General features: G+C 59.7%; 204 protein-coding genes, 3 tRNA genes, 1 pseudogene and 1 riboswitch (2 of these 209 cut by a window edge). Of the genes and pseudogenes, 134 read left to right on the forward strand and 74 right to left on the reverse strand.

Annotated features, from left to right (window positions below; all coding sequences use genetic code 11):
* On the reverse strand, positions 1–977 hold the 5' portion of the coding sequence (gap, locus tag AC559A_RS01305) for a type I glyceraldehyde-3-phosphate dehydrogenase (RefSeq protein ID WP_498815741.1). The gene continues 43 nt to the left of window position 1, outside the view; the window shows 977 of its 1,020 coding nt (coding positions 1–977); its start codon is at positions 975–977; the stop codon falls past the left edge of the window.
* Positions 978–1,055: 78 nt separating this feature from the next.
* On the reverse strand, positions 1,056–1,616 hold the full coding sequence (locus AC559A_RS01310; protein ID WP_028573053.1) for a GAF domain-containing protein: 561 nt from the start codon (positions 1,614–1,616) through the stop codon (positions 1,056–1,058).
* Between the two features lie 335 nt (positions 1,617–1,951).
* On the opposite strand from AC559A_RS01310, the gene AC559A_RS01315 reads away from it, so the two are divergent.
* The 3 genes from AC559A_RS01315 to AC559A_RS01325 all read left to right on the forward strand — a co-directional run bounded on the left by AC559A_RS01315 (position 1,952) and on the right by AC559A_RS01325 (position 5,757).
* Positions 1,952–2,863 carry a tetratricopeptide repeat protein gene (locus AC559A_RS01315; protein ID WP_498815743.1) on the forward strand — a complete coding sequence of 304 codons (912 nt, stop codon included), beginning with the start codon at positions 1,952–1,954 and terminating at the stop codon, positions 2,861–2,863.
* Positions 2,864–3,025: 162 nt separating this feature from the next.
* Positions 3,026–5,188, forward strand: coding sequence for a response regulator (locus AC559A_RS01320; RefSeq protein ID WP_498815745.1), 2,163 nt, complete (start codon positions 3,026–3,028; stop codon positions 5,186–5,188).
* Between the two features lie 104 nt (positions 5,189–5,292).
* Positions 5,293–5,757 (forward strand): tRNA (cytidine(34)-2'-O)-methyltransferase, encoded by a 465-nt coding sequence (locus tag AC559A_RS01325; protein WP_498815747.1) that lies wholly within the window; start codon positions 5,293–5,295, stop codon positions 5,755–5,757.
* A gap of 90 nt (positions 5,758–5,847) precedes the next feature.
* Here AC559A_RS01325 and AC559A_RS01330 read toward each other — a convergent pair whose 3' ends face one another.
* The 7 genes from AC559A_RS01330 to AC559A_RS01360 all read right to left on the reverse strand — a co-directional run bounded on the left by AC559A_RS01330 (position 5,848) and on the right by AC559A_RS01360 (position 14,567).
* The gene (locus AC559A_RS01330; RefSeq protein ID WP_498815749.1) at positions 5,848–7,896 is read right to left on the reverse strand and encodes a TRAP transporter permease; all 2,049 of its coding nucleotides are present in this window, start codon (positions 7,894–7,896) and stop codon (positions 5,848–5,850) included.
* Positions 7,897–7,998: 102 nt separating this feature from the next.
* Complete coding sequence (locus tag AC559A_RS01335; RefSeq protein ID WP_498815751.1) at positions 7,999–8,991, reverse strand: TAXI family TRAP transporter solute-binding subunit; 993 nt, start codon at positions 8,989–8,991, stop codon at positions 7,999–8,001.
* 395 nt (positions 8,992–9,386) lie between these two features.
* Entirely contained in the window at positions 9,387–10,292 is a 906-nt protein-coding gene (locus AC559A_RS01340; RefSeq protein ID WP_498815752.1) for a M23 family metallopeptidase, read from the reverse strand.
* 94 nt (positions 10,293–10,386) lie between these two features.
* Positions 10,387–11,154, reverse strand: a complete 768-nt coding sequence (locus AC559A_RS01345) for a tRNA lysidine(34) synthetase (protein WP_028573057.1) — start codon at positions 11,152–11,154, stop codon at positions 10,387–10,389.
* 194 nt (positions 11,155–11,348) lie between these two features.
* Positions 11,349–12,434: an ADP-ribosylglycohydrolase family protein gene (locus AC559A_RS01350; protein WP_498815754.1), complete on the reverse strand. Its 1,086-nt coding sequence runs from the start codon at positions 12,432–12,434 to the stop codon at positions 11,349–11,351.
* A 97-nt stretch (positions 12,435–12,531) separates the two neighbouring features.
* A complete protein-coding gene (locus tag AC559A_RS01355; protein WP_211239063.1) occupies positions 12,532–13,188 on the reverse strand; it encodes a TetR/AcrR family transcriptional regulator in 657 nt (218 codons plus the stop codon).
* Between the two features lie 26 nt (positions 13,189–13,214).
* Entirely contained in the window at positions 13,215–14,567 is a 1,353-nt protein-coding gene (locus AC559A_RS01360; RefSeq protein ID WP_498815757.1) for an MATE family efflux transporter, read from the reverse strand.
* Between the two features lie 442 nt (positions 14,568–15,009).
* On the opposite strand from AC559A_RS01360, the gene AC559A_RS01365 reads away from it, so the two are divergent.
* From AC559A_RS01365 to AC559A_RS01375, 3 genes are all read left to right on the forward strand, one after another.
* Positions 15,010–15,756: an SAM-dependent methyltransferase gene (locus AC559A_RS01365; protein ID WP_498815759.1), complete on the forward strand. Its 747-nt coding sequence runs from the start codon at positions 15,010–15,012 to the stop codon at positions 15,754–15,756.
* Between the two features lie 122 nt (positions 15,757–15,878).
* Positions 15,879–16,340, forward strand: coding sequence for a C-GCAxxG-C-C family protein (locus AC559A_RS01370; RefSeq protein WP_028573062.1), 462 nt, complete (start codon positions 15,879–15,881; stop codon positions 16,338–16,340).
* Positions 16,341–16,537: 197 nt separating this feature from the next.
* Entirely contained in the window at positions 16,538–17,191 is a 654-nt protein-coding gene (locus AC559A_RS01375; RefSeq protein WP_498815761.1) for a dienelactone hydrolase family protein, read from the forward strand.
* 517 nt (positions 17,192–17,708) lie between these two features.
* On the opposite strand, the gene AC559A_RS01380 is transcribed toward AC559A_RS01375, so the two are convergent.
* The 3 genes from AC559A_RS01380 to AC559A_RS01390 all read right to left on the reverse strand — a co-directional run bounded on the left by AC559A_RS01380 (position 17,709) and on the right by AC559A_RS01390 (position 24,846).
* A complete protein-coding gene (locus AC559A_RS01380) occupies positions 17,709–19,796 on the reverse strand; it encodes a putative bifunctional diguanylate cyclase/phosphodiesterase (protein ID WP_498815762.1) in 2,088 nt (695 codons plus the stop codon).
* A 176-nt stretch (positions 19,797–19,972) separates the two neighbouring features.
* On the reverse strand, positions 19,973–21,175 hold the full coding sequence (locus AC559A_RS01385; protein ID WP_028573066.1) for a response regulator: 1,203 nt from the start codon (positions 21,173–21,175) through the stop codon (positions 19,973–19,975).
* A complete protein-coding gene (locus AC559A_RS01390) occupies positions 21,172–24,846 on the reverse strand; it encodes a PAS domain S-box protein (protein WP_498815764.1) in 3,675 nt (1,224 codons plus the stop codon). The genes AC559A_RS01385 and AC559A_RS01390 overlap by 4 nt, the downstream gene beginning before the upstream one ends.
* A 296-nt stretch (positions 24,847–25,142) precedes the next feature.
* On the opposite strand from AC559A_RS01390, the gene AC559A_RS01395 reads away from it, so the two are divergent.
* From AC559A_RS01395 to AC559A_RS01410, 4 genes are all read left to right on the forward strand, one after another.
* The gene (locus tag AC559A_RS01395; protein ID WP_156932985.1) at positions 25,143–25,439 is read left to right on the forward strand and encodes a hypothetical protein; all 297 of its coding nucleotides are present in this window, start codon (positions 25,143–25,145) and stop codon (positions 25,437–25,439) included.
* Between the two features lie 94 nt (positions 25,440–25,533).
* Positions 25,534–25,935 carry a hypothetical protein gene (locus AC559A_RS01400; protein WP_051434731.1) on the forward strand — a complete coding sequence of 134 codons (402 nt, stop codon included), beginning with the start codon at positions 25,534–25,536 and terminating at the stop codon, positions 25,933–25,935.
* 118 nt (positions 25,936–26,053) lie between these two features.
* Positions 26,054–26,302, forward strand: a complete 249-nt coding sequence (locus tag AC559A_RS01405; protein WP_028573069.1) for a DUF6868 family protein — start codon at positions 26,054–26,056, stop codon at positions 26,300–26,302.
* Positions 26,303–26,612: 310 nt separating this feature from the next.
* Complete coding sequence (locus AC559A_RS01410; RefSeq protein WP_498815767.1) at positions 26,613–27,500, forward strand: DMT family transporter; 888 nt, start codon at positions 26,613–26,615, stop codon at positions 27,498–27,500.
* 71 nt (positions 27,501–27,571) lie between these two features.
* Here AC559A_RS01410 and AC559A_RS01415 read toward each other — a convergent pair whose 3' ends face one another.
* Genes AC559A_RS01415 through AC559A_RS01430 form a run of 4 tightly spaced genes read right to left on the reverse strand, consistent with a single transcriptional unit; the run spans position 27,572 to position 31,998 of the window.
* Positions 27,572–28,498, reverse strand: coding sequence for an ABC transporter substrate-binding protein (locus AC559A_RS01415; RefSeq protein ID WP_498815768.1), 927 nt, complete (start codon positions 28,496–28,498; stop codon positions 27,572–27,574).
* 20 nt (positions 28,499–28,518) lie between these two features.
* On the reverse strand, positions 28,519–29,643 hold the full coding sequence (locus tag AC559A_RS01420) for an anaerobic sulfatase maturase (protein ID WP_498815769.1): 1,125 nt from the start codon (positions 29,641–29,643) through the stop codon (positions 28,519–28,521).
* Between the two features lie 34 nt (positions 29,644–29,677).
* Positions 29,678–31,240, reverse strand: coding sequence for a choline-sulfatase (gene betC / locus AC559A_RS01425; protein WP_498815771.1), 1,563 nt, complete (start codon positions 31,238–31,240; stop codon positions 29,678–29,680).
* Positions 31,240–31,998, reverse strand: coding sequence for an IclR family transcriptional regulator (locus AC559A_RS01430; protein WP_498815772.1), 759 nt, complete (start codon positions 31,996–31,998; stop codon positions 31,240–31,242). The genes betC and AC559A_RS01430 overlap by 1 nt, the downstream gene beginning before the upstream one ends.
* 449 nt (positions 31,999–32,447) lie before the next feature.
* Between AC559A_RS01430 and AC559A_RS01435 the strand changes: the two genes are divergently transcribed.
* The 7 genes from AC559A_RS01435 to AC559A_RS01465 all read left to right on the forward strand — a co-directional run bounded on the left by AC559A_RS01435 (position 32,448) and on the right by AC559A_RS01465 (position 39,110).
* Positions 32,448–33,239, forward strand: coding sequence for an alpha/beta fold hydrolase (locus tag AC559A_RS01435; protein WP_498815774.1), 792 nt, complete (start codon positions 32,448–32,450; stop codon positions 33,237–33,239).
* Between the two features lie 106 nt (positions 33,240–33,345).
* Positions 33,346–33,939, forward strand: coding sequence for an NAD(P)H-dependent oxidoreductase (locus AC559A_RS01440; protein WP_498815776.1), 594 nt, complete (start codon positions 33,346–33,348; stop codon positions 33,937–33,939).
* Between the two features lie 556 nt (positions 33,940–34,495).
* Positions 34,496–36,016, forward strand: a complete 1,521-nt coding sequence (locus AC559A_RS01445) for an anti-phage protein (RefSeq protein ID WP_498815778.1) — start codon at positions 34,496–34,498, stop codon at positions 36,014–36,016.
* A 270-nt stretch (positions 36,017–36,286) separates the two neighbouring features.
* On the forward strand, positions 36,287–36,613 hold the full coding sequence (locus AC559A_RS01450) for a hypothetical protein (protein WP_498815780.1): 327 nt from the start codon (positions 36,287–36,289) through the stop codon (positions 36,611–36,613).
* Between the two features lie 413 nt (positions 36,614–37,026).
* Positions 37,027–37,452 (forward strand): N-acetyltransferase, encoded by a 426-nt coding sequence (locus tag AC559A_RS01455; protein ID WP_498815782.1) that lies wholly within the window; start codon positions 37,027–37,029, stop codon positions 37,450–37,452.
* Between the two features lie 51 nt (positions 37,453–37,503).
* Positions 37,504–37,839: a cupin domain-containing protein gene (locus AC559A_RS01460; RefSeq protein WP_498815784.1), complete on the forward strand. Its 336-nt coding sequence runs from the start codon at positions 37,504–37,506 to the stop codon at positions 37,837–37,839.
* A gap of 71 nt (positions 37,840–37,910) precedes the next feature.
* Positions 37,911–39,110, forward strand: coding sequence for a sensor histidine kinase (locus AC559A_RS01465; RefSeq protein WP_498815786.1), 1,200 nt, complete (start codon positions 37,911–37,913; stop codon positions 39,108–39,110).
* A gap of 97 nt (positions 39,111–39,207) precedes the next feature.
* Here AC559A_RS01465 and AC559A_RS01470 read toward each other — a convergent pair whose 3' ends face one another.
* On the reverse strand, positions 39,208–41,220 hold the full coding sequence (locus tag AC559A_RS01470; RefSeq protein ID WP_498815788.1) for a FapA family protein: 2,013 nt from the start codon (positions 41,218–41,220) through the stop codon (positions 39,208–39,210).
* A gap of 372 nt (positions 41,221–41,592) precedes the next feature.
* On the opposite strand from AC559A_RS01470, the gene AC559A_RS01475 reads away from it, so the two are divergent.
* The 4 genes from AC559A_RS01475 to moaC all read left to right on the forward strand — a co-directional run bounded on the left by AC559A_RS01475 (position 41,593) and on the right by moaC (position 45,169).
* Entirely contained in the window at positions 41,593–43,215 is a 1,623-nt protein-coding gene (locus AC559A_RS01475; RefSeq protein WP_498815790.1) for a fatty acid--CoA ligase, read from the forward strand.
* 120 nt (positions 43,216–43,335) lie between these two features.
* Positions 43,336–43,557: a DNA-directed RNA polymerase subunit omega gene (gene rpoZ, locus AC559A_RS01480; RefSeq protein ID WP_028573079.1), complete on the forward strand. Its 222-nt coding sequence runs from the start codon at positions 43,336–43,338 to the stop codon at positions 43,555–43,557.
* 2 nt (positions 43,558–43,559) lie between these two features.
* Positions 43,560–44,666 (forward strand): molecular chaperone DnaJ, encoded by a 1,107-nt coding sequence (gene dnaJ, locus AC559A_RS01485; RefSeq protein WP_498815791.1) that lies wholly within the window; start codon positions 43,560–43,562, stop codon positions 44,664–44,666.
* A 5-nt stretch (positions 44,667–44,671) separates the two neighbouring features.
* Complete coding sequence (moaC, locus tag AC559A_RS01490; RefSeq protein WP_028573081.1) at positions 44,672–45,169, forward strand: cyclic pyranopterin monophosphate synthase MoaC; 498 nt, start codon at positions 44,672–44,674, stop codon at positions 45,167–45,169.
* Positions 45,170–45,629: 460 nt separating this feature from the next.
* Here the strand turns inward: moaC and hisF are convergent, their stop codons facing one another.
* The 7 genes from hisF to AC559A_RS01525 form a co-directional block, all read right to left on the reverse strand.
* Positions 45,630–46,409, reverse strand: coding sequence for an imidazole glycerol phosphate synthase subunit HisF (gene hisF, locus AC559A_RS01495; RefSeq protein WP_498815793.1), 780 nt, complete (start codon positions 46,407–46,409; stop codon positions 45,630–45,632).
* A complete protein-coding gene (hisH, locus tag AC559A_RS01500) occupies positions 46,399–47,040 on the reverse strand; it encodes an imidazole glycerol phosphate synthase subunit HisH (RefSeq protein ID WP_498815795.1) in 642 nt (213 codons plus the stop codon). Before hisH ends, hisF begins: the two co-directional genes overlap by 11 nt.
* Positions 47,041–47,192: 152 nt before the next feature.
* On the reverse strand, positions 47,193–48,185 hold the full coding sequence (locus AC559A_RS01505) for a patatin-like phospholipase family protein (protein WP_498815797.1): 993 nt from the start codon (positions 48,183–48,185) through the stop codon (positions 47,193–47,195).
* Positions 48,167–49,027, reverse strand: coding sequence for an HDOD domain-containing protein (locus AC559A_RS01510; RefSeq protein WP_498815799.1), 861 nt, complete (start codon positions 49,025–49,027; stop codon positions 48,167–48,169). Before AC559A_RS01510 ends, AC559A_RS01505 begins: the two co-directional genes overlap by 19 nt.
* Positions 49,024–49,497 carry a chemotaxis protein CheD gene (locus AC559A_RS01515; protein WP_498815800.1) on the reverse strand — a complete coding sequence of 158 codons (474 nt, stop codon included), beginning with the start codon at positions 49,495–49,497 and terminating at the stop codon, positions 49,024–49,026. Before AC559A_RS01515 ends, AC559A_RS01510 begins: the two co-directional genes overlap by 4 nt.
* Positions 49,498–49,559: 62 nt before the next feature.
* Positions 49,560–50,747, reverse strand: coding sequence for a glycoside hydrolase family 3 protein (locus tag AC559A_RS01520; RefSeq protein WP_498815802.1), 1,188 nt, complete (start codon positions 50,745–50,747; stop codon positions 49,560–49,562).
* A gap of 205 nt (positions 50,748–50,952) precedes the next feature.
* The gene (locus tag AC559A_RS01525) at positions 50,953–52,119 is read right to left on the reverse strand and encodes a M24 family metallopeptidase (protein ID WP_498815803.1); all 1,167 of its coding nucleotides are present in this window, start codon (positions 52,117–52,119) and stop codon (positions 50,953–50,955) included.
* Positions 52,120–52,201: 82 nt separating this feature from the next.
* Between AC559A_RS01525 and gmd the strand changes: the two genes are divergently transcribed.
* A complete protein-coding gene (gmd, locus tag AC559A_RS01530) occupies positions 52,202–53,359 on the forward strand; it encodes a GDP-mannose 4,6-dehydratase (protein WP_028573088.1) in 1,158 nt (385 codons plus the stop codon).
* A gap of 148 nt (positions 53,360–53,507) precedes the next feature.
* Here gmd and AC559A_RS01535 read toward each other — a convergent pair whose 3' ends face one another.
* From AC559A_RS01535 to AC559A_RS01545, 3 genes are read right to left on the reverse strand one after another with little or no spacing between them, the layout of a single operon-like run.
* Positions 53,508–54,818 carry a nickel pincer cofactor-dependent isomerase, group 22 gene (locus AC559A_RS01535; protein ID WP_498815806.1) on the reverse strand — a complete coding sequence of 437 codons (1,311 nt, stop codon included), beginning with the start codon at positions 54,816–54,818 and terminating at the stop codon, positions 53,508–53,510.
* A gap of 10 nt (positions 54,819–54,828) precedes the next feature.
* Positions 54,829–55,749 (reverse strand): PP-loop family protein, encoded by a 921-nt coding sequence (locus AC559A_RS01540; protein WP_498815808.1) that lies wholly within the window; start codon positions 55,747–55,749, stop codon positions 54,829–54,831.
* 4 nt (positions 55,750–55,753) lie between these two features.
* Complete coding sequence (locus AC559A_RS01545) at positions 55,754–55,951, reverse strand: hypothetical protein (RefSeq protein ID WP_028573092.1); 198 nt, start codon at positions 55,949–55,951, stop codon at positions 55,754–55,756.
* Positions 55,952–56,335: 384 nt separating this feature from the next.
* Here AC559A_RS01545 and AC559A_RS01550 point away from each other — a divergent pair, with 384 nt between their 5' ends.
* Entirely contained in the window at positions 56,336–56,746 is a 411-nt protein-coding gene (locus tag AC559A_RS01550; RefSeq protein ID WP_028573093.1) for a response regulator, read from the forward strand.
* Between the two features lie 73 nt (positions 56,747–56,819).
* Here the strand turns inward: AC559A_RS01550 and mltG are convergent, their stop codons facing one another.
* Together mltG and AC559A_RS01560 are read right to left on the reverse strand one after the other, a co-directional pair.
* A complete protein-coding gene (gene mltG / locus AC559A_RS01555) occupies positions 56,820–57,926 on the reverse strand; it encodes an endolytic transglycosylase MltG (protein ID WP_498815810.1) in 1,107 nt (368 codons plus the stop codon).
* Positions 57,916–58,719, reverse strand: coding sequence for a 2-amino-3,7-dideoxy-D-threo-hept-6-ulosonate synthase (locus tag AC559A_RS01560; RefSeq protein ID WP_498815811.1), 804 nt, complete (start codon positions 58,717–58,719; stop codon positions 57,916–57,918). The genes mltG and AC559A_RS01560 overlap by 11 nt, the downstream gene beginning before the upstream one ends.
* 356 nt (positions 58,720–59,075) lie before the next feature.
* On the opposite strand from AC559A_RS01560, the gene AC559A_RS01565 reads away from it, so the two are divergent.
* From AC559A_RS01565 to AC559A_RS01645, 17 genes are all read left to right on the forward strand, one after another.
* The gene (locus tag AC559A_RS01565; RefSeq protein WP_498815813.1) at positions 59,076–60,248 is read left to right on the forward strand and encodes an ATP-binding protein; all 1,173 of its coding nucleotides are present in this window, start codon (positions 59,076–59,078) and stop codon (positions 60,246–60,248) included.
* A gap of 198 nt (positions 60,249–60,446) precedes the next feature.
* Positions 60,447–61,670 (forward strand): ATP-binding protein, encoded by a 1,224-nt coding sequence (locus AC559A_RS01570; RefSeq protein WP_498815814.1) that lies wholly within the window; start codon positions 60,447–60,449, stop codon positions 61,668–61,670.
* Between the two features lie 58 nt (positions 61,671–61,728).
* Positions 61,729–62,238 carry a GNAT family N-acetyltransferase gene (locus AC559A_RS01575; RefSeq protein WP_498815815.1) on the forward strand — a complete coding sequence of 170 codons (510 nt, stop codon included), beginning with the start codon at positions 61,729–61,731 and terminating at the stop codon, positions 62,236–62,238.
* A 125-nt stretch (positions 62,239–62,363) separates the two neighbouring features.
* A complete protein-coding gene (locus tag AC559A_RS01580) occupies positions 62,364–62,618 on the forward strand; it encodes a type II toxin-antitoxin system HicA family toxin (RefSeq protein ID WP_498815817.1) in 255 nt (84 codons plus the stop codon).
* The gene (locus AC559A_RS01585) at positions 62,618–62,965 is read left to right on the forward strand and encodes a type II toxin-antitoxin system HicB family antitoxin (protein ID WP_498816051.1); all 348 of its coding nucleotides are present in this window, start codon (positions 62,618–62,620) and stop codon (positions 62,963–62,965) included. Before AC559A_RS01580 ends, AC559A_RS01585 begins: the two co-directional genes overlap by 1 nt.
* Entirely contained in the window at positions 62,959–63,162 is a 204-nt protein-coding gene (locus AC559A_RS01590) for a hypothetical protein (RefSeq protein ID WP_498815818.1), read from the forward strand. Before AC559A_RS01585 ends, AC559A_RS01590 begins: the two co-directional genes overlap by 7 nt.
* A gap of 87 nt (positions 63,163–63,249) precedes the next feature.
* Positions 63,250–63,828 (forward strand): hypothetical protein, encoded by a 579-nt coding sequence (locus tag AC559A_RS01595; protein WP_498815820.1) that lies wholly within the window; start codon positions 63,250–63,252, stop codon positions 63,826–63,828.
* A gap of 100 nt (positions 63,829–63,928) precedes the next feature.
* Positions 63,929–66,364 (forward strand): site-specific DNA-methyltransferase, encoded by a 2,436-nt coding sequence (locus AC559A_RS01600; RefSeq protein ID WP_498815822.1) that lies wholly within the window; start codon positions 63,929–63,931, stop codon positions 66,362–66,364.
* A gap of 187 nt (positions 66,365–66,551) precedes the next feature.
* On the forward strand, positions 66,552–66,737 hold the full coding sequence (locus AC559A_RS01605) for a hypothetical protein (protein ID WP_498815823.1): 186 nt from the start codon (positions 66,552–66,554) through the stop codon (positions 66,735–66,737).
* The gene (locus AC559A_RS01610) at positions 66,725–67,024 is read left to right on the forward strand and encodes a type II toxin-antitoxin system RelE/ParE family toxin (RefSeq protein ID WP_498815825.1); all 300 of its coding nucleotides are present in this window, start codon (positions 66,725–66,727) and stop codon (positions 67,022–67,024) included. The genes AC559A_RS01605 and AC559A_RS01610 overlap by 13 nt, the downstream gene beginning before the upstream one ends.
* Positions 67,025–67,100: 76 nt before the next feature.
* Positions 67,101–69,611: a DEAD/DEAH box helicase gene (locus AC559A_RS01615; protein ID WP_498815827.1), complete on the forward strand. Its 2,511-nt coding sequence runs from the start codon at positions 67,101–67,103 to the stop codon at positions 69,609–69,611.
* 53 nt (positions 69,612–69,664) lie between these two features.
* Complete coding sequence (locus tag AC559A_RS01620; RefSeq protein ID WP_498815829.1) at positions 69,665–70,888, forward strand: AAA family ATPase; 1,224 nt, start codon at positions 69,665–69,667, stop codon at positions 70,886–70,888.
* A complete protein-coding gene (locus tag AC559A_RS01625; protein WP_498815831.1) occupies positions 70,885–71,499 on the forward strand; it encodes a DUF4276 family protein in 615 nt (204 codons plus the stop codon). Before AC559A_RS01620 ends, AC559A_RS01625 begins: the two co-directional genes overlap by 4 nt.
* Before the next feature lie 13 nt (positions 71,500–71,512).
* Positions 71,513–72,856: a hypothetical protein gene (locus AC559A_RS01630; RefSeq protein WP_498815833.1), complete on the forward strand. Its 1,344-nt coding sequence runs from the start codon at positions 71,513–71,515 to the stop codon at positions 72,854–72,856.
* Complete coding sequence (locus tag AC559A_RS01635) at positions 72,849–73,607, forward strand: condensin complex protein MksE (RefSeq protein ID WP_498815835.1); 759 nt, start codon at positions 72,849–72,851, stop codon at positions 73,605–73,607. The genes AC559A_RS01630 and AC559A_RS01635 overlap by 8 nt, the downstream gene beginning before the upstream one ends.
* Positions 73,600–77,196, forward strand: coding sequence for an ATP-binding protein (locus tag AC559A_RS01640; protein WP_498815837.1), 3,597 nt, complete (start codon positions 73,600–73,602; stop codon positions 77,194–77,196). Before AC559A_RS01635 ends, AC559A_RS01640 begins: the two co-directional genes overlap by 8 nt.
* Before the next feature lie 2 nt (positions 77,197–77,198).
* Positions 77,199–78,233 carry a Wadjet anti-phage system protein JetD domain-containing protein gene (locus AC559A_RS01645; RefSeq protein ID WP_498815839.1) on the forward strand — a complete coding sequence of 345 codons (1,035 nt, stop codon included), beginning with the start codon at positions 77,199–77,201 and terminating at the stop codon, positions 78,231–78,233.
* On the opposite strand, the gene AC559A_RS01650 is transcribed toward AC559A_RS01645, so the two are convergent.
* From AC559A_RS01650 to AC559A_RS01665, 4 genes are all read right to left on the reverse strand, one after another.
* Positions 78,216–78,944: a M48 family metallopeptidase gene (locus AC559A_RS01650; protein WP_498815840.1), complete on the reverse strand. Its 729-nt coding sequence runs from the start codon at positions 78,942–78,944 to the stop codon at positions 78,216–78,218. The two genes, AC559A_RS01645 and AC559A_RS01650, sit on opposite strands and share 18 nt — an antisense overlap.
* On the reverse strand, positions 78,937–81,837 hold the full coding sequence (locus AC559A_RS01655) for a type I restriction endonuclease subunit R (RefSeq protein ID WP_498816053.1): 2,901 nt from the start codon (positions 81,835–81,837) through the stop codon (positions 78,937–78,939). The genes AC559A_RS01650 and AC559A_RS01655 overlap by 8 nt, the downstream gene beginning before the upstream one ends.
* Positions 81,838–81,984: 147 nt before the next feature.
* The gene (locus AC559A_RS01660; protein WP_498815842.1) at positions 81,985–82,323 is read right to left on the reverse strand and encodes a hypothetical protein; all 339 of its coding nucleotides are present in this window, start codon (positions 82,321–82,323) and stop codon (positions 81,985–81,987) included.
* 22 nt (positions 82,324–82,345) lie between these two features.
* Positions 82,346–82,714 (reverse strand): hypothetical protein, encoded by a 369-nt coding sequence (locus AC559A_RS01665; protein WP_498815844.1) that lies wholly within the window; start codon positions 82,712–82,714, stop codon positions 82,346–82,348.
* A 38-nt stretch (positions 82,715–82,752) separates the two neighbouring features.
* Here AC559A_RS01665 and AC559A_RS01670 point away from each other — a divergent pair, with 38 nt between their 5' ends.
* The 4 genes from AC559A_RS01670 to AC559A_RS01685 all read left to right on the forward strand — a co-directional run bounded on the left by AC559A_RS01670 (position 82,753) and on the right by AC559A_RS01685 (position 87,376).
* Positions 82,753–83,271 carry a hypothetical protein gene (locus tag AC559A_RS01670; protein WP_498815846.1) on the forward strand — a complete coding sequence of 173 codons (519 nt, stop codon included), beginning with the start codon at positions 82,753–82,755 and terminating at the stop codon, positions 83,269–83,271.
* A gap of 188 nt (positions 83,272–83,459) precedes the next feature.
* Positions 83,460–85,664, forward strand: coding sequence for an McrB family protein (locus AC559A_RS01675; protein ID WP_498815847.1), 2,205 nt, complete (start codon positions 83,460–83,462; stop codon positions 85,662–85,664).
* A gap of 2 nt (positions 85,665–85,666) precedes the next feature.
* Positions 85,667–86,788: a 5-methylcytosine-specific restriction endonuclease system specificity protein McrC gene (gene mcrC / locus AC559A_RS01680; RefSeq protein WP_498816054.1), complete on the forward strand. Its 1,122-nt coding sequence runs from the start codon at positions 85,667–85,669 to the stop codon at positions 86,786–86,788.
* Between the two features lie 78 nt (positions 86,789–86,866).
* Positions 86,867–87,376: a GNAT family N-acetyltransferase gene (locus tag AC559A_RS01685; RefSeq protein WP_498815849.1), complete on the forward strand. Its 510-nt coding sequence runs from the start codon at positions 86,867–86,869 to the stop codon at positions 87,374–87,376.
* 20 nt (positions 87,377–87,396) lie between these two features.
* Here the strand turns inward: AC559A_RS01685 and thiC are convergent, their stop codons facing one another.
* The 6 genes from thiC to thiS form a co-directional block, all read right to left on the reverse strand.
* Entirely contained in the window at positions 87,397–88,701 is a 1,305-nt protein-coding gene (thiC, locus tag AC559A_RS01690) for a phosphomethylpyrimidine synthase ThiC (RefSeq protein WP_498815851.1), read from the reverse strand.
* Positions 88,698–89,351: a thiamine phosphate synthase gene (gene thiE, locus AC559A_RS01695; RefSeq protein WP_498815853.1), complete on the reverse strand. Its 654-nt coding sequence runs from the start codon at positions 89,349–89,351 to the stop codon at positions 88,698–88,700. The genes thiC and thiE overlap by 4 nt, the downstream gene beginning before the upstream one ends.
* Positions 89,352–89,414: 63 nt before the next feature.
* A complete protein-coding gene (thiF, locus tag AC559A_RS01700) occupies positions 89,415–90,164 on the reverse strand; it encodes a sulfur carrier protein ThiS adenylyltransferase ThiF (protein WP_498815854.1) in 750 nt (249 codons plus the stop codon).
* Entirely contained in the window at positions 90,161–91,279 is a 1,119-nt protein-coding gene (gene thiH / locus AC559A_RS01705; protein WP_498815856.1) for a 2-iminoacetate synthase ThiH, read from the reverse strand. Before thiH ends, thiF begins: the two co-directional genes overlap by 4 nt.
* A gap of 5 nt (positions 91,280–91,284) precedes the next feature.
* Entirely contained in the window at positions 91,285–92,067 is a 783-nt protein-coding gene (locus AC559A_RS01710) for a thiazole synthase (protein ID WP_498815858.1), read from the reverse strand.
* Positions 92,067–92,261: a sulfur carrier protein ThiS gene (gene thiS, locus AC559A_RS01715; protein WP_498816056.1), complete on the reverse strand. Its 195-nt coding sequence runs from the start codon at positions 92,259–92,261 to the stop codon at positions 92,067–92,069. The genes AC559A_RS01710 and thiS overlap by 1 nt, the downstream gene beginning before the upstream one ends.
* A 272-nt stretch (positions 92,262–92,533) precedes the next feature.
* A riboswitch (TPP riboswitch) is annotated at positions 92,534–92,635 on the reverse strand.
* A gap of 221 nt (positions 92,636–92,856) precedes the next feature.
* Here thiS and rpsB point away from each other — a divergent pair.
* From rpsB to AC559A_RS01790, 15 genes are all read left to right on the forward strand, one after another.
* Positions 92,857–93,654 (forward strand): 30S ribosomal protein S2, encoded by a 798-nt coding sequence (gene rpsB, locus AC559A_RS01720; protein ID WP_498815860.1) that lies wholly within the window; start codon positions 92,857–92,859, stop codon positions 93,652–93,654.
* On the forward strand, positions 93,655–94,254 hold the full coding sequence (gene tsf / locus AC559A_RS01725) for a translation elongation factor Ts (protein WP_028573104.1): 600 nt from the start codon (positions 93,655–93,657) through the stop codon (positions 94,252–94,254).
* Between the two features lie 87 nt (positions 94,255–94,341).
* A complete protein-coding gene (gene pyrH / locus AC559A_RS01730) occupies positions 94,342–95,064 on the forward strand; it encodes a UMP kinase (protein ID WP_498815863.1) in 723 nt (240 codons plus the stop codon).
* A 2-nt stretch (positions 95,065–95,066) separates the two neighbouring features.
* Positions 95,067–95,621 carry a ribosome recycling factor gene (gene frr, locus AC559A_RS01735; protein ID WP_498815865.1) on the forward strand — a complete coding sequence of 185 codons (555 nt, stop codon included), beginning with the start codon at positions 95,067–95,069 and terminating at the stop codon, positions 95,619–95,621.
* A 6-nt stretch (positions 95,622–95,627) separates the two neighbouring features.
* Positions 95,628–96,332 (forward strand): polyprenyl diphosphate synthase, encoded by a 705-nt coding sequence (gene uppS, locus AC559A_RS01740; RefSeq protein WP_498815867.1) that lies wholly within the window; start codon positions 95,628–95,630, stop codon positions 96,330–96,332.
* A gap of 69 nt (positions 96,333–96,401) precedes the next feature.
* On the forward strand, positions 96,402–97,199 hold the full coding sequence (locus tag AC559A_RS01745) for a phosphatidate cytidylyltransferase (RefSeq protein WP_498815869.1): 798 nt from the start codon (positions 96,402–96,404) through the stop codon (positions 97,197–97,199).
* Between the two features lie 39 nt (positions 97,200–97,238).
* A complete protein-coding gene (gene dxr / locus AC559A_RS01750; protein WP_498815871.1) occupies positions 97,239–98,465 on the forward strand; it encodes a 1-deoxy-D-xylulose-5-phosphate reductoisomerase in 1,227 nt (408 codons plus the stop codon).
* Between the two features lie 176 nt (positions 98,466–98,641).
* Positions 98,642–99,706, forward strand: coding sequence for an RIP metalloprotease RseP (gene rseP, locus AC559A_RS01755; RefSeq protein WP_498815873.1), 1,065 nt, complete (start codon positions 98,642–98,644; stop codon positions 99,704–99,706).
* Positions 99,681–100,559 carry a tRNA (adenosine(37)-N6)-threonylcarbamoyltransferase complex dimerization subunit type 1 TsaB gene (gene tsaB / locus AC559A_RS01760; RefSeq protein ID WP_498815875.1) on the forward strand — a complete coding sequence of 293 codons (879 nt, stop codon included), beginning with the start codon at positions 99,681–99,683 and terminating at the stop codon, positions 100,557–100,559. The genes rseP and tsaB overlap by 26 nt, the downstream gene beginning before the upstream one ends.
* A complete protein-coding gene (locus AC559A_RS01765) occupies positions 100,556–102,880 on the forward strand; it encodes a DUF3536 domain-containing protein (RefSeq protein ID WP_498815877.1) in 2,325 nt (774 codons plus the stop codon). Before tsaB ends, AC559A_RS01765 begins: the two co-directional genes overlap by 4 nt.
* Positions 102,877–103,356: a hypothetical protein gene (locus tag AC559A_RS01770; protein ID WP_051434738.1), complete on the forward strand. Its 480-nt coding sequence runs from the start codon at positions 102,877–102,879 to the stop codon at positions 103,354–103,356. Before AC559A_RS01765 ends, AC559A_RS01770 begins: the two co-directional genes overlap by 4 nt.
* 57 nt (positions 103,357–103,413) lie before the next feature.
* Entirely contained in the window at positions 103,414–103,626 is a 213-nt protein-coding gene (locus tag AC559A_RS01775) for an addiction module protein (protein WP_498815879.1), read from the forward strand.
* Positions 103,623–103,919: a type II toxin-antitoxin system RelE/ParE family toxin gene (locus AC559A_RS01780; protein WP_498815881.1), complete on the forward strand. Its 297-nt coding sequence runs from the start codon at positions 103,623–103,625 to the stop codon at positions 103,917–103,919. The genes AC559A_RS01775 and AC559A_RS01780 overlap by 4 nt, the downstream gene beginning before the upstream one ends.
* Positions 103,920–104,056: 137 nt before the next feature.
* The gene (locus AC559A_RS01785) at positions 104,057–105,001 is read left to right on the forward strand and encodes an FAD:protein FMN transferase (RefSeq protein WP_498815883.1); all 945 of its coding nucleotides are present in this window, start codon (positions 104,057–104,059) and stop codon (positions 104,999–105,001) included.
* 205 nt (positions 105,002–105,206) lie between these two features.
* Positions 105,207–105,809, forward strand: coding sequence for a nitroreductase family protein (locus AC559A_RS01790; RefSeq protein ID WP_498815885.1), 603 nt, complete (start codon positions 105,207–105,209; stop codon positions 105,807–105,809).
* A 14-nt stretch (positions 105,810–105,823) separates the two neighbouring features.
* Here AC559A_RS01790 and AC559A_RS01795 read toward each other — a convergent pair whose 3' ends face one another.
* The 6 genes from AC559A_RS01795 to AC559A_RS01820 form a co-directional block, all read right to left on the reverse strand.
* Entirely contained in the window at positions 105,824–107,968 is a 2,145-nt protein-coding gene (locus AC559A_RS01795; protein WP_498815887.1) for a Tex family protein, read from the reverse strand.
* Between the two features lie 25 nt (positions 107,969–107,993).
* Positions 107,994–108,785: a lysophospholipid acyltransferase family protein gene (locus AC559A_RS01800; protein WP_498815889.1), complete on the reverse strand. Its 792-nt coding sequence runs from the start codon at positions 108,783–108,785 to the stop codon at positions 107,994–107,996.
* Positions 108,786–109,064: 279 nt separating this feature from the next.
* Entirely contained in the window at positions 109,065–109,649 is a 585-nt protein-coding gene (locus tag AC559A_RS01805; protein WP_498815891.1) for a hypothetical protein, read from the reverse strand.
* A 4-nt stretch (positions 109,650–109,653) separates the two neighbouring features.
* Positions 109,654–110,799, reverse strand: a complete 1,146-nt coding sequence (locus AC559A_RS01810) for an AAA family ATPase (RefSeq protein WP_498815893.1) — start codon at positions 110,797–110,799, stop codon at positions 109,654–109,656.
* A gap of 98 nt (positions 110,800–110,897) precedes the next feature.
* Complete coding sequence (locus tag AC559A_RS01815) at positions 110,898–111,992, reverse strand: helix-turn-helix domain-containing protein (protein ID WP_498815895.1); 1,095 nt, start codon at positions 111,990–111,992, stop codon at positions 110,898–110,900.
* The gene (locus tag AC559A_RS01820; RefSeq protein WP_498815897.1) at positions 111,989–112,477 is read right to left on the reverse strand and encodes an REP-associated tyrosine transposase; all 489 of its coding nucleotides are present in this window, start codon (positions 112,475–112,477) and stop codon (positions 111,989–111,991) included. Before AC559A_RS01820 ends, AC559A_RS01815 begins: the two co-directional genes overlap by 4 nt.
* 12 nt (positions 112,478–112,489) lie before the next feature.
* Between AC559A_RS01820 and AC559A_RS01825 the strand changes: the two genes are divergently transcribed.
* Positions 112,490–112,612: a hypothetical protein gene (locus AC559A_RS01825; protein ID WP_498815899.1), complete on the forward strand. Its 123-nt coding sequence runs from the start codon at positions 112,490–112,492 to the stop codon at positions 112,610–112,612.
* 311 nt (positions 112,613–112,923) lie between these two features.
* On the opposite strand, the gene AC559A_RS01830 is transcribed toward AC559A_RS01825, so the two are convergent.
* The 3 genes and pseudogenes from AC559A_RS01830 to AC559A_RS01840 all read right to left on the reverse strand — a co-directional run.
* Positions 112,924–114,117, reverse strand: a complete 1,194-nt coding sequence (locus AC559A_RS01830; RefSeq protein WP_498815901.1) for a type I restriction-modification system subunit M — start codon at positions 114,115–114,117, stop codon at positions 112,924–112,926.
* The gene (locus tag AC559A_RS01835) at positions 114,117–114,470 is read right to left on the reverse strand and encodes a HigA family addiction module antitoxin (protein ID WP_498815903.1); all 354 of its coding nucleotides are present in this window, start codon (positions 114,468–114,470) and stop codon (positions 114,117–114,119) included. Before AC559A_RS01835 ends, AC559A_RS01830 begins: the two co-directional genes overlap by 1 nt.
* 3 nt (positions 114,471–114,473) lie before the next feature.
* Positions 114,474–114,674 (reverse strand): annotated as a pseudogene (locus tag AC559A_RS01840) (type II toxin-antitoxin system RelE/ParE family toxin); the annotation flags it as partial.
* Between the two features lie 221 nt (positions 114,675–114,895).
* Here AC559A_RS01840 and AC559A_RS01845 point away from each other — a divergent pair.
* From AC559A_RS01845 to AC559A_RS01945, 21 genes are all read left to right on the forward strand, one after another.
* Positions 114,896–116,440 (forward strand): hypothetical protein, encoded by a 1,545-nt coding sequence (locus AC559A_RS01845; RefSeq protein ID WP_498815905.1) that lies wholly within the window; start codon positions 114,896–114,898, stop codon positions 116,438–116,440.
* Positions 116,441–116,467: 27 nt separating this feature from the next.
* Positions 116,468–117,619, forward strand: a complete 1,152-nt coding sequence (locus tag AC559A_RS01850) for an iron-containing alcohol dehydrogenase (RefSeq protein WP_498815906.1) — start codon at positions 116,468–116,470, stop codon at positions 117,617–117,619.
* Positions 117,619–118,851, forward strand: a complete 1,233-nt coding sequence (locus AC559A_RS01855) for a two-component system sensor histidine kinase NtrB (protein ID WP_028573124.1) — start codon at positions 117,619–117,621, stop codon at positions 118,849–118,851. Before AC559A_RS01850 ends, AC559A_RS01855 begins: the two co-directional genes overlap by 1 nt.
* Positions 118,820–120,169, forward strand: a complete 1,350-nt coding sequence (locus AC559A_RS01860; RefSeq protein ID WP_498815907.1) for a sigma-54-dependent transcriptional regulator — start codon at positions 118,820–118,822, stop codon at positions 120,167–120,169. The genes AC559A_RS01855 and AC559A_RS01860 overlap by 32 nt, the downstream gene beginning before the upstream one ends.
* 330 nt (positions 120,170–120,499) lie before the next feature.
* Entirely contained in the window at positions 120,500–121,681 is a 1,182-nt protein-coding gene (locus AC559A_RS01865; RefSeq protein WP_498815909.1) for an iron-containing alcohol dehydrogenase, read from the forward strand.
* 525 nt (positions 121,682–122,206) lie between these two features.
* Positions 122,207–122,764, forward strand: coding sequence for a 4Fe-4S dicluster domain-containing protein (locus AC559A_RS01870; RefSeq protein ID WP_498815911.1), 558 nt, complete (start codon positions 122,207–122,209; stop codon positions 122,762–122,764).
* A complete protein-coding gene (locus tag AC559A_RS01875; protein WP_498815913.1) occupies positions 122,761–123,705 on the forward strand; it encodes a CoB--CoM heterodisulfide reductase iron-sulfur subunit B family protein in 945 nt (314 codons plus the stop codon). The genes AC559A_RS01870 and AC559A_RS01875 overlap by 4 nt, the downstream gene beginning before the upstream one ends.
* Positions 123,706–123,968: 263 nt before the next feature.
* On the forward strand, positions 123,969–125,927 hold the full coding sequence (locus AC559A_RS01880) for a CoB--CoM heterodisulfide reductase iron-sulfur subunit A family protein (RefSeq protein ID WP_028573129.1): 1,959 nt from the start codon (positions 123,969–123,971) through the stop codon (positions 125,925–125,927).
* Entirely contained in the window at positions 125,915–126,373 is a 459-nt protein-coding gene (locus tag AC559A_RS01885) for a hydrogenase iron-sulfur subunit (RefSeq protein ID WP_498815915.1), read from the forward strand. Before AC559A_RS01880 ends, AC559A_RS01885 begins: the two co-directional genes overlap by 13 nt.
* 12 nt (positions 126,374–126,385) lie before the next feature.
* Positions 126,386–127,342 (forward strand): 4Fe-4S dicluster domain-containing protein, encoded by a 957-nt coding sequence (locus AC559A_RS01890; protein ID WP_498815917.1) that lies wholly within the window; start codon positions 126,386–126,388, stop codon positions 127,340–127,342.
* On the forward strand, positions 127,342–128,412 hold the full coding sequence (locus tag AC559A_RS01895) for a 4Fe-4S dicluster domain-containing protein (protein ID WP_498815919.1): 1,071 nt from the start codon (positions 127,342–127,344) through the stop codon (positions 128,410–128,412). Before AC559A_RS01890 ends, AC559A_RS01895 begins: the two co-directional genes overlap by 1 nt.
* Positions 128,409–129,266 (forward strand): FAD/NAD(P)-binding protein, encoded by an 858-nt coding sequence (locus AC559A_RS01900; RefSeq protein WP_498815921.1) that lies wholly within the window; start codon positions 128,409–128,411, stop codon positions 129,264–129,266. Before AC559A_RS01895 ends, AC559A_RS01900 begins: the two co-directional genes overlap by 4 nt.
* 53 nt (positions 129,267–129,319) lie before the next feature.
* Positions 129,320–129,790, forward strand: a complete 471-nt coding sequence (locus tag AC559A_RS01905; RefSeq protein ID WP_028573134.1) for a ferritin-like domain-containing protein — start codon at positions 129,320–129,322, stop codon at positions 129,788–129,790.
* Positions 129,791–130,043: 253 nt separating this feature from the next.
* The gene (locus tag AC559A_RS01910; RefSeq protein WP_028573135.1) at positions 130,044–131,783 is read left to right on the forward strand and encodes an aldehyde ferredoxin oxidoreductase family protein; all 1,740 of its coding nucleotides are present in this window, start codon (positions 130,044–130,046) and stop codon (positions 131,781–131,783) included.
* A 164-nt stretch (positions 131,784–131,947) separates the two neighbouring features.
* Positions 131,948–132,595: a hypothetical protein gene (locus tag AC559A_RS01915; protein WP_051434742.1), complete on the forward strand. Its 648-nt coding sequence runs from the start codon at positions 131,948–131,950 to the stop codon at positions 132,593–132,595.
* A 137-nt stretch (positions 132,596–132,732) separates the two neighbouring features.
* Complete coding sequence (locus AC559A_RS01920; RefSeq protein WP_028573136.1) at positions 132,733–133,215, forward strand: Fur family transcriptional regulator; 483 nt, start codon at positions 132,733–132,735, stop codon at positions 133,213–133,215.
* Between the two features lie 62 nt (positions 133,216–133,277).
* Complete coding sequence (gene katG / locus AC559A_RS01925) at positions 133,278–135,473, forward strand: catalase/peroxidase HPI (RefSeq protein WP_498815924.1); 2,196 nt, start codon at positions 133,278–133,280, stop codon at positions 135,471–135,473.
* 251 nt (positions 135,474–135,724) lie between these two features.
* Positions 135,725–135,961 (forward strand): hypothetical protein, encoded by a 237-nt coding sequence (locus AC559A_RS01930; protein WP_028573138.1) that lies wholly within the window; start codon positions 135,725–135,727, stop codon positions 135,959–135,961.
* Positions 135,962–136,032: 71 nt separating this feature from the next.
* A complete protein-coding gene (locus tag AC559A_RS01935) occupies positions 136,033–136,662 on the forward strand; it encodes an NUDIX hydrolase (RefSeq protein ID WP_498815926.1) in 630 nt (209 codons plus the stop codon).
* Positions 136,663–136,744: 82 nt separating this feature from the next.
* A complete protein-coding gene (locus AC559A_RS01940; protein ID WP_498815928.1) occupies positions 136,745–137,824 on the forward strand; it encodes an MBL fold metallo-hydrolase in 1,080 nt (359 codons plus the stop codon).
* Positions 137,825–137,840: 16 nt separating this feature from the next.
* On the forward strand, positions 137,841–139,085 hold the full coding sequence (locus AC559A_RS01945; protein WP_028573141.1) for an HD domain-containing protein: 1,245 nt from the start codon (positions 137,841–137,843) through the stop codon (positions 139,083–139,085).
* Between the two features lie 22 nt (positions 139,086–139,107).
* Here AC559A_RS01945 and AC559A_RS01950 read toward each other — a convergent pair whose 3' ends face one another.
* Positions 139,108–140,094: an HD-GYP domain-containing protein gene (locus AC559A_RS01950; RefSeq protein ID WP_498815930.1), complete on the reverse strand. Its 987-nt coding sequence runs from the start codon at positions 140,092–140,094 to the stop codon at positions 139,108–139,110.
* A gap of 329 nt (positions 140,095–140,423) precedes the next feature.
* Between AC559A_RS01950 and mraZ the strand changes: the two genes are divergently transcribed.
* The 16 genes from mraZ (at position 140,424) to AC559A_RS02030 (ending at position 159,859) form a co-directional block, all read left to right on the forward strand.
* Entirely contained in the window at positions 140,424–140,897 is a 474-nt protein-coding gene (mraZ, locus tag AC559A_RS01955) for a division/cell wall cluster transcriptional repressor MraZ (protein ID WP_498815932.1), read from the forward strand.
* Positions 140,898–140,975: 78 nt separating this feature from the next.
* Entirely contained in the window at positions 140,976–141,953 is a 978-nt protein-coding gene (rsmH, locus tag AC559A_RS01960; protein WP_498815934.1) for a 16S rRNA (cytosine(1402)-N(4))-methyltransferase RsmH, read from the forward strand.
* 37 nt (positions 141,954–141,990) lie between these two features.
* Positions 141,991–142,293, forward strand: coding sequence for an FtsB/FtsL family cell division protein (locus AC559A_RS01965; RefSeq protein ID WP_245590077.1), 303 nt, complete (start codon positions 141,991–141,993; stop codon positions 142,291–142,293).
* 30 nt (positions 142,294–142,323) lie between these two features.
* A complete protein-coding gene (locus AC559A_RS01970) occupies positions 142,324–144,339 on the forward strand; it encodes a penicillin-binding transpeptidase domain-containing protein (RefSeq protein ID WP_035261927.1) in 2,016 nt (671 codons plus the stop codon).
* 5 nt (positions 144,340–144,344) lie between these two features.
* Complete coding sequence (locus tag AC559A_RS01975; protein WP_498816057.1) at positions 144,345–145,892, forward strand: UDP-N-acetylmuramoyl-L-alanyl-D-glutamate--2,6-diaminopimelate ligase; 1,548 nt, start codon at positions 144,345–144,347, stop codon at positions 145,890–145,892.
* Entirely contained in the window at positions 145,883–147,310 is a 1,428-nt protein-coding gene (locus tag AC559A_RS01980; protein ID WP_498815936.1) for a UDP-N-acetylmuramoyl-tripeptide--D-alanyl-D-alanine ligase, read from the forward strand. Before AC559A_RS01975 ends, AC559A_RS01980 begins: the two co-directional genes overlap by 10 nt.
* Positions 147,307–148,383, forward strand: coding sequence for a phospho-N-acetylmuramoyl-pentapeptide-transferase (gene mraY / locus AC559A_RS01985; protein WP_028573146.1), 1,077 nt, complete (start codon positions 147,307–147,309; stop codon positions 148,381–148,383). Before AC559A_RS01980 ends, mraY begins: the two co-directional genes overlap by 4 nt.
* Before the next feature lie 15 nt (positions 148,384–148,398).
* Positions 148,399–149,763 carry a UDP-N-acetylmuramoyl-L-alanine--D-glutamate ligase gene (gene murD / locus AC559A_RS01990; protein WP_498815938.1) on the forward strand — a complete coding sequence of 455 codons (1,365 nt, stop codon included), beginning with the start codon at positions 148,399–148,401 and terminating at the stop codon, positions 149,761–149,763.
* Positions 149,756–150,919: a putative lipid II flippase FtsW gene (ftsW, locus tag AC559A_RS01995; protein ID WP_498815940.1), complete on the forward strand. Its 1,164-nt coding sequence runs from the start codon at positions 149,756–149,758 to the stop codon at positions 150,917–150,919. The genes murD and ftsW overlap by 8 nt, the downstream gene beginning before the upstream one ends.
* Positions 150,916–151,998, forward strand: a complete 1,083-nt coding sequence (gene murG / locus AC559A_RS02000; RefSeq protein WP_028573149.1) for an undecaprenyldiphospho-muramoylpentapeptide beta-N-acetylglucosaminyltransferase — start codon at positions 150,916–150,918, stop codon at positions 151,996–151,998. Before ftsW ends, murG begins: the two co-directional genes overlap by 4 nt.
* The gene (gene murC / locus AC559A_RS02005; protein ID WP_498815942.1) at positions 151,995–153,359 is read left to right on the forward strand and encodes a UDP-N-acetylmuramate--L-alanine ligase; all 1,365 of its coding nucleotides are present in this window, start codon (positions 151,995–151,997) and stop codon (positions 153,357–153,359) included. The genes murG and murC overlap by 4 nt, the downstream gene beginning before the upstream one ends.
* Before the next feature lie 38 nt (positions 153,360–153,397).
* Positions 153,398–154,321 carry a UDP-N-acetylmuramate dehydrogenase gene (gene murB / locus AC559A_RS02010; protein ID WP_498815943.1) on the forward strand — a complete coding sequence of 308 codons (924 nt, stop codon included), beginning with the start codon at positions 153,398–153,400 and terminating at the stop codon, positions 154,319–154,321.
* The gene (locus AC559A_RS02015; protein WP_028573152.1) at positions 154,318–155,247 is read left to right on the forward strand and encodes a cell division protein FtsQ/DivIB; all 930 of its coding nucleotides are present in this window, start codon (positions 154,318–154,320) and stop codon (positions 155,245–155,247) included. Before murB ends, AC559A_RS02015 begins: the two co-directional genes overlap by 4 nt.
* A gap of 22 nt (positions 155,248–155,269) precedes the next feature.
* The gene (gene ftsA, locus AC559A_RS02020; protein ID WP_028573153.1) at positions 155,270–156,511 is read left to right on the forward strand and encodes a cell division protein FtsA; all 1,242 of its coding nucleotides are present in this window, start codon (positions 155,270–155,272) and stop codon (positions 156,509–156,511) included.
* 248 nt (positions 156,512–156,759) lie between these two features.
* Complete coding sequence (ftsZ, locus tag AC559A_RS02025) at positions 156,760–158,055, forward strand: cell division protein FtsZ (RefSeq protein ID WP_498815945.1); 1,296 nt, start codon at positions 156,760–156,762, stop codon at positions 158,053–158,055.
* 100 nt (positions 158,056–158,155) lie between these two features.
* Positions 158,156–159,859 carry a radical SAM protein gene (locus AC559A_RS02030; RefSeq protein ID WP_498815947.1) on the forward strand — a complete coding sequence of 568 codons (1,704 nt, stop codon included), beginning with the start codon at positions 158,156–158,158 and terminating at the stop codon, positions 159,857–159,859.
* A gap of 15 nt (positions 159,860–159,874) precedes the next feature.
* On the opposite strand, the gene AC559A_RS02035 is transcribed toward AC559A_RS02030, so the two are convergent.
* On the reverse strand, positions 159,875–160,096 hold the full coding sequence (locus tag AC559A_RS02035; protein ID WP_028573155.1) for an FmdB family zinc ribbon protein: 222 nt from the start codon (positions 160,094–160,096) through the stop codon (positions 159,875–159,877).
* Positions 160,097–160,221: 125 nt separating this feature from the next.
* Here AC559A_RS02035 and AC559A_RS02040 point away from each other — a divergent pair, with 125 nt between their 5' ends.
* Positions 160,222–161,850, forward strand: coding sequence for a glycosyltransferase family protein (locus AC559A_RS02040; protein ID WP_498815949.1), 1,629 nt, complete (start codon positions 160,222–160,224; stop codon positions 161,848–161,850).
* A gap of 34 nt (positions 161,851–161,884) precedes the next feature.
* Positions 161,885–163,522: a DNA repair protein RecN gene (locus AC559A_RS02045; protein ID WP_498815951.1), complete on the forward strand. Its 1,638-nt coding sequence runs from the start codon at positions 161,885–161,887 to the stop codon at positions 163,520–163,522.
* A 29-nt stretch (positions 163,523–163,551) separates the two neighbouring features.
* Here AC559A_RS02045 and AC559A_RS02050 read toward each other — a convergent pair whose 3' ends face one another.
* A complete protein-coding gene (locus tag AC559A_RS02050; RefSeq protein WP_498815953.1) occupies positions 163,552–163,914 on the reverse strand; it encodes a hypothetical protein in 363 nt (120 codons plus the stop codon).
* Positions 163,915–163,992: 78 nt separating this feature from the next.
* Positions 163,993–164,778 (reverse strand): twin-arginine translocase subunit TatC, encoded by a 786-nt coding sequence (gene tatC, locus AC559A_RS02055; RefSeq protein ID WP_498816058.1) that lies wholly within the window; start codon positions 164,776–164,778, stop codon positions 163,993–163,995.
* A gap of 640 nt (positions 164,779–165,418) precedes the next feature.
* Here tatC and tal point away from each other — a divergent pair.
* Positions 165,419–166,378 carry a transaldolase gene (gene tal / locus AC559A_RS02060; protein WP_498815955.1) on the forward strand — a complete coding sequence of 320 codons (960 nt, stop codon included), beginning with the start codon at positions 165,419–165,421 and terminating at the stop codon, positions 166,376–166,378.
* 54 nt (positions 166,379–166,432) lie between these two features.
* Here the strand turns inward: tal and era are convergent, their stop codons facing one another.
* Both era and AC559A_RS02070 read right to left on the reverse strand, forming a co-directional pair.
* Positions 166,433–167,446 carry a GTPase Era gene (gene era / locus AC559A_RS02065; RefSeq protein ID WP_498815957.1) on the reverse strand — a complete coding sequence of 338 codons (1,014 nt, stop codon included), beginning with the start codon at positions 167,444–167,446 and terminating at the stop codon, positions 166,433–166,435.
* 115 nt (positions 167,447–167,561) lie between these two features.
* A complete protein-coding gene (locus tag AC559A_RS02070) occupies positions 167,562–168,938 on the reverse strand; it encodes a type 1 glutamine amidotransferase family protein (RefSeq protein WP_498815959.1) in 1,377 nt (458 codons plus the stop codon).
* Positions 168,939–169,015: 77 nt separating this feature from the next.
* Here AC559A_RS02070 and AC559A_RS02075 point away from each other — a divergent pair, with 77 nt between their 5' ends.
* The 10 genes from AC559A_RS02075 (at position 169,016) to AC559A_RS02120 (ending at position 182,780) form a co-directional block, all read left to right on the forward strand.
* On the forward strand, positions 169,016–171,757 hold the full coding sequence (locus AC559A_RS02075) for a valine--tRNA ligase (RefSeq protein ID WP_498815961.1): 2,742 nt from the start codon (positions 169,016–169,018) through the stop codon (positions 171,755–171,757).
* A 9-nt stretch (positions 171,758–171,766) separates the two neighbouring features.
* Entirely contained in the window at positions 171,767–173,305 is a 1,539-nt protein-coding gene (cobA, locus tag AC559A_RS02080; protein ID WP_028573161.1) for a uroporphyrinogen-III C-methyltransferase, read from the forward strand.
* The gene (purN, locus tag AC559A_RS02085; RefSeq protein ID WP_498815963.1) at positions 173,302–173,982 is read left to right on the forward strand and encodes a phosphoribosylglycinamide formyltransferase; all 681 of its coding nucleotides are present in this window, start codon (positions 173,302–173,304) and stop codon (positions 173,980–173,982) included. The genes cobA and purN overlap by 4 nt, the downstream gene beginning before the upstream one ends.
* 11 nt (positions 173,983–173,993) lie before the next feature.
* Positions 173,994–174,539, forward strand: coding sequence for an AmmeMemoRadiSam system protein A (amrA, locus tag AC559A_RS02090; RefSeq protein WP_498815964.1), 546 nt, complete (start codon positions 173,994–173,996; stop codon positions 174,537–174,539).
* A 42-nt stretch (positions 174,540–174,581) separates the two neighbouring features.
* Positions 174,582–176,966, forward strand: a complete 2,385-nt coding sequence (locus tag AC559A_RS02095; protein WP_498815966.1) for an EAL domain-containing protein — start codon at positions 174,582–174,584, stop codon at positions 176,964–176,966.
* Between the two features lie 70 nt (positions 176,967–177,036).
* Positions 177,037–178,836 (forward strand): translation elongation factor 4, encoded by a 1,800-nt coding sequence (gene lepA, locus AC559A_RS02100; protein WP_028573164.1) that lies wholly within the window; start codon positions 177,037–177,039, stop codon positions 178,834–178,836.
* Between the two features lie 18 nt (positions 178,837–178,854).
* A complete protein-coding gene (lepB, locus tag AC559A_RS02105) occupies positions 178,855–179,454 on the forward strand; it encodes a signal peptidase I (protein ID WP_028573165.1) in 600 nt (199 codons plus the stop codon).
* A gap of 13 nt (positions 179,455–179,467) precedes the next feature.
* Complete coding sequence (gene lepB, locus AC559A_RS02110) at positions 179,468–180,136, forward strand: signal peptidase I (protein WP_028573166.1); 669 nt, start codon at positions 179,468–179,470, stop codon at positions 180,134–180,136.
* Positions 180,137–180,160: 24 nt separating this feature from the next.
* Entirely contained in the window at positions 180,161–181,702 is a 1,542-nt protein-coding gene (locus AC559A_RS02115; RefSeq protein ID WP_028573167.1) for a YifB family Mg chelatase-like AAA ATPase, read from the forward strand.
* A 43-nt stretch (positions 181,703–181,745) separates the two neighbouring features.
* A complete protein-coding gene (locus tag AC559A_RS02120; protein ID WP_498815969.1) occupies positions 181,746–182,780 on the forward strand; it encodes a PilZ domain-containing protein in 1,035 nt (344 codons plus the stop codon).
* Positions 182,781–182,919: 139 nt separating this feature from the next.
* On the opposite strand, the gene AC559A_RS02125 is transcribed toward AC559A_RS02120, so the two are convergent.
* The 13 genes from AC559A_RS02125 to upp form a co-directional block, all read right to left on the reverse strand.
* Positions 182,920–183,318 carry a response regulator gene (locus tag AC559A_RS02125; protein ID WP_498816059.1) on the reverse strand — a complete coding sequence of 133 codons (399 nt, stop codon included), beginning with the start codon at positions 183,316–183,318 and terminating at the stop codon, positions 182,920–182,922.
* Positions 183,319–183,434: 116 nt separating this feature from the next.
* Entirely contained in the window at positions 183,435–186,830 is a 3,396-nt protein-coding gene (locus tag AC559A_RS02130; protein WP_498815971.1) for a DEAD/DEAH box helicase family protein, read from the reverse strand.
* A gap of 195 nt (positions 186,831–187,025) precedes the next feature.
* A complete protein-coding gene (locus tag AC559A_RS02135; protein WP_498815973.1) occupies positions 187,026–188,987 on the reverse strand; it encodes an RNA/DNA-binding domain-containing protein in 1,962 nt (653 codons plus the stop codon).
* Positions 188,988–188,990: 3 nt separating this feature from the next.
* On the reverse strand, positions 188,991–190,178 hold the full coding sequence (locus AC559A_RS02140) for a restriction endonuclease subunit S (protein ID WP_498815975.1): 1,188 nt from the start codon (positions 190,176–190,178) through the stop codon (positions 188,991–188,993).
* Positions 190,179–190,245: 67 nt separating this feature from the next.
* Positions 190,246–190,563 carry a helix-turn-helix domain-containing protein gene (locus AC559A_RS02145; RefSeq protein WP_498815977.1) on the reverse strand — a complete coding sequence of 106 codons (318 nt, stop codon included), beginning with the start codon at positions 190,561–190,563 and terminating at the stop codon, positions 190,246–190,248.
* A complete protein-coding gene (locus AC559A_RS02150; protein WP_498815979.1) occupies positions 190,547–190,933 on the reverse strand; it encodes a type II toxin-antitoxin system RelE/ParE family toxin in 387 nt (128 codons plus the stop codon). Before AC559A_RS02150 ends, AC559A_RS02145 begins: the two co-directional genes overlap by 17 nt.
* A gap of 154 nt (positions 190,934–191,087) precedes the next feature.
* The gene (locus tag AC559A_RS02155; RefSeq protein WP_498815981.1) at positions 191,088–192,569 is read right to left on the reverse strand and encodes a type I restriction-modification system subunit M; all 1,482 of its coding nucleotides are present in this window, start codon (positions 192,567–192,569) and stop codon (positions 191,088–191,090) included.
* Positions 192,570–193,157: 588 nt separating this feature from the next.
* Positions 193,158–193,233 (reverse strand) — tRNA-Asn (locus AC559A_RS02160).
* A gap of 247 nt (positions 193,234–193,480) precedes the next feature.
* Positions 193,481–194,320, reverse strand: a complete 840-nt coding sequence (locus AC559A_RS02165) for a hypothetical protein (protein WP_498815983.1) — start codon at positions 194,318–194,320, stop codon at positions 193,481–193,483.
* A gap of 34 nt (positions 194,321–194,354) precedes the next feature.
* Positions 194,355–197,489, reverse strand: a complete 3,135-nt coding sequence (locus tag AC559A_RS02170; protein WP_498815985.1) for an ATP-binding cassette domain-containing protein — start codon at positions 197,487–197,489, stop codon at positions 194,355–194,357.
* The gene (locus AC559A_RS02175) at positions 197,486–198,187 is read right to left on the reverse strand and encodes a molecular chaperone TorD family protein (protein WP_498815987.1); all 702 of its coding nucleotides are present in this window, start codon (positions 198,185–198,187) and stop codon (positions 197,486–197,488) included. The genes AC559A_RS02170 and AC559A_RS02175 overlap by 4 nt, the downstream gene beginning before the upstream one ends.
* A 118-nt stretch (positions 198,188–198,305) precedes the next feature.
* Positions 198,306–199,562: a uracil-xanthine permease family protein gene (locus AC559A_RS02180; RefSeq protein ID WP_498815989.1), complete on the reverse strand. Its 1,257-nt coding sequence runs from the start codon at positions 199,560–199,562 to the stop codon at positions 198,306–198,308.
* 16 nt (positions 199,563–199,578) lie between these two features.
* The gene (gene upp, locus AC559A_RS02185; protein ID WP_028573172.1) at positions 199,579–200,205 is read right to left on the reverse strand and encodes a uracil phosphoribosyltransferase; all 627 of its coding nucleotides are present in this window, start codon (positions 200,203–200,205) and stop codon (positions 199,579–199,581) included.
* A gap of 495 nt (positions 200,206–200,700) precedes the next feature.
* Between upp and lysS the strand changes: the two genes are divergently transcribed.
* The 9 genes from lysS (at position 200,701) to AC559A_RS02230 (ending at position 211,065) form a co-directional block, all read left to right on the forward strand.
* On the forward strand, positions 200,701–202,212 hold the full coding sequence (lysS, locus tag AC559A_RS02190) for a lysine--tRNA ligase (protein WP_498816061.1): 1,512 nt from the start codon (positions 200,701–200,703) through the stop codon (positions 202,210–202,212).
* On the forward strand, positions 202,209–203,438 hold the full coding sequence (locus tag AC559A_RS02195; RefSeq protein ID WP_498815991.1) for a lipoprotein-releasing ABC transporter permease subunit: 1,230 nt from the start codon (positions 202,209–202,211) through the stop codon (positions 203,436–203,438). The genes lysS and AC559A_RS02195 overlap by 4 nt, the downstream gene beginning before the upstream one ends.
* On the forward strand, positions 203,431–204,114 hold the full coding sequence (locus tag AC559A_RS02200) for an ABC transporter ATP-binding protein (protein ID WP_498815993.1): 684 nt from the start codon (positions 203,431–203,433) through the stop codon (positions 204,112–204,114). The genes AC559A_RS02195 and AC559A_RS02200 overlap by 8 nt, the downstream gene beginning before the upstream one ends.
* Before the next feature lie 168 nt (positions 204,115–204,282).
* On the forward strand, positions 204,283–207,000 hold the full coding sequence (gene bamA, locus AC559A_RS02205) for an outer membrane protein assembly factor BamA (RefSeq protein ID WP_498815995.1): 2,718 nt from the start codon (positions 204,283–204,285) through the stop codon (positions 206,998–207,000).
* A 240-nt stretch (positions 207,001–207,240) separates the two neighbouring features.
* Positions 207,241–207,771: an OmpH/Skp family outer membrane protein gene (locus AC559A_RS02210; RefSeq protein ID WP_028573176.1), complete on the forward strand. Its 531-nt coding sequence runs from the start codon at positions 207,241–207,243 to the stop codon at positions 207,769–207,771.
* A 5-nt stretch (positions 207,772–207,776) separates the two neighbouring features.
* On the forward strand, positions 207,777–208,814 hold the full coding sequence (gene lpxD / locus AC559A_RS02215; protein WP_498815997.1) for a UDP-3-O-(3-hydroxymyristoyl)glucosamine N-acyltransferase: 1,038 nt from the start codon (positions 207,777–207,779) through the stop codon (positions 208,812–208,814).
* Positions 208,811–209,278, forward strand: a complete 468-nt coding sequence (gene fabZ, locus AC559A_RS02220; RefSeq protein ID WP_028573178.1) for a 3-hydroxyacyl-ACP dehydratase FabZ — start codon at positions 208,811–208,813, stop codon at positions 209,276–209,278. Before lpxD ends, fabZ begins: the two co-directional genes overlap by 4 nt.
* Positions 209,278–210,099, forward strand: coding sequence for an acyl-ACP--UDP-N-acetylglucosamine O-acyltransferase (gene lpxA, locus AC559A_RS02225; protein ID WP_498815999.1), 822 nt, complete (start codon positions 209,278–209,280; stop codon positions 210,097–210,099). Before fabZ ends, lpxA begins: the two co-directional genes overlap by 1 nt.
* Positions 210,100–210,222: 123 nt before the next feature.
* Positions 210,223–211,065, forward strand: coding sequence for an LpxI family protein (locus AC559A_RS02230; protein ID WP_498816001.1), 843 nt, complete (start codon positions 210,223–210,225; stop codon positions 211,063–211,065).
* 21 nt (positions 211,066–211,086) lie between these two features.
* Here the strand turns inward: AC559A_RS02230 and fdhD are convergent, their stop codons facing one another.
* On the reverse strand, positions 211,087–211,890 hold the full coding sequence (fdhD, locus tag AC559A_RS02235; RefSeq protein ID WP_498816003.1) for a formate dehydrogenase accessory sulfurtransferase FdhD: 804 nt from the start codon (positions 211,888–211,890) through the stop codon (positions 211,087–211,089).
* Positions 211,891–212,019: 129 nt separating this feature from the next.
* Here fdhD and AC559A_RS02240 point away from each other — a divergent pair.
* A tRNA-Leu gene (locus AC559A_RS02240) sits at positions 212,020–212,108 on the forward strand.
* Positions 212,109–212,246: 138 nt separating this feature from the next.
* Here the strand turns inward: AC559A_RS02240 and AC559A_RS02245 are convergent.
* From AC559A_RS02245 to pyrG, 5 genes are all read right to left on the reverse strand, one after another.
* Entirely contained in the window at positions 212,247–213,356 is a 1,110-nt protein-coding gene (locus tag AC559A_RS02245) for a glycosyltransferase family 4 protein (RefSeq protein ID WP_498816005.1), read from the reverse strand.
* Between the two features lie 147 nt (positions 213,357–213,503).
* Positions 213,504–214,562, reverse strand: a complete 1,059-nt coding sequence (waaF, locus tag AC559A_RS02250) for a lipopolysaccharide heptosyltransferase II (RefSeq protein ID WP_498816006.1) — start codon at positions 214,560–214,562, stop codon at positions 213,504–213,506.
* Positions 214,563–214,819: 257 nt separating this feature from the next.
* Entirely contained in the window at positions 214,820–215,347 is a 528-nt protein-coding gene (locus tag AC559A_RS02255) for a KdsC family phosphatase (RefSeq protein WP_498816008.1), read from the reverse strand.
* On the reverse strand, positions 215,337–216,152 hold the full coding sequence (gene kdsA / locus AC559A_RS02260) for a 3-deoxy-8-phosphooctulonate synthase (protein ID WP_498816010.1): 816 nt from the start codon (positions 216,150–216,152) through the stop codon (positions 215,337–215,339). Before kdsA ends, AC559A_RS02255 begins: the two co-directional genes overlap by 11 nt.
* Before the next feature lie 10 nt (positions 216,153–216,162).
* On the reverse strand, positions 216,163–217,809 hold the full coding sequence (pyrG, locus tag AC559A_RS02265; RefSeq protein ID WP_498816012.1) for a CTP synthase: 1,647 nt from the start codon (positions 217,807–217,809) through the stop codon (positions 216,163–216,165).
* 214 nt (positions 217,810–218,023) lie between these two features.
* Between pyrG and AC559A_RS02270 the strand changes: the two genes are divergently transcribed.
* The 3 genes from AC559A_RS02270 (at position 218,024) to AC559A_RS02280 (ending at position 219,605) form a co-directional block, all read left to right on the forward strand.
* Complete coding sequence (locus AC559A_RS02270; RefSeq protein ID WP_498816014.1) at positions 218,024–218,839, forward strand: phosphoribosylformylglycinamidine synthase subunit PurQ; 816 nt, start codon at positions 218,024–218,026, stop codon at positions 218,837–218,839.
* 133 nt (positions 218,840–218,972) lie between these two features.
* Positions 218,973–219,443 (forward strand): tRNA adenosine(34) deaminase TadA, encoded by a 471-nt coding sequence (gene tadA / locus AC559A_RS02275; RefSeq protein ID WP_498816016.1) that lies wholly within the window; start codon positions 218,973–218,975, stop codon positions 219,441–219,443.
* A gap of 69 nt (positions 219,444–219,512) precedes the next feature.
* Positions 219,513–219,605 (forward strand) — tRNA-Ser (locus AC559A_RS02280).
* Between the two features lie 72 nt (positions 219,606–219,677).
* Here AC559A_RS02280 and AC559A_RS02285 read toward each other — a convergent pair.
* Positions 219,678–221,366, reverse strand: a complete 1,689-nt coding sequence (locus tag AC559A_RS02285) for an aspartate:alanine exchanger family transporter (protein WP_498816018.1) — start codon at positions 221,364–221,366, stop codon at positions 219,678–219,680.
* 112 nt (positions 221,367–221,478) lie between these two features.
* Between AC559A_RS02285 and AC559A_RS02290 the strand changes: the two genes are divergently transcribed.
* From AC559A_RS02290 to AC559A_RS02340, 11 genes are all read left to right on the forward strand, one after another.
* Positions 221,479–224,196, forward strand: a complete 2,718-nt coding sequence (locus AC559A_RS02290) for a cobyric acid synthase (protein WP_498816019.1) — start codon at positions 221,479–221,481, stop codon at positions 224,194–224,196.
* Position 224,197: 1 nt separating this feature from the next.
* Positions 224,198–225,004: a zinc transporter ZupT gene (gene zupT / locus AC559A_RS02295; protein WP_498816021.1), complete on the forward strand. Its 807-nt coding sequence runs from the start codon at positions 224,198–224,200 to the stop codon at positions 225,002–225,004.
* A 153-nt stretch (positions 225,005–225,157) separates the two neighbouring features.
* A complete protein-coding gene (locus tag AC559A_RS02300; protein ID WP_498816022.1) occupies positions 225,158–225,487 on the forward strand; it encodes a hypothetical protein in 330 nt (109 codons plus the stop codon).
* Positions 225,488–225,580: 93 nt separating this feature from the next.
* Positions 225,581–226,504, forward strand: a complete 924-nt coding sequence (lipA, locus tag AC559A_RS02305; protein WP_498816023.1) for a lipoyl synthase — start codon at positions 225,581–225,583, stop codon at positions 226,502–226,504.
* A gap of 52 nt (positions 226,505–226,556) precedes the next feature.
* Positions 226,557–227,462 carry a carbon-nitrogen hydrolase gene (locus AC559A_RS02310; protein WP_498816024.1) on the forward strand — a complete coding sequence of 302 codons (906 nt, stop codon included), beginning with the start codon at positions 226,557–226,559 and terminating at the stop codon, positions 227,460–227,462.
* Positions 227,459–228,511: an agmatine deiminase family protein gene (locus AC559A_RS02315; protein ID WP_498816026.1), complete on the forward strand. Its 1,053-nt coding sequence runs from the start codon at positions 227,459–227,461 to the stop codon at positions 228,509–228,511. Before AC559A_RS02310 ends, AC559A_RS02315 begins: the two co-directional genes overlap by 4 nt.
* The gene (gene lipB, locus AC559A_RS02320) at positions 228,508–229,218 is read left to right on the forward strand and encodes a lipoyl(octanoyl) transferase LipB (protein ID WP_498816027.1); all 711 of its coding nucleotides are present in this window, start codon (positions 228,508–228,510) and stop codon (positions 229,216–229,218) included. Before AC559A_RS02315 ends, lipB begins: the two co-directional genes overlap by 4 nt.
* 87 nt (positions 229,219–229,305) lie before the next feature.
* Complete coding sequence (locus AC559A_RS02325) at positions 229,306–229,530, forward strand: hypothetical protein (RefSeq protein WP_498816028.1); 225 nt, start codon at positions 229,306–229,308, stop codon at positions 229,528–229,530.
* Positions 229,527–229,910: a type II toxin-antitoxin system VapC family toxin gene (locus tag AC559A_RS02330; protein ID WP_498816030.1), complete on the forward strand. Its 384-nt coding sequence runs from the start codon at positions 229,527–229,529 to the stop codon at positions 229,908–229,910. Before AC559A_RS02325 ends, AC559A_RS02330 begins: the two co-directional genes overlap by 4 nt.
* A 26-nt stretch (positions 229,911–229,936) precedes the next feature.
* Positions 229,937–230,350, forward strand: coding sequence for an SH3 domain-containing protein (locus tag AC559A_RS02335; protein WP_498816031.1), 414 nt, complete (start codon positions 229,937–229,939; stop codon positions 230,348–230,350).
* 14 nt (positions 230,351–230,364) lie between these two features.
* On the forward strand, positions 230,365–230,686 hold the 5' portion of the coding sequence (locus tag AC559A_RS02340; RefSeq protein ID WP_498816033.1) for a M48 family metalloprotease. It continues 617 nt past the right edge of the window; only the first 322 of its 939 coding nucleotides appear in the window; it begins with the start codon at positions 230,365–230,367; its stop codon lies beyond the right edge, outside the window.

Raw genomic sequence — 230,686 nt, forward strand, 5'->3', positions numbered from 1 at the left:
CGGCAGGAATAGCCCCACTCGTTGTCGTACCAGGAGTAGATCTTGGCCATGTTGCCGGACTGGACCATGGTGAAGTCCGCTTCCACGATGGACGAGCGCGGATCGCCGATAAAGTCCGAGGAGACCAGAGGGGATTCGGAGTAGCCGAGGATGCCTTTCAGGGGGCCTTCGGCCGCGGCCTTGAGCAGGGCCCGCAGGTCCTCGGTGGTGGTGTCCTTATTCAGTTCACAGACAAAGTCCACCAGAGAGACCGTGGGGGTGGGCACGCGGACCGAATAGCCGGAGAACTTGCCGGCCATTTCCGGGATGACCAGGGCCACGGCCTTGGCTGCGCCGGTGGAGGTGGGGATCATGTTGCAGGCCGCGGCCCGGGCCCGGCGCAGGTCCGAGTGGGGCAGGTCAAGGATGCGCTGGTCGTTGGTGTAGGCATGGATGGTGGTCATGGTGCCCTTGTTGATGCCGTACTTCTCGTGCACGACCTTGACCACGGGGGCCAGGCAGTTGGTGGTGCAGGAGGCGTTGGAGATGATGTGGTGTTTGGCCGGGTCGTAGGCGGCCTCGTTCACGCCCATGACAATGGTGATGTCCTCTTCCTTGGCCGGCGCGGAGATGATCACCTTCTTGGCTCCGGCCTCGATGTGCATGGCCGCCTTGGGGCCGGTGCGAAAAATGCCCGTGCACTCCACCACCACGTCCACCTTGCGCGAGGCCCAGGGAATCAGCCGGGGATCGCGTTCGGCGAAGTTGGTCACCTGGAAGTCGTCGCCCACCAGCATGGTGTCCCCGTCAACGCGGATTTCCGGCTCGAAGCGTCCGTAGCTGGTATCGTAGGCCACGAGGTGGGCGTTGGTCTTGATGTCGAACAGGTCGTTCACCGCTACGACCTCGATGACGTCGCGATGATACGTCCACATGGATTTGAGAACCTGCCGCCCGATGCGGCCGAAGCCGTTGATGCCGACACGTATTTTGCTCATGCGTTCCTCCGAACGGATGTCGAGTTGCTGGGTTGGGGAATAACGAGGAAGGGCAATTGGGAGTTTTTCAATGGACTATCAGTCCTCGAAGACCTGGTAGATGTAATCGTTGGCCAGTTCGCTGGCCCGCTTCAGAGCGTGAAACATCCGGGCATTTTCCAGAGCGATGCCGCAGAGGTTGGCAATGCAACTCAAGAACTCCAACTCTTCGTCGGAGAATTGACGGGTTTCCCCGGCGTAGACCCGAAGGACGCCGATGACCTTGTTGCCCTGGGCGGTGAGCGGCACCACCACAATGGAGACCAACCCTTCCTCGGAGGCCTGTTGGGGGTACTGGAAGCGAGGATCGGTCCGTACGTCGGCGATGTACACGGCATTTCCGGCCAGGGCTTCCTGGTCCAGCTTGCTCTTGGCCACCTCCACGGGGCCTTTTTGGGCGTAGCGCTCGCTCAGTCCGTAATAGGCGTCCGGCTTGAGGATATCCCCGGTCCTGTTCAACAGACGGATGAAGCACCCCTTGGCGTTCATGGTCGTGGCGACCTGTTCGACGATCTGGTTGAGGACCACCTTGGGTTCCAACGACGAGTTGACGACCTTGGCGATCTTGTAAATGGTCTTGTAAAATGCTTGTGGTTCCATAGCTGTTCCTGCCTTTGCTGAATTGTCCACGTGCATGCGACCGGGCCACATCGGCGCTGGCGTCCCGCTCGCGGCCTCTTTTCGCTCATCACGCTTGGCCACGTTTGGCCACAACAGGCGTCCGGTCCGGAAGTTACGTTTTTTTGTCTTCAAAGGGGACGATTTTCTTAAACTAGTCCAGGCGTTTTTGCATTGCAAGGGGATGGAAAATGAGAGGCTTCGAGACAAAAAGACCGGCGTGAACGTGGCTGTACGGCGAGGCCTGATTGCCGGATGATCCGGGATTATGTAGATGCTTCACATTACCGACAACAACCTGTTTCATGGAGTGAGTCATGTTTCCGCGCGCGATCCCGTCCACGGCTTTGATTTCTTGCCTGACCCTGGCGTGTTGCCTTCTTCTCGTCCTCCTTGCCCCTCTTCGCGCGGACGAAAGCGCCACGTTCCGGGATCTGGAACGAATTCAAGAGCGAGCCTTGGCCGGTGACGTGGAGTACCAGCATCGATTGGGATTGATTTACGGGGAAGGCCGGGGGGTGCCCCGGGATCCGGAATCGGCGTTTTACTGGTTCAGCAAGGCCGCGGACCAGGGTCATCTGGAGTCCCAGGTGAACCTGGGGGCCATGTACGCCATGGGGGTCGGGGTGGAGCGCAATTCCATGCACGCGGCCCATTGGTACAGGACAGCCGCGGAACGCGGCCATCCGGAGGCCCAGAACAATCTGGCCATTCTTTTCGAGGAAGGACTGGGCTTTGCCGTGGACAAGGATCAGGCCGCGCTGTGGTATGGCCGGGCCGCGAAACAGGGCTATCCTGAAGCCCAGTACAATCTGGCCCAGTTGTACCTGGAGGGCGACGGGGTGGACCGCGACCCCCGGGCCGCTTTGGATCTGCTCATGGCCGCCGCGGAAAGCGGCTACGTCCCGGCTCAGTACCATGCCGGGTATCTCCTGGAACACGGCGACGGCGTGGAACAGAATCCGCGTCGGGCCGCGGCCTTCTACATGATGGCCGCGGAACAGGGGTCGCCTCTGGCCCAGCTCAATCTGGGGCTGATGTATCTTACCGGTCAGGGGGTCTCCCAGGAAAACGTCCTGGCCTACAAATGGTTCGTGCTGGCCTTGTTCCAGGGCCTTGAACAGGCCGCTGAAGCCATGCATTTGGCTGAACTGCAAATGACCCCCGGCCAGATCGCCGAAGCTCGCCGCCAGGCCGAGCAGTGGGTGCTCCAGAAACGGGCCGAGTGATGCTCTCCGGCCTTTTCGTCGAAAATATACCCTTTGTATGGAGACTGATCCTTTTGACCAAGGATGCATTAAGAATTTGCTGCCAATCGCCCCGCATCAACCTTGAGCCGTGGCGTGAACCCTGAACCATGAACCCGCGAAGTCTTTGAAGGAGGGGTGCGCATGGACAACAGTTTTGAAGACCGGATGAAACTCCTGCGGGAGCAGGCCGAAGCCCGGTTGGCCGAGACCGACAGGATTGATGGCGACCTCACCCCGGACGAGATCAAGACGTTGCTCCACGGCTACCAGGTGCATCAGATCGAGCTGGAACTGAAAAATGAAGCGTTGCGAGCGACCCAGACCCAGTTGGAGATGACCCGGAATCGGTTCGCGGGATTATTCAACGATGCGCCGATGGGGTACCTGGTCCTGGACGAACAGGGAGTGATCGATCAGGCCAACGAGACCTTCGCGGCCATGGTCGGGCGGTCTCCGCACCAAATTCGTGGCAGGGCTCTGGCGGATTTTTTGGTCAGTGCGGATCGTCCGGTCCTGGATGGACGATTTGACGGGTTCTTCAAACACCCCGAAGGCAAGCGGCTGGACCTGACCCTGCGCGGGGGCGATGGGGAGATGAGCGTACGCTGCTTCGGACGGCTAGAGCGAGAGTACCATGTCCGGCCGGATCTGGACGGCCGCCGACAATTGTTGCTGGTGGTCAGCGACGTCACCGATCAGGTCCGGGCCGAGGAGGCTTCCCGTGAGAGCAGGGCCTTTTTGAACATGCTCCTGCAAACCGTCCCCATTCCGGTGTTCTACAAGGATAAAAACGGTCGCTACCAGGGAGCGAACAAGGCGTTCGAGGAACTGTTCGGCCAGGATATGACCCGCCTGGAGGTTGTTTTGGGCGATAATCCGTCTAGGATGGACAACTCCGCCCAGGTCAATCCCGCTGAATTGCTTGCCCGGCCCGTGTCCCAGGTTTTCGAGTCCCAGATCGTGGACGTGTCGGGCGAGGTCCGGGACGTGGTTTTTCATCAGGCTTCCCTGACGGACAAGCATGGTCGGGTCAACGGGCTGGTCGGCGCTGTGCTGGACATCACGGACCTGAAGCGGGCCGAACAGACTCAGGCTCAAGCCAGGAAATCCGCCGAAACGGCCTACCTTGCCAGAACCGAACTTCTGACCGCCATGCGCCACGGCCTGCATACGCCGCTTCATGGCATCATGGGCATGCTCCAGTATTTGCTGACCACAACGCTGGACCGTGAACAGCGCGAATTCGTGGCCAAGTCCATCGCTTCCTGCGATGAGTTGGCCCGCTTGCTCAAGGACCTCTTGGACGTGGCCGCCATGGAGGCCGACCAGGTGGAACCGCGGGGCGTGGAGTTTCGCGTGGACGAACTCTGCGTCTCCCTGGCTGAAATGTATGCTGGTCTGGCACGGGAAAAAGGGCTGAATCTGGAGTGCTTCGTGGACCAGTCCATGCCTGCCCGGCTGGTGGGCGATGAGGCCCGTGTGCGCCAGATTTTGTCCAATCTGGTGAGCAATGCCCTGAAGTTCACCGAACAGGGCGGGGTCCGGGTGGACATGGCCAATCTCTCCCCAGGGGACCACGGAGCGGTGCTGGTGCATTTCTCCGTGAGCGACACCGGCATCGGTATTTCCGATGAACAGCAGTTGACCCTGTTCGCGCCCGTGGTCCGGGGCGACGCCCTGTATGCTCATGGGCGTCCGGGGCTGGGATTGACCATTGTGCGGCGACTGGTGAAGTTGATGGGGGGCGACGTCTCCATGGAAAGCACGTTTGGCCAGGGTACGACCATGAACGTCTCCATCCCCTTCAAATTGCCGCAAGACCTCGCCTCGACCGCCTTTCTGACCGACGCCGACCGCTGGAAAACCGGGAAAGGGTTGCGCATCCTTGTTTGCGAGGACAACGCCTACAACGCTTTGCCCTTGCGGATGTTTCTGGAGAAGGCCGGCCATGAGGTGACCCTTGTGGACAATGGCCAGGAAGCGCTTGAGAAACTTGACGCTCAGGGGTTCGACTGCATCCTGATGGATATTCAATTGCCGGTGATGGACGGACTGGAGGCGACCAAAAAGATCCGCGCGTCCACCAGCAACAGTGCAAAGAAAAGCATCCCGATCATCGCCATGACCGCCATCGACAAGCGCGGTGAGCGGGAGAAATGTCTGCAGGCCGGCATGAACGCATATCTGGAGAAACCGGTGCGCATGGCCGACCTGCAGCGGGAACTGGAGAACATCAAACCCCGGGCGACCAGCCTTGGGGCCAAAAGAAGTGCAGGCTCGACTCACGAGGAAAGCGGCCCATGACTGATGCTGGAACGGGCTCCCCGCCCTCACTGTACGTGACCATCGGCACGTCGGCCGATGGTGACCTGGCAAACACGATCCGAACCGTCCTGGACGGGGATTAGATGCGCATCGTCCTTTTTGAGCCGGAAATCCCGCCGAACACCGGCAACATCGCCCGGCTTTGCGCGGCCACGCAAACCCCGCTGCACCTCGTCGAACCGTTGGGGTTCTCCATTGAGGACAAATATTTACGTCGGGCCGGGCTGGACTATTGGGAACACGTTCAGGTCCGGACGTGGCCGGACTGGGCCGCGTTTCTCCAGGGCAAAGGCCCGGGGCGGCTGGTGTTTACCAGCGCCCGGAAAGGCGCGGCGCACCACTGCTTTGCGTTTCAGCCGGACGACTATCTGGTCTTCGGCCCGGAAACCAGAGGCCTGCCCGATGAACTGCTGGCGGACGACGCCCTTTGTGTGCGGATTCCCATCTGGGGCCGGGTGCGTAGCCTGAATCTCTCCACCTGCGCCGGTATCTTGCTCTATGAGGCTTTGCGTCAAACCGGGATGTTGCCGGAGGCGTCTGATCAGTGAAGCCAAGTCCAGTTATTGAAATCAACGCAGAACGGCCCCGGAAGCAATTGCCTCCGGGGCCGTTTGACATTTATGGATCTGCGGTGGCTGTCATCCGGCGCTTTCGGCCTTTTCACTGCCCCCGACCTGTCCGGCAGTTGGAAAGGGGCAGGTCGTGCTCATGGTTTGTTTGTGGGCTTCTTCTTTTTTGTTTTTCCGATGCTGCCAGATTCCCAGGAGGATCACGATGCCGATGCCCAGGGCGTCGCTGAGCAGGTTGGGCTGGAAGCAGAGGAAGGTGGCTCCGCCGAAGACGATCCATTCCAGGATAGTCGTACGGCGGATCAGGTAGAACATGGACCAGGCCGAGAAGGCCACCGTGCCCACGGCCGCTGCGAAGTAGACCGAGGCGATTTCGGTCCATCCGGAGTCGCCCACCACTGCTTCATCCCAGCCGATGAACAGGGTCATGGCCGGTTCGTAGGCAAAAAGAAAGGGCATGACGTAGAGCAGCTTGGAGAACTTAAATGCCGTCCAGCCCGTCTTCCAGGGGTCGGACCCGGCTATGGCCGCGCCGGCATAGGCGGCCACGCAGACCGGTGGGGTGATGTTGGAGTTCTGGCTGAACCAGTAGACGATCATGTGCCCAGCGATCAGGCCCACGCCCATTTCGTGCAGGGCGGGCACGGCCAGCACGGCCACGATCAGGTACGAGGCCGTGACCGGGACGCCCATGCCCAGGACCAGCGAGGCCAGGGCGATGAGCACCAGGGCCGGGAACAGATGGCCGCCGGACAGGGAGATGATGATGTCCGAGAACTTCAAACCGATCCCGCTCAAGGCGATGGTGCCCACGATGATCCCGATCACGCCCACGGTGGCCCCAATGACCAGGGTGCTCTGCGCACCGGCGACCAAGGCCTCCCAAATCTGTTTCGGCCCCATCCGGAATTCCGGGTCGAACCAGCTGATGACAATACAGGACAGCGTGGCCCAGAACGCGGCGTTGCCCGGGGAGTAACCGTAAAGCATCATGGCCACGATGACCACCAGAGGCAGACATTTATACCAGTGCTTCTTGAAGATGGCCGAAGCCGAGGGCATGTCGTCCAGGTTCAGCCCCTTGATGTTCAGCTTCTTGGCCTCGAAGTGGATCATGGTGAACACGGATAAAAAGTACAGGATGGCCGGAAAGATGGAGATGAGCATGATCTGCACGTAGGGCGTGTTGGTCAGCTCGGCCATGATGAAGCCGCCTGCGCCCATGATCGGCGGCATGAACATCCCGCCGATGGATGCCGCCGGTTCGATGGCCCCGGCCACATGGGGCCGGAATCCGGCCCGTTTCATCAGAGGGATGGTAAAGGCCCCGGTGGTCACGGTGTTGGCGATGGCCGATCCGGAGACCGAGCCGAAAAAGGCCGAGGCAATGACGCAGACCTTGGCCGGCCCGCCCACGGCCCGACCGGCCAGGGCTAGGGGCCAGTCGATAAAAAAGCGTCCCACCCCGGATTTTTGCAGAAACGCTCCGAAAAAGATGAACAGGATCACGTAGGTGACCAGGACGCTGGCCATGACCCCGAACACCCCGTCCTGGGTCAGGTAGAGGTAGGGGGCCAGACGGTCGATGTCGAAGCCCCGGTGGGCGATGGCTGACGGGAAATAGGGGCCGAAGTAGCCGTAAACCAGGAACAGCAAGCCGCCCATGGTGATGGACCAGCCCAGGACGCGGCGGCAGACTTCCAGGGAGATGATGATCCCCACCACGGAAACCCATATGTCCAACTGGGTTTCCATCCCGGTGCGATAGTTCAGATTCTCGAACTCGAAGATCCAGTAGCCCACCACCCCGGCGGAGACCAGAGCCAGCAGTATGTCCACCACCGTGGGCCGGGTCTGGTTGGATCGCCTCCAGAACGGAAAGGACAGAAAGATCATGATGTACGTCAGAAAAACGTACAGGCCGCGGTGATACTGGTCACCCACCGGACGCACCCCGGCGGCGTAAAAATAGAACACGACCATGCACAGCCCCATGATGGAGACCAGCCATTTCCAGAAACCGGTCAGCTTGCGGCCGGTCTTGGCGTCCTTGGATTGTATCCGTTTCAGTTCTTCCTTGCGGGCGGCGGACATTTCCTGGAGCTGAGGGTCGGTCATTCGTGGGTCTCCGGGCTTGGGGTGGGGGGGGCAAAGAGGACGCAATAATCCCCGGAACGCCTCAAGGCGTCCGGGGATTGTCGCTGTAAGATTACGCGAGGGCTAGGGCTTGTGTTCGTCGGGGATGGTCAGGCCCTGCTCGGTCCAGAACTTGTAGGCTCCTGGATGCAAGGCAACGGAGGCACCGGTCAGGCCGCCTTGAATGGACATTTCCCGGGCCGCGGCATGGGCCGTGACCATGTGCTGCAAGCCTTCCGGAGAGTAAATAATCTTTAGGGACTCGTAGACGATGTCGTCGCTGACGCCGGCGTTGGTCATCCAGAAGGTGGAATCCTGAAAGGTCACAACGGGCTCGCCTTGGCCCCGGTAGGTGTCCGCTGGAATCTCGACTCTGGCGTAGAAGGGGAAGGCGTCGTAAAATCCGCTTGCCTCGGCGTCATGATGCAGATTCACGAGGGCGATGCTGTCCTGGGTCGCGGCCTCGATGATGGAGGCGTTGGGGTAGCCCACGAGGACCCAGAAGGCGTCGATCTTGCCGTCCCGGAACGCGGAGGCTGCCGGGGAATAGCCCAGGAACTGCGGGCTGATGTCGTCCCAGAGTCCCATGTGGCGGAAAAAGCGCTCCGCGGCCAGGGCCGCGCCGGAACCGGCGTTGCCCACGGCGACGCGTTTGCCGGCCAGATTCTTGGCCGAGGTGATCCCGGCGTCCGCGCGTACGACCAACTGGGCCGGAGCGCCGTATAGGTAGCCCATGGTTCGCACGTTGGTGTATTGCCGGTCGTCGTTGGTCAGCTTGCCGAGGCGGCCCAGATAGGCGTCTCCGGAGTAGACGATGCCGAAGTCCACCTGACCGGCATGCAGGCGGCGCAGATTTTCACCGGAGCCGCCGGACCCCTCGGAGGAAATTTCCACGTTGGGCAAGGCCCTGGAGAGATAAATGGCGATGCCGTTGGCGAAATAGTTGAACGTGCCTCCGGTGGGGCCGCCGCCAAAGGCCAGAAAGGTGCTGCGCTGGGCCGAGGCGGGGGAGGTTCCGATGCACAGGGCCAACAGCGCCAGTCCCGTCAGGACGATCTTCAGTTTCGACTTCATCATGCTCTCCTTGGCTGGAAGGTTTGCTCTGGAGGGGGTCCCTCCGGATTGCCATTGAAGAGTCTTGCATGGAGAACCGATCTTTCGTCAAGGTTCCCCCATGAATGGAGGATATCGATCGGTAAACGATCGTCGCGTCCGGTTGAAAAACCAGCAGCTCACGTGAAATTATGAACAAGGAGGGAAAAAGAGGTAATGAAGGAGATAAGCGTGCCCGTGGTCCGGGAAGTGCCGCCTGGAATCGTATCGTGAGGAAGCCCGGAATTCTGAAGAAGCTTTGACTGCGAACGCTGCCGCAAGTGGCTGAGCACGGCGGGATGATATTTTGGCTTACTTGAGGACTTCAGGAAAGAATGTGGTGAACGGGACGGACTGGATCAAGCCCAGAAGAAAGAAGGTCAGTTCAGAATATAGCGCATAGGATCCACGGGAATGCCGTTGAGGCGGACCTCGTAGTGCAGATGGGGGCCGGTGGTGCGGCCGGTGTTGCCCATATGGCCGATGAGTTCGCCTCGGCTGACTTTCTGGCCGGCCTTTACCGCGAATTGCTGCAAATGAGCATACAGGGTGACGATCCCGGAACCGTGGTCAATGGCCACCGTCAGACCGTAGGCCCCGTCGCGTTCCGCGGAGAGCACCCGTCCTTCGGCCGAGGAGTAGATCGGGGTTCCTATGGGGCCGGCGATATCCAGCCCTCTGTGCAGCTCCCGGCGATCCGTGAACGGGGAGCGGCGATAACCGAACTCGGAGGTGACCCAGCCCTCGGTGGGCCAGATGGAGGGAGTGGACGCGAAAAAGCTTTGGTTGTCCCGCAATGTGGCCAGCAGTTCCTCTTGGCGGAGTTCTTCGAGTTTGGCCTCGGCCTGGAGTTGCTCCAGGAAGCCGTGCATCTTTCTGACCAACAGTTCTTGTCGGTGGGCCGTCAGATACTGGTCCGAAAAGTCCATCCGTTCGACCCCGCCCAAGGGGGTCGTGGTCGGGACATAGCCGGGATCAAGGTTGGCCATCACCCGAACCTTGGCGTTGAAGTCCGCCACATGGAGTATCTGGTCCTCCAGATTTTTGATCTTTTCGGTCAGGGCCATGAATTGGCGGTGCTGGTTTTCCAGGTCGCGTTGGGCCTGTTCCAGCCTGGCTTGGGCCGAGTCGGCATGCAGGGTCGTGTTGTAGAAGTAGATGTTCAGGGCCAATGAAGACAAAAAAATACCGGCCACCAGAAGACAGACCCAGATGCGAAGCGTAAAGGTCTTGCAGGTGCCGGCTTTATCCTTGAAAACGAGGACTTGGTATTTTTTGCGAATCATTGTGCTCTCGAAATGCTTTGAGGTGCATTGGATGCTGAAGGGGTGGGGATACTGATGAACATCGCTGAGACGAGCAGGTCAGCCTCACGATTCGTCATTGCAGATGAGCACCTAATTGACTTCGATGCAGTACGTCAAGCTGCCAGCGCTTCAGAGCTCCATAAACGCTGCCGTGCATGGCCGAATCCTGGGACAAGATGGTCCGCAGCCAGGCCTCGGTCCTGGCCCGCTCGCTGTTGGTGGCCGAGGGGCAGGGGTTGCTCCACACGTGCAGCTTCCATTGGGCCGCGGCGCGGCGGATCATGGGCTTTTCCAGCAGGAGCAGGGGCCGAATCAAGACCAATTCGCCACCGAAATACTCCTCCTTGGGTGACAGCCCTTCCACTCGTCCGTTGCGAAACAGATTCATGAAGAATGTCTGCACCAGATCGTCGGCGTTGTGGCCCAGGGCCAGGTGGGTCAGGCCATAGTGCTTGCACAGCTCGAAAAGGCGCTTGCGTCGGTGCCAGGCGCACAAAAAGCAGGGCGAGTTTTTCCGGTTTTCAGGGCCGTGGGCCATGGGACCGTAGTCGGTGATCTCGGCGTGCAGGGCCACGCCATGCGCTGCTGTCCACGGCGCCAGCGGAGCATGGCTGGTCGCGTCGAACCCGGGATTGAGATGAATGGCCATCACTTCGAAGGGAAACGGAACGATGCGTTGGCGCAGCAAGAGCACTTGCAGCAAAATCCAACTGTCCACCCCCCCGGATACAGCCACCCCGACCCGGGCTCCGGGCCAGATCATGCCCGTGCGCTGCATCAACAGGCCGGTGGGACCGAGGCATTTTTTCTGGGCAAAAGTCAGCTTTCCGAGGCGGCTCATTCAAAGAATCCTTCGGGAAAAGGATGAAAGGATGGGGTCAAGTCTGCTCTTGGCTTTAAAAACATTACGGGTTGAATATTCCGGAGCATGAAGTGCCGCCGGTCGGTGCCGTATGTCACATCCCGCCAGGATAAGGCAATCCCGGTGCGTCGAGGAAATCCGGCGTGCATGGCTGCCGGCGCGGATCGCCCGGCTCAGTGCTGCCCGACCATGGAGGCGAGACTTTCCGACAAGCGGCGTAGTTCGTCGCCTTCCTCGAGACCGTCCAGGAAGCGTCGGGGGATGCCGGTGAGGCCTGTTTGGGCGCCGACGAGCGCGCCGGTCAGGATGGAGCGGGCCTGGTTCTGGCCTCCGCCGTTGAGCGCGTGCAGCACCGCGGACTCGAAGTCGTCGTGGAACCTGGCGGCAAGGTAGTATGCCGCCGGGAGCATGTGGTAGATGGCGCAGGGCATGCCGTAGACCAGGGAGACCTTCCAGGCCGGTTCGATGCGGATATCCGGGTCCACCGCCGCGGCGGCCATGTAGGAAGGGGAGAGCAAGGCGTCCGGCGAGGCGAAGAGACCGGCGCGGGGCGGTTCGGGTTGGCCCGGTGCCGGGGGCTGGAGATTGTCGGTGGTCACGGCGTGAAAGGGCAGTTCTCCGGACTTGACCAGGTCCATGAGCCTGGAGGACAGGTTCGCGTCCAGGGTGTGGCCCCGGACCAGCAGGCCGAGCACGGCGCCGAAGGCCACGGTCATGGACACCACCAGTGCGTTGGCCTGGGTCAGGACGGTGTTGTCGGCCACGGCCACGGCCAACTCCCGGGGTTGGAACGCGTAGCGGACGGCGATGGCCAGGGTGCGCTCGATGGCCTCCGTGGTGTCGGCCTCGCCCCCGGTCCGGTCCCAGGACAGGCCCAGCTTCACCCGGCGTCGCCAGGCCTCGCGGATCGACTGGCTGGTGTATCCCCCCGGGCCGCTGACCGGAGCGCCGTCCAGCAGCGGAAAGAGATCCTCTTCCAGGCGGCGGCAAAAATTCTTTTTGTCGTACCCCCCGCATTCAACAAGGGAACGAAGCGTCAGCTTCAGGATGAAGCCCGCCTGGGAAAGCTGCCCCGCCTTGAGTCCCTCGTGGTATCGGCCCGGTTTGGGGTCGGTATAGTCGCTGATCCATTCTCCGTAGTCGCGCCGCAGCTCGGCAAGATCGTAGTACCAGTGCGGCCCGAGTCCCAGGGCGTCCCCGATGAAGGCCCCCATGAGGGCCCCGGCCGCGCGATCCCGAATATTCGTGTTCGTCGACATGTTCCGATCCTCCATGCTCTTGTCAGGCGATTAGCGGTTGTCGCGTTTTCCTCTTGCGACTCAAGAACAGACGTACCCCTCGTACGACCGCGGCGATCTATCCATCTTGTTTGTATGTCATCTTGACAAGACTGGACAGCAAAGCAGAATGCTCCTCCTGATAACCAGCCCCCATTAAAATCTCAAGCCATATCCCATCGGCCGCGTATCTCAGAACTTGCAGCATTTGGTCTGAATCCGTGTCGTGATGCACTCTTTGTTTTTCTTTCATCCACTCGTTATACATGGACTTTAAATGTGGCTCGGATAAGGCGTAGATGGCAAAAGATACCCACTGTTCTTTCCGCCCTGAAGCAACGTCTTGCCGGATTGAATTGATATAAGCCCTGGTAAATTGTCCATATTCTACAGGATCTTCAGCCATCAATCTGTCAAGTTCAGTATCCAGCTGATCTACAAAATACCTTGATACGGCCTCGCCAAGTTGATTCTTGTTCTTGAAATGATGGAGGAATCCTCCCTTAGTGACACCGGCGGCGTCGGCAACGGCCTGGATTGTGACGGCATGAGAGCCTTGTTCGGTGATGATGCGCGCGGCACATTCAATAAGCCTGTTTCGGACTTTTTCAGGTTGTTTTTTCCGTTTATGAGCTGTCGGCATAAGAGATCCCCACATTTTATTAAGCATGATCAGTTGGAATCCAAAGCAGTAATTTGCCATGTGTGGTGAAAACTGTCTCAAACTGCTTTCCATGGTTAATCAAGTTGCTAAGCATACGTCTATATGTGTGAAAACAATTTTTTATGTGTCCTCTGAATCAGTATGAGCGCAACTCCCAGTGTCAGCAACTCCGCCAGCGGGATTGCCGTCCATACGCCGGTAACGCCCATGAATATCGGCAATACGGTGACGCCGACCAGCACGAATACCAAACCTCGCGCCGCGGAAACGATGATTGAACTCTTCGCTTCGCCCAGTGCGGTAAAGTAGGCGATGATCAGCACGTTGATTCCGTTGATCAGAAATACGAAAGCGAAGAGGCGCAGGCCGTCAACCGCGATCTGGAACGCCTGGCTTTCGCTGCCGTCGAAGAACAACAAGATCGCATGCTCCCCGAACACCTGCAGCACGATGAACACCATGACCCCGATGCTCATGTTGATCGCCGCGGCAAAGCGAAATAGCCGCTTGACCCGCTGGTGGTTGCCGGCGCCGAAATTGTAGCTCAGCACCGGAATCAGCCCGTCCGAAATACCAAGGAACAGCAATATACTCGTGAAGTTGATGTAGTTGATGGCAGTGAACGCGGCCACGCCGTCGGCCCCCAGGAGGCGAACCACGGTGAGGTTGATGATCAGGATGCTGACCGCGGCCGCCATTTCCGAAACGCCCTCGGATGAGCCGTTGTAAGCGGCACGTCGCAGAAGCGCCATCTGAAAACGACCCTTCAACATCGACAACCGCTGTTTGGGATTGAACGTGATACATCCGGAAATCAGCAACCCGATGGTGAAAGCGACACCGGTGGCCATGCTCGCCCCGGTATTGCCCCAGCCCAGCCCGATCACGAAGCAAAAGGTAAGCAACACATTGATCACCACGCTGAGCGACATGATGAGCATCGAAAACCTGGGATGCCCTAATGCCTTCAGCATGGCGTCGGAATAAAAGCATAGGGTCAGAGGCAGGATGAACGGCACCAGTCCTTTAAGGTAGTCCAGGGAGAACGGGAGCAGCCGCTCGTCGGCGCCTATCAGTTTGGTCAGGGGCTCAGCGAACAGCAGCAGCAACACCGTGACAATCAGGCTGATCCCCGCCAAAGCCCGGAAGCCGGTGGACATCGCGTCCTGGGCTTTGTCCGGATTCCCGCGTCCCAGCTCCATGCTGACCAGAGTCTGGCTTCCGATGCCGACGATCAGCGCCAGCACCATGATGAAGCTGTACAGCGGCATCATGATATTGATCCCCCCCAAAGCGTCCGGCCCCAGATGGTTCCCCACCACGATGCCGTCTACCAGAGTCTGCACGCCAAAAAACACCATCGTGACGACGCTTGGCAGCGAGTACTTCAGAAAGACCCTGCCGACAGGGGCTCGTTCTAATAAATGCTTGTCATCCAAATTGCTTTTCATGAATATTCTGTGGATTGTTGGAAGATTACCGCTGGTTGCGTTGCTGTCCGGCGCTCAGTAGAAGTGGCAAGCGTAGAAACATACCGACCGGACGGTTTCTTTGTCAACAGGAGGGTCGAGTTGTCTGCTTCAGCGGGGATGGTGCCGCCGGGCGCGGTCAGCCGAACCATGACGCGGAGCGGAAGGGCAACTCCGGAGCCGTTCGAACAGAGCGCGGCGGGCCGCGAAGATCCCGCGATTGCGATCCGCACCAAGCTGGAGTAGTCGCCTTTGCGGGTGTTTTTAGCAGAGCCGGGATGCCGGGCGGAGATTTTGATCGCATTCCGAAAGGTCAGGGGATTAGCCTGGGGTATCAGGATGATACACAGGTTTTCTTGAATTATTTGTTCAAGACCCTGACCGAACTGATCGAATCTACTTTCCCCTCAAGGAAGATTTCACAATGGACATCCCACGAATATTCACCATCACTGAAAGCGCTCACCGCATCCATAACCCGTTCACACCCGATAAGTTCGCCACTCTCGGCACGGCGTTGCGTCTGGCACCCGGGGCGCGAGTGCTCGATCTCGGCAGCGGTTCCGGGGAGATGCTGTGCACCTGGGCACGCGATCACGGCATCTTCGGCACTGGAATCGACATGAGCCGGTTGTTCACCGAGCAGGCGAAACTTCGCGCCGAAGAACTCGGCGTGGCCCGTCAAGTCACGTTCATTCATGGCGATGCAGCGGGTTACGTCTCCGACGAGAAGGTCGACGTGGCCGCCTGTGTCGGTGCCACTTGGATCGCCGGGGGAGTCGTCGGCACTATCGAGCTTCTGGCTCGGAGCTTACGCACCGGAGGGATCATCCTCATCGGCGAGCCCTACTGGCGGCAGTTACCGCCGACGGAAGATGTTGCGAAGGGGTGTCTTGCCAACTCAATCTCCGACTTTCTCATGCTTCCAGAACTTCTCGCGTCTTTCGGTCACCTTGGCTACGATGTCGTTGAAATGGTTCTGGCTGACCAGGACGGCTGGGACAGATACGAAGCGGCCAAATGGCTCACCATGCGCCGATGGCTTGAAGCCCATCCCGACGACGAGTCAGCCGAAGAGGTTCGAGCCAAACTGACCACGGAACCCGAGCGCTACACCGCTTACACGCGGGAATACCTGGGCTGGGGTGTTTTCGCGCTGATGCCGCGGTGATTATTGGTGTCTTGGTCGCGGTATCCAACTCTCACTCGACACAAAAGGCAAAGCAAATGCCTGATCGCCATCTCGGGGGTCAGCGCCGCGACTCGCCATCTCACAACCGCCCAGGAGGTGTCGTGGAATCTCAGTTCGTCTTGAACGTTCGCAGTGCCGCCGAGGATTCGTTCGCCTCCGGGCTGTATTGCGCGGAAAGCGTCGTGCTCGCACTTGCAGAGGCAATGGGCGTCGAGTCCGAGCTTCTTCCCAAGGCAGCTACCGCCTTTTGCAGTGGCATGGGCAGAATGTGCGGCACGTGCGGTGCGCTTTCCGGCGCGATCATGGGCATCGGCATCGCACTTGGGCGTACTGAATCCAGCGAGTCCGTCCAACCGGCATACGCTGGAACTCAGCGCCTCATTCGAGAATTCGAGCAAGAGTTTGGCGCCCGCGACTGCCATGTCCTGCTGGGCTGCGACCTCAACACACCGGAAGGTCAGACTGCGTTCAAGGAAAGGAAGCTGGGTATGCAGTGCGCCGAATTCACGGGAAAGGCCGCCGAAATTGCCGCCCGTATCGTCGAAGAAATGGCTAATCCGTAAGAATTGTGGCGACCTGCAAGATCGCTTCAATCCATTCCTGTCGTGACGACGACTTGCCTGTATTGCGGAGACATTAGGAATCCGGACCTCCGGCACGATCAGCGCCATCCTTGACCCTTTCCTTGCTTCGACTCCAGTCCAGGCTGAAGGGGAAAGGGCGCTTTGGATCAGGTTGGATTCGCTGAGGAAAGAAATACTTGCGAGCTAAGAGCAGACTTGACCCCTTCCTGATGGTTCCCAACTGGATGGGCCCCACCGCGCAATCCGTGGAAAAGGCGGCTCGTGTTGCCGGTGATGGGTACGTCGTGTTCATGATCGACATGTACGGCAAGGAGATCAGGCCGACGAACCGCGCCGAAGCCGCGGCGGCCGCTGGCTCGCTTCGGGCGGACAGGCGGCTGATGCGCGAACGGGTCAATGCCGCGCTGGAGGTGTTCAAGGAACAAGCCGGCGACGTTCCGCTGGATCCTTCCCGGATCGCGGCCATCGGTTTCTGCTTCGGAGGAGGGGTCGTGCTGGAACTGGCCCGCGGCGGCACGGAACTGCCCGGCGTGGTTTCTTTTCACGGCAACCTGGACACGCCGGACCCGGCCGACGCGAGACGGATCAAGGCCAAAATTCTGGTGCTCCACGGCGCGAACGATCCGGCTGTGCCGGACGAGCAAGTTCAGACCTTTATCCTGGAAATGCGTGACGCCGGGGTGGATTGGCAACTCATCCACTATGGCGGAGCCGTGCACTCCTTCACGGACCCGCACGCGGACACTCCCGGCAGGAACGAATACCACCCGCTGGTTGCCCAACGGGCTTTCATCGCCATGGAGGCGTTTTTCAGGGAAATATTCGAATAGCCCCGGGGGTCTGGTGGGGGTTGGGGGCAAGTCTGCTCTTGGCTTTGACCCGGTGCATGCGTCACCTTGGGGGCGTCTACACGCAACGCTTCAACCGGCGGCACGGGCATGACGGGCCGCTTTTCCGCGGCCGGTACAAAGAGGTTCTGATCGAGGAAGAGGAATATCTACTCGGTCTGGTTCGCTATGTTCATTACAATCCCCTGAAAGCCGGTGTTGTTGAGGATAACCGAAGACGACCTTCTCGCCTCCAGGCGAGGAACAACCAATGAACCCCGAAGCGTCGCAATCCAGCTCTTCAGATCGCTTCGGGGCGATACGCTTGCCTGCATCGCGCAGACTTTTGGAATACGGACCTACAGCACGGTCAGCAGTATCTGTTTCGGCTCCAGTCCAGGGTGAAGGGGGAAAGGGCGCTTCGGATCAGGTTGGATTCGCTGAGGAAAATAATACTTTCGAGCCAAGAGCAGACTTGACCCCTCCCCAGAACAACCCGTGCGATGGACAGCCGACGGTTTCAATTCCCGATTTCCAGCGTATGGGCGTAATCTCTGCGTTGGGCCGCTTCCTCCGGGGGCAGGGGCTTGTCGAAGAGATAGCCCTGGCCGTATTCGCAGCCCAGTTCACGCAGCAGGAGCAGTTGAGCGCGGGTTTCCACGCCTTCGGCCACGACGGTCATGCCCAGGCTGCGGGCCAGGTCGATGATGGTCCTGACGATGGCCCTTTTTTCCGCGTCATTTTCCATGCCCATGACAAAGGACTTGTCCACCTTCAGGCTGTCCGCCGGGATGCGCTGCAGATAGCGCAGGGACGAGTAGCCCGTGCCGAAGTCGTCGATCTGCAGCTTCACGCCCAAAGCCTTGAGTCGGGCCAAAACGTCCATGGAAAGCTGCACGTCGTGCATCAGTCCGCTCTCCGTGATTTCCAGCTTGATCAGGCCCGGGTCGAGGCCGAGATCCGTGATGATCGCGTCCAGGCGACTGGCCAGGTCGGCCTCGTGCAGTTGCTGCACCGAAACGTTGAAGCTCATGAACGGCGGGGCTTCGGGGTGGGCGTCGATCCATTCGCGAGCCTGCCGGCACGCCTTTTCCGTGACCTGACGGCCCAGGCGGGTGATCAGCCCGCTCTCCTCGGCCAGGGGGATGAAGGTGTTCGGCATGACCAGCCCGCGTTCGGGATGTTGCCAGCGGGCCAGGGCCTCGTAGCCGGCCAGGACCAACGTGTCCAGGCGCACGATGGGCTGGAAGGCCAGAAAAAAATAGTCACGGGCCAGGGAGCGATGCATGTCCCCGACCAGCACGAACCGTTCCGAGGCCTTGTCGTGCATGGATTTGTCGAAGAGACGAAAGCTGCCCTTGCCTTTGTATTTTGCCGCATACATGGCCGTGTCCGCTTCGCGCAGCAGGTCCAGCCCGGCGGTTTCCGCGCCCCGGCCCAGGGCGATGCCGATGGAAGCCGAGATATGCACTTCGTAGTCGCCGTGGCGGAAGGGTTCGGCCAGGGCCTCCTGAACGGCGCGGGCCCCGTCGCCGGCTTGCTCGGCGTCGTCGACACGGAGCAGCAGAGCGAATTCATCCCCGCCCAGGCGGGCCGCCATGGCGGCAGGGAGCTCGAGCGCGTTCAGTCGCTGGGCAAAGGCTTGCAAAAGCCAATCGCCGAAGGCGTGGCCCATGGAGTCGTTGACGATCTTGAAGTCGTCAAGATCGATGAAGAGCAGGGCCACGTGCGTTTGCCGTGTTCCGGATTGATGCAACGCCTCGTCCAGGCCGTCCAGCAGCAGTGCGCGATTGCCGAGACCGGTGAGCACGTCGTGATAGGCTTGGTATTCGAGCCTTTCGCGCTGCTTTTTACTCTCGGTGATGTCCCTGAGCACGGACAGCAGGCGGATCGCTTCCGTTCCCGGATCCACGGCCACGTCGCTGGTCTGGGCGATCCAGCGAATCCGGTCGTTGGAAAGACGGATGCGGTACTCCGTGCTGGCGCAGGCAAGCATTTTGAGGCAGGACGCGTTGAGTTCGCGGACTCTTGTTTCGTCGTCCGGATGCAGGCGGCTGTAAAGGAGGTCCAGGTCCTCCAAATCGGCGTCCGGGGGCAGTTCCAGCAAGGTGCGCGCATTCCGGGACCAGCGGACCCTGGTCCGGCCTTCGGAGGATTTGAGCACTTCGAAACTGCAGACGTCCCCGGCCTGCTGGGAAAGCGAAAGCAGCCGCTCGGACTGGGCGCGTTCCCGCAGGGCCTTTTGAATCACGGAAGCTAGTTCGTCCGTGGCGACCGGCTTGAGCAGAAAGCGGTAGATGCGGCCGTCGTTGATGGCCTGCATGGCCGCCTCCAGGTCCGCGTGTCCGGTGAGCATGATGCGGATGATTTCCGGGTGGCGGTTTTTCACTTCGGTCAGAAGCGTGCTGCCGCTCATGCCGGGCATTCGCTCGTCGCTGACGACGACGTCGATGTGTTCCCGGGCAAGAGTCCGCAGGGCCTGTTCTCCGGATTCTGCGGTGAGGGTGGTCAGGGGCTCGTCCATCAGGGCGCGTTGCAGAGACCGCAGCACGTGCACTTCGTCGTCCACGAAAAGGACCACCGGGTTGCCGTTGCTTTCCTGATTCATATGATGTTTCCTTGTTCCGTTGTCAGAATCGCAATCGCAATCGCAATCGAAATCGGTATCGCAATAGTTTCATGATCTATTTGTTTTTTCGATTTCGATTTCGATTTCGATTTCGAGCCCGAGCGTGCACGGGCTATTCGTCTTAAATTGAACGTAAATTAATACTATTCCCGCCGTCACTTCCCAGTAATCAGATTGCGGCAGGCCTCGCGCCAGACTTCGTAGCGTCCGGTCAGGCCGTGGTGTTCAAGGTAGGCCGTGTCCACCGGATGCGTTGCATAGCCTGGATTGATGATCCGCAGCTCATGCTCCAGAGCGTTGGCGGCGTGCACCGCCGTGGTCAGCGGGCGGGCTTCACGGGCCGACAGGTTGAGTTGGCAGAGCATGCCATGGACGATGTGCTCGTCAAAACCCCAAAGACCGAGGAGATAGGCGCCGATTTGCACATGGCTGACGGAAATGACTTCCCGTTCGGCATCGATGATAGTGATGTTGCGGGTATTGGCCAGGTCGATGATGGCGTGGAACTCGTCTTCGAAGGCGCAGGCCAGGACCAGTTTGCCGACGTCGTGGAACAAACCGCCGAGATAGGCTTGATCCGCGGTTTTCTGGTCCGCGCCTTCCAGTCGGGCGATGGTCTCGGCGAACCGGGCCGTATTCCGGCTGTGCGTCCAAAGGTCCTCCAGGGCGAAGCCGGGATGACGTCGAGGATTGAACGGGGAGATGAAATGCCCGGAAACGATCAATGCCTTGATGATTTCGATGCCCAGCAGGGACACGGCGCGCGCCGGGTTGTCGATGTGCTGCGGCAGTCCGAAAAAAGCAGTGTTCACCAGTTTTAGAATCGATGCGGAAAGACCCAGGTCTCGGGATACCAGGCCCGCGACCTCGTCGATGGCGTCTTTTTGTCCCGAAGTGGTGGCGCGCATCAGTTCATCGTAGGTCGAGGGCAGGACCGGCAGGGAAAACAGCCTGGCGACGACCTCGCGGATTGCGGGATTGGGCAGAATCTCCTGGAGCGCGAGGACGCGTTCCAAAGCGCTCTGGATGACCTCTCGCGAGCTGGGCTTGCTCAGAAACTGATGCGCGGTCATTGCGGATTTCAAGATCTGGGTATTGTCCGAATAGCCTGAGAGGATCAGGCGTACGGTCCCGGGAGAGCGCGAACGTACGCGTTCGAGCAACTCGGTGCCGTTCATCAAAGGCATCTGCAGGTCGGAGACGATAACGTCGAAAGGTTCCCGGTCCATCATGGCCAGGGCCTCTTCGCCGGACTCCGCGAAGTGCATTTGCCACGTGTCCTCCAACTCGAGAAGCATGCGTCGCAATCCCCGCAGCACGGATGGATTATCATCGACAAAGAGGATGCGGTCGTTCATGCGCTTCCATTTCCTTTGGTTCGTGGCGGGTCGACGGGGAAACGAAGGATGAAGGTCGTGCCTTTGTCCATTTCCGTCTCAAAATCAATCGTGCCGCCGTGCTTGTCCATGATGGCGTGGGTGATGACCAATCCCTGGCCGGTACCCTTGCCCACCTCCTTGGTCGTGAAAAAGGGGTCGAAAATCCTGTTTCGGTGCTCCGGCGGAATGCCCGTGCCCGTGTCGCTGATGCGGATTTCCACGAAGTCGCCGGACCGGGCCGTGGAAATGGAGATGATCCCCTTGCCTCCGCGCGCTTTCACCGCGGCCGAATTGGCGTGGGCCGCGTTGACCAGGACGTTCAGAACGGCCTGGTTGAATTCTCCGGGTACGCAATGAATCAGCGGCAAATCACCGGCCAGATCGGTGCGCACCTCGGAGTCGTACTTCCACTCGTTACGGGCCACGGCGACGGTGTTCTTGATGGCCTCGTTGATCTCCAGGGGGGTCATTTCCCCGATGTCGGGGTGGGAGAACTTCTTGATGGCTTGAACAATGGTGGTCACCCGCCGCACGCCGTCCAGCGAATCGTCGATGGCCTGGGGGATTTCCCGCAGCAGGAAGTCCAGCTTGGCCGTCTTCAACGCGGCGGCCACGTCCAGCACGAGACTGCCGGTGTCTCTGTCTTCGCCGGCGGCCCTGTACAGTGCATTGTACTTTTCCAGCAAGACGCGCAGCTTTTCGAAGGAGGTCTGGAAGAAGTCGATGTTCGTGGACACGTACTGGATGGGCGTATTGATCTCGTGCGCGATGCCCGCGGCAAGCTGGCCGATGGATTCGAGCTTCTGGGCCAGTGCGAGCTGGCGTTCCAAAGCCTTGCGTTCGGAGATGTCGAAAATGATGATCGCCATGTACTCCTGACCGCCCTTGAGAACACGCAGGCGGTTCAAAGAGATGGGCAACAAGGTCTTGTCCGGCAAGGCCAAGGTCGCCTCCTTGCCGAGGAAGGTGTGGTCGATATGTAAACAATCCCCGCATGCATCATGGTTGCAGATGGAAAAGCTCAAGATGTCCTGGCAGAGGCGGTCGATCAGGTTTTCCCTGTCCTGGCCCAGCAGCGCGGCGGCCTGCTCGTTGGTCTCCACCACCCTCATGGTGCGTGGGTTGATGATGAAAAACGCCGCCTTGATGCCGCTGAGGATGGCGTCGAGCATGGCCTCGTGCTCGATGCGCTCCCTTTCGGCCTGCTTGCGTTCGGTGATGTTCCTGGCCGTGGTCAGGACCGCCTTGCGGCCTTCGTATTCGATCAGCTTGGCGTTGATTTCCGTGGGCACCAGGCCGCCGCTTTTGCGCTGCTGCACGGTCTCGAAAAAGGTGAAGCCTCTGTTCTCCAGAATTTCGGAGATGCGCTCGTGAATGGATTTTTCACCGGACGGGTTTCCCGGCGCCAGATCGTCGGGAGTCATGGTCAGGAGTTGCTCACGGGTGTATTCCAAGCGTTGGCAGGCCACACTGTTGACGTCGAGAAAACGACCCTCCAGGTCGTGGACGAAGATGGCGTCCGAGGAGTTGTCGAACAGCGTACGGAAGCGACGCTCCGAGGTCTTGATCCGTTCGGCGTCCTCGTGCTCGCGGGTCACGTCGAGAAGGATCAGCACGTGTCCGCCGGCCTGGGGGCCTGCGTTCAGCTGGCGTCCGGTGACGCGGAAGACGCGGGGGGGAGGGCCGCCATGGATCAGTTGCAGATGGTGATCCTCGTGTTCGTGCAAGTCGGTCAGCAACGTCTCGATACCGATGCCGTTCAGGTGGTGCAGCGTCTCGCCTTCATGGACCCCGACAAGGTGCGCGAGCATCGCGCGACCTACGGGATTGGCCAGGACCACGGTATTGTTTTGATCCAGGAGCACCACGCCGGCAGGCATGGTATGCACGAGTTGCTCCAGTTCCTTCCGGCTCTCCTTCACCAGGGCGCGCAGTCTCCCCACGGAGGAGGAAGCTTGTTTGGTCACCTTGTGCAGCAGTTCCAACTGGTTGACGCTGAAGGCGTCGGGGGAAGCGGCGCCCACGTAGAGCATGCCGGCAATTTCGCCGTTGGTTTCAAAAAGCGGCACCATGACGGCGGTCTCGATACGTTGGATGTCCCCCCCTTGTCCGGATGTCCGGCAGGCCAGGGTGGTGTGCTCGGAAAAGGATTCCACTGAGTTGTTTCCGGTAAGTCGGCTGTTTTCCATGCGCATCGTGTCGAGAATGTTCTGCTGCAGCTCCGGACTCAGCGGGCGGTTGCAGTAGTTATAGAGCACTCCCTCGTTTTTTTTCATGAACAGCCCGGCGGCCACATCGAACTCCAGAACGCCGCCCAGATTTTCGATCATCAGCTTGACCAAGTCTTCGTAGTCCAGGGTGTAGCCCAGCTTGCGCGAGAGTTCGTGCAGCACCTCCAGTTCAAAGGCGCGCTGCTTCAACTGCTCCTCGGCCTGGATCTTCTCCGTGATGTCGCGGATGACACTGACCAGGAACAGAGGCTCGCCCGGTTCGCGGTCAATGGGCGTGACAAAGTGCTCGGAGCTGAAAGTCTCGCCGCTCTTGCGCTTCAGGTGGTATCTGGGCAACTGAAAGTACCCTTTTTCCATGATCGCGAGACGGGCCTGTTCACGGAACCAGGCATGGTTTTGCGCGTCCACGTGAACCAGCTCCACGCTCCTGCCGAGCAGTTCCTCGCGACTGTAGCCGACCATCCTTGCCGCGGCATGATTGCAGTCAATGATTTCGAAAGTGTGGTCGGCCAGGATGAACACTCCCTCGTTCAGGCTTTCGAAGGTCTTTTGCAGCAGCCTCCTGGAGTAGCGCAGTTCTTCCTCGGCTTTCTTGCGCTCGGTGATGTCCATGAACGTGATGATGATCTCCGTGAGTTCGCCCGTGTCGGAGAAGATCGGCGAGGCAGTCACCTGCAGCCAGGTGACGTGATCCTTTTCAGGCGCACTGACGCCCAGCGTGAAATCGGACAGAGTCTCCCTGGACCGCAGCACCCTGTTCACGGGAAACTCATCCAGGAGCATCCTGGTCCCGTCCGCCCTGAGGAAGACCCAGGCCGAGTCCGCGGCCATCTTGCCTTCCATCTGTTCCCCGGTCAGGCCCAGCAGCTTGCCGGCCGTGGCATTGGAGGCGATGATGTTCGTATCCGGGGCGCACACGATCACTCCGGCCTGAATGGACTGGAGCAGGCCTCGCCAGCGTTGCTCCCGTTCCTCGAGCTCGCGGGTTTTGCGGCGCAGCTTCTGGTCGCTGCGCTCCAGGGCCCTGCGCTTGCGGTCCAGCTCGACAAAGACCCGCACCTTGCTCAACAGGATGTCCCTGTCGAACGGTTTGAACATGTAATCCACCGCGCCGACCTTGTAGCCGTCGAGGATGTCGCGCTCGGTCTTGTGAATGGCGGTGAGAAACAGGATCGGGGTCTCGCGGTTCTGCTCCATGGAGGCCATGCGCTTGGCCACGTCGAAACCGCTCATCCCATGCATCGAGATGTCCAGGATGGCCAGGGCGAACTCGGTTTCCTCCAGACGATCAATTGCCGCTTCACCGCTGTCGGCCTTGACCAGCAGGACATTTTTCAGTGGCGCAAGAATTGTTTCCAACAAAAAGAGACTGGTGGGGTCATCGTCTACAATGAGAATATTCGCCTTGTGGCTGCCCATGTCCGTACCCTTTGCTCTTTTCGATGCATTTCTCCGGGGGTGGAGACCGAGACCGTGCAATCACGCATAACCATTATTGTGCATCATGCAACTTATCCTCTATGTTTGCAATATACGTTCGCCACCGCCACATCTCGGACGAGTCGGAGTTAAGGTCGGGTCAAGTCTGCTCTTGACTTTTATAGATTTCCTCCCGTAGCTTGGTCGAATGGCAAGACCATTGCGCATTGAATATCCCGGAGCCTGGTATCACGTCATGAACCGGGGCAGGCGGCGGGAGCGGACTTTTCTCGACGGTGCGGACTTTGAAGTTCTCCGACGATCCGGTCCTGGCCGGGAGAACGTATCGTCAGTACATGGCTCAGGAAGATTCCAAAGAAATCCAGCGGATTTTTTCGCTGAAGAAACTGCCGGCCGTACTTGGGAGCAAGGAGTTTATGCAGAGCGTCAAGGCCGGATTCTTTGGAGAAAAACTGCACGAGGAAATCCCGGAGTCCCGATTCCTTGCGCCATCTCCCCAGGACATCGTGAATGCCGTTTGCAGTGAGTATGGGATAACCGAAGACGACCTTCTCGCCTCCAGTCCAGGGTGAAGGGGGAAAGGGCGCTTCGGATCAGGTTGGATTCGCTGAGGAAAATAATACTTTCGAGCCAAGAGCAGACTTGACCCCTCCGATGACCCCTCCGATGATAATGATAAAGGCAGTAATACTTTGGGTCGGCATCCTCGTTCTCGCCATAGCTAATGGGGCCTTGCGCGAGTCCGTGCTCATTCCGGGGCTCGGAACCCCGACCGCGCTCGTTCTGAGTGGGTTGCTGCTTTCCGCCCTCATCATTGGCGTGGCGTACGTATCGCTTCCTTGGCTGCAAATTCGCCGCCCTGCGCAGTTCTGGTTCGTTGGGTTTGGCTGGCTCGCATTGACGCTCGTCTTTGAATTTTCGTTCGGGATCTGGCAGGGCAAGTCGTGGACTGTGTTGCTTGAGGCCTACACATTCAAGGGTGGCAATATCTGGCCCGTCGTCCTCGCGGCAACGGCCCTTGCACCGTATATTGCCGCTAAGCTGAGAGGTTGGGCGTCGTTACGGTAGTGTCTATCAAGGTACGCACATCGACACCTTTTTCGTTGCGATTTTGCCTCCATTATAAAGCTGCTTCTGGACAGTGTCGTGTGGATTGAGAAATGGGACTTGAAGCAAGGAGATCAAAATGGATATTGAAATTTTGACACAATTCTTTATGTGGTGCACCATCATCAACGTGGCCTTGCTGGTTCTGTCGTTTTTTGTGGTAGCATATGGATTTGGAAGTGAATTCGTATATCGAACGCACAGCAAGTGGTTCCCTATGCCGCGAGATACGTTTAACGCGGCTATTTATTTGCTTATTGGGATTTATAAAATATTTGTGTTTGTTTTTAACGTTGTTCCATGGATCGCACTTACAATCATCGGGTGACCATGTTGATCCGGGATTCGCCGTTCACGACCCCCAGCCCGGAGTTCAGGCAATACTCCAACAGGCTGTTGAAAAATCCCCGCTAGCTGCGTTGCTGCAAAAAGTTCAAACCCTTACGTATGACTCAATACGCTTCGGCCTTGATCTTTTTTTTGCGCCTTGCCATCGGGGATTTTGAACAGCCTGCAGAATCTGGCTTTCAACACATTGCCACGCCCTGAGGCCAGGGACGCCGGCTGCATCTCATAACTCCTCGACTGCGACACTCGTCGCGGCGAAATCTTTATTTCATTATCAAAATCAAGGTTATATGGCGGGCGCGAGTACGGTTTTCGTGGCGCTGGCGGCTCTTTTCTGGGGGTTGTCCGGCGGGATCGGCGGGATTCTCATGGCCGACGGCTGGGATGCGTTCGTCGTTTCATTTTACCGAGGCCTGATCGGGCTGCTGTGCGTCCTCGTCTGGCTCATGCTGCGCCCACAGGGCAGCGGGTTGACGGATCGGCGGTTATGGTTCTGGTCCGTGATCGCCGGTCTCGGCGTAGCAGGCAACTTCTCGTTTTATTTCGTGAGCATCGGCCAGGGCAGCGTCGCGGTTGCGGCGACGTTGATGTACTGCGCGCCGGTGTTCGTGTACCTTGTGTCGTTCGCCTTGAAGCTGGAAAAGCCCACCCCGCTGAAATGGGCCGCCATCGCGATGGTGATGCTCGGCATCGTGTTGCTCACGGGGATTTACGACATCGGCGCAAGCGGCGTCACGGCCATTGGCGTGGGCGCCGGGCTGCTTTCCGGGCTGTCCTACGCAATCTTTATTTTCGGATTCAAGTACGCCGCGCCCCATGGCAGCCCGCAGGCGATTCTCTCCATTGCCTTCGCGGTCCTTGCCGTCATCCTGATCCGGCCGGGAGATGCCGACCAGACCGTTGCCGTTCTGAGCACTCCGGATTGGCCGCTGTTCGTGGGCCTGGGCGTGCTCGGCGCGGGATTGTCGTTTGTTCTCTATATCATCGGTCTGAGGCATACGGCGCCGGCCGTGGCCTCAATCGTGGCCACGGTTGAGCCGGTCACCGCGTCGCTGTTCGGCGTCCTGATTTTGAACCAGACTCTGGCTGGTCCGCAAATCTTGGGTATGGGGCTGATATTGGCCACCGTGACCGCGCTGAGCATAACATCCCGAGCCGCAAGGCCGCCTTCCGATTGATGTCGGGACTGACCGCGGCCATCCGGTTGCCCTCGCCGCGAAAGCCGCGTCGAGAGCAACCGATTTGGCGGCTAGTTGAACGTATTTTGAATCAACTCCATGGCTGGAGTGCCGTCCGGGGTTGAGACGCCCGCGAACCAGCCCGAAACAATGTCCATGTTGTTTTTAATCCAGGTTCCGGCCACTTCAGCGACGGGCCGGCCTTCCTGTCCGTATGCGTTGATCCAGAGGCTTTGCGTCTCGGATGTGACCGTCATTTTCCGGAGAAACTGATACGCGTCAGGGTATTGCGCTTCAAACCCGTCGCGGACGACCGTATGGATCAGCGACGCGCTCGCGAAGCTTTCCGTGCCGTCAACAGGCTCCAGGTATTCCATGTCAATTCTGATATTCATCCAGTGCGGCTTCCAGCAGGCGAACGCGACCCATTGGCCGTTGTCGATCAGTCGCATGACCTCCGCCAGCATGATGGGAGTCGTGGTTCCCGTCTGATCCCAGTCGCCGAGCCCCGCCACGTTATTGGCGATGATTTCATCCATGGCCGTGTGCATGGGCGATCCGACTTCAATATTGTAGATGTGGCGATTGAACTTGTCGCCATGGGCGGCAAGGTCGGCGAAGCTCCGGACTCCTTGTTCCGCCACGTAAGCGGGCACGCATAAACTGATCAAGGCGTCGTTCAGATTGGTCTGGACGATTTCCACGGTTCCTTTTTCAAGCAAGGGGCTCAGCAGTGGATTTTGCTGCGGGGTCCAGGCTCCCAGAAACACGTCCACGTCGCCGTTTTCCATGCCCCTGTACACCACGGGAGGACCGATCTGGATCTGTTCCGTCGCATACCCCAATGCTTCCAGAAGTTGAGCCGAGATTTCGGTTTTGACCTCCACGCCGGGCCAGGGCGGTACGCCGAACCGAATGGGGTCTTGGGCCAGGGAGACGGATCCCCAGCTCAAAAAGAGAATGGTGGCCAGGCACGCGATGGTGGTTGATTTCTTCATGCTTCCTCCTTGGTTGCGATTCAGGAAAGAGAGCCGGTCGGGACCGGTCGCCCGGAAATGTCGCGGGCGATGCTCATAAAGCGAGGGAGTGTTTTTTCGTAAAAATACTTCCATCCCTCGCACAGGACGCTTGCGTGGTTGTTTTTTGTCAGGCGGAATGCGGGGCAATCGCCTTTGCAGAGTTGAAGAGAGGAGCAGCGGTGGCATTCCGGAGCCCAGGCCGATTTCTGGTCGGAAAACTTCAGATACCCCGCGGAGCCAAGAACCTCCTCAAAGGAGTCGTCATGGACGTTGCCCAGTTTGTGCCCAGGTTGGACAAAAAAATCACAGGGATAGACGTCGCCATTATATTCGACGACCAGGTACTGATCACAACGGTCCGCCATGCGGCATTCCGCCGCCCGGCCCATGACCAGTTGAGCCAGAATTGATTCGAAGTTGCGGATGCTGACCGTGCCCATGTCGCTCGTGAGCCATTTTTCAAAAATTCGGAGCAGGAATTCTCCCCATTCGGCCCCGGTCAGGCCGGGGTCGGGCCCGTCGCTCCAGGAATCTTGCCGCAAACAAGGAATAAACTGGATATGCCTGAACCCCTGGCTCGTCAGATGGTCGTACACCGCCTCCGGATGGTGCGCATTGGCCGAGGAAACCAGGCAGACCGCGTTTACCGGCACGCCGTGCTTCCTGAACATCCTGACTCCTTCGACGACCTTTTCATGAGTGGGCCCGCCCCGCGGAGTTGTGCGGAAGGCGTCATGCACGGTAGCGGGGCCGTCCATGCTGCATCCGGCGAGAAATCTGTACTTGCCCATGTGAGCGGCCATTTCCGGGGTGATCAGGGTGGCGTTGGTCTGGATGCAGTTGACGATTCGCGAACCCTTGCGGGCTGTTTTTTTCTGCAGATCCGTGACCCGCTTGTAAAACTCCTCGCCCATCAGGGCCGGCTCCCCTCCCTGCCAGGTCAGTGAGTAGACCTGCTGCCTGGTTGCAAAATACCGTTCCAGCATGCGTTGAAGCGTTGCGTCAGACATGCGGGGTCTTTGGTCTTTCGGGTAGAGCTTTTTTTTGTCCAGATAAAAGCAATACGTGCACTTGAGGTTGCAATCGGCGGAAGCCGGTTTCACCAGCAAGGAAAAAGCGCGCATCAGATTTCGGGAACCGGGTTTGCGTGCGGGCTGTTCATGTTCGTGAAGCAATCCTGGCGCACCGTTCCACAACGTTGAGATCAAGGTGATTGCGCATGTATTGCTGAGATGCGTCCTGGGTGGGCTGAAAATCCCACGACGTATGTTTCCCGGTCATGTGCGCCTTGAAGACGAGTCTTCTTCGTTTCTGACTTTTCAGGATTCGGTCGTGCAGCGCATTCAGGTCCTGGTGTTGGGAGACGATGGTTTCGAACTCCAGACACGCGTCGTGGTATCCGCTTTTGGGGGCAAGATTCTCAAGTTCGTCGGGGTCCGTCTCAAGATCAAAGAGCAGCGCGGGATCAGCGGGACAGTGGATATATTTGTATCTGCCCTTCCTGACCATTATCATGGGCGCGATGGCGCCTTCGCCCAGATACTCCGATATGACCGGTCTTTCGAAATCGCTCGTTTCACCCCGGAGCAAGGGCATCAGGCTTTTGCCGTCCAGTCCGTCCGCCGGATTTTGCACATGAGGGTCGGCGGACAATTCCAGCAGGGTCGGCAGAAGATCCACCAGGGAAACCGGGGCGGCGATCCTCCGTGGTTGAAAAAAATCAGGGCCGGAGACGATGAGCGGGACCCTGGCCGACCATTCATGAAAGGACATCTTGTACCAGAGCCCCCGCTCGCCCAGCATGTCGCCGTGGTCAGCCGTAAATATGATCACGGTGTTATCCCGGAGCCCCGCATGGTCCAAGGCCTTCAGGATGCGTCCGATCTTGTCGTCGACGTAGCTGATCTGGCCATAGTAGGCGTGTCTGGCATTGCGGACATCTTGCCCGTCTATCTCCCCCGTGCCCATTTTGCAGGCCTGGCGCAGCCTCCGGCTGTGCGGGTCGCACCGGTCATACGCGATATGCCCGACCCGGGGCGGATCGATCTTTTCGTGTTCATAGCGGTCCCAGTGCTCCTTGGGGCAGGCATACGGATCGTGGGGGTCGGTAAAGGACACCGTCAGGCAGAATGGGCGATCATCCCCGCTTCCGCTCCCGTCCCTGGCTCTTTCCTTGGCCCTGGCCAGGTCGTAAATGTGTCGTTCAGCCAGAAAACCGACCTCGTCGTCGAAATCGATCTGGTTGGTCCGCTCACAGGGCCCGGCCTGATAGACGCTGTCCATGTTGTGATACCACCAGTCAAAGCGATGGTCCGGCCTTTCCCAGTCCGGAGCCCAGCCGTGGTCGGCCGGGTAGACGTCCGTGGTCAGGCGTTCCTCGAACCCGTGCAACTGGTCCGCGCCCACGAAATGCATCTTTCCGCACAAGGTGGTCCTGTATCCGTTTGCCCTGAGATAGTGGGCAAATGTCGGAATGTCCGCCGGAAATTCTGCTCCATTGTCATAGGCTCCGATTTTGGACGCATGTTGTCCGGAGAGCATGGAGAACCGCGAAGGAGCGCAGAGCGGGTTGTTGCAGTAGGCGTTGTCGAATATCACGCCGTCCTCGGCCAATGAATCGATGTGCGGCGCCTTGGTGACCGGATGTCCATAGCAGGGCAAGGCCGGAGCGGCCAGCTGGTCCGCCTGGATAATCAGGATGTTCGGTCTTTTTTCAGCCATTACAGGTCCTTTTCCGAATACTGATTGTTGAATGTCTGTTCCAGGCTTTGTCTTGCTTCTTCCATCCTGGAAACGATCCTGTCGCGGATGTCGCTCCTGTTGAGACGCGCCTCGAGCACCCCAAGTCCCAGAACCAGCACGGTTCGCTCCCGGTCCCGTATGGGAACGGCAAAACGCCGCATTCCCGGATAAAACAGACCGCCGTCATCCTGCATCCGCGTTTGCAGAGCTTCCCGGATCATGATCTTCACGTCGTCCAGGGAAATCTCTTCACCATGCGCCGCAAGCTCTTGCTGCAACAATCCTTCGTCCCGGAGTTGCGCGGGGTCATAGAAAAATACCGAGCCCACCACCGGCAGGCTCAGGGCCAGACTCTGCCCCGCGGGCCACATGGAAGGCGACTGGGGGGCCACGAAGCTTTCCAGACAGAATAAATTGCCTTGCGAGCAGGTGAACAGATTCACGGATGCCTGGAATTCTTCATGAAGCTCGCGCATACGTGCCCTGACGATCCGCATGGGATCGTTGTTTCTGGCCGCGGCCTTGCCCCAAAAATAGGTCCTGGTACCCAGGACGTATGTTTTTCCGGAGGTCTTTTGCAGGACCTCCATGCCCAGAAGCTCCTTCAGAATCGTGTTCACCGTGGTCGGACTGGGGTTGCCCAGGAATTTCCGCAGAGCCGAGAAGCCAAGCCCATCAGGATGTTTGGATATTTCGTCAATCACCCTGAGCGCCCGGAGAAGGGTTGTTTCACTCATATTTTGTACCTATATGCGTAGCTCATTATTGATATATGTATTAGCTAGCATCGCTGACCAGGGCTGTCAAACCCAGAACCGCGATCCTTCTCACCGTAATATCCCCTCGTCATTGTCCGAGGCTTGCTGCAAGTCGAGCGGCACGGCTCCTTTGTGGCCTGTAACACGCTTTTGCGGGACATGCTTGCAAACGCCTCCCGCTTGAATTACGGCCAAGCAAGTAAATGCCATACGCCGAAAGCATCAAGGCGTTCCTTCCCCGGCCCGCCATCCGGAAAACGTATTGATCAACCCAGATGCAAAGAAGTGGTCTTTTTGCGAAGTCAGGATAAGAGCACTGTTGGAGTAAAAGGAATGACCACCCAAAACGTTACGCAGAAGCATTGATGGGAGTATGCGTACGTATACTATCCGGATGCGCAAGCATCGCGCACCAGGAGAATGCCGAAATGAACAGTCACACCAAGTTTAGCCATACAACAGGACGCCTCGTCGTGAGTGGTGACGCCGAGATATACGTCGAGGAAATCGGGATATCTGATGGTCCCGTCTTGCTCATGCTGCATGGGGGGTTCGGAACCATTGAGGATTTCAACACTATTGCGCCAACCCTTTCTCGTCACTTCAGATTGATCGGGATCGACAGCCGGGGACACGGACGGTCAAGCTTGGGAAGCACCAAGCTTTCCTACAAGACCATGACGGATGATCTCAATGCGGTAATCAATGCGCTTGATCTTCGGGCATTCAGCATATTTGGATTCAGCGACGGCGGCGTCGTTGCGTATCGTTATGCGGCAGCGAGCGACCCGAAGCTCCAGAGATTAGTAACGGTGGGTGCAAGCTGGGAAATGAACGAGAAAGAACCCTGCTGGGAGATGATATCCGGGATGACTGGCGAGGCATGGAAAGAGATGTTTCCAGCAAGCTATGACACCTATATGCGCTTGAATCCCAAACCGGATTTCGATGTGTTCTCCAAGAGCGTTGTCGCCATGTGGACAGACCTGTCTGCGGATGGACATCCAGAAGGCACTATGCGAGATATTGCCGCAGACATGTTGGTGATTCGAGGGGATAATGACTTTCTTACCAATTTGGAAAGCATGGCACGATTAAAGGCCATGAATAACAAGGTGAACTTCATGAACGTACCTTTTGCCGAACATGTGGCGTTTGACGAGTCGCCAGAGATCGTTCTTCGTGCGATGGGCAAGTTCTTGGGTGTTGAATTGAAATAAACTGCCAACAAGACGCTGCACCGGACGGCAATTCCGCTGCGCTCCATTGCCGCCAGTGAGCTTTGCGTTAGCCAACGAGAAACCGTATCGCGTAGCCATTTTTACCATGAAGTGTCTTGTCGTAGTCGCGCACCCAATTGCCGACAGCTTGTGCCATTCCTTGGCTCGATCTGCTATCCAAGCGCTGACCGAGGCCGGACACGAAGTACAGGTCGAAAATCTCTACGAAACCGATTTCTCGCCTTCGCTTACAGTCAGCGAACGCCAGAGCTATTATGATCCTCCGTTTGATTCCTCAGCCACTCAATCGCAGATCGAGCGACTGCTTTCGGCTGAGGCCCTCGTTCTGGTGTTTCCTACTTGGTGGTTTGGCTTTCCCGCCATCCTGAAGGGGTGGTTCGACCGTGTCTGGGCTCCTGGCATCGCCTACGACCACTCCACCGATCTTGGCCCAATCAAGCCAAGACTGCACCACTTGAGAAGAGCGCTTGCCATTACATCGCTTGGCGCACCGTGGTGGGTGGACCGCCTAGTGTTGTGGCAGCCCGTAAAACGAGTGTTGAAAACGGCACTCCTTGGCACCTGTGCGCCCACATGCCGGTTCGAGATGTTGTCTCTTTACAAGGCAGAGCGCCTTTCTGCCAAAGACGTCGAGGTTTTCTGTTCGCGTATTCAACGAGGGCTTGCCAAGTGGTCGTAGTTCTATCCAATTGCTGGCCGGACCGCGTCCGATGGATCTGGTCAAGCTGAAAGGCAAGGCGCGGAAGCGGGCCAGTGATAAGCGGAAGTCGACGGATAAAGGGCCGTGGCAGTGAGGTGACGAGATGCCTTCGGCATCACCATTGACGAGAACACCGCGATGATGCTCTACGACATGCATTTGGACGAAGCGGCAAGGAAGATCATGGACATGAGGATTGAGCAACTCCAATAATGACCGTATCCCCCCATAATCTCCTTGCTCGTAGCCCCAACGGGGCGGCATACGATAGCCCAGGGCAACGCCCTGGGACAGAGTACAACAAGGTACCGCCCCTGAGGATGAACCCACGATTGCCGCATAATGCTAACTTCAGTCCAATGCATAAAGCTGACCTCAGAGCCCGATGAAATACCTGACGGGCAGTTTTCATTTTGAAATATTTGCCAATTTTTTGCTGAAATTTTCTTAGAACGGTATCTAGCAACCTAGATGGAAAGAGGTGGTCTTTTGCAAAGTCAGGATAATAACACATTAGCCTCAAAATGGAGATGCAATGGCGGTTTACGAAAGCTTAGGATTCAATCAGCACCCGTTCTCTAAAACGAATGCTGACGAAGAAGAGTCGCTACACGAGTACTTCGTTCCTCCACCGTATTTTGATGCGATCATCGGGGATGCTGTATCACCATCTTCCGGGATAGTGCTCGCCCCAAGAGGCGCAGGAAAAACAGCGCAAAGAAGAATGGTGGAAGCGGATGCCATCAGTTCTGGTTATCTTGCAGTCACGTACGATAGATTTGAATTTAGCTCTGGGGAGTCCCTATCGGATATTTCCCTTCAGTATCACTTACGAAACATCATTATTAGAATTCTTGTATCCTTTATTTCCTACTTGTCTGAAAACCCTGATGTTATTCGAAAGCTATCAAAGGAAGAAAAAAGGCAATTTGCTGTTTTTGTGCAAACATATTTAGGCCACCTTACCGGGGATGGCATTCAAGAATTACTCAACGAACTTAAAAGCCTTCCCGATAAATTCAAGGAGTTTTGGCATAAGAACGTCGGATTCATGGAGTCAGTTGTCAATTTCCTATTAAAAACATATGCCCTTGAGGCGATTGACCTCCCAGATGTTAGACAAGATGAAAAAAGGCTAACGGAAACCTATAAGTTTCAACTTGAAACACTATTCAAGTTTGTTCGGAAGATAGGGTTTAAATCAATCTATGTGCTCGTCGACAGACCTGATGAAACAGAAAAAACCGGCAACGACCCGGAAAAGACGTACACCCTTATTCAACCCTTGATTCGTGACCTTGAATTATTAGGGTTGCCTGGATACGGATTTAAGTTTTTCTTATGGGATCAGATCGAGCCGTTTTTTAGAAAAGATGCTCGTCCAGACAGAGTCCCTCAATACCAGTTGCAGTGGAATCGCAATCGACTGAAGGAAGCATTGTCGAAACGTCTATCTGCATTTAGTAACGGAACGATAGTAAATTTTTCTGAGCTAATGAAATCCGGGGAACAGGTCGACGATACAATCTGTCTTTTAGCTAACGGCTCACCTCGAAATATGATTCGCCTTTGCGAAAAAATTTTTGCTATTCAGGGTGATAAAGACTCAAACTCTACAAAGATCGACTATTCATCGCTTGATCTCGCTTCCGTTCAGTTTGGAGAAATACTTCTTACAGAGCGATATGGAGATGTATTTATTAAGGAAATACAGCGAGTAGGTCGAGAGTTGTTCACCACAAACTATGTCGCAAATGATGTTTTAAAAATTACAGGAAATGGCGCAAGAAACATAATCAATGGTTGGGCGAGTTGTGGTTTGGTAACACAAATTGGAACGGTGGTTGTTCCGCCAGCCAAGCGTCCTACACATCTATATTGTGTTATAGACCCTTCAGCGGTCAGAGTGATGCATAGATCAGTCCCTCTTGATAAATTTTTAGCAGATAGGTGGTTGCCTTGTGAGCATTGTGGAACAGATAACTTGGCAAACATTGAGTTGTACCCAGAAGGCAATACGGCAGTGTGCCGGAAATGTGGTCGTGAACTACTTTGATGGCTAACAAGGCCGCAAACTCGGACGCATTTTTTGTTCGGGCTCATTACAAATGTGCCGTTTACGGCTTGCGTTAAACCATTTTCCGAGGGAGAATTAAGTTGATCGAATGGCTCAATGAGAACTATCAAGCGGTATCCGCTATTTTATCGGGTGTGTCCGGCATACTCGTCGCTTTATTCACTGCCGGAGTTTGGATTCTGCAGAGACGGACATTCTCCGTTGCAAACGATGCAAATGTAAAAGTGCTATGCAAATATCGATACAACAATGAATACAGCTAGAGTTGAGGTCCTTTTTATTAATGCATATCAACCTCCTGTAGTAATTCATGAATGGCCCATCATCCTTCAGGATGGACATAATCAAGAAGACATGAGCCGTTCGAAAATTGTAAAATCAGTGCATATCAAGGCTCCTGGAAATATTCGGAGAATCGGGTGGACACTAAAGCGTGAATCTCCATTGGCGCTTGCAGTAGAACACCAAGTGACTAACTCAGGTATCTCGTCTAACGCGAAGGCTAAGATAAAAGTAGGTTATACAGGTGGCGCTAAAGAAACCGAATATGTCGAACATGAGATTAGAATGGTTTAACAAGTCGCTCAAGTTTGCTCCGTCCCTTTCGGGCTACGCAGGACGGCTTTTATGGACGGCCAAAACAGCTGTCTTTCACATCAAGGGTGGCGAAAAAACTGAGCTCAAATTACGACACGTCCGCCACGATAAGACGCGGGACAGTATTTTCGATCCCATTCGTTGCCTATGAGCGGGAAAAGCGCTCCAAGCTGAAAGCGGCTAAACCCAGGCTGGCCCTAGCCAAATTACTATCCGCTCTCAGCGGATGCACCCGGGGCTGACTACGTCCATCCGGTTGCCCTCGCCACAGAAGCCCCGTCGAGAACAACCGGATGGACCGGACTTCGGCCTATCCTTCCGCTAGCAAGCTTGCTGCACAGACGGAAGCCGGTCAGCTCCGGCCCGTGAGTGTTTATTAGACCAAAAATATCATGATACGCCCTTTTAAATCATCAGACATGGATGATGTCTTGAATATTTGGCTGGAAGCCTCAATCCGGGCACATCGTTTTGTTGGAATGGAATTTTGGGAATTACATGTTGATGATATGCGTGAAACATATATTCCAAATTCCGATACATATGTCTTTTCAGAGAGCGGAACCATTAAGGGCTTTTTTTCGCTCCAGGCAGATTCGTTAGCGGCGATGTTCGTTGCTCCTGATGCTCAGGGTAAAGGCATTGGGCAGGAGTTGATGAAGAAAGCAAAATCGCTGAGAATGAAATTGAGTCTGACCGTATATCGTGAGAATGAGCAAGGCGTCCGATTTTATAGGAAATGTGGATTCAAGGCCGTAACGGAAAGAGTTGACGAACACACTGGACATATTGAAATTTTGATGGAGTACAACGCATAACCGCATGGAGCTGGTCCATGAGTTTACTCATTTATAGAAGGAGATTGCGAATTGGAAAACATTTTCCCTCCTCCAATCCAAGCTTTGCCCGAAGCTGATTTACCGATCGACGGCATCAAGGCATATTTATCCCAAGCCGCTGATCACCAATTGATATTCATGCAGTTTGAAAAGGATGCAGATCTGCCGGAACATGCACATGCGGCGCAAGTTGGTTTTGTTTTGAGCGGTGTCATCGAATTGACCATCGACGGTGTAAAGCAGCAATTCGGTAAAGGCGATATCTACTCTATTCCTGCCGGCGTTTTGCATTCAGGAAAGATTCATGCTGGCTATTCAGATATAACCTTTTTCGCGGAAGCTGGTCGGTATAAAGCGAAAGAGTGAACTCTTTTCATACCCAGCCTGTTCAGCGGCCGGAAAATGTCGGACCACTTGCAGTGATATCCAAGGCAATCATGATGATCGAGAAGAAAATCATAAATGATGAGGAAACGTATTTCGCCGCCCCTGGGCGGGCGGGGGGCGATGAACTGCGGCTGGATATTGAGATCGTCAGCAACAACCCGGTGATGACCGGGTTGTTGACGAATATCGGCGGCCTGATTGCGATACTCAACAGCCACCGCCAGATCGTCTCCATCAACTCCGCTTTTCTCAAGCTGCTGGGCATCGATGATCCGGAGACGGCCCTTGGCCTGCGCCCCGGTGAGGCGCTGGACTGCCTGCATGCCGACGACGGTCCCGGCGGCTGCGGAACCGGCAGGTACTGCTCCTCCTGCGGCGCGGCGATCGCCATTGTCGCCTGTCTGGAGCAGGAAATCCCCATTGAGAGGAAGTGCGCCTTGGCGGCTCAAAAAGGGGGGGAGCCGGTCCAATTGCTGCTCCAGGTCCGGGCCAACCCGATCCGCATCAATTCCAAGGTGTACATTCTGCTCTTTCTTCAGGACGTCACGGTCCAGGAACAGCAGGCCGCGCTTACCAGGACGTTTTTTCACGACGTCAGCAACATGCTGACCATGCTCGTCCAGTCCGGGGAACTGCTGCGGATGAAAAGCCCGTCCCCGCTCAGCGAAATCATCCATCAATCATCGGTCCGACTGGCCGGGGAGATCGCCCTGCAAAAGGCGCTGTTCGAATCCGGGGCCTGCTCCTATGTCCCGAGGTGGGCGGAGTGCGATCTTGGGCGACTCTTTGCCGAGTTGCGCGGCTTCTTCCAGAGCCATGAGGCGGCTCGGGACAGGGTGCTGCGATTTCCCGAAACCCTGCCGCGGATTCTGCTCAGAACCGACGGCGCGGCGCTGTACCGGATATTGCTGAACATGATCGTCAATGCTCTGGAGGCGACCGAGGAAGGGGGCGAGGTGAGCGTGTCGCTGGGGCAGCAAGCCGAGGCCGTCGTGTTTTCCGTCTGGAACGCGGCGGTGATTCCTCCGGAAGTCGCCTTGCGCATCTTTCAGCGCAGTTTCAGCACGAAAAATCAATCCGGCAGGGGCATTGGAACGTATTCGATGAAACTGTTCGGGGAGACGGTTCTGGGGGGCAGGGTTTTCTTTACTTCCAGGGAAGGGGCGGGAACCAGCTTTTCATTCGCCCATCCCTTGAAGACGCAGGAACAGTCTGAAAAGGAATGCCGGTCATGCTTGCCACAAGTTTGAGAAGTCACCTCTTCCCCAGGCAACGGACCGGACTTTGTGAGCAGTCAGTGGGTATGATCGTCGTGACGAGGGCGCAAGTACGCATTCCACTCTGCTGCTATGCAAGAACAAGTCGATTCTGCTGAGAATCATAGGAGATGGTGGGGCCGGCCAGAGGGGTGGTGACCTTGTAGCTCGCCGTGAAGCAGAGGATGACGACATCCGGGTGGATAATATTCTGCGCCTTGACCCGCAGGTTCATATCTGTCCGGAAATTCTCCCGCTCCTCGCGGATTTGTTGTTCGATCTCAGAAAGCTCCTGTTCACAACGCACCCTGGCCTTGAGCACCTCGGCCACGATTTGGCGTTTGTGTGACGGAGCTCTTTCCAGGATGCTTTTGATGTCTCCGGAGCCCAGGGAAGTGTAGATTTTTTGCAGAGTCTCCTCCAGTTCCTTTTTGCGCTCCATGTTGACTTCCGTCACGCGGTTCGCCCCCAGATAAATCTGGGTCTCCACTCCCGCGGGCGAGCCGATTTCCTTGGCCAGGACTCCTTCTCCGCACCGGAGAATGCCGCCGATGATCTTGCCTCTTCCTCTGGTGGCGATGATGTTTCGTTTGGCGGTAACTTTGCAATTGTTGATCTCGTGGGCGATGTTCACGTCACCTTGGGCCAGGAGCACCGCGTTTTGGGCATACAGCGCGGATATGCCGCCCCCGGCCTCCACCTTCCCTCCCTGGTCCATGATAATGCCGCACCCCACCTGAACCTCGCCGCCGGCAATAATCACGGCGTTCTCGACCACATCCTTGACCACCACGTTGCCCGGCGCTTCCACGCAAAAGCCGGACAACACGGAACCGCGGATGTTGACCGAACCCCGTTCCAACTTGATGTTGCCCACTTCCAGGTTGACGTCGCTCTTGGTTTCGAAGACTTCCGTGACCTTGAGCGTGTTGCCCTGAAAAAAGACCATCCCCGAGGCCGTGGCGGAGTATTCGCTGCCTTCTTCGGAGCAGCGAACGTTTTCTCCGGCCAACAGGGTGAACGGGCGCCCCTGTTTGGCGGAGACGGGTTTTCCGAACACGTCGATACCCGGCTCTCCGGGTTGCGAGGAGATCAGTCGGCCCAGAATGTCGCCCTCGTTCACGGCACGAACGACGCCCCGTGCACGGAAGTCGATCCTGCCGTCGGCGGTTTCCAGACCCAGGGCGTCGGGGGTGGAAAGCATGGTCGGTTCGAAGCTTCCGTCAACGCCGTCTTTGGGGAGCTTGCCCCAACAGAGGATGACGTTTTCCACCGGCGCTCCACGCTCCTTGGCCTTGGCCGCGGCCCTGCTCACGGATTCTTCCTGAAGCGGGGCCTTGACCTGCATCCGTTGCAAAGCGTGCTGGAAAAGATGGGGCCCTGTCGGCTCGTCCTTGAAGGTGCGGTGGTAAATCGTGGCCTTGATGGCCATGTTCTTGTCAACAAAGGAAAGCAGCGATTGGACGCTGACCCTGTGGTCTTCGATGTTTGGCAACCCATACTGCTCGGCAATGACCATGGAAGCGTCCCGATCCAGGCTGCAACCGGCGTCCTGGGCAATTTCAATGTCCGGCCCTCTGGCGCTTGCGGGAGGAGAGACCTGTTCTCCGGTTACCAGGAGACCAGCTTCGCTGGGCTGCGCGGGGACGTATGCGGCAATGGCGTCCCCGGGGAAAGCCGGGAAATCCCAGTCCCCCAGGGGAGTGATGGATGCGTCCTTGGCCGGCCGGGCAAGAATCCCCTTGGCAATGACCGTCCCGGCAACTTCAGTTCCAATAAAGAGTTGTTCAACCACCCGCGCGGCAACATCCGGGTCCGGGGAAACGCGTACCCCGGCCTCGGTCAGTTTTTTCAGCAGACTTTCCAGGTTCAGGGGGCTCCCCTTGCCCTTTGCCGGGATGGAGCCGACGATGGTGGCCTTCATTTTATCCGGTGAGATTTCAACCTGAATATCAGCATCATGATCCAACAGCTCAGCCCTGAATCGACCGTCCTCGAGTACGGTAATTGCGACACTTTCCGGAGGGCAGTGGAAGTCGGCCACGGCCATGGCCGTCGCTTCCCCGCTGCTTGCCGCGGTCAGAGTCAGGACTGTTTGACGCATAAGAACTCTTTCGGAGTGAGTTTACCAGTCCGTTGAAAACTCCCAATTGCTTCGTCGCTGGAAAAAGTTCAAATCTCTCCGCATGAATAACTACTCTTCAATATTGAGCTTTTTTTTTGCTTCCAGCACTTGGGGTTTTTGGGCGGACTGTGGATAAGGGCTTTGTCAATACGCAGTTACATCCTGATATTATTGTGAATATCTTGTCATTCAGCATGAATGGCAACTGTGCGGGCAATTGATTGCAATGCTTAATCATTCTGATTAGTTCCATATTTCATCAATGTCATGAAAACGCAAGCATACCGAGCGCGTCATGGGTCAGTGTCAGCGCCCTGATAACAATCAACCCCAAAACCCCAAGGAAGAAGCATGCATCCATTACAGCAACTGCTGATCAAGAATCTCTTTCAGGCCCCCCTTCAGGATCACCCGGATCAGGAGATCGTCTACGGCGAAACCCTGCGTTTCAGCTACGCCCAGTTTCGCGAGCGGGTGGCCCGGTTGGCGGGGATGCTTTTGGCCCGGGGGGTGAAGGCCGGGGACACCGTGGCCGTCATGGACTACGACAGCCATCGCTACCTGGAGTGCTACTACGCCGTGCCGATGATCGGCGCGGTGCTGCACACCATCAACATCCGCCTTTCCCCGGAGCAGATGGTCTTCACCATCGGGCACGCCGAGGACGACGTCATTCTGGTCAACGCCGACTTCCTGCCCCTGCTGGAGCAGATCAAAGGGCGGCTGGACACCGTGCGCGAGTATATTCTGCTCACGGACACCGACGCATCCCCCCGGACATCCTTGCCCTTGTCCGGCGAGTACGAGGCCCTGTTGGCCGCCGCCGAACCGCTGGCCGACTTCCCGGATTTGGACGAAGACACCCGGGCCACCACCTTCTACACCACCGGCACCACGGGGCTGCCCAAGGGCGTCTTCTTCAGCCATCGACAACTGGTTCTGCACACTTTGGCCGGACTGACCGCCCTGAGTTCCAACGCCACCCAGGGCCGTTTCCACCGCGAAGACGTGTACATGCCCATCACGCCCATGTTCCACGTCCACGCCTGGGGCATCCCCTACATGGCGACCCTGCTCGGGGTGAAGCAGGTCTATCCGGGCAGGTATATTCCCGAGGTCCTGGCCCGGCTGATCAGCACGGAAAAGGTCACCTTCAGCCACTGCGTGCCGACCATCCTGCACATGCTGCTTTCCGATCCCAAGTGCGCGAGCTACGACCTGTCGGGCTGGAAGGTGGTCGTCGGCGGGGCGGCCTTGCCCAAGGCCGTGTGCAAGGCCGCCCTGGACCGGGGCGTGGACGTTTTCACGGGGTACGGCATGTCCGAATCCTGCCCCATCCTGACGCTGACCCACCTGTCCGACGCCGAGCTGCTCCAAGACCAGGAAAGCCAGATCGCCTTGCGCACCCGCACCGGACGCCCCCTGCCCCTGGTCCGGCTACGCCGCGTCGACGACGCCGACCGGGAAGCGCCCGACGACGATAAAACGCCCGGAGCCCTGCAAGTGCGGGCACCGTGGCTGACCCGTTCCTACCTCAAGGATGACCGCAATTCGGAAAAGCTGTGGACCGACGGTTGGATGAACACCGGGGATGTGGCCTGCCGCGACGCCTCGGGCAGCCTGCGCATCACGGATCGGACCAAAGACGTGATCAAGGTCGGCGGAGAATGGCTCAGCTCCCTGGAACTGGAGGACATCATCCTGCGTCACTCGGACGTGGCCGAAGCCGCGGTGATCGGCAAGCCGGACCTGCGCTGGGGAGAAACGCCCCTGGCCCTGGTGGTGCCCAAGCAGGGAGCCACGCCGCCGGAAAAAGGGATCGGCCATCACGTCAAGAGCTTCGTGGACAAGGGCGTGCTGCCCAAGGAGGCCGTGCTGGTCAAGGTCCGTTTGGTGGAGGCCATTGCCAAGACCAGCGTGGGCAAGACCAACAAGGTCGCCCTGCGGGAGATGTATCTGAAGGATGGGGAGTGAGACGCGGGCGCTGGTTGGTCGTGTTGCCGGACGTTGACGCCGGATTTATTTATTGGTAAAAAGTAAAGTTTTGCGAATTCAAAGACCGGCGTACACAGCTTACTACCGGGGGGAGGACGTATGGCCAGAATTACCGTGGAAGACTGCTTGCAGCAGGTGGACAATCGATTTCTCGTGGTGCAGATGGCCATCAAGCGGGTCCAGCAATACCGCAAGGGGTATCATCCGCTTGTGGAGAGCGACAACAAGGACATCGTCACCGCGTTGCGTGAAATTGCCGCGGGCAAGGTGCTGCCCGCCGAGGACATTAAGGAAGCCGGCATCGTCGGCCTGACGAAGTAATCATGGCCGGTCGCAAGGATTTTTACGACGTTCTCGGCGTGGCCCGTGACGCTTCGGAAGACGAAGTCAAGAAGGCCTATCGTCGTCTGGCCATGAAATACCATCCGGACCGCAACCCGGATGATCCGCAAGCCGAAGTCCGATTCAAGGAGGCCGCGGAAGCCTACGAAGTGCTGCGCGATCCGCAGAAGCGCGCCCACTATGACCGCTTCGGCCACGAAGGTCTGAACAACTCCGGTTTCCAGGGCTTTCGGAGCAACGAGGATATTTTTTCCACGTTCAGCGATATTTTCGGCGAATTTTTCGGATTCGGCTCCCGAGGTCCACGCCCTCAGGCCGGCGCGGACTTGCGGTATAATTTAAGCTTGGCGTTTCGCGACGCGGCCAAGGGAACGGAGGTCGAACTCCAGATCCCGCGCAATGAAGTCTGCGGTGACTGCGAAGGCACCGGCGCGGCACCGGGCACCCGGGCCGAGACGTGCAAGCATTGCGGCGGTCAGGGGCAGATGATCCAGAATCAGGGTTTTTTCCGTCTGGCCGTGACTTGCCCGGTTTGTCAGGGCCAGGGCGAAATCATCACCTCTCCTTGCCGGGCCTGCCATGGACGGGGGATTGCCCGTAAAACCAGGGAACTGAAGGTCCGGATCCCCGCCGGGGTGGACAACGGCAGCCGCCTGCGGCTGCGCGGCGAGGGCGAACCGGGTCTGCACGGCGGACCGCCGGGCGATCTGTACGTGGTCGTCCATGTGGAGGAAGACAAGGTCTTCCGGCGTCAGGGGCAGAATCTGGTGGTCAAGAAGGAAATCAGCTTCGTGGACGCGGCCCTGGGAGCGCGCATCGAGGTGCCCACCCTGGATGAGCCGGTGCCCATGGATGTTTCCAAGGGCACCCAGAGCGGGCATATTTTTCAGATTTCAGGCATGGGCCTGCCCCACCTGGGCAGCACCCAGCGCGGGGATCTGCTGGTGGAGGTTCAGGTCAAGACCCCCACCAAGCTGACCGGCAAGCAGGAGGAACTGCTTCGGGAGTTCGCCCGCCTGGAGGAGGATCGCCCCATGAAGAAGGTCAAACGGTTTTTTAATAAGGCCAAAGACGCGGTCAAAGGATAACGGCGATGGACGACAAATTTTCGCATCTGACCGAAGACGGCGAACTGACCATGGTCGACGTGGGAACCAAGGAGCAGACCCAGCGCCTGGCCATGGCCAGGGGCGAGGTGGTGCTTTCCGCCAAGACCCTGGATCTGCTTATGGCCAAGGCCCTGCCCAAGGGCGACGTCCTGGCCACGGCCAAAATCGCCGGGATCATGGCGGCCAAGAAGACCGCGGAATTGATTCCCTTGTGCCACAGCCTGAATCTGTCCTACGTGGATTTGCGATTCGCCGTGGACGTCCAGCGGCAACGGATCGTGATCGACTCGGAAATCCGTTGCACGGACCGCACCGGGGCCGAGATGGAGGCCTTGATGGCCGTGCAGATGGCCGCCATGACCATTTACGACATGTGCAAGGCCGTACAGAAGGACATCGTCATCGGCCCCTGCCGCCTGATCCACAAGGCCGGAGGCCGGGGCGGGACCTATGACGCCATACCGGACGACGATCTCGACTAGCAGTCCGTTGAAAAACACCCAATTGTGGCGTCGCCGCAAAGAGCTCAAACCCTCGCGTATGACAAATACGCTTCGGTCTTGAGCTTTTTTTTTGCTCCGTGCACTTGGTTTTTTTGAACGGACTGCCGGATAAAGCTCTTTCAGCATGGCGAGCGGGTCGGTAAAAAATCTTCGCTGACCGCATGCCACAAAATAAAAGCTCAAACCCTGGCGCTTGATGAACAGCGCTTCGGGTTTGAGCTTTTTTGTTTTTGGCGGCTTTTTTGTAACGACTCAGCACAGAGTAATGCTGTTGCCGGGGTCGGCGTCGGTATCGGGATCGGAATCGAAAACGCTGGGAAGCGTTCAAATTCTTCCTGTTCCGATTCCGACTCCGATACCGACCCCGATTGTCGGAGCAAGAGCGGATACAAAATGTGCTGAGTAGATACGCTTTTTTTTAAACAGCCGGGGCGTGCTTTCACCAAACCTGGCGGACTTTGATCCCCTGGTATGCCAGGATGTCTTTGATGCCCCGGATCGTATATTCGCCGTAGTGCACGATGGATGCGATCAGGGCGGCGGAGGCCAGGCCCTGGGTCAAGGCGTCGGCCATGTGCTCGGGTTTGCCCGCTCCGCCGGAGGCGATCACCGGGATGGACACGGACTCGGCAATCAGCCGGGTCAGGGTCAGTTCATATCCTTCCTTGGTCCCATCGGCGTCGATGGAGTTGAGGCAGATTTCTCCCGCGCCCAGTTCCTGGACCCGCTTGGCCCAGGCCAGGGCGTCCATCCCCGTGGGCGTCCGCCCGCCGTGGATCACCACCTCGTAACCGGAAGGGATCTCCGGGGTGACGGCCACCTTGAGCACGTCCATGCCCACCACCACGCACTGCGAGCCAAAGGCCGTCGCGCCCTGGGAGATGATCTCCGGAGTGCGCACCGCCGCGGAATTGACGGAGATCTTCTCCGCGCCAGCCAGGAGCACGGCCCGCATGTCCGCGACGTTGCGGATGCCGCCGCCCACTGAAAAGGGAATGAACGTCTTGGAGGCCACTTCCTCCACCACCCGGAGCATGATGCCGCGGCCCTCGCTGGACGCCGTGATGTCGTAGAAAACCAGTTCGTCCGCCCCTTCGTCGGAGTAGAACTTGGCCATATCCACCGGGTCGCCGATATCCACGTTGCCCTTGAACTTTACGCCCTTGGTCAGCCGCCCGTCCCGAACGTCCAGGCAGGGAATGATTCGCTTACTGAGCATGGGCCGCCTCCTTGCAGTAGGCATGAAAGTTGGCGAGCAGGGTCAGGCCGGGCCGACCGCTCTTTTCCGGATGGAACTGGGTGGCCCAGAGTCCGGGCCGACCGAAAAGCGAGGCAAACTCTTGCCCGTAGAAGGTCGTGGCCAGGACCAACTCCGGCGACGGCACGGGGAAGTAGCTGTGCACGAAATAGAATTCCGCCTCGTCGGGGACATTGTGCAGCAGGACGCAGTCCTGTTTGCGACGCAGACCGTTCCAGCCCATGTGCGGGATGATCAGGTTCCGTCCGTCCTCGTCCTTCCAGGTCGGGTCGAACCGACGGCACTCCCCGGGCAGGATGGACAGGGTTTTGGTATCGTTTTCCTGGCTGTAGTCCAGCAGAATCTGACAGCCCACGCAGATGCCCAGAAGCGGCTTGCCCGTGCGGACCACTTCCTTGAGCACGGCGTCCAGCCCCTTGTCGCCGAGTTCGGTCATGGCCTGTCCAGCCGCGCCCACCCCGGGGAAAATCACCCCGTCCGCTTGCAGCAACGCGCCTGGTTCCGCGGTGATCGCGCAGGGGATGCCCAGGAAGTCCAGGGCCCTGCGGACGCTGGTCTGGTTCCCCGCCTCGTAATCCAAAATAGCCAACATGGCTTGCTCCTCTTCTTTCGTGACGACGTAAACAAAAGAGCCGCCGCGCGCCTCGCGGTCAGCGGCCTTGTTTCCAATCACATATCGCCGTGTTTGTCATCCAATCGGGACATCCGGCTTCTGCGGCCCCTGACTGAAAAAAACAGGCACCCTCACGAACCCGGTTCGCCTGAAAGGTGCTCGCGCAGGGCGGCTCTCAGTGCTTCGGCGGCAGGTTCGGATTGCGTGAAAATCTGCTCAGCCTTGTGGAAGTGCAGCAGACGAACCCCGGATGTTTCCGGGCGAATGAAGATGTGAGGCTCACGGTTTTTCAGCTTTTCCGCGGTGATGGCCCGCTGCATGATTTCAAAGGTGTTGAACAGGGAGTCCAGCACGTCGGGCTTGTCCTCGGCCGGTTCCGCCGGTTCCGCCGGTTCCGCCGGTTCCGTCGGTCCCGCCGCCCCGCCGGAAACGTCCACGGCCACGACCAGGTCGCACCGGTCGTGGAGCAGGTCAAAGGGCAACGGGTTCACCGTGCCGCCGTCCACCAGCAGGCGTCCATCCAGCTCCACTGGGGCGAACAGGCCGGGAACGGCCATGCTGGCCTTGATCGCCGGGATCAGCGGCCCCTGGCCCAGGACAACCTGTTCCCGCTTCCAGTAGTCCGCCGCCACGACCATCAGGGGGATGGCCAGCTCCTCGAAGGTGGAAACGCGGACCTTTTCGCGCAGAAAATCGAGAAACCCCTGACTGTCCAACAGCCCTCCGTTGTCCAGATCGGGGCGGATCAGGTCCAACAGGCTCAACCCCGCGCTGCCCCGGATCAGGGTACTCATGATGTGTCTGTCCTCGGAGGCGAAGTCCAAGGCCAGCCGACGCAGGTCCGCTCCGGAAAGGCCGGAGGCGTAAAGGGCCCCGATCACGGCTCCGATGCTGGTCCCGGCGATCATCTTGGGGACGACGCCCAAGTCGTCGAAGACTTCGAGCATGGGAATATGGGCCAGGCCGTTGGCCCCGCCGGAGCCGAGGGCCAGGCCGACGGTCAAGCCGCTCCAAGGCGTTTCTCCGGACCGGCCCCCGGCCATGGCGGAGAAAGGCAGGGAAGCGGCAACGGTCACGGCTCCGCCCAGAAAGCGGCGACGGGAAATCAAATCTCCTTCTCGCACTTCGGCAAAACTTCCTTGAGTTTGGCAACGTGCTCCAGGAGTTTGACCGTCACCTCCTGGACCTGCTCCTCCGTCAACCCCAGGCGTTCAACCACGGCTTCGGAAACGGGATACTGCATGCCGTCCAGCCCCTGGCCGATGCCGGTCATGGCGGCGGCCGCGGAACCAATGTGGACGAGATCCAGCGCAACGTCCCGCTCAGCGCAGGATTCGGGGTTTCGAAAATGGCGGACCACGCGCACGATCTCCTCGGGCAGGTTCCAGGAGGCCAGCAGTTCGGCCCCGATTTCCGCGTGGTCCGCTCCCAGAACGCGGCGTTCGGCTTCCTCGAAGGAGACGTTTTCGCGCTCCACCAGTGCGTTGACCTGCTCGTATTCGTTGTCCAAAAACTGACTCAGCACGATCTTGCCGATGTTGGCCAAAAGTCCGGCGGTGAAGGTGTGCGACGGAGCGTCGATGCCCAATTCGGCGGCGGTGAGTTCCGAGGCCACGGCAATGGCCAGGGATTGTTCCAGAAGGGTGCAGGGAGCTTGATCGTAACCTTCCAATTCCCCGCTGATCCTGGGAGTGACGGCCACGGTGAGCAGGAGCTGGGAAACCCGTTTCGCGCCGAGGCGGACCACGGCGTCGCGAAGATTGTTCACCCGGCTCATGGAGCCGAAATACGGGGTGTTGGCCAGCCGCAGGATGTTGGCGGTAATCCCTGGATCATGCTGCAAGACCTTGGCCAGGTTGCCCATGTCCACCTGGGGGTCGCGCAGCAGGCGCATGCCTTCCTGTACGGCACTGGAAAGCACCGGTACCCGGGTGATTTGAGAGAGAATGATCTTGCGCTTGATCATAGTTCGCGTTCCTCGCGTTTGGACCGGATCAGGACCCGGCCGGTATCCGCAAGCAGATACATGGTCCTGGGGACGCTCCCGCCCATTTCACCGGCCGCGAGCTTCAGACCGTTGTGCTCCAGCAGGGCCAGCAAGGTCTCCTGGTTGCGCAGCCCGGTGTTGAATTGGTTGAGCACGTTCATCATCCGGCTGCATCCGGCGGCCTTCAGGACCAGATTCTGGCGCTGGGCACCCATGGTATACATCTCCCGGATCATGGCCGGAACCCCGGTGCTGACGCACATGGCCGGATTTTCCAGGGCCTTTTTACTGCCCGAGGGTTTCGGCAGCAGGCAGTGAATCAGCCCGGCGACCTTGAAGACCGGGTCGTAAGCCGCCAGCCCCATGCAGGAGCCCAGGGAGTGCGTGACGAGAATCACTCCAGGTTGTTTGGTCACGCGCATCTCGGAGATGCCGACATTGATTCTCATGGTTTTTTTGCGTGCTGATGGTCAATCCACGGACGTGGGGTCAAAAGGTTGCGCGACCGGGCTCAATAGGCGTCGCAGAGCCTGCACTCCATCTTTCCCCTGGCCGCGAGGCGCGATTTGAGATGCATGATCCGGGTGTAGGACTGGTGGATGCGCCACTCCGGCACCCGGCCTTCCCGGACCAGGTTCAGGATGATCTCGCCGGCCTTTTGGGCGATGTTTTCGTCGTAGACCAGGTTGTTGCCGAAAATGATCATGTCCGCCCCGGCCCGAATGGTCTGTTCCAGGGCGGTTTCCAGGTCGTAGTGGTCGGTGATGGCCTGCATCTGCATGTCGTCGGAAATGATCACGCCCTGATAGCCCATCTGGTCGCGGAGCAGACCCTGCATGGTGGGCGGGCAGAGGGTCGCGGGCCAGTCCGGGTCGAGGTGGGCGTTGAACACATGGGCGGTCATGATCATGTCCGCTCCGGTGGTGCGCAGGATTTCCCGGTACGGCTCCAGTTCCTTCTCGGACCAGGTCCGGGTCACGTCGGTGAAGCCCAGGTGCGAGTCCGTGGTGGAGCTGCCGTGGCCCGGAAAGTGCTTCAGGGCCGTGAGCACGCCTTCGGTCTGATGGGCGGCGATCACCGCGGCGGCGTGAACCGCCACCGTATGCGGGTCCGCGGAAAAGCTGCGTTCCAGCTTGCCGATCACCGGATTGTCCGGATTCACGTTTATATCCACCACCGGAGCCAGGTTGACGTTGATGCCCAGCCCGGACAGCGTCTTCGCGGTCCGTCCGGCGTATTCGGCCGTCAGACGCGGGTCGTTTTGCTCGCCCAACCAACCCTGGGAGACCGTGGGCGGAAAGCCGTACCGCTCCTTGAGCCGGTTGACCCGCCCGCCTTCCTGGTCAATGGCCACGAACAGGGGCGTTCCGGGGCTTGCGGCGTGCAAATCCGCCACCAGTTTTTCGAGCTGCTCCGGCGAGGCCACGTTGCGCACCGGGCTGCGCAGGGCCACATCGTAATCGAAGATGATCACTCCGCCGACGCGCCCGGCCCGGATGTCCCGGACAATGGGGCTGTTTTCATCCACCTCCAGGCCGCGAAAGCCGATCAGCAGCATCTGCCCGACCTTGACGTCAAGGTTTTCGTCCGAATCCGCCCCTCCGGCCAGGCAGGCGGACAGGAACACGGGGATCAGAATGAGCGGAAGCAATCGTCGGCCGAAAAGGAGAAATGGGAAACGCGGATGGTGTCGGGTCATGGGGTATTCGTGGGAATATGGTTTATGGTTTACCGATAAACACGAGCCGCAGGCACTCTGGATCGGTGTCGAAATCGCTATCGAAATCGTGATCGAAATCGAAAAGTTACCGGAAATCGATTACGATTTCGATTCCGATTTCGATTCCGATTGGCGCCGGCGCTCCATGGGATGCGCTTTGAACTCCATGGCGCCTCATGGAGTGCTACAAAACCCGGCATCCGTCCTCGGTGACCAGGATCATGTACTCCCAGCGGATGCCGCCCCAGTCCGGGTAGTACAGGCCGGGTTCCACGGTGACCACCATGCCCGGGGCCAGGATGGTCTTGGTGTCGTGGGGGCTCAAGCTTGGGCCTTCGTGGGTTTCCAGGCCGATGCCGTGGCCCAGGCCGTGGTTGAAGCGCTCATCCACGAAGTGGTCCCGAAAGAAATCCTTGACCAGTTGATAGACGTTGCACACCGGTACGCCTGGACGGATGGCGGCGATGGCCCGGTCCTGGGCCTCGCGGACCAGGTTCATGGTTCGTTTGAAGGCGTCCGAGGGCCGCTCCCCCACCCAGAAGGTCCGGGTCTGGTCCGAGCAGTAATTCCCCAGCCGAGCCCCGGCGTCCACCAGCACCAGGCAGCCGTCCCGGACCGGGGTGTCGTTGGGCACGGCGTGGGGTTGAGCCGCGTTGGCGTCCACGCCCACGATGGTCGGAAAGGCCAGTTCACTGGCCCCGCGCTCCCGGAACAGTTTTTCCATGTCCCAGGCGATTTCCCGTTCCGTGCGTCCTGGACGCAGCAGGTCGGGAACCAGGGCGAAGACCTCGTGGTTGAGTCGGCAAGACGCCTCCAGCAGGGCGATTTCCCCGGCGTCCTTGATCTGCCGCAAGGGCTCCACCATGTTCGTGGTCGGGATGAAGGTCACTTCTTCGGCCAACTCCCCGTGAAGATCAACGCTCAGGGCCCTGGCCTCGAACCCCAGGGGCCGGTGGCCCAGACCGGCCAGGAATTCACGGATCTGCTTGATTTTGGGGCTGGTGTAGATGAACAACCGTTCCTTGGGCCAGACCTTGTTGGCGACGATTTCATAGCGCGGGTCCGTGAGCAGCCAATCCTCGCCGCTGGCGGCGATCACCAGCATGCCCGCGCTTTCGTTGCATTGCGGGTCGTGGAGTTCGAAGCCGCTGAGGTAGAACCGGTTGGCCGGGCTGGAAATCAGCAGGGCCGGCAGTCCGGCAGTCTTGAGCTTTTCACGCAGCTTGTCGCGGCGTTGGGCGTGGATTTCAGGCATGGAGGGAGCGGGGTTGAAGGTCGGCAGGTGAAAATACGGTGCGGGCGGCGGATACACGTCTCCGGATTCCCTAAACCATTCAAAGTTGCCCTGCAATCCTCAATCCGCTATGGACCGGAAAGCCGTCCCGATTCATCCAAGTCCTCGGGCGACATCACGATAAGGAGAACACAGCACGATGAAAAAAGCACTGATCACCGGCATAACCGGTCAAGACGGGGCCTATCTGGCGGAGTTCCTGCTGGAAAAGGGCTACGAGGTCCATGGCATCAAACGCCGCTCCTCGCTGTTCAACACCCAGCGGGTGGACCACCTCTACCGCGACCCTCACGAGGAGAACGTCCGGTTTCTTATGCATTACGGAGACCTGACCGACGCCACCAACCTGACCCGGATCATTCAGGAGGTCCAGCCGGACGAGGTTTACAATCTGGCGGCCCAGAGTCACGTCAAGGTCTCCTTCGAAAGCCCGGAATACACGGCCAACGCCGACGCCCTGGGCACCCTGCGGATGCTGGAGGCGATCCGGCTCCTTGGCCTGACGGACAAGACCCGGTTCTACCAGGCCTCCACCTCGGAACTTTACGGTAAGGTCCAGGAAGTGCCCCAGCGCGAGACCACCCCGTTCTATCCCCGATCACCCTACGCCGTGGCCAAGCTCTACGCTTTCTGGATCACGGTGAACTACCGCGAGGCCTACAACATTTTCGGCTGCAACGGGATCCTCTTCAACCACGAATCCCCGGTGCGCGGCGAAACCTTCGTCACCCGCAAGATCACCCGGGCCGCGGCCCGGATCGCCCTGGGCCTGGAAAAGGACCTGTTTCTCGGCAACCTCGGCGCGTTGCGGGACTGGGGCCATGCCAAGGACTTCGTCCGCGCCCAGTGGCTGATCCTTCAGCAGGACCAGCCCGAAGACTTCGTCATCGCCACTGGCGAGCAGCATTCGGTGCGGGAGTTCTGCCAACTGGCCTTCCGGGAAGTGGGCATTGAGCTGCGCTGGGAAGGCGAGGGTCTGAACGAAAAGGGCATCGTCGCCAAATACGAGCCCTCCCCGGTGATTCAAGCCTGCCTGGAACGCATCGGCAAACAGGTCGCCTTTGCCGAGGGCGATGTCCTGGTGTCCGTGGACCCCCGCTACTTCCGGCCCACGGAAGTGGAAAGCCTGCTGGGCGATCCGACCAAATCCCGGGAAAAACTGGGCTGGACCCCGGAGATCAGCTTTGCGCAGATGGTCACGGAAATGGTCGCCTACGACATCCGGGAAGCCTCCCGCGAGTCCATCTGCCTCCACAGCGGCTTCCCCCTGCCCGGCAGCTGCGAGGCGTTCATGTAGCTGTTGCAGATTGCTTTGCTTTGGAAACCGTAAGGCCCGACCTCCGCGTTTTTCGCGGAGGCCGGGCCTTTTTATTCAGTTGCAGGCACATTGCTCTCACTCTTCCATCCTTGAGGCCTCCTTTTCGGAGTACGCTCCAAATGGTCATTCACTCGCTCGGCTTGGGAAACGGGGCGAGGTCGTCCCCGATGAAGTCCATGGGCAGGGGGGAGCGCAGAATTTCCAGGTCGGCTGGTGGGTCGTCGAGCAGGGCCGGGGAGACGAGCAGGCGTTCCAGGTGCTTGGTGTTCCGGATGCGGACCATGCGCAGTTTTTCCGAGGATATCTCCCCCAGGGTGTGGATGGTCGCGGCCAGGGCCAGGCGGTCCGTGGGCAGGTGCAGGGGCAGGGCGGCCTTTTCCGGGCTCAGGCCGGTCAGGGCGTTGATCACGGTCTTCTCGGAATCCATGGCCCGGGCCACCCGGTCCGTTGTCACGTCCGCGAACCCGATGCCCAGGGCGTTGCCCGCGGTGCCGGGGCTCAGATCCCGCACGAAAATACGCTTGATGCGCGGCGTGGTGGTGAAGTCGCCCAGGATGTCCCGGTTGCGGCCGGTGACGTTGGTGTCCATGCCCGTGCCGCTGATGTCCTTGCCGATTTCGTCCACCACGAGCACGTCCAGTTCGTCAAAGGGCAGCTTGGGGGCCAGACGCTTGGCCAGGGTCAACAGCCGCGGCTCTTGCTCCGGAATCTCGCCTGGCGGCAGCAGGCGCAGGGTATGCAGCCGGCCCAGGCCGTTCTCCACCAGTCCCACCCCGCAGAGCAGATTGCCGCGCTCCAGGATCATCCGGGCCGCGGCATCAATCAGCGCGAACATTCCGTGGGCCGGGGCCAGGCCGTGCAGCAACCGGGCGCCCTCATCATTGCCCAGGCCCACGGCCAGCATCTTCATCAGCCCGCTCTCCACCGGGGCCTTGAACTTGGTGTGGGGCTTGATCCGGTTCACGACCACCAGGTGGTCCGCCTCGGCGGCCAGGGCGTCCACGAGCACGGGCATGCCCAGGCTGGTTTCGCCCAGGTTGATCGTGCCCAGGTGGACCGTTCTCAGGCCGATGCGCAACGGCGCGCCCATGGCCTGTTCCGTGATTCCCAGGTCGGCCAGGACTTGGGTCTGGCCCTCGGGCGTGGCCCCGCCGTGGCTGCCCATGGCCGAAACGATGAACGGCCGTGCCTCCAGGCCGCGAAACAGGTCGCACAGGCTCCGGGTCACCTGGTCCAGGCGGTCGATGCCCCGGCTGCCCACGGCAATGGCCACGCTCTGTCCGGGCCGGACACGCTGTTCCAGGCCGATACGCACGGCCTCTTCGGCCATGGCACGGGGGACGCCGCCCAGGGTTTCGTTCTCCAGCCGTTGCCGGACCAGGGCCATGTCCGGCAAGCGGATTCGGGCCAGGAGGGCGGGCAGGGTCGAAGCGCGCATGGCGTTCCGTTCAGGTACCCGACGTGTCAGATTCGGCGGCAACCATGGTCTTGATCCGGCACACGCCGCAGACCTCGGCCGAGGTGGGATAGCCGCAAGCGGTGCAGGGCGAGAGCGGATCATCCCCTTGTTCGGCCCACGCGGCGAACACCGGGCGACCGTCGCGCAGGAAGTTCTCGTAGAACTGAACCTTGGCCCCGGGCATGCGCTCCTCCAGGCCGGACCAGAGGCCCTTGTAGATCGGGAAGCTGGCCTTGCCGCTGTAGGGGCACCCGGCGATGACGTGGTCGATGCCGCGCAGGAAGCTGAAATTGGCGATTTCGAACTCGGTCAGCCGGTACATGGGCTTGATCTTGCGGGCAAAGCCGTCCGCGGCCTGCAGGACCGGTCCCTGGTCGCTGAGATAGGACGCGTCCCAACGTACGGTGTTGGCGAACAGGCGGCTGACCTCGTCGTCCAGATTGTGACCCGTGGCCAGCACGGAGTAGCCGTTTTCCAGGGCGAACTTGTTGAAGTAGTAGCGTTTGAGCTTGCCGCAGACCGAACAGATGGGACGCTTGATCCGGGATTTGACCAGGGGAATGGCCAGCCCCTCTCGGCGCAGCTCGATGACCGTCAACGGCAGACCCAGCTTGGCGAAAAAGCCTTCGCAGGCCGTTCGGGCGTCCGTGGAGGAGCCCGGAATGTCCAGATCCACGTGCAGGCCGTGCACGTCGTGGCCGAGTTCGTGGAGCAGCAGGGTCAGGGCCAGGGAGTCCTTGCCCCCGCTGACCGCCACCAGCACCCGGTCGCCCGGAGCGATCATCTTGTGGCGGTGTACGGCCCGCTCCACCTGGGAGCGGACGAAATCCGGATAGCAATCGGGACAGAACGCGGTATTGTGGCTGGGCAGGGCCACGGCCGCCAGGGCTTTGCATTTGCGACATTTCATGGGGTCATCCTCGGGAAGTGACGGTCCGGACGACGATTTCGTCGCCAATGTTCAGGCGGCGATCCGGCGTGAGCAGTTCGCCGTCGCGGATGATCAACGCGGAGTTGACGCCCAGCCCCAGTTCACGCAGCAGCCGCAGCGCCGTGCAGGCCTTGGGAAGCCGGATTTCCCGGCCCTGGGGTTCCAATCGGACATGAATCATATTCTCACCTCGACAAAAAGTTCGTCTTTGTCTATCCGTGAACCTACGTAAACTCAACCGCATCGTCGTGACGACAAGCCGGAAGACTTTTGATTTTGAGCCCAAAATGTCGATCAGAATAAAATTGTCCCGCGGTCAAACATCCACAGTTGAGTGTCGTGACCGTTCCGTGTATGTTCACCACGTTTTTATGGTAGTTTCCGGACTGATCGGACGTTGTCTTCTTCCCGCCCGGCACCGCCCCTCCGGTCGTCAATTTCGAATGCAAGCACCGCCGGGCCGAAGCATGATCTTATTGAGAACACATTGAACGTACCGCAACCCCGTCGCATTGCATCGCTGAAGTCGTGAAAGCTGGATGCGTCCCATCCCAAGGAGGGCATTATGGCCAAAGGAAAGATTCTCGTCGTTGACGATGAGCACCACATCCGGTTGTTGTATCAGGAAGAGCTGCAACTGGAGGATTACGACGTCGTCACGTCGGACGGCTCGGAGAACATTCTGGAGGTGCTGTCCAGGGAAAAGCCCCAGGTGGTGGTCCTGGACATCAAGCTGGAGGGCAATCGTTCCGGGCTGGATCTGCTCCAGGAGATCCGCGGCCAGGATCAATCCATTCCGGTCATTCTCTGCACGGCCTACGACAGCTTCCAGCACGACCTGAAATCCATTGCCGCGGATTTCTACGTGGTCAAGTCCGTTGACCTGACCGAGTTGAAGAGCAAGGTGGAACAGGCCCTGAAAAAGGCCGAAAAGCAGAGCGGTGGTTCGGGCGAGAGCCAGCCGTCCTATTTCTGAACATCGACAAGCATCGTTGAGCGTAAAAAAGCCGGGCCTCGCAACAGGCCCGGTTTTTTTTGCGTCGTGACGCCTACCTGCCCTGGCTGCGGCGAAATTGCCGCACGGCCCGGTTGTGTTCCTCCAGGGTGCGGCTGAAGGTGTGCGAGCCGTCGTTGTTGGAAACGAAGTAGAACAGGTTGTGTTCCTCGGGCTGGAGCGCGGCCCGGAGCGAGGCCAGTCCGGGAGAGGCGATGGGCCCGGGCGGCAGGCCCGCGTGCATGTAGGTGTTGTAGGGGTTGTTCGGATCGTCCAGGTGCCTTCTGAACAGCGGCCCGGAAAAGTCCGGCCCCAGGCCGTAGATGGTCGTGGGATCGCACTGCAGACGCATGCCGATGCGCAGGCGGTTGGCGAAAACCCCGGCCACCCGTTCACGCTCTTCGGCCAAGCCGGTTTCCTTTTCCACCAATGAAGCCAGAATGACCAGGTCCCGCACCGTTTCCGGAGCAGGACGGCCCTTCGGCCAGAGGTGTTGATCCGTGGCCCGCCGGAACATTTCCAGCATCATTTCCACGATGGGCCGGGCGTCCTGGTTTCGGGGCCGGGGGAGATGATAGGTTTCCGGAAACAGGAAGCCTTCGGCGTGGTCCGCGGGGATGTCGAACCGGCGCAGCAGCTCCGGGTCCGCCGCGGCCTTGGCGAAACTCTCGAAACTGGCCAGCCCGGATTCCTCCACGATCCGTCCGGTCTGCCACCAGGTCAGGCCCTCGGGGATCCGCAACCGGTGCAGATGGACCCGGCCGGAGGTCAGGGCATCCAGGATCTGGCGGGGCGTCCAGCCGGTGTTCAGGGCGAATTCGCCCGCCTGAACCGAAGCGCTCAGGCCCAAAAGCCGGGCGTAGAGCTGAAACCTCGGCCCGTTGGAAATGATGTTTTCCCGCTCCAGGAGCAGGCTGATCCGGGCCATGGACATGCCCGGAGCGATGTCCACGAGGCGGGTTTCCCCCGGCTGCTCCGGCGGAACATGCAAGAATCGATACGCATCCCAGGCCGCCGCGCCGACGACGACCAGCAGGAGAATCGACAAGAACAGGAAAACCTTGCGCATTCGGCCCCCGGGCTTGCCGGCGGACGCCGCGGCTGGGAGGTCCGGGCGGAGCGGCTCGGCTTCAAAGTCGGAATTCGGGCGATCAGCCGTCACGCGCCAGCACCTCCATGGCTTGATCCACGCTCAGATCGTCGTGGACGATGCCGTGCATGGCCTTGAGCAGGGCCAGCGGATTCTCAGCCTGGAAGATGTTTCGGCCCATGGACAACCCCGCGCCCCCGGCGCTGATGGAGTCGGAGACCATCCGCAGCACGTCCCGAACGCTGTCCACCTTCGGGCCGCCGGCAATGACCACCGGCACGCAGCAGGCCTCGACCACCCGCTGAAAGCTGTCCATGTCCCCGGTATACGGCACCTTGACCAGATCCGCGCCCAACTCCACGCCCACCCTGGCGCAATGGGCCACCACGTCCGGGTCGTACTCGTTGGAAACCTTCGGCCCCCTGGCGTACATCATGGCCAGCATGGGCATGCCCCAGGAGGCCGCCGTAGCGCTGACCCGACCCATGTCCTCCAGCATTTCCCGCTCATTCTCGTCGCCCAGGTTGACGTGCACGGAAACCCCGTCCGCGCCCAGGCGCAGGGCTTCCTCCACCGAGGCCACGAGGGTCTTGGCGTTGGGGAAGGGCGATAGGGAGGTGCTGGCCGAGAGATGAATGATCAGCCCGATATCCGGCCCGCTGCCCCGATGTCCGCAGCGCACCAAACCCTTATGCATGACCACGGCGTTGGCCCCGCCCCCAGCGATCTGGCTCAGGGTCCGGCGCATGTCGGTCAGGCCCGACAACGGTCCCACGGTCACGCCGTGATCCAAAGGCACGATGATGGCCCGCCGAGTCTCACGATTCAGAATTCGTTCCAGTCTGATCTGTTTTCCAAGGTGCATGGCGCTGACTCCTGTAAGGGCGGTTGAAAGGGCGGAAACCGGAAATCATAATCCGTTGAAGGAGTGATCTAGCCAAGAGTGGTTCCAAAAATCAAGCGCAAGGGGGGCGGTCCGACGGGCTGGCAGGTTGCCCGCTTCCTTGAAAGGATCCCTCTCTCTCATCTGGCCTCCCAAACCACCTGAAACAGGGGCATATGCCTGAACGGAACCTCTCCGTGTCAATCCGGTCTCCAGAGCAACTACTCAGCACTTTTCAAGACAAGCCGGAATGTAGCTGAGTAGTTACGAGACTTTTGTCCACCTTTCTGGACAAACCCCTATTTGTCCATTAGGCTGGACAAAAAAGAAGGCAAGACATGCTCGACAACGAAACCCTGCAACATATCCTGGACGACTGGTCAGACTGGTCGCGGCGGCCGGCCGACATGGTGCCGCGGACCCTGGTTGAACAGTGTGTGCTGACGCCGGAAGTCGTGACGGTGATCCAGGGCGTACGCCGGTGCGGCAAGTCCACTCTGTTGCGCCAGTTGATGACAACCAACCGCATTCCAAAAGAGCGGGCGGTGTTTATCAACTTCGAAGATCCGCGCCTGGTGAATGATCTGGATTCCGCCTTGCTGGAACAGATTATACAGTTGGTAACGGGCCGCGCTCGTGAGCAACTGACATTCTTCCTGGATGAAATTCAGAATGTGGCCAACTGGCAAAAGTGGCTGAACACCCAACTTGAAACTAAAAGCGGGCACTGCTTTGTTGTGACCGGCTCCAACAGCCAGTTGTTGGGCGGAGAACTGGCCAGCTCCCTCACCGGACGCCATCTGCGTCACGAACTATTCCCCTTTGACTTTACGGAGTTTCAGAATTTGGGAAAACCAGACGAACTGGAACAATTCATCCGCTTGGGCGGCTTTCCCGCGGTTCTGGGTTTTCCCCAGCCGGAAAAACTGTTGCAGCAGTATTTTTTGGACATCGTTGAAAAAGACATTCGCGAACGAGTCTCGGCCAGGTCCAGCCGCCCGTTGCAAGCGGTGGCCAAGATGGTGCTGGAATCAGTGGGCTCGGCTTTGAGTCTGCGGCGCATTGCTGGCGCCTTGCAATTGAGCCCTGAGACCGTCAGCCATTATCTGCAGGCCTGTGAAGATGCCTATCTGACTTTCAGCTGCTCCTACTTTGCCTATTCCGAAGCGAAACGGGTACGACACAACCGCAAATACTACGCCATCGACACCGGCCTCCGCCGGGCAATCAGCACAAGGGTCGGGCAGGACCTGGGCAAGGACTTTGAAAACCTCGTTTATCTGACCCTGCGCCGCAAAACTACGGAGATCAGCTACTGGAAAGGCAAGGGAGAAGTGGACTTCGTGGTCAATACCCCAGCCGGCATTACCCCAATTCAGGTGACGTACGGTGAACCGCAACAACGCCATGACAATGCCCTGGAGCAATTCTATCATCAATTTCCTCACGCCAATGAAGCGATCTATGTGACGCCCGAGTCTTTCGAGGGATTATTGGATATGAAATTGTGAGGGGTGGCATGGACATCGCGTCGCACATCCAATGCCCTCTCTTGAGGAACAACCCAGGATCCAACTGAAAGAAGAAAGCCGAAGAGGGCGGCATGGCGCGGTATCGGGACGAGTTCGATGATGCGATGTAGCGATTCATACGATCACATCGTATGAATTTGTTGCATTCTATACGATGCCATCGTATAGATATTAGTCATGGACGATTTGCTGCATCAATACAATCCCTGGTGGGAGCAAGCCCATGACCTGTCCATGGTTCGCCCCAGAGATGCCCAGGTGGAGGCTATCCTGGCCAGGATGTCGGATAAACGCATCCTCTTTCTCTCCGGCTTGCGGCGGGTCGGCAAAACCACGCTGATGCGTCTTGTCGTTGAGCGCCTGATCGCCGCGAACACCGAGCCCAGGGACATCTTCTACGTCAGCCTCGATGATTACCTGCTTCGGGGCCATTCCCTGCTTGACGTCGTTTCCTTGTTCAGAAGCCTGCACAAACTCAGCGTGGACCGTCCGGTCGTCCTTATATTCGATGAAATTACCTCGCAGGAGGACTTTCAACGACAGCTCAAAAATCTCCTGGACCGGGAGCGGGTCACCATCATCGCCGGCGCATCCTCGGCCTCGCTGTTGCGGGATCAGAAGGCATATCTCACCGGGCGTTCCGTGACGTTCGAGGTCCAGCCACTGAGCTTTCCGGAATACCTGGCGTTCAAGGACATTGATCTGCCTCGCCGGGACAGCCGACTTCTCGACCGGTATTTTATGGACTACATGCGTGAGGGAGGGCTGCCGGAGCATGTGCTGGGCGGCGGACGGGAGTATTTAATGGGGCTGGTGGACGATATCATCCAAAAGGACATCGTCGCCTTCCACGGGCTCAAGGACCAGCAGGTTCTTCGGGATTTCTTCACGCTCTTGATGGAGCGCGGCGGAAAGCAGATCAGCGTAAACAAGATTTCCAAAATACTGAAAATCTCCCCGGACACCGCGCGGCGATACCTGGGCTTTTTCGAGGAAACCTACCTCGTGCATCTCGTGCCGCGCTGGGGCACGACCAATGAACGTATCCTCTCGCCCAAAAAAATCTACGCCTGCGACCTGGGGGTGAAGCACCTGTTCATCGGCAACCGCGACCTGGGCAGCTCTTTCGAGAACTACATCTACCTGCGGATTCGCAAACACCAGCCCGTATTCTATTACAAGGACCAGGACGTGGAAATCGACTTCATCACCCAGGACGGAACGCTCATCGAGGCAAAATACAACGCCGCGATGGAGGGTCGGCAACAAGAAGTATTCGACAGCCACCCGGCCCGAAGAAAATACGTCATTGATTCCGTGCGTTCCCTGGCCGTGATTGACGAATTGTGGGATGCTTCGCCCGAGCATAAGAATACGGTAGCAAAGCATGATGACAAGTGATGTGAGTACCTGAAATCCTTATCCAGCCAATCGTGTCCATCTAAAAGAGGACTCTTATATGCTTGAAATTCGACCCGAAGAACACCAAGACCAGGACGCCATTCACCACCTGAACCTGGCCGCGTTCGAGAACGGCCCGGAAGCGGGTTTGGTGGACGCGCTCCGGGTCTCCTGCAAGGAGTATCTTGCCTTCGTGGCCGTGGAGGACGGTGCCGTAGTCGGCCACATCCTGTTCACCCCGGCCACGGTGGACGGCTCCGACGCGACGGGCATGGGGCTGGCGCCTATGGCGGTGCTGCCCTTCCATCAGCGCAAAGGCATCGGTTCCCGGCTGGTCAGGCACGGGCTTGACCATTTGCGTCAGTCCGGCTGCCCCTTCGTCATCGTCCTGGGCCACCCGGAATTTTACCCGCGCTTCGGCTTCGAGCCGGCATCCACGTATCGCCTTGTCAGCCAATGGGAGGGGGTGCCGGATGCGGCGTTCATGGTCGCGGTGCTGGACCCGGGCATCCTGCCTGAAAAAGGCGGCACGGCGCGGTATCGAGACGAGTTTGATGACGCGATGTAGGGGATGGAGTGCATCCAGGAAGAACGGAGTTTGCCAAGAGCAAAAACTGCGAACAGCAAGGGATTGGCGACCATCGGCATAGTTGCTTTTTCTTCACATGATACTACAATGCGATATCAAAAGCCATGAATAAGAAACAACGTCTTGTTTTGAAACTGTTGTTCGAAAAGCCAGAACGTTCGGATATTTTGTGGCGAGATATTGAAGGCTTGCTTGCGGCGCTGGGTGCTGAACTGAGTGAAGGAAAAGGATCGCGAGTGAGGGTGGCGCTCAATGATGTCCGTGCTGTTTTCCACCGTCCTCATCCGGAACGGGTATCAAGCAAAGCCGCGGTAAAATCCGTTCGAAGGTTTCTTGTCGAAGCGGGGGTGCAATTGTGATGGAATACAAGGGCTATTACGCAAAAGTCGAATTTGATGACGACGCGGATATTTTTCATGGCGAAGTCGTCAACTTACGGGACGTCATTACTTTTGAGGGGGAAACGGTCCAGCAACTCAAGCAGGCTTTTCAGGATTCCGTCGACGATTATCTGGAATTTTGCGCAAAGCGTGGAGAGAACCCTGAGAAACCTTATTCAGGCAGGTTCGTGGTGCGCGTCGAACCCGAGTTGCACAAGAATGTGACGGTTGAAGCCCGCAAAGCGGGAGTCAGCCTGAATGCCTGGGTTGCCGACACGATTTCCAAAGCATTGAACGGCCACGCCCATCAGGGCCGTTCATGCTGATCGACATAACTATTCGAGTTGATTTTGCAGTTATATATCCGCGCTTCGGCTTCGAGTCGGCATCCACGTATCGCCTTGTCAGCCAATGGGAGGGGGTGCCGGATGCGGCGTTCATGGTCGCTGTGTTGGACCCTGGTGCCCTGCCTGAAAAAGGCGGCACGGCGCTGTATCGGGGCGAGTTTGATGACGCGATGTAAGGGCATCGTAAAAAACGCCAAAGGTACGATACCCTGCTGATATAACAAAATTATTTTACAAAAATTGGAATAAAAGGCAGTAGCGACATGATCCTTCCCCGCCCGAGAGCATTTATTGACTGGACTGTTCCTTTTGACGAGCTTGGAAACGAAATCGGCATGTGTCATGACACGGAGACCTATCAACGGTATATCAAATGGCTTGCTGATTACCTCTACCGCACTGAGATTCCTGTTCCGGAGAACCAGTTGCAAGACTTGGCGAAGTTTGAGGCCAAAGAAGGAATCGCAAGCGCCGTTTTTTGGCTTTCCGACGACTTGGGCTATTCCATTTGGGAAACCGAATTGATCGAAAGTTGTTGTTCTGACGGATTGTCTTACGAGGAATACCACCAAGTAGAGGTAAACTTGTGGAACGAGATGCCTGAAAATGAGCGTGAAGTGTGTGAGGATCCGGAAGAAGAGTTCTTCACGTCTGAAGCGGACTACAAGAGAATCTGTCAGGAGGCGATTGATGCCAAGAAAGTCCCGCCCCATATCCGGCATGCCGACATTCCCTATCGCCCTATATTGGCAAAACTGCTCAAAATAGTGGCAAGCAAGGATGAGCGGGTCGCTCATCTGGACTATTTTTATCACAACTACAACGAGTGCGCATCAAAATGAAGGATGTTTTTCTTTTCCCTTTCTCGGCAAGCTCTCATAGAATTGGCTCCCGTTGGCGAACGACAAGCAAACAACCTTATGAAGCGAGAAATTTCCAAAAATGTCAGCAGTTAACGATCTGATTGCCCAGGTTGAGGACAGAACACTTCGCGAGCGTTTGGCAGCGGAAGTACGACGGATCACCAAGGAAAAAAAATTCGGCCTGGTTTTCGAAGAGCACCTGCCGGAGATGACGCCCATCTACAGCGCCGAGATCAAAAAACACAGCAAGGTTGCGCTACGGACCGGTCCGCTTACGGACTTGTGGCGGGTACTTTCCATCAAGGAGGGTGAGGCCCATTGCCGCAACATCAGCAGTGGCGAGTCACGAAGAATGTCAGTGGATGATCTGGTTGTGGTGCGCCAATTCGGTGAGCCGATCTTCCCCGCTTTGATGCCGGTGGACAAGGTGCAGAACGGCCCGGACGACGCCCCTTGGCATACCCTGATTGAGGCGGACAATTACCACGCCTTGCAATTACTGGAATACCTTTATGCCGGGAAGGTTGATTGTATCTATATCGACCCACCGTATAATACAGGAGCAAAAGACTGGAAATACAATAATAATTACGTTGATACCAACGATACTTGGCGACACAGTAAGTGGTTGGCCATGATGCACCGACGTTTGTCTTTAGCAAAAAAACTACTTAATCCATACCATGGCGTTATCGTTGTCACAATTGACGAACATGAAGTGCATCACCTTAGAATGCTTTTAAAAGATATTTTTTCAAATTTTGTTTTTCAGATGGTTACAGCTATCACAAACCCAAAGGGGGTAACACAAGGACGTTTTTCCCGTGTTGAGGAGTATTTGCTGTTTTGTTTTGCAGAAGGGGCAATGGTTCAAGGTGGAGATGATGATTTATTGAACCAAATTAAGGTATCTTCTCGACCCAGATGGAAAGGCTTACTTCGTTCAGGAACTAATGCTCGACGTGCTGACCGGAAGAATATGTTTTATCCAATTTTAATTGATAAACAGATTAGAGCTGTCGTTGGGACTGGGGAACCTCTCTCTTTTGACCAACAACCAAATATTGGTTTAAAAATTGATGGTTACGATGCTGCATGGCCAGTTAGGAAGGACGGATCACTAGGTAACTGGGGAGTAGGATATCAGACCCTACGTGTGTTAATTGAAAAGGGATATGTCTCGCTCGGCAGGTTTGATAAGGATAGAAATACATATGGTATTAAGTATCTTAGTCAGCAGCTTCAACAAGAAATTGAAAGTGGGAAATTAAAAATTGTTGATTTTGATAAAGAAAAAAATGTTGTAGATGTCGTTTATGCAGATTCAGCTGCAAGGAAAGTGAAAACTGTCTGGCATAGGACTTCACACGACGCAGGAGCTTACGGCGCTGAAATTGTTTCAAAAATTGTTGGCCAGTCGCGTGCCTTCGCTTTTCCTAAGTCCTTGTATGCTGTTAAAGATGCCATTGCATGTTTAACAAGAACAAAAAAGGATTCATTGATTCTTGATTTTTTTTCAGGTTCAGGGACAACGCTTCATGCCGTCAACCTATTAAACGATAATGATCATGGGATGCGACGCTGCATCATGGTTACTAACAATGAGGTTTCAGAGGAAGAATCAAGGGAGCTTACGAAAAATCGTTTATATCCAGGTCAAGTAAACTGGGAACAGCACGGCATCTGTCAATCCGTAACTTGGCCCCGCTCAAAATACACCATACTGGGCAAGCGCGACGACGGATCAGAACTTGAGGGTGAATATTTCACCGGAAAGTCCGTTGAAATAGAAAAGCCCCGTAGCTTCCAGCAAATTGCCTTCACTTCCATCGGCAATCTGAACACCCTTGCCAAGAAAAAGCAGTTGGTCGCTCTGATTGATGACCTTCCGCAATCCGAGGTCAAGAGAGATTCCGCTTTCGTCGTCTCGGAGAAACACCCCGCTTCCATCCTGTTCGACGACACACAAGCCGATGCCTGGCTTGAGTCGTTGGAAGACCAGGACCATATCACGGATTTCTACATCGTCACGGCCAGCAAGGCGACCTTTGACGACTTGAAAGCGCAAATCCACGACCTGCTTGGCCCGGCGATTGTCGCTGAGGAAGAAAAGCGCCCCATGCGGAAGGGCTTCCCTGCGAATCTTGAGTATTTTCGGCTCGAATTCCTGGACAAGGATCAGGTGGCGCTGGGCCGCCAGTTTCGGCAAGTCCTGCCGCTCCTGTGGCTGCGGGCTGGGGCTGTTGGGCCGCGTCCGGAATTGCCCGAGGGTGAAGCGATTCCGGTTATGGTGATCCCGGAAAAGAACCCGTTTGCCGTGCTGGTGGACGAGACGCGGTTTGCGGACTTTGTTGATGCGCTGGCAGATCGGGGCGATGTGACCCATGCCTTTCTGGTGACGGACTCAGAGGAGGCTTTTCAGGAGATGGCTGGTCAGTTGACGGTCGCCAACGTGATTCAACTCTATCGGGATTATTTGGAAAATTTCGTCATCAATAAAGCTGATAATCTGTAATTGCTCAAAAACGCCGGGCAAACTCTGAAATTGCCTCTGCCCCTGGATTCCCGCCTGCGCGGGAATGACTGAAATGGCATGTTCTCCCAAGCTCGTCATGCCCGCGAAGGCGGGCATCCAGGTCATGCTTGCCACAAGTTTTTGAGAAGTTACGATAATCTGTCCACGTGATCTGGAGGAAAAGGGCATGTCCACTGCAAAAGAACTGGTTCGCGAGGTGCTTGAAACCCAACCGGATGATTCCACGTATGAGGAGATCATGCGGGAACTGGCCTTTGACCGGATGGTGGCCAGGGGGCTGGAGGATGTTCGTGCCGGTCGGATGATCGACAACGAAGAGATGCAAAGACGGATCAGGCAATGGCAAGGCTGATCTGGACGCAGGAGGCTGAGCAATGGCTGCGGGACATTTTCGACTTTATCGCGCAGGACAACCCAAGTGCAGCCGCCCGGGTGGTCCGGGGCATATACGACAAGGCCCAAATCCTAACAATTTTCCCTGAAATCGGCTACCGCTATCGTATCGTGGCTGAGGGGGAAATCCGCGTCCTGCTCTATGGCCATTACCGGATCGCCTACCTTAGCCACGCAGATGCGGAATGTGTCGAAGTGCTCGGCGTGTTCCACGGGGCCTTGGACATTGACAGGTACATGCCATGATAATCTTTCAAGACAGGGTGCTTGTGTTTTTCAGGCGAACACCCTTTTTATTGAGTGCTGACAAGGGAGGGATGTGATGAAGGTCGGGCTGTTTGATTTTCAGGAAGACGCCTTGGCTGATCTACGCGCCAAGTTGACGACGGCGCGACTGACCGCCTCAATCCACAACCCGCAGGCGGTTTCCTTTTCCGCACCAACAGGTACGGGCAAGACCATCGTCATGACCGCGTTGTTCGAGGACATCTTTTTTGGCGAACCAGGGTTTGATGCCCAGGCTGATGCCGTTATCCTGTGGATTTCGGACATGCCGGAATTGAACGTACAGACCTGCTTGAAAATCGAAAGCAAGTCGGACCGGATCAGGGCGAATCAGTTGGTGCCCATTACTGCCGGTTTTGACGCCGAAAGGTTGGAGGGCGGCCACATCTACTTCATGAATACCCAGAAGCTTGGCACTGAAAAACTGCTAACGCGCAAGGGGGATGGCCGGCAGCATACGATTTGGGAGACATTGACGAATACGGCCAAGGCAGTGCCGGATCGCTTCTATGTGGTTATCGACGAGGCCCACCGCGGCATGCATGGTGGCAAGGCCACGGAGAAGGCGCAAACCATTTTGCAGCGCTTTCTGCTGGGCAGTCCGGAACATGAGCTGTGCCGTATGCCGTTGGTGATCGGAGTTTCCGCGACGCCGCGCCGGTTCGAGGATCTGCTGTCCGGCACCACGCATACGGTGCACAAGGTCTATATCAAGGCCGATGACGTGCGGGAATCCGGGCTGCTGAAGGACCGCATCCTGATTCACTTCCCGGACGCGGCCAGTCAGGCGGAAATGACCCTGCTGGCCGAGGCAGCGCATCGCTGGCAGGCAGTCACGCAACTTTGGGCCGAATACTGCCAAAAACAGGATGGGGCCGTTGTCCGGCCGATTCTGGTCATTCAGGTGGAAGACGGGACTGACAAGACCTTGACCAAGACCAGCCTGAGCATGAGTCTCGCGACCTTGGAAAACGCCCTCGGCCGCCGCCTGCGGGAAGGCGAGGCGGCCCATGCCTTTCACGACAGCGGCGACCTGCATATTGACGGCCGGAGAGTGCGGCATATCGAGGCATCCCGCATTGAGGAAGAACAAGGCATCGGGGTTGTCTTTTTCAAGATGAATCTCTCCACCGGCTGGGACTGCCCCAGGGCCGAAGTGATGATGTCGTTTCGTCGCGCCCAGGATCACACCTACATTGCCCAGCTTCTTGGCCGCATGGTTCGGACGCCGCTGGCCCGGCGCGTTGTTGCGGACGCAGCCCTGAACGACGTGCATCTGTACTTACCCCACTACGACCAGACCGCGGTGGAGGCAGTCATCCAGGACTTGAAGAACGTGGAAGACGTCCCGCCTTCCGAAACAGGCACAAGCCGCGAACTGGTGACCCTGCATCGCCGTGAGGGCATGGAGCAGGCTTTCGGGGCACTGGGAGAGCTGATCACCTACCGGGTCAATGCCGTACGCAAGCAGAGCGGCTTGCGCCGTCTGATGGGGTTGGGGCGCGGGTTGACCCATGACCGCATCGACGATGCAGCACAGGAGAGGGTAAAAAGCCAAATTGTCCAAACAATGGTCGAGGAAGTGCAACGGCTTCAGGATGCCGGAACATTCCAGGAAAAGGCCAAGCCGATTGCCGGGATCGACCTGAAAACCGTTGCCGTGGATCATGGAACCGGTCTGGCCGAGGATGCCGGAGAATACAATATTGACGCTGCTTCAGCTGACATTGATCGGCAGTTCCAGCAGGCAGGTCGGTTATTGGGGAACGGATTGCACATGGACTATTGGCGGTCCAAGGGACACCGGGATGCTGACGAAGTAAAGGTGGAAATCGTGGTCCTGGCCCAGGACCACGAAAGCATGACGCGCCTGGAGAATTTCGCGGAGACTGAATTTGATGCGCTGTATGCCCAGCACAAACGGGATATCGCCAAACTCAAGGAGCAGCGACAGCAACACTTTCAGCGTCTGCGTCTGGCCGCCAGCAATGCGCAGACAATCCCCTGGGTCTTGCCGGAAGTCATCGACTTCCGGCGCTCTCCACATGCAAGGGAATATGACAAGCACCTCTACCTTGAGCAGGACGGCAAATTTCGCGCCGACCTTGGCGCTTGGGAGCAGGAGGTGCTTCAGGAAGAGCTTGCGGATGCGTCGGTCATTGGTTGGTTGCGAAATGTGGATCGCAAACCCTGGTCCCTGGAGATTCCTTGCGAAGAAGCGGGTAGCGTCAGACCCATGTTCCCGGATCTTCTGGTGGTCCGGCAAGATGCAAAAGGATTCTTGTTCGACGTTCTGGAGCCCCATGATCCGAGCAGGCAGGACAATGTTCCCAAAGTTCTGGGCTTGGCGAAATTTGCAGAAAAGCACTGGGATTTGTTCGACCGAATTCAATTGATCCGAAAAATGTCGGGTGCAGACGGAAAGGGCCGGTACTTTCGTCTGGACGTGGGTCAGGATGCCATTCGCAAGAAGGTCTTGGCAGTGACCACCAACAGCCAGCTTGATCAGTTGTTTGAAGTGGAGGGGCGCACGAAAGAGGGGGCGTAGTGGCGGGCCACCAGATGTCTTCCTTTGCATCCGCACCAGAACGGAGAAAACCTATGACCAATAATCCGAACCCACCCCGCATCGAGAGCCTTTCCGTGCGCAACTACCGTGCGCTGAGAGAGCTTACCCTTGATCAACTGACGCCCTTGACCGTGCTGCTGGGGCCCAACGGTAGCGGCAAGTCCACGGTGTTCGACGTGTTCGCGTTTCTCTCCGAATGTTTTTCCGATGGTCTGCGCAGGGCTTGGGATCGTCGGGGTCGTTTTCGCGAGTTGCGGAGCAGGGATCAGGACGGGCCGATCGTCATCGAGGTCAAGTATCGTGAACGGCCGGATGCCTATCTGATCACCTATCACCTGGAGATCGAGGAGCAGGCCAAGGGGCCCGTGGTGAAGCGGGAGTTTTTGCGTTGGAAGCGGGGCCATCCGGCCGCCCCTTTCCTTTTTCTGGACTACCGTTATGGCCAGGGCAAGGTGGTCACCGGTGAACAACCCGAGCCGACAGATATCCGCGTGGACAAGCCGCTGTCCGGGCCGGACGTGCTGGCGGTCAGCACTCTGGGTACGTTGGCGGAGAATCCGCGGGTCATTGCCTTGCGCAATTTCATCACCGGCTGGCATCTTTCCTATCTGTCCGCGGATGCGGTCCGGGGCAATCCCGAAGCGGGGGCCGAGGAGCGGCTTTCGCCCACCGGGGACAATCTGCCCAATGTCGTCCAGTACCTGCATGAACAGCATCCGGAGCGGCTGGAGCGGATTTTCGCGACCTTGCGCCGACGTATCCCGCGCATCGAAAAGGTGCAGGCAGAGGTGCTTCAGGACAGTCGTCTGCTGTTGCTGGTCAAGGACGCGCCTTTTTCCACGCCGGTCTTGTCCCGCTTCGCTTCGGACGGAACGCTCAAGCTGCTGGCCTACCTGACCCTGCTCTACGATCCGGAACCTCCCCGACTCGTGGGTATCGAGGAACCGGAAAACTACCTGCATCCCCGTCTGTTGCCCGAATTGGCCGAAGAGTGCCGGCTGGCCGCCGACCACACCCAACTCATCGTCACGACCCATTCGCCCTTTTTCATCAATCCTCTTCAGCCGAAAGAGGTGCGCGTGCTCTACAGGACGGCGGACGGGTACACCCGGGCGCGGCGAGCCAGCGACATGCCCGGTATTCAAGAATTTCTGAACCAGGGTGCCAATCTGGGCGAACTGTGGATGGAGGGCCATTTCGATGTCGGCGATCCCCTGAGCACCAATAGTCCCTTGGCCCAGGACGACGAGCCATGATCCAGCTCGAAATGCTCGTGGAGGAAGCTTCCGCCGAGGAGGCGCTGCGCCATTTGCTGCCAAGCCTGTTGCGCGGCCGTGCCCGGACCAAGGTGATCAACCTCGGAAGCAAGTACAAGCTGCTCAAGGTGCTTGAGGACCGGCTGCGGGCTTACCGGACGCGCATCGACAAAGGCGAGGACCTGCGCATCGTTGTCCTGCTCGATCGTGACGATGACGATTGCGTCCTCTTGAAAGGCAGGCTGGAGCAGGCCGCAGCAAAGGCGGGCCTGCCCTCCAAATCCCGACCGGACGGGAGTGGCCGGTTTTTCGTGGTGAACCGGATAGTGATCGAAGAACTGGAGTCCTGGTTCATAGGTGATCCAGAGGCGCTCCGAAGGACGTTCTCCGGCTTGCCCAGGATCAACCCCAATGGCGGCATCTTTCGCAATCCGGACAACGGCGGAACCTGGGAAGCCCTGCACCGTTTCCTGAAGAAGCACGGCATCTACAGGAACTCCTATCCAAAGATTGATGCGGCACGGCGCATCGCACCGAACATGCGGGTCGACCGGAACAGGTCTGGGAGCTTTGGGCAGTTCGTCGCGGGGATCGAGGCGGTCCTTGTCTGAGAGTGCATCTGAGATGAACACTCTTCCCAACCACGATCACCGCTACCTCGAAGAACTGCGGATGATGCTGTCCCGATTCCCGGTGGGCTTGCAGCTGACCCAGGCCGACTTGGCGTTTACCGGGTGGCTGTTCTACAGGGAGGAGGAGATCGGACAGAACGAATTGTCCAACCGGGAGATGATCTCGCTGCTGGGCCGGGCGACCAGGGAGTTGGGCATCCAGGAGGAAGCGGCCCAGCCGGCCGCCGCGCTGGAGCGGTTGCTGCGGTTCAGGATCGTGCGCTCGGTGGCCTCGGGGTACGAGGGGAGCTACGCCCTGACCCGCCTCGGGCGCAGCCTGGCCAAGGGGTTGCTGAGCGAGGTGAACTTCACGGGCGACGACCTGTGCACCCAGATCAACGCCGCCTATGCCGGGATGCGGGCGGTCTTGGGCGAAAATTCTCCGGACAAGCTGCATGACTGGCTCCGGTACGTGTTTCAGCGCACGGTCCAGGAAAGCATCGACTACAAGCTCCGGGGCATCGAGGAGGCGCTGCAGTCCCAGGAGCATCGGATCAAGGAATACGGCAGCAGCGGGGAGACGGATCAGTTCGAAGCCCATCTGGAAGCGGTGCGGGTCAGCCGGAAGCTGCTGGAAGAGCTGCTGGACTCGGTTCAGGAAGGCTCCTCGTACTTCCCTCTGATCGAGGAACTCTATCGTTGTCGGGAAACACATCTGGGCAACGCCGATCTGTTGCACGCCCTGGACAGAAGCCTGGATTTTCTGGAGGGCCTCAAGCGTCGGGTGGAGGAGATGCTGGCGCACCTGGTGGCGTTCATCCGCTCCTGCGTGAAGTACCAGGGGTTTGTCGGGGCCTTTTCCCTGCGCGACCGGCTCAGCGCGGTCCAGCTGGATCTTGTCCGCCATGCCCTGCAGCACGAGGTCAGGCTGTCGGTCCTGCACAGCTCGCGGCCCGTACGCCTGAGCCTGGAATGGAACAAGGACACGGCGGTTTTGCCGGTGCGCATCGACGCTTCCCACCTTGCCGCGCTCACGGAGTTCATCCCTGAAGCGGTAAAGAGCCGAGGCGCGGAGTGGCGGGAGCGGTTCCTCTCCCAGGCCAGATCGGAATGGGGCGAGCGGCCGGATCGGGAGCTCGTGGAGTGGACCCGGGACCTGATCGAAAGTTGCGATCTGGAGCTGTCCGAGGCCATGACCGGCCTCTGGTTCCTGGTCCAGGACATGCCGGAATGGGAACCGGAGGTCAGCGTCAAACCTGGTTCAGGCTGGCGGCGACTGATGCCCGGGACCCTGGTCAAGAACGTCGCCCTTTTTTCCGACCATACCCGTCCGGAGGCGGAACATGCTCATGGATAATCTTCCTTCCGTACTCTGGGAGAACGAGGATCTTTCCCGGAGAATCATTCACCGCTTGCAGCGCGGCGAGCACATTGACGCCTTTCTTCCCGCGGAGTTCCGGTTTCTTGAGGAGGAAGGGCCGGCCTGGGAGGAATTTTTCCGGTTTCTGGGCTACCGGCTGGTACGCACGACCATCGGCGAGGAAACCTTCGCGTACCTGGTTTCGCAAACCGGGCATATGCAGCCCGGCCGCCTGGGCCGGGGGGCCACCTTTCTGGGGCTGTTCCTGAGTTGGCATTTCCTGAACCAGGGCATCGACGGCATCGAGAAGGTCGGGGCCGCGGAGATTCACGACCACCTGCTGTCCACATTCGATTTCAACCTGCTGCTGACCGTCTTCAACCCCAGGGGCAAGCGCTCCCGGAAAAAGGAGGAAAGCGAGCGCCAGCACCGGTTTTTGCGCGACTGGATGCGCACCTCCCTGAATGAACTGGCCAGATACCGGTTCATCGAGATCAAGCCCTCCCCGCGGGCCGACTGGGGGACTGTCCAGCTCTACCGCCTGCCCGCCCTGCAGCGGTTCCTGGAGGTGGGCCGGGACCTGATCCAGCAAGGCCGGGACTCCAGCGGGAAGGCCGACTGCGAAGCAGAGCCGGAGGACGGATTTGCCCGGCGCATCCGGCGCATCTGGGGCAGCCTTGAGGTGCCGGAGGACGAAGACGGGCAGGAACTCAACCAAGAGGGTGACGAGGATGCAGACGATGCATGAGGACCGCCCGGTTCCCGGATTCCTGTTTTCCCTGGGCCAGGTCGCGGCCACGGAGATCCTCCTCGTGGGGTACTCGCTGTTCCCCCTCGCCCGCCTGGATATCCATCCGCGCCTGACCATCCTTTCCGGCAACAACGCCGTGGGCAAGACCACCATCCTGGACGCCATCCAGACCGTCATCCTCTGCCATCAGCGATACATCAACCTCAATGTCGCCTCGGGACAGAACGACCGCAGCCTGGCCGGACAGATCAAGGACAGGGTGGCCTGGGCGGTCCTGTCTCTCACGGGCCATGAATCCGTCAAGGCCATCGGCGTTCGCCTGGTGCGCAAGCCGGCCTCGGACTTGGTGGATCTGGAACCCTTTGCCCTGGCGCACGCGGCACCCGCGCCTTCCTTCTTTCTTGATCCTGGTTCCATGCTGATCACCAGCGACCTGCGCGAGCTTCGGCGCCGGGTGGTGGTCGCGGACATGGCCGGGCAGGTGCTCGAGTTCGCCAAGCTCGACGAATACCACGAGTTTTTGCACAAGGAAGGAATCTTTCCCATCGCCTTGATGCAACAGGGCATGAAGAAGCTCTATTCCGGCTTGTGGCGGCAGATCACCCAGCCCAGGCTGGGCGATCTGCGGAAATTTCTCCGGGAGATGCTCTGCACCGCGCCGCGCAAGAAAATGGGCTTTGATCAGGTCGAGCAGCTGATGCGCGAACGCAGAAAGGTCGAGCAGCGGCTGGATCTCCTGCTCAGGTTCAAGTCAACCCGTGACGAGCTCCAGGGGCTTTGCGAGCAGTACGCCCGGCACAGGCGCTCGGCCCTGGGGCTGGCCGCGGCCCTGCATGCCCGCGCAGTCCAGGAAGCCAGGCTGAAGATTGCGGACGCGAAGGAACGAACCGCCGGCCTGGAGGCCCGGAAGAACGAATTGAGCGCCAGGGAGCAGGAGCTGTCAGCGACGATTGCCGATCTGGAGCACGAACGGGAAAAACTGCTCGGTCGTCAGTCCGAACTGCAAACGCGGCTGCGCCACCACCGGGAATACGTCGAGGCCTGCCGGATCATGGATACGGTCGGCCAGGAACTGCAGGGGCTCGATCCGGACCTGGAACGGACAGGGACGGAGCTGGATCTGGCGCAACGCCGCAAGGAGGAGCTGCAGGCCCGACTTCATGAGCATGAACGGCAAAAAGCCCGGCAGGAGGAGCGGCTCGCGCAGCGCACGGAGGAAGCGCGGCGGTGGCGGGAGTACCTCGGGCGAATCGAGGAGGCGGAGCGGCGGACGGGTTGGACCTTGCGGTCCAGGGCGGAGATCGGCGCCGGGCGAGAACAGGCGGACCGCGAGAAGCGGCATGTCGATGACCTGCCCAATCTGAAAAGCCAGGCCTCCGAAGCCCGGAAGCGGGCCCAAGCCCACGAGACGGCCCGCCGCGACTGGGAGCAATGCGCCCGGCTGTGCGGCATGGAGCGGACGACGGACCCGACGCGGGACCTCCTGAGCCAGCTTCGGGCTGAGGCGGAAGAAACACGGCTGGAGCACAAGGACCGGATCAAGGAGCTGGAGACGGCCATGCGGCAGCGGGCCGCCGAACGGGACCAGCTGCTGCGCGGGCGCCCGCCCTTGCCGGAGAAGGCCGTTGAGGCCGTGGATAAGGGCATGGCCGTCCCGCTGGCCGATCGCTTCGAGGGGTTGGACCTGGCCGAGGCCAAGCTCTGGCAGCAGCGCCTCGGACCCCTGGCCCTGGCCATCGAGCCGGGTCCGGGAGTCTCGCCAAAGGACCTGGGCGCAGGCCCGGAATCGTTTTGGATCTACAGTGGCCCGTCGCCCGTGAGCGAGCCTGTCTGGAAGGAGCCGGTCCAGGTCGAGGGGGGCAGCACAGGCGGGATCGGCGCGCTTTCCTGGTATCAGCCCGACGGGCCGGTGTGGATCAGCACAAAGGCCAGGATGCTGCGCATCCGCGAGCTGGAGCAGGCCCTGGAGTCCGACGCCCAGCGCAGGCAGGCCGCCCAGGAAAGCCTGGACGAGGCCCAGCGGAAGATTGACGCGGCGCTCGCCTTCATTCCCCTGCTGGAAGCCTTTGCTGATCGCGATGCGCCGAAGCGGTCCGCGGACCTGGCCAAGCGCGTCCAGGATCTGGAGGTCAGGAGGCCGGAGATTCAGCGCAGGGCGCAGCTGTTGGCCGAGCTGGACAGGGACGTGTTCCTGCTGGACTGGCGCGCAGCCCCGGAGCAGGTCGCGGAACTGGAAAAGGCTCTGCAAGGGATCAGCCATGAGCTCCGGGAGATCGGCCGGGAGCTGGAGCGGCTTGCCGCGGCAACGGGCCGGCTGGAGAAGGACAAACGGGACAAGGAGGCTCGGCGCGTGGCCCTGCTGGAGCAGCTTCGGTCCGCCGAAGTCCGGAAGGCGGTTCTGGAACAGGAGGAGCCCCTCGACGTCCTGCTGGGCCGCGTGGAGTTCCAGGAGGCCGAGGCCCTGGAAACGTCCGTCCGCATGCTGAAGGAAAACAGGGACCGGCAGGGAAAGGCGCGTGACGTGCTCAATCAGGAACTTGGCGGGATCCAGTCCCAACTGCTGAAGGTGACCGAAGACCTGGAACGGTTCGTCCGAAAAGAAAAGGAAGAGGCGGCGGAGCAGGAAAGCGCCCTGCGCGAGTGGCGGGTCTTTTTTCCTGACGAGGCGCCGCCCAGGCCGGGCGAGAGCCCCGGCCAGGGGCTCGTGGAACGGGCCAGGGCGCAGCGGGAGTCCCTGCGGCAAAGCCTTGGCCAGCGAATCGCCCAGGTCGGCACCGGGCACGGCATTGCCGTGAACACGGAACGCGAGCCGGACGAATCAGTCGCGCTGCTGCTGGAAGCCATGATGCCCCAGGGCATTGATCTGGACAGGGAGGAGGAGCAGCTTGATCAGCTCCGGGCCGAGCTGAAGGGGATCGAAGGCCGGATCAGGACCTATGTGGAGGAGATCAAGAGAAACGTCGACGTGGACCTGAACGAACTCGGGCGGCGGGTGCACCAGGTCAACCGCATTCTCTCGGACCTGAGCTTCGGCCGGATCAGGCGGGTCCAGCTGGACCGGGAGTTCCTGCCGGCCTACGAAGGGCTCAAAAGGCTCAAGGGCCGGCAGCTCACGCTCTTTTCCCACGGCGAGCCCCTGACCCTGCAGCAGTTCATCCAGCAGGTCCGGGACATGGTCGCGCGGTATGCGAGAACCGAGGAGATCAGCGAGGAGCAGATCGCGGACTACCGGACCTACGTCAGGATTCGCTGGACCATCACCGATGCGGAAGGCACGACCCGGGACGCCGGCTTCTCCAGCGGGGAAGGGCTGGGCATCAACCTGGCCATCTGCCTGAGCCTGCTCTTCTATCTGTCCGGGGGTTCCGACCGGAGCAGGGTGCAGGGAATGCTGCTCATGGCCCTTGACGAAGCCGAACGGTTGGACGAGAAGGCCGTTCTCACGGTCAGATCCCTGCTGGATCGGGTCAATTGCCAGCTGCTTGTGGCCCTGCCCAGAACGCTCCAGGTCCCCTCGTCCCTCTGTCATCTGCTCACCCCGCTCTCCCAGGGCGTGACCCATATCTCCGTCTACCACGAAGGCTGATCATGAGGGCAAGATGCCTGCTGAAGACCTGCCTGCGGCTGCGTGACCTCCAGGAGCAGCAGGCAATCCGCCATACCAGCCTGCTTGACGAATACGTGCGGGCCGGCATCCTGGAAAGGACCGGCAATCTGGTCCGGATCAAGGATCACGACGCCCTGGGGAACATTCTTGATCTGCAATGCGCCGGGCTTTTGCGGGACAAGGCCGAGGCGGAGCGCCTGCTCCAGGAGCTTGGACTGGATATCGCGATAACGGCTCTGCCCCGGGAAGCGCTCCGGCTGGCCAAGGCGCTTGGGGCAAAGACATCCTTCCCGGAGCGGGCCTGGCATCAGCAGCTTTCCGCGGAGCTTTTCGGCAACTCGAAATTTCTCCAGAAACACCATCAGCTTCTGCGCATCTATTCCCAATGGCGAGCCAATGCCGGAGGCGGCGGGGAACTGCGGATCAAGGCCTTTGAGCCGGTCCGGCACGAACAGGGGTTGGACCTGCTTCAGGTCACCACATGCTGCGGCCAGGCGGTCCTGGATGCGGTCCATGCCGCGGGCCTGCATCACTGGGATTTTTCCCGGGTGGGCCTCGTGGTCACCTGCGAAAACCTCTCCCCGTTCCTCCAGCTTGACCTGCCCAGGGGGCTGCTCGTCTATACCGCCGGGTATGCCGGCGCGTCATTGACCGCGTTGCTGCGCGGCCTGCCGGATTCCTGCCGCTGGGTGCACTTCGGCGATCTTGATCCGGACGGCCTGTTCATTTTCGAGAACATGCAGCAGGCCACGGGGCGCAGCGGGCGTTATTTCCCGACAATTTCGTTCCTTGAAGAAACCGACCTGCCGGGATACCCGGCAAAACGAACCTGGGAGCCGGAGCGGTACGTCTCGGAACAGGCCAGGGAACTGGCCCGCTGGGGAGCGGAAAGGAATCTCTACGTGGAGCAGGAGGCGGTCATGGCCGGAGTCAATGACCGGATTGCCCGGAGTCTTGTCGGAATAGCCGTCAAGAATGCTGCTCGTTATTCGCAGAGCTCACCGCATAACCACTGACTCCAGCCGCTCCTTGCGCTGTTGCCAGTCGGGCATGCACTGGCCCAGCATCCTGAAAAACGCCGGACTGTGGTCATGGATGCGCAGGTGGCACAGCTCGTGGACGATCACATAGTCGATGCAGTGCAACGGCATCTTCACCAGGTCGGTGTTCAGGGTAATCATCCCGGCTTTGGAGCAACTGCCCCAGCGACGCTCCATGGGCTTGACCCGAAGTCGCACGTCCAAGCCAAATCGCAGCGGGGTCGCATTCTGGGCGCAGCGATGCAGACGATCTTGGAAGATCGTTTCTGCGTGCGCTTGATACCATCCCTTCATGGCCGTTGCGATCGGTCGGGGCTGTTTCGGCGTGGGGATGTGAACCTCGAAAAACCTGCCTATCAGCCGCACGGACGTCTTGTCTGATTGATGTACGCGCAGCCGGTATTGCCGACCGAGGTAAAGGTGGGTTTCACCGGACACATACCGCTTCTCAACGGGCAGCGGTTGATACGCCTCGAAGTGACGGCGCTGCTTGGCGATCCAGAATCGGCGACGATTCAGATGAGTCAGCACCTCGTCCAGGGAGCGGCCCGCCGGGGCCAATGCGGTCACCGACCCGTCGGGATGAACCGAGATCGACAGGCGTTGCCGATCCCTGAAATCAACCGAGACGGGAACATGCTCTCCGGCATGTTCCACGAGCACGATTTGAGGGGATGCATCAGGCATATCGTGTTCTGGCTATGTCGAGCACCATCTCCAGGATGCGGTCGACATCCTCGAAGGTCAGGTCGATCCCCTGCTGATCCTTCAGATCGAACAGGTAATCCTCAATCGCGCTCATCATCCGATTCTGTACGTCGGTGTTGTTCGTCCAGTTGACGATGCGGTTTTGAAGGATGATCTCGTCAATGGCCAGGCTCGCCATGGTACTGGCCGTGCGAGGGTTGAACCCATCGGCTGCGTACCGCATCAAGACATCCTGCAGTACCCCGAAGAACGCCTTGGCAACGTCATGGTTGGTCAACTCCGCGGGAATGTCGTCGCCGGTGCGGTTCTTGATCTTCTCGGCGATCTCCCGGACATTCCGCAGATACTCGGCATCCGACAGGCGCTGCTCACGAAAAGCCCGAATGGCGTCTTCCAGCATCTCCGAGAACCGCCGGTAGAACGCCGGATCTTCCTGCATCCGGTCATGGATGGTCCGCTTGGTGCGGTAGGCGATGGTGTCGGCTTTCGAGGCCGCGCTGTCCAGCTTCTCCACTTCCTTGGCAAAGGCGTCGGCGTCGAAGATGTTCACCAGGTCGGTGATTTTCTCCACCTCCCCGGTGCCGACGTGCTGGTCCACCAGCTTCTGGATGCGGGCTTCATACTCCTTGAAATCCACCACCTCGGCATATCGCTTGCGCACCGAAGTCCGCAGGTGCATGAAAAAGCGCAGATCGGCCTTGTACTTTTGCAGTTTGGCTTCGGGCGTGGCTTCGAGAAACGCCGACGACGACAGCGCGACGCCCAGGGTCCGCGAGAAGGCGCTGAGCCGTTCATAGAACCTCCCGCGCAGCTCCTCGTCCGCCAGCAGCAGTTCGTAGGCTTCCTCGTCCCGCTGGTTTCGGACCGTCTTGAACACCTCCCAAAGGTCCGAATGCCGCTGCGGCAGTTTTTGTGCCTCGGACCGCACATCCGACAGCGCGGTGCTCAGATCGTCCAGGCCGGCCATGTCGAACTCCGAGAGTCGACTGTAGATGTCCAGCGCTTCATCGAGATTCTGAAGCACGCCGCGGTAGTCGATAATGTAGCCGAAATCCTTGCCGTCATAGAGTCGGTTCACGCGGGCGATGCCCTGGAGCAGGGAGTGTCCCTTCAACCGGCGCGTCAGGTACAGCACCGTGTTGCGCGGCGCATCAAATCCCGTCAGCAACTTGTCCACCACGATGATGATTTCCGGCTGCTCGGCGTTCTTGAAGGCACTGATGACCTGACGGTTGTACTCCTTTTCGCTGCCGTACTTGGCCATCATTTTCTTCCAGAACGCCTTCACCTCGTCCGTGGATTCCTCATGCACGTCCTCTTCGCCTTCGCGCTCGTCCGGGCCGGAGATCAGCACCTCGCAGCCGACCAGACCGAAATCGTCGAGGAACTTTTTGTAAAGCAGCGCCGTGGCCTTGTCCTGGGCGACCAGTTGGGCCTTGTACGGCGTGCCCTGCCAGTTGTCGCGGAAATGCTCGCCCACATCCCAGGCGATGCGCATGACTTTCTGCTGGGCTTTGTTCAATTGATCCGTCGAGGAAAATTTTCTCTTCAGATCCGCCTTCTGCTCCCGGCTCAGGTTTCCCGTGATCCGCTCGAACCAGGCATCCACCGATTCGGTGTCCACCTTCTGGTCCACGTGCCGGCCTTCGTACAGCAACGGCACCACGGCCTTGTCCTTGACCGCCTGCTCAATGGTGTACGTGTCGATCAGTCCGCCGAACCGCTCGATGGTGTTCTTGTCCTTCTTCATCACCGGCGTACCGGTGAATCCGATGAAACATCCGTTGGGCAGGGCCTTCTTCATTTTGGCGTGAAGCTCACCGTACTGCCCGCGATGGCTTTCATCCACCAGCACGAATATGTCCGGATTCTCGTCCCGCACGTCGGTCTTGCTCACCGCCAGTTCGAACTTGTCGATCACCGTGGTGATGATCCGGGCCGTGTTGTCGCGCAGCAGTTCGGCCAAATGCTTGCCGGTCTTGGCCTGCACCGGCACCGTGCCGCAATGGTGGAACGTCTTGTAAATCTGGTCGTCCAGATCCACCCTATCGGTCACCAGGATGATCTTGTAATTGTCAATGCCGCCTTCCAGCGTGATCGCCTCGGCCAGCATCACCATGGTCAAGCTTTTTCCACTGCCCTGGGTGTGCCAGACCACGCCGCCTTGTCGGCGGCCGTCCTGCTGTAGGCGGCGAATCCGCTCCATGATCTTGTTCACGCAAAAATACTGCTGATACCGCGCAACCTTTTTCTCCCCGGCATCGAAGAGCATGAATCGATACGTCAATTCCAGGAGCCGTTCCGGGCGGCACAAGGCGTACAGCGCCCGATCCTGTTCGGTTATCTGCCGCTCAAGGCTGCCGTATCCGGCGAAGTCCGTCTTCACCAGCCACTTTCGGGAGGCCAACACCTTGTCCACCTGTTCTTCCGTGAGCGGTATGCTCACAAGTTGCTTCAGCGATGCCGTTTCCTCGGGTCCAAGCTCTTCTTTCCATACCGCCCAGAACTTGGCCGGAGTGCCCACCGTGGCGTACTTGGCCTCGTTCTTGGAAACCGCCAGCAGGAGCTGAGCGTAGTGGAACAAGCGGGGAATCTGGTCCTGTTGCTGGTTGCGGATTTGCTGGCTGACCGCCTGGCCGATGGCGTCTTTCAGGTCCGGCCGCTTGCACTCGATCACCACAAAAGGGATGCCGTTGACAAATAAAACGACATCCGGCCGCCGCGTCTCGTGACTGCCGCAGCGCTCCACCGCGAACTCTTCGGCCACGTGGTAGGCGTTGTTCTCCGGGTGCTTCCAGTCGATGTAATCCAGTTGAAAGCTCTTGGTATCGCCGTCAATGGACTGTTGCATGGCCCGGCCCAGCTTCAGCAGGGTTTCTGATTGGGCGACATGTCAATTCTTATTGCCGACCAGCTTGACTTTCCGGCCCAAATAGTCATCACTGAATTCGTTCTCAGCCAGCGGCTGCAGAACCTGCAAAGGCTTACCGCTGAGCCCACCTGGTGAATCAGCGGTTTTTTATGTCTGAAGCCGAGTCCACCTCGGGCTTCCCTTGATGCGGTCCAGCGTCATCGCCGAGTCCGCCACGAATGCGGTGACGAAGACCGCTTTCTTTTGGCCTGTGAGCCGAATCACCACCACATAATCCCCCATCACCAGCGTTACGCGACGAGAATGATCGTACCGCCGTTTGCTGCTGTCCCAGCCCACGAAAATATCAGCCTGTCCATCTTGCAATGCCGCCTTGATCCAGTCGATCCGTTCAGCGCGTTGTCTGGAAAATTGATTCTTGACGCCATCCCGATTGCTGCTCTCGAAGAAACAGTGGGCAAAATCCTGCTTCCGGAATCGCACCATAATGCCGTCGAAGCACTGTAATTCACCACGACAGTACAGGTGCCGGAAGAAGTGATTTGGAGGAAAAGGGCATGTCCACGGCAAAAAAAATGTCCGTCAGGGGGCTGGAAGATGTTCGCGCCGAACGGGTGATCGACAACGAGGAGATGCAAAAACGGATCAGGCAATGGCCAGTTGCACAAGAAAAGTCGCGGACAGGATTGTCGTGAATGTCGTGTTTTCTGGCGGGAATGCCTTGAACTGTCAGGGGGCTTGGCCAGATTTCGTTGACGGGATCATGCTTCCATTTTTTGAGGAATCGTGGCAGGTTCGAATCTTTATCAAGTGACAATGGATGGATTTTATCAATAATTCCAGACAGGAAGATGGGCGTTTCCGTGGTGTCGCACATGGGCATATCGTCTTTGACCATTCCAAGGAAGACATGACATGCAAGGCAAGGAACAATTCGTGGCCGACATCATTGCCTTGGCTCCGGATCAGAAACTGGTCAGTCGTGTTCGACTCCAAAAAATTGCCTATCTTCTTGAGCAAATGGGATGTGATCTTGGGTTTGAGTACAGCTACCATCATTACGGCCCGTTTTCACATGATCTGGACCGGGCAATTCTGGACGCGAAGGCATTTGGCCTTGTCAAGGAAGTAATTGCCAACCGCAAGAGCGATGGAGCAAGTTACAGTATCTTTGAATTGACTGGTGGAAATGGTTCTTCAGCAAGCTCCACCATAAGTTCATTCAAGAATCAGATCCAACGTTTTTCCAAATCCAATATAACGGCATTGGAATTAGCTGCTACAGCCAATTGGTTGGCTGAATACGAAAAGGTGGATGATTGGCAAAAGGAAATCATCAAGCGCAAAGGATTGAAAACGCGAAACAAACGTCTTGCAAATGCGCTTGATCTTTTGCGGGAACTGCATCTTCCGCCAGCGGCCAATCCGCAATGAACCTTTTGTCAATTAAAGGGGCTGGAAATGCTATTTGTAATACCGCCATATCGCGCCCCCATGGTACAGCCATGGGGGTTTTGTTTTTGTGTCTGTAAGGATACCGGATGAAATTGAAGTATCTGCAACTCGAAGCCTACTTCTGACAAGGCACAGGGTTTTCGATGAAAAACACAAAGGAAACGATAATGAGTTCTAAACCTGAAGGAGCCGGTGCTCGGGCCTGCTGGTTTGTGGGGGCATCGTACGGGAGAACTGAAGATCAAACTTCTCGCTTCCTGCGGGAAGGCATATGGGAGAATGGTTATCAGGACAAATACCTCGAAACGGTCAAGTCCATCCAGGCGGGAGATCGTATTGCGATCAAGGCTTCCTATACACGGAAGCTCGATCTGCCCTTTGATAACCGAGGCCAAACGGTTTCCGTCATGGCAATCAAGGCCATTGGCAAGGTCAAGGAGAATTACGGCGACGGACGAACCTTGAAGGTTGACTGGAAACCATATGATCCTCCGCGTGAATGGTATTTCTATACCAACAGAAGCACGGTTTGGCGTGTTTTGCCGGGTGATTGGACCACGGATGCGCTGATTGGTTTTACGTTTGAGGAAAAGTCTCAAGACATCAATCGGTTTCGCAACGCTCCTTACTGGCGTGAGCGTTTTGGCGACACAGTCGCCGATAAGCGTCGCTTCAACTGGACTCGTTTTTATGAGGCGATGGCTGATCAGATCCTTTCCTTCAGGAATCGACGCAGTGAAATGGTTTCCAGCATCCACGTCATTGCCGAAAGACATGACTGCATGTCCATCCTGAATGATCAGTATGAGAAAGGAGTTCCCGGCGGACCACTGAAAGATATATGCCCATTTACCGTCATGGGCATTTTCAACAGGGGGATTACAGATGCCAATCGCAAAGCTTTGGCGAATGAGCTGGCGAGCCTTCTTGGCGTATCGGTAGCGGTTCCCGATTCCTTTGAGGGGATTCCCGTTGTAAATAATCAAAGGTCATGGTTTTTTGCTTACAGCTATCAACGCCAACCAGACGACATAGACGCTCTATGGGAGATATTTGCCCAAGCGATTGCCTTCTCCGATACGAGTGATGCCGAAACACGATCAGCATTTACCGCGGCGTTCGACAACGCCTCAGAGCGCTGGGGAGTTGGGTGGAATCTGACCATGGGGCTTTACTGGATCCGCCCATGGAGCTTCCCTACGCTTGACGGTCAATCACAGAATTACATCAGCAAAAAACTCAATATCCAAATCGGAAAAAACGGCCCAAAGGGTCGCTGTAGTGCGCGTGATTATCTCGAACTGCTGGATACCCTTGAGGCACGCTTTCAAGAGGACGCTTACCCTGTGCATTCTTTTCCGGAGCTTTCACTAGCGGCATGGCTTTTTAAGGGGAGACGGCCACCTCCACCTCCCCCAGATCCTGAGATACAGGATGATGACGCGGATTCGGCACCCGAGGAAGATTTCACTGTTGCACCCATTGAACCATACTCCCTTGATGACATTCTCTCGGATGGTTGCTTCATCTCGCGAGAAAAAATCGAAAAAATTCTTGAACGCCTACGAACCAAGAAAAACCTGATACTCCAGGGGCCGCCGGGAACTGGAAAAACGTGGCTGGCAAAGCGATTGGCTTTTGCCTTGATCGGGCAACGCGACGACAGCAAAGTCCGAGCTGTCCAATTTCACCCAAACCTCTCTTACGAAGACTTCATTCGTGGCTGGCGACCGATCGGCGACGGAAAACTTACTCTTGTGGACGGCCCGTTTCTGGAGATGATGAAGTCAGCCTCGAAAGAGCCCACATCACGACACGTCGTCGTCATCGAAGAGATCAACCGAGGGAACCCCGCACAGATTTTTGGGGAAATGCTGACGCTGCTTGAGGCGGACAAGAGAACGCCGAACGAAGCCCTGGAGCTTTCCTATAAGCGGTCGGATGGCGAACGCGTTTTCATCCCAGACAACCTGTACGTCATCGGTACGATGAATATTGCCGACCGTTCCCTTGCACTGGTCGATCTGGCACTAAGGCGTCGTTTTGCCTTCATCGACCTGGAGCCCACACTCGGCAAGCCTTGGCAAGACTGGGTTCAGTCCCAGTGCGGAATTGATGTTGAAATCCTTGCTGAGATCGAGCATCGCCTCACTGCCCTGAACAGTAATATTTCCGCAGACACCGGCCTTGGGCCACAATTTCGTGTGGGACACAGTTATGTCACGCCCCCGTTCGGTGTGCCAATCAATAATGCCCGAGAATGGTTCCGCCAAGTCGTTGACACAGAAATCGGGCCGCTGCTCGATGAGTATTGGTTCGATGCACTTGAAAAGTCCAAGAAAGCCAGGGAACGTCTGCTTGAAGGTTTTTGACCGTGACTTTGGGGACACCTGAATGTGAATCAAGTCCAAAGGATAGGGGCGGTCGGATCGGCCGCATCCCGGTGCGCAACCTTTGGCTGCTTATGCTGTACGCATCGAACCTTTTCCGGGACATTGAAAGAGCCAAGGTCGCCGTCGAGGACAATCCGGATGATATTCCGGATCTGGTGGCGGAAATGCTCTGCCGTCAGGTTGAACGCCGCATCCAACGCAATTTGAGCTATGGCTACCAGTCACGGGAAGCTGAACTGAACCGGGTTCGCGGACGTATCGACCTGCTGAATACCGAAAGACGCCGCTTGCTTGACCGGGGAAAAGTGGCTTGCCGGTTCGATGAATTGACCATCGATACTGTTCGAAACCGCTTTGTGCGTTCGGCCCTTGAGGAAATCTCCAAAGTAGTCCGCCGTAATGGGCTGGCCCGTCGATGCAAGGCGCTGGCCGCAAGCTTGAGGCAGATGGGGGTAACCGGCGAACGGCCTGGCTGTGGCGATGATTTCATCGACCGCTTTGGCAGACACGATATTGATGACCAACCAATGGTTGCCGCAGCCCACTTGGCTTTCAACCTTGCCTTGCCAACGGAAGCCGAAGGTTCGAGGCGCTTGTCGTTGCCGGACCGAGAAATCAGCTGGGTTCGGAAACTTTACGAAAAAGGTATCGCTGGATTCTACGATGTTGTGCTTTCAGAAAAAGGGTGGCGTGTCGGCTCTGGCAAGATGATTGAGTGGCAGATTGATCGTAAAAGTCCAGGCGTAGACAGAATCCTGCCCTCCATGCGGACCGACATCATCCTTGATCACTCTGGAACGGAACGTCGCATTGTTATCGACACCAAGTTCAACTCCGTTGTCACTCGTGGCTGGTATCGGGAAGAATCTCTACGTAGCGGGTATGTTTATCAGATATACGCATATTTGCGGTCACAGGAAGGCAGCGGAGAATTGCTCGCGGAGAAAGCCTCGGGTTTGCTTCTTCATCCATCGGTGGGTGATATGGTTAACGAGGCCGTCGTGATCCAGAATCATGAGATTCGATTTGCCACTGTCGATCTTGCGGCGACGGCAAAAGAGATCCGAGAACAGCTTTTACAGATTATCGAGCCTTCCAGCTAAAATGGAAGCTTATTATCAAGGGGCGAACATGAATCCTTCATCCCTTACGTCACGACCGCTTTGAAAAGGAATCTTGTCATGCTCGAAATCCGATTGGAAGAATCCCAAGACCAGAACGCCATTCATCACCTGAACCTAGCCGCGTTCGAGAACGGCCCGGAGGCGGGTTTGGTGGACGCGCTTCGGAGTTCCTGCATGGAATATCTCGCTTTTGTGGCCGTGGAGGACGGTGCCGTGGTCGGCCACATCCTGTTCACCCCGGTCACGGTGGACGGCTCCGACGCGACGGGGATGGGGCTGGCGCCCATGGCGGTGCTGCCTTCCCATCAGCGCAAAGGCATCGGTTCCCGGCTGGCCAGGCACGGGCTTGACCATTTGCGTCTGTCCGGCTGCCCGTTCGTCATCGTCCTGGGCCATCCTGAATACTACCCGCGCTTCGGTTTCGAGCCGGCATCCACGTATCGCCTTGTCAGCCAATGGGAAGGGGTGCCGGACGATGCGTTCATGGTTGCGGTGCTGAACGCTGACGCCCTGCCTAAAGACGGCGGCACGGCGCGGTATCGGGACGAGTTTGATGACGCGATGTAGGCGGTTATCGCGTCCCATCCTCAATCATCCAACCGAATATCCTTCCCTTCCTTGAGCCGTTTCATGGTCCGCACCGCGCACATCTTGCCGCACATGGTGCAGGAATCCTCGTGGGCCGGTTTGGAGGACTCCCGGTAGGCGCGGGCTTTTTCCGGGTCCAGGGCCAGGTTGAACATGGACTCCCAGTCCAGGTCGGCGCGGGCCTTGGACATCTTGTCGTCCCAGTTGCGCGCCCCGGGGATGCCTTTGGCGATGTCCGCGGCGTGGGCCGCGATGCGGGAGGCCATGATGCCTTCCTTCATGTCGTCTAGGGTGGGCAGGCGCAGGTGTTCCGCCGGGGTGACGTAGCAGAGGAAATCCGCCCCGGCGGCAGCGGCCACGGCTCCGCCGATGGCGCTGGTGATGTGGTCGTAGCCCGGGGCCACGTCCGTGACCAGGGGGCCGAGGACGTAGAAGGGCGCGCCGTGGCAGAGCCGTTTTTCCAGGACCATGTTCGCGGCGATCTCGTTCAGGGCCATGTGTCCGGGGCCTTCGATCATCACCTGGACGTCGCGCTCCCAGGCCCGTTTGGTCAGCTCGCCCAGGACGATCATTTCCTGGACCTGGACCGCGTCCGTGGCGTCGTGCAGGGAGCCGGGTCGGCAGCCGTCGCCGAGACTCAGGGTCACGTCGTGTTTCGCGCAGATCTCCAGCAGCCGGTCGTAGTGCTCGTAGAACGGGTTTTCGGCGTCGTTTTCCTTCATCCAGGCATAGAGCAGGGAGCCGCCCCGGGAGACCAGGGAGGTCAGGCGATTGGTTTTGTCAATGCGCTCCGCGGTCAGCCGGTTCAGGCCGCAGTGGATGGTCAGGAAATCCACGCCGTCGTCCACATGGGTCTGGACCACGTCGAAAAACTCGTCCGCGCTGATGTCCGAGAGATTCTTGTCGTAAAAACCCACGGCGTCGTAGATGGGCACCGTGCCGATCATGGCCCGGGATTCGGCGATCAGGGCTTGCCGAAACTCGCGGGTTTTGCCGAAGCAACTTAAGTCCATGATCGCCTCGGCTCCCAGGCGCAGGGCATGGCGGACCTTTTCCATTTCCAGGTCCATGTCGCAGGCGTCCTTGGAAATGCCAAGATTGACGTTGATCTTGGTGCGCAGCCCACGCCCGACCCCTTCGGGGGCCAGGTGGACGTGATTCTTGTTCGCCGGAATGATCACCTCGCCTGAGGCCATGCGCTCCATCAAGGTTTCCAGTTGCAGGTTTTCCTTGGCCGCAACGATGCGCATCTGGTCCGTGACAATGCCCTGGCGGGCAGCATTCATCTGGGTTGTCCAACTCATGATCTTGTTTCCCTCATATTTTGTTGCATGGCTTTACGCAGGGCCTGGATTTGCCCCGGTATATCCGGTTTGGCGACGATCTCCGTGATCATGGCCACGCAGGACGCCCCACGCTGGACGACCTCGCCGATGTTGTGCTCCTTGATCCCGCCAATGACCACGAACGGGACGGACAGGTTGGCCGTGACCCATTCCAGGTACTCCAGGCCCACCGGGGCGCAGACGTCCTTTTTGGTCTTGGTGGCGAAGATCGGCCCCACGCCGATGTAGTCCGCCCCGGCCGCCACCGCGGCCCGGGCCTGATCCGGACAGTGGGTGGACAGACCGATGATCTTGTCCGGGCCGAGCAGACGGCGGACCACCGGGACGGGCAGGTCGTCCTGGCCCACGTGCACGCCGTCCGCGTTCACGGCTTGGGCAACGGCCACGTCATCGTTGACCAGGAACAGGGCTCCGGCCTTGCGGGTCAGCTCCCGGATGGCCGCGCATTCCTCATATTTGACTCGTCCGGGTTTGTCCTTCTCCCGGTATTGGATGAGCCTGATTCCGGCGTCCAGCATGGCCCGGACCACCTCCAGGCTGGACCGGCCCAGGGAGTGCTCCTCGCTGGTCAGGCAGTACAGATCGATATCGCGCAAGGGATTGTTCATGAAACGCTTCCTTGATGTTGAAGGTTCAACGGTTCAACGGTTCACGGTTCAACGGTTCACGGTTCAACGGTTCAACGGTTGACCAATGCAATTCCGTAGGGGCGCACCTGTGTGTGCGCCCTGTTCATGCATACCTGTGCTGTGCCCCGTGTGTCCGCCCTGTGTGTCCGCCCCGTCCGGATTGTCGGGGCGATTTTCCTCTATCTGTTGATGCAGAAAATAATGCAGCACCACGTCGGCCTGCTTCGCGGCCGCCAGGGTTACCAGAGGGGCAAGGGGCGGCGTATCCGAACAGGCGGCGGTTTGCTCGTCGCCCACAAGAAAGAAGTTGTCCCGGATTCGTCGGGTTTGAATCCGGTCGGCATCGCCGCATCCGGCAATCCCGGAAGCGGCCACAAACAGGGACTTTGTCGGAATCATGGCCTCGGTGAGCAGCTTTTTCACGGACGGGTCATCCACGCATTCCACCACGGTGTCGCAGTTCTTGAAAAGCTGGTTGACATTAACGGGGGTAATCGGTTCTTCGTGCAACTCCAGGTCCAGGTCCGGGTTGATCCGCAACAGGTTGGCGGCCAGGGCCACCACCTTGGGCAGGCCGATCTGGTCCGGAAAGAAGAACTGCCGATTCAGGTTGGACGGTTCCACCCGGTCGAAATCGACAAGCACGAAGCGATTGAATCCGGAGCGGACCAGGGCGTGGGCGCAGTTGGAGCCCAGCCCCCCGGCCCCGGCCAAGCCGACGCGTACCTGTTGCAGGCGGGTCAGGGCGTCCGAGCCGATGTGGTGGGCGATGCCCTGTTCCACGAGGTTCATGCCGTCACCAAGTCTAATGGCTGCCAGTCCTTGAACACCGGCTGAAACCCCTTGCCCCGAAGCATGGCCGCGATGTCGCCAACGCTCCGGTCGTCAGCCACCTCGAATTGGGGTGTTCCGGCTTGGTCCGCTCCGTGCCCGCCCACCGAGGTGGACACCCCGGCGGAAAGCCGGGTTACGCCCAGGGGCAGCAGGTTTTCCCGCAATCGAGCCGGCTCTCTGGTGGACAGGGTGATCCCGGCCCGGGGCAGAAACAGGCGCTGGGCCAGAAGAATCTGGGTCAGTTCCCGGTCCGAAACCGGGTGCTCGGACTCCCAAGCTCCGGCATGGGGGCGCATCCGGGGTAGGGACAGCCCGATTTCCGCGCCTGGATGGCGGTCCTGCAGCCAGCGGGCGTGCATGGCCGCCCAGAAGGCGTCCTGGCGCCAATCGCCCAGCCCGTACAGGGCGCTGATGCCCACCCAGCGCATCCCGGCCCGGCAGGCGCGTTCCGGGGCGTCCAAACGGAACGCATAGTCCCGCTTGGGGCCGCTGGGATGCATCCGGGCGTATAGTTCCGGGTCGTAGGTTTCCTGGTAAATGGTCAGCCCTTCGGCCCCGGCGGCGATCATTCGAGCGTATTCCTCCTGGGTCAGGGCGTAGACCTCCAGGAGCAGGCTGGGAAAGAACTCGCGCAGTACTCCCAGGATTTGTTCCAGGTATTCCGGCGGAGCCTTGGCCCGTGCGTCGCCGGTGAGCACCAGGATTTGGCGCAGTCCGGTGGCTACGATGTGCTCGGCCTCGACGCGGACCTCCTCCAGGGAAAGCTGACGACGCGGACCTTTTTGTTCCGCGTTGAACCCGCAGTAGACGCAACGATTGGCGCAGAAGTCCGAGACGTAGAGCGGGGTGAACAGTTGAACCGCCCGGCCGAAATGCTGCAGGGTCAGGACGGCGGCCTTGCGGGCCAGTTCTTCCAGCATGACTCCGGCAGCCGGTGACAGCAGGGCCAACAGATCCTCTGGCCCAAGCCGGTTTTTTCCCAGGGCTCGAAGGACGTCCTGGCGCTGGGAGTCATGGATGACCTTGGGCATGTCCAGACCGGCGTAGGCGTCCATGACTTCGGCAAAGCTCATGGGCGTCACCCCTCCAAAAAGCCGGTCAACGGCGAGGAAGCGTCGGCCTTGAGGCGCTGTACCCCGGCCCCGGCCAGGAACCCACGACGTCCGGCCCGCACGGCTTCACCAAAGGCCTTGGCCATGCCCACGGGATCGGCGGCCGTGGCAATGGCCGTGTTCACCAGCACCGCGTCCGCGCCCATTTCCATGGCCTCACAAGCATGGGAAGGCCGACCCAGTCCGGCATCCACGATGATCGGCAGGTCGATCTCCTCAATCAGGATGCGGATCATCTCCCTGGTTTGCAGGCCGCGGTTGGTGCCGATGGGCGCGCCCAGGGGCATCACCGCCGCGGCTCCCGCGGATACCAGGTCACGGGCCACGTACAGGTCCGCGTTGACGTAGGGCAGAACCACGAAGCCCTCGGCGGCCAGAGTTTCCGTGGCCTTGATCGTGGCGTAGCCGTCCGGGAGCAGATGGTTGTTGTCCGCGATGACCTCGATCTTGATCCAGCTGCCGCAGCCCATGGCCTTGGCCAGCCGGGCGATGCGCACGGCCTCGTCCGCGGTGCGCGCTCCGGAGGTGTTGGGCAACAGGCGCATGGTCTTGGGGATGTGGTCCATGACATTACCCGCGGCGGCCTGGAAATCCACCCGCCGCAGGGCCACGGTGATCACCTCGGACCCGGAGGCCGCGCAGACCTCAGGAATCACCGCGTCGTCACCATATTTGCCCGTGCCGGTGAACAACCGGCTGCCCAGGCGCTCCCCGCCGATCTCGAACAGGTCGTCCATCAGGTCCTGCATCAGCCACCTCCCACGAACTGCAACAGCTCCAGCCGGTCACCCTCCTGGAGTTTGGTTTCCTGAAACTGGTCTCCCGGCATGATCTCTCGGTTCAACTCGGCCACGACCCGGGACGGGTCCAGGCCCCTGGATGCAATCAGGTCATGAAGCGTGACGTCCTCCTGAAGGGATTCGGTCGCTCCGTTGACGATCACTTGCAAACCCAACCTCCTTTGGTCTTCGAGCCCAAAAAAAAGTAACTACTCAGCACAGAGTAGTTCTGTTGCCGGGGTCGGAATCGGAATCGGGATCGGGATCGAAAACGCTGGGATGCGTTCTAAATTCTTCCTGTTTCGATTCCGAATCCGATAGCGAAGCGCCGACCCCGACTCCGATTGCCGGAGCAAGATCGGACACAAAATGTACTGAGTAGTTATAAAAAAAACGCCTTTTCGGAACCTGGCATGAAGCTCTGCGGTCCGAAAAGGCGATCTGCGCGGTGCTTCCCTACGACGGCATGGTCCGTGTCAGGTTCCAAGGGTCGGAGCGTGTACTCCCTCTCAGCCTCGCGGCTCCCCCAGCAATGGAAATTCGCTATCGCAATCCGAACCGCCTGTAAAGGGTTGCGATGTTTTCGGAAGGAAGTTGCCTGATTTTTTGCTTGCCAGTTGTTCCTTTTTAGCCTAATTGAACACGGTTCGAAATTCGCACATCCTCCGAGAAGCCCGAGGGTCTTTCGTCCGTGACGAAAGTGAGCGGGTTCAAATGCGGAGGGTGGAGGAAAAACCCACCAGTTCAAGGAGTAGTGTTATGGCGTACGTGACTATGAAGCAGATGCTGGAGACCGGAGTGCATTTCGGTCACCAGACCCGGCGTTGGAACCCCAAGATGCGTCCGTATATCTTCGGTGCGCGCAACGGCATTCACATCGTCGACTTGCAGCAGACCGTGAAGATGTTCCAAAAGGCTCACGACTTCATCGCCGATACCGTGGCCCAGGGCGGTAAGGTCATGTTCGTGGGCACCAAGCCCCAGGCCCGGGAGATCATCAAGCAGGAAGCCGCTCGGGTGGGCATGTTTTCCGTGACCCATCGCTGGATGGGCGGTACCCTGACCAACTTTCAGACCATTCGCAGCAGCATTCAGCGCTTGAAGAAGCTGGAAACCATGTTCGAGGACGGCACCGTGAATCGGTTCGTCAAGAAGGAAATCGTGCGCATGCAGCGCGACGTGGAAAAGCTGAACCTGGCCCTGGGCGGGATCAAGGACATGGAGTCCCTGCCTCAGGCGGCCTTCGTCATCGACCCGAACCGGGAAGACATCGCCATCCAGGAATGCCGCAAGTTGAACATTCCAGTGGTCGCCGTGGTGGACACCAACTGCGATCCGGACCTGATCGACTTCATCATTCCCGGCAACGACGATGCCATCCGGGCCATCAAGCTGTTCTCCGCGAGCATCGCCGACGCCTGCACCGAGGGTGCGGCCAGGATGCGCGACATGGACCAGGCCGCTGAAAAGTCCGCCGAGGCAGCGCTGACCCAGGCCGCGGCGGAGAGCGAAGGGGCTGAAACGGAAAGTGAAAAAGACGCTACGGAGGAGAAATAAATGGCCATTTCCGCAAGTTTGGTGAAGGAGCTGCGCGAGCGTACCGGCGCGGGCATGATGGATTGCAAAAAAGCGCTGCAGGAGTGCGACGGAGACCAGGAAAAGTCCTTGCTCTGGCTGCGCGAAAAAGGCTTGGCCAAGGCCCAGAAGAAGTCCGGCCGGGCCACGTCCCAGGGCTTTATCGGGTCTTACATCCACTCCAACGGCAAGATCGGAGTAATGGTCGAACTGAAGTGCGAGACCGACTTCGTGGCCAAGAACGAAAAGTTCCTGGAATTGGCCAAGGATCTGGCCATGCAGGTGGCCGCCACGGCTCCGCTGTGCGTGGCCCCGGAGGACATTCCGGAGGACGTTTTGGAGCGGGAGCGCCAATTCGTCACCCAGCAGACCCGGGACGAAGGCAAGCCGGAAAACATCATTCCCAAGATCGTGGACGGACGGATGAAGAAGTTCGCCCAGGAAGTCTGCCTCCTGGAGCAGGCCTTCATCAAGGACGATTCCCGCAAGATCAAGGATCTGATCACGGAAACCATCGCCGTACTCGGCGAAAACATCCAGGTCGGCCGGGTCGTGCGGATGGCCTTGGGTGAAGAAGCCTAACAAGATCCGGATGAACCGTAGGGGCGCGGCACGCCGTGCCCCTACGGTGAACACGTTCAACCCGCGGCCCGGGCCGCAGGAGTCGGCATGACGGAACTGCGCTATCCCAGGATATTGCTGAAAATCAGCGGCGAAGCCCTGGCCGGGCCCAACCAGTTCGGGATCGATCCCGAGACCATTGACACGTTCTGTCGGGAAATGGTCGAGGTCGCCGAACTGGGGGTCGAATTGGCCCTGGTGATCGGCGGAGGGAACATTTTTCGCGGTCTCTCAGCCGCCTCCCGGGGCATGGACCGGGCCGGAGCCGACTATATGGGCATGCTGGCCACGGTGATCAACTCCCTGGCCGTGCAGGACGGTCTGGAGAAGTTGGGTCTGACCACCCGGGTGATGACCGCCTTTCCCATGCAGCAGGTGGCCGAACCCTACATCCGCCGCCGGGCCATCCGGCACCTGGAAAAGAAACGGGTGGTGATCTGCGCTGCGGGCACCGGCAACCCGTTTTTCACCACGGACACCGCCGCGGTCTTGCGCGGGGCCGAACTCAAGGTCCAGGCCATCCTCAAGGCCACCAAGGTGGACGGAGTTTACGACAAGGATCCGAAAAAGGATCAAGACGCCCGGCTGTTCCCGCACATCTCCTACATCGACGTTCTGAAAAAGCGCCTGCAGGTCATGGACTCCACGGCCATTTCCCTGGCCATGGACAACAATCTGCCCATCGTGGTCTTTAATCTCTTTACCGCGGGCAACATCAAGCGGGTCGCACTGGGAGAACCTACGGGAACGCTGGTCACAGGAGGAGAATAAGCATGACATCCGTACTGGACGACAACAAGGAACGTATGGAGAAGTCCCTGCAAAGCCTGGACAGGGAATTCAAAAGGCTGCGGACCGGTCGGGCCTCCGGGGCCTTGCTGGACGGGATTCGGGTGGACTACTACGGTACGTCGACCCCTTTGGATCAACTGGCTTCCATCTCCATCCCGGACAGCCGGACCATTTCCATCCAGCCCTGGGATCGTGGAGCTTTCAAGGATGTGGAAAAGGCCATCCTCAAGTCTGATTTGGGCCTGAACCCGGTCAACGACGGTAAGACCTTGCGGATCATCATCCCGCCTCTGACCGAGGAACGGCGCAAGGAGCTGGTCAAGATCGCCAAGAAGTTCACCGAGGAGGCCAAGGTCGGTATTCGCAATATTCGGCGCGACGCCAACGATGCGCTGAAGAAGCAGGAAAAGGCCAAGGAGATCACCGAGGACGAACTCCGCAAGACCCAGGACGACGTCCAGAAGCTGACGGACGAATACATCGCCAGGACCGACGCCGTTTTCGCGGCCAAGGAAAAAGAAATCATGGAGATCTGAGCCGACTTGTCCTCCCTTCCCCGGCATATCGCCATCATCATGGACGGCAACGGGCGGTGGGCCGAACACCACGGCCTGCCGCGCACCGAAGGCCACAAGGCCGGTACCCGCTCCGCCCGCAAGATCGTCACCCAGTGCCGCAAGCTCGGCATTCCGCACGTTACGTTCTATACCTTTTCCAAGGAAAACTGGTCCCGGCCCCGGGAGGAGGTCTCGTTTTTATTCGAGATGCTCCAGTCCTATCTCAAGAGCGAGATGGATTCCCTGCTGGAGCGGGACATCCGGCTGCATGTGCTCGGAGACTGGGACGAACTCCCCTTTGCCCTGCGCCAGATCCTGCGGCACGTCTGTTCCAAGAGCAGCCACTGCAAATCCATGGTCGTCAATCTGGCCCTGAACTATTCCGGCCGCGAAGAGATTGTCCGGGCCTGCCGGAAGCTCGTCAGTCAGAGCCTACCCGCGGACCAGATCACGGAACAGCTCCTGGCCGACAATCTGGACACGGCCGGCCAGCCGGACCCGGACCTGATCATCCGGACCAGCGGCGAGCAGCGGTTGAGCAATTTTCTCCTGTATCAGGCCGCGTACAGCGAACTGGTCTTCACGCCGGTGCTGTGGCCGGACTTTGACGAAGCCTGCCTGCAAGCGGCCCTGGACGAGTTTTCCAGGCGATCCCGCCGTTTCGGGGGCCTGGAACCGTCGTCGGCCTGATCTTTTTTTGGTTGTATTCTCGATCCCTTCCTTAAAATCCATCCTCGTCACGAACCGCCGACCAGCATCATGCCCCTGACCTCGCACCACAAACGCCTGTTGACCGGGCTGCTGCCGTTGCCCGTCCTGCTCTGGATTCTTTTTTCCGGCGGGCTCCCGCTCTTGCTTCTCGTGCTCATCCTCGCCGCCCTGGGTCAATGGGAATTCTATTCCATGTTCTGGAAACGGGAGCGACCGGGATGGAAACTGCTGGGCGTCGTCGGCGGGGCGCTTTTTTTGTTGGCCGCGTACCTGGCGCCGCCCGCCGTACCGGCGGCTCTGGCCGGGCTGTTCTGCCTGTTCGGCATCCTGTTTCTGGTCAGCTACAGCGCTGATCCCGAAACCGCGTCGTTTCCGGATGTGTTGCTGCTTTTTCTGGGTTGCTGCTATCTGCCCCTGCTGCTGCACTTCGCCCTGGGGCTGGCGTGGCCGGAGTTGCTATTGGTGGTGGCCGCGGCGTTTCTCTCCGATACGGCCGCCTATTACACCGGCTCCAAGTTGGGCCGTCGTCATGTCTGGCCGTCCATCAGCCCCAAGAAGACCTGGGAGGGCAGCGCCGGAGGCATGGCGGCCTGCGTGACGGCCTGCCTGATCGTGGGGCTGGCCTGGGGCACGGCGAATGCTCCGGCATTCATCCTTCTCGGCGTGGTCTTGAACCTGTCCGCCCAGGTGGGGGACTTTTTCGAGTCCGCTGTAAAGCGCTCCCAGGGCGTCAAGGATTCCGGCACCCTCCTGCCCGGCCACGGCGGCATCCTGGACCGCATCGACAGCCTGCTTTTTGTTTTACCGGCCTATGCGGCTTTGAGCCTTGTTTATCCTTTCTTCTAGATTGTGCCCCAGCCCTTCACCGCTTCAGAATCGCCCAATATGCCACCCCTCCACGCTTGCCGATACATCAGCGCCCTGCCTTCGCCCGCGATGTCCGCCCCACGCGGCTTGGTCATCCTGGGCAGTACCGGTTCCATCGGTCGCAGCGCCCTGGGGGTGATCAGCGAACATCCGGAACGCTTTTCCGTGCTGGGGCTGGCCGGGGGACGCAACGTTCGCCTGTTGGCCGAACAGGCCGCGCGGTGGCGGCCCGGGATGCTGGCGGTGCTGGATGCGGCCTTGGCAGATGAACTGCGGGGGCTGCTGCCTTCCGGTTATACTCCGGAGATCGTTCACGGCCAGGAGGGCTACGAGCAGCTGGCCCGGCTCTCTGAGGCCGAGATGGTTCTCTCCGCCCAGGTGGGCGCGGCCGGACTGCCGGCCACGTTGGCCGCGGCCCGGGCCGGGAAGATCATCGCCCTGGCCAACAAGGAATCCTTGGTTCTGGCCGGAGCCGTGATCCGGGACGCCTGTCAGCGGTACGGAGCCATGATTCTGCCCGTGGATTCGGAGCACAACGCGGTGTTTCAATCCTTGCGCGGGGAGACCTGCTCCAGTTTGCGGCGGATCATTCTCACGGCCTCGGGCGGTCCGTTCCGGGATATGGACGCGGCTGAGCTGGACGCGGTCACGGTGGGTCAGGCCCTGGCCCATCCCAACTGGTCCATGGGCGCGAAGATCAGCGTGGATTCCGCGACCCTGATGAACAAGGGCCTGGAAGTGATCGAGGCCTGCCTGCTGTTCGGCCTGGATATGGACCAGGTGGCCGTGCTGATCCACCCCCAGAGCATCGTTCATTCCCTGGTGGAATTCACGGATCGCTCCCTGCTGGCCCACTTGGGACCCGCGGACATGCAGGTGCCCATCTCTCATTGCCTGGGGTACCCGGAGCGTCTGGGATTGAGTCTGGCTCCCCTGGATCTGCTTCAGGCCGGAACCCTGACCTTTCGGGAGCCTCGGACCGATCTTTTTCCCTGTCTGGAACTGGCCCGACAGGCCTATCGCGCGGGCCCAAGCCATCTGGTGGTCCTGAACGCGGCCAACGAGGCAGCCGTGGACCTGTTTTTGCGTGAGCGTATCTCCTTCCTGCACATCCCGGCCCTGATCCGCCGCGCCCTGGACGACCATGCCGGGCTGTCCGTGGACTCCCTGGAAACGATTCTGGAGCTGAGCGTCCTCGTCCAGGACCAGACGCGACGCTTGGCCGACTCCGGTGCCGGTGTCTGAGTTTCCGTGGCAAGGCTTGACTTGCGACCGGGAAGTCTCAAAATACCTTCCACGACCATTACGCCCCTTTCTTCGGTTCGGCCATGAGAAACGCCGGTTGAAGTTGACCGACTGTTTTCGCCACATGTCGAGGCGAGCCGAAGCCCCCTTCCAACCAAACAGCCATTGAGTTTCGAATGCAAAGCGTCTTAGCCATTATTCTCGTCCTCGGGGTTCTGATTTTCTTCCATGAGCTGGGTCACTTCCTCGTGGCCCGTCTGTTCAAGATCGGCGTGCCGGTTTTTGCACTGGGATTCGGGCCGAAGCTGTTCGGGTTCCAGTACGGCGGCACGGAATATCGACTCTGCGCCGTCCCCCTGGGCGGCTACGTCAAGCTGGCCGGGGAGAGCGCCCAGGACGAACTGGGCGAGGGCATTCCGCCTGAATCCAGTTTCAGCCTCCGGCCGCCCTGGCAACGCATCCTGGTGGTGGCAGCCGGTCCGGTGTTCAATTTCGTGCTGGCCGTGTTCATCTACTGGGGGCTGTTCTGGGCGCACGGGCAACAGGAACTGCTGCCCGTGGTGGGCCAGGTGCTGGAGGACAGTCCGGCCCAGGTCGCGGATCTGCGTGACGGAGACATGGTTCTGAGCATCAACGGCCAGGACATCCGCTACTGGAGCGAGCTGGCCGAGCGCATTCAGCAGTCCGAAGGGCAGACCATGCTCCTGACGGTGCAGCGGGAGAACCGGGTGGTGGACGTCGCTGCCCAGCCCCGGGTGGAGGTCCGCCAGAACCTGTTCGGCGAGGACATCAAGGTGGCCATGCTGGGCATCACGGCCTCGGGAGAGACCCAGTCCATCGCCATGGGGCCGGGCACGGCCCTGATCGCCGGAGCGGAGCAGACCTGGACCATCGTCGTGCTCACGGTGCAGGGGATTATCAAGCTCATCGAACGGATCATCCCGGCGGACAATATCGGCGGGCCGATCCTCATCGCCCAGTTGGTCAGCGAGCAGGCCTCCGAGGGGCTGACCAACCTGCTGGCCCTGACCGCGCTGATCAGCATCAATCTCGGCCTGCTGAATCTTTTGCCGATACCAGTTCTGGACGGAGGGCACATTCTCTTCTACACCATCGAGACGATCACCGGAAAACCGCTGAATCCCAGGATGCAGGAAATCGCCTACAAGATCGGGATCGCCTTTCTGATCGCGCTGATGACCTTTGCGGTATTCAATGACATCCATCGCTTCTTCAAATGACCGTTTTCCCGCGGCGTCCGCTTGCACCGGAAGCGACGCCGATTCCTCCCAGCGCCTCCTGTTGACGCTGAACGGCGTGGAGGACCGGGTCCAGATCGTTCTGGCTCGGGGAACCTCACTGGTTCTGCACCAGGAATGGGCCGCTCCGGCACGGGTGATGCGCTTTTTGGTCCCGGCTCTGGAGCAAGCTCTGAATCTTCTCGGGCTGAAGATGCACGATCTTTCCGGCATCGCCTGCGTCCGGGGACCGGGTAATTTCACCGGGCTGCGTCTCTGTCTGGCCACGACGTACGGTCTGGCCATGGGTGCGGGCCTGCCCATGGCCGGGCTGGAGTATCCGCCGTTGCTGGCCGCCGGTCCGGCCCCGCTGCTCCAGGGCCGCTTGGCCGTGCTGACCCATGCCCGGACCCGGCTGGTCCATGCCCAGACGTTTCACGTCGCCACCGCGCCTTTTTTCCCAAAAATATCAACGGAGAGTCACATCACGCCCCTCGACGATCCCCGGATTCTGGCCGTGGACGTCCCGACCGATCTCCATTCGCTCCTGGGTGACGATGATCAGCCGTTGTATCTGCTGGGGAGCGGAGTACGGCGCAATTTGGAGTGCATCCAAGCCGGATTGCCCCAGGCCTGCATTCTCGATCCTTCCTGGGATACTCCCCAGGCCCACGTCTTGATTCAAGCGGCAATGAACGCCGCGTTCGGGTACGCGCCCATCGAACCGCTGTACCTGCGGCCCTGCGACGCCGAGGAGAACCTGGAATTTTTCGCGGCCAAGCGGGGCTTCAGCGCCCGTGAGGCCAGGGACCGCATCCGGGAGGAAACGACCGGGGAAGTGGAGGAAAGGGCATGACGACCACGCGCAAGGTGTGCATCCATGGGCATTATTACCAGCCCCCGCGCGTCGATCCGTGGCTGCGCGAACTGCTGCCCGAGGGCAGTGCCGCGCCCGGACTGAACTGGAACCAGCGGATTCTGGAAGAGTCCTACGCACCCCTGGCCTGGGCCCGACGCAGGGACGCCCAGGGACGGATCACGGACCTGGTCAATTGCTACGCCTGGACCAGCTTCAACTTCGGCCCGACCCTGCTCTCCTGGCTGGAACAAGCCGATCCGGCCTGCTACGCCCGGATTCTGGACGCCGACCGCCAGAGCCTGGAGCGATGGGGGCACGGCAACGCTCTGGCCCAGTGTTACCATCACATCATCATGCCCCTGGCCTCGCCCCTGGACAAGGAAGTCCAACTGGCCTGGACCGCGGCCGATTTTCAAGCTCGTTACGGGCGAGACCCGGAAGGGCTCTGGCTCTCCGAAGCCGCCGTGGACACCCCGACCCTGGAAGCCGTGGCCCAGGCTGGATTCCGCTTCGTGGTCCTGGCCCCGCGTCAGGCCTGGGCCGTGGCGGATCTGGACGGCGCAAACCAGTATGACGTGGATGAATCCACCCTGGACATCCGCGAGCCGTACGCCGCCGCATTGCCTTCCGGCCGGGAACTGGCCGTGTTTTTCTATCACGGACCGATTTCCCAGGCCGTGGCCTTTGAACGGCTTTTGGAAGACGGCGGGCGCTACTTCCAGCGGATCAATCAGGCCGCGGATCGGGGGCTGCTCTGCGTGGCCACGGACGGCGAGACCTACGGCCACCACTTTTCCTTCGGCGAAATGGCCCTGGCCTATGTTTTGGAGCAGATTCGCCAAGGCCGGGATGAGTTGGAGTTGACCAACTTCGCGGCCTATCTGGCCGACAACCCGCCGACTCGCCGGATACTGCTCCATGAGCCGTCCTCCTGGAGCTGCGTCCATGGCGTGGAGCGCTGGCGCACGGATTGCGGCTGCGCCGATGGCGGGCATCCGGGCTGGAACCAGCGCTGGCGCGGGCCGCTGCGCGAAGCCCTGCATCGCAACAAGCAGCGCGTGGACGAGCATTATTTCACCGTTGCCCGGCACTGTTTCACCGACCCCCGGCAAGCCTTGCTGGACTATGGGCGCGTGTTGGCTGGCGGCGTTTCGCGATCCGACTTTCTCGATCAACATGCCGCACCGGGACTTGGTCCGGACCTCCGGCAAACCGCTTTCAACCTGCTGGCCATGCAGGAATGGGCCATGTGCTCCCTGGCCAGCTGCGCCTGGTTTTTCGACGAGATCAGCCGGGTGGAGCCGCTCAACGCCATGGCCTACGCCCTGCGCTCCATGGAACTGGCCCGGTCCACCGGAGCCGGGGACTGGTCACCGGATTTCGTTCGGATCATGGCCGCGGCGGAGTCGAACGTCTCAGGCAAGGGCTCGGGCAAGGGCTCGGGAGCGGACCTGTGGCGCACCCATGTTCTGCCCCGGAGCATGAACCCGGCCTCCTGGACCCTGCTGGGTCTGCTCATGGACGGCGAGGATGGAGACGGACCTCTCGCGATCCGCGATCACGGGCGACCCATTCAGCGAAACTGGCTCGGAGCGGAACTGGTTTTGGAGCCTGAGCCGGACTTGGAGCCTGGGCCCGAGACGCAACTTGGCGGCACGGAGGTTCGGGGTCGCGGTCGGATGACTTGGTCCGATACCGGGGCTACGGAAACGTTTTCCTGGCGCTGGAAGCCGGAGCAAGCCGGGCGGAGCTTCGGCGTCGTGACCGTGGATACGCCGGAAGGGGCCGAGCATTCCTGTTCCGTGACGGACCTGGCCTGGAACAGGCGCGAATTGGTCTCCCTGTCCTGGTCCGAGAGTCGGACCCGCGTCTGGTGGGAGGGGCAGCTTCGATTCGCGAGGTCGGCCCTGGACCATTTTCAGGGCTACCAGGAAGATCAGCACCGCCCGATCAGGGAGGATGTCTGGCTGCTCCATCTGCCCGCTCTGGCCTGGGCTGACCTGGTCCTGGGACAGGTTGCCGACGACCAGGAGGAATTCCACTCCTTTCTGCGCGCCAACTGGCGACCGTTGCGGGAATTTGATATCCGCCTGACCGGGCATCTTCTGGAACTGCTGTCTTCCGAGCGACCGGGCTGGGCCGCGGTGGGCCGAATTTTGGATCGCATCGCGGTCTTGGGCCTGCCTCTCAATCTTTGGGCCGTGGAGAATCGGCTTTGGGAGTTGGGCAGGGAACATCCGGAGGCGACGGAGTTGGCTCACAAGCTGGGTATCCTTCCTGAGCCCGGTGCATCGGGCGTGACAGGCGGTCCCGGATGATCACCCGCTCCATGCATGTCCTCCCCTGGGTCCTCGCCCTGACCCTGGCCGCGGCCTGCCTGTCGCTGTACGCCAAGCTGCACCAGTCCCGGGACGCCCTGCGCCAGTGCGAGGTGGAAAGCGGTGATTTGCGGGAGCAGTTGGATGTGGCCAACCTGGCCCCGCTGCTTTCCATCCAGCGGGAAATCCAACCCAGGCTGAGCGAGTTCGAGCTGCGTCGCTTGCAGCGCAAGGGGCTCTCCAACCCGGTCTACGACCTGATCCAGGATCTCGCCGACCGCTCGGATCTGATCCCGGCCGAAGCCTTCTTCGGCGGCAGCATGCACATCATCACCGGTGAAACGTACGTGCTCACCGATAAATGGGTGCTGGCCGGGTTCGAGGACGGCCATGTCCGCGGCAACCTTTGGTTGGAATACGACGTGGACCAGACCGGACGCATCTCCTGGCGTGTTCTGGGCTGGTACATGAATTGAGGGCTTCGGTCCGGCGCGGAACGGATTTTTTTTATAAACTCAATAGCGGGAGAGGTCATGCACAACCTTGAATTACGTCAAATGCCCGTTGATCAAAGAATACGGCTTGTCGAGAACATCTGGGACAGCATTGCGGCTGATCAACATCTCATCGAGATGACCGATGCTCAACGCGAGCTGCTGAACATTCGTCTTGACGCCTTTGAGTCGGACTTTGACTATGGAACCGATGCCCAAACAGTCATGGAGAGAATTCGGGAAAAGCTGTGAAGTATACGCTGCGATTCCGGAAGGAAGCCGAGTCGGATATCGAGAACGCGTCAATATGGTATGAAGGGCAACTGCTTGGTCTCGGACATGAATTCTTGGATAAAATTGATAAGACGCTGGATACGGTTCAGAAAAATCCATTGATGTATCCTGTTGTTCATCGGAATACGCGCCGAGCATTGATCGGTAAATTTCCCTTTGCAATATACTACCGGATCCTAGAAAGAATTATTCTCATCATCGCCGTGATGCACGGAAGCCGCAATCCTCTCCGCTGGAAGGAAAGAAGCTGATTACTCCATTTCACGCTTCCCCGCATGACCGCCGTATCCGGTTTGCCCGTGTACTTTGCGCGGCCCTGCTGGTTGGTTCCCTGGCGTTGCTCTCCGGTTGCGACCGGCCCTCGGCGCACGTCTTTCGCGGAACGACCATGGGCACGACGTACGCGGTGCGCGTGGGTCATGCCCCGGCTTCGGCTCTTTCCGGGCTGGAAGGGGCGATCCGGGACCGATTGGAGCGGATCAACGCCTCCATGTCCGTCTATCGTCCGGAAAGTGAAATCTCCCGGTTCAACGCCCTTACCATGGGCGAGTCCATGTCCATCTCTGAAGACTTCGAGTACGTCCTCCGCGTTTCCACACAGGTTTACGCCCAAACCGGAGGAGCGTTCGACCCCACGGTCAAACCCTTGCTGGATATCTGGGGCTTCGGCCCAGGGGCCGCGAACCGGGAAACGTGGCGTCCTCCCTCGGAAGAAGCCGTGCGCCATGCTCTGTCCTCGGTGGGGCTGCACCTGATTGACGCCTCGACATCGGGACGGCTGGGCAAGCTGCATCCGGACGTGCAACTGGACCTGGGGGCCGTGGCCAAGGGGTTTGCCGTGGACGCCCTGGCCGAGCTGCTGGAAGGCCGGGAAATCCAGGACTATCTGGTGGACATCGGCGGCGACGTCCGTGTTTCGGGGCGAAATTCGGAAGGAGATCCGTGGCGGGTCGGGCTGAACCGGCCCGAACGGGGCCGTGACTGGGAAGATGTCCTGTTGGTGCTGCGCCCAGGCCGAAGCGCGGTGCTGACCAGCGGCGATTACCGACAGTTCTTCGAGGACCACGGACAGTTTTTCAGCCACGTCCTGGACCCGCGCACCGGCCGTCCGCTGGAAAACAACGTGGCCAGCGTCACTGTCCTGGCCGAAACCGCGGTCCTCGCCGACGCCCTGGCCACCGGACTGATGGTTCTCGGCGTTGAAAAAGGCCTGGAGCTGGTGGAATCCCTGCCCGAGGTGGAGGCGTTGTTTCTGGTCAGGGGGGACGAGAGCGCAGTTGCCGCGGTCCGTAGTTCGGGGTTTGATCGGCTTGGCACCAAAATCCCCTTTTGATGTGCCCCAGGGGGAAGGCGGGCTTCTGTTTGGGATATCGGCGGCATAATTGCCGACCTCGTTGCTCCGCGAAGTCCCAAGCGGCCCGACGCTGCACGCGCATCGTCGGGCCGTTTTGTTCTCAACCTTGCTTTGCGTCCGCGCCCGGCCTATCGTTCCCGCTTCCATGAACCATAATGATCCAAAGCAGTGAGAGGTTCCTTGCATGCTGGACAACGAAACCCTGCGCAACATCGCGGCCCGCCGCAGCATCCGGCTCTTCACGGACCGGGAACTCAGCGACGAGGCCATCCACACGATCCTGACCGCGGCCAATCAGGCGCCTTCGGCGCATAACGAACAATCCTGGCGTTTCATCGTTCTTCGCGGGGATAAGAAGATGGAGCTGGCCCGGCTGACCACGGAACGAGCCGCCGACTTTCCCAAACCTTCGTCCTCCCTGCTGCGCATGGCGGCCCGGAGCATCACCAGCGCACCCATTGTGGTGGCCGTGGTAAATACCGGCAATCTGGTCGCCCGGGGCGAGAAGCTGTTCAAGCTGGACATTTCGGAAACGCGCGACTTCTTCCGGACCATGGAAATCCAAAGCTCCGCCGCCGCCGTGCAGACCTTGCTTCTGGCGGCCACTTCGCTGGGCCTGGGCTCGGTCTGGCTGGGGATCCTCTTCCTGATCAAGGAGGACGTACGCCGATTCCTGGGCGAGCCCGAGGGTGAATTCATGGCCGTTATCCCCCTGGGCTACACCGATCGCACGATCACGGGGCCGAACAAAGTCACGGCGCAAGACGTCACGCGGCATCTCGCCTGAAAAGACCATCGTCGCTACGGCTGATCAGTTCCTTTCAGGGAAAGAGAAATCCGGCGACGCTCCAGGTCCACTTCCAGGACCCGGGCCCGGACGTGTTGCCCTGTCCGGACCACCTCCGCGGGATCGCGGACGAAGCGGTCCGCCATCTGGCTGACATGGACCAGCCCGTCCTGGTGCACGCCGACGTCCACAAAGGCTCCGAACCGGGTCACGTTGGTCACGATGCCCGGCAGGACCATGCCCGGAGAGAGGTCTTCCGGACGATGCATGCCCTCGGCAAAGGCAAAGTGTTCAAATGTCGGACGGGGATCCCGCCCCGGACGGTCCAACTCGGCCAGAATGTCGGTCAACGTCGGGAGCCCCGCTTCTTCGGACAGGTACCGATGCGGATCAATCTCCGCCCTGATCCGGGCATCCTGCATCAGTTCGCGCACCCCGGCGCCCACGTCCCGGGCCATGCGTTCCACCAGGCCGTACCGCTCGGGATGGACGCCTGAGGCGTCCAGGGGATTGTCCGCGTCCCGAATCCGCAGGAAGCCGGCGGCCTGCTCAAAAGCCTTGGGCCCGAGCCGCTTCACCCGGAGCAGATCCCGCCTGGAACCGAACGGTCCGTTTTCATTTCGCCAGGCCACGATATTTTTGGCCAGGGCCGGCCCCAGCCCGGAAACAAAGGACAACAGGGCGGCGCTGGCCGTGTTCAGCTCCGCGCCCACCGCGTTCACGCAACTGACGACGGTGTCGTCCAGGGCCCGCTTCAACGCCGCCTGGTCCACGTCATGTTGGTATTGGCCCACGCCGATGGCTTTGGGATCGATCTTGACCAGCTCCGCCAGGGGATCCATCAACCGCCGCCCGATGGACACGGCGCCGCGCACGGTCAGGTCCAGATCCGGAAACTCCTCCCGGGCGATGTCCGAGCCGGAATACACCGAGGCCCCGGATTCGTTGACCAGAACCACAAAGACGCCTTGCATCCCCAGGGAGCGGACAAACGCTTCTGTTTCCCGCCCGGCGGTGCCGTTGCCCACGGCCACGGCCTGGATGGCGAATCGCTCCACCAACTCCCGGATGCGCCGCGCTGATTCCGCCGTCTGCCGTTCCGACCCGACAACGAAAACGGTTTCGTGATGCAGCAGGCCACCCTGCTCGTCCAGGCAGGCCAGCTTGGCGCCGGTGCGAAATCCCGGGTCCAGGGCCATGATCCGCTTGCGGCCCAGGGGTGGGGACAGGAGCAGCTCGCGCAGGTTCGCGGAAAAAACCGCGATCGCCTCCGCATCAGCCCGGGTTTTCAGGTTCGCCCGCAGTTCCGTCTCCATGGCAGGCGCGAGCAGGCGTCGGTATCCGTCCTGAACAGCCAGTCGCACCTGTTGCGCGCACGCTCCCTGGCCGCGTACGAAGCCGCGTTCCAGCCCGGTCGTGGCCAACGCCTCGTCCGGACGCACCTCCACGGAAAGAACGGCTTCCCGTTCGCCCCGAAACAGGGCCAGAATCCGATGCCCGGGAGCGGTTGCCGCGGACTCCTCCCAGTTATTCCAATCCCTGAACTTGGCCGCCACCGCCGGATCGACCTTGGCCACGCCTCTGGCCGGACGGGACTGTAATCGGGCCTTGGTCGTGAACAGGGCGCGCATCGCGGCCCTGGCTCCGGGATCCTCGGAAATGCGCTCAGCCAGGATATCCCTGGCCCCGGCCAGTGCCTGTTCCGTTGTTTCCACGCCCTTGGGCGGATCAACAAAGGAGGACGCGGCAACAACCGGGTCCGCCGTGCGCTGTTCCATGAGCAGGTCGGCCAGAGGTTCCAGCCCTTTTTCCGCGGCCATCATCGCCCGGGTGCGTCGCTTGGGTCGATGGGGAAGATAGATGTCCTCCAGTTCGGTCAGGGACCGGGCCCCCTCCAGGGCGCCGCGCAAGGCATCGGACAGCAGCTCCCGCTCCTCCAGGGAGGCCAACATGGCGCCGCGCCGCTTGTCCAGATCAGCCAGGGCCTCCAGCCCGTCGCGCACCTTGCGCACGATCACCTCGTCCAGAGAACCCGTGGCCTCCTTGCGGTACCGGGCGATAAACACCTCGGTGGAGCCTTCCCGGAGCAAATCCGCGACGGCCTGAACCTGTCGCGCCTTCAGGCCGAGCTGCGCGGCCACTTGATTGGTATGAGTCAAAGGCGTTGTTCCTCTAAAAGAAGTGTCATTTGTTGTCGCGTTCCCTGTTCCATTGCTCCAATTTTCCTTGAATGAACTCCACGATGTGCGCGTGCTCCTCCTTCCCCGCTCCGGTGACCGTCATGGGTTCATGGAAGTGGAAATGGACGGTTTTCTTCGGGTCTATCTTTCCAAAATCCTTGAGAAGTTTTCCATTGCCCCACGCATCGGTCTGCAACGCGAAAGGAACCACCTGGACCCCGGCCCGCTTGGCCAGCTTTACCCCCATGGAGTTGAATTTCTGGGGATCGAACGCCGGTTCTCGGGTCGACTGGGGAAAGACCACAATCGAGATACCCTTCTCCAGCCGTCTGCCGCCTTGCTCCATGACGGTCTTGTAGTCATCCCGCGGGTTTTGGCGTTCAACCACGACCGGATCGCGGGCGATCAGCACATGTTTGAACACGGGATATTCCACCAGGCTCCGCTTGACTACAAAGGTGACCGGCCGGTGCGGCTGGATGATCGATGGCAGGACGAACGTCTCCAGGGTGCTCATGTGGTTGCCCACGAAAACGCATGGGGAGTCGAGCTTCGCCAGAAGGGAAACGTTTTCGATCTTCAGGCGGACCCCGACGCTTTCCAGGGCAGAGCAGATGGCCCGGCTGCTTTCGATCCAGGCTCGGCCGTCATACATCGACCGCTTGCCCTTTTTCGAAGCCCGAAAGATAATCCCGATCATCTTGGGATAGAAGATCGGGCTGGGAAAAGTTCTGGTGAACCAGGAGAGATTGCGGTACGGGGAGGTGTAATCTTCCGTCGGAAGGGCATCGAACATGCCGGGATTCCTTTTTTAAAATCAAGACGTCCAACTATTTTCGGGAAAACTTACCGGGAATCGAAAAAAAGGCAACATCGTTGTTCGAGGACTCGTTGATTCATGGATTCGTTAATCCTGTCATCACCCTGGCAGGTTCGAGTGATCCATGCTGTTTTCTGAAGATGGATGTCCCGTATAACTCGTGGCATGACAAGAGGCGGCGTGCCGTTTGCTTATTTCACTGCGCGACGGGCGCGGTGAGTGCGAGAACAGGCAAAAACATCAGCCAGTTACTGGCTATTTGATCTCTGCCAAGCGGTGCAGACAGCTGTTCAGACTGGGTGATGATTCTCTAGCCCGCTCCGGGTTCCATGTTTCAGAAGTAAATTGAATGATTTCGGACACATAAGATCGACCGACCTGGGCTGTCGATCCTTGCTGCGGAACAAGTGCCGACCTGATTGAGGAATATCTTGATTGGCGGGCCAAGTTAACCAAGGTTTGTTTCGGGTCACCCAAATTTTCAGGTGCCAGGGGGATTTTTCCTAAAGGCACCCCTAGGAAACCGGCCATTCCCTCTCTGTCGGCCAATAACCAACTTTCCAATTCTCTCACCACTACACGAAACAACATCCTTGAGTGCCTGTGTGGCAACCATTTATCAAGAATCTCCGGTGGACAGGGTAAATCTGCATCCATAAAATCCAGCAGGGTCAGCACCGGCACCGAAGTGGCCAATTTGTTAAATGCACCGACATTTTTTTTGATCCACGAGCTGCCCTTTTTACCATAACAAGTCCCCACCTGATGGCCAGACGTTAAGGCCAGTCTGTGAGCCATCGCTTCATCGGTTAGGCCTTCCACCAAGGCATAAATAATCATGACCTTACTCCGCAAACAATGACAACTGACGAGCTTTGGGTGGCGCGGTGCGGGGGAGCAGGACTTCGGCCACGGATAAGCCTTGCTGGAGCAACAGGTTTTCGTTTTCGTCAGGAGGCTGAAAAGTTGTGCCGTTTTCTCCGGTTACAAGCCGGACAATTTCTTCACCTCCGATTCCCTTGTCTTGGAGGATTTCTTCAGAGTGCGTGCTGAGAATAATCTGTCGTCGATTTTTGCGAAGCTTTTGCAGACGTTCAAAGAGCTGCGGTAAGTGCCGAACCACTTCGCTGTGAAGTGAAAGCTCGGGTTCTTCAAGCAGAAGAGGTCCGTTCCCCTCAAATACAGTCCATAACAGACTGAACAGTCGCAGGGTTCCATCTGAAAGTTGGCTTTCGTTCTGGAAAGCGCCTTGTGCCCGCCAATGCTCATATCGACCGACAAGGTGAGGGGTGCCCTGTTTGTCCATAACGATGTCAAGCTCCTGAAGCTTGGGTACAGCCACTTTCAGGGCCGAAGCAATCCTCTTTAGTCTCGCTGTTCTGGTATTTTTTTGAGTATTCCACAATCGCAAGAGAAAATCACGGCCAAAAGGGTCATCATGCACCGGCATTGAGGTAAACCCTTGAGGGTCACGCACAACTTGGGGAACAATATGCTGGTAGGAAATGGTTTTAAAAAAATCAGAGATTTCCCTGAATTCTTTATTGGCAATAACTTGTTCAAGGTCTGTCTGTGTCAACCGTTCGGGATCGTCTCTATCGTCCGGCCCAGGGCGATCCACCAGAGCAACAGATGGGTTTTTTAAGTTGTAAACTAATTCCTTTTTAACGATCGGGCGCTGCCTGTTGTCCTGATTGATAACTAAGCAGTACTGCCACATATCTGTTCCTGAATCGTCAGCCAATTTCACATCCATATCTATGTCGGAATAGCGCCTGGCTGACAAACAGCGTAAAGACGATATCCCACCCCTTCTGCCAACCGCTGGAGCCAAGCCGTCATTGGCCAACTCACGCAAGAAACGTAATGCGTCTAGCATGTTGGATTTACCAGAAGCATTTGGACCAATAAGAAAAGTTCTCGAAGAAAGATGGGTGGCAGCATCTCCAAAGTTTTTCCAGTTTCTAAGACGAATATGGCTGATATACATTGTAAAATTCTCCTTTGCTCATGAATCATTGAGATATTTACAGAAGATTGTCGTGGCAAAAAAAGATCATGCGCTGTATCTCTATGGTAGCAATGCAATCAGCGTTTGCCAATCATATCCGGAATCACACCCAACATCTCCGCTAATCGACAGCGCTGCTCTTTGGAGATGGCGCGTTTCCCAGTTTCCATTTGCGAGATGTAGGCTTGGTTTAAGCCCATGGCCTTGGCCACGGCGGATTGGGAAAGGCCGACGGCCTTGCGCAGTTCGGCCAGGGTGCGGGCGTTTTTAGGTGCGGCGGATGGAGCCGGAGTTGCCGAGGCTGAAGGCGGTGATGGGGCGGTTGGAACCGGCTGGGTCGAGGGCCGTGGCGCTGGGGCAGTGGGCTTGGCGGGTGAGGCGCAAGTGTTGCGTCCGTTGTTTGTGCCGGTGAGTTCGGCCACCAGGGCGGCAAGAAGGTTCTTAGCCTTGACGTCACGTTCTCGCTGCTGTGTCTCCAGCCGATCACACAACGCCATCAACTCATCCACCTTGGCCACGATCTGCTGTTGTTCGGCGAGGGGTGGAAGGGGGATATTTGCGGCTTTTAAGAGTTTGAAATGTCGAGCGTAGCCTCGACTTTCAAGTGGCAGCCAACGCAACGCCAAGTAGTAGAATTGTGGATCTATGCAAACAGGCAGAAGCAGTTTCACTCCGTCTGCACCCACAACGAAATCAAAGTCTATGAGTTTCGTTTCTCGAGTGTGGTCGCCAAAAAGAACGAGAGGTGTTGCAACGCTAATTACCAGATCAATATCATTACAGTATCCGCGAATGAAGACCTTGCCTTGATCGACTACAGGATACTTTCCTGTTTCAAGAATGGCCTTGGTCTGTATTTTTTTCCCTTTGTCAGAAACCATGACTGCGGGTGCAGTCGCGCCTATCCATTCCCAGCTTGCGGGAATCTCGAAATTCTCAACACTTGAAGTTGTCGCCGCTTCCTCATCAGTCCGTATCACACGAGCTTCTTGCCGCCTTTTTTTTTCCGCTCTGATACGTTTCAACAATTCCGAAGCAGATTCATCGGTGTCGTTTTGCGGAACAAGCTTCCCGCGAAGGGCCAATTCCAACACCAACTCCCGCATCTTCCCCACCGCACCCGGCGCGTCGGCGAAGAGGTTGAATTTATCGAAGAAGGTTTCGAGGGTCATGGGTGGCCTTTGCTGGGAACGCGAGGCTCTGCACTCGCAACTCTTGAAGAGCGGGTACGGAGCCCCGCGTTCCCAGGGTTTTGGATCTCCGCGTTCCCAGGGGTTTCGTTCCCGGGGTTTGCGTTTGCGGCGCTGCTCCAGGGCCAGTCTTCGGGGCGGGTTGCAAGTCCGGCCTTGACCGGGTTGTTGTGGATGTAGGCCAGGGCGCTGGCGAAGTGGTTTTGGTCGCGGATGAAGCGATCCCAGAATTCGGGATGCCAGATGTGGGGCACCGGCTCGTCCGGTTGGCGGACGATCCGCCCAATGGCGTTGGCGGTAAACGTCTTCCATGATCCGACCACGGTGTTCATGCTCCACCCCGGCAGGGTTTGGAACAGCGCGTGGACATGGTTGGGCATCACGACCCAGGCGATCATGCGGTAGCGTTCACCGTCGAAGTGCAGAAGCGCGTCCTGAACGATTCGGGCGCAATCCGGTCGGCGCAACCAGCAGGCGCCATGACCGGCATCGACAAGGGCTTCGAGGCTGCGGCGTTTTTCGATGTCACGCCGATTCGGATCAAGTTGCTGAATTTCCGCCAAGAGACGCTCGACGGTTTCCTTTGGCAGACTGTCGGCTAAATGAAATGTGACATGCTGGATCACGTCATTGGAGTCGAAATGTGGCAGGTATCCGCGCGAATGCCATCCACGGGGCGGCGCACTGGGAATGCGAGGCTCCGCACTCGCAGTTTTTGAAGAGCGGGTACGGAGCCCCGCGTTCCCAGGGTTTGCATTCCCGGGGATATACCTTTCGGTCCCATGTTTTTCCATCTTCATCGCATCAACCCTTCAATGTATGCGATCCCTACCGCTCCCGGATCATCCGCGATCAGTTCGAATTTTACAAAGCGGGTTACTATGTTCATCGTGTTTCCAATCGAGAAAAATGTTCACAGCGTCTTTCCTTCAAGTCGCTGTGCTTCCGTGAATGCCTTTTCCCGTTCCCTGGCAGTCCATTCGATCAATTTCTGTTTCAGCAGTTCCTTGAGTCCGAGGAACTCGAGGGCGTAGGGCTCTTTGAGGACGTCCTCCGGCCGGGTGACGATCTGGCCCTCGGCTGCGAGGCGCTTGACGCCCGCCTTGTCACGGCTGAGGGCCAGGCGCTGGTAGAGGGCGGAGGCTTTTTGGCGTTTGAGCTCCGGCACGGACCAGCCTGCGTTGGTCGCTTCGATCTCATAGAAGCTGCGTTCTTCCGGGTTTTTGATGGTGAGAAGCAGAACGTAGTGGGTCCAACTCAGGGTGAATGGCAATTTCCGAGACGAACTCTCGGAAATCGCCAATTTGGCGGCAGGCTGCTGCTCAGTTTCACCAGCACTCAATTCGCCAGTAAGCTGCTGGCAAATCTTAGGCACCCTGTTTTGCCAGAGCAGGAAGAAGGTCCGCATGCACAGGACGTGGGGCAGGTGCTTTTTCTCGATCCCGGCGAAACAATCCTGGATGCGCTGTTCGTCCGCCGCGCTTTTGGCCTGTTTGCGCAGGTGCTCGATGGCGCAGACCAGAAAGCCGCCGGTGCCGCAGGCCGGGTCAAGGATGGTTTCGCCCAGGCGCGGGTTGACCTGTTCGACGATGAATTGGGTTACGGCCCGGGGAGTGTAGAACTCGCCGGCGTTTCCGGCGGATTGGAGGTCCTTGAGCAGCTTTTCGTAGATGTCGCCGAACATGTGGCGATCATCCGAGGCGTTGAAGTTGATGGCGTTGATCTTGTTGATCACCTGACGCATCAACGTGCCGTTCTTCATGTAGTTGTTGGCGTCCTCAAAGGACATCCGGATCAGGCCGCTGATCTTGTCCCCGCCCACGGTTAGGGACTTGAGTTTGGGCAAGAGCGCGTTGTTGACGAAATCCAGCAGCGCCTCGCCGGTGACGCCCTCCTCGTCCGCGGCCCAGGCGGACCAGCGCAGATTATCCGGCAGGGGCGAGCGGTAGGTGTCGCGGAGAAGCTGCATCTCCTTTTCGCGGTCGTCGAAGATCTTCAGAAAGAACATCCAGCCGAGCTGTTCCAGGCGCTGGGCGTCGCCGTAGGTTCCGGCGTCCTTGCGCATGATGTCTTGGATGGATTTTACGATGCCTGAGATGTTGGGCATTAATTTACAGGGGATGGTTCAAAATGGGTGAGCAGGTTGTTCCTGGCCGCGATGTTTCCGGCCACGGCCAGTTGTCGGACTTCCTTGTTGATGCGTTCTGCCAGTGCGTCCTCAGCCATATCCAGTTCGTAGTCCATCTGCAGGCCCAGCCAGAAACTGGAGGAATTGCCGAAGTATCTGGAGAGCCGCAGGGCCGTATCCGCCGTGATGGCGCGTTTCCCGTGAATGATCTCGTTGATCCTGCGCGGGGAGACCGCAAGATCCCTGCCCAGCCGATTCTGGCTGATGGCCAGCGGCTTGAGGAATTCCTCTTTCAGAATCTCACCAGGGTGTACGGGAAGAATTTTCTTCATTTCTCACCCCTTGTGATAATCGACGATCTCAACGTCATGCGCGCCGCCATCGCGCCAGACAAAGCAGATTCGCCATTGGTCGTTGATTCGGATGCAATGCTGTCCCTGGCGGTTGCCCATGAGAGCTTCCAATCGATTTCCCGGAGGGATGCGAAGATCATCAAGGCTTGAGCTGCGATTCAGCATTCGCAGCTTCCGGAAGGCGGTTCTCTGGTTTGCCAGACGTGCTTCCTCGAATCGTTTTTCCCTGGATCAAGCACAAGGCATGCATCGTGTCAACGCGCTCGGTTACTTGACGCGCTCACGTCCAAGTCATTGCCAGCACCGACCAATCCGACTATTCTTGTGCCCTTAATTCGCGCTTGAACCGCGTAACGTCCCGTCGTTTATACTCCTTGCCCGTTTAGTCTCAGGAGGTTCCGCTCATGGAAGTCGCCGCCGTGGTTGACCAGGTCGCCAATCTACAGATTCTGAATCAATTTTTGCTGTCCCTGTTTTTGCTCATCCCCATGGTTCTGGTGGCCAGGACGGCCGTGGCCGGAACGCGCTATTCGCCGATCCTGATCATCGTCATTTTCGGCCTGACCATGGGCTACGTCCTTGTCTCCAGCGGCGTATCCACGCCGGGATTGCCTCAGTTTTCACTGATCGACCTGATCAGCCGCTCCACGATCGTCGCCCTGACCGTCTCTTTTTTCGTGGGCGGACAGGAACTGCGCAAGATTTTGGGGGGCATCGAGCTGGACCCGGACGACATGGTGACTCCGTCCCAGGAAGAAACCTTCCTGGGTACGGGCCGGACCCAATTGATCTTCATCGTCCGGGCTTTTTTTCTGCTCATCGGGATTGAGGCCTTGTACCGGTTGACCCTGGGGTTGAGTTTTTCGGACCTGAGCCGATTCTATCCGCTGATCGCTTATCTCGGCTTGGTGGGCGCGGTGATCATGATCGACCACAAGGCCCAGGTGACCAACAAGCGGCTGTACATCAAGATGGGCATCGTGGAAATGGTGGCCATTCTCGGCATTCTTCTGGGGTCCTACACCATCGCCATGTGGATCAAGCCGCTCATCGCCTTGCCGCAGATTTTTTTCGCCATGATCATCTCCGCCGGGCTGGGAGCGCTGATGTACCGCTGGCGTTTCGGGCCGACGATCCGGGCCTTGCTTTTCGCCGGAATTCCCGTGGTGTTGGCGGCCAATTTCATGATCGGTGGGTCACGAATCACCGAGGCCTTCGCCATCACCGGGATGAACGCGGTACTGGCCTACGGCTTTTTCGGTCAGATGTTCTGGATGTTCGGAGGCATTGCTCTGCTGATGCTCTTCGGCAAGACCGACCACGCCCGAAATTTGGCTCCGGGTATGGCCGGGGCATTGTCTCACTCCGGCCTGACCGGGGCCTGTACGGCTGGAGATCTGGGAAAAACCGCGGCCTACCGGGCGCCGATCATGATCAACGTCCCGTTTTTCGGGCACATCTTCGTCTTTTCCGTTCTGGCCATGAGCGCCCAACAGGGGAGCCTGATGATGTGGCCCTCGCTGCTGATCGTCCTGATCGGAGTGGGCCTGACGATTTATTCGCTGAAAACCATGGGCAAGGCCGACGGCAAGGACGCCAATGAGGTCAAGGGGCTGATGCAGTTCTCCTTCGGCTGGCAGTTGTGCGCGGTGTTCGGCGGTTTCGTGCTGCTCAGCGCTGTCGGCATGCCCTTGGGCTTCACGGCCATGTCCGTCTCCTCGGGTATTTCCCACTTCGGTCTTTTTGCCGCCACCCAGGGTGGAATGTTCGGTGAGGAAGCGGCTTTGCTGATCCCCTTCATCTTTTCCATGCCGTTTTTGGTCCATCCCCTGGTCTTTTTCATGTTCGGACGAGCCATGGAAAGTGATGGTGAAATGCCCCGCGTCCCGGTCTTCGTTCTGGCGGGCATCGGGCTGTTGGGAGTACTCTACTCCATGATCGCGGTATAGCAGCAGTCCGTTGAACCATCCACCACCATGTCCGACCATCGCGTAACCAAGTTCGCCATTCCGGAAATCATCTTCGGCCAGGGCAGCATCGGCTATCTGGCTCAGTGCTCTCGTCGGCTGGGAGCGAAGCGGGCCCTGTTGGTCACGGACCAGGGGCTGATCGATTCCGGGTGGGCCGGGCATGTGATGGATATTCTGCGGGACGACGGGGTGGACTTTGTGCTTTTCGACAAGGTCAACTCCAATCCCCGTGATTATCAGGTCCATGAGGGCGCGGATCTGTACGTCCGGGAAAAGGCCGACGTGATCATCGCCCTGGGCGGGGGCAGTCCCATGGATACGGCCAAGGGCGTGGGGACCATCGTGGGCAACGGCGGACGGATCGCGGACTACGAAGGGGCGAACCGGATCATGCGGCCCCTGCCGCCGATGATTTTCATCCCCACCAACGCCGGCAGCGGTTCGGACATTTCCCAGTTCTGCATCATCACGGATGTGGAGCGGCAGGTGAAGATGTCCATCATCAGCCGGTCCCTGGTGCCCAACGTTTCCATCATTGATCCCAACCTGCTGATGACCAAGGGCGATCAGCTGGTCGTGTCCTCGGCCATTGACGCCCTGGCCCACGCCATCGAGTCCTTCGTCTCGCCCCTGGCTTCGCCCTTTACGGAAAATCAGGCCTTAAAGGCCATTGAGCTGATCGCCAAAAATCTTCAACCCGCCCTGGAAAACCGAACCCCTGAACTCATGGAGCAGCTCTCCATCGCCAGCACCGCCGCGGGGATGTCCTTCAGCAACGCCGGATTGGGCATCGGCCACGCCCTGGCGCACTCCCTGGGCGGAATCTTCGACACCCTGCACGGCCTGGTGCATCCCATCGTGCTGCCGGCGGTGATGCGCTTCAATCTCCCGGCCTGTCCGGAAAAGATGTGCGCCATCGGGCGGATCATTCAGGGTAATCCGAAAAGCTGCTCTTTGAGTCAGGGAGAAGAAGGCATCGCCCAATTGGAGGAACTGTTCGCCCGGCTGGACGTGCCGCACCGGATGCGGGACATCGTACCCGACGATTCCAAGCTGGAACAGATCTGCCGGATGGCGGTGCACGACGCCTGCATGTTGACCAATCCCCGCAAGGCCGACTGGGAGGATCTGTTGGCCATTTGCCGGGAGGCGTGGTGATGGTCCAACCCACGGACCTGCAGGATCTGATCGGCATCGAGCACAGCAAGCTCGGCTTTTTTCAGGAACTGCGCCAAAAGGTCGAGGAACTCAAGGAGTCCAACAAGCGCTCCGAGGAGCAGCGCCGGGAAATCGCGGCGATTCTGGACGGGATCACGGACGTGATGATGGTCTTGTCCGAGAATCTGCGGATCATCTCGGTGAATCACGTCTTTCGGCATTTGTTCGATGATCCCCATCCCGAGGGAAAGTTCTGCTACGAACTTTTCCGTCATGAGGATCACCCCTGTCCGGAGTGTCCGGCGTTTCGTTCCCTGGCCACCAACTCCGTCTGCCGAGACACGGCCATCTTCAAGCTCAAGGGCCGTAACCTGCAATTCGAGATGGTGGCCTCGCCGCTGAAGAATCCTGAGTGGCCGGAACATAGGGTATTGATCTTCAAGCGCGACGTGACCTTGGAGAAGGAGTACCAGGCCAAGTATTATCAGGTGGAGAAGATGGCCACCATGGGCATGCTGGCCGCCGGCGTGGCCCATGAGGTGAACAATCCCATGGCCGCCATCCGCGGCTTCGCCGAAGGCCTGCAGCGCCGTCTGCCGCGGATCGAGGGAGAGGTGGACCCGGAGCTGGCCCAGGATTTTCGCGAGTATACGGACATCATTCTCAAGGAATGCAATCGCTGCCAGAAGATCATCCAAACCTTGCTGACCTTCAGTCGGCCGGTTTCCGCCGCCTTTTCCCCTCTGGCCCTGAACCAGATCGTCACGGACACTCTGCGCCTGGTGGACCATCATCTACGCAAGCGCGTCGGATTAAAGATCGACCTGCGTCTGGCCGACGAACTGCCGCTGATCTACGGGGATGAATCCCAGCTCAAGCAGGTGATCCTGAATCTGCTGGTCAACGCCCTGGACGCCATCCAGGGCGAGGGGACCATCCAGATTCGAACCAGCTTCGTGGGCGAGGCGGAGGTCTGCCTGTGCGTCGAGGACACCGGCTGCGGCATTCCTCCGGAAAATTTGGACAAGATGTTCGAGCCCTTTTTCACCACCAAGCCCGTGGGTAAGGGAATCGGGATCGGGCTGGCCTCGTGTTACAGCATCGTCCAGGAACACGGCGGGGATATCTCCGTCGTCAGCGAGGTGGGCAAAGGGTCCCGATTCACCGTCTGTCTCCCATTGAACGCGAATGAAGGATCTCGTGAGCGAACACTATTCGGTCCTCGTCGTTGACGACGAGGAATCCATTCTCAAGCTGTTTCAGAAGGAATTCTCCCGACCGGAACGGAGCATTCACGTCGCGCCTTCCGCGGCCCAAGCCCGACAGTTGTCCCGGCGCAACGTCTACGACGTGGTGATCCTGGACATCCGCCTGCCGGACGCGGACGGATTGGACCTGTTCACCGAGTTCAAGGAACGGCTCCAGGATGTGGAAATCATCCTGATTACCGGCCACGGCAACATCGACAACGCGGTCCAGGCCATGAAGCTGGGGGCCTACGACTACATCACCAAGCCCTTCAATCTGGACAAGCTGGAATTGGTCATCGAGCGGGCTTGGCAGCGGGCCTGCATGCAGCGGGAAAACCGCGGCTATAAGCTGTCGTCGGTCAACCAGCGGGCGCACCGGATGGTGGGCACATCGGAGAGCATTAAACAGATCCGTTATCTGGCGAGCCGGGCTGCCCCCACGGATGTCCCGGTCCTGCTGACCGGGGAAAGCGGGGTGGGCAAGGACGTGGCTGCCCAGGTCATCCATTCCGACAGCAAGCGGGCGGACAAGCCGTTCATCATCAAGAACTGCGCGGCCCTGGTCAAGGAACTGGCCCGCAGCGAGTTGTTCGGCCACGTCAAGGGCTCTTTCACCGGGGCCACGGAATCCCGCGATGGCCTGATGGCCTTTGCCCACAAGGGCACGCTGTTCCTGGACGAAATCGGCGAGTTGCCCATTGAGGTCCAGGCCTCGCTGTTGCGGGTGCTGGAGAACAAGACCTATCGCCGGGTGGGGGAAAAAGAGGAGCGCACCATCGACATCCGGTTCATCTTCGCCACCAGCCGCAACCTGTTCACCGAGGTGGAGGAGGGCCGATTTCAGGAGGCTCTGCTGCACCGGATCAACGTCTTCAACATCCATACGCCGCCCCTGCGGGAGCGCAAGGAAGACATCCCGCTGCTGGTGGAGCACTTTCTGGCCAGTTTGCCTTCCACGCCGACCCGCTACCGGATAACGGACAAGGCCATGCACTGTCTGCTGAACTATTCCTGGCCCGGCAACGTGCGCGAACTGCGCAACGTCTTGGAGCGGAGCATGATCCTGGCTGACGAAGGGATCATCTCGGACCGGGCTTTGCCCCGAGAACTGGTGGACCAATCGCCGCATTTGGAGGACAGGGCGGACGGCGATGGGCTCTTTTCCCTGCGGGTCATGGAGCGAGAGCATATTACGCGGGTTTTGAGCCATTTCGAGGGCAATCGGCAGCAGGCGGCCAGGGCCATGGGCATTGGCCGGAAAACCCTCTACCGGAAAATGAAGGAATACGAACTGAACTGACGAGATTGTTTGTGTATCTTTTTGACCCAGGGGAGGGCTTGTCCCGTGTCAAGGTGATACACGGTTTTTAACCATATGAAGAATAAAGCTATTATTTGTCTTGGGCGGGAGGTTTGTTTCTGGAAATGGTGGACTGCTCCTCGCCGTGCCCTCCAAAGTGTCCCCTTGGGGCCGGGGCATGGCGCGGAGACGTGATCGATCCATTTGAATTTACTTGATTTTTTGGTATGGCCCGGAAGTTGCTTTAGGGGAGCCAATAGTCGCTGCAGCGGAAAGCAAGCGTGAATGTTGTGTTTCTTCTCCCCTTTAACCAAAAGGATGGTTAGCATTATGGCCGTACGTGAACAAGTTTATGGATTTTTCATTCCCAGCGTGACATTGATCGGCATCGGCGCCCACAAGGAAATCCCCGCCAAGATCAAGGCTCTGGGCGGCAAGAAACCCCTGCTGGTCACCGACAAGGGCATCACCGGAATCGGCATGACCGACCAGATCGTGAAGTTGCTCAAATCCGAGAAGATGGATTGCGTGGTCTACGACGACACCATCCCCAACCCTACGGACGAAAATGTCCACGCCGGCGTTGAAGTCTACAAGAAAAACAAGTGCGACAGTCTGATCACCCTGGGCGGCGGCAGTTCCCACGACTGCGGCAAGGGCATCGGCCTTGTCGTGGCCAACGGCGGCAAGATTCACGACTTCGAGGGCGTGGACAAGTCCACCAAGCCCATGCCTCCGTATGTGGCCGTGAACACCACCGCCGGTACCGCTTCGGAAATGACCCGCTTCTGCATCATCACCGACACGTCCCGCAAGGTAAAGATGGCCATCGTGGACTGGCGCGTCACCCCCGGCGTGGCTGTTGACGATCCGCTGCTGATGATGGGCATGCCCCCGGCGCTGACCGCCGCCACCGGCATGGACGCCCTGACCCACGCCGTGGAAGCCTATGTTTCCACCATCGCCACCCCGATGACCGACGCCTGCGCCGAAAAGGCCATCGAACTGATCTTCCAGCACCTGCGTCCCGCCGTGGCCAACGGTCAGGACATCAATGCCCGCGAAGGCATGTGCTACGCCCAGTACCTGGCCGGCATGGCCTTCAACAACGCCAGTCTGGGCCACGTGCACGCCATGGCTCACCAGTTGGGCGGCTTCTACGACCTGCCCCACGGCGAGTGCAACGCCATCCTGTTGCCCCACGTGGAGAAGTTCAACCTGATCGCCAAGGTGGAGCGCTTCGCCAAGATGGCTCAGTTGATGGGCGAGAACATTGAGGGCCTGAGCCCGCGCGCTGCCGCGGAAAAGGCTCTGGACGCCATCAGGGAGCTTTCCGCCGACGTGGGCATCCCCTCCGGCCTGGTCGAGCTGGGCAAGCGTTACGGCAAAAAAGTCAAAAAGGAAGACATCGCCGTGATGACCGGCAACGCCCAGAAGGACGCCTGCGGGTTCACCAACCCCCGGTGCCCCAAGGACGCCGACGTGGCCGCCATCTTCGAGGCCGCGCTGTAAGACTCGCTTTTGTGGTTTGGGCAGGAAGGTCGGGCCGTTGGCTCGGCCTTCCTGGTTTTGAGTGGTGTTCACGGTTCAGGAGTTCAACGGTTCAGCGGTTGACATGGAAATTACCGGACAATTCAAATGTTCCGCCGTCGTCAGGTATCTACTCAGCACATTATGTATCCGCCCTTGCTCCGGCAATCGGAGTCAGGGTCGCTATCGGAATCGGAATAGGAATAGGAAAAATTTTGAACGCTTCCCAGCGTTTTCGATCCCGATCCCGACTCCGACCCCGACCCCGACCCCGACAACGGCATTACTCTATGCTGAAAAGTTACGTCGTCAGCATATCTTGAACGGCTTAATTGAACCGTGAACCATTGAACCGCTGAACCATTGAACCTTGCACCAATCAGATGTCGAGGAGGTCCGGTCGTTGACGAAGTTCGTTCGGGTACGCTACCTGACTTGCTTTCAAGGGTCCGATCTCCTTTTCCTCTGATTCCCCCGCCAACCCTCCCTCCAAGGAGCCCAGAACACATGGAAGTCGTCGACATTCACGCTTCGTGCGATCACGAATTCATAGCCCAGGTCGAAGCGGAGAGCGAACAAAAAGTCCGGCTCTGCTACCAGTGCGGCAACTGTACCGCCGGGTGTCCGTACACCTTTGTTTATGACATATCGGTCAGCCAGGTGATGCGCTTGTTGCAGGCCGGTCAGAAAGAGCGCCTTCTCTCCTGCAAGTCCATCTGGTTGTGCGCCACTTGCGAATCCTGCACCACCCGCTGTCCCAATGAAATCGACGTGGCCCGGATCATGGACGTGCTCCGGCATATGGCCCGACGCGAAGGCTACGCCACGGAGAAGAACGTGAAGACTTTCTGGGACACGTTCCTGGGTTCCGTGGAAAAGCACGGTCGGGTCTTCGAGATGGGCCTGCTGGCGACGTACGTGGCCAAGACCGGTCGGTTCTGGACGGACATGGACCTGGGCCCGAAGATCCTGCCCAAGGGCAAGCTCTCCTTCAAACCCCATGAAATTCAAGGCAAGGACAAGGTCGCCGAGATTTTCAAACGCTTCAGGGAGACGCAGCAATGACCAAATACGCCTATTATCCCGGTTGCTCCGGACAGGGCACCTCCCAGGAGTACGACTCCTCCACCCGGGCGGTTTGTCGCGCCCTGGGCGTGAATCTCGTGGATATCCCGGACTGGAGCTGTTGCGGCTCCACCCCGGCGCATACCGTGGACCATCTGCTCTCTTCGGCCCTGGCGGCCCGCAATCTGGCCCTGGCCGAGGACCTGGACGCGGCCGCGGTGATCACGCCCTGTCCGAGCTGTCTGACCAATCTGAAGGTCGCCGTGCACCGGATGGGCGATCGGGAGTTTCGGCTTCAAGTGAACAAGCTGTTGGACAAGCCGGTGGACCGAACGACCCCGGTAAAGTCCGTGCTGCAGGTTCTGGCCGAGGACGTGGGTCCCGCCGCCGTGGCCGAAATGCTCCCGAACAGGCCCCTGACCGGGCTGAAGCTCGCTCCGTATTACGGGTGCATCATGAACAGGCCCCCCGAGGTGATGCAATTCGACGACCATGAGAATCCCACCGCCATGGACAAGCTGATGGCCGCCCTAGGCGCGGAGGTTCTGCCGTTCCCATTGAAAGTGGAGTGCTGCGGCGCCTCCTTCGGCATCCCGCGCAAGGACATCGTGGCCAAGCTTTCCGGCAAACTGCTGGAAGCGGCTGCGGACCTCGGGGCCCACGCCGTGGTCACGGCCTGTCCGCTGTGCCAGATGAATTTGGATCTGCGTCAGGGCCAGGCCTCCGCCGCCATGGGGCGTAAATTTCAACTGCCCGTGTTCTACTACACGCAGTTGATCGGTCTGGCCCTGGGTGTTCCGCAAAGCGAACTGGGGTTGTCCAAACTTTGCGTCAATCCCCGGCTGGCCCTTGACGCCATGCACGCGACACAAGCCGAGAAACGGGAGCGGGAAGCCAAAAGCGAGGCCGGCAAGCAAGCGCCCCAGGCCAAGGCCGCCTAGCTGTCCGTTGCATTTGGAATTTTTGAGTAACTACTCAGCACAAAATAATTCTGTTGCCGGGGTCGGAGTCGGGATCGGGATCGAAAACGCTGGGATGCGTTCTCAACTCTTCCTGTTTCGATACCGATACCGATACCGACCCCGATTGCCGGAGCAAAAACGGACACAAAATGTGCTGAGTAGATACATTTTAGAACACGAACAGCAAGATACGTTTTTTTCAACACTCAGCTAGAGCGTAGGGCGAAGCTGGAGGAACGTTCATGAAGATTGGAGTTTTCATCTGTCACTGCGGCAGCAATATCGGTGGGACGGTGGACGCGGCCAAGGTCGCCGAGGCCGCTCGCGCCTTTCCCGACGTGGTTTTCACGTCGGATACCATGTACGCCTGTTCCGAGCCGGGACAGGACGGCATCATCCAGGCCATCAAGGACAACCAGCTCGACGGCGTTGTGGTGTCCTCCTGCACGCCCAGGATGCACGAGCCGACGTTTCGGCGCACCGTGGAACGGGCCGGGCTGAACCGGTTCATGTTCGAGATGGCCAACATCCGCGAGCACGTCTCCTGGATCGGCAAGGACAAGGAGGCGAACACCAACAAGGCCATCGAACTCACCGGCATCGCCGTGGAAAAGCTGCGCCGGGATCAGCCCCTGTTCGCCAAGCAATTCGACATCAACAAGCGCGTCTTGGTCATCGGCGGCGGAGTGGCCGGGATACAGGCCGCCCTGGACTGTGCCGACGGAGACCGGGAAGTGATCCTGGTGGAGCGCGAATCCACCATCGGCGGCAAGATGGCCAAGCTGGACAAGACTTTCCCCACGGTGGACTGCAGCAGCTGCATCCTCGGGCCGAAGATGGTGGACGTTGCCCAGCACCCCAAGATTCAGCTCTATGCCATGTCCGAGGTGGAAGAAGTCGGCGGGTACGTGGGCAACTTCGAGGTCAAGATCAAGCGCAAGGCCCCCTACGTGAATTGGGAATTATGCACCGGTTGCGGCCTGTGCATGGAGAAATGTCCGAGCAAGAAGTCCCTGGATCACTTCAACGAACAGGTGGGCACGACCACGGCCATCAACATCCCTTTTCCCCAGGCCATTCCCAAAAAGGCCGTGATCGACCCGGAGTTCTGCCTCAAATTCACCAAGGGCAAGTGCGGGATCTGCGCCAAGGTCTGTCCGACCAATGCCATTGTCTATGACCAGCAGGAAGAGATCGTCACCGAAAGCGTCGGGGCCATTGTCGCGGCCACGGGCTACGACCTGTTCGACATTTCCAAGTACGGTGAATACGGCGGCGGACGTCTGCCGGACGTGATCACCGGCTTGCAGTACGAGCGGCTGCTCTCGGCTTCCGGTCCCACGGGCGGGCACGTCAAGCGGCCTTCCGACGGCAAGGAGCCCAAGACCATTGTTTTCGTGCAGTGCGTCGGCTCCCGGGACAAGAGCGTGGATCGGCCCTATTGCTCGGGCTTCTGCTGCATGTACACGGCCAAGCAGGCCATCCTGACCAAGGATCACATTCCGGATTCCACGTCCTACGTCTTTTACATGGACATCCGTGCGCCGGGAAAGATGTACGACGAGTTCACCCGCCGGGCCATGGAGGAGTACGGTACCCAGTATGTCCGGGGCCGGGTCTCCATGATCTACCCCAAGGGCGACAAACTGCTGGTCCGGGGCGCTGATACCCTGATGGGCACCCAGGTGGAGGTGGAGGCGGACCTGGTGGTCCTGGCCGCCGGGGCCGAAGCCGCCGTCGGCGCGCCGCAGCTGGCGGAAAAGCTGCGCATTTCCTACGACAAATACGGTTTTTTCATGGAGAGCCACCCAAAGCTGCGGCCCGTGGAGACCAACACCGCCGGGGTGTACCTGGCCGGCGCGTGCCAGGGACCCAAGGACATTCCGGCCTCCGTGGCCCAGGGCAGTGCCGCCGCGGCCAAGGTTCTGGCCTTGTTCGCCAAGGACAAGCTGGAAAACGACCCGATGATCTCCTTCGTGGACATCAAGCGCTGCGTGGGCTGCGGCAAGTGCATCCAGGTTTGCCCCTTTGGCGCGATCAAGGAAGTGGACTTCCGGGGCGAGCCCAAGGCCGAGGTCATTGAAACCGTGTGTCAAGGCTGCGGTCTGTGTACGGCCACCTGCCCCCAGGGCGCTATCCAGCTCTCCCATTTTACCGACAACCAGATTCTCGCCGAGGTGAACGCCTTATGTCAGCTCTAGCCGGAAAGGAACTTCGTATCGTTGGATTCTTGTGCAATTGGTGCTCCTACGGCGGGGCGGACACGGCCGGGGTGGGACGGTTTACCCAACCCACGGACCTGCGGATCATCCGTGTGCCCTGCTCGGGCCGGATCAACCCCTTGTTCGTGGCCAAGACCCTGCTCTCCGGGGCCGACGGCGTTCTGGTGTCCGGCTGTCACCCTCGGGACTGCCATTATGCCGAAGGCAATTTCTACGCCCGTCGTCGCCTGGAAGTCTTCAAGCGGCTTTTGCCGACCATGGGCATTGACCCGGACCGGTTTGAGTACACCTGGGTTTCCGCTTCCGAAGGGCAACGGTGGCAGAAGGTGGTGACCACCTTCACGGAGCAGATTCACAAGCTCGGCCCGGCCCCTCGGTTCGGCTTGACTCCTGATCAGAACCCGGCAACCGCGGCGGCGTGCTAAGGAGCGCAAACAGTGACGATTCTCACGCAACTCAAGGAACAGATAACGGCGCAACTGCCGAAGCTGGACATGGTCATCGGTTGGGAGCAGGGCTACGACGCGCTGCACGCCACGCCCTTGTTCATCCGCACGGTGGAGGATGTGGAGCGGCTGCAAATCGGGCCCTTGGCCGTGCACAACACCGCGACCTATCTTACCGGCCTGAAGAACAAGAAGGTCGGGCTGGTGGTCAAGGGCTGCGACAGCCGGGCCGTGATCCAGTTGCAGCAGGAAGGGTTGATCAACCGCGAGAACGTGGTGGTCTTCGGCTTCCCCTGCGACGGGGTGGTGGACCTGACCAAACTGCGCCGCGAGGTCGGCGACATCGGCCGGGTCACGGAGGTGGACGCCTCGCCCACGGAACTGCGGCTGAACCTGGACGGCCAGGAGCGCAACGTCGCCCTGGCGGGTGTTCTGGCGGACAAGTGTACGCGCTGCCGGTTTCCCAACGCCCTGGTCCACGACCATTTCGCGGGCACGCCCCGGGAAGCCCATGCCGTGGACGACGACTACGCCGACGTCCTGGCCTTCGAATCCCAGCCCCTGGAAGCCCGGTTCGAGCACTGGCAACAGGAAATGAGTCGCTGCATCCGGTGCTACGCCTGCCGCAACGCCTGTCCGATGTGCGTCTGTCGGGATCATTGCGTAGCCCAGAGCCGGGACCCGCACTGGATGACCCAGGACGACGCGGTCCGGGAAAAATGGCTGTTCCAGGTGATTCATGCCATGCACTTGGCCGGGCGCTGCGTGGAATGCGGGGAGTGTCAGCGGGCCTGTCCGGTGGATATCCCGATCCTGGCGCTGAAGCGCAAGCTGAACAAGGAAATCAAGGAAGTCTTCAACCACGATGCCGGTGTTGATCCCAACGCAATACCGCCATTGCTCTCCTTCCAGGTGGAAGAGGAGAACATCAACGAGCGAGGTTGGTGATGGCCGAGGCCAAATTCATAGCAAACGACAAGCTGACGGCCTGGCTGGACGAATTGTCCGCGACCATGCGGGTGCTCGCTCCGGCCAGACAAGGCGACGCGGTGGTCTTTGTCCCGTATGTCGCGGGCCAAAATGTGGAATTGGGACAAGAGGCAACGGCCCCGCCCAAAAGCACCGTCTTTCCGGCCAGCGAGGATCTGCTGCGCTACGACTACCGCAAGAACCCGGACGACCTGGGCCAGGTGGACGTGGAACTGTTTCCGACCATCACTCCGGAACCGACCTTGGTTTTCGGTTCCCGGCCCTGCGGCGCTCGGGGATTCCTGATTTTCGACCGGGTCTACGACGGCGCGAAGTATAAAGATCCGTATTATCTGGCCCGCAGGGAAGCCACCCTTTTCGCGACGATTGCCTGCCTGAAGGCGGAGAACGCCTGTTTTTGTCACAGCGTGGGCTCCGCTCCGGGGGACGCCGCGGGTTCGGACCTGCTCCTGACGCCCATGGACGACGGGTTCGTGGTGGAGGCGGTCAGCAAGAAGGGTGAAGCGTTGCTGGGCAGTTCCCTGTTCACGGCCGGGAAGAAAAAAGCCGGACAGGCCAAGAAGCTGCGCGAACAGGCCCTGAAGGACATGGGCGAACCGCAAGACTTCGGCCCGGCCAAGGACAAGCTGTTGGCGCTGTTCGACGACATGGGCTTCTGGGAGGATGTCTCGGCCAAGTGTATCAGTTGCGGGGCCTGCACCTATCTTTGCCCGACCTGTTACTGCTTCAACATCACCGACGAAAACGCCGGGCTGACCGGTCGACGGGTGCGGTCCTGGGACAACTGCATGTCCTTTCAGTTCACCCTGGAAGCCAGCGGCCACAATCCCCGGCCCACCAAGGCCCATCGCCTGAAGAACCGTGTCGGGCACAAGTTCAGCTATTACCCGGCCCTTCATGAGGGGATCATCTCCTGTTGCGGCTGCGGCCGGTGCATCAAGAGCTGTCCCGTGAGCGTGGACATCCGGGAAATCGTGACCAAAGCCATGGCCCATCAACCACCGGCTGTCGAGGAGGCCGCGAAATGACCGAGAACCCGAAACAGTCCCCCCTGATGGCCAACCCGTATCTGCCGGAGATCGGCACGATTATCGAGACAATTCAGGAGACGCACAACATCAAGACCTTCCGGATCGTCCTGGGCAGCGAGGAGCGGATGCAAAACTTCCATTACGAGCCGGGCCAGGTGGGGCAGTTGTCCGTGTTCGGCATCGGCGAGTCCACCTTTGTGATCAACTCGCCGCCCACGCGCAAGGAGTACCTGCAGTTCAGCGTGATGCGCGCCGGTGAAGTGACCACCAAGCTGCATTCCCTGTCCAAGGGTGATCGGATCGGCGTACGCGCTCCGCTGGGCAATCACTTCCCCTACGAGTCCATGAAGGGCAAGGACGTCGTCTTCATCGGCGGCGGGATCGGCATGGCCCCGTTGCGCACCCTGCTACTGTTCATGCTGGACAACCGCGAGGACTACGGCAAGATCAGCGTGTTGTACGGCGCACGCAGCCCTCAGGACATGGCTTTCAGCTACGAACTGCCCGAATGGCTGGAGCGCAAGGACATGGAGACCGTGCTGACCATCGACCGAGAGGCCGAAGGCTGGGAGCACAAGGTCGGGCTGATCCCCAACGTGCTCCTGGAGATGGCCCCCAAGCCCAAGAAGGCCGTGGCCGTGACCTGCGGCCCGCCGATCATGATCAAGTTCACCCTTCAGGCCCTGAAGAAGCTGGGCTTCAAGGACGATCAGATCGTCACCACCCTGGAAAAGCGCATGAAGTGCGGCGTGGGCATCTGCGGACGCTGCAACATCGGCACGAAATACGTCTGCGTTGACGGGCCGGTGTTTACCTACGAACAGTTGCGTGAATTGCCCAATGAACTTTGATCCGGGCTCGCCCGGATTCGGTTTGCGACGGATGTGAACCAAGGAGAGAAGCTATGGCTGAATTTTTTCAGGCGGCCGAGATCGCCGAAGCCGCGGTGACCATCGAACAACAGGGGCAGGCCTTTTACATCAGCGCGGCCCAGGCCGCGAAGAACCCGGATGTGAAGGACTTCTTTCTGTATTTTGCCAAGGAAGAAGCCCGGCATGAACAGATTTTCCAGCAGCTCAAGGACCGGTTGGGCAAGTTCGAGCTGCCGGCCTGGAGCACGACGGAAGAGTATGGGATGTATTTGAAGGCCCTGATTGATTCCCACTCGATCTTTTCCCCGGAGCTGCAAAGACGGTTGGCCGAAGCCACTAGTGAAAACGAAGCCATTCGTCTGGCCATGGGCTTTGAAAAGGACACGATTCTGTTTTTCATGGAAATGAAGGAGCTGGTCCCGGACACTGAAAAGAAATTCGTGATGCAGTGCATTGACGAGGAACGCTCGCATCTGCGCCAGCTCTCGAAAATGCTGACGTAGGGGGCGGATACGTAGGGATGTCATGTTGCACTGTGTTCAGCGAAACGGCTGAGCACGAACACGATACATGCTGACGGACTGTTGGGGTAATTTGCGTTTGAGCCGGGCACGGTGACTCAGGGAAGTATCTGGCTCGCCTGTTTACATCCCGATGCTCGGGACGTAAATTTGAACGGCTGGACGGATAATCGGCGACTTGGTGATTGGCTGAGTGTTTTTGCATGCAGGCATAACATATTAAGGAGGTTCTTTGATGGACAAGATTTTACGCATTGATGTCGGCGCACAGGGCGGACCCAAGGCGACAGTGGAGCCGGTGGGCGACTACGCGGGTATGGGCGGTCGGGGCATGACCACCATGGTGGTGTACAAGGAAGTCCCGGCGGATTGTCATCCCTTGGGACCGGAAAACAAGCTGGTTATTTCCCCCGGCTTGATGAGCGGTTCGGCTGCCTCTTCCTCCGGCCGCCTTTCCGTGGGCTGCAAGAGCCCGTTAACCGGGACCATCAAGGAATCCAACGCCGGCGGCACCGCTGCCCAGGCCCTGGGACGTCTCGGCTACGCCGCGGTGATTCTGGAAGGCGAGCGCCAGGGCGACGACATGTACAAGGTGTTCATCGACGATCAGGGCGTGAAGATCGAGAAGGCCAACGAGCTGAAGATGTTGCCCAACTACGAGCTGATCGACAAACTGAAGCCCGTTTACGGGGAAAAGGTTTCCGTGATCTCCATCGGCACGGCTGGCGAGATGCGCTTTTCCAACTCCTCCATCGCCGTGACGGATCCGGAATTCCGGCCCACCCGGCACTGCGGACGCGGCGGCGTCGGCGCTGTCATGGGCTCCAAGGGCATCAAGTGCATCGTTGTGGACGCTTCCAACACCAAAATGCGTCAACCCGCAAATCCGGAAGGGTTCAAGGAAGCCAACCGCAAGTTCGTGGAAGGGCTGAAGCAGCACGCGGTCACCGGCCAGGGCCTGCCCACCTACGGCACCAACGTGCTGACCAACGTGCTCAACGAAGCCGGCGGCTATCCCACCTACAACTTCCGTGAAGGCCGCTACAAGCACCACCAGAGTCTGTCCGGCGAACTCCAGGCCGAGAACATGAAGAACCGCGAAGGCGGCCAGCCCACCCACGGCTGCCACCGCGGCTGCGCCATCCAGTGCTCCGGAATCTATACGGACAAGGACGGCAACTACATGACCAAGCAGCCGGAATACGAGACCGTCTGGTCCCACGGCGGCAACTGCGGCATCGACGATTTGGACGTGGTGGCCAAGCTGGACTACCTGGACGATAACTATGGGGTGGACACCATTGAAATGGGCGTGACCATCGGCGTGGCCATGGAAGCCGGAGTGATTGAGTTCGGCGACGGCGAAGGGGCCATCAATCTGGTCCACGAAGTGGGCAAGGGCACTCCGTTGGGTCGCATCCTGGGGGCGGGCGCCGCCACCACGGCCCGTTGCTACGGCCTGGAGCATGCTCCTGTCGTCAAGGGTCAGGCCATGCCGGCTTACGATCCTCGCGCGGTGAAGGGCATTGGGGTGACCTACGCCACCACGACTCAGGGAGCTGACCATACGGCAGGTTATGCCGTGGCCACGAACATTCTCAAGGTCGGCGGCGATGTCGATCCGCTCAAGCCTGAAGGCCAGGCCGAACTGTCCCGGAACCTGCAGGTGGCGACGGCGGCCTTGGACGCCACGGGCTACTGCCTGTTCATCGCCTTCGCCATTCTGGATCAGCCCGAGACCTTCAACGCCATGGTCGATTCCATCAACCAGATGTACGGCCTGAATATGACCGGCGACGACGTGGTCGCCCTGGGCCAGAAGATCCTGAAAATGGAGCGAGAATTCAACAAGAAGGCCGGTTTCGGTCCTGAGCATGACCGTCTGCCCCGGTACTTCTCCCGCGAGCCCCTCGCGCCCCACAATGTCGTGTTCGACGTGTCCAATGAAGAATTGGACAGCGTCTACAACTTCTAAACGTAAGAACGATCTTTTGTTCGGCACCCCGGGAGGCGGCCAGCCTCCCGGGGTGCCGCTGTTCTGTTCAGGACCCGTTTTTATTCATTTGCTTATTTGCGTGGCAGGGCGGCGTTTGCCGCATCTAACGTCAATTTCCAAACCTGACTTCGGAGAGATCAGCCATGCCGTACACCGCTCCTTATCCTGAACCCTATGACAAAACATTGGACAATCTGCCTCTGATCGTGATGGAGCACGATGCCCCGGAATGGTTCGGCATTCTTCTCCAGGGCTTTGACATGCCCGTGCCCAAACCCTGCACGCTCAGGGAGTTTTTGTGTGAACTGGTCGGCGTTTGCGGGGTGTATACGGAAAAATACTTGCAGACGATTTTCCTCAACGGGAAGGCCATTGACGATCTGGACCGGGCAATGATCGTTCCCTCCTCGCGTTTGGCTTTGTCCGCGGCCATGCCTGGCTTGGTGGGGGCGACAATGCGCCGGGGCGGCTATTACAGCAGAATGCGCGAGGGGATCTCACAGTCCAGGGAGAACACGACCGACTCGACGGAAGAACAGCCTTTTCGCCTGCAAGTTCGTCTCTACAATGCCGTAGGCCGTGAGCTTGCCGGCTTGTTTCTGCACCAGGGGGTTTTTGTCCCCTCGGAATATCTTTTGAAGTTTTTAAAATCCCAACCCCCGAAATTTTTTGACCACTTGCATAAAGTTGTCCTCAACGGCACGCCTTTGCCCGTCACGTCATCATCCCTCGATTCTTGGCAACTTCCCCAGGGCGACATCGCTCTGAGAGTAACGGCCGTCCAACCGTAACACCCCATCCCCCCAGCTTTGGGGATATGTTCGTCGCAGGGTTCCTGGGCAGTAAGCCACCCTGTCCAAAAATAGTTTGACGATTTTACGGATAACAATTATCCATAAAGAAATGTTTTCGCAAAATGGGACGTGTCATGGAGAAACCACTTTCGAGTACCAATGAACGCCTTGAGCAGATGATCGCACGGCTCAAGGAACGCGATTTTCGGCTGACCCCGCAGCGGATGGCCGTGCTCAAGATCTTGGCTTCCAGCCACGGACATCCATCGGTGGAACGGATTTACGAGCAGGTTCGCCGGGATTTTCCGACTACGAGCATTGCCACGGTTTACAAGACCGTGGCCCTGTTGCGAGAATTGGGCGAGGTGCTGGAATTGGGCTTTCCCGACGGCAGCAACCGCTACGACGGCAGCAAGCCGTATCCCCATCCCCATGTCATCTGCATTAAGTGCAAGACGATTCTGGACCCAAAGCTGAACGGTCTGACGGATCTGACTAAAGAGGTCAGCCAGGAAACCGGCTTTCGGGTCACCACGCATCGTGTGGATTTTTTCGGGGTCTGCCGGGCCTGTCAGGGGGCTGCATCCGGAAAAGAGACGGAAAACATCGGTTCGTAGGAGATGGCAACCAAATCGTTATCAGAACCTCAACCGTTCATGGAACGAAAGGAGATCTCGGTATGAGTGAAACAGGCAAATGTCCCGTTACGGGCAAGACGCATGACCACCCGGCCGCCAAAGGCACGTCGAATCGCGAATGGTGGCCCAATCAACTGGACCTGGACATTCTGCACCAGCACGCCCCTGCTTCCAACCCCTTGGGGCCGGATTTCAACTACGCCGAGGAGTTCAAGAAGCTCGACTTGGCCGCGGTGAAAAAGGATCTCGTCGCCCTGATGACCGACTCCCAGGAGTGGTGGCCGGCGGACTGGGGACACTACGGCGGTCTGATGATCCGCATGGCCTGGCACAGCGCGGGTACCTACCGCACCGCGGACGGACGCGGCGGGGGCGGAACCGGGAACCAGCGATTCGCGCCCATCAACAGCTGGCCGGACAACGTCAATCTGGACAAGGCCCGGCGGCTGCTCTGGCCGATCAAGAAAAAATACGGCAACAGGATTTCCTGGGCCGACCTGATGATCCTGGCGGGCAACTGCGCGTTGGAATCCATGGGTTTCAAAACTTTTGGGTTCGGCGGCGGACGTGAGGACATCTGGCAACCGGAAGAGGACATTTACTGGGGCTCGGAGGCCGAATGGCTGGGCGACAAACGCTACAGCGGGGATCGGGACCTGGAGAATCCGCTGGCCGCGGTGCAGATGGGCCTGATCTACGTGAACCCCGAAGGCCCGGGCGGCAACCCGGACCCGGTGGCGTCGGGCCGCGACGTGCGGGAAACTTTTGCCCGCATGGGCATGAATGACGAAGAAACCGTCGCCTTGACCGCCGGCGGCCACACCTTTGGCAAATGCCACGGCGCGGGCGATCCGTCCCATGTCGGCCCGGAGCCCGAAGCCGCACCCATTGAGGAGCAGGGCTTCGGCTGGAAGAGCAGCTTCGGTAGCGGCAAGGGCGGCGATACGATCAGCAGCGGCATCGAGGGCGCCTGGAAGCCGAACCCGACCAGGTGGGACATGGGTTATCTGAAAGTGCTGTTCAAATACGAGTGGGAGCTGGTCAAGAGTCCGGCCGGCGCAAACCAGTGGCTGGCCAAGGACGTGGAAGACGAGGACATGATCGTGGACGCCCACGATCCCACGAAGAAGCGCCGCCCCATGATGACTACGGCTGACCTGTCGCTGCGCTTCGACCCGATCTATGAGCCCATTGCCCGGCGCTACCTGAACGATCCGGAAGGCTTCGCGGATGCGTTCGCCAGAGCGTGGTTCAAGCTGACCCACCGGGACATGGGCCCCAAGGCCCGCTACCTCGGCCCGGAAGTCCCGGCCGAAGACCTGATCTGGCAGGACCCGGTCCCGGCTGTTGATCACCCCCTGGTCGACGCCAAGGACGTCGCCGACCTCAAGGCCAAGGTTCTAGCCTCCGGCCTGTCCGTGGCGGAACTGGTCTCCACGGCGTGGGCCTCGGCCTCCATCTTTCGGGGCTCGGACAAGCGCGGCGGGGCCAATGGCGCCCGGATTCGCCTGACGCCGCAAAAGGATTGGGCCGTGAACCAGCCGGACCGGTTGGCCAAGGTGCTGGGCGTGCTGGAATCCATCCAAAGCGACTTCAACGCCGCCCAATCCGGCGGCAAGAAGGTCTCCCTGGCGGACCTGATCGTCCTGGCCGGATGCGCCGGTGTCGAGGCCGCGGCCAAGGCCGGCGGACATGCTGTGGAGGTGCCCTTTTCCCCAGGCCGTACGGACGCCTCGCAGGACCAGACCGATCAGGAATCCTTTGCTTTGCTGGAACCCGAAGCCGACGGCTTCCGCAACTATCAGAAGAAGGCCTATTCCGTATCCGCCGAGGAGATGCTGGTGGACAAGGCCCAGTTGCTGACCCTGAGCGCTCCGGAAATGACCGTGCTCGTCGGCGGGTTGCGGGTGCTGGGAGTCAACGTCGGCGGATCGGCCCACGGCGTGTTCACAGACCGGCCCGGAGCTCTGACCAACGACTTCTTCACCAATCTGCTGGACATGGGCACTGTGTGGAAAGCCATGTCCGAGACAGGAGACACCTTTGAAGGCCGAGACCGCAAGACCGGGGACCTGAAGTGGACCGGCACCCGCGTGGACCTGATCTTCGGCTCCAACTCGCGATTGCGCGCCCTGGCCGAAGTCTACGCCCAAAACGACGCTCAGGAGAAATTCCTGCGCGACTTTGTCGCGGCCTGGACCAAGGTCATGAACCTGGACCGCTTCGACCTGACTTGATCCCGGCTTAACGGTCTTTGGAAGTAGGGGCGACCGGCCGGTCGCCCCTACGGCTCCCCCGCTATTGCAGCGTCATGCTCCGTTGGACATTCGGTCCTTGTCATTTAAATGATCGGCCTTATCTCTTGTCTCGAACAGCTTGACGATTGTCGCTGTTCATGATTGCAAGGCTCGCGGTGAACATTGTGCGTTTTGTGGGTCACAAGCCTTGACCATCCTTTCATCAACCAAATTGCAAGGAGATTATGAAAATGTCCGAAAAGCGTTGCTGCCCCCATTGCGGCGTGGAGTTGACCTCGACCTTGGGACCGCCGGAGTCCGGCTGGGGGGCGCTGTTGGTCTGTGAAAACAATGATTGCGCAGTCTTCAGGGGCTCCAATGAGAACATCAAGTACAAGCCCGGCGACTCTCCACTGGGTTGCCGCTACGCCGAAGACGTGGAAGGCGGCTATAAATCATTCAATATGCTGGCTTTTCGCGGATTCTAGCCTTTTGCCTCTCCGCTCAAATTCCCTGGGAACGATTGTTCTCAGGGAGTTTTTTTTGTATCGTCAAGGCCATGGAACATGACCCACCCACTCAGTGGCTGGAGTGGTCCAGGGAGATTCAAGCCCTGAGCCAGACCGGCCTCGCCTTTGCCCAGACCCACTACGAACGAACCCGCTACCATCGCCTATTGGAGTTGGCCTCGGAAATGGTTTCCAGCCAGACCTGCCTGGAAACCGACGACGTCTTGCGCACGTTTCTGGTGCAGCCCGGCTACGCCACGGTCAAAGTGGACGTGCGCGGGGCCGTGGTCCGGGACGACCGCATTTTGCTGGTCCGGGAGCGGGCCGACGGCAAGTGGGCCATGCCCGGCGGCTGGGCCGACGTGGGCGAGTATCCTTCGGCCATGATCGCCCGGGAGATTCTCGAGGAAAGCGGATACGAGGCCAAGCCGGTCCGGCTGATCGGCGTGTACGACGCCAACCGGGCCGGACGGCCCATGGAATTCTTTCACGCCTACAAAGTGCTGTTTTTGTGCGAACTGACCGGCGGAGCGCCCTCGGCCAGCGATGAAACCTCGGACGTGGGCTTTTTCTCCTTCGATGATCTCCCGCCTCTTTCCGAGCACCGCACCAACCACGTCCATCTCTCGGAGGTCCGTCGTCACCTGGCGGACCCGACCCGCCCGGCTGCGTTCGATTGATCGCGGCCATGACCCTTGTCCAACTCCGCGCCGCTCTTTTCGGCGGACAACCCGTCGGATGGTGGAGTACACGGATTGATTCATGAAATCGATTGTTCTGCTTGCCGTGATCCTGATGACCCCCCTTGTGGCCGGATGCTCCGGCAAGAACCCGCACTACGACCCTGACAAGCCGCACCATACCCCCACGGGCTTTCAAAACAACTATCCCCATTCCCGGCCCAGCGGCCCGGACTTCTGGCGTTGGTTCTTCCAGAGGCGGCTGGCCGGACTGCCAAAGAAGCCCACATTGGAACTGGCCCCGGTGGCCCCGGACCTGGAATACCTGCGAACCAACCTTTCCGAGCCGGCCGTGACCTGGATCGGGCACGCCACGGTACTGATGCAGATGGGCGGGCTGAATATCCTTACGGACCCCGTCTTCTCGCAGCGGGCCTCACCGGTGCAATGGGCCGGACCAAAGCGGTGGCAGCCACCGGGGGTGGCCCTGGATGAGCTGCCGCGCATCGACTTGGTGCTGATTTCCCACAGCCATTACGACCATCTGGATTTGAACTCGGTTCGGGAGGTGGCGGCGCAACCCGGCGGCTCGCCGCTGTTCATGGTTCCCTTGGGCCTCAAGGAATGGTTCGAGCGCAATGTTCCCGCCTCCCGCGGCCATGTGCGGGATTTCGACTGGTGGGATAATCTGGAGATGGATGGCGAAGAGTGTCGGACCACGGTCCACTTCGTCCCGGCCCAGCACTGGTCTCAACGAACGTTACGGGATCGAAATCAAACCCTGTGGGGTGGCTGGGTGGTGGAGCAGCCGGATTTCGTCTTTTATTACGCCGGGGACATGGGTTATTCCCAAGATACCAAGGACATCGGAGAACGCTTCGGCGGCTTCGACCTGGCGGCCATCCCGGTGGGCGCGTACGAACCACGGTGGTTCATGCAAAGCCAGCACATCAACCCGGAGGAAGCGGTGCTGGTGCACCGGGACGTCCAGGCTCGCCGTTCCATTGGCGTGCATTGGGGAACTTTCCATGGAATCACGGATGAGTCTTTGGATCAGCCTATTGTCGACCTGGCCGAAGCCCGGCAGCGGCACGGCCTGGCTGAAGACGACTTCTTTTTGCTGCGCCACGGCGAAACGCGGCGACTTGACGACAACAGGTGACCAAGGAGTCTGATCCATGCCCGGAATTCGCAAAAGCCTTTTACAGCTTATCTTCTCCGGATCGTTCATGAAGCGCTGGAACGACAAGCTGCGTCCCATGGAACTGATGGAGGTGGACAAGCAGGCCCACAAGATGATCGTGGCCTGGATGCTCTTTGAACTGAACACCCGTGAAATGTCTGCAGAAGAGAGGCTGGCCATCGGCGAGCGGATCGTTGAGGGGGGGATTTTCGAATATCTGTACCGCCTGGTGATCACGGACATCAAGCCGCCGGTGTTTTATCAGATCAAGGCTAATCCGGCCCATTACCGCCAATTGACGGACTGGGTCCTGGACCGGCTCAAGCCGCGGGTGGAGTGCCTCGGAACGCCCTTCTGGGACCGGTTGCGGCTGTGGCTGGACCATCCGGAGGAAGGGGACTTGGCGCGGCGGATTCTGGACGCGGCCCACAGCTATGCCAGCCGATGGGAATTCCACCTGATTACCCACGTCCAGAACTACGACGACGAGTTGGAGGAGATAGAGGAAAGTTTTCGCGGGCAACTGGAGACCCACCGGGACTTGGAGGGCATGCCCGAACTGCTCCAGGGCACGGGAAGTCATCTGGGCCGACTGGCCCATCTCAGCGGACAACTGCGCTTCCAGAAGCGCTGGTCCCAGACCCCGAGGGTTCCGGAAACCTCGGTCCTGGGACATATGTTCGTGGTGGCCTGCTTCGGCTACTTTTTCAGCATGGCCGTGGGCGCCTGCCGGGCCAGGGCGCAAAACAACTTCTTCGCCGGGTTGGTCCACGATCTGCCGGAGCTGCTGACCAGGGACATCATATCACCGGTGAAGCGCTCGGTGGCCCGGATCGGCGATCTGATCCGGGAGTATGAGTTCAAGGAGCTGGAGCGGCGGGTCTTCGCTCCCCTGGAAAAGGGCGGATATCGCGACCTGGCGGAACGACTGTCCTATTTTCTGGGCCTGGACGTGGGGTCGGAGTTCGAGAGCACGGTCATCCTGGACGGTTTGATCCGGGAGGTGAACTGGGACCAGCTGCAGACCGCCTACAACCAGGACCGCTTCGACCCCAAGGACGGCAAACTGCTCAAGGTCTGCGACAACCTGGCCGCCTTCATGGAGGCCTACACCTCCCTGCGTAACGGCATCAGCAGCGATCAACTCCAGCAGGCCCTCTGGCGCATCCGGTCCGAATACCAGCAGACCAGTCTGGGCGAAGGGGTACACATCGGCGCGTTGCTGGCCGATTTCGACTGATCCGTCTCCCGTTCGTCCGTCTTTATCCCATCAGCATGCCCATCAAGGCGCGGACCATTTTGTCGTTGTAGCCAGGGCTCTGACTCAGCGCGTTCAGGGCGCTGCCCGAGGTCAGAGCCTCGGCGTACGGACGATCGGTAATCATGGCGCAATAGGAATCCACCACCGCGCACAACTGGCCGACCATGCTGATCTCCTTGCCGGGCAGCTTTTGCGGATAGCCCTTGCCGTCCAACCGTTCATGGTGCTCCAGGGCCTGCTTGAGGATCAAGTCCGAGCGGACTTCCAAAGAGTGGAGCACTTTCCCGCCGATCCAGCAGTGTTCTCGAATTTTTTCCAGCTCATCCCGGGTCAGCGGCATGGTCTTGGCTCGAATGAAGGCCGGAATTTTGGACATGCCCAGGTCGTGGGTCAACAGCCCCATGGCGACCTCGTCCAGGTGCCTGCGTCGCAGATCCCCGTCGTTAAGGCGAAGGTACAGGGCCAACCCGATGAAAAGGGAGTTGACGCCGTGATTGGCCAGGGAATGTTCTTTCCAGAGGTTTTTTCTGAGTTGCTTGATCCGATGCTGATCCTGCCACAGGTATTCGGTCAGAACGAGCAGGTCGGTTTGCAGGGCCGAGAACACCGGGGCCACGGGTTGATCCAAAAAGGCGTTGAAGCGATCGGTCAAACCTTGTTGGAAAATCAGGGCGATTTCCGAGCTTTTCAGGCTGGAGTCCACCAGGACCAGATCAAGCTGCTTGCTGATATGCTGGGCGTAAACCGGGTGGTCTTTGCGGGCGACAAAAACCAACCCTTGGGCGCATTTGTCCAGGATCATCTGCCGTTGTTCCGCCGAGATCCGCTGGCCGGACTGGGTCAAGGGGATCAGTTGGGCGACCTGTTCCCTGAATTCAAACGTGTCCAGGGGTAGGCGAAATTTCGGAAAACTCTCCAGGATCACCGGGCTGACCTGATAATATTCCTCATGCAGGTCTTCGTTCGGCACTATGGCTTTGTTCCGCATGCGCGTTCCTCGTCAGACAATGGTGCGTCTTTTCTCATTCTTTCCTCGCTGCTCCACTTAAGGGCAATCCCCATCAAAAGCAACCTGTTCCCTCCTTGCTCCATGGGCTGATTTGTCTGATTCTCATGCTCTATCGGATCAGTATCGAAGTGAAATCGTGATTGAAATCGGCCACACCACTTTTTTTCACCTCTCGGAACTTGATGTGCCTCGTGGTCTCCATTTTTGGTATTTATTTGTGAATGCTTGGATTTCCTGGGAAATTGAAAAATGCTTGACATTTAGTAAGATGTGCGGAAGATGGTGGGAAAAAGTGGGAAAATGTGGGGATGAGTGGAAAGCCGATGACCTTTCGCGGACATGCATATCGCAGCCTGGACCCCAAGGGGCGTTTGGTGCTTCCCACGGAATTTCGGGATGTTATCCTTTCCGTAGGGACGCATGGCCGGGTCATTTTGACCAATTTCGACGGATGCGTGGTGGGATACTCGCTTCAGGAGTGGGAACGCATCGAAGAGAGTTTTCAGCGCATCAACATGCTGAATCGACAGCTGCGGGATTTTCAGCGGTTTTTCATCTCCGGGGCCATGGAAGTGGAACTGGACAAGCAGGGCCGGATTCTCATTCCTCCACATTTGCGCACCTACGCCGGTCTGACGCGGGAAGTCGCCCTGGCCGGCGTGGGGCGAAAATTCGAAATCTGGGACTTGGAGCGGTTTGAAGAACAGCGGCGCAAAATGGAAGAAAGCTTTGATCTGGTCATGGACGCCCTGGCTCAGACGGAATGCGACCTACGCCTTTAGGCGCGGAGGCTCGGTCCGGCGGTGTTCGTCGCGGATGTCACTATCCGTGATTTCGCCTTTACGTCTTGGGAGGTCGTCGTGACGTCCATGCCCGAATCCTCTGCTCTGCCCGCGCATCAACCGGTCCTGGTCGAAGCGGTTCTGACACATCTCGCTCCGCGTCCTGGCGGACGCTACCTGGATGGGACCCTGGGGCTGGGCGGGCACGCCGGGGCCGTGTTGGAGGCCACCGACGGAGCGGCCAAAATATTGGGACTGGACCGCGACCCCTTGGCTTTGGAGACGGCGAGGAAAAGGCTTCATGAGAGGTGGCCGGCCGCCGAATTGACCTTGCGTCACGAGTGCTTCAGCCGATTTTCGGACGTCATGGACGAACTGGGCTGGGAACTGCTGGACGGCGCGTTGCTGGACCTCGGTTTCTCTTCTTTTCAGGTGGACACTCCGGAGCGCGGGTTCAGCTTTCTCGCGGACGGCCCCTTGGACATGCGGATGAATCCTTACGGGGCGGGAGTGACGGCGCGGGAAGTGGTCAACGCGTATCCCGCGCGACAACTCGCGAAGATCATTTATGAGTTTGGTGAAGAACCTCTGGGCGGAAGAATCGCCAGAGCCATCGAAACAGCGCGGCGCGACGATCCCATCGAAACCACCCTGGAGTTGGCGCGCATCGTCGAGCAGGCCTACCCTCCGGCCCGAAGGGCTCGGGCCCGCAACCATCCGGCGACTCGCACCTTCCAGGCTCTGCGTATGTTCGTCAACGACGAGACCGGAGAAATCACCCGGTTTTTGGGTCAGATCGTACCGCGACTGGCTGAAAGCGCACGAATCGTGATCATCTCGTTTCATTCCATCGAGGATCGTATAGTTAAACGATATTTCGTGGAGCAGGCCAAGGCCTGCCTGTGCCCGCCCAGGCAGCCCTTTTGTTTGTGCGGCCATCGGGCGACATTGAAAATACTGACCAAGAAGCCGTTGATCGCATCCAGCGCCGAACTGACCGCCAATCCGCGCAGTCGCAGCGCGAAGCTGCGGGCGGCCGAACGGATCGCCGCTTGATGATGTCTTTTTTACTCCGAACTTTCAGGGTCGCGTCATGAGTGCAAACGTCAACGCTCCCAGAAAAAACCAATCAACCGGCTGGTATTGGGCCACGTCCTTGTTGGGGATTTGCGGATTGGTCCTGGGGTTGGCGGTGGTCTGGGTCAATATTGAACGTCTGGATCTGGCCTATGAATTGAAGCAGCTCCAGACCGAACTGGAGCGCAAGAACGATCTCCAGGCCAAGCTGGAAGTGGAACGAATGAACCTCTTGTCTTCGTCCCGGCTGCGGGCGTTGGCTGAAGAAAACGGACTCCGCCAAGCCGAACCCGGCCGGATCAGGCTCCTGAGTCCCTGAGTTCGACAGGCCGTTCATGGTGTTAGACGCATGAAAAACGACCGACTGAATAAATCCTCGTCCCGTGATTGGGTCCGGATTCGCATGGCCCTGCTGGGGGCGTGCGTGCTCTTGATCTGGGGCGGGCTGTGGTATCGGGCGTTTCAGGTTCAGGTCGTACGCGGGCCGGAGTTGACGGCCATGGCCGCCAGACAGCACAAGGCCGCGGAATTCGAGCGCGGGATGCGCGGTGAAATTTTCGATCGTCAAGGGCGACTGCTGGCCAAAAGCACGGGAATTCAATCCGTCTACGTCCGCCCCTTGGAGTTGGAGGACCCGGAGGCGGCGGTTCCGATTTTGGCTGCCGCCCTGGAGATGCCCGCCGGTCAGGTCCGGACCTTACTCGGAAGACCTCAGAATTTCATCTGGCTGTCCCGCCAGATCAGCGACCGCAACGCCCGGAACATCATCAACGCCGGGCTGCGGGGGGTATACCTGACCGAGGAGTCGGCCAGGTTCTATCCTCATGGACATTTGGCCGGGCAGGTGCTCGGCTTCGTGGGGCTGGACGGGGAAGGACTGGAGGGCGTTGAAAAGACCTACGACGAAATGCTGGCTGGACGCAAAGCCACCTTCGTGGCCCAGCGGGACGCCTCCGGACGGCGGATGTATCTGGACGCCCAAGGCCGTGAAGAGGATCTGCGGGGCCGCAACGTCACCCTGACCCTGGACGCGCAGATTCAGTTTTTCGCCGAGGAAGCCCTGGCCGCCACCGTCACGTCCTTCAACGGGAAAACCGGGATGGCTCTGGTGGTCCATGTGCCCAGCGGAGATATTCTGGCCATGGCCAACTATCCGTTCTTCAATCCGAACATGCCGCGCCAGAATGCGGAACAGTGGCGCAACCGAATCCTTTCGGACGCCCTGGAGCCGGGGTCCACGCTCAAGCCCATGTTGATGGCCGCGGCCCTGGAAGAACGCGTGATTACCAACGACACGATCTATTACTGTGAAGAAGGTCGGTGGCGACTGACCGGGGTAAACATTCGCGACGTCAAGGGACGGGGGTGGCTCCCGGCGAACAAGATCCTGCGGTATTCCAGCAACATCTGCTCGGCCAAGATCGGTCTGGATCTCGGAGCGACGAAATATCACGACTATCTCCAGAAAATGGGTTTCGGCGAGCGATCCGGCTTGCCGTTGCTCGGCGAGAATCCCGGTCTCCTAAGGCCTCCCAGATCATGGTATCCGGTGGACCTGGCCGCCGTCTCCTTCGGACAAGGCATGTCCGCCAACGCCCTGCAGATGGCCAGGGCGTATCTTGTTTTGGCCAACCGCGGGGTGATGCGTCCTTTGCGGCTCGTCCGCGAACCTGAACAGGACGTTGGCACTCTTTCCGTGGTTTTGCGGGAAGAGGTCGCCCAGACCGTGATGCGCATGCTTCAGGAAGTGGTGGAGGAGGACGGTACGGGTACGCAAGCCCGGATTCCCGGCGTGATCGGCGCCGGAAAGACCGGCACGGCCCAAAAGGCCACTGCTTCCGGCACCTATGGCGACCGGTACGTGGCCTCCTTCGCGGGATTCTATCCGGGCGATGAGCCGGAGTATTTCATCTACGTGGTGGTCGACGAGCCCCATCCCCAACACTATGGCGGCGTGGTGGCCGCGCCGGCGGTGCGGGACATCGGACTGCGCTCCCTGGCGTATGCCGGGAAGCTGCCGGAGGGGAGCGTTTTTGTCGCCCAAGAAGATGATCGGGGTCAAAACCATGGTGTGGCTCAGAATGCGCGAGTTGAGAGGGTCAGCCTGGAACGGAATGTCGATACTTCCCTGGAAGGGGCCGCGGCAATGGAATTCGACTTGGCGGACGCACTGGATCTTGGCCGGGACATGGTCCCCAACGTGACGGGGATGAGCGTGCGCCGAGCCGTGGAGCGACTGCGCGGCTACGGTGTGTTGCCCGAGGTTGAAGGCGGCGGCGGGATTGTCTCCAGGCAGGCCCCCGAGCCGGGGCAGTCGTGGCCGCAACATGAGCGGCGGCTGACTCTGTGGCTGGAGGTGTCATGAGGCAGATGACCAAGCCGCGGGTTGAACTTTGGGAAACGCTTCTCCAAAAGGTCCGCGATGGTTTGATGGTCCGGACTCACTCCAAAGCGGTCCAACCCGGCGAAGTTTTCCTCGCGCTGTCGGGGTCGCGAACGGACGGGGCGGCGTTCATCGCGGAGGCGGTGACTCGCAAGGCCGGATACGTGATTGCTCCTGAGGGATATCTTCACGGTTCAGGCAGTGAAACGCTGAAAGGGACGGCGATTCTGGAACACCCCGATCCTCGGCGGGCATTGGGCGAACTGGCCGCGGCCCATCACGGCACGGACCGGGCCTGTCCGGTGTTGGTGGGGGTGACCGGGACCAACGGAAAGACCACGGTGGTTTTCCTGACTGCCCATCTGTTGCGATCAGCGGGGCTGCGCGTCGGGACCATCGGGACCGTCGGCGCTCAGTGGCCCGGCGGGGAATGCGATCTCGGCATGACCACGCCGGATTGCTGGCGGCTGCACGGAATTTTGGCCCGGATGCGGGATGCCGGGGTGAGCCATGTCTGCATGGAGGTGTCCTCCCATGCCCTGGCCCAGCAGCGGACCGCCGGATTGCGCTTCAAAGCCGCGGTGTTGACCAATGTTACCCAGGACCATCTGGACTACCACCTCGACATGGAGAGCTATTTTCAGGCCAAGGCCTTGTTGTTTACTCCCGGAGCCTCGGGGCCCAAGCATCGCGTGGTCAACATGGATGACGACCATGGCCGCCGGTTGTTCAGCCGTTGGGGCGGCTTGGGGTACGGCCTGGAGCAGGGCGAGGACCTCGTTTCTGATGAGAACCAGCCGGACGTGGACGGCGAACCTGCGGAAGTTCTTCGGGGCGAAATCCTGGCTTGCGACCGGGCCGGGCTGCACCTGGGCATGAACTGGAAATCGTCCGCATGGTCGCTGCGTTCCTCCTTGGTGGGCCGGTATAACGCGGCCAACCTGCTGGCAGCCCAGGGAGCCGGGTTGCGGCTGGGAATGGAACCGGAACAGATGGCTGCGCTGGAACGATTTCCCGGCGTCCCCGGGCGACTGGAGCGGGTTCCCAATCGACAAGGTCTGGATATATTCGTGGACTACGCCCACACCCCAGACGCCTTGGAAAGCGTTGCCGGCGCGTTGCGAAAAGCGGGATTCAAACGTTTGATCATCGTGTTCGGGTGCGGTGGGAATAGGGACAAAACCAAGCGCCCCTTGATGGGGCAAGCCGTAGGCCGCCATGCGGACGTGGCGGTCCTGACCTCGGACAATCCCCGGCATGAAGACCCGAAAGCGATCCTGGCCGATGTCCTGCCCGGACTCGCGGCCTGTCCGCGGGTGATCACGGAAGTGGACCGAAGGCCGGCCATCCAACTCGCCCTGGACATGCTGCGTCCCGGCGACGCGCTGTTGGTGGCGGGCAAGGGGCACGAGTCCACGCAGCAGATCGGCGAAGAAAAACATCCTTTTCACGACCCCACGGTCATTCGTGGGATTCTGGGCGAGGCCGATGCCGAATTTGCTTCAACCGACGCGGGGATGGTCCCATGCGCATGAGTCTGAGCCGAATCGCACGAGTCCTGGGGCTTGAAGCACCGGTCGGCGACGCTGACGTGCTTGTCGCCGGGGCTTGTATCGATAGCCGGGACATCCGGCCTGGAGACCTGTTTTTCTGTCTCCCTGGCGAGCGCAGCGACGGCCATCATCACGCGGCCCAAGCCGTGGAAAGAGGGGCCGTGGCCGTGGTAGCCACGAGGGCCGTGCCCGAATTGGATGGGCGGGCTCCGATGCTGGTGCTTCGCGACGGGATGACCGCCCAGGCCGCCCTGGGCGAGGTGGCCTCGCTCTGGCGCGAAGGGTTCGCGGGACAGGTGATCGGCGTGACCGGCTCGGCCGGCAAGACCACGGTCAAGGAGATGGTGGCCCAGGTCTGTTCCCAAGCCGGCGCGACATGCCGAAACCGTTTGAACTGGAACAACCAGATCGGAATGCCCCTGTCCCTGTTGTCCTGTTCCGGAGAAGAGGCTTTTTGGGTCATGGAGGCCGGGATCAGCCGCCCTGGGGACATGGACGAACTGGGAGCGGTCCTGCGACCGGATCTGGCGATTCTGCTCAATGCCGGGGCCGCGCACGTGGCCGAACTGGGCGGTGTGTCCGGTGTGGCCGCGGCCAAGGCCCGGCTGGTCAGGTATCTCAATCCGGAGGGCAGAGCCTTGGTCAACCAGGATTGCCCGGAATTATGGCGGGAAAGCCTGGCCTTCACGGACCGGATTCACGGATTTTCCACGAAAGACCCCGACGCGGAGTTTTGGTCGGGAGAGCCGTTCCAGGTCGATTCGGACCGGATGGGGTTGGCGTTGCGCCTGCGTGGCCGGAGTCTGACATTGTCCTGGCCGGTGGAGCGGGCTCCCGTGGCGCAAAACGTGCTGGCCACGGCTGCCGCGGCCGCCTTGCTGGGCATCGACACGGACGCGATTCAAAAAGGGTTGAGCGTCGATTTGGCCCTGCCGGGGCGCTTCAATGTGGAACGGCGCGGAGCTTGGGTCCTGGTGGACGACACCTATAACGCCAACCCTCTGTCCATGCGCCTGGCTCTGAACAGGGCTCATGCCCTGGCCGAGGGACGCCGCCTGGTTTGCGTTCTGGGAGACATGCTGGAATTGGGGGCCTCGGCCGGGGCCGAGCACTACGAGCTTGGCCGGGTCTTGAGCGGAGTCTGCTCCGAGGTCTACTACCACGGCGGACACGGCGCGGACGTGCGGGACGGGCTGGCGGCGGAGAAGGCACCGGCGCGGTTCACGGCATGCGAGACTCCGGAACACTTCCTGAAAGCGTGGCGCAAGTCCGTCGTTGCCGGAACAGCCGTGGACGGAGCCGACCAAGATGAGAGTGGAGGCGTGATCCTGTTCAAGGGGTCCCGGGCCGGAAAAATGGAACTGTATCTTGAAGCCCTGCGAACGGAGCCGAGCGCATGATCTATCACTTACTTTACCCGCTGGGGAGCGAATACATCGTTTTCAACGTGTTTCGCTACATCACCTTCCGCTCCGTGTACGCCCTGCTTACCGCGTTGCTGATTTCCATCGTGCTGGGGCCGCTTTTCATCGCCTGGCTGCAACGGCTGAAGTTCGGCCAGCACATTCGCGAGGACGTGCCCAAGCACAACGGCAAGGCCGGGACTCCGACCATGGGCGGCCTGCTGATCGCCTTTTCCCTGCTGACCAGCGTCCTGCTCTGGGGGGATCTGACCAACGTCTACCTCTGGTTGACCATTTTCGTCTTCGTGGGCTTCGGCTTAGTGGGCTTTTGGGACGACTTCCTGAAGGTGGTCAAAAAACGCAACCAGGGCTTGAGCGCCGGAGGCAAGCTGCTGGGACAGATCGTGGTGGCCCTGGGGGCGATATCGTTGTTGCTGTTGCAACCGGCCTATTCCACGATCCTGTATTTTCCGTTTTTGAAAATGCTCCAGCCGGACATGCTCTGGATGTACATCCCCTTCGCCGTGCTGGTGATGGTCGGCTCGTCCAACGGGGTGAACCTGACCGACGGCCTGGACGGCCTAGCCATTGGGCCGTTGATCGTGGCCGCGGCGTGTTTCGGCATCTTCGTTTACGTGGCCGGTCACGTGCAGATCGCCAAGTACCTCCAGGTGGCCTACGTGCCCGGCGTCGGCGAGGTGACGGTTTTCTGCGCCGCCCTGGTGGGCGCGGGGCTGGGCTTCTTGTGGTTCAACGCCTACCCGGCCCAGGTGTTCATGGGCGACGTGGGCAGTCTGAGCCTGGGCGGCGTTCTGGGATTCATCGCCGTGTTGGCCAAACAGGAATTATTGTTGTTGATCGTCGGCGGGCTGTTCGTGGTGGAGACCCTCTCCGTGATCCTCCAGGTGGGGTATTTCAAGATGACCGGGGGCAAACGCATTTTTCGAATGGCCCCCCTGCATCACCATTTTGAACTCCAGGGCGTACCGGAGTCCAAGATCATTGTCCGATGCTGGATTTTTTCCATCATCATGGCCCTGATTTCCCTGAGCGCCTTGAAACTTCGCTAAGGTCGAGCACAGCACATGTCCAGCCTGCACCAATCATTGCCCGGCTCAGGGCCGTCACGGATCCAACCCGGAGAAACAGCCGTGGTCGTCGGCACGGGCCGGTCCGGTCTGGCCGCGGCCGCTTTGCTGGACCATCTGGGCTGTGCTGTTCGGTTGGTGGATTCCGGGAAGGTGAGTCGGGAGGTCCGTGACCAGGCTGAAAAGCGGGGCTGGGACGTGCGGGAGGGCGGTCATTGCACGGAGCAGTTCGACCGCGCCGCTCTGGTGGTCCTCAGTCCGGGCGTGAACCGGCGCAAGCTGGAACCCTGGTTGACCAGCCTCGGGGCGGATCAGGTGATCGCGGAGCTTGAACTGGCCCTGGGTTTCGTGGACGCGCCGATCACCGCGGTGACCGGGACCAACGGCAAAACCACGACGACCACCTTGATCGGACGCTTTCTGGAAGCCATGGGCCGCCGGGTATTCGTGGGCGGAAACATCGGGACCCCGATGTCCAGTTATGTTTTGGAGTGCTTGAGCGCCGCGGATGCCGGGTCGTCCTCGAATTTCGAGAAAGCCGACAACCTCGTTTTGGAAGTGAGCAGTTTTCAGCTCCTGAACACGCGTTCGCTACGTCCCAGGGTCGGCGTGCTGCTCAACGTCAGTCCGAACCATTTGGATTATCATCAGGACATGGAAGAGTATCTGCAGGCCAAGCTGTCCTTGTTCGCCACCCAGGAACCCGAGGATACGGCTGTTTTTCCCGAGGAGATGCGGGAGCTGGTCCAGGCGCGTCGCGTGACCCGGGCCCGGACCGTGTATTTTGGGACGCAATCCGATTTGACCTGTCCGGCCCTGCCCGGACGGCACAACCAGGCCAACATCGCCGCCGCGTTCCAAGCCTGCCAGCCCTTCGGCCTGACCCGCGCCGCGGCCCAGACGGTCCTGGACGGTTTTTCCGGCCTGCCTCACCGGCTGCAAATCGTGGCCGAGCAGGGCGGCGTGGTTTTCGTGGACGACTCCAAGGGCACCACGGTTCAGGCCCTGAGGGCCGCTCTGGAGGCCTTTGACCGTCCGGTGCTGCTGCTGGCCGGAGGTGTGTTTAAAGGTGGCGATCTGGCTGGTCTGAAACCTCTCGTGCAAAGCAAGGCTCGGGCCGTGGGGCTGTTTGGGGCCGGTCGGGAAATTTTCGAGGCGGCCTGGGGCGACGTTGAAACGCCGCTGTTTTGGGAACCGACCCTGGAACGGGCCATGGACCGGCTCTGGCTCCAGGCCCGTTCCGGGGATGTGATGCTCCTCTCGCCGGCCACGGCCAGCTTCGACCTCTTCCGGGATTACAAGCATCGCGGCATGACGTTTCAGAATCACCTCCAGACCCTTGCGGAGCGTGGCCATGAGTAGACTTGCCGCGGTGTCCGCCCGCGGGCCCGGAGTGGGGCGCGGCGAAGGAGTTGATTTCTGGTTGCTGTCCGTGGCCCTGCTGCTCTCCGGTTTGGGCTTGGTAATGGTGCTCAGCTCCAGCGGGATCATGGCCGAGCGCTTTTATGCGGATAAATACTATTTTTTCAAGCGACACTTGGTCTTTCTGATCATCGGGCTGGGCGTGATGAGCGCGGCCGCGGCCATTCCCCGTCAGTTGTATCTTCGGTTCACGTATGTCTGGCTGACCCTGGCCGGAGGTTTGCTGGTCCTGACCCTGGTTTCTCCCCTTGGAGTGCAGGCCGGAGGGGCGACACGCTGGCTGTCTTTGGGACCAATCATGATCCAGCCCCTGGAAGTTGCCAAAGTGGCTTTGGTCCTTTATCTGGCCTCGTTTTTCAGCCGCAAGCAGGAAATGATCCGCACCTTCGGGGTGGGCTTCCTGCCGCCGGTGTGCATCACCGGAGCGTTGAGCCTGCTGCTCCTGGCTCAACCGGACTTCGGCGGCGCGGCCTCGTTGATGCTGATCCTCTTCTGCATCAGTTTCGTGGGAGGGACCCGGCTGGTTTATTTGGGGGCGACTTCGTTCATGGCCCTGATGGGCGCGATTTTCCTGGTGATGAGTTCGCCCTACCGTTTTCGGCGCTGGTTCGCGTTCTTAGATCCGTTCCAGGACGCCCAGGACGTGGGCTATCAACTGGTTCAATCCCTGTACGCCCTGGGCGGTGGAGGATGGCTGGGCGAAGGATTGGGCGCCGGGAAGCAGAAGCTGTTCTTTCTGCCCGCGGCGCATACGGACTTTATTTTGGCCGTAATCGGCGAGGAGCTGGGTTTTATCGGTGTATCCGTGATTTTCGTTCTGGTGGGCGTCTTGCTTTGGCGAGGACTCCGAATCGCCAGGTTGCAGGACGGCTTGCAGGAACGGTTCGTCGCCTTCGGGATGCTGTTGGTTCTGGCTTTGGGGGCCATGCTGAACATGGCCGTGGTTCTGGGCGTGGTCCCGCCCAAAGGCGTGCCCATGCCGTTTCTGAGCTACGGAGGCTCCAGCCTGGTCATGTCCCTGCTCTGCGTGGGCGTGTTGCTGAACCTGTCACGGAGCGCCGGTTCGCCGAGCCGACGAAACGGAGCAACGCCATGAACCGGGTGATCCTGACCACCGGGGGAACCGGAGGCCATATTTTTCCGGCATTGGCCGTGGCCGAAGAGCTGCGGGAGCGGTATCCCGACATCCGATTGCTCTTCGTGGGCGGTGGGCGTGGGCCGGAGGGAAGATGGGCGGCAAGCGCCGGTCTGGACTTTCAGGCCCTCCCGGTCTCTGGAGTTTTTGGGCGAGGTTGGCGGGCCCTGGGCCTATTGTGGTGGTTGCCGCTGAGCGTGTCGCGGGCCATGATCATTGTTCGCGGGTTCAAGCCCGACGTGGTGTTGGGTTTGGGCGGCTACGCCGGGTTTCCCCTGGTTTTGGCGGCCTGGTTGCTCCGCGTGCCCACGGCGATTCACGAGCAGAACGGTCTGCCCGGAATGACCAACAGGCTGCTGGGCAGACTGGTCCGTCGGGTGCTGCTTTCCCTGCCGGACGATCACCATCTGTTCGACCCTCGGAAGGTGGTGGTCACCGGGAATCCGTTGCGCAAGGCGGTCCGTCAGCTGCGCTCCGCCCAGCCCGAAGGGGACAGCCCGCGGCGCAACGTGTTGATCCTCGGTGGAAGCCAGGGTGCCAGAGCCCTGAATCAGGCCGTGCTGGATTCCATGGATGGGTTTCGCGAAGAGCGGATTTCCCTATGGCATCAGACCGGGCAGGCGGACTGGGAGAGGATTTCCGGGGAGTATGCCCGGGCTGGTTGGAATCAGGTTCGTGTGGAGCCGTTCATCGAGGACGTGGCCGAGGCCTATGCCTGGGCGGACCTGGTGGTGTGCCGGGCCGGGGCGACCACGTTGGCTGAATTGACGGTCATGGGCAAGCCCAGCGTCTTGGTCCCCTTTCCCTATGCCACCCATGACCACCAGATGCTCAACGCTCGGAAGTTGGAGCAGGCCGGAGCGGCCATGGTGTTGGTGGAAAGCTACCTGACTCAGGTCCAACTGTGGACCGTGATCAAGGATTTGTTGGATATTCCCGGCAAGTTGCGGGACATGCGCAAGGCGGCCTGGGCAATGGGATGTCCGGAAGCCGGGGCTGACGTGGTTCGAGAACTTGAAGGATTGGTGCAACGCGGATGAAGTCGAAGGTCACGTCCATCCATATGGTTGGTCTGGGCGGTTCCGGAATGAGCGGAATCGCGGAAGTGCTGCTTAACTTGGGCTATAGCGTCTCCGGTTCGGACGTGGCCCCCGGTCCGGTGCTGGACCATCTGCGGACCCTCGGCGCGGTCACGTATGTCGGGCATTGCAAGGGCCGATTGGACCAAGCCCAGGTGTTGGTCAAGTCCACGGCGGTGCGGGACGACAACCCGGAGGTTCAGGAAGCCCGCGCCCTGGGGATTCCGATCATCCCCAGGGCGGAGATGCTGGCTGAACTGATGCGCCTGCGGACCGGGATCGCCGTGGCCGGAACCCACGGCAAGACCACGACCACTTCGATTCTGGCGACTATTTTCAAGGAAGCGGAGTTGGACCCCACGGTGATTATCGGCGGACGGCTCCGCAGCTACGGCAGCAACGCCCTACTGGGGCAGGGGGAGTACCTGATCGCCGAAGCGGACGAATCCGACGGCTCGTTCCTGTGCCTGTTTCCAATCATCAGCGTGGTGACCAACATCGACGCGGACCACCTGGATTTTTACCCGGACTTGGCGAGCATCAAGGAGGCCTTTGTTCAGTTCATGAACAAGGTGCCGTTCTACGGCCTGAACGTGGTCTGCGGCGACGACCCGGGGGTCCAGACCGTTTTGCCCCAGGTCCGTCGTCCCGTGGTGACCTATGGGTTTGGAGCGGACAACGACGTGCGCGGCGAATTGCTGGAAGGTCGTCCGGGCAATCCCTTCCGGATTAGTTGGCGCGGTGAACCCTGGGCCGAGGTCAACCTGGCCCAACCGGGGCGGCACAATGTTTTGAACGCCTTGGGCGCGGTGGGCGTGGCCATTGAAATCGGCATGCCCAAGGAAGCGGTGCTGCGCGGTCTGACCAACTTCGGCGGCGTGGGGCGGCGCTTCGAGATCAAGGGTGAGCGTGAGGGCGTGACCGTGGTGGACGACTATGGACATCACCCCAAGGAAATCGTCGCGACCTTGCGCACCGCACGGGAGTTTTTCCCGGGGAGGCGGTTGATGGTGTTGTTCCAGCCTCACCGATTTTCTCGGACCAAAGCGCTGTTCGGTGATTTCTGCCGGGCCTTCGACCAAGCCGACCGCTTGCTGTTGCTGGAGATTTATCCGGCCTCCGAGGCCCCCTTGCCCGGCATCAGCGGGAGCAGTCTGGCTCAGGGCGTTCGGCAGGTCAGCCAGACCCCGGTGGACTTTTTTCCGGACATGCGCACGGCAACTGAGGCTCTGCCGGACATCCTGCGACCGGGCGACGTGCTGTTGACGTTGGGGGCCGGCAATGTGTGGCAGGCCGGACAAGGTTTTCTGGAGGCCGTGTGAGGATGATCCCGTGAGGATGATCCCGTGAAGGTGGTCCCATGAAGGTGATTAAAGGCCCGCTTCTGGCCGACCGGACGACTTTGAGATTGGGCGGCAAGGCCATGGCCGAAATCGTGGTCCGTGAAACGTCGGACCTGGCCGATCTAGCCGGCTTGTTGGCCGAGCAAACGGCCAGACTCGGCGGCCGGTCCATGGTCCTGGGGGAAGGGAGCAATATCCTGGCAGCGGACCGGGATTTGGATCTGGTGTTGGTCCGGCTGGAAGGCGGCGGTGATCCCGAGATTATGGAACAGGGTGACGATGGAAACCGGATTTCAGAGGTGGACCGGGAAGCGGTCCGAATTCGGGTCCCAGGAGCCTTGCGGCTTCCACGGCTGTTGGGATGGTGCGCGGCTCGCGGCCTGCGTGGTTTGGAGCCATGGACGGGGATTCCCGGTTCCGTGGGCGGGGCCGTGGCCATGAACGCCGGTTCGTACGGGCTGGAGATGGCCCAGGTTCTGGAACGAGTCCTGATCTGGACCCCGGACCGGGGCGGCCGGTGGCTTGATGCCGCTGCTCTCCAATTCGGATACCGACGGTTCGATTCGGGGCTTGACGATGCGGTTCAGCTGGTGCTGGCCGCGGAATTGCGGGTCGAACGGGACGAGCCGACTGAAGTGCGAACACGGATGCGCAACTGGTTCGACCGTAAAAAACAGACTCAGCCGATCACCATGGCCTCGGCCGGGTGCGTGTTCAAGAATCCCGACGCGGAAAACCCGGCGGGCAGGCTTTTGGACCGGGTCGGGCTGCGCGGATTTCGAAAGGGCGACATGGCCTTTTCCGAGCGGCACGCGAATTTTTTGATCAACCTCGGCGGCGGCTCGGCTGACGACGCCTTTGCTCTGCTGGATCTGGCCCGGGAACGGGTCGCGGCTCGTTTCGGCCTGGAACTGGAAACCGAGGTCAAGGTGCTGGCATGAGCGTGGCCGCCGCAAGACTCCGACCCGGCGGCTGGTTCAGTCCCGGGACCCGCAAGAGCAACAAATGGGCGGGCGGAAAAAGTGCCCCGTCCGTGCCCAAGCGAGCCGCGAAACCGTCGGTAAAGCCGGCCCGGAACAAGGCCGCGAGGCGTCCGGTACGCATCGGGGGGCTGCTGACGGCGCTTATTCTGTTTGTATTGAGGTTTTTCGGTTGGACCTTGGGGTTGCTGCTGGTGGCGACGCTTCTTGGAAGCATCAGCCTCGGGCTGATCTACGGTTACCGGGCGTTGACCACGTCCGCTCATTTTGCCGTCTCCCACGTGGAGATCATCGGCAACAGGCAGCTCAGCACGCCGGAGGTGCTGAACCTGAGCGGCGTGACAGTGGGGATGAACCTCCTGGAGGTCAGTCTGGGCGAGGTCAGCCGAAAACTGCAACACAACCCATGGGTCGAAAGCGCCACGGTCCGGCGGGTGCTCCCGGACGGGGTGGCCATCGACATCGTGGAACGTGAACCGTTTTTCTGGGTTCAGCAGGGCGGGACCTTGTTTTACGCGGATCGCAACGGAGTTCCCATCGCCGCACTGGAACTGGGCCGCTTCGTGTCCTTGCCGGTCCTGATTTTGGAGCAAGGCGTGGAGCCGAACTGGCGGTTGATGGAAGAGTGGGTGCGGGCCGTGGAGCGGTTGGAATTCCCGTTTGGTTTTTCGGACGTGGCCTGGTTGAAGGTGGAGGACGCGAATCTTCTACGCATCCACCTGGAAGATCGGGGCTTGGTGATTCATTTTGATCTGAGCGACTGGCGCGGGCATCGCGCAATAATGAATCAAGTTTGGGAAGATTTGCGCTCTCGTGGAGAGCTGAACAATATTGAACGGTTGACTGTCATGTCGGGCAAGGCCTGGGTCCAGTTGAAACAGTCCTGACAGCGAAATCGAGGAGCGGAAAATGGCGAAAAAATCATCATCCAAATCCGATCTGATCGTCGGGCTGGACATCGGAACCACCAAAATCTGCACCGTGGTAGGGGAGGCTACGCCTAACGGCGTAGACGTGGTAGGCATCGGCACGGCCCCGTCCTCGGGACTGCGCAAGGGCGTGGTGGTGAATATCGAGCAGACCGTGCAGTGCATCAAAAAGGCCTTGGAAGAGGCGGAACTGATGGCCGGCTGCGAAATTCGTTCGGTGTATTCCGGCATCGCTGGCAGCCACATCAAGGGCTTCAACAGCCACGGCGTGATCGCGGTCAAGGGCGGAGAGGTGACGCCCAAGGACATGGAGCGGGTCATCGACGCGGCCAAGGCCGTGGCCATCCCCCTGGACCGCGAGGTGATCCACATCCTGCCCCAGGAGTTCATCGTCGACGAACAAAACGGCATCGCGGACCCTATCGGCATGGCCGGGGTGCGGCTGGAGGCCAAGGTGCACATCGTGACCGGAGCGGTGAGCAGCGCCCAGAACATCATTCGTTCCTGCCATCGAGCCGGGTTGGACGTGGCGGACATCGTCCTGCAGTCCCTGGCCTCCACCGAGGCCGTGCTGACCCCGGAGGAGCGCGAAATCGGCGTGGCTCTGGTGGACATCGGCGGCGGGACCACGGATGTGGCGATTTTTTCCAACAATTCCATCAAATATACGTCGGTCCTGGCCCTGGGTGGAAGCAACCTGACCAACGACATCGCCTTCGGCCTGCGCACGCCGATGTTGGCCGCGGAAAAGATCAAGATCAAATACGGCTGCGCCCTGACGGACATCGTGCAAAAGGACGAGATCATCGACGTGCCCAGTGTGGGCGGTCGCGAGGCGCGGCGGGTTTCCCGGCGGGTGCTCGCGGAGATCTGTGAACCGCGGATGGAGGAAATTCTGGCCCTGGTGGAACAGGACCTGAACCAGTCCGGGTGCAAGAATCTTATCGGGGCCGGAATCGTTCTCACCGGCGGGTCGGCTTTGTTGGACGGGATGGCCGACCTGGGCGAGCAGATTTTCAACCTGCCCACCCGCATCGGCTATCCGCGGGAAGTGGGGGGGCTGAAGGACGTGGTGATGAACCCGATGTATTCCACCGCCGTGGGACTGCTGATGTATGGAGCGCGCAAGGAAGGGCTGGACCAGCGATTCCGGATCCGGGACACCCATATTTTCAACCGCATCCTGAACCGGATGCGCAAGTGGTTTTCCGATGTTTCCTGAGCGGAAAACGCGCATTGGAATTTCAAATTTGAGATTTGAAATTTGAAACTCATGGAAGTGCGTGTTGATGCGTCGTGGGAACGCATTTGACTGAGATGGCGAACGGTAATGACGAAAAGAGATGCCGAGAAAAGATGCCTGAAAAGATGACAGACGGGTGCGACGAGCGAGACGGACGGGAACAACGCCGAGGGATGCGGAACAACAATTTTTTGACCATCAGGTAAGCGAACAGGGAGGAGAAGCGTATGCAGTTCATGGAACTTGAAAACGACATCAATGCAACGATCAAGGTCGTCGGGGTCGGCGGCGGGGGCAGCAACGCCGTGAACAACATGATCAGCTCTTCGTTGAAGGGCGTCACGTTCATCGCGGCCAACACGGATTTGCAGGCCTTGAACAGATCTCGGGCCGAATTCAAGATTCAATTGGGCGAGAAGCTGACCAAGGGGCTCGGAGCCGGGGCGAATCCGGACATCGGTCGCGAGGCGGCCCTGGAAAGCGTGGACCAGATCCGAAAGATACTGGAGCCGGCGGACATGGTCTTCGTCACCGCGGGCATGGGCGGCGGCACCGGCACCGGAGCGGCCCCGGTCATCGCCGAGGTGGCCCGGGAAATGGGCGCCCTGACCGTGGCCGTGGTGTCCAAGCCGTTTTATTTTGAAGGCAAGAAGCGGTTGCTTCAGGCCGAGAAAGGGGCCGCGGCCCTGGCTGACGCCGTGGACACGATCATCACCATTCCCAACGACCGGCTGCTTTCCCTGGCCGCACAGAAGGCCGCCTTCCTGGACATGCTCAAAAAGGCCGACGAGGTGCTGTTCTACGCGGTCAAAGGCATTTCCGACCTGATCATGGTCCCCGGGCTCATCAACCTGGACTTCGCGGACGTCAAGGCGGTCATGTCCGAGATGGGGCTGGCCATGATGGGCACGGGTATCGCCAAGGGCGAGGGCCGGGCTCGGGAGGCCGCGCTGAAGGCCATCAATAGTCCGTTGTTGGAGGACGTGAGCATCGACGGAGCCAAGGGCGTGCTGCTGAACATCACCTGCGCTCCGGATATGACCATTGATGAAGTCAGCGAGGCGGCCAGCATCATTCACGAAGCGGCCCACGACGACGCCAAGATTTTCTTCGGCACCGTGTTTGACGAGGATGCCGGCGACGAGATGCGGATCACCGTGATCGCCACGGGCATCGGCACGAACGCCGCCACTGTCGGGCGAGGCGAGGATTCGTCCCGAGTGATCGATCTGGGCGGGGTGCGCAACAATGCGGGCAACTCCGGCAATATCGTCCGGCGTCCGTACGTTCCTTCCAGCGCTGAGGATCGCAGCATCCCGGCCTATCTGCGCAAGGGGCTGCGCAGTGAACATGGACAGCTCAACCAAGGACATTCACACGGTTCTTCCAAGGGGATGGCTCAGCCCCAGACCCAAGCGCCGAACCGGATGCTCCGCGTGGCCTCCGGCGGGGGAGGAGAGGATTTCGTCTTTGATGAAGAGGAGTTCGAGATTCCGTCCTTCCTGCGCAAGCAGGCGGATTGATCCAGGCTGCGGGGTTTCGAAGCCTGACCTCGATAATCAAATGGACCATGGTCGGCGCGTCGTCGGTGCGCGTGCCGCCTCAACAACGCCGGAGCAACGGGTGAAGCGCGATCGCCGTCCCCCCGGCTCACGGGCCATTCCAGAGCAGGAGTGGGGCGGTCGCCTGCCCATGGCCCTGGTCTTTCCCCAGAAGCCTGCTCTGGCCTATTCCAGCCTGGGATGGCAGGCGGTGCTGGAGTTGTTGCGGTCTCGTCCGACATTGGCCTTGGAGCCGGTGTTCTGGGATCCGGACCGGCATGAGTTGGTCCGGCCCTTTGGAAAACGCGGACTGGACGCCTTTGGCGTCGTGGCCTTCAGTCTGACCTACGAGTTCGATTACCTCCATCTGTTCCGTATCCTGACGGCGTCCGGGATCGCCCCCGACGCCGCGCGACGCCCCTCCTGGCCACTGGTCATGGCCGGAGGGGCGCTCGCGTTTATGAATCCCGCTCCCATCGCCCCCAGCGTGGATCTGTTCTGGGTGGGGGAGGCCGAGGCAGGGCTGGTCGACTGTCTGGAGGTCCTGGCTGAAGCGTATGTCCGAAACGCTTCCCGTGATGACGCTCTGGACTTGATCGCGGCCATGCCCGGGGTCTACGTTCCCGGAAAGAGCACGTTGCCCGTGCATCGAGCCGTGCATCTGCATCCCTCGTACCTGGGTGGACTGGAAGCCCCGGTCAGTTCCTGCTTCATTACTCCGGACGCCGTGTTCCGGGACACCCTGCTGTTGGAGGTCAATCGTGGCTGTCCGCACGGTTGCCGATTTTGCGCAGCGGGATACGTGTACCGTCCACCCAGAATGGCTTCCCTGGACGACCTCCAGGAAATCGTGCTGCGCAAGCGGCCACGTAAAGTGGGGCTCGTGGGCACGGCCCTGACGGACTGGCCGGATCTGGGGCGTTTTCTCGCCTGGCTTGGCGAGCAAAAAGTGGACGTCTCCCTGTCCTCCTTGCGGGCCGAGGGACTGACCGAAGAGCTGCTGGACATCTTGCGCGCCCTGGGAACGCGTACGATCACCCTGGCATTGGAGGGAGCAAGCCGGACGTTGCGGGACTCGATGAACAAACATGTTCGAGAAGAGGCTTTTCTGCGGACCGTGGAACGCCTCTCCCGCAAGGGGTTCAATCATCTGAAAATTTATTTGCTGGTCGGTTGGCCGGGAGAGACCGACGCGGACTGGGAAGAGTTTGGTCTGTTTCTGCGGGAAGTGGACCAGGCTCGGACTACTGGTGGCGGGCGAGGGAAAACCAACCTGAAGCTGATCACCCTGGGACTGGGCTGCCTGGTGCCCAAACCCTGGACGCCCTTGCAATGGGCGGCCATGGCCGATGAACAGGCCTTCAAGGATCGAGTATCCCAAATCCGTAAGGCGACCAAAAGCATGACCGGGGTACAGGTCCGCTCGGACGCGCCGGGGCTGGCCAGGATTCAAGGACTCTTGGCCCGAGGCGACGAGCGGGTCCACGAGTTGATCCGACTTGCTGCCGGCCAGAAAGGTCGCGAACTGGAAGTGTGGACCGCGGCCTTGGCGCAATGGCCGGGCGATCCGGCCTGGTATCTGGACCGGGAACGGGCGCGGGACGAGGTTTTTCCGTGGGAAGTGATCGATCCGGGACTGGCCCGGGAATATCTGTGGCGGGAATGGGAAAAGGTCGGGACGCGCCGCACGTCGCCGCCCTGCCCCATGGATTTCGCTCCGGACGGACTTCAGGCGGGGTGCCTGAAGTGCCGCCGGTGCGGGCTGCAAAAATGGCTTCAGACCTGAAGCCGACTACACGCCTCAGGAAAAGCCTCTTCCCGGAGTACAGCCGGAAGTTGGAGCAAAGCCGGAGGATGATGCTTCGGAGGACCGTCCAGATGTGGATGCACGGCAGACGGACATAACTTTTACGGCTTGTCCCGAACCACACTTCGGACAGGGCTTGGCTTCCTGGTCCGAAAGCCGGGTCAGTTCCTCGAAAACATGGTTGCATTGGGGACATGCGTATTCGAAAATGGGCATGGAGCTGCTCCTTGGGATTAGAGAGTGTTGGTGGATTGCGTCGCGTCTGACTCCGGGATGTTTACGCAGCAGGCTCGGATGTCAAGAACGCTCAAAGGATGATCCGGCGTTGACGAGGTTTCGGCATGCGTCTTTGCGTCATTAATTGTGCACTGCAAAATGAATTGCAATCCTTAGGGAACACGGTTCTGGGGCTGCATCCCAAACCCGGAATTCACGATCTGCCCCGCCTGCTGGAAGAGCATCGCTTTGAGCCGGACGTGGTGATTCAACAGGAAAGCCTTGGTCCGCGCGTGCTTCTGAAGGGCCTGGAGAACATTTCCGGGCTCAAGGTCTTCTGGTCCATCGACACCCATTTGAACGCCTTCTGGCAGATGGAGTACGTCCGTCTGTTCGATTTGGCCTGCTCCACGCAGCGGAACTGGAGCGATTATCTGCACAAGCAGATCAACGTCCCGGTATTCTGGCTGCCCTGGTTCGGACGTCGCCTGCCTTGGAAGGGGTGGAATCAGCGTCAGCGGGCGGTCTGTTTCGTGGGCCGAGTGACCGAGCATCGTCCTTCCCGCAAGCGATTCGTCGATTTTTTACGCCGCGAGTTCCAGATGGAGCTGGTCCAGGACGTCTCTTTTCAACAAATGCTGGAGGTCTACCGGGAAGCGCGGTTGGCGCCCAACGAGTCCATTTTCGGGGAAATCAATTTCCGGTTGTTCGAGGCCGCGTCCTGCGGCTGTCTCGTGCTCAATCCTTCCGGGATTCCAGGGCTGGAAGAGACCTTTCTTCCGGACAGGGAAATCGGGGTATTCAGCCACGCCCTGGAACTCAAGTCCAAGATCAACCATTACTCTCGTAATCAACGCCTGGCAGAGCAAATGGCCAAGGCGGCCTGGGCCAGGACCCAGGAGGAGCATCTGGCGATCCATCGCGCTCAAAGGCTGCTTGAGATCGTAACCCAAGCCCCGGCCAGATCATCGACTTTGTCCGAACCTCCCGCTTTGCCGTGGGCATTGACGCTGTATCGCCTGTGGCAAGCCCGACGGGCACCCATAGGCGAGGAAGGCTTGCGTAACCTGTTGCTTGATCTGCCCGAATCTCCACGTAAACGAGGGGCTTTGTTGGGCTTCTGGTTGGGGACGAACCAACGGGAATTGGTCCTTCACGACCTCAGGGCGCTGCTCCAACCCGACCTGCCCTTTGAAAATGACCCGGCATTGACGCGGACAGCCTCTCTGGCGGCCCTGCATCTGGGCGAACTCGCTCTGGCCAAGGCCTTCTGGATGCGCCATCAAGAGTTCTCCGGGCGTTCTCCCAGGCCCCCCCGGAGTCCGCTGGATATGTATTGTTTCTGGGCCGGAACGTTTCAGCGGCAGGACCTGTTGTCTCGGCCCGGGCTGCCTTTCGACCACGAGCGCCATCTTCCCGAATCCGCCCTGGAATGTCTGATCCTGGCCCATCGCCTGGATTCCCGGAACATGACCGTTTGCCGGTCCATGGACGCCTTGCTGGATAAGCAACCCGGCTTTGAACCGCTGCGGCTGTCTTTGCTGTCCCATCTAACCCTGCATCAACCCGGCAACTGGTTGGCGGGGGTGAAACTGGGTCTGGTCAACCTCCAGGGGTTCAGGCTAGAAGAAGGGTTGGAAGAGCTGCTTCTGGCCGCTTCGAGGGCCGAACAGCACAGTGAAACGCGAAAATTCGACAACGCTCTGGCTTCAGCCGATACGGACGGCTCGATCCGCGCGACTTTGAATCTTTAACCCGGTGCGGAGCGATTATCCGTTCCTCTTTCCCATGCTTGAACTGCTACGCATCCGCAACCTCGCCCTGATCGACGATCTGGAACTGGAATTCGGCCCCGGCTTGAACGTGATCACCGGAGAAACCGGGGCCGGCAAGTCGTTCATTCTCCGCGCCCTGGATTTCCTTCTGGGAGAGAAGCTGGCCGTGAATCTCGTTCGTCCGGGCCATGACAAGGCCCGGGTGGAGGCGGTCTTCGCGGGCGGAGAGAACGGCTCCTCCGCCGAAACGGTGATCCGTCGCGAACTGTCCGCGCAATCCGGTCGCTCCCGTGTCTGGGTCAACGACGAGTTGGCCTCTCAAGACGGTCTGAAACGGCTGCGTTCCAGGTTGATCCTGCACGCCAGCCAGCACTCCCAGCAGCAACTCCGTCTGCCGTCCTTTCATGCCCGCCTGCTGGACCGGTTCCTGGAGCAGCCGGAACTGGTCAGGGAAAAGGATCGCCGCTTGGCCGCGTTGTCCACCCTGGTGGATCGCCAACGCGAACTGGAGGAGCGCTTGCGGGGCTTGCGGGATCGCAAGGATCTCCTGGAATACCAACGCTCGGAGATCGCCAAGGTCGACCCCAAGCCCGAGGAGGAGGAGGAACTGGAGGCGCGCAAACAAGTCCTGCGCGACCAGGCCCAAGCCCAGCAACACGTCGATTCAGCCATAGAGCTGCTTTGCACTCCGGATACCGGGCTGCACGACGCCCTGGGCAAGTTGCGCAAGGCCGTGCTGAACCTGGAGAATGCGGGTTCGCCGCGGATTTCGGAGACGGTCTCGGAGGTTGAGGGGGAGTCAAGCGAAACGGCTCCAGAGACGGTATCTGATGCCGAAGCGCTGCTTCAGCTCGGCGAGCATCTCCACGATTTGGAGCGCCGCTTGCGCGGCATGGCCAGGACCCAGACCGCCCAGGGCGAGCTGGAGTCCATCGAGGCCCGGCTCTGGGATCTCTCTCAACTTAAACGCAAATTGAAACGACCGCTGGAGGAAATCGTCCGGCTCAAGGAGGAAGTGGACGCCAACCTCTCCTATCTGGACGCTTCGGGGTTGGACCTGAAGCAGTTGGAGCGCGACATCGACCAGGCGCGAAACGATCTGGCCGGAACCCTGGCCGCCCTGGACGAGGATCGACGGCGTACCGCCACGGACGTCGGAGGCCGCTTGGGCCGGGACTTGCGGGAACTGGGCTTTTCCGAACATCTGAATATCGAATTCACCTTCGCCCCCCTGGAAATCTTTCCCGGGCTGACCGAACACCGCCCCCGGCTGCTCTGGGCCCCCAACCCGGGCCAGCCTTTCCAGCCTCTGGAGGAGATTGCCTCCGGCGGCGAACTGTCCCGCGTACTCCTGGCGATCATCGGCCTGATGGCCGACGCGGACAATCCGACCCTGATCTTCGACGAAGTGGACGCCGGCATCGGCGGCATGACCCTGAACAAGGTCGGTGACCGCCTGCGCTCCCTGGCCGCGGTGCAGCAAGTTCTGGTGATCACCCACTGGCCGCAGCTTGCGGCCCAGGGCGACATGCACTTCCAGGTCCGCAAGGAAGTGGTGGACGGGGCTACCTTTACCCGCTGCACGGCCCTGGGAGGGGCGGAACGGGAAGATGAGTTGCGGCGGATGACCGGTGGCGGATGGAAAGCATAGCGGCTTTTCTCACTGGTGTGGTCAATACATTAAAAACATTGTGAAGGATTTTTACCCAACCGGCAATTCCAGAGTAAGAGCATTTCATCCGAGTTCGCGTTGTAAAAATAATCTGCGGTCATGGCTTTCTCCTGGCTGTCCGTCATGGGCCAGGACATCGGCACATCATCCCTGTTCGACCAAAACATGATCCTGCAATATTCTCCTTGCGTACAGATTTGCTTGATTGCATCGAGATACACGTTCTCATCCGCCTCTTTTTCTTTTGCGACGACGACAAATTCCATCATCCCCCGACTTTTTATCTTTTCCCAGTCTTGCGCGTGTCCTGCCGAAAGAAGCAAGAGAAAAAGCACGATTGTCAGAATCCAGTATTTGAAAATGGCAAACATGATATTCTCACTTCGCTGTTTGTTCGGTAAGAAACGCTGCTTAATTGGGAAATCGCTCGTTGCATGGAGACGCGTTCTTCATGCCCCCACCTGAATGTCCAATGTTGATAGTTTTTTTTTCCCGCCGAACGCGAGAGCCACATAGATGCTGATCTCGTAAAGTATTATGAGCGGCACGGCCATCAATATTTGGGTAACGCCGTCCGGTGGAGTCAAAATGGCGCCCACAATAAAAGCAAGAAGTATGGCGTACTTGCGTTTTTTGCGTAAATAATCGGCCGTAACCAACCCCAGTCTGGCCAGGAAGAAAATGAACAGGGGCAGTTCGAAAATCACGCCAAAGGCCAGGAGCAGTTTTACGGAAAAGCTGAAATATTCACGCAGGCCAGGCATGGGTTTGATCGCATCGTCCGCAAACCCCATGAAAAACTCAAACCCGAAAGGAAAAACGATAAAATATCCGAAGAGGGCTCCGCTGACAAAAAACACCGCCGAGAGGACAGCAATGAGAACGATGTGTTTTTGTTCCGATTCGTACAACCCCGGAGTGATGAATCGCCAAATCTGGTAAGAAATATAAGGGCTGACCAGAAAGAGACCCGCCACAAAGGCGACCTTTACATGGGTGAAGAATGCCTCGGGCAGGGATGTGTATATCAGATGACTTTCCAGGGGCATGACTTCAAGCAAGGGAGCCGTCATCAGCTTGAAGAGATCCTGGGAAAAGGCGTAGCAGACCAGAAATCCGAAAATGGCGGCGATGACGGATTTGATCAGACGGTTGCGCAGATCCTCCAGATGGTCCGTGAGCCGGACTTCTTTCAATTTTTCTTTCGGATCAGATGACTGAAGCGTTCTGTTCATACGCTTGGACTCCGCTCTGGATTGTCGGTTCGCACGAGCTTCCGCTTGTGCGGAGAATGCGGGTATGGATTCTCCCTGTTCCGAGCGAGTCATCCATAACGTGACATTTTGGTTCCCGAATCCGTATTTTAATGCCAGTCTCAAAAGACCGGACGATGCAGGAAGGTGTGGATTCCAGATGGAGAATCTAAGGGGCGGCGAGATCGGTAAATATTTTGCCTGGGAGGGAGAACTGAAGCACGATATTCAACTTTTCCAGCTCAGTATTGATGACGGAGAGAAATGTCGAGGGGTTGTCGTGAGACATGGAGAGTATGCCTTTGCCTTCCAGTAAAGAAGGAGATTTGCGGCGGATCTCGGCGGAAGAATTACGGTAGAAAAGATGGACCTTTTTTTGCCATATGTCAAGAGAACTCACAGAGGGTTCTGGGCTACGTCAAAGTTTTCTAAACTATTGGTATGTCGAAGGGCGTCTCGGGAAGTGGCTTTTTTCTTGTCGACCAACAACGCCCTTTTCTTTTACTGAGAGTTCAAAATATCTTTGAGCTTTGGGAAGAGATACGGTAAACTTTCCATCCATGGCCCGATTCCTCCGATATTTCCTCGTCACGACTGAACCCTGAATAGAAGGAGAGCCCTCATGCCCAATCTTTTGGATCAGCTTAAGGCGCATTCGACCGTTGTCGCGGACACGGGTGATTTTGCCAGCATCAAGGAGTACCAGCCCCAGGACGCCACCACCAACCCCAGCCTGATTCTCAAGGCCGCCGGGATGAAGGAGTACGGGGAGATGGTGGACGGGGTCATTGCCCGAGCCCGGGATGAAGCCGGATCGACGGAAGCGTTTCTGGCCGAGGCCGTGGACAAGTTGTTTGTGGCCTTTGGCGTGGAAATCCTGAAAATCGTGCCGGGGCGCGTTTCCACCGAGGTGGACGCCCGGTTGAGCTTCGACGTGCAGGGTTCGGTGGACAAGGCCAGACGTTTGATAGAGCTGTACGAGCGAGCCGGAGTGGATCGGGAACGGGTGCTGATCAAGCTGTCCAGCACCTGGGAAGGGATCGTTGCCGCCAAAATCCTGGCCAAGGAGGGCATTCGCTGCAACATGACCCTGCTGTTCTCCTTTGCCCAGGCCGTGGCCTGCGCCGAGGCCGGGGTGCAGCTGATTTCCCCCTTCGTGGGCCGGATCATGGATTGGTACAAGAAGCATGAGGGCAAGGACGGATATGCCCCTCAGGACGATCCCGGCGTGCACTCCGTGACGCGGATCTACAACTACTACAAAAAACACGACTACCCTACAGAGATCATGGGTGCCAGCTTCCGCAACGCCGGGGAGATTCTGGAACTGGCCGGCTGCGACCTGCTGACCATCAGCCCGGATCTTCTCCGGGAACTGCGTGACGGTCAAGGCACGCTGGAGCGCAAGCTGAGTCCCGAGTCGGCGCGAAGCCTCGGGGAAGAGAAGCTGTCCCTGGATGAAAAAGCCTTCCGTTGGATGCTCAACGAGGACCAGATGGCCACGGAAAAACTCTCCGACGGCATCCGGCTGTTCGCGGCGGATGCGGTCAAGCTGGAGCGGATGATTCAGGACAAGGGCTGACTTTGTAAAAAAAACGGAGGCAACAGAGGGGCGTACGCTATACGCCCCTCCCTCTCAAAACCTTCCCAGCCCCTCCATGATCTCTCCATCCGGGGCTGAGCCGAAGCCCAGGGAGAGGAGGAAGCGTTCGTCCTCGCTCCATCTGGACCGGATCTTGACCCAGAGTTCCAGATAGACCTGGGTTCCCAGCAATTCTTCCAGTTCCAACCGGGCGTTTTGTCCGATCTGCTTCAGGTTGCGGCCCTGCTTGCCGATGACCATGGCCTTGTGGCTGTCCCGCTCCACGAAGATCACGGCGTGGATGCGGGTCAGGCCGGGCTTGCTCGTGTCGTCCCAATTTTCGATGTCCACCGCGGTCCGGTAGGGCAGTTCCTCGTGGAGATTCAGAAAGAGCTTTTCCCGAATGATTTCCGAGGCCATGAACCGCAGGGGCACGGTGGAAAGCTGGTCCTCGGGAAACAGCGGCGGGCCCGGGGGCAGGGACTTGGCGATGCTGGTGATCAGGCTCTCCACGTTTTCCCCGGTGGCCGCGGACAAGGGGATGATCTCGGCTTCCGGCCACGTCCCGGCGACCTGCTCCATCAGCGGCAACAGTCGCTTGCGATCCTTGACCTTGTCGATCTTGTTCACCGCGACCAAAAGCGGCTGAGGCAGACGAACCCGTGAACCGTGCAATGGTTGGAGTTCCTCGGAAAAGAGGTGCGGTCGGCTTGTGTACAGCGCTCCATCCAGGACGATCACGGCCATGTCCGCACGGGACAAGGCCTGCCAGGCGGCCTTGAGCAGAAAGGCGTTCATCTTGCCCCGCAGACGGTGCAGGCCGGGGGTGTCCAGAAATACGACCTGCAAGTCGTCCCTGGTCAGAATTCCGGTGACCTGGTTGCGGGTGGTCTGGGGTTTGGGGCTGACGATGCTTACTTTCTGACCCAACATGGCGTTGAGCAGGGTGGATTTTCCGGAGTTGGGAGGGCCGAGCAGGGCCGTCCAGCCGGTCCGGAAGGTATCGATGTCGTGCGCTTGTTTTTCTTTGGTCAGATCATGGGCGAGGGAGGCGTCTTGATGGGACATGGGGTTATCCTTTTGAGAAAATGCAGTTATCGGGATCGAAATAGGATTATTGGTGAGCAAACAGTATCGATCCCGATTCCGATACTGAAAGAGAAGCTTCGAATAATAAATCGTGTCATGGGATCGGCGTCGCGGTGGCGGCCTGCCGCCAGACCAGTTCGTCCAGTTGGCGGACCATGCGGCCGAACAGGCCGCCGTATCCGGGAAAGCGGCCGATCAGCTCCCGGCGTTGTTTTTGGACGTGGTCGCAGGCGCTGCCTTCCGGGGAGGAGGGCGTACGCTGCATGACTAGGCGTTCGGCGATAAGGTAGGCTTCCATTTTTCGGCGAAACTCGAGGGCCAGGGCTTCCACGTCCTCGGCGTGACGCGCCCAAAGGGCCTCGGTTTCGGCATGGGGCGGCAGGGAGCGAATGGTTTGGACCTGGGCGGTGAGGGTGGTCAGCACGAAGCCGGGGATGCCGCGCCGCCAGCCTAAAAGCCAGGGATGTCGCCAGAACAGGAGGAAGTGCCGCATGCCCAGGGCGATGATCGCCTCCAGGTGAGCGGCGATGCGGGCCAGACGTGGATCATCCCAGGCCACGGGCGTTTCGGCGAGGTTCCAGGCCGGCGCTTCCCGGTTCTCGAAAAGGCGCGGGGGTTGCCCCATCAGGAAAGAAAGCATATGGCCCAGCCAGGAATTGGCCGCCGGGGAGCCGGGGGTTTCCAGGTGGGCATAGCTCAGGATATATCGTCCCGTTCCCACCGGGCCCGTGACGATGCATGGTTCGCCGCGGAGCAGTTCCGGGTCCAGGTTGATCCCGTAGAGCCGTTCCCAGGCGGATCGCTCCGGTGCCGCCACCTGCTCCAGGGCCAGGTCGGAGACCCAGAAATCCGGTCCGGGGCGGACATAGGCGGCCAGAATGTCGATGCCTCCGGTGGTCGCGTCCTTCGGGACGGCGAACTGGGAAGGCCACCAGACCGGAAGGTCGATCAGGGCGGGGACGTCTTGCGGAACCAGCGGGTGGCCTTGTTGCGGCGCGCAAGCCACCGAGCCGCTGAAATTCGGCAGGCGTTGGGCCATGGGCTTGCGGCACAGCGGGCATACGGCCAGCCCGTGGTTGTCCGGCAGGGCCAAGCCGGCTCCGCCGCACAGGCCAACATAGACGCCGCCGGAACGAAGGTAGTCGCCCACGGCCTTGCGCCCATCCGGCCCCAGGGCCTCGGCCTTGAATCTGGCCCATCCTCCGGGTACGAACAGGGCCGTCGGCGGCTGGTCACGCAGCAGGCCCGCCGCGATTTCCGAAGCCCTGGCCAGTCGCAAAGGGACGCCCCAGGCAGCCAGGCACCTCCAGAGCAGGATCGCCCAAAGATGCGACTCGTCCCACAAGAGACAGATGGAGCCCGAGCCAGAGCGCGAGCCTGACCCAAGGGGGGCGGGGCGCGGAAAGTGCCTTTTGTCCAAAGCGTCCATGGGCTGATGGAGTACCAGGACCGCCGACGCGAAACAAGCCATGGCACGGGTTCGCAGCAATCGGAGTTTTTCAACGGGCTGTTGCCGTACACGACGAAAGAGAGGGAGAAAATATCCAAATGACCGAAACCAAACTGCCCAAGGGGTACGAACCCCGTGACGTGGAAGCCAAATGGCTGGAATACTGGGAGGAACAGGGTACGTTCACCGCTCCGGCCCAGGCGGAGCGACCAACCTATTCCATGGTCATCCCACCGCCCAACGTCACGGGCTCCCTGCACATGGGCCATGCCCTGAACCTGACCCTCCAGGACATCCTGGCCCGGTTTCATCGCCAGCAGGGCCGCGACGTGCTTTGGGTGCCGGGCACCGATCACGCCGGGATCGCCACTCAGAACGTGGTGGAAAAATCCCTGGCCGTTCAGGGCAAAAGCCGGGAGGAATTGGGCCGGGAAGCCTTCGTGGAGCGGGTCTGGTCCTGGAAAGAAGAGTACGGCGGCAAAATTTTGAACCAGGTGCGTCGTCTGGGGGCCTCGGTGGACTGGACCCGGCTGCGGTTCACCATGGACGACGGGTTGTCCAAGGCCGTGCGGGAAGTGTTCGTCCGGCTGTACGAGGAAGGGCTGATCTACAAGGGCGACTACATCATCAACTGGTGCCCCCGGTGTCATACAGCCCTGGCCGACCTGGAGGTGGAACACGCCCAGGCCGACGGTCGGCTGCACGCCATCCGGTACCCGTTGGCCGACGGCTCCGGGGATCTGACGGTGATGACCACCCGGCCGGAAACCATGCTCGGTGACACCGCGGTGGCCGTGCATCCCGAGGACGAACGCTTTGCGCACCTGGTGGGCAAGGAAGTCATCCTGCCTCTGGTGGGCCGCAAGCTCCCGATCATCGCCGACGCCTACGTGGACCGGGAGTTCGGCACGGGCTGCCTGAAAGTCACCCCGGCCCACGATATGAACGATTTTGAACTGGGCCGACGCCACGATCTGGCCGTGGTCAAGGTCATCGACGATCACGGCAGGATGAGCGCCGAGGCCGGGCCGGAATACGCCGGTCTGGACCGCATGGAGTGCCGCCAGCGCATCGTCGCGGACCTGGAGGAAAAAGGGTTTCTGGTCCGCGTGGAAGACCACCCGCACAGCGTGGGGCATTGCTACCGCTGCCGGACCGTGATCGAGCCCGCGGTCTCCAAGCAGTGGTTCGTGGCCGTGGGGCCTTTGGCCGCCAAGGCCCGTAAGGCCGTGGAGGACGGAAGGACGGCGATTTATCCCCGGCAGTGGGAGCGGACCTATTTCGACTGGCTGGACAACATCCGGGACTGGTGCATTTCCCGCCAGATCTGGTGGGGCCACCGCATCCCGGCCTGGACCTGCCAAGCCTGCGGCGAGATGATCGTCTCCCGGGAAGACCCCAAAAGCTGCCCAAAATGCCCCGGCAAGCTGATCCAGGAAAGCGACGTGCTGGATACGTGGTTCTCCTCGGCCCTCTGGCCCTTCTCGACGCTGGGCTGGCCGGACGAGACCCCGGAACTGAAGAGCTACTACCCCACCTCGGTGCTGGTCACAGGTTTCGACATCCTCTTTTTCTGGGTGGCCCGGATGATGATGATGGGCCTGCACTTCCGCGACGAGGTGCCCTTTGAACACGTCTACATCCATGCCCTGGTCCGGGACAGCGACGGTCAGAAGATGAGCAAGTCCAAGGGCAACGTGATCGACCCCCTGACCATGATCGATCAGTACGGCACCGACGCCCTGCGGATGACCCTGACGGCCATGGCGGCCATGGGCCGGGACATCAAGCTGTCCGAGGACCGAATCCAGGGTTACCGGTTTTTCGTGAACAAACTCTGGAACGCGGCCCGTTTCGCCCTGATCAACCTGCCTCAGGACGGGGCCGGGGACGCGCTTCCCGCTTCGGCGGACCTGGATTTGCGCCACCGCTGGATTCTGACCCGTTTGGAGCAGGTCAAGCAGGAAAACGCCGCGGCCATCACCGAATACCGGTTCAACGACGCGGCCATGGGGCTGTACCAGTTCATCTGGCACGAACTCTGCGACTGGTATCTGGAGATGATCAAGCCGGACCTGCCCGGGATCGCCCAGCCTGAGAAGGACGAGGTTCCAAAGCAAGATCAAGATCAAGCCCAAGACCAGGGCCAAGATCAGGGTCAAGAGAAAGCCCGCTCCCAAGACACGGCCCAGGTTTGCCTGCAAACCGTGCTTTCCGAAGTGCTGCTCCTGCTCCACCCCGTCATGCCCTTCGTGACCCAGGAAATCTGGAACTCCCTGCCCGCTCGCGGTACGAATTCCAATCTGGCCGCCCAACTCTATCCTCCGGCTCGGCCCGGACAGGTGGACGAGCAGGCCTTGCGGGATATGGGGCTGATCCAGGAGATCGTGGTCAGCGTGCGCAACATCCGGTCCGAATTGAGCATCGGGCCGTCCCAGAAATTGGACGTGCTGGTGCGTTGCCCGGAGACCGCCCTGGCCGAAGTGCTCTCGACGAACCGGGAGACCATCGTTCACCTGGCCCGTCTTGGGGGATTTCAGGTCGAACCGGACCTGAACCCGCCCAAGGCTTCGGCTTCCGCCGTGGTCCAGGGGGTGGAGGTGTTCGTGCCCCTGGCCGGGGCCGTGGACTTTCAGACCGAACTGGCCCGCCTGGACAAGGAATTGAGCAAGGCCGCAAAGGAACTGGACATCGTCACCCGCAAAGTGAACAATGACGATTTTTTGGCCAAGGCCCCGGCCGAAGTGGTGGAAAAAGAGCGGACCAAGGCCAGGGATATCGCCGCAAAACAATCCAAACTGCTGGCCCTGCGCGAACGGTTGCAGGGGCTGATGGAGTAGGAGCATTTCATGTCCAAAGTCTACCTGCTGGGCGCCGGGCCCGGCGATCCGGAGTTGATCACGCTCAAGGCCAAGCGGTTGCTGGAGAGCGCGGATACCGTGGTTTACGACTACCTGGCCAATCCGCGATTTTTGGCTTGGTGTCGGCCGGATGCCGAGATTTATTACGTCGGTAAAAAGGGCGGCGACCATACCCTTCCTCAGGACAAGATCAACGATTTGTTGGTGGAGCGGGCCAAGGCGGGGAAGGTCGTGGCCCGACTCAAGGGGGGCGACCCATACGTCTTCGGGCGGGGGGCGGAGGAGGTCGAGGAGCTGTTGGAGCACGGCATCGAATTCGAGGTGGTCCCCGGTGTGACCTCGGCCGTGGCCGCTCCGGCCTATGCCGGGATCCCGCTGACCCATCGCCGTTTCGCCTCTTCGGTGTCCTTCATCACCGGCCACGAGGATCCGACCAAGGCCGAGAGCGCTCATGACTGGGAGGCCTTGGCCCGAAGCACCAGCACCCTGGTTTTTTTCATGGGCGTGAAGAACCTGCCGGAGATTTCGGCCAACCTGATCAAGGCCGGACTGCCCGGAAGCACTCCGGCGGCCCTGGTCCGCTGGGGAACCACCTGCCGGCAGCGCTCGCTGATTTCCACATTGGCCGAGATTGCCGAGGAGTCCCAGAAACAAGGGTTCAAGCCTCCTTCACTGCTGGTGGTGGGCGAGGTGGTCAGTCTGCACGACAAGCTGAACTGGTTTGAGCGGCGGCCTCTGCTGGGCAAGGGCGTGGTGGTCACCCGTTCCCGTGAGCAGGCCAGCGACGTGGTGGCCTCCCTGGAGAGCCTGGGAGCCTGCTGCCACGAGTTTCCGACCATTGCCGTGGAGCCCATGGAGGATGCCGCGCCTATTCAGGAGGCCGCAGGACGGCTGGGCGAGTACGACTGGGTGGTCTTCACCTCGGTCAACGGCGTGCGCATGTTCTGGGACGTGTTGGAGGGCCGAGGGCTGGATGCCCGGGCCTTTGCCGGAACCCAGGTGGCGGCCATCGGCCCGGCCACGGCCGAGGGGCTGGCCCGGCGGGGCATTCGGGCTGATTTCGTCCCGGAAAAGTACGTGGCCGAGGACATCGTCCAGGGGCTGCTGGTCAGGGACGTGGTGGGCAAACGGGTGTTGATTCCCAGGGCCGAGCAGGCTCGGGAAGTGCTGCCCGAGGAATTGCTCCGGGCCGGGGCCCAGGTGGAGGTGTTGCCGGTGTACCGGACCCTGCCGGTGGCCAAGGGCGCACAGGACGTGACGACCGCCCTGGAGAACGGAGAGATTCACTATATTACGTTCACCAGTTCCTCCACGGTGACCAACTTTTTCGCGGCCATCAGCCCGGAGTTGATCCAAAAGCACCGCGCCGCGCTGAAACTGGTCTGCATCGGGCCGGTCACCGAACGGACACTGCAAAACCAGGGCTTTCAGGGCGACATTCAGCCCGAGGACTATACCATTCCGGCCATGGTGCAGGCCATCCTGGACCATGCCGGCCAGGGCCGACACGGGGGCGCGGGGGCATGACTCTGCCCGTTGGCGTACTCATTTCCGGGAGCGGGTCCAATTTGCAGGCCCTGATCGACCGGATGGAAGCCGGGGTGCTGGACGTGACTATCCAGACGGTGATTTCCAACATCCCCGGGGTCAAGGGGCTGGAACGAGCGGCGAATCACAATATCCCGGCCCAGGTCCTGCCTCATCGGGATTACCGGGACCGTGAGTCCTATGACCGGATAGTGGTCCGCGCCCTTCGCGACGCCGGAGCCCAGGCCGTGGTCCTGGCCGGATTCATGCGTCTCGTGGGGCCGGAACTCCTAGCCGCCTTTCCCGGACGGGTGCTGAACATCCATCCGGCGCTGCTGCCGTCCTTTCCAGGACTGCACGCCCAGGACCAGGCCGCAGCGTACGGCGTGCGTTTGGCCGGATGCACGGTGCACTTCGTAGATGAAGAGGTGGATCACGGTCCGATCATCATCCAGGCCGCGGTCCCGGCCTTGCCCGGTGAGGAAGCTGAAGCACTGGGCAGTCGCATCCTGGCTTTGGAGCATCGTATTTTTCCTCAGGCCCTCCAATGGCTGGCCGAAGGCAGGCTGGACGTCCAAAATCGTCAGGTGGTGGTCCGTCCCGGAGAGCGGTCCTTAGCCACCAGGAACGAGCTGCCGCCGTGTCTGGTTTTTCCGCCGTTGGAAGAGGGGTTTTAGGGAGAACGAACATGAGTGACTTTGAGTTTGAACTGTCCCAGGCAGAGCGAGATTATCTGCGGGAATTGGCCCGGCTGAGCATTGCTTCCCGGTTTGACGCGAACGTGATGCTGCCGAAACCGATTTCGGAAAAGCTGGAACAGCCATTCGGCGCGTTTGTAACCCTGAAAAAGCAAGGCCATTTGCGCGGGTGCATCGGACATATCGTCGGCGACCAGCCGATCCGGGAGACCATCATCCGCATGGCCAAGGCCGCAGCGTTCAATGATCCCAGGTTTCCTCCCGTGAACAAGGAGGAACTGAACGATCTGAGCGTGGAGATTTCAATCCTCAGCCCACTCGTGTCCTGCGCCGCCGGGGATATCGTTCCGGGCCGGCACGGACTGCTGGTGCGCCGCGGTCCGCATTCCGGCCTGCTTTTGCCCCAGGTGGCCGCGGAATACGGCTGGGATCGGGAGACGTTTCTGTCGCAGACCTGCCGAAAAGCCGGACTCCCCGGCAATGCTTGGCAGCAGTCGGGCACGGAGATATTTTGCTTCGAGGCGGTTATTTTTTAGCTGACCTGCAAGGTCGTTTCGGTGTTGTATGGAGGTTTTGTCATGAATTCAGATTACGACCAAGAATCCCCTTTGATCCTCATCGTTGACGACGAGGCGGTGAACAGGTTGATTCTGGAGTCCAACCTGAAGCGACAGGGGTTTCGGACCGTCTCGACGTCGTCGGGTCAGGAGTGCCTTGATCTGGCCCGACGGGAACAGCCGGATCTGGTGCTCCTGGACATCATCATGCCCGGAATGGACGGGTTCCAGACCTGCCAGACCCTGAAGGACGCGCCTGAAACCCGAGACATTCCGGTCATCTTTCTCTCCGCTCTCACGGACACCGGGGTGAAGACCAAGGGGTTCGAGGCCGGCGGGGTGGACTACGTCAGCAAGCCCTTTGACGCCAAGGAACTGCTGGCCCGGGTGCGCACGCATCTGACGTTGCGCAACCAGGAACGGCAGCTGCGGGTCTACTCGGAGAGGCTTGAAGAAATGGTCGACGAGCGAACCACCAAGCTGAAACAGGCCGAGCTCGACTTGCAGCGCAACTATGACATGCAGACCGCCTTGAATCATCTGCTCCAACTCTCCCTGCAGGAATTGCCCCTGGAAGAACTGTTGCAGCAGTGCCTGGACAGCATCCTGGGCATTTCCTGGCTGACGTTGCAGAACCGTGGCTGCGTCTACCTCCAGGAGGACGAAGACGGCTGTTACCGCATGGTGGCGCATCGCAATTTACCGGAGCACGTCCAGGAGCAGTGCAAGACCATGGTTCCCGGCGATTGCGCTTGCGGCCGAGCCATCGGGGAACAGCGGGTTCTCGTGGTCCCGGACGAGGAGGTCGACCACAATAAACTTTTGCCGGAAGGCGTCGAACCGCACAGCAATGTCTGCGTTCCGATTCGATCACAACATGCGACCTTGGGAATCTTGAACCTCTCTATCCAGCGGGGCGCTCGGCTGACGCAGCCGGAGTCGGCTTTTTTCGGGGCCGTGGCCAACACCCTGATGCAGATGATCCTCTACAAACGGGCCGAGCAGCGTATGCTGCACCATGTCCTTCATGAGCCGTTGAGCAATCTGCCCAACAGGACGGCCTTGCTGGACGGCCTGAACGTGGAGATCAACCAGGCCCGGGACGTGGAAGGCTACCGGTTCGCCCTGGTGTTGATCAATCTGGACCGTTTCAATCGGTTCAACGAAAGCCTGGGCTACGACCTGGGCGACAAGTTGATTCTCTCCAGCATTCAGCGCATTCTTGATGAACGAAAAGTGGACGAGGATGTCTTTCACCTGGGTGGTGACGGGTTCGCGGTGTTGATCCGCCGACTGCGGGAGGTCGCAGATCCGCTACTCCTGGCTGAACGGATCTTGGACGGCCTGAAGCAGCCGCATCAACTGGACGGCCATGAAATCCAGACCTCGGCCTCCGCCGGGGTGGTGCTCTCCGATGTCCGGTACCACCGCGGCGAGGATCTGCTTCGAGACGCGGATATCGCCCTGCATCTGGCCAAATCACGGGGCCGGGGCCGGTTCGAGGTCTTCAGCCACGTGATGCACGAAAAAGCCAGGCAGGCCATGCAGACGTTCATGGACCTGCGTTTGGCCCTGCAGCGGGAAGAATTCGTCCTGTTTTATCAGCCCATCATCTGTCTGACCACGAAGCGGACCATCGGAGTGGAAGCCCTGATCCGTTGGGTTCACCCCGTCCGGGGCATGATCAGTCCCGCGGAATTCATCCCTCTGGCCGAGGAGACCGGGTTGATCCTGCCCATGGGGCGCTGGGTCCTGGAAAAAGCCTGCCTGGATATGCGCGACTTCACCAGGAGCAAAGATTCGCCGAATTCACCGAAGCCGTTCATGGTCAGCGTGAACCTGTCCGGGAAGCAGTTCGCTCAACCGGATCTCTACGAGCAGGTGGAGGCCGTGCTTCAGGAGACCGATTTTCCACCGGAGTGCCTCAAGCTGGAAATCACGGAGAGCGTGGTCATGGAAAACGCCGAAGCGGCCACGCGGATTTTGGAGCGCCTCAAGCGCTTGAAGATCAAGATTTCCATCGACGATTTCGGCACCGGCTACTCGTCTCTCTCCTACCTGCACCGCTTTTCCGCGGACATCCTGAAGGTGGACCGTTCTTTCGTCAGCCGGATGCACCTGGGCGGCGAAAACCTGGAAATCATCCGGACCATCGTCACCCTGGCCCAGGCGCTGAAGATGGAAGTAGTCGCGGAAGGCGTGGAGACCGAGGAGGAACTGAAGACCCTGACCATGCTGCGTTGCGATTACGCCCAGGGGTTCTATTTCGCCAAACCCATGCCGCTTGAGCAACTGCGCGAGGGGCAGTTCGGCCTCTCCCGGGACGAGCAATCAGCGGCCATGGACAGGCGCGGCGGTCCGCCTGATCGGCGTGAAACGCCTGGACGGCGCGAGATGGACGGTTGACCCGGGTCGATTTCGGCCTTGTTTTCGGCTTGCCCCAATGGGCTTTGCGGGGTAAGGAAACCCCCTCACTATGATTGACCAGAAAAACATTCGCAACTTCAGCATCATCGCGCACATCGACCACGGAAAATCCACCCTGGCCGACCGCATCCTGCAGATCACCGGCCTCGTGGACGCTCGCCAGATGAAGGAGCAGTACTTGGACCGGCTGGACCTGGAACGGGAGCGGGGCATCACCATCAAGGCCCAGAGCGTGCGCATCCCCTACAAGGCCAAGGACGGCCGCGAGTACATCCTGAACCTGATCGACACCCCGGGGCACGTGGACTTCAGTTATGAAGTCTCCCGCAGCCTGGTTGCTTGTGAAGGAGCTCTACTGGTGGTGGACGCTTCTCAGGGGGTCGAGGCCCAGAGCCTGGCCAACGCCTACCTGGCCCTGGAAAACAACCTGGAGATCATTCCGGTTCTGAACAAGATCGACCTGCCCAGCGCGGAGCCGGAGCGGATCAAGACCGAAATCGAGGAAGTGATCGGCCTGGACTGCCGGGACGCGCTGATGATCAGCGCCAAGACCGGGCAGGGCGTCCCGGAAGTTCTGGAACGGATCATCACCGACCTACCGCCGCCCAAGGGCGACGAGAACGCTCCGCTCAAGGCCCTGATTTTTGATTCGTGGTACGACACCTATCTCGGGGTGGTGATTCTGTTTCGGGTCATGGACGGCCGAATTCGCAACGGACAGTTTATCCTGCTGCATTCCAACAAGGCCCGGTTCGAGGTCGCCAAATTGGGTGTTTTTTCTCCCGAGCCTCTGGCAGTGGACGAACTGGGACCCGGCGAAGTCGGTTTTCTGTGCGCCGGGATCAAGAACCTGACCGACGCACGGGTCGGCGACACCATCACGGACCCGGACAACCCGACCCCCACGCCCTTGCCCGGATTCAAGAAGATCACGGCCATGGTCTTTTGCGGAATGTATCCGGTGGAGCCCAATGAATACGGCTCGCTCAAGCATTCCCTGGAAAAGTTGCAGCTCAACGACGCGGCCTTCTCCTTCGAGCCGGAAACCTCCCATGCTCTGGGGTTCGGTTTCCGTTGCGGCTTTCTCGGCCTGCTGCACATGGAGATCATCCAGGAGCGGTTGGAGCGGGAGTTCCAGGCCCGGCTGCTGGTCACCGCGCCTTCGGTGATCTACGAGGTCAAGACCCTGGAGGGCGAAATTCTCTCCGTGGACAATCCCAGCAAGTTGCCTCCGGTGAGCAAGGTCGAGTACATCGCCGAACCCTATGTGCACATGGAGGTCCACGTTCCCAATGAGTATTTGGGCGCGGTGCTGGCCCTGTGCGAGGAGTGCCGGGGCAAGCAGAAGGATCTGCGCTTTCTGTCATCCACCAGGGTCATCGTGACCTACGAACTGCCCTTCGCGGAAATCGTCTACGACTTTTTCGACCGGCTCAAGTCCGTAACCCGCGGCTATGCCTCCCTGGACTACGAATTCATCGATTTCCGGCCCTCGGAACTGGTCAAGCTGGACATCCTGATCAACAACGAGGGCGTGGACGCCCTGTCCATCATCGTGCACAAGGAAAAGGCCTACGCTCAGGGCCGGGAGCTGGCGAGCCGCCTGCGCCAAGTCATCCCCCGTCAGTTGTTCGAGGTGGTCATCCAGGCCGCCATCGGGCAACGGGTCATCGCCAAGGAACGCATCGCGCCGATGCGCAAGAACGTCACGGCCAAGTGCTACGGCGGGGACATCACCCGCAAACGCAAGCTCCTGGAAAAACAAAAAGAAGGGAAGCGGCGTATGAAACGGATGGGCAACATCGACATTCCCCAGGAAGCCTTCCTGGCCGTGTTGCGCAAGGAATAGGACACTTAAGGAGTCTTCATGAACCCCCGCTGGCAAACCGCGCTCAAGGAATATTCCGAGGCCTTGATCATCGCCCTGATTCTGGCCCTGATCATTCGCACGTTCATCATCCAGGCATTCAAGATTCCCTCCGGCTCCATGCTGGAGACCCTGCAGATCGGAGACCGTCTGTTCGTGACCAAATTCGCCTACGACATCAAGCCCCCCTTCACGGACTGGAGCATCCTCTCGACCCAGGACCCCGCGCACGGCGACGTGATCGTCTTTCGCTATCCGGAGGACCCGTCCAAGGACTTCATCAAGCGCGTGGCCGCGATTCCCGGTGATGAAGTGGAAGTGCGGGACCAGGCCCTGTACATCAACGGCGAGGCGGTGGACGAGCCCTATCTGACCCTGCACCCCGGCCCGACCCGGGTCCATTTCGGGCCGCGAACCGTACCCGAGGATCACTACTTCGTCCTGGGCGACAACCGTTTCAATTCCCACGACTCCCGATTCTGGGGGTTTGTGCCCAGGTCGCAGATCCGAGGCAAGGCGTGGCGGATATACTGGTCCGCCAGTCCGCGCTGGTTTTTGAGCGACGTACGCTGGGACCGGCTCGGCCAGCGCATTGAGTAGAGCCGTTTCGCGCATGTCCAAATCCCTGGCGACCACCCTGGGAGAATACGTCAAGGCTATTCTCCTGGCCGTGATCCTGGCCCTGCTGATCCGGTCCTTCGTGGTCCAGGCCTTCAAAATACCCTCCGGCTCCATGCTGGACACCCTGCTGGTCGGCGACCATCTCCTGGTCACCAAGTTCGCCTACGACGTGAAGATTCCGCTGACCGGGGCCGTCATCGAGCTGGATGAACCGCAGCGCGGGGATATCGTGGTGTTTTTGTTCGGTCAGGACGTGCCAGTCTTTACCGAGGAACCTGCCCGGTGGCTGCAATGTTCCCTGCCCGTGGCCGACGAGGCCTGCCCTCAGGACTTCATCAAGCGCGTCGTCGGCCTTCCCGGAGACATCGTGGAAATCCGCCGGAAACGGGTTCTGGTCAACGGGCGAGAGCTGGACGAACCCTATGTCCGGTTCCGGGACGCCACGCACCGTGAGGTCCAGCCTCGTGATCGCCTCGGCCCGCTTAAGGTTCCCGAGGGCAAATATTTCGTGCTGGGCGACAACCGTGATGAATCGCTGGATTCCCGCTTCTGGGGGTTCGTGGATCGGGAACGGATCAAGGGCAAGGCCTGGCGGATCTACTGGTCCTGGGAGGCGGGGGAGGGCCCTCGCTGGGAGCGGATGGGCCGCATTTTACGATAAGCCGACGACCTATACGGGAGGAGCATGCTGGCCAAGATCGCCACCTCCGCGCTGATGGGCATCGAGGCCTTTCACGTGGAACTGGAAGTGGATTTCGCCCGCCAGGGCATGCCTTCGTTTACCATGGTCGGTCTGGCCGAGGGCGCGGTGCGCGAAAGCAAGGAGCGGGTTTTCGCGGCATTGAAGAACACCGGCTTCAAGCTGCCCCCGGCCCGAATCACCGTGAACCTGGCCCCGGCGGACATGCGCAAGGAAGGCAGCGCCTACGATCTGCCTCTGGCCGTGGGCCTGCTCACCGGGGTGGAGGTGCTGCGTCAGGAACAGGTCCAAGACTTTTTCCTGGCCGGAGAATTGTCCCTCAACGGCGAACTCAAGCCCGTGTCCGGCATCCTCCCGCTGGCCTTGAAGGCCCGAACTCAGGGAGCGCGAGGGCTGATCGTCCCCGCGGACAACGCCCAGGAAGCGGCGGTGGTCAAGGAATTGTCCGTGTACGGAGCGGAGAGCCTGGCCCAGGCCGTGCGTTTCCTGCTGGGCGAGGAAGTCATCCCCAAGGCGGTCTGCGATCTGGACGAGCTTTGGAAAAATCGCACCAAATCAATCCTGGACTTCAGCGAGGTCAAGGGCCAGGAGCATGCCAAGCGGGCCATTGAAATCGCCGCAGCGGGAAATCACAACCTCCTCTTTCTCGGCCCACCGGGCAGCGGCAAGACCATGCTGGCCAAGCGGCTGCCTTCGATATTGCCGGCCCTGGAGTTCGAGGAAGCCCTGGAAGTGACCAAGGTCTACAGCGTGGCCGGGATGCTTTCCAAGGACCAGCCGCTGGTGGTGATCCGGCCGTTTCGCTCCCCGCACCACACCATTTCCGACGCCGGGTTGATCGGAGGAGGACACTACCCCAGGCCGGGAGAGGTCTCCCTGGCCCATCGCGGCGTGCTTTTTCTGGATGAACTGCCGGAATTCAAGAAGCATGTCCTGGAAGTGCTGCGTCAACCCCTGGAAGACGGCGTGGTGACCATTTCCCGAGCCGCCATGTCCCTGACCTATCCCGCGGACCTGATGCTCGTGGCGGCCATGAATCCCTGCCCCTGCGGCTACCTCACCGACGAACAGCACCAGTGCACCTGCTCGCCGCAGCAGATCCAGCGCTACCGCTCCCGCCTTTCCGGGCCGCTTCTGGACCGGATCGACCTGCACGTGGAAGTCCCGGCAGTGCCGTATAAGGAACTCCGCAGACAACGTGGCTCCCGCGATTCCGCGACCATGCTCGAAAGCATCGAACAGGCCAGGGCCTTGCAATACCAACGCTTTCGCAACTCTCCCCTGCTGACCAACAGCGATCTGGACGGGAAGTGGTTGAATGCATTCTGCCCACTGGGCGATGCGGAACATGAATTTCTGGGGGCCGCGGTCCAGCGATTGAGCCTCAGCGCCCGGGCCTACACCCGTGTGTTGCGCATCGCCCGGACCATCGCGGACCTGGAAGGGAGGGAGACGCTGTCCGCAGACCACCTGGCCGAGGCCATCAATTATCGGACCTTGGATCGACAGGCCCAGACATGGACCTGATCCGAATCTGATCTGACCAAAACCAGGGCTTTGCCCGTGCCAGATGTCCGTGCCAGATGCCTGGGCCAGATGCCTGGGCCAGATCCTGTGCTTGGCCTGGGCTTTGCGATTTTACAAACTCCAAGCCCGACTCGATCAAGATACCGACCAGACTCCTCCCATGACTCCTCCCCTGAGCATCACCGACCCGGACACCATTCAAGGCTTACTGCAAGACGCCCTGGATTTGCGCGCCAAGTTCATCATATCCCTGACTCGCGAACAAGGCAGCCGGTTCGACGTCTCCGGAATGCTCCGGGAGATCAGGGACAGGAATCTGACCGTCGAGGTTTCCGGGCTGAGCGCCAATCCCAAGTCCTGGGTGGGGCAGGTGGTGACGTGTTATTTCAAGGTCCGGGACAACTCTCGAAAGGCGGACATTTTTTACAACTTTCCCAGTCCGGTCCTGGATGCCGCCGCCTCGCGATCCGACTTCAACCTGATCCTGAAACGCCCCGTCGGCCTGGACATCGGCCAGCGTCGGTCCAGCATCCGTCTTGATCCGGCCTCAGGCGACATTTTGAATTTTTCGCTTTGGGAAGAAGGGAAAATGGTCTTCCGGTGCCCCGAGGCCGGTCGGGCCAAACTGCGTCCGCCCATGGTTGGGGGACAGCACTTCGAGCAGGGTCTCGTGACCATTCAGGACGTTTCGGCGGGCGGTATCCGGATGCGGTTGGCCGCGAAGTTGCTCAAGGACATTTCCGCCGAAACCCTTTCGAAGGGGGAGATTCCCGCCGCGGAGGGCAAGCCCGTGGGCCCCGCCGCGTGGACGAAGGGAGCGAGACTGGTCGTCTGGATTGTCTTGAGCGAACAGGCCGATAACGGCCATCAGGTCTTCTGGTTGAAAGGGCGGATCAGCTACAGGCGGGAGGACTATCTGAACAAGGACGTGGAGTTCGGGCTGGAAATCACCCATCACGGAAAAAATGACCAAAGCGGCAAGATCGCCTGGACCCCCGTGCGGGAGAACGACGTTCAGGAGTTGGGGGCCTGGGTCTACCAGCGCTATCTGGAGCGGTTTCGTCGGGGGATCGCCTAGTGAATCCGGGTCGGTCCTTCAGCCTCGCAAAAAAGAGAGCCGCTCAAGTATTCTTGCGCGGCTCTCTTGCTATACGGAAGTATCGTCCCTGTCCGGGGCTCAAATGAGATGCCAAGATGGATCGAAAGCGGGAAAGACGTCAGATCCGCAGGCCGGTGTTGCGGATGACCTCCAGGAGCAGGCTCTTGTCGATGGGTTTGACCAGATACGAGCTGGCACCGCCTTTGTAATAGGCGTCCACGACGTTTTTCGGATCACCCAGGGCCGTGAGCATGATCACCCGTGTTTCATCCTTGGGGCTGACGCCTTGGGAGCGTTCGTACTCCCTGATATCCATCAGGGCCTGCTGGCCGTCCTTGACGGGCATCATGATGTCCATCAAGACCAAGTCGTAGGGCTGCCCTTCCTCGTGGGCCATCTTGAAGGCCTGGACCGCCTCTTCGCCATTCACCGCCAGATCGCACTGCGCGTAGGGCTTGATGATCCGTTGAAGCATCAATCTGCTGGTAAAGTCGTCCTCGACAATCAGAAAGCGCATACCCACCACCTCGTTGGTTTCCGGGCTCGGCAACCGAGCTCGTTGATGGAAAGAGCCCTACCCCAAGTCTTGTCCTGCCGCAAGCTGGAAGACATTTTTCTGCATTCCGACCGAATTCAGGCCGCCTTCGCATCCACCCCGCTGTGAACCGACTTCAAAGCGTCAAATATCCCTTCGACGATCTTCTCTTTGCCTCGAAACAGCTCCTCCGGCCCCCCGGCGTGAAGACCGCTGAAGGGTGGCTCGTAAAGGGCCTTGGCCTCCATGGTGCCCCGCATGGTAAGTTGGTCGATGATCATCTCGATGAACCGGATTTGTTGCGAGGTGAGGCTGCGGTCGTTCAGGAAGTCGGAAAAGGCGGACTGGGCGGCGAACCTGTCCATCCCTACCAGGGTGCGCACGAAATGGGCCAGAGATGGGGCCTGGCTGCGGGCCAGAAGGCCGGAGAGCAGCGACCTGCCTTCCTCTTCGCCGATCTCGGTCAGGGTGCGCTCCAGACCCTGAAGGTCGGTTCGGGTCAGGGGCTGGTTGGTCCGCAGGCGGTGGATCACAATGTGGTCCAGGTGGTTGCGCAGGAAGTCCTTGACCTTCTTTTCGTATTGGGGGCCGGTCATCCGGGGCATGGGGACCGCCTCAAATGCTTGTGTGCCCGTGATTGCATCCTGAAAGCTGGTGTACACGACACTGCGCTTTTTCTTTTCCAGGAACGGAACCAGTCCGCGCAGCCGCAGCCGCAGCTCTTCCAATCCGACCAAACCGATGCCCTCCCAGAATTCGCTTTCCTGCACCCGGACCAGATAGGCCAGTTCGCGGGCCACGGCGGGGATGGCGGCCTTGTCTTCCAGGAGCATGGCCATATCCACGACCCGTTGGCGCTGGCTTTCAAAGACCGCGGCGTTGCCTTCCGTGTGGGCCAGCTGCATGCGCAAGAGCGTGAGATCGAACAGGCGGGATTCGATGTCCTCGCTGGGCAGTTCGTTGGGCAGGCCCGCGATTTCGGATTCCAGGACGTGCCGATCCGCTTCGCTCAGTCGCTCCCAGGCCCCGCGTTGCTGAAACCGCTCCACGGCCTCCAGGTGCATGCGTACGATGAAGTTCGCCCGGTTCATGGCCGCCACTTCGCCGTGCAGCCCCTCAGCCAGGGTGCCGCGCAGCGTCACGTCCGGGTCCAGGTCCGGCGTGTTTTGAAGATGGCCCAGAAGCCGCACACGGGAGCGGAACAGGCGAACACCCAGGGGAGCGCCTTCCAGGGCGTTGATCCCGTCGGGGTTCTCGCGGAAGAATTCGAAGTTGAAACAGAAGTCGAAGACCCGGAAGTCCTCCTTGTCCAGGCTTGGTCCAAAAAGATTCAGGCACAGCCTGGTTCCCCGACCGATCATCTGCCAGAACTTGATCTTGGAGTAGACCGGCTTGAAAAAGACCAGGTTGGCCACCTCCGGGATGTCGATGCCCGTGTCCAGCATGTCCACGGAAATGGCGATGATCGGGAACTTGTCCTTCTGGGAGAAGTCGTCGATCAGGCTCTGCGGGTATTTGACCCGGTTGTCGATGACCCTGGCGAACTGCCCGGCGTAATGCGGGTAGTGATGGTTGAAACGCTGCTCAATGAACATGGCGTGGTCGTGGTTGCGGGCAAAGATAATCGTCTTGGCCAGCCGATCTCCGCCGTCCACGTTATGGCCGTGCTCCATCAGGTACTGGAGCACCTTGTCCACGGTATCCGTGTTGAACAGCCAGTTGTTGATGGCGCTGGCGTTGACGAAATCCGGCAGTTTGCCCTCATCGTCGTCGTCTCCCCAATCCAGCCCCTCCCACTGGGCCTTTTCCTCATCGCTCAGGGAATCGTAGTCAATGCCCTCCCTGGGAAATCGCAGGTCCACCTGCCGGACCTTGGGCGGAACCAGATAGCCGTCGGTCACGGCCTGTTCCAGCTCGTAGGCGTCCGTGGGCACGCCCGGTTCCAGGTCGAATAGTTCGTAGGTGTTCTTGTCCACCTCCTCGCGGGGCGTGGCGGTCAGGCCGACCAGCAGGGCGTCGAAGTAGCGGAAGATGGCCCGGTATTTCTGGTAGACCGAGCGGTGGGCCTCGTCGATGATCACCAGATCAAAATGGCCGACGCCGAAGCGGGCCTGGCCGCCCTGGGTCTCGTCGATCAACCCCATCATGGTCGGGTAGGTGCAGACAAAGACCCGGCCCTCGGCATGCTTGTCCGTGACCAGATTCACCGGGCTGGATTCCGGAAGATGCGCCTTGAAGGCGCCCACGGCCTGGTTCACCAGGGAGACCCGGTCCGCCAGGAACAGGGCGCGCTTGACCCATCCGGCTCGCTGCAACACGTCCACCAGGGAGATGACCGTCCGGGTCTTGCCCGTGCCCGTGGCCATGACCAGCAGGGCCTTGCGGCGGGCCTGGGCAAACTGCCGGAAGATGCTCCCGATGGCCCGCTTCTGGTAGTACCGTTCGGCGATGGCGTCCTTGGCCTGGGCCACGTCCAGAGCTTGGCGCAGGGACCGACGCAGGACCAGTCTGGCTAACTCGTCCTTCTTGTAGAACCCCGCCACGCGGCGGGGCGGATAGGCCGTGTCGTCCCAGAGCCAGGTTTCGTAGCCGTTGGAGTAGAAGATCACCGGACGCTGGGCGTACTTTCCTTCCAGACAGTCAGCGTAGAGTTTGGCCTGCTGCTGGCCCAGGGCCGGATCAACCGTGGTCTTCTTGGCCTCCACCACGGCCAGGGGCTTGCCGTCGTCTCCCCAGAGCACATAGTCCACGTAGCCTATGCCCTGTTTGTTCGGCATACCGTGAACTTCGTATTCACAGTCGCGGGCCTGATCCAGGGGCCACCCGGCGCGGCGCAGGTCCATGTCGATCAGGTAGCGCCGGGTTTCGGCCTCGGAATAGTCATGGGTGTCGGGCTGTTGCCGCGCCTTGTCGCGTTCCTGGGCCAACTGATCGCGCAAAGCCTGCAACTCGGCATCCAGGGCGTCGCGTTCCTGTTGGTGCTTGAGGGCCTCCCGGCCCTGCTCGGCCAGCCGTTTTTCCAGAGCCTCCAGCTCTTTGCGCGGAACAACCCCGGCTCCGCCGATGGGAGACGGCACCTGATCGTCCCGCCAGGAAAGGCCACCTTGCGGCAGATCCTTGGGCAGGTACGTGCGCACCAGCCAATGGCAGATGTGGTACAGTTCCCTGACCACCTGCAAGGCGTCCGACTCCTGAATCGGTCGCGCGCCATGCACGGCCTGGTTGCCAACTTTCTGGATCACCCGTGTCTTCTGATAGACGGCCTGGGGCAGGAGGTTCTGGAAGGACGGCTCATGCAGCAGCGCCCCCAGAGTCTGGTCATAAGGCATGCGCAACCCGGCATCATGGCGGTACAACCAGTGCACCGCGGCCTCCAGGGCGAAGCGGGCATGAAAACAGGCCGCGCGAGGATCGCCCTTGATATGGCCTTCCGCCTTGGTCGCGGGTTCGGCAATGGACTGAAGCTCCGGAGGTATAAAGGTAAAATTGCTCATCGTGGTCCCCATAATTATCTGCCTCAATAACCCCTCGCTACCACTTCAAATCGCATCGAAACATCTCATTTTCGGTCCATATCTGTCCATATCGGTCCATTATCGGCCCGTTATCAGTCCATTATCGGTTCTCTGAAACGCATATTGAGCCATCATTTTTAAACCTTGCGTCAATGAACCGAACAACGCAGTGTTTCAACAATTTCTTTCCAAAGTTGCGCAGTTGGAAGTCACTGTTTTTTCTGTGCTCCGATACGCCTGTTGTTCATGATTGGGTTGCTGGGGGAAACGGCGCTCCAGCAGACCTTCGTCAACCAATGGCTTGATAAACCGCTGACGGATGTCGATGGAGGATCGCCCTAAAAGATTCGCAATCTGAGCAAGTGTCAGAAAATGTCCGGCACAGAGTTTCAGGATCGAGGAACGGATAACGTCTCCGCTGACTCTACGGGCATTTCTGACAGGCTTGGCTATTTCGAGAAGGCATGCATCCTGTTCCGGGTTGTCCAACAACGGGCCGCGTTGCCCAACGATGGCAGAAGCTGAATCTTCGGACCTCAACATGGTATCTTCTGACCTCGAGGCCGAATCTTCGGAGCTCGACAAGGTATCTTCGGACCTCGAGGCCGAATCTTCGGAGCTGACGGCCAAGTCGACGGCTTCAACTCCGGATATCCGATAGGTGGTGCCCCGCCCTTTCCCGTCAGCCTCGAGCATTCCACTGTCCACCAGCCCCTTGAGCAGCAACGTGATGTCTCGGGGATGGAGTTTTGTGATTTGCTTCAAACGGGAGTTGGATACGTAGCCCTCGATCTCAGCCGTGGCGAGGGTCATTCGTTTCTGCTCGTCCAAGTGATCGAATCCTGGACCAAAGCGCAGCCGTAGGCGGTGCAAGGCGTCTTCGGGCAACAGACTGACGGTGCGCAACCGCAGCACGGTGTAGTCCAGTTCGCGGTTCTCGGATAGTTCAGGAGGACGATAGTGTTGCGACTTCCAGTTTTCCAATACGCGAGGAATGCCCGATCCGGCTTGTTCGCCCAGGCCGAGTAAGGCGAACATCTTCTGCATGTTGCGATTTCTGCAATCGCTGTTTCCACCTGCCAATGCGTCGTTGATGGGAATGCGCATCCGCCCCGGATTACGAAACTCATAGTAATCCGGCCCCTTGAACACGAGGATGGAAAGAGAGCCCGAGTAGTCGGCATGAATAATCGCATTCACCAACGCTTCCCGCAAAGCCATGTGGATCGGCGTTTCATCTTCACGTTGGTCCTGATTCAACTTGAATGGGATTTTCAGGTCGCGAAAAAGGCGCAGGATCGTGAATCGATAAAAGTCGAACAGGTTGCCGGACCATGAGCCGTCAGGGGTCAGCCGATCAACCCAGCTGTTTCGCGAGCCGTTCGGCGGCAACTCGCGGTAGTCCACGAAATAGTTGGGCATCGCCTCCTGGATGGAGGTCTGCTTGCCGAACATCAAGAGACCGGCCATGGTCAGCCCTTGCGTTCCGGTTTGTCGATCGCGCATCCATCCACCCAGTTGGCGCAGGAATTCCATGTCGTCGGCGCTACTGAACGGGTGATCCGGCTTGGCCGCGCTGAAGCGGTTGCGGTAGGCTTTCAGAGTACTCTCGTCGATGTCGGTGTGACCAAACCCTTCCAGCAATCGGGCGTCCCGGGCATCTTCGACCTGTTCGGCCAGCATCCTCCGAACTTCATTCTCCGGGCAGCGAAAATCCCCGGAGTGCTGGCGCTTAAAGGTGCCGCTGAGGGGATTGCCATTGATGAATACGGGCCGCTCCTTGCGAGAAGCGCGGGGCACGTGGATTCTGATGACCCAGCGATTGTTGGCCGTTGGAAGGGTCTGGATCGCCGTGTTTGACAGAATGTTCCGGCTAACCTTTTGGGGATTGTTGAGCTGCGCCCAAAGGTCGGAGATCACGCGGTCCGGGTTTTCGATCCCATGAACCTGGAGTGTTTCGTCCTCGCGCTCCGTCACTCCCAGCAAAATGACCCCGCCGTCGGTATTCGCAAAGGCGGAATAGGTTTCGAACACGTCTTGCGGCAAAGCCCCACGACCATCCCGCCCGCCAGCACGTTTTGCCTCAAGATCAATATCTTCGCGCAACTCATCTGGATTGAAGATGCCAAGACTCATGGTCTACAATTCCCCATTGAAGGCCCGATGTTGCAACGAGGCAAAGAGCGTGTCCAATTCGGCCAAATGCGCGCGGAGCCGGGCCTTTTGGCGCTCAATGGATTCAACGATGGAGGCGAAGTGGTGTTGGAGGGGGAGCGGAGGGTATGGAAATTTTAGTTTATCTAGAACACCAGTACTCATGTGTGTAAAGGCTCCGTCTGGCCCAGTCTTCAAGCGCCCTACACGTCCTTTGCAATACGTCATTAAAGACACGAAAAATATTGGAAGCAAGTTTGGCCCGAAGCGGACCCTAATCAAATTGGTGCTGATAATACTCTTTGAACTTTTAAAATGTGCCGCTACACACATTTTCCCGACAGTCCCCGCACGAGAAATGAGGACATCCCCATCAGTTACACCATATGCCTCAAGTTCTCGGAATTTATTATCAGTTATCCACATCCGAAAGGGCATCACCATTCTTCCTGATGAATCAATATTGTCCATATTCCAAACAGGAATGCCAGAACCAACAATTTCATCTTTTTTAAGTGCACTACCGAATGGCCCACATTTTGTTCCGTTTTTTGAATCAATGTAAAAATCTGACAATTGCTCGACAGGAAAGTTTTTCGGATTCGTCACCGGATCACCAAACATATCCAGAAAAGTCGACTGGACAAACGTATCAAGCTGGGCAAGCGCCTCGCGGCGCTTGGCCCGCAAGGTTTCTGCTGCGTCGAGGATTTTTGCGATGCGTTTTTGTTCTGCGATTGGGGGAAGTTGAATTTCAAGTTTAGCAAGTTTTTCTTGCGTAATACCTTTTACAGTAGCTCCTGATCCATTTTGTACAATTACATCAGCAAGGCCTAGTATCGAATGAAGTAAATATTTAGGTTCCAAAGGCAATTTTGGAATTAATGCACGAAGATCTTGATTTATTGCAATTTCGATTGTGTTGATAGCAGCTTTACCAAGTGCCATACGTGTTGGAATAATGACGTGTCCAGCAGGAATCAGATTTGCCGAGCTTGATTCTAGTCCTTTCCTGCTGATTGAATCCTGCGCACAAGACAAAGATAATCCTCTAAAATCTTTTACTGTTGCCCAAGGAATATCATTAGACCAAAACTCTTGAACATCCTTTCGAGGAGTGCCTCCGCCGCGAAAAGTGACAACATCTCCAAGACTTACTTTTTCCCACTTCATCCCAGCACCCCTTCATACTCCAGCTGCCCTTCCAAATGCACACTGCTTACGAAGAGCAGGTATTCGATCAGGCTATGGATTGGAGACCTTTCTTGTGAACAACGGTCAAAAGGCGCAAGGCAGGGCCGCCTGGTTTTTTGACGCCGCGCTCCCAGTCAGAGACAAGATTTTTTGATACATTGAGGTACCTTGCAAAAACCTGCTGGGTTGCCTGCTCGCGTGCTCGCAGTGTTCTGATTTCTTCCGGGCTGAGTTCCATAACCGGTGTCAGGCAGGATTCGTCGAATTGACGCATTGTACTTTTGTCAATGGCGCCGATTTCATGCAAAGCCTCCATGGTCTCGTGGATAGCCGCGAGCGCTTCGGATTTATATTTTTTCATCATTTTCCAGCACCTCCTGGAATTGTCCATTGGCAATCAATGCATCCAACTGTTCATCAGAGAGCGCAAACAAGTGACTTGCCATTTTCTTGAACATCTCCACTTCGCTGGAGCGGAGGTTTGCCAAGTCCTTTTTAGCAAAGCAATAGACAAAGAATATCGATTTGCCCGCACGAAACAGGATGATAACGCGAAACCCTCCGGACTTTCCACGCCCCGGCCGTGTCAGCCTTTGCTTGAAAACCCCGCCCCCAAGTTCAACGTCGGCCATCCCATCCTTCACTCTGTGAGCAACATCCAGAAGTTGATGGTCCGCAATCTTTTCCTTGCGGGAGAAACGGACAAACCACGCGCTTTTGAATACCCTGGCCATGTGTCACTCTTGGCTCATTGTGTATAACACATAGTGTGACAAATCAAGTTTCAGACCGGGTATGACGCTCATCAAGATCAATTCGCTGTGTAGTGCGGAGCTTTTACCCATTGTCCTACCCCTCGCCCTTTGTGTTTCTTTGAAATCTCCTTCTTCATCCCAGCATCCCCTCCAGCTCCCGCCGCCCCTCCGCAATCTCATCCTCCAACCGCGCCAGCCTCTCCAAAATCACCTTCGGCGGCTCATGCTCCACGGCCTCGTACTCCACTTCCTTGTACCGATTGATGGACAGGTCGTAGTCGTTGCCCACGATCTCGGCTTTGGGCACGAGGAAGCTTTTTTCCGTGCGCTTGCGGTCTGTCTCGGCATCACGGTTTCGCCAGCGGGTCTGGATGTCCGGGATGTCGTTTTTGCTGGGTTGCGGGGTGCGTTTGTCGTCCAGGGAGAAGCCGTCGGCCTGCATGTCGTAGAACCAGACGTGGTCCGTGCCGCCGGAATTGGTCTTGGTGAACAGGACGATGGCCGTGGAGACTCCGGCGTAGGGTTTGAAGACGCCCGAGGGCATGGAGATGATTCCGTCCAGCTTCTGGTCTTCCACCAGGATTTTGCGCAGGGCTTTGTGGGCCTTGGATGATCCGAAGAGCACGCCGTCCGGAACGATGACGGCGGCCCGGCCTCCGGTCTGGAGCAGGCGCAGGAACAGGGCCAGGAAGAGCAGTTCGGTTTTCTTGGTCTTGACGATCCGCAAAAGGTCCTTGGCCGTGGATTCGTAGTCCAGGCTTCCGGCAAAGGGCGGATTGGCCAGGATCAGGGTGTACCGTTCGGCGTCGTCCTCGTCGGCCTGGGCCAGGGAGTCCTTGTAGCGGATGTCCGGGTTTTCAATCCCATGCAGGAGCATGTTCATGCTGCCGATGCGCAGCATGGTGGAGTCGAAGTCAAAGCCGTGGAACAGGCCGTGGCTGAAGTGTTCCCGGTGTTTGGGGTCGCTGAAAATTTCGGGGTGGCGCTTACGCAGGTATTCCGCCACGGCCACGGGGAAACCGCAGGTGCCGCAGGCCGGGTCGCACATGATGTCCCTGGGTGTGGGCGCGGTCATGGCCACCATCAGGTTGATGATGTGGCGCGGGGTCCGGAACTGGCCGTTTTGTCCGGCGCTGGCGATCTTGCCCAGCATGTATTCGTACAGGTCGCCCTTGGTGTCGCTGTCCGCCATGTCAATGCCGTCGAGCTGATCCACCACGTTGGCCAGGACGCGGGGCGTGGGCATCATGAACAGGGCGTCCTTCATGTGCTGGCTGTAGGTGCTGCCGTTCCCGGCCTGGTCGTCGCCATTGTGCCCGAGGATCTTGATGAAGGGAAAGACGTGATCGCGCACCGTGGCGAACATGATCTCCGGCGCGGTTTCCTTGAACCGTGACCAGCGCAGGTTGTCCTGATCCGGGGCGAAGATCGGGTCTTCAAGGGGCTGGCCGATCCTGGCGGCCTTGCGTTCCCGGAGCGTATGCAGTTCGTCCAGGCGCTTGATGAACAACAGGTAGGTCAGCTGCTCGATGACCGAAAGCGGGTTGGAAATGCCGCCGGACCACATCGTGTCCCAGATGCGGTCAACCTTGGATTTGAGTTCGCCGGTGATCATGATCCTTCCCTACAGAAAAAACAGCCAGTTCCCATTTCAGTCCTCAAAAAAAACAGGCCCTGCTCTTCGGCAAAGCCTGTTCTTAGTGAATGATCAATTATTTCGCGCAGCGCGAAAAACCATGGCAGCGCTTTATTTCCCCTTTTTCTGCTTTTCCTTCTTGGCATCTTTCTGCTTCTTGTCCTTGGCCTTTTCCTTCTTGCCTTTCGTGTCGCCCATGAGATGACTCCTTTTGGTTCAGTCAGGTTGTGGGAGTGGTGTACCTCAGCCATTACTGCCCGATCTCATTCAACTCATCCCGAAATTTGCTTTGTCTTTGCCTGCACCGTGATCGTGTCGGCACCCTGGATGCTGATGACCTTGCCGGACCAGGAGCATTCTGGACATGGAGGGGGTTAACCTCATAAATTCTGAACAGTTCCGTATCATTCATCGCAAAGGCGTGCAAGCAGGTTTGCCATTACGAAGGGCAGATTTGTTCTCACGCGCTACCAGAGCGGTATCGATATCGATGGCGATTTGGATTTTTGATGAGAACGAATTTGCAACAAAAAAGGCCTCTAGAAATTCTAGAGGCCTTGATTGTCTTGGCTCCCCGGGACGGATTTGAACCGCCAACCTAGTGGTTAACAGCCACCCGCTCTGCCGATTGAGCTACCAGGGAATGCGTTGAAGGAAACGTGTCTATATAAGACTCTCCCTCTCGTCAAGTGGTTGAAGCGGAGAAAGCAGGATAATTTGTTCCTGATTAAACCCATGCGAATTCAGCATGATACGCATTCAACGTTGATGCATGAATGTTAGCATAACCAAAACAATGGGCCTGGCAAAGTCAGCTAATCTAGATGGTTAAGGGGTTTCCATAATGGTAATAGCCTGCTTGTCCATGCAATGGAGCCCGGAAAGGACGACTACTCGCCGAAATAGGCGTACCGGGCTCTGGCCTGGGCGGTGATGCCGTGGATTTCACCGATGAGCTCGGGGCTAAGGGCTCCCTGGGCGGCGACAAGCCGGGCAATGAGCGGGTCCACGATGGAGCATCGTTCTTCCTGGCCGAAAACGGAGCGGAGTTCGCTGTGCTGCAGATTATGTACAAGCTCATCGAAAAATTCCAGGCGGATCAGTTGCTCATTGAATAATGCGACGAGCTGTGGATTGGCGGGCATGTCCAGGGCCAGGGTTGAAGCCACGAAAAGACCCTGGATAAGCGCACCGTAGAAGCTTTCCACAATAACGATCATCAACTCCTGATCGTTCGCCGCGGCCTCGACAATGCGTTTGATCTGGTTCGAGACGTGTTCGTTGAGCTGTCGGCGGGCCTCGGCGTCATATGGATCGCGGAGCAATGACTCGACAATGGCTTGGTCCGGCTGGGCGATATCCATCTTGTCATACGCCTGCATGCGCGGCATCAGTTCTTCACGGATAAACGCCCTGGTTTCCATGGATTCCTGCAACTTGCCGAAGACCATGGCATAGTTGGCGTCGAAAGTGAGCATCCCCAGGAGGGTGTTCAGTTCTTCGTCGCTCATCTCGTCGACGACCAGGGGCAACGTGAGCGTGGGCTGGTAGGAGAGGCCGGCCTCCTTGTAGAGTTCCAACTGCTGCATCATCCCGGTCATATCTCCGGCATTGATCCGCTCGATCACCAGATTGGCAACGGAGCGGAGTTCTTCCTGTTTTTCAGCCGCGTGGGCCATGGGGGCTGCAAACAGGCAAACGAGGGTCAGTACAAGTAATGGATGTTTCATGGTTTCTCCCTTGATAAGGTTGATGTTGTGTGGATTACGATTGTTTCCAAGGCTGCATGACTGATCTGCCGGCGGCGAACAGCCGGGGCAGGATTTTGCCGTACAGCGCCGCAAAGAGGACGCCGGCCATAAGCCAGAGCATGGCGATGTTGAAGCCGTACGTGGAGACGGTCCAGGTGCCGAGGTGTTTGTGGGCGGCGAAGAAATGCGCGGCCCCCCAAGCCGACTCCGGGGCCTTGGCAATAGGCGAGGCCACCTGGACCAGCCGCTCCCCCGATAACCGGACAGACTCCAAAGACTTCACGTTCATCACCAGATCAGCGATTTCCTGATTGAAATGTCGCTGTTGGATGGCCGCAAGACCGTCGCGGCCATGTTCCTCACGCAGTCGGTCCTCCTGCGCCCGGCGATGCGCCGAAGCCTCGGCGCGGTTGGCACGGAAGGCCGCCACGGCCTGATCCAGCCAGGCTTTGACCGTGTTTCTGATCTCCGGCCCGTAGTTCCCGGGGCCAAGCCGGGCCGGGTCAATATGGCTGGGAAGGCCGCTCAGCTCTTCCACATAGCGGATTTCATCCCCCAGAGCGGCAAGTCGGCGCGCGACTTCGGCCCGGTTGTCCGTGTTCTCGGCCAGGAGCGGATAATCGGCCAAAGCTCGCATTTCAGGGATATGGATATTGATCAGATAGTTGTATTGCGATTCAATCAATTTCCAGGGAAGAAAGCGGGAAGTATACTCGTTGGTCAGGTACTGATGCACCACCAGAGCCTCATAGCCCCACCGCGAAGGCATCATGTTCGCCACCAACGGCGTGTTCCGGTGACCGGCCTGACGATGCAGCAGGTCGTCCAGGGGAATCACCGCGCCGCCGAGCATCATTTGCGGTACCAGCAGCAGCGGGATGAGGATATAGATGGTTACGGCGGACTTGAAGGCCGCCGAGATGTTCAGCCCCAACAGGCAGGAGGCCGCGGCGCAACTGAAAAGCACGATCCAGGTGGGGACGTTCATATTCGGCACGCCCAGCACCGTGTTCCCCACGATCACGAAAAGGGCCATCTGCAGGGCGACCAGGGCCATGAGGTAGAGCGTTTTCGCGGTGATGTAGCCTGACCAGCTCAAGTTCAGAAAACTTTCGCGCTTGAGGATCTTCTGGTCACGGTTGATTTCCTCGGCGCTGACGCTCATGCCCAGGAACAGGGCGACAATCACGCTGATGAAGAAAAAGGTGGAAATGTTCCGGTTGTCCATGAACGAGTAGTCCGCGCCCCAGGCCCCCAGGGAAATGAGCGCGGCCAACAAGGCCAGAACAGGAGGTTCCAGCAGGTTGACCAGCAGATACTGTCCGTTGGCCAGGCGCCCCTTGAGCGTGCGCAGGAAAAAAATCCGCAGCTGGCCGAACCACGAAGGCCGCTGCAAACGACGTTCGATTTCCGGAAAATCCGTGGCCGTGACCATGGCAGGGTCGGGCGCCGAGTCGGGCACCGGGCCTGACGCCGGGCCAGGCGCTGGGTCGGGCGCTGTCTTGTGACCTGACGTTTGCTGGATCTTGCTGGCTTGAAAGCGGCTGCGCCACTGCTCCGGAGAAACGAGCCGTTCGCGGGTATAGAGCCCGTCCGAACCAACAGCCCTGGCCTCGATGATTTCAAAAAGCTGCTCCGGATTGACGCTGCCGCAACTGGGGCAGGCATATTCATCCATGCCGGCCTGAAAAACCTGGGAGCGGAAATGCACGATGGCGTCCAGGGGATTGCCGTCGTAGATGGGCCGCCCGCCCTGATCCATGATCCACAAGCGATCGAACATCTTGAAGATGCGCGAGGAAGGCTGATGGATGACCACGATCACCAATCGGCCTTTGGCTGCCTGGGCTTTGAGCAGGGCCATGACATTTTCCGAGTCCGACGAGGACAGGCCCGAGGTGGGCTCATCCACGAAAAGGATCGCGGGTTCGCGAATCAGCTCCAGGGCGATGTTCAGCCGTTTGCGCTGGCCTCCGCTGATGGTCTTTTGCAGCGGCGAACCGACCTTGAGGTCACGGATGTTCAACTGCTGGAGTTCATCCAGCAGCGTGTCCACCCGCTTTTTGCGCGCGTCGTCACTGATGTGGGCCATGCACAGCGAGGCGTTGTAATAGAGGTTGTCAAACACGCTGAGTTCGTCAAAAAGCAGGTCGTCCTGGGGCACGTAACCGATGACGCCTTCCAGGCGCCCGGGTTCGCGGTGCAAATCCACGCCGTTGACCAGCAGACGACCGGAATCCGGCGCAACCTGACCGTTGAGGATGTTCAGCAATGTTGATTTGCCCGCACCGCTCACGCCCATTACCCCGACCAACATGCCGCCGGTCAGGTCGAAGCTGAAATCGTGCAGGCCGTTGTCGCTGCCGGGATAGCGGAAGTCCAGGTTCTGGGCCTGAAACCAAAGCCTCGCGTCCTCAGCCTTGCCATGCTCCCGGCAATGCAGGGCCGCATCCACTTCGCCGTAATAAACGCGGTTGCCGCGGGAATCGGAGAGGATGGCACCCGGATTGAACGGCTGGGGACAGCCGGGGTGCAACGGAGCGGAATCCAGGCTGATTGCCGGGCCCGGACCGGCGGCCACCAGCAGAAGATTCACATCGCTCACGCGCAGGACGATGAACGCACCGTGAAAGTCCGGGCGATCGATGCGAGCGCAGGTTGGTTCAAAGTGGGTGTTGCGGAGTACATCCGTCGGCTTGTCTTCCTTGACCAGATAGGCGGACGTCGCAGGGAGTTGGGAAAAGGGATGGATGTACAACCGACGCAGGGCGTCCACCTGGGCGGGATCAACAGCCATGGCCGCGCAGGTGACGTCGGTCAGTCGCCGTGCCGGTTCTTCTGTCGGGAGCCAGCCAACGGGCTGGAGACAGTACAGCAGAAAGACGTACTGTTCCCGAAGCGGCATCTTGACGCCGAGTTGTCCGGCGATGTCCTCGGTCCGGGTGACTTTTTCTTCGATATTGAGGTGCTCTTGCAACTCGAGCGCCATGTCAAACAATTCAATATACCCGACCACGTTCCATAACTTCAAGTGGCCACGCAGATAGCGCTCCAAGACCTCACGCAGGGTTTGCCGTTCGGTTGCGGCAAGTGTCGATGCTTGAAGTGCAAAAAGATTGAGAATGGCGTTCAGCAGTATTTCCGTCATGCACGGGTCAGGTTTTTGATTTGAGCGTTTTCATCTTTGATGCATTCGTTCAAAACGACAAGAACAGACACCGCGAGGTGAAACAAAGGGGAGGCCTGGGCCTCGATCGTCCGCTTTTGCAGTTCGCCGACCCAGGACGAAAGCACTTGGCTGGCGAATTCGGCGGGTGATTCGCCAAGCGAATCATCCGCCGATGAAGTGGGCGATAACGTCGGCGTCAAAGCCGACTGTGGGAGGTGTTCCGGAAAAAGGGACATCAGGTAGACCAACTCAATGGCAATGTGGTCCGGGGGCATGCCCAGCGTCATGTCGACCTTCAGGCCTGCCCGATCCAGCCGGGACTGCATGGCCACGGCTGGATCGCCCATCATCAGGCCTTCGCCTGTATAACACGATTGGCACAAAGGAACGCTCGTCCCGCCGCGGTGGTTCACGAACAGCCGGACGTATTCCGCCTCCAGGTTTTCCGGTGTCATGGCCGAGGCATTCTCGTCTGCAAGGAGGTGGACCTGTTCGGCCAGATCGAGCAGGTCGACGTCAACCAGTCCCCGTGATTGCAGGAAAAGAAGAATCCCGGCCAACTTGGGCAGGCAGTCGGTCCGGACCTGGGACCAGCGCCCTCCGTCGGCTCCCCGGAAGACCCAGGCCACGGCCTCCAGCCCCCACAGCAGAATGCGGCGGGCATCATCGCTCATCATGGACGTTCTCCCGTAGGGTTCCTGGGTTCAACGGTTCACGGTTCACGGTTCACGGTTCAACGGTTAAAAGATGTACGGTACGGTGGTCCCGTCGCTGAAACGTGAACCAACCCCAAACCTAAATCTTCCGATCCGGCAGAATCAGGTTCAAGATAATGCCCGCGATGGCAGCCAGGCCAATGCCCTTGAGCACGAACTCGCCGGTCTGGAAGGCCATGCCGCCCATGCCGAAGACCACGATCACGGAGATGATGATCAGGTTGCGGGGCTCCATCAGGTCTTCCTTGGCCCGGACCAGGGTGTTCAGGCCGACCACCATGATCGCGCCGAACAGCAGGACCAGGATGCCGCCCATGACCGGGACCGGGATGGTCTGCAGCAACGCGCCGAGCTTGCCCACGAAGGCCAGGACGATGGCCGCGATGGCCGCCCAGGTCATGATTGCCGGGTTGAAGGCCTTGGTCAGGGCCACGCCGCCGGTGACCTCGGAATAGGTGGTGTTGGGCGGCCCGCCCAGGCAGGCGGCTACCGTGGTGGCCAGACCATCGCCGAACATGGTCCGGTGAATGCCCGGATCCTTGACGTAGTTTTTACCGGTCAGGCTGCTCACGGCCAGGATGTCCCCGAAGTGCTCGATGGCCGGGGCAATGGCGATGGGGACGATGAACAGGATGGCCTGCCAGTTCCATTCCGGAAGGACGAAGTTGGGCAGGGCCAGCCAGGGGGCCTCCCGGACCGGGGTGAAATCGACCAGGCCGTACAGCAGACAGAGCACGTATCCCACCAGGATGCCGAACATGATCGGCACCAGGCGGAAGACGCCCTTGCCCAGCAGAGTGACCAGGATGGTGGTGGTCAGGGAGGCCAGAGCGATGAACAATGCCAAGCCTTCGCTGATCAGTTGGATGGACCCGTCCCCGGTCTTGCCCAGAGCCATGTTCACGGCCACCGGAGCCAGAATCAGCCCGATGACCATGATCACCGGAGCATAGACGATGGGCGGCAGGACGCGCATCAGGATGCCCGGCCCCTGCCACTTGATGAACAGGCCCAGGAGCACGTAGACGAGACCGGCCGCGGCCAGGCCGGACATGGTGGCCGGAATGCCCCAGGTCTGGACGCCGAACATGATGGCCGGAATGAAGGCGAAGGAGGAAGCCAGAAACACCGGGACCTTGCCCTTGGTGATGATCTGAAACAGCAGTGTCCCGACGCCGGCGGTGAACAGGGCCACGTTGGGATCCAGGCCGGTGAGCAGCGGGACCAGAACCAGGGCGCCGAAGGCGATGAACAGCATTTGCAGGCCAAGCAGGCTGTCTTTGAGCCGAAAATTGTATTCCGGCGTGGAAATCGTCGAAGTTGTTTTTTCCGTCATGATGGCTCCCTCGATATTATTTAGTACCGAATATCTTGTCCCCGGCATCTCCCAGCCCGGGCAGAATGTAGCCTCGGTCGTCAAGGCGTTCGTCCACTGCCGCCAAGTAGATTTCCACGTCCGGATGGGCCGCTTCCACCCGGCGCAGGCCTTCGGGCGCGGCCACCAGGAAGACGCCCTTGATCCGGCGACAACCGGCTTCCTTGAGCAGGTCGATGGTGGCCAGCAGGGTCCCGCCGGTGGCCAGCATCGGGTCCAGGATCAGGGCCATCCGTTGGTCGATGTTTCCGGCGGTTTTGACGTAGTAGCGGACCGGTTCCAGGGTTTCCTCGTTGCGGTAAATGCCGATCACGCTGACCTTGGCCCCGGGGATCATGTCCAGCACGCCGTCCAGCATGCCCAGACCGGCCCGGAGAATGGGCACCACGGTGATCTTTTTGCCCTTGATCCGCTGCACTTGAACGGGCCCGCACCATCCCTTGACGGTCCTGGTCTCGGTGACGAGATCCTTGGTCGCCTCGTAGGTCAACAGTCTGGCCAGTTCCGAGGCCAGTTCCCGAAAGTTCTTGGTGCTGACGTCATGCTGGCGCATGACCCCGAGCTTGTGCTGCACGAGCGGATGATGAACCACATGGACGGACACTGACACCTCCTGGGCGTTAATGGGGCTTAACAGTCCGTTGAAAAACTCCCAATTGCCGCGTCGCTGCAAAAAGTTCAAACTCTCGCGTATTACTAACTACGCTTCAACCTTAAACTTTTCTCGCTCCTTGCACTTGGGGTTTTTGAACGGACTGCCGACAAGAACTGGATGGACGCGAAAATCTCCGATTCCTAAACCGTATTGAAAACCCCGGTCAAGCTGAACATCGCGGCGCGTTCGGCCCGCGTCGTCGATTTCTTGACGAATCGGCGGACTTGGCATACGCAATCACGTTGTCGTTTCGGCTGATCGCGGACCAAATAATCGCGAACTCGCGACGACTCGTCGCACTCCGTGGATGGCCTCATTCCGGCGCAGGATTTCCGCCTTCATGAACAGAGCTTCTCTTGTCATGCCGTCTACGTCATCAGTCACCTCGCCCGCTTTTCCCGAATCACCCCATCATGGTCGGCGGCCATGAACAACTGAGGAACGATTTTGACTACCGAGCAGAACCAAAACTTGAGCCAGCTCCAAAAACAGCGGCTGGAGAAATTCACCCAGCTTCAGGCGTCCGGAGTGGCCCTGTATCCCAACGATTTTCGAAAGAACACCGAACTGGCGCGGATCAAGGCCGCGTACCAAGACCATGACGAGACGGCCTTGGAGGCCTTGGAAGAGACGTTCGCCGTGGCCGGACGGGTAATGAGCCAGCGCTCCTTCGGAAAGGCCGCTTTTCTGCACCTTCAGGACGCCACGGACCAGATGCAGGTCTTTGTCCAACGTGATACAGTCGGCACGGAAAAATACACACTGTTCAAGAAATTCGACATCGGGGACATCGTCGGCGTGAAGGGCGGTTTGTTCCGGACCAAGACCGGCGAGCTGACTATCAAGGCCGAAAGCGTGGACCTGGTCAGCAAGGCTCTGCGTCCTTTGCCCGAGAAGTATCATGGCTTGAAGGACGTGGAAGTCCGCTATCGTCAACGCTACGTGGACCTGATGGTCAACCCCCGGACCCGGGAGATTTTTCAACGCCGGACCCAGATCGTGCGCTTTCTGCGTTCCTACCTGGACAACGAGGGCTTCATGGAAGTCGAGACGCCGATGATGCAGCCCATCCCCGGCGGCGCCACGGCCCGACCCTTCACGACCCATCATAAGGCCCTGGACATGAAGCTCTATCTGCGCATCGCTCCGGAGCTGTACCTGAAGCGGCTGCTGGTGGGCGGATTCGAACGGGTCTACGAGATCAACCGGAATTTCCGCAACGAGGGCATTTCCACCCAGCACAACCCGGAATTCACCATGCTGGAGTTCTACCAGGCCTATGCCGACTACCGGGATTTGATGGACCTGACCGAACGGATGTTCGCGGATTTGGCCCGTACCGTCACGGGAAACGAGGTGGTTCCGTATCAGGGCGAGATGATCAACCTGGGCGGCTCCTGGCAGCGGCTGACCTTTTTCGACTCCCTGGAGACCTTGGGCGGGCTGCGGCCGGAGCAGTACATGGAGTACGACCAGGCCAGAAGCTTGGTGCTCAAGCTGGGGGAAAAGGCCCATGTGAATGAAAAGCTGGGCAAACTCCAGGCCAAGCTGTTCGATCTGCTGGTGGAACCCAAGCTGATCCAGCCCCATTTCATCTATCACTATCCCACGGATATTTCTCCTCTCTCCCGGCGCAACGAGGACGATCCCCAGGTCACGGACCGGTTCGAGCTGTTCATCGCCGGCAGGGAAATGGCCAATGCCTTTTCCGAATTGAACGACCCCATGGACCAGCGCGGCCGCTTCGAGGAGCAGGTCAAGGAGAAGGAGGCCGGAGACGAGGAAGCCCACTTCATGGACGACGACTATGTCCGCGCCCTGGAGTACGGCATGCCTCCGGCCGCGGGCGAGGGCGTGGGCATCGACCGATTGGTGATGCTGCTCACGGACAGCCCCTCGATCCGCGAAGTCATCCTGTTTCCGTTGCTGCGTCCGGAGGTCGGCCCGAACCCATGAGATTCGAGCGCTTCATCGCCCTGCGCTATCTCCTGACCCGAGGCAATCACGCCTTCATCTCCGTTATTTCCTGGGTTTCCGTGCTTGGCGTGGCCCTGGGGGTGGCGGCTTTGATCGTGGTTCTGGGGGTGATGAACGGTTTCAGCAACGAGCTGCGCGACAAAATTCTCGGGGTGAACGCCCATATCGTGGTCACCAGCCTGGAAGGCGTGATCCGGGATTATGACCATCTGACCGAGCGCGCCGAGTCCGTGCCCGGGGTGGTCGGGGCGATGCCTTTCGTCTTTTCGGAAGTGATGCTGAGCACGAGTATGGGCGTCAAGGGCGTGGTCCTGCGCGGGATCGACCCCGCTGCCGCTCGCGGCGTGATCACCCTGTCCCGTGACTTAATCATGGGCGATGTCCAGGATTTGGTGGATGATCCCGCTGGACGGGGAATTTTCGTGGGGTCAGAATTGGCCGGGAGGCTCGGGTTGCGGGTAGGTTCCGAGGTGAACCTGCTTTCGCCCGCGGGGCAGCGTTCCGCGGCCGGTTTTGCCCCCAGCGTGGAAACCTTCGTGGTCCGGGGGGTGTTTCGCACCGGGATGTTCGAGTACGACTCATCCCTGGCTTACGTGACCATTCCAGCGGCCCAGTCCGTGCTGGGGTTTCGCGGCGATCTGGTCACCGGCCTGGAAGTCCGGTTGCGCGACGTGGACGCCGCGCCGCGTGTCGCCCAGCAACTGGAAATATCTTTGGGTGGCTTTCCCTTGCAAGTCCGGACGTGGATGCAGATGAACCAAAACCTCTTTGCCGCGCTCAAGTTGGAAAAAGCGGCCATGTTCGTGATTTTGGTGATGATCGTCCTGGTCGGCTCCTTCAGTATCATCACCACGTTGGTGATGCTGGTCATGGAGAAGACCAGGGATATCGCCATCATGGCCTCCATGGGCGCGGGGCCGAAACGGATCGCCCGGATTTTCATCCTCCTGGGCACGATCATCGGAGCCGTGGGCACAAGCCTGGGCTTCGCCATCGGTTTGCTGCTCTGCTATCTGCTCCAGCGCTATCAGTTCATTCAGCTGCCCATGGACGTCTATTATCTGGACCACCTGCCGGTGCAGCTCCAATGGACGGACATGACCATCATCGCCGTGGCGGCCATGGGGATGTGTTTTCTGGCCACGCTCTACCCGGCCCGCCAGGCGTCCCGGTTGCAACCCGCCGAGGCTCTGCGGTATGAGTGACGCGTTGTTGCTTGACGTGCGGGGACTCGGCAAGGAGGTGCACAGCACGGCGGAGCGGTTGGCCATCCTCAAGCACGTGGACTTCACCCTGCGGTCCGGAGAAACTGCGGCCGTGCTCGGTGCGTCCGGATCGGGGAAATCCACCTTGTTGCACATCCTGGGTACCCTGGACCAGCCCACATCCGGCTCGGTTTTTTTTGCCGGTCGGGACACGACCACGTTGACGCGGGCTGAAAAGGATCGACTGCGCAACGAGAGCGTCGGCTTCGTGTTCCAGTTTCATCACTTATTGCCGGAGTTCTCCACGTTGGAAAACGTGGCCATGCCCGGTCTGATCGCCGGGCGATCCCATGCCTGGTCCCGGCGTGAGGCCGCCACGATGTTGGACATGGTCGGCCTGGCGGACCGCGGCAGGCATCGGGTGACCACCCTTTCCGGCGGCGAGCGCCAACGGGTGGCCATTGCCCGGGCTTTGCTGCTCAAACCCAGGCTGATCCTCGCGGACGAACCCACCGGAAATCTGGACGAGGAAGCCGGAGAGAGCGTGAAACGCGTCCTTTTGGAATTGAATCAAACCCTGGGAACGAGTTTGGTCGTCGTGACCCACAATCAAGATCTGGCTCAAGCCATGCGGCATCGATACGAGTTGCGTGGCGGCGAACTGTTTTCCTTGTAACCGTTTGAAATCCTTACCCGACAGTTTGTTCAAAAACTCCAAGTCCAAGGAGCAAAAAATGTTCAAGGTCGAAGCGTATTCGTCCATACGTGAGAGTTTGAACTTTTTGCGGCCACGCGGGGAGTTTTTCAACGGACTGGTAACCCTGGCGTTGCTGCGAGGCACTTTATGACCCCAAAATTCCGTCCGTTTTCGCTCAAGTCGAACCGCCTGAGACCGATCGGCGGCATTCTCTTCGCCATGGCCTTGTTTTCCGTGTTTTGGCTCATCGCGCCACTTCAGGCCACAGCCCAGACCGGTTCCGCCATGAAGCTGATCGTCCTGCCCTTCGAAATCAACGCCGCGCCGGATCTCGACCATCTCCATGAGGGCCTTCCGGAGCTGCTGCGGGAAAGGCTGCGGGCCAACGGCTTCGAGGTCCACCCCGGAGACCAGACCACGCAACTGTTGCGCGACCAGGAATTAATCGAGTTGGACCTGTCCGCGGCCCGGGACATGGCGTTGCTTTCCGCTTCCGCGCACGCCATCTACGGGAGTTTTAGCCAGATCGGCGAGAACATCAGCTTGGATGTGCGGCTGGTGGAGGCCTTTGGTCTGAAACCGGCCAAATCGTTTTTCGTGGTCCGGGACGGGTTGATCAACCTGCTGCCCGCGGTGGAAGAGCTGGCCGAGTTGGTCACCCGCGAGTTGCGCCAGGTGGAGACCATCGCCGAGATCCTGGTGGAAGGAAATCAAACCCTGGGATCGGACGTGGTCCTGCTGCGCATTCGCAGCCAGAAGGGGGATATTTATGACCCTCAGATTGTCAACGAGGATATCCGGCGTCTTTTTGAATTGGGCTTTTTCGACGACATCACCATCCGGGTGGAGGACGGCCCCAGCGGCAAGATCCTGACCTTCGAAGTCACCGAGCGTCCTCGAATCCAGGCCATCAGCGTGGTCGGGGCCAAGGAAATCAAGGAAGGGGACATTCTCAAGGCCATCACCACCCGCACGGGAAGCATCATCAATCCCAGGATATTGTCCGACGACCTGGGCAAGATCAGGGAATTGTACCGGCAAAAGGGGTACTATCTGGCCCAGGTGGACTACAATCTGGAACAGACCGATCCCCGTCAGGCCAGACTGAACATCACCGTTGATGAAGGCAACCGGTTGTTTATCCGCGATATCGTCATCGAGGGGGCCCAGTCCCTGAGCCAGCGCGAGTTGCGCAAGGAGTTGGTGCTCGGTGAGCGGGGGCTTTTTTCCTGGATGACCGGTACGGGGATTTTGCGGGAAGAACTGCTGGAACGTGACGCCGCGGCCCTGGAAGCCTACTATGCCAACCGCGGTTTTCTGGACGCACGGGTCGGCCAACCTGAAGTGGAATACCTGGAAGAGGGCATCCGCATCACCTTCAAGGTGGAAGAAGGCCCCAGATACAAAATCGGAACCATCGGCTTCCGCGGCGATCTTCTGGACCCTGAAGAAGAACTTCTGAAGCTGATCTCCCTGGACGATCTTCAAGCACGAGGCACGTACTTCGACCGATCCGTCCTGCGTCAGGACCTGCAGACCTTGGCCGACCACTATACTGAGTACGGATACGCCTTTGCCCAAAGCGACGCTCAGTTGGACATTCAGCGGGACGAACTGCTGGTCAACGTGATTTACGTCCTGGACAAGGGCTCTTTGGTCTACATTCGTCGCGTGCTCATCGAGGGCAATACGAAAACACGTGACAACGTCATCCGCCGGGAAATGCGCCTCGGGGACGGGGATTTGTTCAGCGGCGCCAAATTGGCCCGTTCCAATGAACGCCTCGTCCGGATGGACTTTTTTGAAATGGTGGACATTGAAACCCTGGCCACTCCTGATCCCAGCGAATTGGACCTGAAGGTCACGGTCAAGGAAAAGCCCACCGGAATGCTCAGCGCCGGGATCGGCTATTCCAGCCTGGACAAGGTCTTTGTGTCCGGCCAGATCCAGGAGCGCAACCTGTTCGGCAGGGCCTACAATCTGTCCCTCAGAGGCACGTTCAGCGGACGCAGCACGATGTACGACATCAGCCTGACCAACCCGGCCTGGCGGGATACGCTTTTGGGCGTGGGCTCGGACATTTATTACTGGACGCGGGATTTCAAGGATTACGACCGGAAGGCAGTGGGCGGTCGATTTCGCCTGTCCTATCCCCTTGGCGAGTACACCAGGTTGTACTGGAACTATCGCCTGGAGCGGTACACCATTTTCAACATCAAGGAGAACGCGGCCCAGCGCATCCGGGACGCCGAAGGCACCAAATGGGCCAGTTCCACCTATGCCGCAGTCAGCCGGGACACCACCAACAGGATATTCAATCCGTCCCGCGGCACGGTGAACACGCTGTCGGTCCAGTATTCCGGCGGTATTTTGCAGGGCGACGACCATTTCATCAAATCCACTTACGATACCCACTTCTACTACCCGCTTTTCTGGGACACGGTCTTCCACTGGCGAGGGCAGGTGGGCTTCCTGTTCGACAACGACGGAAATGAGGCCCCGGTTTTCGAGCGGTTCTATCTTGGCGGCATCGACAGCGTTCGCGGCTATCCGGGGATGGAAATTTCGCCGCGCGATCCGGAGACCAGGGATCGAATCGGTGGGACGCAACAGTTTTTCACCAACTTCGAGTACCTGTTCCCCCTAAACCAGGAAATGGGCTTGGTGGGCTTGGTCTTTTTCGATGCGGGCAACGTCTGGGACGACGGAGAATCCTTCGGGTCCAAGCTTTATAAAAGCGTCGGCACCGGTATCCGCTGGTACTCGCCTCTGGGACCGCTGCGTCTGGAATACGGCTATGGGCTTGATCGCCTCGAAGGTGATCGCCAAAGTGGAATAGAATTTACCATTGGCCAGATTTTTTAGGATAAGGGTAAGTATTCAGCTTGATTAACTGGAAAAAGGTAACTTTCAAAAACTTGCGGCAAGCATGACCTGGATTCCCGCCTTCGCGGGAATGACGTGTTTTCCAATGCCATCTCCGAGTCAGTCATACCCGCGAAGGCGGGTATCCAGGCCGTTTTTACTCGGATGAGCTGAGTAGTTACGATCAGGAATAGTTTTTTGCGTCACCCAACTAATCAGACAACAATCCAAGGAGTCAGTATGCGTTTTTGTTTTCGTGCGTTGCTCGTCGCGGCGCTGTTTCTGGCGGTCGGAGCGGCCACTCCGGCCTGGGCCCAGGTCAAGGTCGGCATCCTGGACATGCAGGCTATCATCGCGGAGTCGATTCCCGGCCAGCAGGCCATGAACGAACTGCGCACCCGATTTGAATCCATGAAGGGTGAATTGGACGCGCAGAACGAGACCATCACCAAGTTGCGCGACGAGCTGCAGCGTCAAAGCATGGTCCTCAGCCAGGAAGCCCAGCAAGACAAGGAACTGGAGTACCGCCGGAAGGTGCGTGACTTTCAAGACCAGTTTCAGGCGTTTCAGGTGAAGATGAAGACTGAGGAGGATCGTCTGAGTGAGCCGATCCTGGAACTGCTGATCAATGTCATCGACACGTACGGCAGGCAAAACAATTTTACCATGATCATCGACGGCAACGCCTCCGGCTTGGTGTATGCCGACGACGCCGTGGTCATCACTGACGCCCTGAAAGAAGAATTGAACAAGGCTTGGCAGGCCAGGTAACGGTCATGGCCCATACGCTCTCCGAACTGGCCGGGCTGTTGGAACTGTCCATGCAGGGGCCGGACTTGGCCATTCACGGGCTGGCCGGCTTGGAAAGCGCGGGGGCCGACGAACTGAGCTTTCTTGCCGGACCGAAGCATTTGTCCCAACTCCGAATGACCAAGGCCGGGGCGGTGATCGTCCCGGCCGAGTTTGCCTCGGAGGTCGGCTCGGCCTTGATCAGCGCCAATCCTTACCTGGATTTCACTCGGGCTCTGCGTCTGTATGCCGTCCCACAAGGGCGATTTTCCGGTCACGACGAGGCGGCCTGGATCCATCCGGAGGCCCGTGTGGATTCCTCGGCGACCGTGTATCCTTTCGTCTTCGTGGGGCAGGGCGCGGAAATCGGAAAGGATTCTCGGCTGTTCAGCGGCGTGTACGTGGGCGAGGACTGCCGGATCGGCGATCGGGTGACTATCTACCCCAACGCGGTGCTCATGTCCGGGACGGTGGTGGGCGACGACGTGATCATTCACCCTGGGGCCGTGTTGGGCAGTGACGGCTTCGGCTACACTCCCGGCCCCCGAGGTTTGGAAAAGGTACCCCAGATCGGCAACCTCGTGGTCGAGAATCATGTGGAAATCGGGGCAAATACCAGCATCGACCGGGCCACCTTGGGGACCACCCGAATCGGCGCTGGGACGAAAATCGACAACCTCGTGCAGATCGGACATAACGTGGAGGTCGGGCCCCATTGCATCCTGGTTTCCCAGGTGGGCATCGCCGGGAGTTCCAGGCTGGGCGAGCGGGTTACCCTGGCCGGCCAGGTTGGTATCGCCGACCATCTGCACCTGGGCGACGGCTGCCGGGTCGGGGCCCAATCCGGGGTGAACCGGTCCCTTGCCGGAGGCCAAGATTATCTCGGCTCTCCGGCGGTGGAAGCCAGGAAGTTCCTCCGAGTCGCCGCTACCTGGAACCGCCTGCCGGACATGGCCAAGCGTTTGGCCGCGCTGGAAAAAGAACTCGAAACTTTGAAAACGAACCATTCCAAGGAAGAATCATGAGCAGTACCGACCCTTCGCGTATCGATATCCGGGGGATCATGGATCTGTTGCCCCATCGTTACCCGCTTTTGCTGGTGGACCGGGTTCTGGAATTCGAGCCCAAGACCTCCATTCGGGCGATCAAGAACGTTACGTTCAACGAGCCCTTTTTTCAGGGACATTTTCCCGGCTATCCCCTGATGCCCGGAGTGCTGATCATCGAGGCCCTGGCCCAGACCGCCGGATTATTGCTCATGGTGAGCAAGCCGAAGGAAGAGCTGCATAACAAACTTTTTCTGTTCACCGGGTTGGAGCGGGTCAAGTTCCGTCGGCAAGTGGTGCCCGGAGACCAACTGGAGTTGAACATGAGTCATGTAAGAAACAAGATGAACGTCTGGAAAATGGCAGGAACGGCCCAAGTCAATGGACAGGTGGTGGCCGAGGCGACGCTCAGCGGCGCGTTCGTGGATCGGGAGCAGGCGTGATGGGTACCCAGATTCATCCCACCGCCGTTGTTGATCCGGGCGCGCAATTGGGTCAGGACGTCCGGATCGGACCGATGTGCGTCATCGACGCGGACGTGGTCATCGGTGACCGGACCAAGGTCGATGCCCATGTCCGCATCCACGCCCATACCCGTCTCGGAGCGGACAACCACGTGCATTCCTTCGCCTTCATCGGCGGCGATCCCCAGCATGTGAAGTACAAAGGCGAACCGACCCTGCTGGAAATCGGCGACCGCAATCTGATCCGGGAATACTCCACGCTGCACCGAGGCACAGTGGGCGGCGAAGGGGTGACACGCCTCGGCTCTGACTGCCTGCTGATGGCCTATGCCCACGTGGCCCACGACTGCGTGGTGGAGGACAAGGTCATCATGGCCAACGCGGCCACTCTGGGCGGACACGTCCACGTCGGCACCAAGGCCGTGCTCGGCGGGTTGTGCGCCGTGCATCAGTTCGCCCGGGTCGGGGCCTACGCCTTCATCGGCGGCAAGGCCGGGATCAGTTTGGACATCCCTCCCTACATGATCGCCACGGGCACTCCGGCCAAACTGTACGGTCCCAACGTCATCGGTTTGAAACGCCAGGGGTTTTCGTCCGAGGCCGTGGCCAACATCGAAAAGGCCTACAAGATCATCTGGCGTTCCGGAAAGAAGCGCCAGGACGCCATCGAAGAAGTCCGGCAGATCTGCCCGGAATCCTCTGAAGTCGCTTTTCTCCTTGAATTCCTTCAGGGCACGACCCGGGGCGTTTCCGCGGACAACCAGCTCGCGGTCAACGGGCAGGACATTCCGGTGTATTGAGGCGGAATGTTGCAGACAGGATTCAGAAAACACGGGATGTTCAGAATTCAGGAGTCAGGAGTAAGGAGTCTGAATTCTGAATTCTGATTTGCCTGGAAAGATCTGGAGGCGGGGTAGGCGACGATGGATTTTCTTGGCCAATCGGGCACGGTGGACGCACGTTCCGGGACTCTGGCGATTATTGCCGGAGGTGGCCGTCTGCCGCGGTTGGTGCTGGACGGGGCGCGGGCCATGGGGTTGCGCGTGGTGGGAGTGGGGTTTGGCGGAGAGACCGAAGCGGACCTGCCCCGGGATATGGATGCGTGGCAATGGCTGCACCTGGGACAGTTGGGCAAGCTGATCGCCTTTTGCAAGCAGCAAGGCGTCGGGCGGATCGTCATGGCCGGCAAGGTGCACAAGGCCCGGGCCGTGGATTTTCGACCGGACTGGCGAGCGGCCAAATTGCTCTGGAAGGTTCGGAACACGCAGGACGACGTGCTGTTGCGGGCCATCACCCAGGAATTGGAGAGCGAAGGCATGGCCGTGGTCGCGGCCCAGGACTTCTTGCCCCATCTGAAAACCCCGGAAGGCGAGCTGACCCGACGCAAACCCACGCCGGAAGAGCGGGCGGACATTGATTTCGGATGGCCCCTGGCCCGGCAAATGGGCTCCTTGGACGTGGGGCAGTGCGTGGTGGTTCGTAAGCGCAGCGCCGTTGCCGTGGAGGCCCTGGAGGGCACCGACGCCACGATTCTGCGGGCCGGCGAGTTGGTCGGGCCGGGATGCGTGGTGATCAAAGTTTTCAAGCCGATCCAGGACCCGCGACTGGATCTCCCGGCCATCGGTCCGCAAACTATCCGGACCATGATCCAGGCCCAAGCGTCCTGCCTGGCCGTGGAAGCCGGCCGCAGCCTGTTTCTGGATCTTCCGGAAAGCCTCAGCTTGGCGGAGTCCCACGGGATCAGCATCGTCGGCCTGGCGGGATGAGACCGACGACCGGGCGTCGCTTTACGGCTCGGTGATGATGCGCCGGGGCGCGTTGAAGATGTTCAGCCGTCCCGGACGGGCGTATCCGACGAGCGTCAGATCGGCCCGTCTGGCGATGTCCAGCCCCAAGGAAGACGGGGCGGTGCGGGAAAGCACGATGGGTATGCCGATCCGGGCGCATTTCAAGACCATGTCCGAGGTCAGCCGCCCGGTGGTGTACACGGCTCCGCCCGTGGGAAAACGCCGCAGCAGGATCGCCCCGATGACCTTGTCCACGGCATTGTGTCGCCCGACATCCTCGAAACATCCCAGAAAACGTCCCTCGGCCCAGTAGCCGCAGGCATGCACGCAGTGGGTGTCCTGCTGCAAGGTGGAAGCGTTCAAGGTCCCGCGAATCAACTCGCCGACCTGGGTCAGATCGATCCGGCTCTCCGCCGCCGGCGAAAAGTCCTCCTCCAGCATCCTGCGGCTGATTCGCCCGGTTCCGCCGCAACCGGAGGTGATGATGGTCTCCGGCTCCGCTTCCCGATCTTCCCCCCGCTCTCCGTCTCTTTCATTTGTCCGCGCGTACACCGTGACCCGGCCCTGCTCGCAGAGCACGACCTCCACGATGTCGTCGGGCGTGGTCACATATCCTTGTCCGAAAAGAAATCCGGCCCCGAACACGTCCAGGTCACGGGCCAGAACCATGGCCGTCCCAATGACCCGCTCATTCAGGGCGACTTCCACGGGTTGCTCAACAAGAACCTGTTCCTGAGTCGCCTTCTGCCCGTCGCGGGCGATGATCAGCGTGGAAACGGCGATATCCAAAGGTTGGGCGTGCATGACGAGGCGTATCTCCTGTATTCAAAAATTTTCCAGGCTCTAGCAGATTCCAGGTAAAGCCGAAAGGACGAAAACCGGCCCGGCGGCGATTGACGGAAGAAAGGTCGAAAGGATAAGTGAACGAGCAGTGCCCGGGTGGTGGAACTGGTAGACACAAGGGACTTAAAATCCCTCGCTCAGAGATGGGCGTGCCGGTTCGATTCCGGCCCTGGGCACCATATGACAGTCCGACCGAGCAAAACCGGCTCGGAATGAAATGGGCGATGGTACAAAAGGCGAGGTCGGGCGGGCAGCTTGGCCTCGCCTTTTTTGGCTGTTCGAGTCGTTCGCTGAACTCCCCCCGCTCAAAGCGGGGTTCAAAGCCCCGACGCCGACAATTCCCGTATCAGGGCCGAAAAGGCCCGCATTTCCCGGTCCACGGTCAACGCGGCCACGCTTGCGGCCACTTCTCCTGGGCGGCGGGACGATGTGCGCAGCCAGTGCACCGCGTCGGTCAGGTCGCCTTCCAGTCCACTCTTGAGCACGTATCCCGTCCGTCCATGGGCGATCACTTCGGCGGCGCCGTTGTTGGCGGTGGTGAGCACCGGACAGTCGCAGGCCATGGCTTCCAGGCAGGCGTTGGCAAAGGGGTCGTAGAGCGTGGGCAGGACCATGATGTCCGCGGCTTGATAGAGTCGGGTCAGCTCCGATCGGACGCCCAAAAAGCGCACCTGGGAGTCAAGATTCCATTTTTGAAGCAGTGATCGGAATTGTTCCGGCCTGCCCTTGCCCACCACCAGCAGCACGCCCCGTGGCTCATTCGGCACAACGGCTTGATTGTAGGCGGCCAGGAGTTCCAATGCTCGGGCCAACCCTTTGCGTTGCCAGCCGCTGCCCACGAAGAGAAACAGTCGGTATGGGGTCGGCAGGTTTAATTCCGGCAGGTCTGATATTGGCGGGTTGAGCGCTCGGGCAAGCTGCTTGGTCGGATCGGGGTTTGGAAAGAAACGCTGCGGATCAAAGCCGTTGAGCACCACCCGCAGTTTATGAGTGGCCTGGGGATACGTCCGTTCCATCTCCCGACGGACCATTTCCGAGTTGGTGACCACCAGACGGGCGGAGGCCACGGTTTTGGCTTCCAGGCGAGGGTAGAGCCAGTGCAGGGGGTTGGTCATCCACAACGGGGAGCTGCCAAAACGCAACGAGCGCCAGCGCAGATGCACCCCGTCCCCGGCCCGGTAGATGTGACATTTCGGCCCCCGTTCCAGACTGAGAATCACGCCAGGCCGGTCCGTCAGGGCCGCATCCACGTCGGACGCGAAGCGGAGCGCCCGCCACCAGCCCGGCCCCGTGCCGCCGGCCAGTGCCCGGCCGGCGATGCGCGTTCCCGCTGCAAGCCGATGAACCTCCCAGAATGCGGACAAATGCTTCACCAGCCGCGCCGCCGCTGTTTCGGCCCCGCCGCCCGTGGACTGACGGCGGACCACGTAAACTGCTGGTCGTGGTGGGTCGCAAATGGGAGGCTGCATTAAATCAGACATGGGGAGTTAGGATGCATTAAAATGGTGGGACAGGCATCTTGCCTGTCCACGCAGGCAGGATGCCTGCGCCACAAATCAGCAACAGCCATATCTCTAACGCTCCTCGGCTTTCACGGGCCGTCCGGCATCCAGATCCGGGAGCAGTTCGGCCAATCGGGTCAGGACGAGGTCCGGAGTAAGGCTTTGAAGGCAGTTCAGGTGGCCCTCCGGGCACTGGCGTTGAAAACAGGGGCTGCATTGCAGGCTCAGGGAGACGATGCGCGAGGTCGGGCTGAGCGGCGGGGTGAAGCCGGGGTCCGAGGAGCCATAAACGGCCACGAGGGGACGATCCAGGGCCGCGGCCACGTGCATCAGGCCGGAATCGTTGCTGACCACGGCCCGGGCCAGGGAAATCAGGTCCACGGCCTGGGCCAGGGAGGTCCGTCCGGCCAGATTCACGGCCGCCGGGCCGACCAGATCGCACACGGTTTGGGCTGCTTCGCGGTCCTTGGCCGACCCCATTACCCATACCTTCCAGCCCCGTTCGGCCAGGATACTGCCCACTTCAGCAAAGTGCCCGGCCGGCCAGCGCTTGGCCGGACCGTACTCTGCCCCGGGGCAGAGGACCAGGATGTTCCGGGCCGTGTCCAAGTTCAGCTCGCCCAGGGCTTGTTGGACGTCCGCGGCAGGGACTTCGAGGCGCGGGGTGGGCACGTCCGGAGGCTGCTGCGCGTCCTTGGGCAGCCCCAGGGCCACGAACCGTTGGACGGTCATGGGCAGGTGGTGCTTGTCCAGTTTTCGCGGATCGTTCAGCAGGCCGTATCGGCACTCGCCGAGATAGCCGGTGCGCTGGGGAATGCGGGCCAGGAACGGTACCAGGGCGGATTTCAGGGAATTAGGTAGGACCAGTGCCTGGTCATAGCTTCCGCGCAGGCGGCGGGCCAGAGCCAGCCGCTCCCGCAGTCCCAGCCGTCCGTGTCCCGCGGAGAGGGTCACGGCTCGGCGCACTCCGGGCATCCGCGCTACCAGGGCCGCGCTCCAGGCCGGAGCCAGGACGTCCACCTCTCCGTCCGGGAACCGCCGGAGCAGCATCTGCACCAAGCTCTGGGCCATGACCATGTCCCCGACCCAGGAAGGGCCGACAAGTAGAATTCTTGAGGGGCTCAAACCCATGTGAACCGCCCGCTCCCGATGGTTGCTCAAGGCACCAGGGACGCCAAGGATAACATTATGAAAAGCAATGATGGTCCTTCGGTGTCGCTATCGGAATCGGGATCAATTTAAGGGGAAAGGCGATCAAACAGTATCGATACCGATTCCGATACCGACGCCGACTCCGATAGCTGCATTTTCTCAAGCGAGTAACGCATTATCGAATTTGAATTGGTAGGAAGCGAAGCGATCGGTTGTTCCAACAAGGCGGCCCACGCCTATTCGTCGTTCAGCCACTGCCGCCACAATGGTTCGTACGCGCCCTGAGCCGTGAGGATGAACCGGATGGCTTCTCGGGCCGCGCCGTGGCCCCCGGTGACCTGGCTGGTCCAGACGGCCAGTTCCTTGATCTCCGGCTGGGCATTGGCCACGGCCATGGGCAGGCCGACCAGGCGCAGGGGGGCCGCGTCCACCCAGTCGTCGCCGAGATAGGCCAGTTGGGAAAGATCAAGCTCCCTGCTCCGGCAGATCTCGCGGATGATCGGGGCTTTTTTGACCTGGCCGGGGTGGTATTCCGTGATGCCCAGTTCCTTGGCCCTGGCCGCCACGGCCGGGGAGTCCAGGCCGGTGATGATGGCGAACTCCAGCCCCGCTGTCTGGGCCATCTTGATTCCCAGCCCGTCCTGGACATTGAAGCGCTTGCTGACCCGCCCCTGGGCGTCGAAATACAGCCCGCCGTCCGTAAGCACTCCGTCCACGTCCAGGATCAGCAGCCGAACCCGTCGGGCACGTTCTTCAGCATTCATGGTCAAGCCTCCAGATCCGCAGCAGATCACCCAGCAGCGCGGGCAGTTTGTCTAAAGGCCAACTATTGGGCCCGTCGCACAGAGCCTGATCCGGCCGGGGGTGAACCTCCAGGAACAGGCCGTTGCACCCGGCGGCCACGGCGGCCCGGGTCAGAACCGGAACGAATTCCCGTTGCCCGTCCGAGGCGTGCCCTTTGCCGCCGGGGAGCTGGACCGAATGGGTGGCGTCAAAGATCACCGGATGACCGGATTGGCCCAGCAGCGGAAAGGAGCGAAAATCCACCACCAGATTATTGTATCCGAAGCTGTTGCCCCGCTCGGTCAGCCAGATCAGGGAATTGCCCGTGGAGCGGACCTTGGCCGCGGCGGGCAGTAGGTCCCAGGGGGCCACGAACTGGCCCTTTTTGATGTTCACGATCCGTCCGGTTTCCCCGGCGGCCAGTAGCAGGTCGGTCTGGCGGCACAGGAAGGCGGGAATCTGAATCACGTCCGCCACCTGGGCCACGGTGGCCGCCTGCCTGGGCTCGTGGATGTCCGTGACCACGGGCAGGCCGGTCCGTTCCTTGATCGTGGCCAGCCACTCCATGCCGCGCTCCAGACCCGGGCCGCGGAAGGATTCCAACGAACTACGGTTGGCCTTGTCAAAGGAACTCTTGAAAATCACGGGGATCTGTTCGCGCCGGGCTATGTCCGCCAGAGACTCGGCGACCTCCAGGGCCAGTTCCAGGCTCTCCAGCACGCACGGTCCGGCGATGAGAAACGGGCCGGATCGGGAACGCTCATACAGTTGTTTCGGGTCGATCATGGCGTGTCCGTTACTGCTTGGTTGCATTTTTGAAGGCCAGGGCCGCGCCGATGAAGTCTCGGAACAGGGGGTGCGGCGCCAGGGGGCGGGATTTGAATTCCGGGTGAAACTGGCAGCCCAGGAACCAGGGGTGGTCGGTCAGTTCGACGATTTCCACCAGGGCGTTGTCCGGGGAGAGTCCGCTGAGCACCATGCCGGCGGCTTCAAAGCGTTCCGCGTAGCGGGAATTGAATTCGTAGCGGTGGCGATGGCGCTCCTGGACCAGTTCCTCGGCGTAGGCGACGAAGGCTTTCGTTTCCGGCCTGATCCGGCAGGGGTACGCGCCCAGACGCATGGTCCCGCCCTTGGCGCAGCCGGCGTCGCGTTTCTGGAGGCATTGCCGACGATGGTCGTACCACTCGGACATCAGATAGATCACCGGGTCAGCGGTGGTGGGGTCGAACTCCTCGGAGTTGGCCGTGGGCAGATTCAGGACGTTGCGGGCGAATTCGATCACCGCGCACTGCATGCCCAGACAGATGCCGAAAAACGGGACCTGTTGCTCCCGGGCGTGCCGGATGGTCGCGATCTTGCCTTCCACCCCGCGATGCCCGAAGCCTCCGGGCACCAGCACCCCGTGCAGCCCGGCCATGGCCTCGGCCACGGTGGCTTCCGTCAGATCCTCGGAGTTGACGTACTCCAGGCGCACGGAGACGTCGCGGGCCACGCCTCCGTGGATCAGGGCCTCGTGCAGGCTTTTGTAGGACTCGCGCAGATCCACGTATTTCCCGACAATGGCGATGCGCACTTCGTCCTTGGGGGCCTTCAGCCTGGCGACCAGTTCCTTCCAGCGCGGCAGGTGCGGATTTTTGGCAGGAAGTCGCAATAAAATGGCAATCTTCTGGTCGACCCCTTCCTCGTACAGGGCCAGGGGCACTTCGTAGATGCTCTTGACGTCAATGGCCGTGAACACCGCGTCCTCGTCCACGTTGCAGAACAGGGCGATCTTGGCCTTGATGTCCTTGCCCAGATCGACCTCGCTGCGGCAGAGGATGATGTCCGGCTGAATGCCGATGGAGCGCAGTTCCTTGACGCTGTGCTGGGTGGGCTTGGTCTTCAGCTCTCCGGCGGCGCGCATCAGCGGGACCAGGGTCAGGTGGATGTACAGGACGTTGTCCTTGCCCAGATTGGAGCGCAGCTGGCGGATGGCCTCCAGAAACGGCAGGCTCTCGATGTCGCCCACCGTGCCGCCGATCTCGATGATGGCCACGTCCTCGTCGTTCTGGGCCACGCTGAGCACCGCGCTTTTGATCTCGTCGGTGATGTGCGGGATCACCTGCACGGTCCCGCCCAGATAATCCCCGCGCCGCTCCTTGGTAATCACGGAGTTGTAAATGCTGCCCGATGTGTAGTTGTTGCGCTGGGACATGGAAATGTTCAGGTAGCGCTCGTAATGGCCCAGGTCCAGGTCGGTCTCCGCGCCGTCGTCGGTCACGTAGACCTCTCCGTGCTGGAACGGGTTCATCGTGCCCGGGTCCACATTGATGTAGGGATCGAGTTTCTGGATGGTGACCTTCAACCCCCTGGCCTGCAACAGCGCCCCGATGGACGCGGCGGCCAGCCCCTTGCCCAGCGACGAGAGCACCCCGCCGGTGACGAAGATAAACTTGGTTTTCATGCCGACTCCTTATTGAAGGAAATGCGCCGTGGCTCGACGATTGGAAGCCCGTCCGGGGAAACCGCGTCCCCCCAAAACCAAGTTATATTGCCCCAAAGGGTCGTGAAAATCTACCGAGGCCATGGTTGACGAATTTCAAGGTTGTCTCTATCTCCTCAAATTCGTGGCAGTTGTGGATTCAAGCTCGGGTTGTTTTTTTCTGGAGGCAATGTGCATGAGCAACGTCAACGTGCTGGTGATCGCGGGATATGGGACCAACTGTCAGCGTGAAACCGCTCATGCGGCCACGCTGGCCGACGCGGACCGCGTCGTGGTGGCGCATTTTTCCGAACTGCTCGCCGGAGACGTGCGGCTGGGCGATTTTAATTTTCTGATCTTTCCCGGCGGCTTTTTGGACGGGGATGACCTGGGGGCGGCTCAAGCTGCGGCCTTGCGCTGGCGCTACGCGAAAACAGCCTCCGGCGCACCCCTGGTGGACGAGTTGAAGCGCTTTTTCGACGCCGGCGGCCTGATCCTTGGCATCTGCAACGGCTTCCAACTGCTGGTCAAGCTGGGCATGCTTCCCGGTACGGATAAAGGCGCGTTTGAACGCCGAGTCAGCCTGAGCCACAACGACTCGGCCCGGTTCGAAGACCGCTGGGTGCACCTGCGGACCAACCCGGACAGCCCCTGCGTGTTCACTTCCGGGCTGGACGGGTTGTACCTGCCGGTCCGGCACGGCGAGGGCAAGCTCGTGCCCAAGGACGGCCCGACCCTGGACGCCCTGGAGCGCGACGGCCTCGTGGCTCTGCGGTACGTTGATCCCGAAACCGGCCAGCCCACCATGGAGTACCCTCACAATCCCAACGGGTCGCCCGGCGGTATCGCCGGCCTGACCGACCCCACGGGGCGCATTCTCGGGCTGATGCCCCATCCCGAGGCCTACAACCACCCGACCAACCATCCGTCCTGGACTCGCGGAGAGCATGCCCCGCTGGGCGTTACGTTGCTGGCCAACGGTGCGGCCTATCTGCGGGCGCGGAAGCAATGAGCCGCACTGCGGGTGTTCTTGACAGCCATGAAGCCATCTCGTACTGCTTCCCACTTGTTCTTTGAGAGTGACGCGAACGTCCTGAGAAGGGGTCCGCGAGCATTGCCCGGCCTGAAAAGCAGGTGAGCCGTCCATGACCCGCGGCGGTAGGAATCCTTGGGAGGAGCCCATGCGGCTGGCCCTGGCCGAAGCCCAGGCCGCTAGGGACCACGGAGAAGTGCCGGTGGGCGCGGTGATTCTGGACCGCAGCGGATCGCTCCTTTCCACCGCACACAACAGGACCGTAACGGGCCACGACCCTGTCGGGCACGCTGAAATCCTGGCCCTGCGCGAAGCCGCGATCAAGGTCGGCAACCATCGTCTGACCGACTGCGTCCTGGTCGTCACCCTGGAACCGTGCCTGATGTGCCTCGGAGCCTTGATCCAGGCCCGCGTCGCCGGTGTGGTCTTCGGCGCACGGGACCCCAAGGCCGGAGCCGTGCTCTCGCGGATCAACATCAACGACCTGGACTGGCTGAACCATCGTTTCTGGGTGATCGAAGGCGTCCTGGCCCAGGAAAGCAGCGACCTGCTGAGTTCCTTTTTCGCCGGGCGCAGAAAATAATCAATCACAGCAATCGCCCAAACCTAACTGTCGAACGACAAGCAATCGTTCTCTGATCACGCCGTCACCGGAGAGGTACCGAAGTGGCCGTAACGGGGGCGACTCGAAATCGCCTTGTCCCTTAACCGGGGCACGTGGGTTCGAATCCCACCCTCTCCGCCAATATATCCAAAAATCCGCCGTTTTCCTTGAAGAAGGAAGCGGCGGATTTTTTTTCGGGCGTGGAGTGGAGGATTACAGGTAGACCAGCACTGTTCCGGCCAGGGCCAGGAAGACGTTGGCGAAGGTGTAGGTTCCGGCGTAGCCCAGGGCGGGGATGGGGCTTTTGGCGGCTTGGGTGATTACGTTCAGGGAAGGGGTGCTGGTCATGGCGCCGGTGATGGCTCCCAGGAGCAGGGCGGGTTGGATGCCGAGCACGAAGCGGCCGAAGAGCAGGCCGACGACGACCGGGGTGAGGGTGATCACCATCCCGCTGAGAAAGAGCGGCAGGCCCACGGACAGCAGGGCGTCCACGATGCCCACCCCGGCCTTGACCCCAATGCCGGCCATGAAGAAAAGCAGGCCCAACTCCCGCAGAATCCAGCGCGCCGCGGGCGGGACCCGGCCGAAGGTCGGATGCATGGAGCGCAGGAAGCCGATGGTCAGCCCGGCGAACAATAGGCCCCCGGCCGTGCCCAGGCCCACGGCCACGTCGCCGATCCTGACGCTGATCTGGCCCAGCAGCATGCCGCCGACAATGCCGAAGCAAAATGTCAGCAGATCGGTCTGCACGAACCGGCGTTCCACGTATCCGAAGGCGCTGACCAGCCGCTCCAGACGGTTCTTCAGGCCTGTGACCACCAGTACGTCACCCTTTTCCACCTGAAAATCCAGGCTTACCGGCAGCTCCACCTGGGTCCGGATGACCCTGGTGATGAAGCAGCCGTAGACCGCGGGAATGTGCAACTCGCTGATCCGCTTGCCCACGGCCTCTGGCTTGCTGACCACCACGGCCACGGTGTCGATGGGGGTTTCCAGGAGGTGGGCGTCGAAGGTTCCCGGACCGATGGAGTCGGTCAATCCTTCCAGCTTGGCCAGCGGCCCGGCCACGGCGATCAGGTCGCCGTGTTGCAGGGTGGTCTGGGCGTCGGGCAGGAATAGTTCGTCACCGCGTCGAACTTGCTGAATCACGCACCCCGTGGTCCGCACGAACTGCAAGTCCCGGAGCGGTTTGCCGATGATCTTCGGATTGACGACTTCAAAGGCCCGGACCCGCAGGCTGCGGCTCTCTTCCAGATCCTGCTCCTCGCCATCGTCCGTTCCGAAGCCGCTCCGGCTCTCCCGGGTCAGCTTGGCGGCCTCGGCCGGCAGGTCGATGCGCAGCAATCTGGGCAGGAACCGGATGCAGGCGATCAATCCGGCCAGTCCGAAAAGATAGGTGATGGCGTAGCTGGCCGTGAGGTCGCCCAGGAGGACTTCGATTTGTTCCGGGGACAGGGCGTGGGCCAGGCCGTCGCGGATCCCGGCCTCGGAGGCGGCCAGGGTCGGCGTGCTGGTCAGCGCGCCGGCGACCATTCCGGCGATCATGGCCGGGCCGAGTTCCAGCATGGCCCCCAGGAGCAGGGCCGCGCCCATGGCGCTGAGTACGACCACCACGGACAGGGCCAGGTACTTCAAGCCGTCCTGAGCGAAGACGCTGAAAAAACGGGGACCGGCCTGCAAGCCCACCGAGTAGATGAACAGGACGAACCCGACTTCCTGCACGGCGTGGGGTACCTGAAATCCGAAGTGGCCGAAGAACAAACCGGCCAAGAGCACCCCGGAAGTGGCGCCCACTTCGAACCCGCGCCAGCTGAGATTGCCGACCAGGTAGCCCAGGCCAAGAACAAGGAAGAATACCAGCAGGTTGTTGGCGTGGAGCAGCGAGACGACGTCGATGACCATGGAAGCGATCCGTAATCGCTTTCCAGCGTCATTGCAAACCAGCTTCGCGATCGGATATCCCAAACGTGTATTGATATTGACGAATCAACGTCGTCATGCCCATACTTGGAGGATGGACACGCGAACCCACGGCGGAAACATCTGGCAACTGGCCCGGAACTTGGGGTGCAAACCACTTGAAATTATGGATTTTTCGGCCAGTATCAACCCTTTTGGGCCGCCCTCCTGGCTCGGTGAAACGATCCGGAACGCGGTTTCAGACCTGCGGCACTATCCCGATCCGGACTGCTCCGAGCTGCTGGAGGCCGCTTCCGGGCATTATGGCATTTCCGCAAACGAATTGGTGGCGGACAACGGCACGGCGGAGATTCTGCATCGTTTGCCCCCCCTGCTGAAGGGGGGGGGGGCAGGCGCTGGACCGGACGCGGGGCCGGGGCGGGCCGTTATCCCCGGGCCGGCCTATGCCGATTACGCCGCGACGTGCGCGGCCCACGGGCTGGAAGTGGAGCATCTCCCCCTGGAGCCGCGTGACGATTTCGCGCTGGATTGGGACCGGCTTCACGACAGGCTCCGGGAGGGTTCGCGCTCTCCGAACCTGATCTTTCTCGGACAGCCCAACAACCCCACCGGGCGGACCTTTTCTCCCGACCGTCTGCGGACCCTGGCCGCGGAGCATCCCGAGTGCTGGTTCATCGTGGACGAAGCCTTCGCGGACTTCGTGCCCGGTCTGGATCGGCTGCTTCACCGGCGTCCGCCCAATGTGATCGTTCTGCTGTCCCTGACCAAATTTTACGCCCTGCCCGGACTGCGCATCGGACTGGCGGCCATGGAGTCCGCACTGGCCTCGCGCTACCGGAAGCGCTCGCCGGACTGGTCCGTGAACACCCTGGCCCAGGCCGTGGGAACCCGGTGCCTTCAGGACGCCGCGTTCCAGCGGGACGGGCGGGAGCGTGCTGCCAGGGAACGGGACCGGTTCGTCGCGGCCCTGGCCGGGTTGACGGGACCGATGGTTTACCCTTCGGAGGCCAATTTCCTGCTGTGTCGCGGAATCGGCCCGAAATTCGACGCCGGATGGCTGGCCGGGAAGCTGCTGGAGCAACGGATCGCCATCCGGGTTTGCGCGAACTTTCCGGGTTTGGATCGATCGTATTTCCGGCTGGCCGTGCGCCAACCCGAGGAGAACGATCGCCTCCTGACGGCATTGACCGAACTGCTGGAGCCCGCGAACCGGACCAACTTCCCGGGCCAGTCCCAGGGCCAGTCCCAGGGTCAGTCCCGCACGCGATCCCGCAAGCGAACCACTCCGGCCCTGATGTTCCAGGGCACCTGCTCCAATGCCGGAAAAAGCCTGCTCACCGCGGCCCTGTGCCGAATTTTGCGCCAGGACGGGTTTTCTCCGGCTCCGTTCAAGGCCCAGAACATGGCCCTGAACTCCGGGGTCACTCCGGACGGCGGGGAGATCGGTCGGGCTCAGATCCTTCAGGCCCAGGCTTGCGGCCTGGAACCGGACCGACGGATGAACCCGATTCTGCTCAAGCCCAACTCCGAAACCGGTTCCCAGGTCATCGTCCTGGGCGAACCACGGGGCAACATGACCGTGGGGGCCTACATCCGGGCCAAGGAGGAACTGCGGGGCCTGGTCCACGATGGTTATGACAGTCTGGCCGCGGAGCACGACGTGATGGTTCTGGAGGGGGCCGGCAGTCCGGCGGAGATCAACCTCAGGCATCACGACCTGGTGAACATGGCCATGGCCCGCCATGCCCGGGCCGCGGTCTATCTGGTGGGGGACATCGACCGGGGCGGGGTGTTCGCGGCCCTGAGCGGAACCATGGACATGCTGGAGGAGTGGGAGCGGGATTTGGTCCGCGGGCTGGTGATCAACAAGTTTCGCGGTCAACGCTCTTTGCTGGACCCGGCCCTGGACTGGGTCGCTCGACGCACGGCCCGGCCCGTGCTGGGGGTGGTTCCTTATCTGGCGGACCTGGGGCTGCCCGAGGAAGACTCCGTGAACTTCAAGCAGGGGGCGCTGTTTCGCCCGGACCGGACGCGCGGGGCAGGCGGTCCGGCCCAGGGTGTGGTCCAGGGTGAGGCCCTGGACGTGGCCTGTTTGGACCTGCCGCATATCTCCAATTTCACGGATCTGGACCCCCTGGCCGCTGAACCGGGCGTGATCGTCCGCCTGGTCCGCCATGCCGGGGAACTGGGCGCGCCGGACCTGCTGATCCTGCCCGGAAGCAAGAACGTGATGGCGGATATGGCCTTTGTCCGCGAGCGGGGCCTGGCCGGGGCCGTCGTCAGGCTGGCCGAGAGGGGTACGACGCATATCCTGGGCATTTGCGGCGGATACCAGATGCTCGGCTCGCGGATCGAGGATCCTCACGGCCTGGAGTCCCCGGCCCGGGCGTCCATCCCCGGCCTGGGGCTGCTTCCGCTGACCACCCGCCTGGAACCGGACAAGACGCTGCGCCGGACTGTGGCCGAACATCGCGCCTCGGGCCTGACGGTCGCGGGGTATGAGATCCATCACGGGCAGTCCGTTCCGGAACCCGGACGCGACGATCTGGCAGTCGCCCTGAAGACGGCCGATGACCGGGTCATCGGCCTGGAACTGCAGGGCAAGCCCGTCTGGGGCTCGTATCTGCACGGCATCTTCGACGACGCGCCGTTTCGGCGCTGGCTGTTAAACACGATCCTGACCGCCAAGGGCGAATCGCCCCTGACCGCCCTCGGAGTCTGGGATACGGAGGCGGCCCTGGACCGCCTGGCGGACCATGTTCGTCGGCACCTGGATATTGCGAGGATTTACAAAACCCTGGAGGTGCGTTGACATGGAACAGAATCTGTTGCTGGCCTTCGCTTTGACCACCTTTGCCGGACTGTCCACCGGGTTCGGCAGTTTTCTGGCCTTTTTCGCCAAACGGGAGAGCAAGCTCTTTCTGTCCACGGCCCTGGGATTTTCCGCCGGGGTGATGATCTACGTCTCCTTTGCGGAAATGCTACCGGAATCGCTGAAACTGCTGGAACCGGTCCATGGTGAGCCCGGGGCGGCTTGGCTGATGACCGCGGGGTTCTTTGGCGGAATTTTCTTCATCGGGATCATCGACCGTCTGGTCCCGGAATACGAGAATCCGCACCACGTGCGCTCAGCGGATGAAATCACGTCCCCGCCGGATCCCTCCAAACAGAAGCTGCACAGGATGGGGATCTTCGCTGCCCTGGCCATTGCCATCCACAACTTTCCCGAAGGCATGGCCACCTTTTTCGCCACCCTGCACGATCCGGCCCTGGGCGTGGCTATTGCCGTGGCCGTGGCCCTGCACAACATCCCCGAAGGCATCGCCGTGGCCGTGCCCATCTACTATGCCACGGGCAGCCGGATGAAGGCCTTCTGGCTCTCCATGCTCTCCGGGCTGGCCGAGCCCTTGGGCGCGGTGATCGGCTATCTGATCCTGCGCCCGTACTTCTCGGACACCGTGTTCGGGCTGGTCTTCGCCGGGGTGGCCGGGATCATGGTCTTCATCTCCATTGACGAGCTGTTCCCGGCGGCCAAGGAGTACGACCAGGGCCACGCCCCGGTGTACGCCTTGATCGTCGGCATGGCGGTGATGGCATTGAGTTTGCTTTTGTTGATGTGATGATGACGTGAGGTTGATGTAAACATTGCCAACCGGTCTTTTCGCCTTACAGTAGACTTTACATCTCCGTGCGAACGGGGCATGGTAACGTCAACCTCATCGAAAAGTCGGGTCGGCATTGACGATCCCCGACTCAAGCCATAAGGAGAGGGCATGGAAAAAAACAGATGCAATCGAGACGTCAGCTGTAAGAGCAACCCCCCTGTTGCCGGCTTGAATCGTCAGCATTCCCCGAAGAACGGCTTTGATCCGGAATTGATGTTCGTGGAATGTCATCGTTGCGGTCGCCCGTTGGTCTGGAACCAGGGTGAAGCCAGTCAGATTATTGAACAGTCCGGAATCGACACTAAAAAGCTGGATGCCCAGTGTCTGATTCTGGCCGAGGGATGCCCGCAGTGCGCTCCCGGCGAAGGGGGCTATATGGTGCGCGTGGTCCGGCTCCGGGAAGACGGGTATCGCGACATCAAGGAACAGGGCCATTAGCAGGCCGGTCACGGTATATTTTTCCACCAATCCCTGACTTCCTCTCAGCCGCACGGGGCGAACCAACGTTCGTCCCGTGTATTTTTTCCACCCATGCAAACCACCACGTCGTCAACCGTCGCAACGCCGATCGCCCAGCGTAAACCGCCGTGGCTGCGTCGGCCGCTGCCCCAGGACCGGCGTTTTTCCCAACTGAGCGAGGATCTTCGCGGCCTGGGTCTAGCCACGGTCTGCCGGAGCGCCCGGTGTCCGAACATCGGGGAATGCTTTTCCAGCGGGACGGCTACGTTTTTGATCCTGGGCGACGTCTGCACCCGGTCCTGTGCGTTTTGCAACATCCCCTCCGGACAACCCGGCCCGGTGGCCGAGGACGAGCCGCTTCGGGTCAGCCGGGCCGTGGCCCGGATGGGCCTGCGGTACGCGGTGATCACCTCCGTGACCCGCGACGACCTACCCGACGGCGGAGCCAACCACTTCGCGGGGGTGGTCCGACAGCTCAAGGCCGATCTTCCCGGACTGGCAGTGGAAGTGCTGATCCCGGATTTCCAGGGTAGTCGGGCTGCGTTGGAAACTGTGCTGGAATCCGGCGTGGACGTGCTCAACCACAACCTGGAAACCGTGCCGGATCTGTACCCCCTGGTTCGTCCCCAAGCCGGATACGCCCGCAGCCTGGAACTCTTGGCCCGGAGCCGGGATTGGGCTAAAACCCGAAACCAGGCCGTACGCACCAAGAGCGGCCTGATGCTCGGGCTGGGCGAGACCCGTGAGCAACTGCGTCGGGTCTTCGCCGACCTGGCCGCCGCGGGATGCGCCATCCTGACCATGGGCCAGTACCTGGCCCCGACCGCGGCCCATCACCCGGTGATCCGTTATCTGCCCCCCGGGGAGTTCACCGAGTTGGCCGATCTGGCCAGGGACGAGGGCATCGGCACGGTCTTTTCCGCTCCGCTGGTGCGCAGCAGCTACCACGCCTCGGAGGTGGCCCACGCGACATGCGCTTCAATGGCCAAATCGTGACCTCAGCTTCAATCCCAGCTTCAACCTCAGCCTGAATCCGGAACGCCGCTCCATGAAAACACACGCCGTTTCCCCGTTCCTTGTCGGTCTGCCCCAGATTTCCATTCCCACAGATCCGACCCAGAGCCTGGCCAAGGCCGAAGAGTTCGTGCATCAGGCCGCCCGCCAGGGTGCCCAAGTGGTCTGCCTGCCGGAGTTGTTCCGGTCGCCGTATTTCTGCCAGCACGAGGATCCGGAGTTCTTCGCCCTGGCCGAATCCATCCCCGGCCCATCCACCGAGGCCTTGGGCCGCGCGGCCAGGGAGGAAGGGGTCGTGGTCCTGGCCTCCCTGTTTGAGCGCCGCGGCCCCGGGGTCTATCACAACACCCTGGCGATCATCGACGCGGACGGGTCGCTGCTCGGCGTGTACCGCAAGATGCACATCCCGGACGATCCGGGCTATTACGAAAAATATTTCTTCGCTCCCGGCGACACCGGGTTCAGGGCCTTCGACACCCGCTTCGGCCGCATCGGCGGCCTGGTCTGCTGGGACCAGTGGTACCCGGAGGCGGCCCGGCTCACGGCCTTGCGCGGGGCCCTGGCCCTGTTCTACCCCACGGCCATCGGCTGGCATCCCGAGGAAAAGGACCGCTTCGGAGCGGAACAGCAGGATGCCTGGGTCACGGTGCAGCGGGGGCACGCCGTGGCCAACGGCGTCTACGTGGCCGTGGTCAACCGCGTCGGGCACGAAATCCCGCCCGGCGGTGGACCGGGCATCGAGTTCTGGGGCAACTCCTTCGTCGCCGGTCCCATGGGCGAGCTGCTCTGCCGGGCCTCGACGGACAAGGAGGAAATCCTGCTGGCCGAAATCGACCCCGCCCGCCTGGAAACCGTCCGCCAACACTGGCCCTTTTTCCGCGACCGCCGCATCGATGCCTACGGCGGGATCGCGAGCCGCTATTTGGGGGATGAGGCATGACCGTCCGATATCGCCTGCCCGCCGAGTGGGAGCCCCATGCGGCTACCTGGCTGGCTTGGCCGCACAATGCCCGGGACTGGCCGGGCAAATTCGCGCCCATTCGATGGGTGTACGCGGAAATCGTCCGTCATCTGGCCCTGTCCGAGCCGGTGCGGATTCTGGTCCGCTCCCCGGAGCAGGAGCGGGAAGTCCGCAATTTGCTGGAGCGCTCCCATGCGAACCTGGGCCAGGTGACGTTTTTCCCCATACCCACGAACCGCGTCTGGACCCGTGACTATTGTCCGGCTTTTGTTCATGTCCACGACGGCCGGAACAAACGGACGCACGCCGTGCGTTTCGGCTTCAACGGCTGGGCCAAGTATCCGGACCATGAGCTGGATGCCGCGGTGCCGGAACACATCGCCCGAGCCTTGGACATCCCTCTGACTCCGCTGCGCCACGGCGACCGGACCGTGGTCCTGGAGGGCGGAGCCATCGACGGCAACGGGCGGGGCTCGCTGCTGACCACTGAGGAATGTCTGCTGGACCAGCAAACCCAGGTCCGCAATCCCGGCCTGAGCCGCGAAGACCTGGAAGCGACCCTGCTTGAGCATCTGGGCGTGACCAACGTGATCTGGCTGGGGGACGGGATTGCCGGGGACGACACCCACGGCCACGTGGACGATTTGTGCCGGTTCGTGAATCCGACCACCGTGGTCCTGGTCCAGGAGGACGACCCCAAGGACGCCAACTACCGCGCCCTGCGGGAAAACCGCGAACGCCTGGAGTCGGCCCGGCTGGAAGACGGCTCCCGGCCCGAGGTCGTGGCCCTGCCCATGCCCGCGCCCCTGTATTTCGAGAACACCCGCCTCCCGGCCAGTTACGCCAATTTCTACATCAGCAACGCCACGGTCGTCGTGCCCACGTTCAACGATCCGCAGGACCGGATCGCCCTGGGCGTCCTGGCCGACCTGTTCCCGGACCGAAAGGTGGTGGGCGTCCATGCCGTGGATCTGGTCTGGGGCTTCGGGACACTGCATTGCCTGACCCACGAGCAAGCCGCGGAGTGACCTCCAGGCGGGATCATCCCGCCGTGGTCACCGGCAATCCGACGGGCGCCGTTCCTTCCGCCGTTTACCGGGCGGACCGAAGCCTGATCGTCCAGGAATTGGGCATCAGGCCCTATGACCAAGCCCTGGACATCCAGGCCGAGGCCGTGCGGGACGTGGCGATCGGAGGAGCGGAGCGGCTCTTGGTGCTGGAGCATTCGCCGGTAATCACCCTGGGTCGCAACAGCGGCGCGGAACACCTGCTCGTTTCCCCGAAAATTCTGGCCCAGCGCGGCATCCAACTCGTCCACGCGGCCCGCGGAGGCAGTGTGACCTGCCACTTCCCCGGCCAACTCGTGATCTACCCCATCCTGCGCCTGAACCAGCGCCCCGGAGGACTGCGCCGTCTCGTCTTCGACCTGGAGGAAGCCGTGATCCGGACCCTGACGCCCTACGGCCTGCCCGCCGTCCGCCAGCCCGGCCGCCCCGGAGTCTGGATCCGGGACCGCAAAATCGCCTCCATCGGCCTGGCCCTCAAACACTGGGTCACGTTCCACGGCCTGGCCCTGAACGTGACCCGGAACACCAGCCTGTTCGACCTGATCACCCCCTGCGGCCTGTCCGGGGTCCGGGTCACCTCGGTCCATGGCGAGTTGGGACGCGAGAAACCGAAGATGGCCGAGGTGAAGGAAGCCCTGGTCGCCGCTTTGCGGGAAAAGCTTGCATAGACGTGGAGAATGAGGGATGTTTGACGAAGGTTGTTGAGCAGGAAGGGAAGGGGATCCGCGGCTCTGATCTGATAAGGAGGGTATGTAGTGGAAATAGTTGTTCAAATACATGATCAGCATAAAGCTTTAAAATTTGTCGAATTCCTTCGAGCATTCGACTTTGTGGAAATTACTCAAATGAAGAATGCCGATGAAAAAATTGTCCAAAATGAAAATATGGAGGACTTTTTTTCGTGTGCTGGTCTGTGGGCAAATCGGGAAGTCACTGCTGACAGCCTGCGTGAACAGGCATGGAGGCGCTATTCCGTATGATTCTCTGCGACACCGATATTCTTATAGAGTTCTATAAAAATAATGCGATTATTCTTCAGGAACTTCAGATTATCGGGCAGAAGAATCTTGCCGTGAGTGCGATCACGCAGGCAGAATTATTTTTTGGATCGCTGAATAAGGCTGAACTCCAGAGAATACGCATCCATCTTCAAAGTATTTCATGTTTACCCGTTGATATCATGACTTCGGATAAGTTTTTGAAGCTGATGGAGATCTATTCCCTGAGCCACAAGTTAGGCATTCCAGACGCGATTATCGCGGCAACAGCGATTGTCCACCATCTCCCATTGTATACCTTGAATATCAAGCATTTTCAGTTTATTTCAGAAGTTGAACTGTATCAGTCGATTACGTCTTGAACGTATTGATACCCCAGAGGTGAACCATGTCGCGAATGATGAGCGTTCAGGTCCAGACCGGGCAGCTCCGGTCTTCCCCGTCCTTTTTGGCCGGGATTGTCGGGGAGGTGGCGTATGCCCGGCAGGTTCAGGTGTTGGAAGAGCGGACCGGATGGGCGCGGGTGGCTGTTTCCGGTACGTCGCTGTCCGGCTGGATGCACGGCTCGGCCTTGAGCAGCAAGCGGATCGTGCTCCAGGCCGGGGCCGAGGACGTGGAGCGGGCGGCCACCACCGGCGAGATCGCCCTGGCCGGAAAAGGATTCAATGAGGAGGTGGAACGGGAGTTCCGTTCCCGGAATCCGAACCTGGATTTTCGCAGGATCGATCAAATGCAGGCTTCAAGCCCGACCATGGCCCAGATCCGGCGATTCGCCCAGGAAGGGCAATTGCGCTTGGCCTAGAGGAGGTTCTGTTTATGAATTTTTGGTCCAGACGAGATTTTTTGGCGTGGTCGGGCAAGGCGGGATTGGCCGGGGCGTGCGCCGGGCCATTGCTGGCAGGGTTGCTGTCCGGGTGCAAGACTGCGGAAATTGCCGCGGATCTGGGGCGCGCGGCGGGGGTGTTGGACGAGCAGCAGGCTCAGTCCGTGGCCCGGGTGGGCACGGCCATCGGCCGGAGCTTCGAGGACATCACCCCGGAGCAGGAATACTACATCGGCCGGACCGTGGGGGCCACGATCCTGGAATCCTACAAGCCCTACGCCGACCAAGGGGCCAACGCCTACGTCAACCTGGTGG

The organism is Desulfonatronum zhilinae (assembly GCF_900182865.1).
In the GTDB taxonomy this organism is placed as follows: Bacteria; Desulfobacterota; Desulfovibrionia; order Desulfovibrionales; family Desulfonatronaceae; genus Desulfonatronum; species Desulfonatronum lacustre.

Bases quoted from the DNA above. Each gene is read 5' to 3' on its own strand.
- AC559A_RS01310 (WP_028573053.1), bottom strand. From the start codon at position 1,616: ATGGAACCACAAGCATTTTACAAGACCATTTACAAGATCGCCAAGGTC.
- AC559A_RS01315 (WP_498815743.1), top strand. From the start codon at position 1,952: ATGTTTCCGCGCGCGATCCCGTCCACGGCTTTGATTTCTTGCCTGACC.
- AC559A_RS01320 (WP_498815745.1), top strand. From the start codon at position 3,026: ATGGACAACAGTTTTGAAGACCGGATGAAACTCCTGCGGGAGCAGGCC.
- AC559A_RS01325 (WP_498815747.1), top strand. From the start codon at position 5,293: ATGCGCATCGTCCTTTTTGAGCCGGAAATCCCGCCGAACACCGGCAAC.
- AC559A_RS01330 (WP_498815749.1), bottom strand. From the start codon at position 7,896: ATGACCGACCCTCAGCTCCAGGAAATGTCCGCCGCCCGCAAGGAAGAA.
- AC559A_RS01335 (WP_498815751.1), bottom strand. From the start codon at position 8,991: ATGATGAAGTCGAAACTGAAGATCGTCCTGACGGGACTGGCGCTGTTG.
- AC559A_RS01340 (WP_498815752.1), bottom strand. From the start codon at position 10,292: ATGATTCGCAAAAAATACCAAGTCCTCGTTTTCAAGGATAAAGCCGGC.
- AC559A_RS01345 (WP_028573057.1), bottom strand. From the start codon at position 11,154: ATGAGCCGCCTCGGAAAGCTGACTTTTGCCCAGAAAAAATGCCTCGGT.
- AC559A_RS01350 (WP_498815754.1), bottom strand. From the start codon at position 12,434: ATGTCGACGAACACGAATATTCGGGATCGCGCGGCCGGGGCCCTCATG.
- AC559A_RS01355 (WP_211239063.1), bottom strand. From the start codon at position 13,188: ATGGAAAGCAGTTTGAGACAGTTTTCACCACACATGGCAAATTACTGC.
- AC559A_RS01360 (WP_498815757.1), bottom strand. From the start codon at position 14,567: ATGAAAAGCAATTTGGATGACAAGCATTTATTAGAACGAGCCCCTGTC.
- AC559A_RS01365 (WP_498815759.1), top strand. From the start codon at position 15,010: ATGGACATCCCACGAATATTCACCATCACTGAAAGCGCTCACCGCATC.
- AC559A_RS01380 (WP_498815762.1), bottom strand. From the start codon at position 19,796: ATGAATCAGGAAAGCAACGGCAACCCGGTGGTCCTTTTCGTGGACGAC.
- AC559A_RS01385 (WP_028573066.1), bottom strand. From the start codon at position 21,175: ATGAACGACCGCATCCTCTTTGTCGATGATAATCCATCCGTGCTGCGG.
- AC559A_RS01390 (WP_498815764.1), bottom strand. From the start codon at position 24,846: ATGGGCAGCCACAAGGCGAATATTCTCATTGTAGACGATGACCCCACC.
- AC559A_RS01400 (WP_051434731.1), top strand. From the start codon at position 25,534: ATGATAATGATAAAGGCAGTAATACTTTGGGTCGGCATCCTCGTTCTC.
- AC559A_RS01405 (WP_028573069.1), top strand. From the start codon at position 26,054: ATGGATATTGAAATTTTGACACAATTCTTTATGTGGTGCACCATCATC.
- AC559A_RS01410 (WP_498815767.1), top strand. From the start codon at position 26,613: ATGGCGGGCGCGAGTACGGTTTTCGTGGCGCTGGCGGCTCTTTTCTGG.
- AC559A_RS01415 (WP_498815768.1), bottom strand. From the start codon at position 28,498: ATGAAGAAATCAACCACCATCGCGTGCCTGGCCACCATTCTCTTTTTG.
- AC559A_RS01420 (WP_498815769.1), bottom strand. From the start codon at position 29,643: ATGCGCGCTTTTTCCTTGCTGGTGAAACCGGCTTCCGCCGATTGCAAC.
- betC (WP_498815771.1), bottom strand. From the start codon at position 31,240: ATGGCTGAAAAAAGACCGAACATCCTGATTATCCAGGCGGACCAGCTG.
- AC559A_RS01430 (WP_498815772.1), bottom strand. From the start codon at position 31,998: ATGAGTGAAACAACCCTTCTCCGGGCGCTCAGGGTGATTGACGAAATA.
- AC559A_RS01435 (WP_498815774.1), top strand. From the start codon at position 32,448: ATGAACAGTCACACCAAGTTTAGCCATACAACAGGACGCCTCGTCGTG.
- AC559A_RS01440 (WP_498815776.1), top strand. From the start codon at position 33,346: ATGAAGTGTCTTGTCGTAGTCGCGCACCCAATTGCCGACAGCTTGTGC.
- AC559A_RS01445 (WP_498815778.1), top strand. From the start codon at position 34,496: ATGGCGGTTTACGAAAGCTTAGGATTCAATCAGCACCCGTTCTCTAAA.
- AC559A_RS01450 (WP_498815780.1), top strand. From the start codon at position 36,287: ATGAATACAGCTAGAGTTGAGGTCCTTTTTATTAATGCATATCAACCT.
- AC559A_RS01455 (WP_498815782.1), top strand. From the start codon at position 37,027: ATGATACGCCCTTTTAAATCATCAGACATGGATGATGTCTTGAATATT.
- AC559A_RS01465 (WP_498815786.1), top strand. From the start codon at position 37,911: ATGATGATCGAGAAGAAAATCATAAATGATGAGGAAACGTATTTCGCC.
- AC559A_RS01470 (WP_498815788.1), bottom strand. From the start codon at position 41,220: ATGCGTCAAACAGTCCTGACTCTGACCGCGGCAAGCAGCGGGGAAGCG.
- AC559A_RS01475 (WP_498815790.1), top strand. From the start codon at position 41,593: ATGCATCCATTACAGCAACTGCTGATCAAGAATCTCTTTCAGGCCCCC.
- rpoZ (WP_028573079.1), top strand. From the start codon at position 43,336: ATGGCCAGAATTACCGTGGAAGACTGCTTGCAGCAGGTGGACAATCGA.
- dnaJ (WP_498815791.1), top strand. From the start codon at position 43,560: ATGGCCGGTCGCAAGGATTTTTACGACGTTCTCGGCGTGGCCCGTGAC.
- moaC (WP_028573081.1), top strand. From the start codon at position 44,672: ATGGACGACAAATTTTCGCATCTGACCGAAGACGGCGAACTGACCATG.
- hisF (WP_498815793.1), bottom strand. From the start codon at position 46,409: ATGCTCAGTAAGCGAATCATTCCCTGCCTGGACGTTCGGGACGGGCGG.
- hisH (WP_498815795.1), bottom strand. From the start codon at position 47,040: ATGTTGGCTATTTTGGATTACGAGGCGGGGAACCAGACCAGCGTCCGC.
- AC559A_RS01510 (WP_498815799.1), bottom strand. From the start codon at position 49,027: ATGATCAAGCGCAAGATCATTCTCTCTCAAATCACCCGGGTACCGGTG.
- AC559A_RS01515 (WP_498815800.1), bottom strand. From the start codon at position 49,497: ATGAGAATCAATGTCGGCATCTCCGAGATGCGCGTGACCAAACAACCT.
- AC559A_RS01520 (WP_498815802.1), bottom strand. From the start codon at position 50,747: ATGACCCGACACCATCCGCGTTTCCCATTTCTCCTTTTCGGCCGACGA.
- gmd (WP_028573088.1), top strand. From the start codon at position 52,202: ATGAAAAAAGCACTGATCACCGGCATAACCGGTCAAGACGGGGCCTAT.
- AC559A_RS01535 (WP_498815806.1), bottom strand. From the start codon at position 54,818: ATGCGCGCTTCGACCCTGCCCGCCCTCCTGGCCCGAATCCGCTTGCCG.
- AC559A_RS01540 (WP_498815808.1), bottom strand. From the start codon at position 55,749: ATGAAATGTCGCAAATGCAAAGCCCTGGCGGCCGTGGCCCTGCCCAGC.
- AC559A_RS01545 (WP_028573092.1), bottom strand. From the start codon at position 55,951: ATGATTCATGTCCGATTGGAACCCCAGGGCCGGGAAATCCGGCTTCCC.
- AC559A_RS01550 (WP_028573093.1), top strand. From the start codon at position 56,336: ATGGCCAAAGGAAAGATTCTCGTCGTTGACGATGAGCACCACATCCGG.
- AC559A_RS01560 (WP_498815811.1), bottom strand. From the start codon at position 58,719: ATGCACCTTGGAAAACAGATCAGACTGGAACGAATTCTGAATCGTGAG.
- AC559A_RS01565 (WP_498815813.1), top strand. From the start codon at position 59,076: ATGCTCGACAACGAAACCCTGCAACATATCCTGGACGACTGGTCAGAC.
- AC559A_RS01570 (WP_498815814.1), top strand. From the start codon at position 60,447: ATGGACGATTTGCTGCATCAATACAATCCCTGGTGGGAGCAAGCCCAT.
- AC559A_RS01575 (WP_498815815.1), top strand. From the start codon at position 61,729: ATGCTTGAAATTCGACCCGAAGAACACCAAGACCAGGACGCCATTCAC.
- AC559A_RS01580 (WP_498815817.1), top strand. From the start codon at position 62,364: ATGAATAAGAAACAACGTCTTGTTTTGAAACTGTTGTTCGAAAAGCCA.
- AC559A_RS01585 (WP_498816051.1), top strand. From the start codon at position 62,618: ATGGAATACAAGGGCTATTACGCAAAAGTCGAATTTGATGACGACGCG.
- AC559A_RS01590 (WP_498815818.1), top strand. From the start codon at position 62,959: ATGCTGATCGACATAACTATTCGAGTTGATTTTGCAGTTATATATCCG.
- AC559A_RS01595 (WP_498815820.1), top strand. From the start codon at position 63,250: ATGATCCTTCCCCGCCCGAGAGCATTTATTGACTGGACTGTTCCTTTT.
- AC559A_RS01600 (WP_498815822.1), top strand. From the start codon at position 63,929: ATGTCAGCAGTTAACGATCTGATTGCCCAGGTTGAGGACAGAACACTT.
- AC559A_RS01605 (WP_498815823.1), top strand. From the start codon at position 66,552: ATGTCCACTGCAAAAGAACTGGTTCGCGAGGTGCTTGAAACCCAACCG.
- AC559A_RS01610 (WP_498815825.1), top strand. From the start codon at position 66,725: ATGGCAAGGCTGATCTGGACGCAGGAGGCTGAGCAATGGCTGCGGGAC.
- AC559A_RS01615 (WP_498815827.1), top strand. From the start codon at position 67,101: ATGAAGGTCGGGCTGTTTGATTTTCAGGAAGACGCCTTGGCTGATCTA.
- AC559A_RS01620 (WP_498815829.1), top strand. From the start codon at position 69,665: ATGACCAATAATCCGAACCCACCCCGCATCGAGAGCCTTTCCGTGCGC.
- AC559A_RS01625 (WP_498815831.1), top strand. From the start codon at position 70,885: ATGATCCAGCTCGAAATGCTCGTGGAGGAAGCTTCCGCCGAGGAGGCG.
- AC559A_RS01630 (WP_498815833.1), top strand. From the start codon at position 71,513: ATGAACACTCTTCCCAACCACGATCACCGCTACCTCGAAGAACTGCGG.
- AC559A_RS01635 (WP_498815835.1), top strand. From the start codon at position 72,849: ATGGATAATCTTCCTTCCGTACTCTGGGAGAACGAGGATCTTTCCCGG.
- AC559A_RS01640 (WP_498815837.1), top strand. From the start codon at position 73,600: ATGCATGAGGACCGCCCGGTTCCCGGATTCCTGTTTTCCCTGGGCCAG.
- AC559A_RS01645 (WP_498815839.1), top strand. From the start codon at position 77,199: ATGAGGGCAAGATGCCTGCTGAAGACCTGCCTGCGGCTGCGTGACCTC.
- AC559A_RS01650 (WP_498815840.1), bottom strand. From the start codon at position 78,944: ATGCCTGATGCATCCCCTCAAATCGTGCTCGTGGAACATGCCGGAGAG.
- AC559A_RS01660 (WP_498815842.1), bottom strand. From the start codon at position 82,323: ATGGTGCGATTCCGGAAGCAGGATTTTGCCCACTGTTTCTTCGAGAGC.
- AC559A_RS01665 (WP_498815844.1), bottom strand. From the start codon at position 82,714: ATGTGCGACACCACGGAAACGCCCATCTTCCTGTCTGGAATTATTGAT.
- AC559A_RS01670 (WP_498815846.1), top strand. From the start codon at position 82,753: ATGCAAGGCAAGGAACAATTCGTGGCCGACATCATTGCCTTGGCTCCG.
- AC559A_RS01675 (WP_498815847.1), top strand. From the start codon at position 83,460: ATGAGTTCTAAACCTGAAGGAGCCGGTGCTCGGGCCTGCTGGTTTGTG.
- AC559A_RS01685 (WP_498815849.1), top strand. From the start codon at position 86,867: ATGCTCGAAATCCGATTGGAAGAATCCCAAGACCAGAACGCCATTCAT.
- thiC (WP_498815851.1), bottom strand. From the start codon at position 88,701: ATGAGTTGGACAACCCAGATGAATGCTGCCCGCCAGGGCATTGTCACG.
- thiE (WP_498815853.1), bottom strand. From the start codon at position 89,351: ATGAACAATCCCTTGCGCGATATCGATCTGTACTGCCTGACCAGCGAG.
- thiF (WP_498815854.1), bottom strand. From the start codon at position 90,164: ATGAACCTCGTGGAACAGGGCATCGCCCACCACATCGGCTCGGACGCC.
- thiH (WP_498815856.1), bottom strand. From the start codon at position 91,279: ATGAGCTTTGCCGAAGTCATGGACGCCTACGCCGGTCTGGACATGCCC.
- AC559A_RS01710 (WP_498815858.1), bottom strand. From the start codon at position 92,067: ATGCAGGACCTGATGGACGACCTGTTCGAGATCGGCGGGGAGCGCCTG.
- rpsB (WP_498815860.1), top strand. From the start codon at position 92,857: ATGGCGTACGTGACTATGAAGCAGATGCTGGAGACCGGAGTGCATTTC.
- tsf (WP_028573104.1), top strand. From the start codon at position 93,655: ATGGCCATTTCCGCAAGTTTGGTGAAGGAGCTGCGCGAGCGTACCGGC.
- pyrH (WP_498815863.1), top strand. From the start codon at position 94,342: ATGACGGAACTGCGCTATCCCAGGATATTGCTGAAAATCAGCGGCGAA.
- frr (WP_498815865.1), top strand. From the start codon at position 95,067: ATGACATCCGTACTGGACGACAACAAGGAACGTATGGAGAAGTCCCTG.
- AC559A_RS01745 (WP_498815869.1), top strand. From the start codon at position 96,402: ATGCCCCTGACCTCGCACCACAAACGCCTGTTGACCGGGCTGCTGCCG.
- dxr (WP_498815871.1), top strand. From the start codon at position 97,239: ATGCCACCCCTCCACGCTTGCCGATACATCAGCGCCCTGCCTTCGCCC.
- rseP (WP_498815873.1), top strand. From the start codon at position 98,642: ATGCAAAGCGTCTTAGCCATTATTCTCGTCCTCGGGGTTCTGATTTTC.
- tsaB (WP_498815875.1), top strand. From the start codon at position 99,681: ATGACATCCATCGCTTCTTCAAATGACCGTTTTCCCGCGGCGTCCGCT.
- AC559A_RS01765 (WP_498815877.1), top strand. From the start codon at position 100,556: ATGACGACCACGCGCAAGGTGTGCATCCATGGGCATTATTACCAGCCC.
- AC559A_RS01770 (WP_051434738.1), top strand. From the start codon at position 102,877: ATGATCACCCGCTCCATGCATGTCCTCCCCTGGGTCCTCGCCCTGACC.
- AC559A_RS01775 (WP_498815879.1), top strand. From the start codon at position 103,414: ATGCACAACCTTGAATTACGTCAAATGCCCGTTGATCAAAGAATACGG.
- AC559A_RS01785 (WP_498815883.1), top strand. From the start codon at position 104,057: ATGGGCACGACGTACGCGGTGCGCGTGGGTCATGCCCCGGCTTCGGCT.
- AC559A_RS01790 (WP_498815885.1), top strand. From the start codon at position 105,207: ATGCTGGACAACGAAACCCTGCGCAACATCGCGGCCCGCCGCAGCATC.
- AC559A_RS01800 (WP_498815889.1), bottom strand. From the start codon at position 108,785: ATGTTCGATGCCCTTCCGACGGAAGATTACACCTCCCCGTACCGCAAT.
- AC559A_RS01805 (WP_498815891.1), bottom strand. From the start codon at position 109,649: ATGATTATTTATGCCTTGGTGGAAGGCCTAACCGATGAAGCGATGGCT.
- AC559A_RS01810 (WP_498815893.1), bottom strand. From the start codon at position 110,799: ATGTATATCAGCCATATTCGTCTTAGAAACTGGAAAAACTTTGGAGAT.
- AC559A_RS01815 (WP_498815895.1), bottom strand. From the start codon at position 111,992: ATGACCCTCGAAACCTTCTTCGATAAATTCAACCTCTTCGCCGACGCG.
- AC559A_RS01825 (WP_498815899.1), top strand. From the start codon at position 112,490: ATGACCGGCATCGACAAGGGCTTCGAGGCTGCGGCGTTTTTCGATGTC.
- AC559A_RS01830 (WP_498815901.1), bottom strand. From the start codon at position 114,117: ATGCCCAACATCTCAGGCATCGTAAAATCCATCCAAGACATCATGCGC.
- AC559A_RS01835 (WP_498815903.1), bottom strand. From the start codon at position 114,470: ATGAAGAAAATTCTTCCCGTACACCCTGGTGAGATTCTGAAAGAGGAA.
- AC559A_RS01845 (WP_498815905.1), top strand. From the start codon at position 114,896: ATGGAAGTCGCCGCCGTGGTTGACCAGGTCGCCAATCTACAGATTCTG.
- AC559A_RS01850 (WP_498815906.1), top strand. From the start codon at position 116,468: ATGTCCGACCATCGCGTAACCAAGTTCGCCATTCCGGAAATCATCTTC.
- AC559A_RS01855 (WP_028573124.1), top strand. From the start codon at position 117,619: ATGGTCCAACCCACGGACCTGCAGGATCTGATCGGCATCGAGCACAGC.
- AC559A_RS01865 (WP_498815909.1), top strand. From the start codon at position 120,500: ATGGCCGTACGTGAACAAGTTTATGGATTTTTCATTCCCAGCGTGACA.
- AC559A_RS01870 (WP_498815911.1), top strand. From the start codon at position 122,207: ATGGAAGTCGTCGACATTCACGCTTCGTGCGATCACGAATTCATAGCC.
- AC559A_RS01875 (WP_498815913.1), top strand. From the start codon at position 122,761: ATGACCAAATACGCCTATTATCCCGGTTGCTCCGGACAGGGCACCTCC.
- AC559A_RS01880 (WP_028573129.1), top strand. From the start codon at position 123,969: ATGAAGATTGGAGTTTTCATCTGTCACTGCGGCAGCAATATCGGTGGG.
- AC559A_RS01885 (WP_498815915.1), top strand. From the start codon at position 125,915: ATGTCAGCTCTAGCCGGAAAGGAACTTCGTATCGTTGGATTCTTGTGC.
- AC559A_RS01895 (WP_498815919.1), top strand. From the start codon at position 127,342: ATGGCCGAGGCCAAATTCATAGCAAACGACAAGCTGACGGCCTGGCTG.
- AC559A_RS01900 (WP_498815921.1), top strand. From the start codon at position 128,409: ATGACCGAGAACCCGAAACAGTCCCCCCTGATGGCCAACCCGTATCTG.
- AC559A_RS01905 (WP_028573134.1), top strand. From the start codon at position 129,320: ATGGCTGAATTTTTTCAGGCGGCCGAGATCGCCGAAGCCGCGGTGACC.
- AC559A_RS01910 (WP_028573135.1), top strand. From the start codon at position 130,044: ATGGACAAGATTTTACGCATTGATGTCGGCGCACAGGGCGGACCCAAG.
- AC559A_RS01915 (WP_051434742.1), top strand. From the start codon at position 131,948: ATGCCGTACACCGCTCCTTATCCTGAACCCTATGACAAAACATTGGAC.
- AC559A_RS01920 (WP_028573136.1), top strand. From the start codon at position 132,733: ATGGAGAAACCACTTTCGAGTACCAATGAACGCCTTGAGCAGATGATC.
- katG (WP_498815924.1), top strand. From the start codon at position 133,278: ATGAGTGAAACAGGCAAATGTCCCGTTACGGGCAAGACGCATGACCAC.
- AC559A_RS01930 (WP_028573138.1), top strand. From the start codon at position 135,725: ATGTCCGAAAAGCGTTGCTGCCCCCATTGCGGCGTGGAGTTGACCTCG.
- AC559A_RS01935 (WP_498815926.1), top strand. From the start codon at position 136,033: ATGGAACATGACCCACCCACTCAGTGGCTGGAGTGGTCCAGGGAGATT.
- AC559A_RS01940 (WP_498815928.1), top strand. From the start codon at position 136,745: ATGAAATCGATTGTTCTGCTTGCCGTGATCCTGATGACCCCCCTTGTG.
- AC559A_RS01945 (WP_028573141.1), top strand. From the start codon at position 137,841: ATGCCCGGAATTCGCAAAAGCCTTTTACAGCTTATCTTCTCCGGATCG.
- AC559A_RS01950 (WP_498815930.1), bottom strand. From the start codon at position 140,094: ATGCGGAACAAAGCCATAGTGCCGAACGAAGACCTGCATGAGGAATAT.
- mraZ (WP_498815932.1), top strand. From the start codon at position 140,424: ATGAGTGGAAAGCCGATGACCTTTCGCGGACATGCATATCGCAGCCTG.
- AC559A_RS01965 (WP_245590077.1), top strand. From the start codon at position 141,991: ATGAGTGCAAACGTCAACGCTCCCAGAAAAAACCAATCAACCGGCTGG.
- AC559A_RS01970 (WP_035261927.1), top strand. From the start codon at position 142,324: ATGAAAAACGACCGACTGAATAAATCCTCGTCCCGTGATTGGGTCCGG.
- AC559A_RS01975 (WP_498816057.1), top strand. From the start codon at position 144,345: ATGACCAAGCCGCGGGTTGAACTTTGGGAAACGCTTCTCCAAAAGGTC.
- AC559A_RS01980 (WP_498815936.1), top strand. From the start codon at position 145,883: ATGCGCATGAGTCTGAGCCGAATCGCACGAGTCCTGGGGCTTGAAGCA.
- mraY (WP_028573146.1), top strand. From the start codon at position 147,307: ATGATCTATCACTTACTTTACCCGCTGGGGAGCGAATACATCGTTTTC.
- murD (WP_498815938.1), top strand. From the start codon at position 148,399: ATGTCCAGCCTGCACCAATCATTGCCCGGCTCAGGGCCGTCACGGATC.
- ftsW (WP_498815940.1), top strand. From the start codon at position 149,756: ATGAGTAGACTTGCCGCGGTGTCCGCCCGCGGGCCCGGAGTGGGGCGC.
- murG (WP_028573149.1), top strand. From the start codon at position 150,916: ATGAACCGGGTGATCCTGACCACCGGGGGAACCGGAGGCCATATTTTT.
- murC (WP_498815942.1), top strand. From the start codon at position 151,995: ATGAAGTCGAAGGTCACGTCCATCCATATGGTTGGTCTGGGCGGTTCC.
- murB (WP_498815943.1), top strand. From the start codon at position 153,398: ATGAAGGTGATTAAAGGCCCGCTTCTGGCCGACCGGACGACTTTGAGA.
- AC559A_RS02015 (WP_028573152.1), top strand. From the start codon at position 154,318: ATGAGCGTGGCCGCCGCAAGACTCCGACCCGGCGGCTGGTTCAGTCCC.
- ftsA (WP_028573153.1), top strand. From the start codon at position 155,270: ATGGCGAAAAAATCATCATCCAAATCCGATCTGATCGTCGGGCTGGAC.
- ftsZ (WP_498815945.1), top strand. From the start codon at position 156,760: ATGCAGTTCATGGAACTTGAAAACGACATCAATGCAACGATCAAGGTC.
- AC559A_RS02035 (WP_028573155.1), bottom strand. From the start codon at position 160,096: ATGCCCATTTTCGAATACGCATGTCCCCAATGCAACCATGTTTTCGAG.
- AC559A_RS02040 (WP_498815949.1), top strand. From the start codon at position 160,222: ATGCGTCTTTGCGTCATTAATTGTGCACTGCAAAATGAATTGCAATCC.
- AC559A_RS02045 (WP_498815951.1), top strand. From the start codon at position 161,885: ATGCTTGAACTGCTACGCATCCGCAACCTCGCCCTGATCGACGATCTG.
- AC559A_RS02050 (WP_498815953.1), bottom strand. From the start codon at position 163,914: ATGTTTGCCATTTTCAAATACTGGATTCTGACAATCGTGCTTTTTCTC.
- tatC (WP_498816058.1), bottom strand. From the start codon at position 164,778: ATGAACAGAACGCTTCAGTCATCTGATCCGAAAGAAAAATTGAAAGAA.
- tal (WP_498815955.1), top strand. From the start codon at position 165,419: ATGCCCAATCTTTTGGATCAGCTTAAGGCGCATTCGACCGTTGTCGCG.
- era (WP_498815957.1), bottom strand. From the start codon at position 167,446: ATGTCCCATCAAGACGCCTCCCTCGCCCATGATCTGACCAAAGAAAAA.
- AC559A_RS02070 (WP_498815959.1), bottom strand. From the start codon at position 168,938: ATGGCTTGTTTCGCGTCGGCGGTCCTGGTACTCCATCAGCCCATGGAC.
- AC559A_RS02075 (WP_498815961.1), top strand. From the start codon at position 169,016: ATGACCGAAACCAAACTGCCCAAGGGGTACGAACCCCGTGACGTGGAA.
- cobA (WP_028573161.1), top strand. From the start codon at position 171,767: ATGTCCAAAGTCTACCTGCTGGGCGCCGGGCCCGGCGATCCGGAGTTG.
- purN (WP_498815963.1), top strand. From the start codon at position 173,302: ATGACTCTGCCCGTTGGCGTACTCATTTCCGGGAGCGGGTCCAATTTG.
- amrA (WP_498815964.1), top strand. From the start codon at position 173,994: ATGAGTGACTTTGAGTTTGAACTGTCCCAGGCAGAGCGAGATTATCTG.
- AC559A_RS02095 (WP_498815966.1), top strand. From the start codon at position 174,582: ATGAATTCAGATTACGACCAAGAATCCCCTTTGATCCTCATCGTTGAC.
- lepA (WP_028573164.1), top strand. From the start codon at position 177,037: ATGATTGACCAGAAAAACATTCGCAACTTCAGCATCATCGCGCACATC.
- lepB (WP_028573165.1), top strand. From the start codon at position 178,855: ATGAACCCCCGCTGGCAAACCGCGCTCAAGGAATATTCCGAGGCCTTG.
- lepB (WP_028573166.1), top strand. From the start codon at position 179,468: ATGTCCAAATCCCTGGCGACCACCCTGGGAGAATACGTCAAGGCTATT.
- AC559A_RS02115 (WP_028573167.1), top strand. From the start codon at position 180,161: ATGCTGGCCAAGATCGCCACCTCCGCGCTGATGGGCATCGAGGCCTTT.
- AC559A_RS02120 (WP_498815969.1), top strand. From the start codon at position 181,746: ATGTCCGTGCCAGATGCCTGGGCCAGATGCCTGGGCCAGATCCTGTGC.
- AC559A_RS02125 (WP_498816059.1), bottom strand. From the start codon at position 183,318: ATGCGCTTTCTGATTGTCGAGGACGACTTTACCAGCAGATTGATGCTT.
- AC559A_RS02130 (WP_498815971.1), bottom strand. From the start codon at position 186,830: ATGAGCAATTTTACCTTTATACCTCCGGAGCTTCAGTCCATTGCCGAA.
- AC559A_RS02135 (WP_498815973.1), bottom strand. From the start codon at position 188,987: ATGAGTCTTGGCATCTTCAATCCAGATGAGTTGCGCGAAGATATTGAT.
- AC559A_RS02140 (WP_498815975.1), bottom strand. From the start codon at position 190,178: ATGAAGTGGGAAAAAGTAAGTCTTGGAGATGTTGTCACTTTTCGCGGC.
- AC559A_RS02145 (WP_498815977.1), bottom strand. From the start codon at position 190,563: ATGATGAAAAAATATAAATCCGAAGCGCTCGCGGCTATCCACGAGACC.
- AC559A_RS02150 (WP_498815979.1), bottom strand. From the start codon at position 190,933: ATGGCCAGGGTATTCAAAAGCGCGTGGTTTGTCCGTTTCTCCCGCAAG.
- AC559A_RS02155 (WP_498815981.1), bottom strand. From the start codon at position 192,569: ATGATCACCGGCGAACTCAAATCCAAGGTTGACCGCATCTGGGACACG.
- AC559A_RS02165 (WP_498815983.1), bottom strand. From the start codon at position 194,320: ATGAAACATCCATTACTTGTACTGACCCTCGTTTGCCTGTTTGCAGCC.
- AC559A_RS02170 (WP_498815985.1), bottom strand. From the start codon at position 197,489: ATGACGGAAATACTGCTGAACGCCATTCTCAATCTTTTTGCACTTCAA.
- AC559A_RS02175 (WP_498815987.1), bottom strand. From the start codon at position 198,187: ATGATGAGCGATGATGCCCGCCGCATTCTGCTGTGGGGGCTGGAGGCC.
- AC559A_RS02180 (WP_498815989.1), bottom strand. From the start codon at position 199,562: ATGACGGAAAAAACAACTTCGACGATTTCCACGCCGGAATACAATTTT.
- AC559A_RS02195 (WP_498815991.1), top strand. From the start codon at position 202,209: ATGAGATTCGAGCGCTTCATCGCCCTGCGCTATCTCCTGACCCGAGGC.
- AC559A_RS02200 (WP_498815993.1), top strand. From the start codon at position 203,431: ATGAGTGACGCGTTGTTGCTTGACGTGCGGGGACTCGGCAAGGAGGTG.
- bamA (WP_498815995.1), top strand. From the start codon at position 204,283: ATGACCCCAAAATTCCGTCCGTTTTCGCTCAAGTCGAACCGCCTGAGA.
- AC559A_RS02210 (WP_028573176.1), top strand. From the start codon at position 207,241: ATGCGTTTTTGTTTTCGTGCGTTGCTCGTCGCGGCGCTGTTTCTGGCG.
- lpxD (WP_498815997.1), top strand. From the start codon at position 207,777: ATGGCCCATACGCTCTCCGAACTGGCCGGGCTGTTGGAACTGTCCATG.
- fabZ (WP_028573178.1), top strand. From the start codon at position 208,811: ATGAGCAGTACCGACCCTTCGCGTATCGATATCCGGGGGATCATGGAT.
- lpxA (WP_498815999.1), top strand. From the start codon at position 209,278: ATGGGTACCCAGATTCATCCCACCGCCGTTGTTGATCCGGGCGCGCAA.
- AC559A_RS02230 (WP_498816001.1), top strand. From the start codon at position 210,223: ATGGATTTTCTTGGCCAATCGGGCACGGTGGACGCACGTTCCGGGACT.
- fdhD (WP_498816003.1), bottom strand. From the start codon at position 211,890: ATGCACGCCCAACCTTTGGATATCGCCGTTTCCACGCTGATCATCGCC.
- waaF (WP_498816006.1), bottom strand. From the start codon at position 214,562: ATGGGTTTGAGCCCCTCAAGAATTCTACTTGTCGGCCCTTCCTGGGTC.
- AC559A_RS02255 (WP_498816008.1), bottom strand. From the start codon at position 215,347: ATGAATGCTGAAGAACGTGCCCGACGGGTTCGGCTGCTGATCCTGGAC.
- kdsA (WP_498816010.1), bottom strand. From the start codon at position 216,152: ATGATCGACCCGAAACAACTGTATGAGCGTTCCCGATCCGGCCCGTTT.
- pyrG (WP_498816012.1), bottom strand. From the start codon at position 217,809: ATGAAAACCAAGTTTATCTTCGTCACCGGCGGGGTGCTCTCGTCGCTG.
- AC559A_RS02270 (WP_498816014.1), top strand. From the start codon at position 218,024: ATGAGCAACGTCAACGTGCTGGTGATCGCGGGATATGGGACCAACTGT.
- tadA (WP_498816016.1), top strand. From the start codon at position 218,973: ATGACCCGCGGCGGTAGGAATCCTTGGGAGGAGCCCATGCGGCTGGCC.
- AC559A_RS02285 (WP_498816018.1), bottom strand. From the start codon at position 221,366: ATGGTCATCGACGTCGTCTCGCTGCTCCACGCCAACAACCTGCTGGTA.
- AC559A_RS02290 (WP_498816019.1), top strand. From the start codon at position 221,479: ATGGACACGCGAACCCACGGCGGAAACATCTGGCAACTGGCCCGGAAC.
- zupT (WP_498816021.1), top strand. From the start codon at position 224,198: ATGGAACAGAATCTGTTGCTGGCCTTCGCTTTGACCACCTTTGCCGGA.
- AC559A_RS02300 (WP_498816022.1), top strand. From the start codon at position 225,158: ATGGAAAAAAACAGATGCAATCGAGACGTCAGCTGTAAGAGCAACCCC.
- lipA (WP_498816023.1), top strand. From the start codon at position 225,581: ATGCAAACCACCACGTCGTCAACCGTCGCAACGCCGATCGCCCAGCGT.
- AC559A_RS02310 (WP_498816024.1), top strand. From the start codon at position 226,557: ATGAAAACACACGCCGTTTCCCCGTTCCTTGTCGGTCTGCCCCAGATT.
- AC559A_RS02315 (WP_498816026.1), top strand. From the start codon at position 227,459: ATGACCGTCCGATATCGCCTGCCCGCCGAGTGGGAGCCCCATGCGGCT.
- AC559A_RS02330 (WP_498816030.1), top strand. From the start codon at position 229,527: ATGATTCTCTGCGACACCGATATTCTTATAGAGTTCTATAAAAATAAT.
- AC559A_RS02335 (WP_498816031.1), top strand. From the start codon at position 229,937: ATGTCGCGAATGATGAGCGTTCAGGTCCAGACCGGGCAGCTCCGGTCT.